Origin of the sequence: Muricaecibacterium torontonense, from assembly GCF_004793925.1 — a bacterium.
Classification (GTDB): Bacteria; Actinomycetota; Coriobacteriia; order Coriobacteriales; family Atopobiaceae; genus Leptogranulimonas; species Leptogranulimonas caecicola.
This window is the reverse complement of sequence record NZ_SRYE01000001.1, coordinates 116,505-347,190: the sequence shown is the minus strand read 5'-3', so window position 1 is coordinate 347,190 and position 230,686 is coordinate 116,505. Positions and strand designations below refer to the sequence as shown.

The 230,686-nt window shown below is 58.8% G+C and carries 181 protein-coding genes, 11 tRNA genes and 2 pseudogenes (1 of these 194 running past the window's edge); 120 read left to right on the top strand and 74 right to left on the bottom strand.

Annotated features, from left to right (window positions below; genetic code table 11):
- Nucleotides 1–699 carry the 5' end (the start) of a radical SAM/SPASM domain-containing protein gene (locus E5334_RS01495; protein WP_136011830.1) on the bottom strand. The gene continues 768 nt to the left of window position 1, outside the view, so 699 of the gene's 1,467 nt are visible here — the first part of the coding sequence; the start codon lies at nucleotides 697–699; its stop codon lies beyond the left edge, outside the window.
- Between the two features lie 472 nt (nucleotides 700–1,171).
- Nucleotides 1,172–2,140 (bottom strand): L-lactate dehydrogenase, encoded by a 969-nt coding sequence (locus E5334_RS01490; RefSeq protein ID WP_136011829.1) that lies wholly within the window; start codon nucleotides 2,138–2,140, stop codon nucleotides 1,172–1,174.
- Between the two features lie 744 nt (nucleotides 2,141–2,884).
- On the opposite strand from E5334_RS01490, the gene rlmD reads away from it, so the two are divergent.
- The 11 genes from rlmD (at nucleotide 2,885) to E5334_RS01435 (ending at nucleotide 16,177) form a co-directional block, all read left to right on the top strand.
- Nucleotides 2,885–4,360: a 23S rRNA (uracil(1939)-C(5))-methyltransferase RlmD gene (gene rlmD / locus E5334_RS01485; protein WP_136011828.1), complete on the top strand. Its 1,476-nt coding sequence runs from the start codon at nucleotides 2,885–2,887 to the stop codon at nucleotides 4,358–4,360.
- 1,152 nt (nucleotides 4,361–5,512) lie between these two features.
- On the top strand, nucleotides 5,513–5,734 hold the full coding sequence (locus E5334_RS01480; protein WP_136011827.1) for a helix-turn-helix transcriptional regulator: 222 nt from the start codon (nucleotides 5,513–5,515) through the stop codon (nucleotides 5,732–5,734).
- Nucleotides 5,735–5,872: 138 nt separating this feature from the next.
- Nucleotides 5,873–7,690, top strand: a complete 1,818-nt coding sequence (locus E5334_RS01475; protein ID WP_167604247.1) for a phage/plasmid primase, P4 family — start codon at nucleotides 5,873–5,875, stop codon at nucleotides 7,688–7,690.
- A 13-nt stretch (nucleotides 7,691–7,703) separates the two neighbouring features.
- Nucleotides 7,704–8,024, top strand: coding sequence for a hypothetical protein (locus E5334_RS08715; protein WP_275438873.1), 321 nt, complete (start codon nucleotides 7,704–7,706; stop codon nucleotides 8,022–8,024).
- A gap of 301 nt (nucleotides 8,025–8,325) precedes the next feature.
- Nucleotides 8,326–8,784, top strand: a complete 459-nt coding sequence (gene mobC / locus E5334_RS01465; protein WP_136011825.1) for a plasmid mobilization relaxosome protein MobC — start codon at nucleotides 8,326–8,328, stop codon at nucleotides 8,782–8,784.
- Nucleotides 8,784–10,313, top strand: coding sequence for a relaxase family protein (locus E5334_RS01460; protein WP_136011824.1), 1,530 nt, complete (start codon nucleotides 8,784–8,786; stop codon nucleotides 10,311–10,313). Before mobC ends, E5334_RS01460 begins: the two co-directional genes overlap by 1 nt.
- A gap of 331 nt (nucleotides 10,314–10,644) precedes the next feature.
- Nucleotides 10,645–11,202 carry a ParA family protein gene (locus E5334_RS01455; protein ID WP_136011823.1) on the top strand — a complete coding sequence of 186 codons (558 nt, stop codon included), beginning with the start codon at nucleotides 10,645–10,647 and terminating at the stop codon, nucleotides 11,200–11,202.
- 90 nt (nucleotides 11,203–11,292) lie between these two features.
- Nucleotides 11,293–11,523, top strand: a complete 231-nt coding sequence (locus tag E5334_RS01450; RefSeq protein ID WP_136011822.1) for a hypothetical protein — start codon at nucleotides 11,293–11,295, stop codon at nucleotides 11,521–11,523.
- Nucleotides 11,523–13,811 (top strand): hypothetical protein, encoded by a 2,289-nt coding sequence (locus E5334_RS01445; protein WP_136011821.1) that lies wholly within the window; start codon nucleotides 11,523–11,525, stop codon nucleotides 13,809–13,811. Before E5334_RS01450 ends, E5334_RS01445 begins: the two co-directional genes overlap by 1 nt.
- Before the next feature lie 86 nt (nucleotides 13,812–13,897).
- The gene (locus tag E5334_RS01440; protein WP_136011820.1) at nucleotides 13,898–14,341 is read left to right on the top strand and encodes a hypothetical protein; all 444 of its coding nucleotides are present in this window, start codon (nucleotides 13,898–13,900) and stop codon (nucleotides 14,339–14,341) included.
- Nucleotides 14,342–14,389: 48 nt separating this feature from the next.
- Entirely contained in the window at nucleotides 14,390–16,177 is a 1,788-nt protein-coding gene (locus E5334_RS01435; RefSeq protein WP_136011819.1) for a recombinase family protein, read from the top strand.
- 129 nt (nucleotides 16,178–16,306) lie between these two features.
- Here the strand turns inward: E5334_RS01435 and E5334_RS01430 are convergent, their stop codons facing one another.
- From E5334_RS01430 to E5334_RS01380, 10 genes are all read right to left on the bottom strand, one after another.
- Entirely contained in the window at nucleotides 16,307–17,368 is a 1,062-nt protein-coding gene (locus E5334_RS01430; RefSeq protein ID WP_136011818.1) for a sensor histidine kinase, read from the bottom strand.
- Nucleotides 17,369–17,380: 12 nt separating this feature from the next.
- On the bottom strand, nucleotides 17,381–18,046 hold the full coding sequence (locus E5334_RS01425) for a response regulator transcription factor (protein WP_136011817.1): 666 nt from the start codon (nucleotides 18,044–18,046) through the stop codon (nucleotides 17,381–17,383).
- A 186-nt stretch (nucleotides 18,047–18,232) separates the two neighbouring features.
- The gene (locus tag E5334_RS01420; RefSeq protein WP_136011816.1) at nucleotides 18,233–18,985 is read right to left on the bottom strand and encodes a hypothetical protein; all 753 of its coding nucleotides are present in this window, start codon (nucleotides 18,983–18,985) and stop codon (nucleotides 18,233–18,235) included.
- A gap of 684 nt (nucleotides 18,986–19,669) precedes the next feature.
- A complete protein-coding gene (gene purH, locus E5334_RS01415) occupies nucleotides 19,670–21,271 on the bottom strand; it encodes a bifunctional phosphoribosylaminoimidazolecarboxamide formyltransferase/IMP cyclohydrolase (protein WP_136011815.1) in 1,602 nt (533 codons plus the stop codon).
- A gap of 128 nt (nucleotides 21,272–21,399) precedes the next feature.
- Entirely contained in the window at nucleotides 21,400–23,259 is a 1,860-nt protein-coding gene (locus tag E5334_RS01410) for an InlB B-repeat-containing protein (protein WP_136011814.1), read from the bottom strand.
- A gap of 307 nt (nucleotides 23,260–23,566) precedes the next feature.
- Entirely contained in the window at nucleotides 23,567–24,529 is a 963-nt protein-coding gene (gene arcC, locus E5334_RS01405; RefSeq protein WP_136011813.1) for a carbamate kinase, read from the bottom strand.
- A 609-nt stretch (nucleotides 24,530–25,138) separates the two neighbouring features.
- On the bottom strand, nucleotides 25,139–27,088 hold the full coding sequence (locus tag E5334_RS01400; protein WP_136011812.1) for a DUF2207 domain-containing protein: 1,950 nt from the start codon (nucleotides 27,086–27,088) through the stop codon (nucleotides 25,139–25,141).
- Between the two features lie 67 nt (nucleotides 27,089–27,155).
- The gene (locus E5334_RS01395; protein WP_167604246.1) at nucleotides 27,156–27,608 is read right to left on the bottom strand and encodes a type II toxin-antitoxin system VapC family toxin; all 453 of its coding nucleotides are present in this window, start codon (nucleotides 27,606–27,608) and stop codon (nucleotides 27,156–27,158) included.
- A gap of 433 nt (nucleotides 27,609–28,041) precedes the next feature.
- Nucleotides 28,042–30,015 carry a DUF4012 domain-containing protein gene (locus E5334_RS01385; RefSeq protein ID WP_136011809.1) on the bottom strand — a complete coding sequence of 658 codons (1,974 nt, stop codon included), beginning with the start codon at nucleotides 30,013–30,015 and terminating at the stop codon, nucleotides 28,042–28,044.
- A gap of 273 nt (nucleotides 30,016–30,288) precedes the next feature.
- On the bottom strand, nucleotides 30,289–31,236 hold the full coding sequence (locus tag E5334_RS01380) for a hypothetical protein (RefSeq protein ID WP_136011808.1): 948 nt from the start codon (nucleotides 31,234–31,236) through the stop codon (nucleotides 30,289–30,291).
- A 547-nt stretch (nucleotides 31,237–31,783) separates the two neighbouring features.
- Between E5334_RS01380 and E5334_RS01375 the strand changes: the two genes are divergently transcribed.
- The 6 genes from E5334_RS01375 to E5334_RS01350 all read left to right on the top strand — a co-directional run bounded on the left by E5334_RS01375 (nucleotide 31,784) and on the right by E5334_RS01350 (nucleotide 38,387).
- Nucleotides 31,784–32,551, top strand: coding sequence for a hypothetical protein (locus tag E5334_RS01375; protein WP_136011807.1), 768 nt, complete (start codon nucleotides 31,784–31,786; stop codon nucleotides 32,549–32,551).
- Between the two features lie 251 nt (nucleotides 32,552–32,802).
- Complete coding sequence (locus tag E5334_RS01370; protein ID WP_136011806.1) at nucleotides 32,803–33,576, top strand: hypothetical protein; 774 nt, start codon at nucleotides 32,803–32,805, stop codon at nucleotides 33,574–33,576.
- 183 nt (nucleotides 33,577–33,759) lie between these two features.
- Entirely contained in the window at nucleotides 33,760–34,728 is a 969-nt protein-coding gene (locus tag E5334_RS01365; RefSeq protein WP_136011805.1) for a glycosyltransferase family 2 protein, read from the top strand.
- A gap of 5 nt (nucleotides 34,729–34,733) precedes the next feature.
- Complete coding sequence (locus E5334_RS01360; protein WP_136011804.1) at nucleotides 34,734–35,795, top strand: polysaccharide pyruvyl transferase family protein; 1,062 nt, start codon at nucleotides 34,734–34,736, stop codon at nucleotides 35,793–35,795.
- A complete protein-coding gene (locus E5334_RS01355) occupies nucleotides 35,782–37,308 on the top strand; it encodes an MATE family efflux transporter (protein WP_136011803.1) in 1,527 nt (508 codons plus the stop codon). Before E5334_RS01360 ends, E5334_RS01355 begins: the two co-directional genes overlap by 14 nt.
- A gap of 8 nt (nucleotides 37,309–37,316) precedes the next feature.
- Nucleotides 37,317–38,387 (top strand): radical SAM family protein, encoded by a 1,071-nt coding sequence (locus E5334_RS01350; RefSeq protein ID WP_136011802.1) that lies wholly within the window; start codon nucleotides 37,317–37,319, stop codon nucleotides 38,385–38,387.
- Between the two features lie 81 nt (nucleotides 38,388–38,468).
- Here the strand turns inward: E5334_RS01350 and E5334_RS01345 are convergent, their stop codons facing one another.
- From E5334_RS01345 to rfbB, 6 genes and pseudogenes are all read right to left on the bottom strand, one after another.
- Nucleotides 38,469–39,722, bottom strand: coding sequence for an O-antigen ligase family protein (locus E5334_RS01345; protein ID WP_167604245.1), 1,254 nt, complete (start codon nucleotides 39,720–39,722; stop codon nucleotides 38,469–38,471).
- Entirely contained in the window at nucleotides 39,715–40,752 is a 1,038-nt protein-coding gene (locus E5334_RS01340; protein ID WP_136011800.1) for a glycosyltransferase family 2 protein, read from the bottom strand. Before E5334_RS01340 ends, E5334_RS01345 begins: the two co-directional genes overlap by 8 nt.
- Entirely contained in the window at nucleotides 40,749–41,768 is a 1,020-nt protein-coding gene (locus E5334_RS01335; protein ID WP_167604244.1) for a glycosyltransferase family 2 protein, read from the bottom strand. Before E5334_RS01335 ends, E5334_RS01340 begins: the two co-directional genes overlap by 4 nt.
- Before the next feature lie 238 nt (nucleotides 41,769–42,006).
- Nucleotides 42,007–42,936: pseudogene (locus E5334_RS01330) on the bottom strand (acyltransferase family protein); the annotation flags it as partial.
- Between the two features lie 217 nt (nucleotides 42,937–43,153).
- On the bottom strand, nucleotides 43,154–43,918 hold the full coding sequence (locus E5334_RS01325; RefSeq protein ID WP_136011797.1) for a DUF4422 domain-containing protein: 765 nt from the start codon (nucleotides 43,916–43,918) through the stop codon (nucleotides 43,154–43,156).
- 127 nt (nucleotides 43,919–44,045) lie between these two features.
- A complete protein-coding gene (gene rfbB, locus E5334_RS01320) occupies nucleotides 44,046–45,029 on the bottom strand; it encodes a dTDP-glucose 4,6-dehydratase (protein ID WP_136012136.1) in 984 nt (327 codons plus the stop codon).
- A 240-nt stretch (nucleotides 45,030–45,269) separates the two neighbouring features.
- On the opposite strand from rfbB, the gene E5334_RS01315 reads away from it, so the two are divergent.
- The 8 genes from E5334_RS01315 to E5334_RS01280 all read left to right on the top strand — a co-directional run bounded on the left by E5334_RS01315 (nucleotide 45,270) and on the right by E5334_RS01280 (nucleotide 51,333).
- Nucleotides 45,270–46,841 (top strand): hypothetical protein, encoded by a 1,572-nt coding sequence (locus E5334_RS01315; protein ID WP_136011796.1) that lies wholly within the window; start codon nucleotides 45,270–45,272, stop codon nucleotides 46,839–46,841.
- 9 nt (nucleotides 46,842–46,850) lie between these two features.
- The gene (locus E5334_RS01310) at nucleotides 46,851–47,399 is read left to right on the top strand and encodes an NUDIX hydrolase (RefSeq protein ID WP_136011795.1); all 549 of its coding nucleotides are present in this window, start codon (nucleotides 46,851–46,853) and stop codon (nucleotides 47,397–47,399) included.
- A 165-nt stretch (nucleotides 47,400–47,564) separates the two neighbouring features.
- Nucleotides 47,565–48,083, top strand: coding sequence for a ferritin (locus tag E5334_RS01305; protein WP_275438872.1), 519 nt, complete (start codon nucleotides 47,565–47,567; stop codon nucleotides 48,081–48,083).
- 8 nt (nucleotides 48,084–48,091) lie between these two features.
- Entirely contained in the window at nucleotides 48,092–49,180 is a 1,089-nt protein-coding gene (gluQRS, locus tag E5334_RS01300; protein ID WP_136011793.1) for a tRNA glutamyl-Q(34) synthetase GluQRS, read from the top strand.
- Between the two features lie 143 nt (nucleotides 49,181–49,323).
- Nucleotides 49,324–49,414: transfer RNA gene (locus E5334_RS01295), tRNA-Ser, on the top strand.
- A gap of 388 nt (nucleotides 49,415–49,802) precedes the next feature.
- Nucleotides 49,803–49,879: transfer RNA gene (locus tag E5334_RS01290), tRNA-Arg, on the top strand.
- A gap of 176 nt (nucleotides 49,880–50,055) precedes the next feature.
- A tRNA-Arg gene (locus E5334_RS01285) sits at nucleotides 50,056–50,132 on the top strand.
- 283 nt (nucleotides 50,133–50,415) lie between these two features.
- Nucleotides 50,416–51,333: an Abi family protein gene (locus tag E5334_RS01280; protein ID WP_136011792.1), complete on the top strand. Its 918-nt coding sequence runs from the start codon at nucleotides 50,416–50,418 to the stop codon at nucleotides 51,331–51,333.
- A 79-nt stretch (nucleotides 51,334–51,412) separates the two neighbouring features.
- On the opposite strand, the gene E5334_RS01275 is transcribed toward E5334_RS01280, so the two are convergent.
- Nucleotides 51,413–51,808, bottom strand: coding sequence for a hypothetical protein (locus tag E5334_RS01275; protein WP_136011791.1), 396 nt, complete (start codon nucleotides 51,806–51,808; stop codon nucleotides 51,413–51,415).
- Nucleotides 51,809–51,921: 113 nt separating this feature from the next.
- On the opposite strand from E5334_RS01275, the gene E5334_RS01270 reads away from it, so the two are divergent.
- A complete protein-coding gene (locus E5334_RS01270) occupies nucleotides 51,922–52,875 on the top strand; it encodes a patatin-like phospholipase family protein (protein ID WP_136011790.1) in 954 nt (317 codons plus the stop codon).
- Between the two features lie 101 nt (nucleotides 52,876–52,976).
- Here E5334_RS01270 and E5334_RS01265 read toward each other — a convergent pair whose 3' ends face one another.
- Nucleotides 52,977–53,939 carry a helix-turn-helix domain-containing protein gene (locus tag E5334_RS01265; RefSeq protein WP_136012135.1) on the bottom strand — a complete coding sequence of 321 codons (963 nt, stop codon included), beginning with the start codon at nucleotides 53,937–53,939 and terminating at the stop codon, nucleotides 52,977–52,979.
- 174 nt (nucleotides 53,940–54,113) lie between these two features.
- Nucleotides 54,114–55,409, bottom strand: coding sequence for a serine--tRNA ligase (gene serS, locus E5334_RS01260; protein WP_136011789.1), 1,296 nt, complete (start codon nucleotides 55,407–55,409; stop codon nucleotides 54,114–54,116).
- 152 nt (nucleotides 55,410–55,561) lie between these two features.
- Here serS and E5334_RS01255 point away from each other — a divergent pair, with 152 nt between their 5' ends.
- Complete coding sequence (locus E5334_RS01255; RefSeq protein ID WP_136011788.1) at nucleotides 55,562–55,777, top strand: DUF6724 family protein; 216 nt, start codon at nucleotides 55,562–55,564, stop codon at nucleotides 55,775–55,777.
- A gap of 329 nt (nucleotides 55,778–56,106) precedes the next feature.
- Here E5334_RS01255 and E5334_RS01250 read toward each other — a convergent pair.
- Nucleotides 56,107–56,193: transfer RNA gene (locus E5334_RS01250), tRNA-Leu, on the bottom strand.
- A 229-nt stretch (nucleotides 56,194–56,422) separates the two neighbouring features.
- On the opposite strand from E5334_RS01250, the gene E5334_RS01245 reads away from it, so the two are divergent.
- The 7 genes from E5334_RS01245 to E5334_RS01215 all read left to right on the top strand — a co-directional run bounded on the left by E5334_RS01245 (nucleotide 56,423) and on the right by E5334_RS01215 (nucleotide 68,574).
- Nucleotides 56,423–58,420: a serine/threonine-protein kinase gene (locus tag E5334_RS01245; protein ID WP_136011787.1), complete on the top strand. Its 1,998-nt coding sequence runs from the start codon at nucleotides 56,423–56,425 to the stop codon at nucleotides 58,418–58,420.
- Entirely contained in the window at nucleotides 58,407–59,708 is a 1,302-nt protein-coding gene (locus E5334_RS01240; protein ID WP_136011786.1) for an FhaA domain-containing protein, read from the top strand. Before E5334_RS01245 ends, E5334_RS01240 begins: the two co-directional genes overlap by 14 nt.
- On the top strand, nucleotides 59,708–60,121 hold the full coding sequence (locus tag E5334_RS01235) for an FHA domain-containing protein (RefSeq protein ID WP_136011785.1): 414 nt from the start codon (nucleotides 59,708–59,710) through the stop codon (nucleotides 60,119–60,121). The genes E5334_RS01240 and E5334_RS01235 overlap by 1 nt, the downstream gene beginning before the upstream one ends.
- 14 nt (nucleotides 60,122–60,135) lie before the next feature.
- Nucleotides 60,136–61,449, top strand: coding sequence for a Stp1/IreP family PP2C-type Ser/Thr phosphatase (locus E5334_RS01230; protein WP_275438871.1), 1,314 nt, complete (start codon nucleotides 60,136–60,138; stop codon nucleotides 61,447–61,449).
- Nucleotides 61,446–64,346, top strand: a complete 2,901-nt coding sequence (locus E5334_RS01225; RefSeq protein ID WP_136011783.1) for an FtsW/RodA/SpoVE family cell cycle protein — start codon at nucleotides 61,446–61,448, stop codon at nucleotides 64,344–64,346. The genes E5334_RS01230 and E5334_RS01225 overlap by 4 nt, the downstream gene beginning before the upstream one ends.
- Nucleotides 64,347–64,474: 128 nt before the next feature.
- A complete protein-coding gene (gene pknB / locus E5334_RS01220) occupies nucleotides 64,475–66,457 on the top strand; it encodes a Stk1 family PASTA domain-containing Ser/Thr kinase (RefSeq protein WP_136011782.1) in 1,983 nt (660 codons plus the stop codon).
- Between the two features lie 638 nt (nucleotides 66,458–67,095).
- Entirely contained in the window at nucleotides 67,096–68,574 is a 1,479-nt protein-coding gene (locus E5334_RS01215; RefSeq protein ID WP_136011781.1) for an ATP-binding cassette domain-containing protein, read from the top strand.
- 475 nt (nucleotides 68,575–69,049) lie between these two features.
- Here E5334_RS01215 and E5334_RS01210 read toward each other — a convergent pair.
- The 9 genes from E5334_RS01210 to purB form a co-directional block, all read right to left on the bottom strand.
- Nucleotides 69,050–69,125, bottom strand: a tRNA-Arg gene (locus E5334_RS01210).
- Nucleotides 69,126–69,295: 170 nt separating this feature from the next.
- Nucleotides 69,296–69,907 carry a DUF418 domain-containing protein gene (locus E5334_RS01205; protein ID WP_136011780.1) on the bottom strand — a complete coding sequence of 204 codons (612 nt, stop codon included), beginning with the start codon at nucleotides 69,905–69,907 and terminating at the stop codon, nucleotides 69,296–69,298.
- A 3-nt stretch (nucleotides 69,908–69,910) separates the two neighbouring features.
- Nucleotides 69,911–70,795 (bottom strand): phosphoribosylaminoimidazolesuccinocarboxamide synthase, encoded by an 885-nt coding sequence (locus E5334_RS01200; RefSeq protein WP_275438870.1) that lies wholly within the window; start codon nucleotides 70,793–70,795, stop codon nucleotides 69,911–69,913.
- A 223-nt stretch (nucleotides 70,796–71,018) separates the two neighbouring features.
- Nucleotides 71,019–72,572 (bottom strand): sensor histidine kinase, encoded by a 1,554-nt coding sequence (locus E5334_RS01195; protein ID WP_136011779.1) that lies wholly within the window; start codon nucleotides 72,570–72,572, stop codon nucleotides 71,019–71,021.
- Nucleotides 72,573–72,589: 17 nt separating this feature from the next.
- Entirely contained in the window at nucleotides 72,590–73,306 is a 717-nt protein-coding gene (locus tag E5334_RS01190; protein WP_136011778.1) for a response regulator transcription factor, read from the bottom strand.
- 211 nt (nucleotides 73,307–73,517) lie between these two features.
- Nucleotides 73,518–75,011 carry a Tat pathway signal protein gene (locus E5334_RS01185; protein WP_136011777.1) on the bottom strand — a complete coding sequence of 498 codons (1,494 nt, stop codon included), beginning with the start codon at nucleotides 75,009–75,011 and terminating at the stop codon, nucleotides 73,518–73,520.
- A gap of 4 nt (nucleotides 75,012–75,015) precedes the next feature.
- Nucleotides 75,016–75,297, bottom strand: a complete 282-nt coding sequence (locus E5334_RS01180; RefSeq protein WP_136011776.1) for a TIGR03905 family TSCPD domain-containing protein — start codon at nucleotides 75,295–75,297, stop codon at nucleotides 75,016–75,018.
- 185 nt (nucleotides 75,298–75,482) lie between these two features.
- Entirely contained in the window at nucleotides 75,483–76,871 is a 1,389-nt protein-coding gene (locus E5334_RS01175; RefSeq protein WP_136011775.1) for a Sapep family Mn(2+)-dependent dipeptidase, read from the bottom strand.
- 282 nt (nucleotides 76,872–77,153) lie between these two features.
- Nucleotides 77,154–78,503, bottom strand: a complete 1,350-nt coding sequence (gene purB / locus E5334_RS01170; RefSeq protein WP_136011774.1) for an adenylosuccinate lyase — start codon at nucleotides 78,501–78,503, stop codon at nucleotides 77,154–77,156.
- Between the two features lie 148 nt (nucleotides 78,504–78,651).
- Between purB and E5334_RS01165 the strand changes: the two genes are divergently transcribed.
- Nucleotides 78,652–79,551 carry a hypothetical protein gene (locus tag E5334_RS01165; RefSeq protein WP_136011773.1) on the top strand — a complete coding sequence of 300 codons (900 nt, stop codon included), beginning with the start codon at nucleotides 78,652–78,654 and terminating at the stop codon, nucleotides 79,549–79,551.
- Nucleotides 79,552–79,674: 123 nt separating this feature from the next.
- On the opposite strand, the gene E5334_RS01160 is transcribed toward E5334_RS01165, so the two are convergent.
- The 4 genes from E5334_RS01160 to E5334_RS01145 all read right to left on the bottom strand — a co-directional run bounded on the left by E5334_RS01160 (nucleotide 79,675) and on the right by E5334_RS01145 (nucleotide 83,000).
- Nucleotides 79,675–80,229: a hypothetical protein gene (locus tag E5334_RS01160; protein WP_136011772.1), complete on the bottom strand. Its 555-nt coding sequence runs from the start codon at nucleotides 80,227–80,229 to the stop codon at nucleotides 79,675–79,677.
- A 680-nt stretch (nucleotides 80,230–80,909) separates the two neighbouring features.
- Nucleotides 80,910–80,985 (bottom strand) — tRNA-Lys (locus E5334_RS01155).
- Between the two features lie 23 nt (nucleotides 80,986–81,008).
- Nucleotides 81,009–82,283, bottom strand: coding sequence for an aminopeptidase (locus E5334_RS01150; RefSeq protein WP_136011771.1), 1,275 nt, complete (start codon nucleotides 82,281–82,283; stop codon nucleotides 81,009–81,011).
- Between the two features lie 207 nt (nucleotides 82,284–82,490).
- On the bottom strand, nucleotides 82,491–83,000 hold the full coding sequence (locus tag E5334_RS01145) for a hypothetical protein (protein ID WP_136011770.1): 510 nt from the start codon (nucleotides 82,998–83,000) through the stop codon (nucleotides 82,491–82,493).
- Between the two features lie 295 nt (nucleotides 83,001–83,295).
- Between E5334_RS01145 and E5334_RS01140 the strand changes: the two genes are divergently transcribed.
- A tRNA-Gly gene (locus E5334_RS01140) sits at nucleotides 83,296–83,370 on the top strand.
- A gap of 67 nt (nucleotides 83,371–83,437) precedes the next feature.
- Here the strand turns inward: E5334_RS01140 and E5334_RS01135 are convergent.
- The 4 genes from E5334_RS01135 to E5334_RS01120 form a co-directional block, all read right to left on the bottom strand.
- Complete coding sequence (locus E5334_RS01135; protein WP_136011769.1) at nucleotides 83,438–83,974, bottom strand: hypothetical protein; 537 nt, start codon at nucleotides 83,972–83,974, stop codon at nucleotides 83,438–83,440.
- Between the two features lie 522 nt (nucleotides 83,975–84,496).
- Nucleotides 84,497–89,554, bottom strand: coding sequence for an isopeptide-forming domain-containing fimbrial protein (locus E5334_RS01130; protein WP_136011768.1), 5,058 nt, complete (start codon nucleotides 89,552–89,554; stop codon nucleotides 84,497–84,499).
- Nucleotides 89,551–90,738: a hypothetical protein gene (locus tag E5334_RS01125; protein WP_136011767.1), complete on the bottom strand. Its 1,188-nt coding sequence runs from the start codon at nucleotides 90,736–90,738 to the stop codon at nucleotides 89,551–89,553. The genes E5334_RS01130 and E5334_RS01125 overlap by 4 nt, the downstream gene beginning before the upstream one ends.
- Nucleotides 90,739–91,173: 435 nt before the next feature.
- A complete protein-coding gene (locus E5334_RS01120; RefSeq protein WP_136011766.1) occupies nucleotides 91,174–98,226 on the bottom strand; it encodes an InlB B-repeat-containing protein in 7,053 nt (2,350 codons plus the stop codon).
- A 436-nt stretch (nucleotides 98,227–98,662) separates the two neighbouring features.
- Between E5334_RS01120 and E5334_RS01115 the strand changes: the two genes are divergently transcribed.
- Entirely contained in the window at nucleotides 98,663–98,941 is a 279-nt protein-coding gene (locus E5334_RS01115; RefSeq protein ID WP_136011765.1) for a glutaredoxin family protein, read from the top strand.
- A 46-nt stretch (nucleotides 98,942–98,987) separates the two neighbouring features.
- Nucleotides 98,988–99,224 carry a glutaredoxin family protein gene (locus tag E5334_RS01110; RefSeq protein WP_136011764.1) on the top strand — a complete coding sequence of 79 codons (237 nt, stop codon included), beginning with the start codon at nucleotides 98,988–98,990 and terminating at the stop codon, nucleotides 99,222–99,224.
- A 162-nt stretch (nucleotides 99,225–99,386) separates the two neighbouring features.
- Here the strand turns inward: E5334_RS01110 and E5334_RS01105 are convergent, their stop codons facing one another.
- The 3 genes from E5334_RS01105 to E5334_RS01095 form a co-directional block, all read right to left on the bottom strand.
- The gene (locus E5334_RS01105; protein ID WP_167604243.1) at nucleotides 99,387–102,047 is read right to left on the bottom strand and encodes a M28 family peptidase; all 2,661 of its coding nucleotides are present in this window, start codon (nucleotides 102,045–102,047) and stop codon (nucleotides 99,387–99,389) included.
- 744 nt (nucleotides 102,048–102,791) lie between these two features.
- Nucleotides 102,792–105,824, bottom strand: coding sequence for a helicase C-terminal domain-containing protein (locus E5334_RS01100; protein WP_136011762.1), 3,033 nt, complete (start codon nucleotides 105,822–105,824; stop codon nucleotides 102,792–102,794).
- 133 nt (nucleotides 105,825–105,957) lie between these two features.
- Nucleotides 105,958–106,908, bottom strand: coding sequence for a D-alanine--D-alanine ligase family protein (locus E5334_RS01095; RefSeq protein ID WP_136011761.1), 951 nt, complete (start codon nucleotides 106,906–106,908; stop codon nucleotides 105,958–105,960).
- A gap of 104 nt (nucleotides 106,909–107,012) precedes the next feature.
- Between E5334_RS01095 and rlmN the strand changes: the two genes are divergently transcribed.
- Complete coding sequence (rlmN, locus tag E5334_RS01090) at nucleotides 107,013–108,200, top strand: dual-specificity RNA methyltransferase RlmN (RefSeq protein WP_136011760.1); 1,188 nt, start codon at nucleotides 107,013–107,015, stop codon at nucleotides 108,198–108,200.
- A gap of 214 nt (nucleotides 108,201–108,414) precedes the next feature.
- Here the strand turns inward: rlmN and E5334_RS01085 are convergent, their stop codons facing one another.
- The 9 genes from E5334_RS01085 to rpmH all read right to left on the bottom strand — a co-directional run bounded on the left by E5334_RS01085 (nucleotide 108,415) and on the right by rpmH (nucleotide 113,823).
- On the bottom strand, nucleotides 108,415–108,660 hold the full coding sequence (locus E5334_RS01085) for a hypothetical protein (protein WP_136011759.1): 246 nt from the start codon (nucleotides 108,658–108,660) through the stop codon (nucleotides 108,415–108,417).
- On the bottom strand, nucleotides 108,653–109,522 hold the full coding sequence (locus E5334_RS01080) for a ParB/RepB/Spo0J family partition protein (RefSeq protein ID WP_289695997.1): 870 nt from the start codon (nucleotides 109,520–109,522) through the stop codon (nucleotides 108,653–108,655). The genes E5334_RS01085 and E5334_RS01080 overlap by 8 nt, the downstream gene beginning before the upstream one ends.
- Nucleotides 109,515–110,315 (bottom strand): ParA family protein, encoded by an 801-nt coding sequence (locus tag E5334_RS01075; RefSeq protein WP_275438869.1) that lies wholly within the window; start codon nucleotides 110,313–110,315, stop codon nucleotides 109,515–109,517. The genes E5334_RS01080 and E5334_RS01075 overlap by 8 nt, the downstream gene beginning before the upstream one ends.
- Before the next feature lie 148 nt (nucleotides 110,316–110,463).
- Nucleotides 110,464–111,273, bottom strand: a complete 810-nt coding sequence (gene rsmG, locus E5334_RS01070) for a 16S rRNA (guanine(527)-N(7))-methyltransferase RsmG (RefSeq protein ID WP_136011758.1) — start codon at nucleotides 111,271–111,273, stop codon at nucleotides 110,464–110,466.
- A gap of 262 nt (nucleotides 111,274–111,535) precedes the next feature.
- Complete coding sequence (locus E5334_RS01065; RefSeq protein WP_275438868.1) at nucleotides 111,536–112,231, bottom strand: Jag family protein; 696 nt, start codon at nucleotides 112,229–112,231, stop codon at nucleotides 111,536–111,538.
- 92 nt (nucleotides 112,232–112,323) lie between these two features.
- A complete protein-coding gene (locus E5334_RS01060; protein ID WP_136011757.1) occupies nucleotides 112,324–113,085 on the bottom strand; it encodes a YidC/Oxa1 family membrane protein insertase in 762 nt (253 codons plus the stop codon).
- A 30-nt stretch (nucleotides 113,086–113,115) separates the two neighbouring features.
- Nucleotides 113,116–113,352 carry a membrane protein insertion efficiency factor YidD gene (gene yidD, locus E5334_RS01055; protein WP_136011756.1) on the bottom strand — a complete coding sequence of 79 codons (237 nt, stop codon included), beginning with the start codon at nucleotides 113,350–113,352 and terminating at the stop codon, nucleotides 113,116–113,118.
- On the bottom strand, nucleotides 113,342–113,677 hold the full coding sequence (gene rnpA / locus E5334_RS01050; RefSeq protein WP_136011755.1) for a ribonuclease P protein component: 336 nt from the start codon (nucleotides 113,675–113,677) through the stop codon (nucleotides 113,342–113,344). The genes yidD and rnpA overlap by 11 nt, the downstream gene beginning before the upstream one ends.
- 11 nt (nucleotides 113,678–113,688) lie before the next feature.
- Nucleotides 113,689–113,823, bottom strand: a complete 135-nt coding sequence (rpmH, locus tag E5334_RS01045) for a 50S ribosomal protein L34 (RefSeq protein WP_136011754.1) — start codon at nucleotides 113,821–113,823, stop codon at nucleotides 113,689–113,691.
- A 432-nt stretch (nucleotides 113,824–114,255) separates the two neighbouring features.
- Here rpmH and E5334_RS08710 point away from each other — a divergent pair, with 432 nt between their 5' ends.
- The 17 genes from E5334_RS08710 to typA all read left to right on the top strand — a co-directional run bounded on the left by E5334_RS08710 (nucleotide 114,256) and on the right by typA (nucleotide 133,315).
- Complete coding sequence (locus tag E5334_RS08710) at nucleotides 114,256–115,572, top strand: ATP-binding protein (protein WP_275438867.1); 1,317 nt, start codon at nucleotides 114,256–114,258, stop codon at nucleotides 115,570–115,572.
- 214 nt (nucleotides 115,573–115,786) lie between these two features.
- A complete protein-coding gene (locus E5334_RS01035) occupies nucleotides 115,787–117,397 on the top strand; it encodes a chromosomal replication initiator protein DnaA (RefSeq protein WP_167604242.1) in 1,611 nt (536 codons plus the stop codon).
- A 261-nt stretch (nucleotides 117,398–117,658) separates the two neighbouring features.
- Nucleotides 117,659–118,783 (top strand): DNA polymerase III subunit beta, encoded by a 1,125-nt coding sequence (gene dnaN / locus E5334_RS01030; RefSeq protein ID WP_136011752.1) that lies wholly within the window; start codon nucleotides 117,659–117,661, stop codon nucleotides 118,781–118,783.
- A 3-nt stretch (nucleotides 118,784–118,786) separates the two neighbouring features.
- A complete protein-coding gene (gene recF / locus E5334_RS01025) occupies nucleotides 118,787–119,935 on the top strand; it encodes a DNA replication/repair protein RecF (protein WP_136011751.1) in 1,149 nt (382 codons plus the stop codon).
- Nucleotides 119,883–120,458: a hypothetical protein gene (locus tag E5334_RS01020; protein ID WP_136011750.1), complete on the top strand. Its 576-nt coding sequence runs from the start codon at nucleotides 119,883–119,885 to the stop codon at nucleotides 120,456–120,458. Before recF ends, E5334_RS01020 begins: the two co-directional genes overlap by 53 nt.
- Before the next feature lie 214 nt (nucleotides 120,459–120,672).
- Nucleotides 120,673–122,607 carry a DNA topoisomerase (ATP-hydrolyzing) subunit B gene (gene gyrB, locus E5334_RS01015; RefSeq protein ID WP_136011749.1) on the top strand — a complete coding sequence of 645 codons (1,935 nt, stop codon included), beginning with the start codon at nucleotides 120,673–120,675 and terminating at the stop codon, nucleotides 122,605–122,607.
- Nucleotides 122,608–122,624: 17 nt separating this feature from the next.
- A complete protein-coding gene (gene gyrA, locus E5334_RS01010; protein WP_369945777.1) occupies nucleotides 122,625–125,471 on the top strand; it encodes a DNA gyrase subunit A in 2,847 nt (948 codons plus the stop codon).
- A 137-nt stretch (nucleotides 125,472–125,608) separates the two neighbouring features.
- Nucleotides 125,609–126,148 (top strand): bifunctional nuclease family protein, encoded by a 540-nt coding sequence (locus E5334_RS01005; RefSeq protein WP_136011748.1) that lies wholly within the window; start codon nucleotides 125,609–125,611, stop codon nucleotides 126,146–126,148.
- Between the two features lie 98 nt (nucleotides 126,149–126,246).
- Nucleotides 126,247–126,323, top strand: a tRNA-Ile gene (locus tag E5334_RS01000).
- A gap of 62 nt (nucleotides 126,324–126,385) precedes the next feature.
- Nucleotides 126,386–126,461, top strand: a tRNA-Ala gene (locus E5334_RS00995).
- 280 nt (nucleotides 126,462–126,741) lie between these two features.
- Nucleotides 126,742–128,208 carry an ABC transporter substrate-binding protein/permease gene (locus tag E5334_RS00990; protein ID WP_136011747.1) on the top strand — a complete coding sequence of 489 codons (1,467 nt, stop codon included), beginning with the start codon at nucleotides 126,742–126,744 and terminating at the stop codon, nucleotides 128,206–128,208.
- Complete coding sequence (locus E5334_RS00985) at nucleotides 128,201–129,007, top strand: amino acid ABC transporter ATP-binding protein (protein ID WP_136011746.1); 807 nt, start codon at nucleotides 128,201–128,203, stop codon at nucleotides 129,005–129,007. Before E5334_RS00990 ends, E5334_RS00985 begins: the two co-directional genes overlap by 8 nt.
- 266 nt (nucleotides 129,008–129,273) lie before the next feature.
- Nucleotides 129,274–129,840, top strand: coding sequence for a glycoside hydrolase family 3 N-terminal domain-containing protein (locus E5334_RS08705; protein WP_275438866.1), 567 nt, complete (start codon nucleotides 129,274–129,276; stop codon nucleotides 129,838–129,840).
- Complete coding sequence (locus tag E5334_RS08700) at nucleotides 129,797–130,696, top strand: glycoside hydrolase family 3 protein (protein ID WP_275438865.1); 900 nt, start codon at nucleotides 129,797–129,799, stop codon at nucleotides 130,694–130,696. The genes E5334_RS08705 and E5334_RS08700 overlap by 44 nt, the downstream gene beginning before the upstream one ends.
- Nucleotides 130,623–130,904 (top strand): fibronectin type III-like domain-contianing protein, encoded by a 282-nt coding sequence (locus E5334_RS08885; RefSeq protein ID WP_420812476.1) that lies wholly within the window; start codon nucleotides 130,623–130,625, stop codon nucleotides 130,902–130,904. The genes E5334_RS08700 and E5334_RS08885 overlap by 74 nt, the downstream gene beginning before the upstream one ends.
- Before the next feature lie 60 nt (nucleotides 130,905–130,964).
- Nucleotides 130,965–131,384: a hypothetical protein gene (locus tag E5334_RS00970; protein ID WP_275438863.1), complete on the top strand. Its 420-nt coding sequence runs from the start codon at nucleotides 130,965–130,967 to the stop codon at nucleotides 131,382–131,384.
- 86 nt (nucleotides 131,385–131,470) lie between these two features.
- Nucleotides 131,471–133,315: a translational GTPase TypA gene (gene typA / locus E5334_RS00965; RefSeq protein ID WP_136011744.1), complete on the top strand. Its 1,845-nt coding sequence runs from the start codon at nucleotides 131,471–131,473 to the stop codon at nucleotides 133,313–133,315.
- Between the two features lie 937 nt (nucleotides 133,316–134,252).
- Here typA and E5334_RS00960 read toward each other — a convergent pair.
- Nucleotides 134,253–139,439: a DEAD/DEAH box helicase gene (locus tag E5334_RS00960; protein WP_136011743.1), complete on the bottom strand. Its 5,187-nt coding sequence runs from the start codon at nucleotides 139,437–139,439 to the stop codon at nucleotides 134,253–134,255.
- 195 nt (nucleotides 139,440–139,634) lie between these two features.
- On the opposite strand from E5334_RS00960, the gene E5334_RS00955 reads away from it, so the two are divergent.
- On the top strand, nucleotides 139,635–139,853 hold the full coding sequence (locus E5334_RS00955; protein ID WP_136011742.1) for a hypothetical protein: 219 nt from the start codon (nucleotides 139,635–139,637) through the stop codon (nucleotides 139,851–139,853).
- A gap of 337 nt (nucleotides 139,854–140,190) precedes the next feature.
- Here the strand turns inward: E5334_RS00955 and E5334_RS00950 are convergent.
- Both E5334_RS00950 and E5334_RS00945 read right to left on the bottom strand, forming a co-directional pair.
- Nucleotides 140,191–140,281 (bottom strand) — tRNA-Ser (locus E5334_RS00950).
- A gap of 40 nt (nucleotides 140,282–140,321) precedes the next feature.
- A tRNA-Ser gene (locus tag E5334_RS00945) sits at nucleotides 140,322–140,412 on the bottom strand.
- Between the two features lie 170 nt (nucleotides 140,413–140,582).
- Between E5334_RS00945 and E5334_RS00940 the strand changes: the two genes are divergently transcribed.
- From E5334_RS00940 to E5334_RS00885, 12 genes are all read left to right on the top strand, one after another.
- On the top strand, nucleotides 140,583–141,692 hold the full coding sequence (locus E5334_RS00940) for a trimeric intracellular cation channel family protein (protein ID WP_136011741.1): 1,110 nt from the start codon (nucleotides 140,583–140,585) through the stop codon (nucleotides 141,690–141,692).
- A 138-nt stretch (nucleotides 141,693–141,830) separates the two neighbouring features.
- Nucleotides 141,831–143,132, top strand: coding sequence for a DUF4013 domain-containing protein (locus E5334_RS00935; protein ID WP_136011740.1), 1,302 nt, complete (start codon nucleotides 141,831–141,833; stop codon nucleotides 143,130–143,132).
- Nucleotides 143,133–143,542: 410 nt separating this feature from the next.
- A complete protein-coding gene (gene rpsF, locus E5334_RS00930) occupies nucleotides 143,543–143,836 on the top strand; it encodes a 30S ribosomal protein S6 (protein WP_136011739.1) in 294 nt (97 codons plus the stop codon).
- A gap of 47 nt (nucleotides 143,837–143,883) precedes the next feature.
- The gene (locus E5334_RS00925) at nucleotides 143,884–144,393 is read left to right on the top strand and encodes a single-stranded DNA-binding protein (protein WP_136011738.1); all 510 of its coding nucleotides are present in this window, start codon (nucleotides 143,884–143,886) and stop codon (nucleotides 144,391–144,393) included.
- Nucleotides 144,394–144,435: 42 nt separating this feature from the next.
- Nucleotides 144,436–144,699: a 30S ribosomal protein S18 gene (gene rpsR / locus E5334_RS00920; protein WP_136011737.1), complete on the top strand. Its 264-nt coding sequence runs from the start codon at nucleotides 144,436–144,438 to the stop codon at nucleotides 144,697–144,699.
- Between the two features lie 17 nt (nucleotides 144,700–144,716).
- Entirely contained in the window at nucleotides 144,717–145,739 is a 1,023-nt protein-coding gene (locus tag E5334_RS00915; RefSeq protein WP_136011736.1) for a YybS family protein, read from the top strand.
- A 57-nt stretch (nucleotides 145,740–145,796) separates the two neighbouring features.
- Nucleotides 145,797–146,345 (top strand): 50S ribosomal protein L9, encoded by a 549-nt coding sequence (rplI, locus tag E5334_RS00910; RefSeq protein ID WP_136011735.1) that lies wholly within the window; start codon nucleotides 145,797–145,799, stop codon nucleotides 146,343–146,345.
- Between the two features lie 581 nt (nucleotides 146,346–146,926).
- The gene (dnaB, locus tag E5334_RS00905; protein WP_136011734.1) at nucleotides 146,927–148,324 is read left to right on the top strand and encodes a replicative DNA helicase; all 1,398 of its coding nucleotides are present in this window, start codon (nucleotides 146,927–146,929) and stop codon (nucleotides 148,322–148,324) included.
- A 116-nt stretch (nucleotides 148,325–148,440) separates the two neighbouring features.
- Complete coding sequence (locus E5334_RS00900; RefSeq protein ID WP_136011733.1) at nucleotides 148,441–149,727, top strand: adenylosuccinate synthase; 1,287 nt, start codon at nucleotides 148,441–148,443, stop codon at nucleotides 149,725–149,727.
- A gap of 42 nt (nucleotides 149,728–149,769) precedes the next feature.
- Nucleotides 149,770–150,723 (top strand): DegV family protein, encoded by a 954-nt coding sequence (locus E5334_RS00895; RefSeq protein ID WP_167604241.1) that lies wholly within the window; start codon nucleotides 149,770–149,772, stop codon nucleotides 150,721–150,723.
- 15 nt (nucleotides 150,724–150,738) lie between these two features.
- Nucleotides 150,739–152,025 carry a phosphoribosylamine--glycine ligase gene (gene purD, locus E5334_RS00890; protein ID WP_136011731.1) on the top strand — a complete coding sequence of 429 codons (1,287 nt, stop codon included), beginning with the start codon at nucleotides 150,739–150,741 and terminating at the stop codon, nucleotides 152,023–152,025.
- 3 nt (nucleotides 152,026–152,028) lie between these two features.
- Nucleotides 152,029–152,763, top strand: coding sequence for an NUDIX domain-containing protein (locus E5334_RS00885; protein ID WP_369945781.1), 735 nt, complete (start codon nucleotides 152,029–152,031; stop codon nucleotides 152,761–152,763).
- A gap of 42 nt (nucleotides 152,764–152,805) precedes the next feature.
- Here E5334_RS00885 and E5334_RS00880 read toward each other — a convergent pair whose 3' ends face one another.
- From E5334_RS00880 to E5334_RS00865, 4 genes are all read right to left on the bottom strand, one after another.
- A complete protein-coding gene (locus E5334_RS00880) occupies nucleotides 152,806–153,990 on the bottom strand; it encodes a sensor histidine kinase (protein ID WP_167604240.1) in 1,185 nt (394 codons plus the stop codon).
- A complete protein-coding gene (locus E5334_RS00875; protein WP_136011729.1) occupies nucleotides 153,987–154,670 on the bottom strand; it encodes a response regulator transcription factor in 684 nt (227 codons plus the stop codon). The genes E5334_RS00880 and E5334_RS00875 overlap by 4 nt, the downstream gene beginning before the upstream one ends.
- Entirely contained in the window at nucleotides 154,670–155,185 is a 516-nt protein-coding gene (locus E5334_RS00870) for a hypothetical protein (RefSeq protein WP_136011728.1), read from the bottom strand. The genes E5334_RS00875 and E5334_RS00870 overlap by 1 nt, the downstream gene beginning before the upstream one ends.
- 76 nt (nucleotides 155,186–155,261) lie before the next feature.
- Entirely contained in the window at nucleotides 155,262–155,627 is a 366-nt protein-coding gene (locus tag E5334_RS00865) for a hypothetical protein (protein ID WP_136011727.1), read from the bottom strand.
- Nucleotides 155,628–155,880: 253 nt separating this feature from the next.
- Between E5334_RS00865 and E5334_RS00860 the strand changes: the two genes are divergently transcribed.
- From E5334_RS00860 to E5334_RS00850, 3 genes are all read left to right on the top strand, one after another.
- The gene (locus E5334_RS00860; RefSeq protein ID WP_265591761.1) at nucleotides 155,881–157,665 is read left to right on the top strand and encodes an ABC transporter ATP-binding protein; all 1,785 of its coding nucleotides are present in this window, start codon (nucleotides 155,881–155,883) and stop codon (nucleotides 157,663–157,665) included.
- Between the two features lie 49 nt (nucleotides 157,666–157,714).
- The gene (locus tag E5334_RS00855; RefSeq protein WP_265591762.1) at nucleotides 157,715–158,398 is read left to right on the top strand and encodes a glycerol-3-phosphate acyltransferase; all 684 of its coding nucleotides are present in this window, start codon (nucleotides 157,715–157,717) and stop codon (nucleotides 158,396–158,398) included.
- A gap of 269 nt (nucleotides 158,399–158,667) precedes the next feature.
- On the top strand, nucleotides 158,668–159,642 hold the full coding sequence (locus E5334_RS00850) for a hypothetical protein (RefSeq protein ID WP_136011725.1): 975 nt from the start codon (nucleotides 158,668–158,670) through the stop codon (nucleotides 159,640–159,642).
- An 84-nt stretch (nucleotides 159,643–159,726) separates the two neighbouring features.
- Here the strand turns inward: E5334_RS00850 and E5334_RS00845 are convergent, their stop codons facing one another.
- Complete coding sequence (locus tag E5334_RS00845; RefSeq protein ID WP_136011724.1) at nucleotides 159,727–160,608, bottom strand: PfkB family carbohydrate kinase; 882 nt, start codon at nucleotides 160,606–160,608, stop codon at nucleotides 159,727–159,729.
- A 251-nt stretch (nucleotides 160,609–160,859) separates the two neighbouring features.
- Here E5334_RS00845 and purE point away from each other — a divergent pair, with 251 nt between their 5' ends.
- The 6 genes from purE (at nucleotide 160,860) to E5334_RS00815 (ending at nucleotide 165,942) form a co-directional block, all read left to right on the top strand.
- Entirely contained in the window at nucleotides 160,860–161,315 is a 456-nt protein-coding gene (gene purE, locus E5334_RS00840; RefSeq protein ID WP_136011723.1) for a 5-(carboxyamino)imidazole ribonucleotide mutase, read from the top strand.
- Between the two features lie 30 nt (nucleotides 161,316–161,345).
- Nucleotides 161,346–161,792, top strand: coding sequence for a GatB/YqeY domain-containing protein (locus E5334_RS00835; protein WP_136011722.1), 447 nt, complete (start codon nucleotides 161,346–161,348; stop codon nucleotides 161,790–161,792).
- A gap of 2 nt (nucleotides 161,793–161,794) precedes the next feature.
- Nucleotides 161,795–162,598, top strand: coding sequence for a class B sortase (locus E5334_RS00830; protein ID WP_136011721.1), 804 nt, complete (start codon nucleotides 161,795–161,797; stop codon nucleotides 162,596–162,598).
- Nucleotides 162,599–162,615: 17 nt separating this feature from the next.
- A complete protein-coding gene (gene purF, locus E5334_RS00825) occupies nucleotides 162,616–164,193 on the top strand; it encodes an amidophosphoribosyltransferase (RefSeq protein ID WP_136011720.1) in 1,578 nt (525 codons plus the stop codon).
- Nucleotides 164,194–164,347: 154 nt separating this feature from the next.
- Entirely contained in the window at nucleotides 164,348–165,415 is a 1,068-nt protein-coding gene (purM, locus tag E5334_RS00820) for a phosphoribosylformylglycinamidine cyclo-ligase (RefSeq protein WP_136011719.1), read from the top strand.
- 194 nt (nucleotides 165,416–165,609) lie between these two features.
- Complete coding sequence (locus E5334_RS00815) at nucleotides 165,610–165,942, top strand: hypothetical protein (protein ID WP_136011718.1); 333 nt, start codon at nucleotides 165,610–165,612, stop codon at nucleotides 165,940–165,942.
- Between the two features lie 319 nt (nucleotides 165,943–166,261).
- Here the strand turns inward: E5334_RS00815 and E5334_RS00810 are convergent, their stop codons facing one another.
- Nucleotides 166,262–167,095, bottom strand: coding sequence for a MurR/RpiR family transcriptional regulator (locus E5334_RS00810; protein WP_167604239.1), 834 nt, complete (start codon nucleotides 167,093–167,095; stop codon nucleotides 166,262–166,264).
- A gap of 135 nt (nucleotides 167,096–167,230) precedes the next feature.
- On the opposite strand from E5334_RS00810, the gene E5334_RS00805 reads away from it, so the two are divergent.
- From E5334_RS00805 to E5334_RS00770, 8 genes are all read left to right on the top strand, one after another.
- Nucleotides 167,231–168,064: an HAD family hydrolase gene (locus E5334_RS00805; protein WP_136011716.1), complete on the top strand. Its 834-nt coding sequence runs from the start codon at nucleotides 167,231–167,233 to the stop codon at nucleotides 168,062–168,064.
- Between the two features lie 286 nt (nucleotides 168,065–168,350).
- Nucleotides 168,351–168,830, top strand: a complete 480-nt coding sequence (locus E5334_RS00800; protein WP_136011715.1) for a PTS sugar transporter subunit IIA — start codon at nucleotides 168,351–168,353, stop codon at nucleotides 168,828–168,830.
- A gap of 197 nt (nucleotides 168,831–169,027) precedes the next feature.
- On the top strand, nucleotides 169,028–169,306 hold the full coding sequence (locus E5334_RS00795; RefSeq protein WP_136011714.1) for a PTS sugar transporter subunit IIB: 279 nt from the start codon (nucleotides 169,028–169,030) through the stop codon (nucleotides 169,304–169,306).
- 5 nt (nucleotides 169,307–169,311) lie between these two features.
- Nucleotides 169,312–169,701, top strand: a complete 390-nt coding sequence (locus E5334_RS00790) for a DUF3987 domain-containing protein (protein WP_136011713.1) — start codon at nucleotides 169,312–169,314, stop codon at nucleotides 169,699–169,701.
- A 104-nt stretch (nucleotides 169,702–169,805) separates the two neighbouring features.
- A complete protein-coding gene (gene rhaD / locus E5334_RS00785; RefSeq protein ID WP_136011712.1) occupies nucleotides 169,806–170,615 on the top strand; it encodes a rhamnulose-1-phosphate aldolase in 810 nt (269 codons plus the stop codon).
- Nucleotides 170,616–170,742: 127 nt separating this feature from the next.
- Nucleotides 170,743–172,131 carry a PTS galactitol transporter subunit IIC gene (locus E5334_RS00780; RefSeq protein ID WP_136011711.1) on the top strand — a complete coding sequence of 463 codons (1,389 nt, stop codon included), beginning with the start codon at nucleotides 170,743–170,745 and terminating at the stop codon, nucleotides 172,129–172,131.
- Between the two features lie 104 nt (nucleotides 172,132–172,235).
- Entirely contained in the window at nucleotides 172,236–173,960 is a 1,725-nt protein-coding gene (locus E5334_RS00775; RefSeq protein ID WP_136011710.1) for a dihydroxyacetone kinase family protein, read from the top strand.
- 336 nt (nucleotides 173,961–174,296) lie between these two features.
- On the top strand, nucleotides 174,297–175,079 hold the full coding sequence (locus E5334_RS00770) for a MurR/RpiR family transcriptional regulator (RefSeq protein ID WP_167604238.1): 783 nt from the start codon (nucleotides 174,297–174,299) through the stop codon (nucleotides 175,077–175,079).
- A gap of 34 nt (nucleotides 175,080–175,113) precedes the next feature.
- On the opposite strand, the gene purN is transcribed toward E5334_RS00770, so the two are convergent.
- Nucleotides 175,114–175,728: a phosphoribosylglycinamide formyltransferase gene (purN, locus tag E5334_RS00765; RefSeq protein ID WP_136011708.1), complete on the bottom strand. Its 615-nt coding sequence runs from the start codon at nucleotides 175,726–175,728 to the stop codon at nucleotides 175,114–175,116.
- Between the two features lie 124 nt (nucleotides 175,729–175,852).
- On the bottom strand, nucleotides 175,853–176,926 hold the full coding sequence (locus E5334_RS00760) for a response regulator transcription factor (RefSeq protein WP_136011707.1): 1,074 nt from the start codon (nucleotides 176,924–176,926) through the stop codon (nucleotides 175,853–175,855).
- 394 nt (nucleotides 176,927–177,320) lie between these two features.
- Here E5334_RS00760 and E5334_RS00755 point away from each other — a divergent pair, with 394 nt between their 5' ends.
- A complete protein-coding gene (locus E5334_RS00755; RefSeq protein WP_136011706.1) occupies nucleotides 177,321–178,523 on the top strand; it encodes an agmatine deiminase family protein in 1,203 nt (400 codons plus the stop codon).
- A gap of 453 nt (nucleotides 178,524–178,976) precedes the next feature.
- On the opposite strand, the gene E5334_RS00750 is transcribed toward E5334_RS00755, so the two are convergent.
- Nucleotides 178,977–179,903, bottom strand: coding sequence for a hypothetical protein (locus E5334_RS00750; RefSeq protein WP_136011705.1), 927 nt, complete (start codon nucleotides 179,901–179,903; stop codon nucleotides 178,977–178,979).
- A 1,068-nt stretch (nucleotides 179,904–180,971) separates the two neighbouring features.
- Between E5334_RS00750 and ptcA the strand changes: the two genes are divergently transcribed.
- From ptcA to nifJ, 5 genes and pseudogenes are all read left to right on the top strand, one after another.
- Entirely contained in the window at nucleotides 180,972–182,060 is a 1,089-nt protein-coding gene (gene ptcA, locus E5334_RS00745) for a putrescine carbamoyltransferase (RefSeq protein WP_136011704.1), read from the top strand.
- A 94-nt stretch (nucleotides 182,061–182,154) separates the two neighbouring features.
- The gene (locus tag E5334_RS00740) at nucleotides 182,155–183,594 is read left to right on the top strand and encodes an APC family permease (RefSeq protein WP_136011703.1); all 1,440 of its coding nucleotides are present in this window, start codon (nucleotides 182,155–182,157) and stop codon (nucleotides 183,592–183,594) included.
- Nucleotides 183,595–183,667: 73 nt separating this feature from the next.
- Nucleotides 183,668–184,273, top strand: a pseudogene (locus E5334_RS08880) (amino acid permease); the annotation flags it as partial.
- A 70-nt stretch (nucleotides 184,274–184,343) separates the two neighbouring features.
- Complete coding sequence (locus E5334_RS08685) at nucleotides 184,344–185,105, top strand: APC family permease (protein ID WP_420812475.1); 762 nt, start codon at nucleotides 184,344–184,346, stop codon at nucleotides 185,103–185,105.
- A 651-nt stretch (nucleotides 185,106–185,756) separates the two neighbouring features.
- Nucleotides 185,757–189,332 (top strand): pyruvate:ferredoxin (flavodoxin) oxidoreductase, encoded by a 3,576-nt coding sequence (gene nifJ / locus E5334_RS00730; RefSeq protein ID WP_136011701.1) that lies wholly within the window; start codon nucleotides 185,757–185,759, stop codon nucleotides 189,330–189,332.
- Nucleotides 189,333–189,789: 457 nt separating this feature from the next.
- Here nifJ and E5334_RS00725 read toward each other — a convergent pair whose 3' ends face one another.
- The 3 genes from E5334_RS00725 to E5334_RS00715 all read right to left on the bottom strand — a co-directional run bounded on the left by E5334_RS00725 (nucleotide 189,790) and on the right by E5334_RS00715 (nucleotide 192,783).
- On the bottom strand, nucleotides 189,790–189,969 hold the full coding sequence (locus tag E5334_RS00725) for a hypothetical protein (RefSeq protein ID WP_136011700.1): 180 nt from the start codon (nucleotides 189,967–189,969) through the stop codon (nucleotides 189,790–189,792).
- A 195-nt stretch (nucleotides 189,970–190,164) separates the two neighbouring features.
- Nucleotides 190,165–191,094, bottom strand: a complete 930-nt coding sequence (locus tag E5334_RS00720) for a YitT family protein (protein ID WP_275438861.1) — start codon at nucleotides 191,092–191,094, stop codon at nucleotides 190,165–190,167.
- A gap of 117 nt (nucleotides 191,095–191,211) precedes the next feature.
- Complete coding sequence (locus tag E5334_RS00715; RefSeq protein WP_136011699.1) at nucleotides 191,212–192,783, bottom strand: C69 family dipeptidase; 1,572 nt, start codon at nucleotides 192,781–192,783, stop codon at nucleotides 191,212–191,214.
- 524 nt (nucleotides 192,784–193,307) lie between these two features.
- On the opposite strand from E5334_RS00715, the gene E5334_RS00710 reads away from it, so the two are divergent.
- From E5334_RS00710 to E5334_RS00685, 6 genes are all read left to right on the top strand, one after another.
- On the top strand, nucleotides 193,308–196,286 hold the full coding sequence (locus E5334_RS00710) for a C69 family dipeptidase (RefSeq protein WP_167604237.1): 2,979 nt from the start codon (nucleotides 193,308–193,310) through the stop codon (nucleotides 196,284–196,286).
- Between the two features lie 271 nt (nucleotides 196,287–196,557).
- The gene (locus tag E5334_RS00705) at nucleotides 196,558–197,169 is read left to right on the top strand and encodes a QueT transporter family protein (RefSeq protein ID WP_275438860.1); all 612 of its coding nucleotides are present in this window, start codon (nucleotides 196,558–196,560) and stop codon (nucleotides 197,167–197,169) included.
- Nucleotides 197,166–198,587, top strand: coding sequence for a glycosyltransferase family 2 protein (locus tag E5334_RS00700; RefSeq protein ID WP_167604236.1), 1,422 nt, complete (start codon nucleotides 197,166–197,168; stop codon nucleotides 198,585–198,587). The genes E5334_RS00705 and E5334_RS00700 overlap by 4 nt, the downstream gene beginning before the upstream one ends.
- Entirely contained in the window at nucleotides 198,571–199,992 is a 1,422-nt protein-coding gene (locus E5334_RS00695) for a sensor histidine kinase (protein WP_265591793.1), read from the top strand. Before E5334_RS00700 ends, E5334_RS00695 begins: the two co-directional genes overlap by 17 nt.
- A gap of 144 nt (nucleotides 199,993–200,136) precedes the next feature.
- The gene (locus tag E5334_RS00690) at nucleotides 200,137–200,856 is read left to right on the top strand and encodes a LytR/AlgR family response regulator transcription factor (protein ID WP_275438859.1); all 720 of its coding nucleotides are present in this window, start codon (nucleotides 200,137–200,139) and stop codon (nucleotides 200,854–200,856) included.
- 137 nt (nucleotides 200,857–200,993) lie between these two features.
- The gene (locus E5334_RS00685; RefSeq protein WP_136011697.1) at nucleotides 200,994–201,623 is read left to right on the top strand and encodes a metallophosphoesterase family protein; all 630 of its coding nucleotides are present in this window, start codon (nucleotides 200,994–200,996) and stop codon (nucleotides 201,621–201,623) included.
- Between the two features lie 263 nt (nucleotides 201,624–201,886).
- Here E5334_RS00685 and E5334_RS00680 read toward each other — a convergent pair whose 3' ends face one another.
- Nucleotides 201,887–202,843: a phosphatase PAP2 family protein gene (locus E5334_RS00680; protein WP_275438858.1), complete on the bottom strand. Its 957-nt coding sequence runs from the start codon at nucleotides 202,841–202,843 to the stop codon at nucleotides 201,887–201,889.
- Nucleotides 202,844–202,976: 133 nt separating this feature from the next.
- A complete protein-coding gene (trxA, locus tag E5334_RS00675) occupies nucleotides 202,977–203,297 on the bottom strand; it encodes a thioredoxin (RefSeq protein WP_136011696.1) in 321 nt (106 codons plus the stop codon).
- Nucleotides 203,298–203,546: 249 nt separating this feature from the next.
- Between trxA and E5334_RS00670 the strand changes: the two genes are divergently transcribed.
- The 4 genes from E5334_RS00670 (at nucleotide 203,547) to E5334_RS00655 (ending at nucleotide 208,040) form a co-directional block, all read left to right on the top strand.
- Entirely contained in the window at nucleotides 203,547–204,101 is a 555-nt protein-coding gene (locus tag E5334_RS00670) for a hypothetical protein (RefSeq protein WP_136011695.1), read from the top strand.
- A gap of 294 nt (nucleotides 204,102–204,395) precedes the next feature.
- Nucleotides 204,396–206,093, top strand: coding sequence for a glucose-6-phosphate isomerase (pgi, locus tag E5334_RS00665; RefSeq protein ID WP_136011694.1), 1,698 nt, complete (start codon nucleotides 204,396–204,398; stop codon nucleotides 206,091–206,093).
- A gap of 389 nt (nucleotides 206,094–206,482) precedes the next feature.
- On the top strand, nucleotides 206,483–207,226 hold the full coding sequence (locus tag E5334_RS00660) for a cyanophycin synthetase family protein (RefSeq protein WP_136011693.1): 744 nt from the start codon (nucleotides 206,483–206,485) through the stop codon (nucleotides 207,224–207,226).
- 376 nt (nucleotides 207,227–207,602) lie between these two features.
- Nucleotides 207,603–208,040: a YtxH domain-containing protein gene (locus tag E5334_RS00655; RefSeq protein WP_136011692.1), complete on the top strand. Its 438-nt coding sequence runs from the start codon at nucleotides 207,603–207,605 to the stop codon at nucleotides 208,038–208,040.
- Nucleotides 208,041–208,710: 670 nt separating this feature from the next.
- Here the strand turns inward: E5334_RS00655 and E5334_RS08680 are convergent.
- Nucleotides 208,711–208,839, bottom strand: coding sequence for a hypothetical protein (locus tag E5334_RS08680; RefSeq protein ID WP_265591799.1), 129 nt, complete (start codon nucleotides 208,837–208,839; stop codon nucleotides 208,711–208,713).
- Between E5334_RS08680 and E5334_RS00650 the strand changes: the two genes are divergently transcribed.
- From E5334_RS00650 to E5334_RS00640, 3 genes are all read left to right on the top strand, one after another.
- Nucleotides 208,838–209,944 carry a PRC-barrel domain-containing protein gene (locus E5334_RS00650; protein ID WP_136011691.1) on the top strand — a complete coding sequence of 369 codons (1,107 nt, stop codon included), beginning with the start codon at nucleotides 208,838–208,840 and terminating at the stop codon, nucleotides 209,942–209,944. The two genes, E5334_RS08680 and E5334_RS00650, sit on opposite strands and share 2 nt — an antisense overlap.
- A 204-nt stretch (nucleotides 209,945–210,148) precedes the next feature.
- Nucleotides 210,149–211,654: a polysaccharide deacetylase family protein gene (locus tag E5334_RS00645; protein ID WP_136011690.1), complete on the top strand. Its 1,506-nt coding sequence runs from the start codon at nucleotides 210,149–210,151 to the stop codon at nucleotides 211,652–211,654.
- Nucleotides 211,655–212,395: a GntR family transcriptional regulator gene (locus tag E5334_RS00640; RefSeq protein ID WP_136011689.1), complete on the top strand. Its 741-nt coding sequence runs from the start codon at nucleotides 211,655–211,657 to the stop codon at nucleotides 212,393–212,395.
- A 184-nt stretch (nucleotides 212,396–212,579) separates the two neighbouring features.
- Here the strand turns inward: E5334_RS00640 and eda are convergent, their stop codons facing one another.
- Nucleotides 212,580–213,233 carry a bifunctional 4-hydroxy-2-oxoglutarate aldolase/2-dehydro-3-deoxy-phosphogluconate aldolase gene (gene eda, locus E5334_RS00635; protein ID WP_136011688.1) on the bottom strand — a complete coding sequence of 218 codons (654 nt, stop codon included), beginning with the start codon at nucleotides 213,231–213,233 and terminating at the stop codon, nucleotides 212,580–212,582.
- A gap of 4 nt (nucleotides 213,234–213,237) precedes the next feature.
- Entirely contained in the window at nucleotides 213,238–214,203 is a 966-nt protein-coding gene (locus E5334_RS00630; protein ID WP_136011687.1) for a sugar kinase, read from the bottom strand.
- Between the two features lie 502 nt (nucleotides 214,204–214,705).
- Here E5334_RS00630 and E5334_RS00625 point away from each other — a divergent pair.
- From E5334_RS00625 to E5334_RS00600, 6 genes are all read left to right on the top strand, one after another.
- On the top strand, nucleotides 214,706–215,467 hold the full coding sequence (locus E5334_RS00625; RefSeq protein WP_136011686.1) for an SDR family NAD(P)-dependent oxidoreductase: 762 nt from the start codon (nucleotides 214,706–214,708) through the stop codon (nucleotides 215,465–215,467).
- Nucleotides 215,468–215,505: 38 nt separating this feature from the next.
- On the top strand, nucleotides 215,506–216,456 hold the full coding sequence (locus E5334_RS00620) for a C-terminal binding protein (protein ID WP_136011685.1): 951 nt from the start codon (nucleotides 215,506–215,508) through the stop codon (nucleotides 216,454–216,456).
- Between the two features lie 94 nt (nucleotides 216,457–216,550).
- A complete protein-coding gene (locus tag E5334_RS00615) occupies nucleotides 216,551–217,315 on the top strand; it encodes an MFS transporter (RefSeq protein ID WP_136011684.1) in 765 nt (254 codons plus the stop codon).
- Nucleotides 217,234–217,806: an MFS transporter gene (locus E5334_RS00610; protein WP_338041722.1), complete on the top strand. Its 573-nt coding sequence runs from the start codon at nucleotides 217,234–217,236 to the stop codon at nucleotides 217,804–217,806. Before E5334_RS00615 ends, E5334_RS00610 begins: the two co-directional genes overlap by 82 nt.
- Nucleotides 217,807–217,855: 49 nt before the next feature.
- Nucleotides 217,856–218,293, top strand: a complete 438-nt coding sequence (locus E5334_RS00605) for an HIT family protein (RefSeq protein ID WP_136011682.1) — start codon at nucleotides 217,856–217,858, stop codon at nucleotides 218,291–218,293.
- A gap of 337 nt (nucleotides 218,294–218,630) precedes the next feature.
- Nucleotides 218,631–219,092 (top strand): hypothetical protein, encoded by a 462-nt coding sequence (locus E5334_RS00600; RefSeq protein ID WP_136011681.1) that lies wholly within the window; start codon nucleotides 218,631–218,633, stop codon nucleotides 219,090–219,092.
- Between the two features lie 102 nt (nucleotides 219,093–219,194).
- Here E5334_RS00600 and E5334_RS00595 read toward each other — a convergent pair whose 3' ends face one another.
- Entirely contained in the window at nucleotides 219,195–220,016 is an 822-nt protein-coding gene (locus E5334_RS00595) for a DeoR/GlpR family DNA-binding transcription regulator (protein ID WP_136011680.1), read from the bottom strand.
- Nucleotides 220,017–220,363: 347 nt separating this feature from the next.
- Between E5334_RS00595 and E5334_RS00590 the strand changes: the two genes are divergently transcribed.
- The 7 genes from E5334_RS00590 (at nucleotide 220,364) to E5334_RS00560 (ending at nucleotide 225,240) form a co-directional block, all read left to right on the top strand.
- Nucleotides 220,364–220,831 (top strand): PTS sugar transporter subunit IIA, encoded by a 468-nt coding sequence (locus E5334_RS00590; protein ID WP_136011679.1) that lies wholly within the window; start codon nucleotides 220,364–220,366, stop codon nucleotides 220,829–220,831.
- A gap of 71 nt (nucleotides 220,832–220,902) precedes the next feature.
- Nucleotides 220,903–221,136, top strand: a complete 234-nt coding sequence (locus E5334_RS00585) for a hypothetical protein (RefSeq protein ID WP_136011678.1) — start codon at nucleotides 220,903–220,905, stop codon at nucleotides 221,134–221,136.
- 230 nt (nucleotides 221,137–221,366) lie between these two features.
- Nucleotides 221,367–221,654 carry a PTS sugar transporter subunit IIB gene (locus E5334_RS00580; protein ID WP_136011677.1) on the top strand — a complete coding sequence of 96 codons (288 nt, stop codon included), beginning with the start codon at nucleotides 221,367–221,369 and terminating at the stop codon, nucleotides 221,652–221,654.
- A 170-nt stretch (nucleotides 221,655–221,824) separates the two neighbouring features.
- The gene (locus E5334_RS00575; protein ID WP_136011676.1) at nucleotides 221,825–222,676 is read left to right on the top strand and encodes a transketolase; all 852 of its coding nucleotides are present in this window, start codon (nucleotides 221,825–221,827) and stop codon (nucleotides 222,674–222,676) included.
- The gene (locus E5334_RS00570; protein WP_136011675.1) at nucleotides 222,677–223,639 is read left to right on the top strand and encodes a transketolase family protein; all 963 of its coding nucleotides are present in this window, start codon (nucleotides 222,677–222,679) and stop codon (nucleotides 223,637–223,639) included.
- Nucleotides 223,640–223,854: 215 nt separating this feature from the next.
- Nucleotides 223,855–224,496: a deoxyribose-phosphate aldolase gene (gene deoC, locus E5334_RS00565; RefSeq protein ID WP_136011674.1), complete on the top strand. Its 642-nt coding sequence runs from the start codon at nucleotides 223,855–223,857 to the stop codon at nucleotides 224,494–224,496.
- 75 nt (nucleotides 224,497–224,571) lie between these two features.
- Nucleotides 224,572–225,240: a transaldolase family protein gene (locus tag E5334_RS00560; RefSeq protein ID WP_136011673.1), complete on the top strand. Its 669-nt coding sequence runs from the start codon at nucleotides 224,572–224,574 to the stop codon at nucleotides 225,238–225,240.
- 480 nt (nucleotides 225,241–225,720) lie between these two features.
- On the opposite strand, the gene E5334_RS00555 is transcribed toward E5334_RS00560, so the two are convergent.
- Nucleotides 225,721–226,938: an Nramp family divalent metal transporter gene (locus tag E5334_RS00555; protein WP_275438891.1), complete on the bottom strand. Its 1,218-nt coding sequence runs from the start codon at nucleotides 226,936–226,938 to the stop codon at nucleotides 225,721–225,723.
- Between the two features lie 59 nt (nucleotides 226,939–226,997).
- Complete coding sequence (locus E5334_RS00550; RefSeq protein ID WP_136011671.1) at nucleotides 226,998–228,827, bottom strand: magnesium transporter; 1,830 nt, start codon at nucleotides 228,825–228,827, stop codon at nucleotides 226,998–227,000.
- A 375-nt stretch (nucleotides 228,828–229,202) separates the two neighbouring features.
- Here E5334_RS00550 and E5334_RS00545 point away from each other — a divergent pair, with 375 nt between their 5' ends.
- Together E5334_RS00545 and E5334_RS00540 are read left to right on the top strand one after the other, a co-directional pair.
- Nucleotides 229,203–229,418 carry a hypothetical protein gene (locus E5334_RS00545; RefSeq protein ID WP_136011670.1) on the top strand — a complete coding sequence of 72 codons (216 nt, stop codon included), beginning with the start codon at nucleotides 229,203–229,205 and terminating at the stop codon, nucleotides 229,416–229,418.
- A gap of 11 nt (nucleotides 229,419–229,429) precedes the next feature.
- Entirely contained in the window at nucleotides 229,430–230,194 is a 765-nt protein-coding gene (locus E5334_RS00540; protein ID WP_136011669.1) for a DeoR/GlpR family DNA-binding transcription regulator, read from the top strand.
- The last annotated feature ends 492 nt before the right edge of the window (nucleotides 230,195–230,686 follow it).

The following is a 230,686-nucleotide window of genomic DNA, read 5'->3' as shown; positions in this document are numbered from 1 at the left end:
GAAGGAGCCGTCGCCGCGGCGGCCGTCGTTGGACTCCTCGAAGCCCTCGACCGAGATGGAGAAGGCAATGTTGCCCACACGCTTGACGTCGTCGCAGAAGGCCTGGTCCACCAGCGAGGCGTTGGTGAAGATGTTGAACATGCAGTCATTGTGCTTCTCTGCCAGCTTGATGATGTCGTGCTTGCGCACCAGAGGCTCGCCGCCGGTGAGCATGAACATGTGGGTGCCCAGCGCCTTGGCCTCAGAGACCAGCTTGTCCATATCGTCGAAGGACAGGTTGTAGCGGTTGCCGTACTCTGCGCTCCAGCAGCCGATGCAGTGCTTGTTGCAGGCCGTGGTGGGATCGAACAGGATGATCCAAGGCACGTTGCACTGGTACTTCTCTGCGTTCTCAGTGCAGGTGCGCAGGCCGCGGAAGGCCGCCTCATAGCCGCCGTTGAGCACGGTGGTCTTGATGATGTTGTGATCTACCTCGTCCATGAGGGAGAAGAGGAACTGCTCCCACTTGGACCCGGGATACAAACCGGCACGAAGGCCGCGGGCGGCGCCGGGAGCGGTGTCTTTGAGCAACTTGGAGCCCATGTCTACAAGCTTGTCGAGATTCTTCTCGCGATCCTTGCCCGAAGCGGCATTGATGATCCCGTCCAGAGCCAGGCCAAAGGCCGTGCGCTCGGCTGCGTGCGCGATCTTAGACTGCATCTTAACCCCTTGCTGTTTTGCCGCGACCTGATGCCGCAGCTCCGTTGACTGGGAAGGTTGTACCCTCTTTTCTCTCTTTACTCCACAGGTTTTGGTTTTGCCTCACAGATTTTTAGAACCTGCAACTTATATGCCGCAAGCCTCGCTGCCGAGAAAAACCGCCGCCTTAAGGTGGATGTCAAGAGTGCGAAGAGAAGGTGCCCATCAGCTGAAGCCTTTCTGATTTTTAGGCCTTACTCTGCTGTTTTATGCCTCCCAGCTCCCTGTGGTTTTGGAGCCTATAGTGTAGACCCCTCCACCTTTTCTCGCTGAGGTGGCGCCAGGTGATATTCAAAACGGTTCGAATACCGTAATAGTTGCGAAACTGCAGAGGCACAGCAAGCCGCCCCGCTGGCGAGAGGCCAGCGGGGCGGCGCGGGGCATCAGGGATAGAAGGCGGCCTATGGGGGCGCGGGTTTCTCGGCAAGGAACGCTAGAGCAGCCCCACACGCTGCGCGTTCTCGCGGATGTGGGCGCAGCTGGCGTGGAACTTTTCCACCTCGTCGGCGGTGAGGTCGAGCTCGATGACCTCCTCGACGCCGGAAGCGCCCACCACGCAGGGCAGCGAGGCGTAGACGCCACTCTCGCCGTACTGGCCGTCCATGAGGGTGGAGCAGGCGGTAATGACGTGCTCGTTGGACTCGATGGCACGCACCAGGCGGGCGGCGGCGTTGGCGACGGCGTACTCGGTGCAGTGCTTGCCGGCCATGGTGACATAGCCGTTTTGGCGGCCCTGCTGCTCGAGCTCGTCATGGTCGAAGCCAAAGCGGCCGGGCTGCTCGACGGCAAGTTGGGAGAGCGGCTTGCCGCCAAAGTTCACCGCGCTCCAGGCGGCGAACTGGCTGGCGCCGTGCTCGCCCAGCATGTAGGCGCAGATGGAGTGCTGGTCGATGCCGGTGACGTTGGAGAGGGCGAATTTGAGGCGGCTGGAATCCAGCGCAGTGCCGGTGCCAATGACCTTGGCGGGATCTGCGCCGGAGAGCTTCCAGATCTCGGTGGCTACCACGTCGCAGGGATTGGCGATGGTCACCCACACCCCGTCGAAGCCGGCTTTGGCGACAGGCTCGATGAATCGCTTGGCAGTGTCCGTGGTGTAGAACAGCTCGCCGTCGCGGTTTTGCGCCGCCAGCGCCACCTTGCCCGCTGCATTGACGATGACGTCGCAGCCCGCCAGCGCAGCGTAGTCCTCGCCGCAGGAGACGATCTCGACGTTGTGCGGGCAGAATGCCAGCGAGTCGTGCAGGTCTTGCACCTCGCTTCTGAGCTTGGCGGAGTTGTCCTCGTCGCCGGAGCAAATCTCGGTGAGATAGAGCTCGTCTGCGATGCCCTGAAGCATGAGGCTGTTGGCCACATGGGCCCCCACGTGCCCTAATCCAATAATGCCGATGCGATTGACTCCCATGCCCCTGTCCTTCCTGCGAGCTGATGCGGGCAGCTGCGACGATGTGCGGCAGCCGGTACGTGTTGCGGTGCGTGACCACCGGTGCGTGCCCGAGCGTGTGCCAACCGGCGCGTGCTGCAATATGCGGCCACCGATGCGAGCCCCGCATTTTTTGTGCCTTGGTTATACCGCAGGACGGGATGGACCGGACGGAAAGCCTTCCAAATCCGCCGATGAGGCGCTCAAGATGTAACCTGGATCGGCTATGGTTCGATTTTTGTCGATACGTGCTGGTGAGGATGGCGGGTTTCTCGGCAAGGAGGGAGCCTGCAGCGGTGGATGGCTGGGGCGCCTGGCCGACGCGGCGGCGAGCAAACTGCCCTGTGTGGCAGCTGGACTTGACCTACGCCAAGTTGTTTTTCTCATTGACGCGGAAGGAGTTCATTGGCACAAAACCCAGCTAAACGATGGATCTTCCAGCTTTTTGGCATGAAGCCCAACTAAACGCAAGTCATTCGGCACAGCATGTCGTACGACGCTGCAGACCGCCAGCAAGCAAGCTGCCGAGAAGCCCGCCCGCCGCAGGCTGCATGTTCATGGTGGATGTGGGCGGCACGGGCGCTCGGGAGCGGGTACATTGGAAGGCGTACCGCACTGGCAGTGGCACTGGTTGCAGCACGCCGTCGCCGCCAGCGCACAACCCGCGCGCCACTGCGCGTTGTCGCAACTCGCATGCATCGCAAGGTCGATCAGGAGGCCCGCCCTATGGGATTTCGCACGCTCACCTGCCCCATCGCCAAAGAGTGCGGCGGCTGCGAATGGCTGGCGGTGCCCTATCCCATTCAGCTGCGGCGAAAGCGCGAGGCGGTGGAAGAGCTGTTCCGCGACTACCTGGAAGACGCGCGCCATGGCGCCACGGTCGATGAGCTGCGCATTTACGGCATGGACGATCCGGTGGCCTTCAGGCATAAGGCGGCCACGCCCTTCGCGCCGGGCAAGCGCGGGTTTGTGCGCAGCGGGTTTTATGCGCGGGGGACGCACAGGATAGTGCCCTGCTCGGCATGCCTCACGGAGGACCCTCGGTGCAGGCCCATCCTCAATGCTGTGGCGCGTATAAGCTCTGAGCTTGGCATCCGTGCCTACGACGAGGACAAGGGCACAGGCCTCTTGCGCCACGGAGTGGTCCGCACCGGTTGGAAGTCCAATGAAGGCCTGCTCACGCTGGTGACCAACGGCGACTCGTTTCCCCATGCCAAAGAGCTGGCGAAGGCGGTGGCCCAAAAAGCCAAGGTGCGTTTGTCGGTAGTTCAAAATGTGAATCAAAGGCGCACCAACGCCATCCTGGGGTTCAAGAACAAGACGCTGCTGGGCTCGGGAGTGATGCACGACCGCCTGCTGGACGTGGAATTCACCGTTGGCCCTACGAGTTTTTATCAAACCAACCCGGAGCAAACCGAGGTCCTCTACAGTTTGGCCATCGCGCAATCGCGCCTGGACGCCGGCATGCGGGTGCTGGACGCCTACTGCGGCATAGGCACCATCGGGCTGTGTGCAGCCCATCAGGTGGAGGGGCTCGAGGTCGTGGGCGTGGAGCGGGTGGAAGGCGCGGTGGCCGACGCTCGGCGAAATGCCAAGGCCAACGGGCTGGAGCAACAGGCTCGGTTCGTCTGCGCCGACGCCACCAGTTACATGATCGACGCTGCCCGCGCCGGCCGAAAGTTCGACGGCGTGATCCTCGACCCGCCGCGCGCCGGCTCGACCTCGGAGTTTTTGAGCGCCCTCTGCACCCTGGCCCCCGAGCGCGTGGTCTACGTGAGCTGCAACCCCCAGACCCAGCGCCGCGACGTGGATCTGCTGGTACGCCAGGGCTATGAGCTGGATGCATTGGCAGTGGTGGACCTGTTCCCCCAGACCAAGCACGCCGAGACGGTTGCTGTTCTATCTCGGAAATCTGCATCGAAGTCTTTCATTCCGGTTTCCATCAGTCCGAAGGACATGGGGCTGTCTGAGGAGAAGGAGCAGCCGACGTACGCGAACATTTGTGATTACGTTCAGAAAACGCACGGCATGAAGGTCAGTTCCCTGTACGTCGCGCAGATGAAGGCCGAGTGCGGACTGGAAACGCAGGCCGACAGGTCGGGTGACAAGAAGCAACCGAAGTGCCCGCCTGAAAAGCGCGAGGCGATTCTGGATGCGTTCCGTCATTTCGGACTCATGGGAGAAGACGAGACGGAGAAATAGAACGCCGTATTTTGCGTTTAAGACGTTTTAAGCCCGCTGGGGTACTCGTGTACCACGCGGGCTTTTTTCGTGCCTTAAAACGCCTCTGAAGCGGTCTGGGGACGTTCGAGCGCCCATGTGCATCTCGCGTTCGCTCGATGCAAGGGTGGCCGCCCTGCGGGCGGCGGTTGGATGTGGGTGGACGTACAGAAGGGATGCGGCATGGGCTTGGCCTGGCGTACGTCCCTCCGTCTGGCCGGCAACTACGGCGCTTCGCGCCTCCGTTGCCTTCGAGAAAGTACGCATGAGGTATGCGAAATCGTATTGGATGGTTCTCATGCTTTTCTGCGTACCCAATATGCGATGAGGCAAGCCGAGGGCGCAGCCCGAGGCGTAACTAGCCTGCATTGAGGACGCGAAGCGTCCGAAATGCGCACCTGCTTAGGACAGAAGAATCACCCGTTCCCTCGTTTATGAGCGTTTTGCCTGACCACATGCTGACCAGATGACCAGAAGAAAAAATGATGTGGTCACCATCTGGTCAGCCAAATCACTAGGCGCCATCAGGCTTTTTGCAATTCCTGACCAGATGACCACATAATTTAGGACTTATTTTTAAAAATTGAAAGGACTACGTAATACGCGTAAATAAATAAAGTTTGTCGGATTTTATCTGGTCATCTGGTCATGTGGTCAGAACGAAAAAAATCCATTGATAAAAGAGGGGATTTTCATTTCAAGAGCTGACCAGATGCCATTTTGATGTGGTCACACATGTGGTCAGCCCTCACGTGTACCTCTTGTCGCAGTCGTTGTTTTCCGGGTGGTGCGGTGGGTTGCTTTTTTTGCGCTTTTCCATTCGTTTATGAGCGGAAATAGGCTCTGAACTGCGGCTACGGGAAAATTGATATTGCTTCAATTGTCTCAATGGTGTACAATTGGATACATATAGATGAATGGCTCAGCACCCGTCCCGTCCTTGATGCGGGGTTGCTATCGGGAATAGGAGCCGAGCGCTCGGTCGAATAGGCCGTGCGTCACGGGCGAAACAACGAACACGAAGCTCCCGTGGAAACCGAGATAGACAAGGCTTTGCGCCTCTGTCCCTCTTCGGTTTCCGCGGGAGCTTTTTTTGTTTCGCGAAAAGGACTTCGAACATGGAGGTGGCTAGTTATGGCTAAAGGAAAGAAGCAGGCAAAAGAGGTAAAGCCCTCTTATATGACGACGCGCGAGGTGGCGGCGTTCCTCGGTTTGAGCGCGGGGACGCTCTGCACCTGGCGCTATCAGGGCAAGGGTCCGAGCTACTACAAGGTCGGAAACGCGGTCCGCTACAAGATTGCCGACGTCGAGGCGTGGAAGAACGAGAACGTGAAGCGCGTCAAGCTGACGAATTAAGGAGGTGGGGATATGGAGGCAAAAGAAAAGAGCAGTTCCCCCGCCGCCACAGCAAAGGGAACCGCTCCGTCTAACTGCAAATATTATAGCTCATTACCGCCCATTTTTCAAGTATCTGACCCGCAGACAAAGGATGAGATGAAGAGGGGGCGTGCATATGACGAGGGGAATCAGGGCGAGGCGTACAACCCTGACTACCTGTACGGCGGGGAGAACTATCACAAGGCGCTCAGCGATGCGGTGAGCTATGTGCTGCGCGGCTGCGCAGGTGATGGCCTGTCCGCTCTCTCGGACGTCGTGGTCAAGGTGACGAACGCCCTTGTGGCGTGGGTCAACCTGTCCGAGCCGCCATCCAATCCGGAGGCGGGAAAGATTTACGGCAGGGGCTTTCGCTGGCCGAGGCTCAAGAGCATCGACCCCGTGCAGGCCGCCGAGCTGGTGTTCGCGCAGGAGGTCATCCGCATGGTCTGCGTCAAGGAGACCGTGGACAAGCCGACCTCGGAGGGCGTGTTCGCTATGTACGACCCCGACGAGGGGATTTACCGCGAGATTGGCGACGGGCAGATTGACCTGTGGTGTCAGGAGGTCGTGGGCGCCGTGAACGGCAACTGGAAGAAGAACTTCGTCCAGAAGCTGCACGACATGGCATCGCGTCGGGAGAACCGCGCGTGCGAGTGCGATAACCCGTCTCTGGTCTTCATGGCCAACGGAATCTGGGATTACGAGGAGCGCGTCCTGCGCGAGTTCTCCCCCGAGGTCGTTGCGCTCAGGAAGAGCACCACGCGCCTCCCCGACAAGGAGCCGCCCGTCCCTGAACACACGATGCCGGATGGCTCGAAGATTGACTTCTGGCAGCTGCTGGACTCCTACGCCCCCTACGACGGCGGGCGCGATTTGCTCGTCAAGGTGGCGGGGGCGTCCCTGCGCAGCTACCACAACTGGCGCGTCATGGTGACCTTCCACAACAGCACGGGTCACAACGGGAAGAGCACCTTCCTCGACTGCCTCAAGTCGCTCGTCGGCTACGACGGGTGCATGACCTCAAGCCTCGCGCTGCTTGCCGGCGGCGGGGATGGCGGGCGGTTCGGCGTGTCGAACATCGTGGGGGTCTCCCTCATCACGTGCGAGGACTCCGACTCTGGTGCGTACCTGAAGGACAACTCGCGCCTGAAGTCAATCATCTCGCATGACGCGATAGGCGTGGAGCGCAAGAACAAGGGCATGTTCGACTACACGCCCCACGCGCTGATTGTCTGCGCCGCCAACGACATCCCGAAGACCCGCGACAAGGGGGACGCTTGGCTGGCTCGCAACATCTACGTCCCGTTCGCGGGGCAGTTCGTCGGCAAGGCCGACGACAAGACCATCCGTTCCGAGTGGGTCGTGTCCCCCGAGTTCTGCGAATATCTGGCCTATCAGGCGCTGGTGAAGTGGGACCGGTATTACGAGCTGCCCGAGCCTAAGGAGGCCGCGCAGCTGAAGCACGAGTGGGTTCTTGGCAATGACACGGTGGCTGAGTTCTGGGAGGACGTCAAGGATTCGATTACGGCCGACTTCGTGCCGAATGATTACCTGTCCATGCGCTACGACGAATGGCTGGACGCGGAGCACAAGGGCATGCGGATGCAGATGAGCCGCAAGGCGTTCACGACCCGAATCGTTGAGCTTGCGTGCTCCGACGGCGAATGGACGCAGAGCAAGGACGCGAGCGGGTCCGTCCGCAAGACGAGCTGCGAGAAGTGGTGCCCCGGCTTGAGGGCCTACTGCAAGCGAGCAGCTGGTTTTGGCGGCGCGGGCGGATGGGTCCCCTTCCTGGGCAGGCGTCGCGGGATTTTCCGCACGGTCGTCCTCGATTACTGCACCGCCCATGGCACGACGCCCGCAGACCTCGGTGCCGGTTACGCGGCGGTGAGGGAGCAGCTTGGCCTTGCGACGGATACAGAAGACAGCGATTAAGGAGGAATAGATTATGGCAACGAAGAGGTTTGATGATGTGGCCGAGAAGGCACGTGCGTTAGAGGCTCAGGCGAAGAAGCTGCGCCGCGAGGCGCAGGCCGCGAGGACGAAGGCTTACGCCGACGCGCTCGTGACGGTTTTCCCTGAAGTGAAGGACATGGGTTCGGCGGAAGAGGTCCTTGACTTCGTCAAGGGACTGAAGCCGGGCACCGGACACGGAACGCCGGATGCGCGCGCCGCTGGCGCTGCGGATTCCGGTCATGTTCCTACCGCAGAAGCTGGAGAGTCGTCGGAAGCGCACGGCGGTTTTTCCGGCGCGGCCTACCAAGGGTAGCCGTGCCGGGTTCCACCGAGGGATTCGGGTTCCATGTCGGACAGGGGAAGTCGTTCCCGTGTCCGACATGGACGGGCGAGGCTCGGTGGACAAAAGGCGGGGGTTCGAAGGGGACGGCGCAGCCGCCCCCTCGCAAGCTGACGGAGTAGGGCAAATTGCGAGAATCGCAATTTGTACGTACGGAGTCAATGCTTGCTCTTTTCCCCTTTGCGCAGAGACGTTGTGAGATTAGCCGAAAACGGCATTTCGGATTGTCCGCCGCAGGCGGGCGTTTCGGATAGCGGCAAAGGAGGTGTTCCGCATGGCGGAAACGTATGAAAAAAGAAGCGGGAAGGCGACGCGCCAGAAGTACGTGAAAGACCGCCGTGACAAGGTGGTTCAGGTGCGTATGAACGACGCGGAGCTTTCCCTGCTGGACGAGCGGCGCGGGACGTGCTCGCGTTCCAATTTTCTTCGCGGTGAGCTGTACGCGAGTCGGTACGCGCCGCCCAGCCGCGAGGTGGTTCTGGACGTCCCGGCCCTGGACCGTGTCCGTGTCGAGCTGAACCGCATCGGCGTCAACATGAATCAGATTGCCCGCGCGCGCAACCGGCGCTTGAGCGGCATGGGAGTGCTCGACGCGGTGCGTGAGGAAATGAGGACGAAGGACGAGGCGGAAGCGTTCCGCGAGTTCCGCGATTCGGTGGACAAGCTCCGGGCGCAAGTCGATGGACTGCGTGCGGACTTGCAGGCGTACGTGGAGACGGGAGGTGATGTCTGATGTCAACGACGCATGTGCAGTCGCTTCCGAACGTGCGCGGGCGTATGTCGTACACCGAGTTCGGCGAGGGAAAGCGCAGACGCGCTCATCTGGAAAACGGCACGGACCGCATCGCCGCGCAGATGGGCGACGCCGCCTCAAGAGGGGATTTCATTGTCTACTGCGAGGGGCAGAAGCATCGCCACCCGAACGCGGTCAACGAGGGCTACGAGCTGCGCATCTCGTGGGCGACCGACGAGCTTGACCCAAGCAAGGCCGACGACATCCAGCGCGGCATGGAGTACGCGTACACGCTGTGCCACGAGCTTGCCCCCGACTCCATGTGCTGGGTCACCATGCACGTGGACGGCGAGGGAGGCTGCGTGCATGCGCACGCGACCATTGCGAACCACGACGCCCGTACCGGTCAGGTCATCAACAAGGGGGACACGAGCCTCTACGCTCCGCGTGTGAAGGCGGTCAATGATGAGCTGAGCCGTGAGAATGGTTTCTCGGTGCTCGGGGCGGACAAGGAGATGTCCCTCTGGGAGCAGAAGCGCGAGACGTTCCAGCCCGGTTCTTTCGACCGGCGTCTCGGCGACAGGGTGGCGGATGCCCGCGACCGCTCCAGCACGCTGGACGAGTTCAGGCGCAATCTTGAGTTGAGCGGCGTGACGCTGAAGGAGACCACGAAGACCGACGGGAAGACCGGCGAGGTCACGACGGGATGGTCCTACAAGGCTGTGGACGAGTGGGGACCGAAGCGCCGCACCCGCAAGCGCCGCGCCTCCAACCTCGCCGACGACCTGACCCGCGAGGGCATCGAGGCGTACTTCGAGGCGAAGCAGCGCGAGCTTGAGGCGCCCGAGCAGGACGCACCGGCACCGGAGGTCCTTCCCGACGTGCCCGAGACGGCAGCGCCGGAGGAACAGCCCTCTGCGGATTTCGCTCTCGACGCGTACAGCCTCGACCGGGCGTACGTGTCGGAGATGGCTTCCGACCTTCAGAAGGCGCACATCCACCGCTCACGCGAGGAGGGCAAGCCCTTCATGGACGAGCGCTATCAGCAGATTGTCGAGGCGCGGAACCACCCGGACGAGCAGCTGGCGAAGCTGCGCGAGGACGTGGACGCCGCAAGGCGCGAGTTTTATGCCTCCAAGGAGGCACGCGACACCCTGCAGCACCCGTGTCCGGGGCTTCTGGCCGGCATGCACGTGTTCGCCAAGGCGGGGTGCAACGCCAAGGACCCCGTGTCCCGCATGATGGCCGACATGACAGCCATGATGCTGCGCATGATGATTCAGGAGGCGCTCGCGGAGGAGCGCCGCAGGCAGCGCGAGGAGGCGGAGAGGCGCGTCTACGAGTCCCGCAAGAGCATGTGGGACGCCGAGAAGCGCCTCAAGGCGGCGGAGAAGGCGCTGTCCAACGAGGACGAGCGCGAGAAGCGTCTGAAGAGCGAGCGAATGCAGCGCCGTGTCAAGGAGGCCGAGCAGCGTGCGCCCGTGAGGACGCCGAGGTCGGCGGACAAGGACACGCAGTTCGACGGATAGCCGAGAAGATGAGGGAGCAGCGTCAAACTGCTCCCTTTCTCAAGCTCCCGCTCGCGGGCTACGAAGAGACCTTCAAAAGGGCTGTTGACGGGCGTACGCGCAAGGGGCGGAAAATCGGGGTTTTCGTCGTCCGCTCATTTATGAGCCGGATTCGGAAAACGCGGCGGAGCGGACGGAGCGGAGCGAGGGCGTGAAGCCCGTTTGGAGACCAGTAAAAGCCCTGATGAAGCCCAGATAAAGCCCCGAAAGTGGCGGTTGAACATGTACTTGTCGGCTCATATAATTAAATATGGAAATGTGTAATTGATTAAATATATAGCGAGGTGATGATATGAAGACGATTCTGGTATGCAACCAGAAGGGCGGCGTTGGCAAGTCCCTGGTCGCCGACGAGATTGCCTTCTCCTTCGAGCGCTCCGGCATCCCCGTGAGCTTCTACGACTTGGACACGCAGGGCGGCACGCTGCACGAGACGCATGAGGCGGACGCCGCACAGGTCGCCGTGGTGGACACGCCGGGGGCCTTGCAGGAGGGGCTGGCGGACTGGCTGAAGGAGGCGGACGTGGTGGTCATCCCGACCAGAACCACGTCGAGGGACATCGAGCCGCTGATGCGCATGCGCAAGGCGGTGTTCAAGAACGGCCGCGCGAAGATTGTCTACGTGATGAACGGGTGGAACCGCTTCAAGGCGTCCCGCGACTTCATGGAGTGGTTCGAGGGTCTGGCGGGCGACCAGACGGTGGCCACGCTGCCCCAGTCCGAGGCGTTCGTTCAGGCGGGAGCCGCCGGCAAGTCCGTGGTCGAGTTCGACCGACGCGGCAAGGCCGCGAAGGCGACTCTCGCTCTGGTGGGCACGGTGCGCGAGGCTGCGGGGTTCCCGAAGGAATAACCGCAGGTCAGAGGCGTTATCCATCTGGACAAATGCGCCTCCATGGTGTATAATTGTACAAATGTGTAAATAATTAAAGGAGGTCGAGCCATGGCGAACATGTTTGAGAAATACGCTGCCGACCGCGAGGCCGAGCAGAAGAAGATAGAGAAGGCCGTCGTCGCCGACACGGCCGCTGAAGAGAAGCGCACGACGCTCTCGCTGTCGCTCACCGTGAGCGACAAGAAGACGCTCAAGATGATGGCTGCGGAGCGCGAGACGACGATTGCCGCAATCATCCACGAGTGGGTGCAGGAGCATATTGAGGAGGTGAGCGAGTAATGGCGAACTTTGATACTGAGCGCGAGGGGCAGATTGAGTTTTACAAGACGTTTCTGCCGCTCATTGACCCGAACCTCACTTTGGATGACATTCTCGCAGACGATAACGATGGTGTGTTGAACGGCAATCTGCTTGAGTTCAAGCTACGTGTGAACGATTTGAATGCCGTGCTGTTTCAGTGCGTGAAATATCTTTCTTCGCTGAGGATTAAGGGAAAGCCGGTTCCCGCAAATATCATCATTGTTGATTTGAACGGTGAACAAGCATATCTCTATCAGTCGGCTGATTATCTCGATGACATCGAGAAGGTGTATTCGGGCGGTGCATCGAAGTCAAATGCTGGGTTCGTTGGTCGCGCATACGACGAGAAGTACGCGTATGGTCAAGACCAGCTTGCCGTGACGCGTTTGATTAAGCGCCTGAAGGAGACGGAGTTCACCCGCATCCATATTGACGAGAACTGTATCGTCGGCTGGGCAACGGCGTTTTATAAGGCTGTGCCGACCGCGCGTAAAGAGGATTTTATCGGCGACGATACGGGCAAGCACAAGACGATTGGCGAGATTCGCAACCCGTCGGTGTTTGCTGAGTACATCTACCCGTACAAGGGCACGTCGAACGTCAAGTTCCAGTACCTGATGGATAAGCTGAACGACACGCTCCAGAAGAAGAACCTGGGCGCGTTCTACACGCCCGAGCCTTACGCAGAGAAATCCCATGAGCTGCTGCGCATGGCGATTGGGCGTGTTCCGGCAGGTAACGATTATGTGATAATCGACCGCTGCGCGGGTACGGGTAATTTGGAGAAGGGGCTGACGGACGAGGAGTTGTCCCATTGCATCCTTTCCACCGTGGAATACTACGAGTACAAGGTGATGCAGGAAATCCTCGGCTCGAAGGTGCGTCACATCATCCCTCCCATCGAGGCGGATGACACGTTCAACGCAGGTTTGGTGCGCGGTGCGGATGCACTGAGCGAGGAGTACATCAACAACCCGGTTATCAAGCAGTATGTCGATGACCCGAATTGCACGATTATCTTGTTCGAGAACCCGCCGTATGCGGAGACGACGAGTGCCGAGCATCAGCGTACTAAAGCGAGCAAGAAGTCTTCCACATGGAAGAGCAGCTATCTTGTCGGCGAAATGAAAAAGCAACTCAAGGGGACTGTAACAAACGACCTTGGAAATGCATTTATCTGGTCAGGTTTTGAATATTATTTACGTCAGCCGACAGATAGCTATGTGGTGTATTCACCGGTAAAATACTGGAAAGCTCAGCATTTGGTTAACAAAAAGTTTATCGCTGGATTTGGTTTCAATCGTCGTTGGTTCCATACGAACATTGATGCATGTGTTATGGTGGCGCTTTGGGCAAATGAAGATGCACAGTTAGATAATTTTCAAATTGAGGGATATGATTGGGACTCTAAAACCGACAAACTTGTCGGAGTTGGAATGCTTGATGTTAAGCGTGTTTATACCAGTGTAAGCAAAACCTATTATGATAAGCGAGCTATTCCAGATGCAGACCGAAACGGTATTCTTTGCGGTCTTAATGGCTTGGAAAAGTTCGATGGTGTACGGCGTAATAAGCCGGCATACAACGCAGACATCATTGGATACATGGTGACGCACAGTTCGGGGTTTGATAACCCTGACCTTGATTCGAGTCTTCTTGTCGGCGGGCGGTACGATGGTAACGGCTTTTACCTGCGTAAGGACAATTACCTTGAGAAGATGCCGCTGTTCGCGATGTCTCGCTATATCACGTATAACCGTGAGTGGACACAGCGTGCCCGTATTATGAAGTCGGGCGATGGTGCTGACCGTTTTAACGCTGACGTGGCGTCTGGCAAGCTCGACCAGTGGCTGCGCAAGTGCCTGCTGTTCACCTGTGTGGAGATGCAAAACCATATGCGGACGTTCACGGGCAGTGATGGGCGCTTCTACCGCAACGAGCTGTGTATGGACACGACGAACGGTCCGACTGTCGCGTCCGAGGATTTGAAGAATCTCGTCTGTGGTCTTGCCGAGCAGCGCATCCTTGACCAGTGGAAGACGCTGATGGACGCGGTGAAGCAGGCTGACGAATACGACCCGAGGCTGACCTACGGCGTGTACCAGATTTTCGCAGAGATAGACACGTCATATAAGGATGACGAGGGCAATACGGTTTGGAACAACGTCGAGGTGCATTCGGCGTTGCAGACACTGAAGACGCTCGTTAAGGAGTATTACAACACCGAAATCGTGCCGACGCTGTTTGAGTACGAGTTCTTGAAATAAGCGAACAGCCCGTCGCTCTTTTGGGCGGCGGGCTTTATAATTAAATGCGTATTTACGCAATTCATCAATCAAGGGAGGAAACAACAATGAGCAAGACGAAAATCGCGTATTTGCCGGTTCTGAATTTCAATGACCCCGCCGATTTGTGCTCACGCTTACTCGCTGCTGAGTTTGACATGATGGAAGAGGGGCTTACGATTTTTCACCAAGAGGATTATTCGCTCTGTCCTCAAGCGGACCGCGAGAATGAAGTCGGATTGCTGCCTTGGCCGAACGACGAGGACTTGGTGAACGTCCTTGGTCGAAGGGAGCTTGAGGATATACGCGCGGTCGATATCGAAGGCGAAGCGCTTGAGCTTTTCTTCAAAAAGGGCGGGGATTACAAACTCATCGAGAGCTATTGGAACGAGCTGTTCGAGCGGGCCAACAGAACGGGCTTCAAGGTCGTGGTGCGCGATTTCGAAAAGGAGAACAGCATGAAAGAGGCATTGAAAGCAGAAAGGCAACGTTGGCTAGGCAACGTTGAGTAGGTGACGCGAAATGATGCCATGTAGAGAATTACGGGAGGGGGTGAGCCTATGGCACGAAAAAAATCCAAGACGTCAGATGCCGCCCGCCCACTCTCCTGCGTTCTGTACATCCGTGTCTCGACCAAGCTGCAAGTCGAGAAGGGCGAGTCGATAGACGCTCAGCGCTTCGAGCTGACAAGATACGCCGAAAATCACGACATGCGCGTGCTCGGAGAGTACGTTGACGCCGGCTTTTCAGGAAAGAACGTGCAGGGCAGGCCGCAGTTCCGTCAGATGATGGATGACATCATCAAGGCGCAGCCGGGCAAGCGTCCGGCCTACGTCCTCGTGTTCAAGCTGTCACGATTCGGGCGCAACGCCGCCGACACTTGGAACTCCCTTCAGACGCTCCAAGACTACGGTGTGGAACTGTGTTGCGTGAAGGACGGCATCGACTCTGGTACTTCCATGGGTAAGGCGATGCTGTCCATCGCCGCCGTGTTCGCCGAGATGGAGCGCGGCAACATCCGCACCCAGACCATGAGCGGACGCGAGGAGAAGGCCCGCAAAGGCTACTGGAACGGAGGGCAAGCGCCCTTCGGGTATCGCCTTGTCGATAAGGGCAACAAGTTCAAAGAGCTTGAGGTCGATGAGGACGAGGCGAAGGTCGTGCGCCGCATCTTCGAGATGTATGCGCACGAGAACAAAGGGTCGATGGCGATAGCCACATGGTTGAACAACCATGGAATCAAGAAGAAGCCACGCGGTAACGCACGCATGGACACGTTTTCCAGCGGAACGGTACAGCGCATGATTACCAACCCGGTGTACATCGGAAAGATTGCCTATGGCCGCAGGCGTACCGAGACGATAGAAGGTACGCGTGGAGAGACGCACGTGGTCAAGAGCGACGGCTACGAGATGCACGACGGCCAGCACGACGCAATAATCGACGACGCCACATGGGCGGCGGCTCAGGCCCTTGTCGGTACGCGCAAGCCGAACATGAAGACGCACGACGACGGCCACGTGAACATGCTCAACGGGCTCCTCGTCTGCCCGGTCTGCGGTCGCAAGATGTCGTCCAAGCCCAACCGTGGGAAAGTCAAGAAGGACGGCACGCGGGGAAAGACAACGTGGGCATATTATTGCCCGCACACCACAAAAGCGCGCGGCGCCAGCTGTACGTTCAAAAGTCAGTACCCGCAAGAGTGCGTGGACGCTGAGGTCGTACAGCTCGTGAGCCTTGCATCCCGTTCAGACGCGTTCGTGGATGCCCTGCGCCGTCGCATCGACGACGCGACGGACATCGAGCAGCTGAGGGACGATATTGAGCGCATAGAGGGCGAGAAGGCCGCGAACGACAAGCGTATGCGTATGCTTATGACGCAGATTGACTCGCTCGACCCCGCCGACAGGAGCTACGAGCGCAAGTTCAACGACCTGCAAAGGCGTCTGGACGACCTATATGACCGCGACGCCGGATTAAGCGACGCACTGGAGGAAGCGCAAGCTAAGATGACCACTGCCGAGAAGCGCATGGACGGAGAGCGCAGGCTTCTGGAAGAGCTTGACCGCATCCCCGAGCTGTTGGAAGGTGCGGACGAGCAGACACGCTTCGACCTCATCCATGAGGCCGTGAGCGAGGTGCACATCCTGCCAGACAAGAACCCGCGCAAAGAGCGCGTGGTTGCCAACGTGACGTTCAAGTGCCCGGTGCGCTTCTTCTGGGAAGAGATTCCCGGTGTAGCCAATGGGTATACGCCGATGACGCCTGATTCTCTGGGAGAGAATAACTTCCGAGATGACGAGGCGCACGCCGAGACCGTCGCCACCCTGGTGCGCACCCGCGCCTAGCAGCTGCCGAGAAACCCGCCTTCCAAAGGCTGGCACTCATTACTATATTGATACACAATGCGGCACCCGCAACACTCCGCCATGCGACCTCCCATGCAGCGCTCGCCGACGCATGGCGCCCCGGCTGCTCTACTGGGCCGCCTGGTCGTTGGAGGCGTTGGCCACCATGGGGAAGGTGATCGAGATGGTGGTGGCGGTGGCGCCGTCGGACCAGGCGTCCACCGAGAGGCCCATCTTGCGGGCCAGGTCCTGCACCAAAAAGAGGCCGATGCCGGTGGACGTGCGGCCAGAGCGATCTCGGCCGTTCTCGCCCACAAAGCCCTTGTCCCAAATACGGGGCAGGTCTTGGAGGGGGATCCCCTGCCCGTTGTCGCGCACTTCCAGCACCACGGTCTCATGGGCGGAGGATTGGTTTTCTCGGTGAGCGATGAACGCCAGGGTGAGCTCGCGCTCGGGAGAGGCATACTTGATGGCGTTGTCCACCAGCTGGCCCAAAATGAAGGTCACCCATTTGGGATCGCAGTAAATCTGCTGGTCAAGGCCCTCGAAGGCCAGATGCACGTGGTTGAGCTGGAGGGCGGTCATTCGGCTGCGGGCCACCTCGCGCACCAGCTGGCCCAAGTTTTGGGGGCGCACCAGGTAGTCGCGGTCAACGGAGTAGGACCGGGCCAGGTAGAGGGCCTGGTCGACGCAGGACTCGATGCGCTGGAGCTCGGGCTCGATGCGGCGGGCCAGAGGGCTCGCGTCGCCCTGGACCATGAGGGAGATGGCGGCCACCGGCGTCTTGACCTCGTGGCTCCAACGCTCGATGTAGCTGCGGTATTCGGCGGCGTCGGCGCGCTCTTTGCCGGTGGAGAGGCGGTATTGGTCCAGCAGGGCGTCCACCGCGTCGTCGGCGCAGTTGGCCGGATAGCGGCGCTGGGAAGGCAGCGTGCTCGCCACATCGATGGGCGTGGGGTCTCCGCCCACCTGAGCCTGGGCGATGCGGTCCATCTGATGCCAGAAGGAGGCTAAGGGCAGATAGCCCGCAAAGAGTCGCAGGACTTCGGCCACCAGCAGGATGGCGCCCACGAGCGCCACGAAGTCTTCCGAGGCGCCAGTGAGCCACAGCATCAGCATAAGCAGGGCGAAAGTGAGCCCAAATATGAGCAGATCGAGCAGGCGGGATCTCAGATAGCGCAATGCGTTCATAGCTGCGCCCCGCTACACCGAGTATCCCTGGCCGCGATGGGTCACCAGGTAATTCTCGATGCCCAGCTTGGCCAGCGTCTGGCGCAGGCGGTTGACGTTCACCGTGAGGGTGTTGTCATCCACGTAGGCCTCGGAGTCCCAGAGCTCGCACATGAGGGCCGTACGCGAAACCACCGCCCCTGCGTTGTGCATAAGATACGCAAGAATCCGCAGCTCGTTGCGCGTAAGATCCACCGTCTTGCCGTTGGCCTTGGCGCAGGAAGCCTCCACGTCCAACGTAAGCCCTTTGTGCGTGAGCGTGGGCCGAGCCTGCGCCTGCGAGCTGCGCCGCAGCAGCGCCTCGATGTGGGCCACCAGCACGTAGACCGAGTAGGGCTTGGTAATAAAATCGTCCGCCCCCATGGTCATGGCCAGCACCTCGTCCATCTCCGAGGCGCGACTGGTTACCACAATGATTGGAATGCCCGACTTGTCCCGCAGCTCTCGACAGATGGCCGTGCCGTCCACACCCGGAAGCCCCAGGTCCAAAAGGACCAGGTCCGGCGCCGCGTCCAGCACCGCCTGACTGGCATGGGCCCAATCGCAGATCTCCACGGGCTCATAGCCGCGCTGCACCAGCAGGTCGCTCAGCGCCTCCCTGATGGCCACGTCATCCTCTACCAGCGCGATGCGCGTCATGGCACTCCCCTCTCTTCACGCTTCCTTGCCGACAAAACCCCTGCTCGCATCCAGTGCGAATTATGCTCTCGCTACCGCGCGGCGACTCGGCGCGCCGCCGTGTCGCACACAGCAGCGCTGACCCGCCGCGCAGCCGCCAGACCTCCAGCCCGGCAGCCCACACGGCAGCTCCCTAGAGACAGCTCCCTAGAACGGGCGATGAGGCTTGGCGCGGACGGTGTCCAGCAGCTTGCGGTAGCCCTGCTCCAACCGAGAAGCGATGCCCTCAGCAGCTGCAGCCTCGCCAGAGGCCGCTAAGCCGTCAGCAGCCCGAAGGACGCCGTGCTCGTCCGAAGCCAGCAGGATGCTTGCCCAGGCAGCAGGATCAGTCTCAACCCTAGCAGCCAACCGGGGGTCGAAGGCCACAGGGACGCCTAACGTTTTTGCAACATCCACAGCCAAGGAGGCCACTGCTGCCAGCGGCTCTTCCAAGCCTGCCCCCACTTCCAGCGTGCCCTCTGGGGTCACTGCCAGCAGAATCTCGGGGGCAACGCCGGTCTCTTGCGCTTCCAAGCGGGCGGCCTGGGCGCGCGCGGTGAGCCCCGCTGCGCTCAGATCCTCAAGCTCCTCATAGGACCCTAGCGCCATGGCGGCGCGCCCCTGGCCGTCGAGGGCGATCATGAGGACGCCGTCGGGGTTCTCGGCAGCCCCAGAATCCAAGGTTTGCTCGATGTGCTGTTGGACCCAGGCACAAAACTCCGGAGTCAGCGGATCACCCTGAGCGCTACGGGCACGCAACGCGCGCAGGTGGCGGCTCTCCAGCGGAAGCTGTCGGCCTGCGATGCGCCAGCGGCACACCAGCACCGGGTCGCCAAGCTCGAAGGACGCGAGGCGAGCAAGCTCCTCTGCCTCGAGGGCGGCCAGATCGGCCTCTGTGTAGTCGCGGGATGGGTCCAGCATGACGGCTCCTTGGGTTAACGCATCTATCGACGTAGCTTCTACCCTACTTCAACAGGCGGGATAGGTGCCGGGAAGGCAAAAGAAGGCCCATATAGGGCGCTGCGTTCTCCTTAGGGGCTCAAAAGAACATCCAGAGGGTGTAGCTGTTCTCCTAGGCGCTCTAAGAGAACGGTTCTGTGAGCCTCCTGTTCTCCTAAGCAGCCAGATAGAACCCATTCTGTTCTATTTGGCTGCCTAGGAGTCCATTACCGCTGAAGATCGCTTGAGAAGCGTTCTATTTGGAGTCTAATAGCCATCCCAGCTTTGCAAGTTGTTCTCCTAGATACTCATCTAGCACATCGAGATGAGCGGGCCCAGATGGCCCCGGCAGGAGGTCCCCGCCCAACAGTAAACCCAGATCGTCGCAGGTCGTCTATGGCCTCCCCGCAGGGGGATCCCAAGAGCGCTCTCCCTATGAGCAAAAGGGCTGCTACCAGATAGTCTGCAGGTGCCCCCCCATACCCGCCGCGCCTTTTCCATCGTCGAATCATCGCAAAAAGGGCGGACACCCCCCCCGAGTGTCCGCCCGTCTCATGCATATCGTCGCTCGTCGCCCCCGCCTGCAGAACGCCGCTGCATGTGGGGGCGACAGCTTCATTCCCACGGCGAACCCGCAAGCCCTAGCCCACAGGCTCACGCACGATACTAGTGCCTGAAGTGCCGGCGACCGGTGAAGACCATGGCAATGTTGTGCTCGTCGCAGGCAGCGATGACCTCCTCGTCGCGCACCGAGCCGCCGGGCTGAATGATGGCGGTGACGCCGCGGGCGGCCAGCTCGTCAACGTCGTCGCGGAAGGGGAAGAACGCGTCACTAGCCGCAGCCAGGTTCTCCGGCGCCACGCCCATGCGCTCGCAGGCCTTGTGGGCGCGGTCGCAGGCGATGATGGCGGAGTCCACGCGGTTGGGCTGGCCGGGCCCCATGCCAATGCCGGCGTCGTCCTTCGCGATGAGGATGGCGTTGGACTTCACGGTCTTAACCACCTTCCAGCCAAACTCCAGGTCGTGGAGCTCCTGGGCCGTGGGAGCACGGCGAGTGACCACCTGGTAGTCGGCGGGTTTCTCGGTCACGTGGTCGACGTCTTGCACCAAAAGACCGCCGTCCACCGTGCGCATCTCCTGGGCGGCGGGAGCATCCACGCCGCCGGTGGCAAGGACGCGCAGGTTCTTGCGACGGCTCAGGCGCTCCAGGGCCTCGGGAGTGAAGGAGGGCGCGATGAGGACCTCCACAAACTGCTTGTTGACGTCGGCAAAGTGCTCCACCAGCTCCAGGGGCACCTCGCGGTTACAGGCGATGATGCCGCCAAAGGCGCTCACCGGGTCGCAGGCATAGGCCTTGTCGTAGGCCTCGGTGACGTTGGCAGCCACGGCAGAGCCGCAGGGATTCTGGTGCTTCAAGATGATGCAGGCGGGCTCGTCAAACTCGCGGACGGCGGACCAGGCGGCGTCGGTATCCAGCAGGTTGTTGTAGGACAGCGGCTTGCCGTTGAGCTGCGTGGCGCAGGCCAGCGAGTGGGGAGCGGCGTTGGCATCGCGGTAGAAGGCGGCCGCTTGGTGGGGGTTCTCGCCGTAGCGCAGGTCTTGCTGCTTGGTATAGGCCAAGGTCAGGCGCTCAGGGAACTGTGTGGGCACAGCGCCCTCGGCATCGATGAGCTGGCCGGCCAGCCAATTGGAGATGGCCGTGTCATAGGCCGCGGTGGTGGTATAGGCCTTCACCTGCAGCTGACGGCGCAGCTCCAGCGAGGTGGCGCCGTCGTGGGCCGCCATGTCGTCCAGGATGCGCCCGTAGTCTGCCGGATCGCACACCACGGTGACGCTCTGGGCGTTCTTGGCCGCAGACCTCAGCATGGAGGGGCCGCCAATATCGATGTGCTCCACGGCGTCGGCAAAGGTGACGTCGGGCTTGGCCACGGTCTTCTCAAACTCGTACAGGTTCACGCACACCAGGTCGATCATGGGGATGTCGTGGGCCGCAGCCTCCTCCATGTGCTCGGCGCTGTCGCGACGCGCCAGAAGGCCGCCGTGGACCTTGGGATGCAGCGTCTTCACACGGCCGCCCATCATCTCGGGAAAGCCGGTGTACTCCGAGATCTCCGTCACCGGCACGCCCGCTTCTTCCAGCACTTTCGCGGTGCCCCCGGTGGAGATGATCTGCGTACCGTAGGTGTCGTGGAGCGCGCGGCAAAACTGTGCCACCCCGCTCTTGTCCGTCACCGAGACCAACGCCTTTTGAATCTTCCTCTCTGCCATGAATCCTCTCTCTCTTATGTTCTGGCTCCCCTCTACTGCATGTTCCATCGTGCCACAAAAGAGGAGCCCGGCAAGCGACTCCGCCCGCCGAGCTCCTCCCGCAATATCATCCCAATGCTTCCCGCACGCTAGTGCTGCGCGCGCCTCATCGCCACTGTTGCCACTGCAGCCGCCACGCCCAAGACGGCCAGTGCGCCTAGACCATAGGCTGCCGAGAAACCCTCGTCACCGGTGGCTGGCAGCCCACGCTCTGCCCTACCTTTAGGAGACACCTTGGCCCCGGCAGCCTTGGAAGCCCCTGATGCCTGACCAGGTTGCCGAGAAACGCCCTCGCTGCCCGCAGCGCCATTCTGTGAAGGCTGTGGCGCGCCAGGGGTTTGGGAGCCTTCTGGGCCTTGGGTCTCGCCAGGAGCCTGCGGCTCATCGGGGTGTTGATCGGGAGCCTGCGGCTCATCGGGCTGAGAGGGCTCCTCGACGGCTTTCCAGTGGGCGTAATAGACCAGGTTGCCTGTGGCGGTCTCGGGGATCTCCTCCACCGCGTCGCCGCCGCCAGACGAGGTATACCAGCCTTCAAAGGTGTAGCCTGGGCGCACCACCATCTGCGGCAGGATCAAGCCCGTGCCATAGGTGTAATGGGTGAGGCGCCGATCGAGGATCTTGCCGCCCTCAGGGTCGAGATACACCAGATAGGTGTTAGGGCTCCATTTGGCCCAGAAGGCCTGGTCACCTGTGGCCGTTGCCGGGATCTCAGACATCGGCTGCCCTGTGAGCTGCGCATTGTCATACCATCCGCCAAAAGTGCAGCCCACATGGGTCGCGCCAGGCAACGGCTGTGCCGTGCCAGGCACATAGGACGTCACATCGTCGCCTTCCAGCGTGCCGCCGTTGAGGTTGAGCTGCACTTTGCAGGGAAGCACGGACCATCGGGCCACCAGCTCCACCGGCGCGCCCACCGGAGAGGCAAAGTCATAGGGCGCAGAGGATCCTTTTGCATACCAGCCGTCAAACCTATAGCCGGCGCGCACGGGATCTGCGGGGCGAGAGGCCAAGCCGCCGGCTTCCACCAGCTCCATGGCAGGGGCGCCGGACCCGCCGGCAACATCAAAGGTGACTGTATGGAGCGATACAGAGCGGGTGTCTGCGGAGTTCGCCACCCCTCGTCCGCCCAACGCCTTGACGGCGGCAGTATAGCTTCCGGGCTGGCGCAAGGCCGGGCACGCTGTAGACCGGGCGTCTGCCGCCATGCGGTCATCCAGCAGCGTCTCGCCGGAGGCAGAGGTCACCGTCACCTGATAACCGTTGGCACCTTCAACGCCATCCCAAGCTATCCGGGCATGATCGGCGCTCCAACCCACCGAGGCAGGAGCGGCCAGCTGCCATTGGGCGGTAAGGGTGATGGGCGCCGTCACCTGGGCTCCCCAGCCAGAGAAATCATAGGTTGGGGCCAACGCGCCGTCGACCGGGGAGGTGGTCCACCCCTTGAAGCTGTGGGAGCCCCAACTAGGAGTTGCGGGGGCGTGCTTCAGCTTTTGGCCGGCCTCCACAAGCATGCCTACGGGAGTTGGCGCCTGGCCATTGTTGGGATCCAGAGAAACCGTCACCACCGTGTCGCGCGCGTTGATAAGCGAGGAGCTCGAGCCGCCTGCCGTCTGGGCGACGCCCACCGCAAACCCATAGGTGCCGGGCTCTGCGATGGTAAGGGAGTAGCTGTTGGTTTGCAGCGAATAGGTTTGCGTATGCACGCCGTCCTTCATGACCCAGAGTACGTAGTCACGAGCTCCCGTCACGGCGTCCCAAGACACGGTGGCGGTGTTCGAACCCGTCACCGCCCACCTTAGATTGCTAATGGTGCGGGAATCTTGGGCGGCTTCTACCGGGTCCGAGGGATCCTCTGCCAGCGCCACCGTCGCCGTCCCACACAGGCTCACCGCCATGAGGCAGGAGGCCAAAAGGGCCGCAGTTTTCCAATGATGACTCGTTTTATTCATTCATAACTCCTTTGAGCCAGTGCACAAATAGATGCGACGCCCAGAAAGATCGAGCGCCACAGCGGTGTTCTCAAAGGAATATGTCCTCGCCGCCCCAGACCAATCTATGCACCCCTCAAATACGCCGGAGCGCAAGATAACGGCAACAAGCTGGAGGCATTCTAAATAGGCACAAAGCGTGCCCCCAGCGCCCGGCAGCCACCCAGAACAAAGCTGCCTACGGCATAAGAAAGCCTCCGCCAAGCTATGCCCAGCGGAGGCTTCAAGTCACATTGAAAGATCAGGCTCCCAGCGCCTGCTCGCTCTCTTAGAGGTGAATGCGGGTGCCAGAGGTGCCCTTCATGGCCTCAGGAGCCTTCTCCAGAGAGCCGATGATGGCTACACGGCCAGGACGGCTCTTGGCAAACTTGACGGCAGCCTTGACCTTAGGCTCCATGGAGCCCTTGCCAAACTGACCCTCGGCCAGGTACTTCTCGGCCTCCTCGACGGTGATGTCCTCGAGGTCCTTCTGGTCAGGCTTGCCAAAGTTGATGGCCACGTGATCCACGGCGGTCAGAAGAATGAGCTTCTCGGCGTCGCAGTCCTCGGCCAAAAGCTCGCCGGCCAGGTCCTTGTCGATGACGGCGCCCACGCCAACCAGGGCATTGTCTTCCTCGACCACGGGGATTCCGCCGCCGCCGCAGGCGATGACGATGTACTCCTCGTCCAGCAGGTGGCGAATGGAGCCAATCTCCACGATGGCCTTAGGAGCAGGAGAAGCCACTACGCGACGATAGCCGCGGCCGGAGTCCTCTACCAACGTCCAGCTGGGGCTCTCCTTCTTGACCTCCTCAGCCTGCTCGGCGGTGAGGAACTGGCCGATAGGCTTGGTGGGGTTCTCAAAGGCAGGGTCGTTCTTGTCTACCTCAACCTCGGTCACGATGGTGGCCACATGCCAAGGCTTGCCCTGGCGACGGATCTCGTTGCCCAGGCCCTTCTGCAGGTGGTAGCCAATGTAGCCCTGGCTCATAGCGCCGCACTCAGGCAGGTCCATCGCGGGAATATCAGAGTTGACCTCATTGGCGGTGGCAAAAGACTTCTGGATCATGCCAACCTGAGGGCCGTTGCCATGGGTGATCACAATCTCATTGCCCAGCTCGATCAAGCCAAGCAGAGCAGGAGCTGCAACGTTGATACGCTCCATTTGCTCCTTGGGGTTGTCGCCAAGAGCATTGCCGCCAAGGGCGACTACGATGCGGTCCGGTTTACCCGGAGCTTTGGTGTAAGTCATGGAAACCTCCCATTGCGTTTTTAATAAGAAGATCGCGCGGCCCGGTACCACGCAAACTCCGTAGGCTATTTGTATACCCCCGGCAACTCCCAAAAGTTATGGAGAGCTTATGCAGCGCGGCAAGAGGTAGCTATGGCGTTTTTAGTGGTAAATGGGGGTATTGAGCGGCAGGTGTATGTTACTATCCCTGCATTTCATACATAGTTTTTAGCATACTTTTATCATGCAGGAGTTATGCATCTTTCAGGTTGTTTTACCACTTGCACATCTGATGCCCTATGACCCCACGCGTTATAGCTCTCCTATGCCGAGAAACCCATCGATGCCCCCAAGTGCCGTCCCTAGGGGTCCCCTCTCTTAACAGTTTGAACACATGAGGCTGTCCCGAACGGCCACGGCCCGCACCATTCGCGCCTCGACGCATAAGCGCCGCCAGAGTCTCTTGAGATCCTGGCGGCGCATCTTTACATCTGCACTGCTCGCAACACGACAGTGGGCACCCAGCGGCTCAGCAGCACAAAATGCCCGGCGCCCTGTCGCCACGGCGCCCTGTCGCCACGGCGCCCACAGCAACTCGCGGCTCACAGGGCGCCCCCAAGCGCCCTGCAGCTAGAAGGCGCCGCCGCCTCCGCCGCCGCCAAAGCCGCCTCCGCCGCCGCCAGAGAACCCGCCGCCTCCGCCGCCGCCAGAACTGCTGGAAGAGGCCGCCAGCGCGGCCACAGAAGCCTGGTAGCTCGACCGAGAGGCCTCTTCGAAGACCGAGGCCGGCGAGTCCATGCGCCCATAGGTGCCCCACCACATATAAGTGGGCATGAAGTCCGGGTCTTCCAGCATTTGCGGAAGCACCATGCGCAGCTGCTTGATGACCTCGTCGGCAACGCCCAGCACCACAGCCATCACCAGCAGGCGGTTCCACAGCACCACATCGGTGGGCACCGCCTCGTCCAGACGGGTGAACTCCTTGAGCCAGCGACGCAGAGCTTCCAACTTCGCGGTAAGCTCCACGGCCTCAGACGACAATGCCTTCAGATGCACCACCACAATAGCCGACACCACAATGCCCGCCACAGGCGACAGCAGGCTCAAAAACATGGGAAGCGGCGCCTCGAAGATCAAGAAGGCGAAGAATCCCAAGAAGGCCGCCAGGCCGCACAGGATGATCATCAGCACGCACCAGCCCCGGCCGTTGCTGGAATCGGTAAAGAACCCTCGCAGATGCGCCTGACCCTCGGCCGTGTCCTTCCACTCCTTATAGGCATCCATAAAGCGCTCGGGCTTCTTCTTGGCCACCTTTTTGATGTCGTCAAAGTCCAGCTCGATGCGGCCGTCGGAAGGCTTCTCATAGCCCTTCACCCGAGGCGCCACCGTCTTGAAGAGCAAGTCCAGCAGGGCATTATCGATAGGATCTTCGATCTTTTGCGCACGTTTGGGGTTATAGGTAAGCCTGTAGGTCTCCTTCCCCCTGGAGAACGCGCCTTTCTTGGGCGTCTGCACGTAGGAAAGGTCCACGGCCCCCTCATCCGAGATCCTCATGAGCGTTGCCGTAAGCTCCGGGCTTCCCACCTCGTCGTCATGGATCAGCGCGCCCAGCACCGCCGGATGGTCATCGCTCGGCACATCCCTAAAATAACGGTCCTCAAACACCGGCCTGTGCTTTTGCTTGTAACGCCTATAGAGCAGCAGCGACACCACGCAGGCCACCGCGCCCACGGCCACCACCAGGGTCAACGCGCCATAGTAAATGGAGCGTGCCATCTCGCGCCTGCGATTAGCCTCGTCGGCCCAGCGCTGCTCCTGCTCCAAGATGGCGCTCATACGCGACTCGCCGGAAGGCGCCACGCTCAGCCACTCCACCGGGAAGGTGATGCGCGCCTCCGCATAGTCGTCGCTGCCCACTGAGGGCACCATGTACACCACGTCGTCGCCCGAGAAACGCACCTCTCCATCCAGGGTGCCGTGGCCCCAGGCCCGCACGTTCTGCTCTGGAGTCACCTGCTGCCCCGCCGGCACCGGCAGATGAATGGTGCAGGTCACATTGTGCGAGGTCTCATCCCACCCATCCGAGACAAACTTCCAATAGAGCTCCCCGGTATCCTTCCAGGCCGTGGCCAACTGCGGAATGGAATAGGTGATGCGATAGGTTACCTGCTGGTCCTCTGCCGGGTTATAGAGCTTTGCCTCCACATAGCTGCTGTATTGGGTGAGCTCGTAGCTATGGGGATCGCCGGAGTAGTCCTGCACGAACGGCTCAAAACTCCCGTTGTCGCTCACCACTCCCACCGATTCCACCTCAGGCTCCAGCTGCCGCCCCTCGTAGTTTCCCTGAGGCAGCCGCCAGTAAACGCCGTTGAAGTCGCCGTCAAAATCAAAGGTGCGATCTTCTGTCACGTGCAGCGTGCCATCGGCATCCAGCGTGGCATCGATAGCCACCCGAGATATCTCGTAGGATTTCGCCAATGCCTGCGTGGGGGCTGCCACGCACATAGCCATGCATACTGCGATCAATGCCAAAACTGCCGAGAAGGCGCCACCACTGCGGCGCCACACACTTGAAACCATGGACTACCTCCAAAAGGAGCGGACGGTCCCCACAGTCTAAGGAAGAACTGAAAAGACTACAAGCAGGCTAAAGCGTCTCAGTGACGTACCAAATCCCCTGCTCTTCCTGCAGCCGCTCCAGATACTCCCGAGGCGTCATCACCGGCACAGGAGACTTTTCAAATCCTGAAGCATCCCGTGTGAGCAGCACGTCAGCCCTGCACTCCTTGGCAGTCAGCGCCACCAAGCAGTCTTCGAAATCCTCCCAGCCCCAGACGCATGCTTCTCTAATGCACCCCGCATCCACCGATGCCACATGCAAAAAATCCAAGCTTTCGTAAAATGCCCGCTGGAGATCCTCGCTGCCCACCTCGCAAGCCACGATATAGAACACATCCGTAAAAGACTTAGCACTGCACCAGAGCTGCACGTCGCCCAACATCTGAGCCACCCGCAGCTTCACCGTGGCATCAAAAAACGGCTCTCTTTTGGCAAAGTAGTCCACCAGCACACAGGTATCAAGAAAGAGCCTCGTAGTCACGGCGCCTCCCCTCTGCCAGCGCGCGCCTAACATCCAACCCTTCCAGATGCACTCCCTCAAAAGTGGTCGCCGCTAGAGACCGGCGCAGCTCCTGCATCTGCGCCCCATCCAACCCGCGAGGCCCTCGCGGCAAGACCGCCACCGCCTCAGAAGCCCCCTCCCCTGGGAGCTCCCCTGTTTGAATCAGATGATTAAAGGCTGCATTGACCAAATCGCTTACCGTGGCCCCTTTAGCCCGCAGTGCGTCCACTCCTTGCCGCTTTATCTCATCAGGGACCCGCGCACTGATAGTCGCCATAGACTCCTCCCATTCCTAAATTGGAAGAAGTGTAGCACGTATTACATACCCGCCTCCACCTCGCGAGCCACAAAAAAGCGCCCCGACTTCCAAGGAAACCTGGGCGCGTCTGACTATCTCAATCCCATCCTACCGCTAAGAGAAGCTCCTGGCAGCCGGAGTGCGGCTCACCGTGAGAGGCTGCGTAGCCTCAGGAGACGTGGTTACCGTGTAGGTGATGGTAGTGGTCTCCTGGGGATTCTCCTGCAGCGAGCAGGTCCACTCGTCGTATCCGTACACCGAGTGCTGCGCTACCGAGAAGACCCCTCCCTGGCCTTGGATATCGGAGATATAACCCCCCGCGGGTGCAAGCAGGTACAGATGCGTAAGCATGTCACCCTGACTACGCTTGTCTGGATTGCCGCCATAGACATAGTAAGGGGCAGTCGCAGCCTCCTCAGGCGTCATAGCGTTGGTAACGGTGGTGGTCACCGGATAGCTCGTCGAGCCGTCAGCGTTCTTCACACCCTCGCCCACCTGGGTGTTCATGTTCAGATACCAGTCCATCTTGGACCAGGTGTAGTCGTTGGTATAGGTGCCCAGCACAGGTTTTGCAGGATCGGCCTCCAATTTGCCCGAGAAGCCCAGAGCGTCAATGGCCGCCTCTTGATCAGGATCAGCCATCCACACCTGGAAGTTGCGAGTCAGAGCACCGTCCAAGATGGTCTTGGCCAGGTCGCCGCTGTCGGCATGGCCAAGGCCTGCGAAAATGGCCTGGAACGATGCGCCGGCGACGCCCGAGAAGAACGCATCCTGCGCATCCACCGGAATGTTCCAATAGGTGTCATGCATAAGCACAGTGGCAGAGTTAGAACCGTCCACATGGATGCCATTCACATCCACCGACTGCCCTGTCACCGCCAGCAGCGACTGCAAAAACACGGGGTCAACAGCCACCACGCCATTGACCGCCTGATTCTTAAATGCCAGCCAGCTTTGAGCGGCAGCCTCTGCGGCACGCGGGAACTGCGGTGTCATCATGGCCGAGCCAGGATTAAACGCAGCACTACCCATATCAAAGGCAGCAGATTCTTCATCTGTGGGAGTAAACCCAGTGCCAGCATCCTGACGGGCATTCTGCAACGAAGCAAAGTCACCATTAAGAGCAATCTTGCCGTCCGTCACCGTCATGGTGCCCCAGGCTCCGGGGAAGCCACCGGAAGAACGAGTCTCCACGTTGTTGAGAGCCACCACCAGGTAGGTCTTGGTCTGCCCATCAGCACCCAGCATCACAGGAAGCTGGGGCAACACATCGTCTGCCTCATCCAACAAGTCGCTCGCCTGGGAAAGCATGGACTGAGCGCCCTCAAGCACGTCATTGATCTTCTGAATATGGAACGGCTCCAGCGACTGAATCTTATGGATGGTATCCGTGAGAGGAACCTTGATCGCAAGTACCGCATTGACGACCTTCTGCAGGATGGGGATATCCACCTGGCCGCCGTCCTTCACCAGCGACTTGATGGACACGCCATTAAGGTCATTGGAGAAGGGCAGCAAGCCGTTGTGCATAAAGTCGTTGGCAACGCCCACTAGCTCGCGTCCCTGACGCACATCTTGGCCATAAACCGGCACGATCTCAGCCACGGTCCACAGAGGGCTCGACAGACGATCTGCCATGGTCTGAGTGCTCTGAGCCAGCGAAGCTGCCGAGCTAGATAGCTCATCCGACTTACCATTCATCAACGCATCTTTATACACAGCAAGTTCCTGCTTGGCATTCTGCGCCTCAGACTTGATAGCCTTCAAGTCCTCATACATAAAGAAGCCGCAGGTACCTCCCACAACTACCAGCACTGTTAGCACAATGAGCAGGATCTGCCACCAGCGAGGCCCCCTGCGAACAGGCTTGCCTGGCGCCCCAGCGCCCTTGCGCGACTTCACATAGGAAGCCGCATCGCCAGAGTACCGAGAGGCCGTAGGCTGATAGGGCTGTGTGTAGGGCGAAGCCCCTTGCGGGGCATTGCCAACCGATCCAGCGGAACGACTATGAGATGCGCGATAGGGAGAATCGCCTTTGGGACGATAGCTGGGACGAGAAGAGCCGGAGGCCATGTGCTTGGCAGACAAAAGAACTCCTAAAGGTAGGCTGCAGCCGAAGGTGGCAGTCAGAAATCAGACACGCTTGGGCCGTAAGAAAAAGCCCGACAGCCAATCTACCACTATATGGATAGATTAATGAACGGTTTCTACCCCTTACGGAGCGACTCCAACAAAACCCAATCTCCTGCAGTAAACTATCCGGGTCCGCAATTAAAAAGACAATCAGAAACAGCATCAATCTATCCCAGCAGCTCCTGCCGAGAAACCCGACCTCCGTAGCTGTAAGTTCACTCTCGCTCTCTAATGACAATGCCTGCAGGGTTGACGGTGTTTGCAGGGTTCGTAACCTCGCGCCTGAGCCTCCGAGAGCGAAATTGCGTGCCTACTCTCCTTCAGATGTCGACAGCCGGCGTTGTGATACTTCGATCCTGTGTCCGTGATATACACCGTCTGCTCGTTGCGCTGAGCCTCTACCGCTGCAGCCTCAGCCTGTTGCGCCGCCTCCGCCTCAGCAGCTTGACGCTCAACTTCGGCCTGGCGTTCAGCTTCGGCTTGGCGCGCCGCTTCCTCTTCGGATGCACGCTGTGCTTCTGCCTTGACATCTGCGATTTCCTGGGTCTTCGCATCATCCAGCACAAAGGCTACCGTGGCAGACAGATCGTCGCCCGAGCCATCCACCGCCAGCGTTTGCCCGCTGGCCACAAACACCATGTCAGCAAGGGTGACCTCCGATGTTTTAGCTGCCACAGAATAGGCCCCAGGCTCTAAGATCAGCGTGCGCGAGGACCCCGGCACCACCGATACACTCTGAGCCACTTTTTCGCCATCGTCAGCAGTGCCCGTGACTTCCACTACAACCGAAGCAGCTTCAGCATCCTCCATGGGCCACTGCTCGGGTACCACCACAGACACCCTCACGTCCGAAGCCTGTGGCTCCTCCTCTGACTCAGGAGCTGCCTGGGCAACCGGAACTGGCGAAGGTGGTTCTGGGGCATTGGGAGGCGTTGCGGGTAAACCACCAGCAAATGCACTGGTAATCACTGACAATGCCAGAACTCCACCCAACGCCCAGCTTGCGATCACCTTGGGACTAAATCCCTTGGCATGTTCCATAGCAGTGATGATTACGGTGCGCACATCATCATCCAGCTCCAGCATAGAATCCTGCTCGAACTCCGCCTCATCAAAAGCCTCTGTAGCGTTCCTCATGACCAAGGACTTTACGGTCTGCCATAGATTCAATCCCATGGTTGCCTCCACAGGTTTACAAATTCATAAACATCTATAAGTTCAATAACAATTTACTATCAGAATATACTCTATAAGATACTCATTAACCCGAGCTATCCGCACCAAAGGTTGACTGCACGCAGCCAACCTCGCTACAACCAGCCCATCAGCTCGCACTCACACTCAACCTGGAGCCCTCATAGATTCGAAGACAATCAAACCTCAAACAACGAGCTCACGCCCAAAATGGACCACCATTGGGTCGAATCCTGCACCTCAACAAATCACTCCACACACCAGCTTTAGCCAAAGCATTATCCCACCCGCATCTGGGCACGAAGATCCCAAGACCACTCAGCGCCAGCTGGAGGCTCTTAATCATTGGCGTTCACTTGCCGGCAACCATCCAACCGCACAAGTCACCGTAACTACCGGCGGAAAAGAAGTCATCCAGGACACCACTGGAACCATTGGCGACTCCCTCGCCGAAGCCGACCTCCTCCTGGCCATCAAAGGCACGCGCGAGTACAAAAACGCCGTCTCCAAGACCCGTACTCAGGCAAAAGTGGCAGCGGCACAAGCAGCACAGGACTTCGAATCCCGCCTTGACACCCTTACTTCCATTGGCGACCTCGCCCCCACTCCCCAAGATCTCGCTTGGTATGAGAGTAACCTTGTCGACGTTCAAAGCTGGCACGTAGACCCCGAACCCTTCAACGAGCCCGAACCCTCCCTAGACGCCATCGCCCAAGAACTCGGCCAGGAAGCTCGCACTGCCGTGAATCCCCTCGCTTTTTGGAATACCAAGCAGCTGCGCCTGGAATTCATCGCCCAGCGCGCTCAAGACCGAGTCGTCGCTGCCCGCCAAGAATGGGAAGTCCGACGCGATGCCTTCCTTGCCGCCCAAACTGAGCGCGCTCAATCCCTTGAATCTGCCCGCGAATCTGCCATGGACTGGCTCACAAAAGCCTTGGAAGGCGACCCCAACTACGTTACCGAGAAAATTATTCAAAGCCTTAGCGAGCTCAACCTTCCCTTAGAGCTTTCCCTCCAGCTCTCCTTCGAAGCCCCCACACTCACGATCATGGCCTCTTTCGATCCCGAGAAAACCTTCCCCCAAGAGCGTCCTTCCACCCTCAAAGCAGGATGGCTCCGCACCAAGCCAATACCTAAGAAGGATCTTTCGATCTTGATAGATCAATTCACTCCAGAGCTATGTCACGTTCTCGCTGCCGTAGGTTTTGACGTAAGCCCTACCATCGAGCAGGCTCATGTCAATCTCTATTCCGACAATGTGCTTTTAGGCGAGTACGAATACACCCGCACACAGTAACCTTCGGTTGTCTTTTTACATCATTCGCATTATGTTATTTAAGCTCCAACAAAGATCGCGATATATAAGGCATCATATAATATGAATCACTCCGTCGCATTGTGTGGTCTCAGTTGACTCTCAAAATGAAGACCCCCCCCCGATTGCTTCTCATAACTCTTGTTCTAATAATTGGTGCGAGCGTTGTTTTGTGCACTACACAAGCTGACACATCATCAATACATGCATCTATTGACGACGTAAGCCTTTCTTTGTCTAATCTCAAAACAAATAAAACCAAGTATACCAACGCATTTGACGAACCATTTTTTGCGTACATAAAAAGACTTCACGAACAGTACGGAGCTAAATTTAGCTTGTACTGCTATTTGTCTGACATAAAAGATATAGGCACGTCCTACCAACATGACTTTGCCAACACTTCCGATTGGCTCAAATTCGGCCTGCATGCGCCCGATACAACCCGAGGCTACTCCAACGCCACATACGATCAAGGGAAACAAGATTGGATTAGCTTTTCTAAAGCCGTTCAAGACCTTACTGGGAACATCGGGTCTCTTGATCGAGTAGTACGCCTAGACCGTTTTAATGGATCCAAAGAGGCATTACTAGGAATGAAAGATGCACCCTATGGCGCCTGCGGCCTTCTCACCGCAGACGCTGCTACTCGCCCCAGCTATTTCCTCAATAAAGAGCAGCTTTCACAGCTGCACAACAACGGGGAACTCACAGACCAATCGACCAGCCTCCAATTCTTTTCAACGGACATGCGTGGGGAATGGTTCTCGCTCTCATTTTTCTCTGAATATGAATATAGAGTCCCTCAAGCAGCTTCTGTTTACACAGAAATAGAGAGACTTTACTCCCAAAATGCGCCTGAAGTTGCTGATAAACGACTGATTTTCTTTACTCATGAATGGCAACTATATGACGGGAAAGGTCTCAATCAAAATATCTCATGGCTCGAAGATCTTTGTCTGTATAGCAGAGATCACAACGTCCCTTTTAGATTTCCGCTGCAATAGCCCTCCTCTTATTTCACAACGAGTTCGCATGCATGTTCTCTTCAAGAATCTTTCTAAAAGAGCAACAACAAGTATGTGAATAAGCAACAATGCCATAAGGTTGTAAGAAGTGCCCTTTATTGATCTCGCACTCAACTTCCAAAATGCCCTTAATGGCTAGAGTTACCTGGAGAGCCCACATTGATGCATAAGGTATCAATAATAATCCCCGCTTACAACGTAGCCACCTTTTTGCCGAGATGCCTTGAATCTGTTTTTAAACAGACATACAGTAACCTCGAAGTACTGGTTATTGACGACGGGTCAAAAGACGATACGCTTGCTATCGCCCAACAAATCGCAAAAAGTGATTCTCGCTGCATAGTAATCCATCAGCCCAACGCAGGCTTATCCGGTGCTCGCAACACAGGCATCGATAATTCCACGGGCGATTTTCTTTTTTTCCTAGACTCCGATGACTTCATTGGATCACAAGAAATCGAGCAGCTCGTCGATCGGCAATCTGCCACTCAGGCTGACATGACTATCGGTGGATTTACTTTTACAGATCCAGAAGGTCAGTCTCTTTCCCGTATATGCGCACCATCTGAGCTTATTGATGAGGAACAATTCTGGGATCGAGCTATGGGCCACGCAGATTCTGTTGAGTTTATCGTTGCCTGGGGAAAGCTCTATAAAAGAGAGTTGTTTTCCCACGAAAGATTCGATGTGGGGAAACTCCATGAAGACGAATACATCATTCATCGTCTTGCAGCTCAATGCTCTCGTATTGCAACTGTAGCGATAGATGATTATTACTACGCTCAGAACCCTCAATCGATAACCCATGCAAAAACGGTTGTGAACTATCTTGACGCCTCTGAAGCACTTTTAAAGCGCATTGACTATCTCACGGATAAACATTGGTTTGCACCGGCCTGGGAGGCTCTCTCTATCGCGAAAGCCCCGTTATCTGAAGCTCAATATGCATCAGATCCAGACCCAACCATTAACCAAAAACGCCTCAAGTATCTAAAAGATTGCTGGGATGCCAGATACGATTACCTGACTTCATCGTTTAAGCCCTCGCGCTCTTTTAAAAATATTCTTGCAACTAATTTGTTCCGCCACGCCCCAAATCTTTTCACAAGCATCAAGAAAGCGATCCATTAGCTATCATGAAACTCAAGCCATTTACTCACTACATAGGGGCAGTACACCGCCGCACTTCCTTAGCCTCTGTTGTGCCAGCATTTGCCTCTCACCAGAAGCATCACTCTTCTTCGGTCATTGTTATGGGCACCCCAACCCATTCGAACCTCGGCGATCAGGCTATCGTCTATGCGCAGGAGCAGCTGCTATCAGATGCAGGTCTTAATGACATTGCCTTTGAGATCCCTAGAACCACCTATGAACGTTTTCATGGTCACATTGACCATCTAGTCCGTCCTCATGACCTCATTATTATTGATGGAGGAGGTAACTTAGGCACTCTTTGGCCTGAAGAAAATACCTTTATCAATACTATCCTTAACAAGTTTAAGAACAATCATATAGTCATGTTTCCTCAAACCGCTTATTACGAAGACACTCCTCTTGGACGAATCACTCAAGAAGAAACAGCACAGGTGTTCTCCGAGAATCCTAATATAGTCTTCTATTCTAGGGATCAACCTACTTATAAACTTATTAAAGTACTATCTCCTCAAACTACAAATTATCTTGTCCCCGATATAGTTCCCTACCTAGAGTTAGACGATCTATACCATGAGAGGAGCGGCGCATTACTCTGCTTAAGATCTGACAAAGAGCGCGTTCTTGAACCTAAAGATGCAGAGACCCTTGAGTGCTTTCTAAGAGACAAACTTTCTTTAGTTCATAACACTTCAACTCTTTCTGCAACTCAATTCATTGGTCGCGCCAGGCGCCCCGAAGAGCTACAGGCGAAGTGGAATGAGTTTGCCTCCGCGAAACTGGTCGTTACAGACCGTCTTCACGGAATGATTTTTTCTGCTATCACCGGGACACCTTGTGTCGCATTAGACAACGTAAGCCATAAAGTTCAAGAAGGAGCCTCTTGGCTTTCTGACATACCGAATATCAAGGTTGCTACTTCGGCATTCGAGGCCAAGCAGGCTATTCAAGATATTCTTGAAGTCGGCCCCCTAACTTATTGTCGTGGCCAGCGCGCACCTTATTATGAGTCAATCAAGCAGGTGATCCTTGATGCAATCAAGTAAGGTCGCTACGGCCTTCAATGTTGCCTCAGCGATCGTCACTCTCGTGGTTCAAATGGGAATTAGCTTCGTCTTATCCTCATACTTGGTTGCCACGGTAGGTGAAGCAGCGACCGGCTTTAGCCAACTTGCGAACAATTTTGTATCCTATGCGTCGTTGATTACCTTAGCTTTCAACTCAATGGGCTCACGCTTTATTGCCGCTGCCTACCATCGCGGCAATAAAAAAGAAGCCACTGCCTATTACTCTACTCTCGTAGTATGCAATACAGTCTTATGTCTAGTTTTCCTTCCTGTTGCAGCAGCTGTTGTGGCAAATGTTCAGCAGATTGTCGATCTTGGCAATGCTGATCTCCAAGATGTTCAGCTCCTGTTTTCCTTTGTATTCGTAAACTTTGGCGTGAACCTCTTTGTCTCACTGTTCTGCAGTGCCATGTTCGTCACAAATAAGCTCTACATTCAGAACATGATCAATTTAGGACGCAATGTCCTAAATGCTGTATTTCTTCTTTTTGCCTACTCTGTCTTTGAGCCCCAGATCCATTATGTGTCGCTGATCGCTCTCACTTTGTCGCTAATTAGCGTCCCCATCTGCTATTGCTTCAAGCGGATACTAATTCCCAAAATTACATTCAAGTTTAACGACTTTTCTTTTTTCTTTATAGAAATGCTTACCTCTTCTGGCATTTGGAATACCGTAAATCAAGCAGGGAACGTTCTCACCACAGGCCTAGATCTCCTATTTGCCAACTGGTTTGTGGGAGCAGGTCCAATGGGCACTCTCTCAATTGCAAAAACCGTTCCAACCGCAATTATTACTCTTGCAAGCACACTTAATAGTAATCTAGAGCCGGAGCTAGTCATTGATTATGCCAAAGAGGGCACCAGCGGGATGCTTGCTCGTCTCTGGCGTGATATTAAATTATCGAACTTAATTTTGTCCGTGCCTATTGCCGTGTTCTGCTGTCTTGCCGTACCGTTTTATTTGCTTTGGGTGCCATCTTTGGATGCAAACCTTCTTGCAACTCTTTCTTTTCTTTCGATCATGAACTATATCCCTTGGGCGGGTCTTCAGACTCTTTATAATGTTTTTACAGCTACCAATCATCTTACGGTGAACTCTGTTGCATTTGTTGTAGGTAGCGCGCTTAACGTACTTATTGTCTTGCTCCTACTTGAATTTACCGATCTCGGTCTTCTTGCTATCGCAGGAACGAGTTCTGTTATTGGAATAATCCGCAACTGCGTAGTAGTAGCACCATATATCGCACAGCTGCTAGACACACCCGTAAAGTTCTTTTACTTCGAGGCTTGCAAATCGGTGGGATGCTGCGCCTTCACTTGGACCATCACTGCCGGTATCGCTAGTTTTTTGTATCCCAGTACTTGGCTTATGCTTCTCGTAGTCGCCGTATTGTCATGTATTATCTGCTGGCTAATTGTTATCTTCATTACTTTTTCTAAAACCGAACGTCAGCACCTATTTGCAGCTATATTCAGAAAACTTCACCGTTAGGAAGCATTATGAAAAAGTTATTTTTCTTCGGCATCCCATTATCTGTTTGCAATCTTCGTTGTCATTATTGCTACCTTGCTCAAAGAGACTCGCAGTACGAAGGTATTATTCCGGCGATGGAATACGATCCCGACCAAGTTGCTTATGCAATGAGAATGGAACGTGTCGGTGGCCCATCATTTTTTAACCTGTGCGCAGACGGAGAGACTCTCTTACTTCCAAATATCGAAGAGTACGTTAGGAAGCTTGCTCTTGAAGGCCATTGGATCGAAATAGTATCCAATATGACCATTACAAAGAAGCTCGATCAAATACTCAACTTGGAAAAAGATACTCTCTCTCATATTGAATTCAAGTGCTCGCTTCACTACCTGCAGCTGAAAGAGCGAGGCATGCTTGATAAGTTTGCTCGCAATGTTAATGCAGCACGTCATTCAGGAGCTTCCATTACAGTAGAGATTACTCCTACAGACGAGCTTATCCCATATATCGAGGAAGTTAAGGAATACTGCATTTCAAATTTTGGAGCTTTACCTCATCTCACAATCGCAAGGGATGATGCGACTTCTGGCATTGAGATGCTAACCAACCTGAGTATCGAAAAATACAACGCCATCTGGTCCACATTTGATTCTAGCTTTTGGCGATTTAAATCTTCAATTTTCGGAGTCCGTCAGACAGGTTTCTGTAATGCTGGAGCCTGGTCTTACATGGTAGATATGTCTACTGGAAATACACGCCAATGCTATTGTGGAGTATCGGTTGGCAATATTTTCGCCAACCCAGATAAGCCTCTTCCCGAAAAACCAATCGGACGATGCCTACTTCCCCATTGCTATAACGGGCACGCCCTATTAACCCTTGGCACTATTGCTGACCTCACACCTGTTTGTTATGGAGATATTCGTGATAGAAAGTGTGCCGATGGAACTCACTGGCTACAGCCAGATCTAAAAGCAGCTTTCAATACAAAGCTTCAAGTTTCTAATTTATTGCCCCCTCCCACAGCACAGCGCTTTGATATTTTAAAGACGGACGTTTACGAAAAAGCAAAGCAGCTTAAATCAAAACTCTCATAAACTAATCATATATTTTGTTCCTATTAATAAAAGTCTACTGGCTGCAGGAGTATCTATGATGTTCCTGCAGCCAACTGTATATTATTTGTTGCTAATATCTATGGGCTTGATGGTATTTGGTACTAGGACTGGTGCATAAAAGAGAAACAAGGTAACCGGAATCGAGGGGTACCAATCCATATATGCTGCAACAAAGAAGGCAACAACGGCACTGAGTGCGTACACAAATGCAGTAATTTCAGGTTTGACTGTATTTAACTCCGAAACACAGCTTAGTATTCCTCCCACATAAAGAGCTAAAGATAAGATGCCTCCTGTATATAATATCTCCAATATTATATTATGTACGTGCGTTTGTCCTATCACCAATCTCGTAATCTCAAAACCTTCTCGCCCGCGACCAAATATAGGATGCAACTTCACACTTTCAATTGCACTATTCCATATCTCCGCCCTTCCACTAAAGTTTCCGTCCTTTCCTAAAAGAATGGCGACTTTGGCGAAAGCTCCGCTAGACACCCCAATAACAATAACAACGCAAAGAGCAAGCATGATGGTCACTGTAAGTGTATATAATCTTTTATACGGTATTCGAGTGTTGAAGTTCACTAATTTACCGACTACAAGCGCAATGCCCATCCCCACCACACTAATGCCCATACTTACTAATGCAGTAACGGTATCAAGTGCCACAAATTCAACTACTGAAACTGATAGCAGGCAAATTCCCAATATCAGATATAGTCTAGAATATGCCCAGCCAAATAATACAAGTGCAACTATTGCTGGCAATAAATATAATACGGACTCATTATCATACGTTAAAAAGTAGTAGTTAATTCCTGTCGCAGAATAGTTACCAATCGCTGCAGGAGTAAATCGGGGAATTAGATGAAGCAAGACCCCAGCAACAGACAGAATGTGAAACAAGCATATAAGCCCTCCTCCAATCGCAACGTTGCGCAATAGGAGTTTTGGAGACCGCTGATAATACAGCTCACAAACACTTATGAAAGCTATGCCTTTCGCACATTCATATATATTTGAACTTAATACAGCAAACGTGCTATTAACTACAGACGATACAAGATAGAAGCATAAATAGAAGCCACAGAAGAACAGCCACCGCTTGGTGATTTTATTTTTTAATACTATTGCAAATAGTGTGAGAACAAATACGCTCATTTGCACATATTGCCATATTTTAAAAGCCACTACGCCTATCGCGTATTCTTGAGGCATAAAGAACAACAGCACTAAAACAGGGCCAAGAATTTGATTATCTAACAGAGTATTTATATTTTTATTCATACTTTCTATTATACCTTTAGCCATTAGCAACTCCATAAACGTGGGCAGACAGAGTCCTAATGGATTCAATCGAGAATACCAGCCATTTAATCCCTGCTGTTTTTTCTCGCATTATAAACGCATACATTAGCCTTAACTTCCAACTATAGGGTATAAATTCTTTTGGTAAATTAGCCTGTATTAGAGCATTTTTCGCGTCTATCATGATCTTTTTAAAAAGCTTCTTATCGTGCTTATTAAAAGCAAGAACAAATAAGTTGTAATACTGAGCCAAGATTCCATTTCCGGCAGCACATACACCTTCAGCTCCATCTTTTTGAGCTACCCGGATAAGTTGATCACTCACAGCATTAATATCGCTCAAATACTTCGATTTGTACTGTTTGGAGCAACTATCTCCAGTTACAACGTAGCAATAAAGCACATCGTCACTCACTAAACAACTATCAATTGTTGGGAGCGCAAGAAGGAGACGCGAAAGGTCCTCTCCAAAATACCGTGCCCTAGGCATTATGCCGAAGTCAGTCAAAGCCGCCTTGCGTAATACTTTATTCCAGAGAGAATTGCTAAGACCTTGAAATATTTTCGATCGTACCTGAGCCAAATCAGGCCCTTCATAGAGCCCCACTTTTGTCAAAGTATTAATGCCCTTGTCCTCACTCATTGGATTCGTGGAATCCGTGCAATACTGAAACCAAATCGCATCAATATCAGAGTTCGTCTGGATATACTCAAGTATCTTCTTTATTGCTCCAGCCAATAAAAAATCATCTGCATCAACACAGAGAACATATTCTCCGAGAGCGCTTTTTATTCCAAGGCCGCGAGCTAAGTCCACTCCCTTATTCTCTTGATTAATCAATCGTATTGACTTATTGGTAGTGGCATATCTACGAACAATCGATGAGGTGGTGTCAGAAGATCCATCGTCGACCACTACAATCTCGAGTTCGCCCTCGAAATCACCATCAAGAGAATCGAGGCACCTGGAAATAACCTTTTCGGCATTATATGCAGCAATTACAATGCTCAAAGTAGGCTCATTTACATTCATTGCACACCTTTTATTTTCTTTCGATATATTGCATATATCGCGTCATATAAATGGGGTGCATTTACAAGAAGTTGCATACGCCACTTATTGACAATGGGGATGTTCTTATTCTTCTTCACTTCCCCCATTAACTGCTTTAAAGCAGTACGGATCTCAATATCTTTTTCTTCTACATCCTGCGAAAGCGTTGTTCCTAGAGGGAGTTGGGAGTGCATTCGAGTAAAAAGCAAAGCTTTCTGATACTGCGCAGCCTCAGTAAGATCGGGGTACATTTTTAGTGCATCAGAAGTAATTGTTTCTGCTGCACTTTGATATTGTTCGAGTTGATTCACTGATACGTTTGTTGACCAAGTAATAGAGCCATTTCGCATTATGTATCCATAAATCGCTGTAGGTAAAACCACAAAGCTATTAAGGGAATCAATGAATTCCATCACAGTTTTAATTTCTTCATAGTAACATCCAACAGGAAATGGATGCCTTAGATACACTTCACGAGGGGCTAGCTTTGCACAAGCGGTAGGGTGAATTCGGTCGTATAAAATCTCTTCCACAACTTGTCTTTTGCTACAAAAAATCGGAGAGCGTTGATCTCCCCACTTCACTTTATCTAGATCGGAAGTGACTGAAAAGGGCATCGTCTCTTCAATGCCAATCACCATACGATCGCCTCTGTCCTGCATTGCATCAACAAGTGATGATAAATAATGGGGAGCAACAATATCATCGCCATCTACAAAAGTAATGTATCTCCCCCTTGACTGCAGCACACCACAATTTCTGGCATCTGAAAGGCCGCCATTTGATTTATGTACAACTCGGACATGCGGATTAGAAGAGTACTGATCTAAAAGTCTTCCTGTGTTATCTGTTGAACCGTCATCAACACAGACAACTTCATAGTCGTCGAAAGACTGACTACTTAAACTCTTCATGCAGTAGTGAACGCAAGATTCAACGTTATAAAAAGCAACCACAATAGAGACGAGGGGATTTTTCTGCACTTCTTCCGCCAATTTTAAACCACCTATCGCGACTACAAAAGCATTGCTCTGAGAAGTACTGCAACCATGGTAGCAGATATCTATTCATGCCCCTATCAATCATAATCTTTTCAAACAGATTAGATTGTAGTCTTAGGATCATTATTTATTATTCTTATACTTGTTTCCAAACCAGATTTGCTGGAACCTAAATCCCCAACACACTTGGCAATCAACAAAGCTACCGTATTATCATTGTGATTATAATTTACTAAATTTGTATCAACCTATTTATCATCGGTGCTTTTCTAATTATAAGTGAGAGACCCCAGCTTAAAAGCAGCACTATAACGGTAAAGCACAACCGCTCACCAAACGGCCCAGGAGTCCACAATTTTCTAAGAGCAATAAGCACGGGTACATGCAAAAGATAGATGCCCATAGTGACTGAACCTAGTGAGGCCACACATTTTTTGATCCAACAAACTCGTATATTCGCCGCCGACCCCGTAGTGAAGGCATACCACCCCACTACAACCAGTGGACCACCTAAGGCAGTACAAAGTAATCCAGACCCCATGAACCGGCACGTTATCACAGATGCGATGTAGCCCCAAGCCAAAACGAAAACATAGGCAATAAAACCTATGCATATCCAATTGATTTTGCTAAATTGGACTGGCTTCATTTCCTGCCGTCTTATAAGACATCCGGTTACAAAAAAGAGAATTGCGTTAACATTTGCAAAGGGGTTAATCCTTGCAAACCTGCTACCAATGTCCTGCAGCGCAGCTTGCCAATTCTCTGAAAGCAATGTGACAAAAACGGGAGCGACTTGATCGATGATTGCAGCTGCAATTGCAGTCAAAGCCACAATAGCAGTTGCTATTCTTTTTATTTCTTTGTCTCCATCAAACATAGACTTGTTAAATTGATAAAGTATATAGAGACCTAGTAAAGTTTGAAGAAACCAAAGAACTCCAGTGTACTGAACTCCGGGTCTTGTTCCTAGAAAATAGCCCAAAAATGCACTTGGAGTAATTGAAGTACGCAAAATAGCTGCTTGAATCACTATTAATAAAATCGACCATATTATTAATAGTAGAAATACCTTTTTAATCCTATGTACATGCTTTTCTAAATTGAACGGTGAAGAGCCTAGAAGAAGATGCCCATTAACAAAGAAAAAGAGGGGGACACCCTCGCTAGCAAGTCGAAATGTATATTAAATAAATTATATATTGTTGGATATTGTATATAATCTGTATGGAATAAACCAGTATGTAGCGGTATAACCATGCAAATAGCAATCGCCTTGAGCGCATCAAGACCCCAAATCCTCCCTCCTTGGCAACCTCCTCCCGTGCCTTTTTCTACGCCCCACGCTTTTAGCACCTTGTAGCCACCTTCCCCCAGCTCTAGAAACTCGCTTTGTATTTCTTGCCGCTATATTTAGCGGCAAGAAATGAACTACCTTTTTTAATCCAGCTAACAGGTTCAATATTTTTAAGGGGTGCTTCGATAAATGGAACGCTGTTCTTCTCAAGCCAAGTATCGAGGAGATATTCGCTCATTCTGCCAGGCACGCGAGCTTCAAAAGGACTTAACTGGCCGTAATCGAGGTGTTTCTCGGCAGTTTTGAGGACAGGAAAAAGCCAAGAACAATACTCGTCCAAGAGATCCTTACGCATCAGCATCATATTGAACATATGACCACCGGTTTGCTTCATGTGATGGTTGAAGTTGGCGAGGTAGTCGGGAGCGACATCTGAAAGTGCATCGCGAATAAAGTCGATATGAGCTCCGTCGAGGGTATTGGCGTAGTGAGACTCAAGAGTCTCGATATAGTACTTGCGCTTTTTAGGGAGGACTACTGGAGCTTTCACCAGAAGATCTTGGGCTTCTGAGCTAGTAAGAACTCCCTTTTCACCAGAACCTGCAAAGTGTCGGCGATAGTGGGCAAGACCGATTGCTGGAGCGTCAAGGTTCTTCCATGCCCAATAGAGTCCAGTGAGTTCACAGTAGTGGTTGTTCTCAGTAGAGATATTGTCACCCTCATCATCGCGCTGGAAGTGAGGGATGGATTCTTTTCCAGCAGCACCCACCTGCACAGGAAGATAAAGCGGATCATCAGGCATCCAATAGGGCTTGTGGGCTGCAACGATGATTGTAGGAGTCGACATGAGTCAATCCAATGCTAGATACGTTCTTTATATCTTGTCTAGCATAATTACAAACGTATGTAATACGAAAGACCTCGATTGATCTCTACAGAATCCAAAAAGAACAATACCTAGACCTGCGGCGTTTTTAAGCGCCTAAATTCCCATAGATTGTTGAGATAAGGCCTTGGTAAAAGGGGATCTGAGGATGCCAGTCGAGATCGTGCTGGATCTTTGAGATATCTAGGCCGTAACGGGCGTCGTGGCCGGGGCGATCTGTGACATGGGCTATGAGGCGAGGAGAAATCTCTGGGTCGTTGGTGAGCTTGGAAAGTGTGTCGAGGATGGTGGTGACGAGGGATATGTTGGCGTGTTCTTCTCGGGCACCAATGTTGTAGATCTCGCCAGGAAGAGCGTTTTGAATGATGGCATCGATGGCTCGGCAATGGTCGTGGACGTGGATCCAGTCACGCACATTGCTGCCATCGCCATAAATAGGGATCGGTTGATGGGCAAGGGCGCGGCTGATGGTGAGAGGGATGAGCTTCTCGGGATATTGGCGCGGCCCATAGTTGTTTGAGCAGCGAGTGATGTTGACGGGCATGCCGTAGGTGTCCCGGTAAGAAAGAACGAAGGTGTCGGCGGATGCCTTGGAAGCTGCGTAGGGAGAGCGAGGTGCGAGGGGGCTTTTCTCGGTAAAGAGGAGGTCAGGGCGATCGAGAGGAAGAGAGCCGTAGACCTCGTCGGTGGAGATCTGAATGAAGCGATGATGCGCAGGGTCTTGGTGAGTCCAGTGTTGGCGAGCGGCCTCAAGGAGCGTGACCGTGCCAAGTACGTTGGTGTGAGCGAAGAGCTCAGGGGTTTGGATGGAGCGGTCGACGTGGCTTTCGGCAGCGAAGTTGACTACAACATTGGGGTTGTACTGGGTGAAAACGGCGGACATGGCGGCCTGGTTGGTAATATCGGCCTGGATGAAAGCGTAGCGCGGGTCCTGTGCCACGGATGCGAGATTCGCCAGACTTCCTGCATAGGTGAGTGCATCCACGTTGACGATACGCAAGTCTGGATGGGCGGCCAGCTCATGTAGAATGAAGTTTGAACCTATAAAGCCGGCGCCGCCGGTTGCGAGCATCGCGGTCACGTATGGGCTCCTTGGGGCTTGTCCTGTTGGTATTAACGCTAAGAGAAACGCCTTGATAGCGTTGCTTGCGCCTCTCCAATTAATATTACTTGCACACGGGCCGAGTCCGGTCTCACATGAAGCGTTACTCCTTCGAGAAGGTATCGCTTGGTTAAATCACCGCAAAGGGTCTAATTTAAAGGAGTAGTTTTTAAAAGACTGTTCATAAAAACTCTCTGCTAAGGAAGCCCAATGGACTCGCAGCGCGCTATGGTTAGAAACTTTGATTCTGTGCATCAAGCCAAGGATTGGTATGAGTGCCGCAGCTGCTCAGCGGACAACAGCCAGTATGCTCCTTCCAACATGTGGAGCTCTGAAAACGCCCTACACCATGCCCTTATGGAGGGTAGCTGCAAAGATACGAACCTCTGCGAACTTGCTGCTCCACGTATCAAGTATTTCGCTGGTTGCCTTCGCACCGCATCTCTTTATAGCCCTACTATTCTTCTGACCGACTCGAACCTCTTGGACGGTGTCTTTTTTCTCGCCTTGGGCCCTAGGGGATGCCGGGAGCTACTGGGCCTAGCTGAACAGGAACCCCTTCCCCTTACCGTGCTCTGCCGCAATAAAAGTACGCTGAGAGAGGCTTACGGAAGTTTTTTGGGCATACCCGGTGCTGGAACGCATAAGACTGGAGCTACTGGGACACCCGAAGCCTCGGGTAATAAGACTGGAATCTCAGACACTCCGACCATCAAGCCTTTTCCTGAGCTGTCCGCACTGAGCATCTTTACTACCTCCAAGCCCGCCCATGCTGCCTCGTGCCAAGAACGCTGCAACATTGTCTGGGACCAAATTTGCAACTTGGATAATGCTGAGTTTTCCAAGGGTTGCTCCCGTTTTATCGCGCAAAGAGCCGGACTCAATCCCGTTGACTTGACCGCCTACACCCTCGCCATCAAGGACTGGCTGGATGCCTATGACTCTGGAGTAATAGGACACTCCTCGTCTTGTGTGCTTCCTGACTTCTCCGCCCGTTTTAGGCAGATCTCTGATCCGTACTTCAAGCTGTACAAAAACCATGCACACCAGGACGAAGAGGCGATTCAGTCGTTGTGGGACTCAAAAGACGTCAATATTGGCAATCGAACAAAGGCCCGAGCGTATATAAGAAGCCAGTTAGGAATCTCGCCATGCCCAGAGGATCCGGCTGCCTTCTGCCCTGATGATGAACGGCTCATCTTTGACTGGTACGATTTTTGTTACTGCCGGGCAATCGCTGAAGCAAACCATTCCTCTCTCATAAGCATTGAGGGTCCCTCTACTTTGGCGCCTCACTCAAACTCGCAGGTGTTTGCGCACTTCTCCGAGATCGTATTGGAGCATAGAGACGAGATTGAACGCTATAAGACAAAGGACGGAAATGTCCGCGTAAGTAATCTGGGAGGGATCCTCAGTACGCTTCAGTCCATTCCTTCGGGCATGTTCAGACAAATCTGCGTAACCTACCAAAAAGATATAAAGCTCTGGTGGGAGGTTCCAGCCAGCAACAGCAAGGAAAAGAGCAAGAAAGCCTACCATGTAACCTATGCGATTAATAACGGTATAAATTGCAGATCCTTTTGTGACTTAGTGCGGGAATCTATCGGATCGTTAGGCATCGCCGTCTTTGCGTTTGTCTTATCTACAGATTTGGCTACAAATCTAGTAGGACTAGGCGCCTTGGTGGGCGCACTCATCCTAAGCAGTTTCGATGACATAAAGAGCATTATCGATCTCTATAGAGAGGCAAGGCAGGCCACCGGTAGCTTTATGATTTCCTAAGGAGTGCTCGTGTCCCCTATCAAAAAAGCCCAGGAGAAGATTCTTTTCTCCTCTGGACAACCCATGCACCTGCAAGTGATTTCCAGCCAGGTGACTCGCTTGGACGGCCTGGTCTATGACACCCAATTCGTCCAATGCGGAACCGGCAAAGGCTCTGTCTGTGTAGCTTTCGACGATGCAGGCCGCCTTTTATTGGGGAAGCACTGGAGGGCAGCCCTTAGAGGCGAAAGCCTAGAGTTTCCCAGAGGAAGAGCCATGGCTGAAGAATCTCCGGAGGATTGCGCGAGACGCGAGCTCTATGAAGAAACTGGGTTAGAGGTTCAGGAGGCAACGCTTCTGACCAAAATTCACGGGGATACCGGACTGCTCCGCGACGAAGTCTGCATCGTGGCCTGCCGAGTCAGTTATCCTGTCTCCTCCGATATGGGAGATGGCGAGTTCTCTTCAACTTCTTGGGCCAGTCCCGAAGAGTTCAAGCGACTGGTTTTAGAGGGTTGTGTCTCAGACGCTCTCACAATCTCTGCCTTCCTAATATGGGAACTATGGAAGCTGAGCTAGAAGCCGGGATCGAAAACGAGGCTGGTGATACAGCCGAAAAAACTAGCAAGCATTCTTAAACAGTGGGCCCCTGAGAATGGAAGCTTGAGGCGAGGGCGAGGGTTTCTCGGCAGGGGTTTAGAATTGAGGGGCCGCAATGATACGACCTTGGATGAGAGGATGACTATGGCTGAGAAAGCTGAGGAAGTCTACGACCTGTTGAACAGGCAGATTAATGAGGAGCTGTATAGCGCCTATTTGTATTTGACGTTCGCGGATTACTACGACGAGCGTGGATTGAAGGGCTATGCAAACTGGTACATGGTGCAGGTTCAGGAGGAGCTGGCGCACGCCAAGATTTTGCGCAGGTTCCTGCTGGATCACGACTACTCGGTGAAGATGTTTGCCATTGCCGAGCCTGATTTGGAGTTTGACAGCGACCTGGCTCCGCTGAAAGCCGGCTTGGCCCATGAGAAGTACATTACGGATTGCATTAACAAGTGCTATTCGGCAGCGGCGGGCATTGCCGACTGGCGCACGGTGAAGCTTTTGGACTGGTACATTCAGGAGCAGGGCGAGGAGGAGACGAACGCCTCGGATCTGATCAAGGACTACGAGCTGTTTGGGACGTCTCCCCAGGGACTCTATGCGCTGGATCAGTCCTATTTGAACCGCACTTTTGTGGCGCCCACCATGGCGATGTAACTGGAGTTATGGACGAGTTGGCTGATGTGACGCAAGGCGCAGCTGATTGTGCGCCCGCAGGCTCCGCTGGAAGCGGGGCGTGCGGGCGGTTTGCTGGTGCTGTTGAGGGACTTCCTGATTTGACAGCCAGCCCTCAGCACACCGAGGTGTGCGGGCGGTTTGCGCCGACGCCTTCGGGACGGATGCATTTGGGCAACGTCTTTTCCTGCCTGCTTGCCTGGCTGGATGCCAGGCGGGCAGGCGGGTCCATTGTGCTGCGCATGGAGGATCTGGATCCCGCGACCTGCGATAGGCAGAAGGCGCTGCAGCTTATGGACGACTTGCGGTGGCTGGGGCTTACCTGGGACGGCGATCCGTGGTATCAGAGCGAGCGCAGTTGGGCCTATGGCGAGGCGCTGGAAGCGTTGAAGGCCCAATGCCTGGTGTATCCCTGCTTTTGCAGCCGCGCCGAGCTTCATGCAGCCAATGCTCCCCACGCCAGCGACGGTACCTATATTTATGCGGGTACCTGTAGAGGCCTGAGCGCCGCCGAGGTGGCTGAACGGAGCTTGGTGAAGAGGCCAGCGCTGCGCATGATGGTACCTGAGCTGAGCGATCCTGCGGGTTCGATCGAATTTATCGATGGGGTGTACGGCCCGCAGTCGACCGTGCTGGCCCGAGACTGCGGCGACTTTTTGGTGCGTAGAAGCGACGAGGTCTATGCTTATCAGCTGGCAGTAGTGGTAGACGACGCCGCAATGGGCGTGAACCATGTGGTGCGAGCCCATGACCTGATGGGGTCCAGCGGGCGTCAGCGCTATCTGCAACATGTGCTAGGACTGGGCGAGATGGAGTACTTCCATGTGCCTCTGCTGGTGGCGCCGGACGGCCGACGCTTGGCAAAACGCGACTTTGACCTGGATTTGGGGAGCTTGCGGACCTGGATGCGCGGACCGGAGCGCCTGCTGGGACTATTAGCCTGGAAGGTGGGGCTTATTGAGCGCTTTGAGCCCGTGAGCGCTATCGAGCTGGTGAGCGAGTTCTCCTGGGACAAAGTGACTGCAAGGCGCGACGACATTGTGGTGGACGAAGCGCTGGTGGATGCATTGCGCGGGTGAACGCTGACGCTAGGACAGATGCGGGCGCGAATGCGCGGGCTTCTCGGCTTGGCACGTACGGACGTGCAGGCGCGAGAGCATGAGCACCCATGACAACTCGGGACTTTAACTGAACGGCTGAATCGGGTATGCTTCTAAGGCCCGGAGAGCTGACCGAGAGGCCGAAGGTGCTCGCCTGCTAAGCGAGTATAGGACTCAATCCTATCTGGGGTTCGAATCCCCAGCTCTCCGCCAGTGACTGTGAGGACCCCCGGTGACCGCGAATGGTTACTGGGGGTTTGTTTGTGCGGATAGTGGCTGGCGACGGCGCGTGTGGGAGCTGGAGCGTGCGTTTGGGTGGATGACGTGCGCGAATGCCCAGGTAAAGCGCGAATGCCCAGGTAAACAAGGGGCGTTGTGCCCTCTAGAAACATACTGCGATTGTTACATAGAGGGATTACGTAGGTAGCGCGATTTGAGAGTTTATTTATAGCTCTTCCCTATTATCCCTGCTATGGCTGCTTGTCTCGATGTTTGGAGCACATCAGATGGATATCAGGTCTATGCAACAAAACAAAACAAGAGATATCTTTCGATTCATTGTTGACAGGGCTCGGATTCCATTGCATACTATTTCTCGCACGCGGCGTTACCTCAGCTGGATAGAGGGTCTGACTACGAATCAGAACGTCACAGGTTCGAATCCTGTACGCCGCACCAGCGCAAATTGAACGGAGGGCACCTTGGTGTCCTCCGTTTTTTGCTGTGGGTCATAGGTTGTTTTCTGAATGTTACCTGCCTTCTCCGAGTTCCCAATAGTTGCAGAGCTGTTATCTAAAAAAGACGGTATTTTCGGTTGACAAGTATCCCAATCTTCACGATACTCAATATGTCTTGCGGCGTTACCTCAGCTGGATAGAGGGTCTGACTACGAATCAGAACGTCACAGGTTCGAATCCTGTACGCCGCACCAGTTTAATTTATTCAGGCCCTGCGGGGCCTTTTTTCTTGGACAGATGCTTTATCTATCCACGCAAGTTAACCCAGCATCATTACTAGCTTATCTATTCACACCCCTAGTCCTCCCCTCCTCATTCATTCTATGAACATTCAACTTGAGCGCCCCACGTTTAGTCTCGTGTAAACTTATTCGAGTAGCTGAACTGTGTGGTAGAGTAATGTCAGTGAACCCGCCATGCCTCTCTCTCATTTTTTGAGATGATGCAAACTCTGGCGGGTGTTTTTTTAGGGGTTACATGCAGTACCGTAAGCCGTGGCTTTCGTATGACCAACAAGCCGACAAACTTGCAGAACTTGGTCTCATCTTTAATAGAACTGACCTGATCACTCGTCTTGAAGACGTAGGTTATTACCGACTAAGTGGATATTGGTACATATTCAAACAGATATCTATAGACGGCTCCGAATCTTTTATCCCGGGAACACGGTTTAATAAGATATGGCAGTTATATACGTTTGATAGGCAACTAAGACTTGTTGTCCTTGATGCCATCGAGCGTCTTGAGATTTATATGCGAACTCAGCTTGCATATAGACTGGCACAGAAAGATGGCCCATTTGGTTACCTCAACGCTGCCAGCCTTCCAAATATGAACGAAAAGATCCATTGCGGTTTTATCTCAAGGTGCTTTAAAGCCTACGATCGCTCGAAAACGCTTTTCACAGACCACTTTAAAGAAAAGTATGGGGATTCCCACGAGTTGCCACCGTACTGGATGTTGGTCAACATCATGGATTTTGGAATGATGTTGACTCTTTTCCGCGGTTCTTCAAATGAAGTAAAAGGGGGTATAGCCAACGAAATTGGCGTGCCTTATCTCGTATTAGAGTCATGGTTGATTACATTAAACACCGTGCGTAATATCTGTGCTCATCATGATCGCTTATGGAACCGACGCCTGGGCAACAAAACAAAAATCCCTAGAGGCCGCAAGTACCCCGAATGGCATCACCCCTACGAGGTCAATAACAGCTCCACATTTACGCTGCTAACTATTCTTGGCTATATACTCGAACGCATAGCCCCTGACTCTTCTTGGCATACAAAAATGCTTCAGTTAATTAACACCAGAACCCCTGAGGACTTACAGCTTATGGGATTTAATGAAGGATGGAAAACGTGTCCCATATGGGGAAGGTGGCTTGAATTGTAAAGAGCCATCTTCTCCGATCACAGATCTAGCAAATCTAACCCTTTAAGTTTGAAATCATATTTATCCCTACTTACTTGGCTTAAAGGGCCTTGCTCATGGAAGAGTTCTCCAGGATATAGGGGCATTCTGCAGCCATGAGAAGCTCCAAGAGGTCCGAGAGCGTAGTGACACCCTTTAGGTCTTGGGTGAGAACCAAAGCCTCTTGACCCGGGGCACAACGGAGGGCAGCCCAAAGTTCCTGTGTCTTGCATAGGGTGACTCGCCGGTGGAGGGGTGCGGGCTTCTCGGCACCGGGGGCATTGGAGAAGGGCTGGGAGCGCCTCAGGGTTTCATAGAGGTAGATGTTGTCGGCAGAATCGTAGACGGCGATCTCGACGATGTCGCCTTCTAGATTGTGAGTTATGCGCGCTACCTGCTGGATTACCTCTGAGGGCTGGGCAGGACGCTTGGAACCCTTGCGACGATGATGTGTCATGCTATCTCCTCTCGAAAAAACTCTGTGCCTCCTCATATTAGAACATATGTTCTGTTTTATTGGGGTACAAGGACTCTATGTAAGTTTTACACATACTAAGGGAGGTCGAACCCATGGCATCTAATCATAGGGAAGGCGTTGGGCTCGCTCTGGCAGGCGGCGGCTGGAGATCGTTCTCGGAAGTCGCGGTGCTCGAAGATATGGAACGCAACAATCTAAAGGTTGCGGCGGTGGCCGGCACCTCGATGGGCGCGCTGGTGGCAACACTGGTAGCGTCGGGGCTGAGCTCATCGGATATTGAGAGTTTGCTGCTGGAGCTGGACAAGTCAGTGGCAGACGCAGGAATCATCAAGACCATGAAGAGGCATGTGCTTTCGGCGGTGACCCATCAAGGTTTTTTGGGTGACGGCGTGCTGATGGATCAGGTCGCTCCCCTGCTGGAAAAGGCAGGAGTCAAAACTTTTGGGGATTTGAAGCTGCCGCTGGCGCTGACTTCTGTGGATATCCTCACCGGCGAGCTGTGCGTGTTCACGGGAACGGACGGGTATTTCTCGGGGCCGGCGGGGTCGTGGAAGTGGATTCCGGGCGATCATGATTTGGGGAGCTGCATTGCGGCTTCGGGAGCATATCCGCTGGTAGTGCAACCTTTGTCCTTTGAGGGGCATACGCTGGTAGACGGCGGATGCCGCATGAATCTGCCCACGCCGCTGTTTGACCGGTCCACGGTGGACGGGGTTGTGGCAGCGCACATGCTTAGGACCTTTGAGCCGGCGGACGATCTGACGGTTTTGAACCTTATGACCAAGTGCATGAATTATGGGGCTCAGCAGCTGGAGATTCTCTACGCGCAGGCGGCAGACGTCGAGGTGAACATCCCTGTGCCAGGCGAGGAGACCTTTAATCCGGGCAATGGCCAGGGTGTCATCGATTTTGCGCGGGTATGGCTGAAGGAGCATCCGGTGGACTGGTCGGCGGCACATCCGAGCCTGCTGGACTCTGTGCGTCGTGGCGCCGCGGACTATCTGAGCAAGCTGTTTAGGAACGCGCAGGAGTCGGTGAGCCAATAACATGCGACGAGCCCCAGAGCGCGCGAATGGATGGCGCTCTGGGGCTCGCTGGGATGTGTGGGATAGACAGGTCTTGATAGCCCGAGTTTGCTACGGTGCGGCTACGAGTCGTAGCTCTTGGGCCAGAGGGCGTCTACTAGGAGCGATGCGGCGAGGCCTAGGAGGATCCAGGCCCAGCCAAGATGCCAGGTGCCCCAGAGAGCGCCGGTGATGAGAAAGATGGAGAGGCCGGTCCAAAAGCAAAAGCCAGCAACGGCTCCGCGAAGCTTCTTGCCACGATGGCCGCGCACCCACGCGTTAGCAACGCCGCAGAGGCTCTCCCACGCAGGGATAGCTGCAACGAAAGCCCAGCCTAGGTTCCAACGCTGGCCAAAGAGGCCTAGGCCCAGCAGGGCGATGAGGGAGAGGGGCGCATAGGGAATGCGCGCGATGAAGGCTTTGGGTTTGGAGTCGTGGGAAGTGGCGCGGTGGGCGTCGGCCCAGCTGTCGTAGCGAGTGTCGTCGATCCATACCGAGCCGTCGTCCTGGGTGCGGACGGTATGCGTGCCGTCGGCGGCGTTGATGTGGATGCCACCAGGGCCCACCTCCACCTGGTCGCCAGAGACATAGTCGTGCACCCGCACGCCGTCCCAACCTACATGGACTGAGGCGTCGTCGCTCTCCACATGAACGCCCTCGTCCCAGGAACAATGGACCTGGTCGCGGGAGTCGTCATTCTGGGCATCGGGGTCGTCTGGGGAGTCGCCTGCGGGGTTGGGCTCGTCTGCCGGATTGTCGGCGTCGGCGGCGCTGGGACCAGGAGCGTCGTCCGAGTCTTGGGAGTAGGGCTTCTCGGCAGGGTCGAGGAGCTCGGCGGGAGCGTCCTCTCCATAGATCAGCTGGTCGAGGGTGACTCCGTAGAGGCGGGCGAGGGCGATGAGGTTGTCGGTGTCGGGGCTGGACTCGGTGCGCTCCCATTTGGAGACTGCCTGACGGGACACTCCGAGCTTTTGGGCCAGTTGCTCCTGGGTGAGGCCATGCTGGCGGCGGAGGGCGGCGAGGCGCTCGGCGATGGAGACGTTCATGGGCGTGCCTTCCTGTGCGGTGGGCTGCGGGATGAAGTGATGCGGTTCCATTGGTTCCAGCGTGCCAAGAAGGCCGGTTGCGTGCCACCGCTTTTGGGTTGAGAATCGAAAACGCCTCCGCAACGAGGGGTTGCGGAGGCGTGTAAACGCAGGTAGATCGAGATATAGGGAGCGCTAGGCGTTGATGGATTCCTCGGGGGTGATGAGGGTCACGCCGCCCATGTAGGGAACCAGGGCCTCGGGGACGGTGACGGTGCCGTCCTCGTTTTGGTAGTTCTCGATGATGGCGGCCATGGCGCGGCCCACGGCGAGGCCGCTTCCGTTGAGGGTGTGCACGTAGCGTGTGCCCTTGAACTCGCTGGGGTCCTTGTAGCGGATGTTGGCGCGACGGGCCTGGAAGTCCCAGCAGTTGGAGCAGCTGGAGATCTCCTTGTAGTTGTGGTAGCTGGGCAGCCACACCTCCAGGTCGTAGGTCTTGGCGGCAGAGAAGCCCAGGTCGCCGGAGCAAAGGGTCACCACATGGTAAGGCAAGCCCAAAGCCTGGAGGCAGAGCTCGGCCTCGTGGGTCATGGCCTCAAGCTGGTTCATGGAGTCCTCGGGGCGGGCGAACTTGACCATCTCCACCTTGTCGAACTCATGCACGCGGATGATACCGCGGGTGTCGCGGCCAGCGCTGCCGGCTTCCTCGCGGAAGCAGGGGGTGAAGGCGGTGTACTTGAGGGGTAGCTTGTCGCCGTTGATGACCTCGTCGCGGTGGATGTTGGTGAGCATGACCTCGGCGGTGGGGATGAGGTAGAGGTTGGGCTCTACGTGGAAGAGATCGTCTTCGAACTTGGGCAGCTGGCCGGTGCCGTAGAGGGTCTCGGCGTTGGTGATGACAGGGGGCCACCACTCCTTGAAGCCGGCCTTGATGTGCATATCGACGAAGAAGTTGATGAGGGCGCGCTCCAGGCGAGCACCCATGCCCCCCAGCAGGTAGAAGCGGCTGCCGGCGATCTTCACGCCGCGCTCGAAGTCGATAATGCCCAGCTCAGGGCCAAGATCCCAGTGGGCCTTGGCCTCAAAGTCGAACTGCCGCGGGGTGCCCCACTTGCGGACCTCGACGTTCTCGGAGTCGTCCTTGCCCTCCGGCACGGAGGCATCGGGGATGTTGGGGATGCGGCTCATGAGGTCGTGGAGCTCTTGCTCTACCTGGCCACGGCGGTCTTCCAGCTGGGAGATGCGGCTCTTATCGGCAGCCACCTGGGCCTTGAGCTGGTCTGCCTCGTCGCGCTTGCCCTCGCGCATGAGGGCGCCGATCTCCTTGGACGCCTTGTTGCGCGCAGCCTGGAGGGCCTCGACCTGGGCGATGGTGGAGCGGCGCTCGGCCTCGAGCTCGAAGAACTTCTCACGGTCCCAAGAGCCGTGGCGCGCCTCCATGGCGGCATCGACGACCTGGGGATTCTCTCGTACGAACTTGATATCGAGCATGGGGCCCCGCTTTCTTGTGGGTTGACACTACTGCTATTTGGGCGATTTATCAGTATATACTTGCCACTACTACTTGTTGGATACTACCCCGGGCTTCCTGTCGCAACGGCGCGACCCGGCCATTGGGCACATCTTGCACCGAAAGGTTAACCATGGACTTCTTTAGCTGGCTTTTTGATACGCGCACAGGCGTGGCCTGCCTGTTCATTGGCGGCATCATCCTGTGCCTCATCATCGCGTTCGTGCTGGAGCGCCGCACGCGCAAGCAGTACTTCAACCATGAGAAGACCGACGACGAGGAAGGCGGGATCTTCTCGGGTATTTTTGGCGACGACGATGAGGACTCCGACTCCAAGCAGCAACGCTGATGGAGCGGTGGAACACAGCGGATGCCGAACAGCAACGTATGGTGCGCGAGGCAGCTGGCTTCTGCGATGCGCGGGACGAGCAGCTTCTGTGGTTCGCAGGATAAGTCTGTGGTTCGCGAGGCAGCTTCTACAGTGCGCTGAGTAAGTGCACTGTACTAAGTAAGCTTTGTGAGTCCCTCTGATTTTATGCTTCATTTGCTACATATTGGGCCCCTGGGCCTTCGAGAGCTTCTTGGCGCACCAGCTAGGAAGCTCTTCAGCTAGGGGCTCTTTTTTTATGGATCATCGCGGCATGAAAAAAGGAGCCTTGAGGGGCTCCTGAGAAAGTCTGGTGCGGGCGAAAGGACTTGAACCTTCATGAGATTGCTCTCATACGGACCTGAACCGTACGCGTCTGCCAATTCCGCCACGCCCGCGTAGCTAGGTTAGTATGCCACACTTTTACCGCCTGTGGCAAAGTTTTTTTGATCGCACCTATGAGCCCGTTTCCCCACATAAGCTCTCCTTGATTTGGCGCAGGGACGGGCAAGAGTGCCTCGGCTCAGCGGGGATGCTACACTAGGAAGCCAAAGAGTCGCAGGTACCCATCGGTGCCTGCAGACAAAAGTCGTCCATTCGCACCCCATACACACCAAGGACGTCGTTATGGCCCCATTCAACCAAGAGATGCCTTCGCAGGCTGGACCCTCTCGCACGGGTCGCGGCGCCTACGGCGCTGGCGCTGCAGGCGGCCTAGGGATGGCGGGTGGAGGCGAGAGTTTTGCATCCCCCCAGCTATTGGGGCGCTACCGCATCATAGAGCAGCGCGACCAGGGCGGTTTTGGCTCCGTGTTGGTGTGTTGGGACGTGCGCCTGCAGCGGCGCGTGGCCATCAAGTGCTTGCCATTGGAATCCCAGGATCCCGAGGCCTATGCCCAGGCGGGCTACGATGCCGCAGGGTACAGCCCAGCGGGCTGGGGCGCTGGCGGGGCAGGTGGCGCGGGCTGGGGCGCGGGGAACGCCGCAGGCTATGGGGTCGATGCCGCAGTGGCAGAGGCGCTGGCAGAGGCCCGGGCGTCTAGCGCGCTTACGCATCCCAACATCGTCACGGTGCACGACTTTGCGGTGGACGACCAGTTCGCCTACATAGTCATGGAGTACGTGGACGGCGTGACCCTTTCTGAGTTGATGGGCCGCGTAGAGGGCGGCGTGCTTATATGGTGCGAGGTGGCCTACGTGTTGCAGTCGGTGGCCTCGGCGCTCTCCTACGCCCACGACCACGGCGTGCTGCATCTGGACATCAAGCCCGCAAACATCATGATCGACAAAACCGGCGCGGTGAAGCTGGCAGACTTTGGCATGGCCTCGCTGGCCTCGGCGGCCGGCTGGGACGACGCCCGAGGCGGCACGGTGGGCTACATGCCTCCCGAGCAGCTCTGCGGCGAGCTGGTGGACGAGCGCACCGACGTCTTTTCGCTGGCAACCGTCTGCTATCAGGCGCTTACGGGACGGGCGCCCTTCTCGGCCCCTACGGCCGAGAAGTCGCTCAAGCTGGAACAAAAGGGGGCGCCGCCGCTGGACTCGGTGGAAGCCGAGCTGGCTGGCCCCGTGACTTTGGCTTTCGAAAGCGCCATGAGCGCCGATCCAGCCGCGCGCATGGTGGATCCGCTGGAGCTGGCGGGCGAAGTGGTGCCGTCGCTGGGAGACCCTGAGGAAGGTCGGGCTTCCATCTGCGGGCTGCTGGACCAGGCGGAGGAAGGCGAAGAGTTCGATGAGTCGGCCTGGAGGGCGATGGACCCGCCTGGCCGCCGCATCCCATGGCTTGCGGATTTTGTGTGTGTCGCCGCCGACGCCCTGGCCGCATTCCTCGTGGCCAGCTGGGCCTGCCAGAGCTTGGGATTGCCCCTGAGCTGGGTGAGCGTCCTGGCGCCTGCCGCCTGCGCAGCCCTCGCCGCGCTCGCCCCCATGGTGGGCGCCTGTACTACGCTACTGGTTGCCTGTGTGGCGACGGGCTCGGTTGCCTTCGGCGCGGGCGGTCTGTTGCCCGCCCTGGGCTGGGGCGCCGCGGTGGCGGTGCCTACCCTGCTCTGGGTGGTACGCGTGCTGCCTTTGCTACCGAGAAACTCCAGCCGCCTGGCCTGTGTCTCCCTGCTCGCAGGGCCGGCTGCCGCATCGCCGGCGGTGAGCCCGGGAGTTGCCGGCTATGGACTGCCACCCGCAGTGGCGGCCCTCACCAGCGCCCTGTCCTCCCTGCTTGCGCTGGTAGTGCGTGCCGGAGCGGGCGGCAGCGCCGGAGGCGGGATCTTCTTCGCAGCGGGAGCTGCGGGAAGTGCTGCAAGCTCTGCCAGCGGGGTGAGCCCTGTGGCTGCCGTGGGAGCGGCGGTGTGCGTGGTGGGCTTCTCGGCGCTGGCGGCTGCAGCGGCATCCTGGTGCGGCGCCAAAGGCAGCCCGGGACGCGCGGCGGCAGGGCAGCTTTTAGCAGCCGTCCTCATGCTGGTGGGGCTTTGCGTGGCTTCAGGTCTGGAGAATGGCCAGATATGGGCCGCTCCATCAGTTCAGGCCACGGCCGTTGCGGTAGGCTCAGGAGTACTCATGCTCCTCATGGTCGCGCTGTTTGGCATCCCCACGGCGCGCCGGGAAGGTGAAGACAGTGAACTTCCTTAACGTGTTCGAAGAGCGCATCTCTGGTCTGTTTGGCGATTCCGCCCAGGCCGCCGCGCCCTTCTCCTTTAAAAAGCTTGCCAAGAAGGCCTCGAGCGAGCTGGAAAAAGAGACCTACGTGATCAACGGCGTAGATACGGCGCCGGCCCTGTTCACGGTGCTTATATCGGCAGACGACGATGCCGCCATGCGCCCTCTTTACGCCAGCCTCACCCAGGAGACGGCCCTGTTTTTGGAGGCCCATGCCCAGCGCCGCGGCTACACCTTTGTGGGCGCGCCGCTGGTGCGCTTCATGGTGGATCCGTCGCTCAAGCACGGCAAGTTCTCCGTGTTTGCAGAGAACGTCGACGCCCGCACCCTGGATCATCTCCGGGTGGAGGAGCAAGAGGTGCTCTCGGGTGCCCCTGCCGCCGCCCCTGCGCAGGGTCGCGCTGCAGCCACTCCGCGTGCCGGCGCCTCTGGCCGCCCCCGCGCCAACGCGCTGGAAGCGGGCCTGGGTCCCATCGGCAGCCCGGTGGCAGACGGCGCAGATGCCGGCTTGGACGTCATCAGCCCCAGCACCGTGCTGGACGTGGTGGAAGACGCCTACATCTCCGAGCAGCCCGGCGTCCCTGTCGCGCGCCCCGAGGCCCCCGTGGGCTCCAACCTGGCGCTGCGTCCGGAGCCCGTGGCTCCCTATGCCGATAACGGCGTGCCCCAGGCAGCTGTCCCGGCCGCCGGCGGCCCGTCCTTCTCGGCAGCAGAGAATGCGCCTGCCGCTGGCGCCGGTGCGCCAAGCCGCAGGCATGCTGCCTCGACACCCTTGGTAAACCCCCATGCCGACGGCTCTTACAGCGCCACCCCCAGCTATGCCGGCTACGACGTGCCCGGCGCCCCGGCTCCCGTGGCGCCCTCGGTGCAGCAGCCAGCAACATCGGTCCCTGGGCCTACCATGGCCCCTCCCACCCAGCGCCGCAACGTGCCCTTGGTAAACCCGCGGGCAGGGGCCGCGCCTCGTGCGACGGGCCCCTCGGCGGTGCTCATCGACCGCCAGAGCGGGCGCACCTATGCCTGCACCTCTGACCGCTGCATCATTGGCCGCGAGCGCACCACCGGCGGCATCGTGCTGCACGACCCCAACGTGAGCCGCCGCCATGCAGAGCTGTCCTATCAGGGCGGCCACTGGCTCATCAGCGACCTCAAGTCCATGAACGGCACCCTGGTGAACGACGTGGACATCGAGCGCTGCGTGCTGCGCGACGGCGACCTCATCACGCTGGGGCTTACGAACCTTGAGTTCCGGGAGGGCTGATGATCGACCTCGTCCTCTTTATTGGCCGCATCCTTTTGGTGGTGTTGCTCTACCTGTTTTTGTTCGCGGTCATGCGCACCGGCATTGGCCTGGTGAAAGGGCAGCGCAAAGACTCCGCCATCTGGACCTTGGACCTGGAGAAGGGGCCCCGCAACCTGCGCGGCCTCCATGTGGACATGCTGGGGCCCGTGGTCATTGGCCGCTCCCCTAGCTGCGACATCGTCATCGACGAGCCCTTTGTGAGCGCCAACCACGCGCGCCTCACCCTCCAGGGCCCGGCGCTGGTGCTGGAAGATCTGGAATCCACCAACGGCACCATGGTCAACGGCCGCGAGGTCACCGAGCCCGTCACCCTGCGCGACGGCGACGACCTGCAGGTAGGCGACGCCGTGCTTCGAGTGAGCCGCCGATGACAGAGGAGCATTCTTTGGCGTCCAAGCTGGTGCGCCAAGCCACCGCGCCCCTGCGCCCCATGCTCGACTTGTCGAGCAGGCCGGGATCTGACTCCGAGAGCGGGTCCAACCACTTTTTGGCCTGGGGCTCTCGCACCGACGTGGGGCTTATCCGCGATCACAATGAAGACTCCTATCTGTGCCGCCCGCCGCTCTTTGCGGTGTCAGACGGCATGGGAGGCCATGCCGCGGGCGAGGTAGCCAGCTCTATCGCCATCCATGCCATCGCCCAGGAGGCGCCCGCCCACGCAGACTCCGCCGGGCTGGGCGCCGCCATCGAAGCGGCCAACAGAGACGTGATAAGCGCCCCCGAGCAGGGCCGCGGCCGCGAGGGCATGGGCTGCACCGCCACCGCCTGCATCATCGAAGGCGACAAGATGGCCGTCGCCCATGTGGGCGACTCCCGCCTTTACCTGCTGCACAAAGGCACCCTGGTGCGCGTGACCCACGACCACTCCTTTGTGGAGGAGCTGGTGGACTCCGGCAAGATCACCCCCGACGAGGCCCGCGTGCACCCGTCGCGCTCGGTGATCACCCGCGCCCTGGGCTCTGACCCCGACATGTATGCAGACCACTTCACCTTGGACGTAGAGAGCGGCGAGCGCGTGCTGCTGTGCTCCGACGGCCTCTCCTCCATGGTGCCCGACTCCGAGATCGAGGACATCTGCGTCACCAGCGCCAGCCCTCAGACCTGTGCCGACGCCCTTGTCTCTGCCGCCCTCATCGCCGGCGGCCACGACAACGTCACCGTCATCGTGGTGGACATCTTGAACGACGGCAAGGAGGCGGCCCGCTCCCGCAAGCGCCGCAACGCCGTCTTGGGCTGGCTGGCCGGCTTCGTCGCCATCTTGGCCGTGGTGTGGCTGGTGGGCTCCCTCATCGTGAACCGCAGCTACTACCTCTCCACCTCAGAGGGCCATGTGGCCATCTACCAGGGCGTCGAGGGAGACTTCTTAGGCTTCCCCCTCTCCCATCTCCAAGAGACTACCAGCGTCGAGGCCTCCCAGCTTCCCGAGGCCGTCCAAACCCAGCTGGCCTCCGGCATCACCATGGACAACCTGGATGCCGCCAACGCCACTGTGAGCGCCTACCGCGAGCAGATCGAGGAGGCCGCCCGCAAGGCCGCCGAGACTGCCGACACCCTCAAGAGCTCCGGGGACGCTTCTGCTGCCGACAAGGACGCAGCCACCGCTGCCAGCGATGGCGCCTCTGCTGCAGCGGAATCCCCTGCTCCCGATGCAGCCGCCTCTGAAGGCGGCGCTGCGCCTCAGGAAGGCGGTGCCGCATGAACCTGAACCCCTACGCCACTGCGACCTCGCCCGACCCCTTGGAGCGGGGAGCCAATCGCCGCACCACCGAGCTGCTGCTGCTCATCGCAGGCGCAGTGCCGGTGCTGCTCATCTATGCCATGTACGTCATCGACACGGGCACCGCCCTGTCGCTGGAGACCGTCTCGGTGCCTCTGGGCCTCTTCGCCGCCTTTGCGGCGGCCCATGTGGCGGTGCGCTTCTTGGCCCCCGGCGCAGACCCGGCGATCCTGCCCATCGTGTTCGTGCTCTCCGGCATAGGCATCACCTTTGTGACCCGGCTGGCCCCAAACTCGGCCATGTCCCAGGTCATGTGGCTGTTCGTCTCGGTAGCCGCCATGGTGGCCACCCTGTTTTTGGTAAAGAACCTCGATGCCTTGGCCGACTACAAGTACACCATCGGCATCGCCGGCGTGGTGCTTATTCTGCTGCCCATGGTCTTTGGCGTGGCCCACTACGGCTCCAAGCTGTGGCTGCAGATCGGCCCCTTCTCCTTCCAGCCCGGCGAGCTGGCAAAGATCGCCATCGTGCTCTTTTTGGCCAGCTATCTGGCGGCCAATCGCGAGCTGCTCTCGGCTTCCAGCCGCAAGTACGGCCCCCTCACCCTGCCGGCGCCCCGCATGCTGCTGCCCATCCTGCTCATGCTGGGGCTCACCTTGCTCATCGTGGTCTTCGAGCGCGACCTGGGCAGCGCCCTGCTCTTCTACACCATCTTTGTGGTGATGCTCTACGTGTCCACGGGCCGCGTGAGCTATGTGGTGGTGTCGGTGGCGCTTTTGGCCCTGGCGGCGGTGGCCTGCTACTTCCTCTTTGGCCACGTGCGCACGCGCTTTGACATCTGGCTTGACCCCTTTGCAGACGCCCAGGGCGGCGGCCTGCAAATCGTGCAGTCCCTCTACTCCCTGGCCGACGGCGGCCTCTTCGGCGCCGGCGTGGGCAAGGGCATGCCCGAGCTCATCCCGGTGGTGGCCTCAGACTTCATCTTCTCGGCCATAGGCGAGGAGATGGGCCTTTTGGGCGCCAGCGCCGTGCTGCTGCTCTTCATGCTCTTTGCGGTGCGCGGCTTTGCCACCGCGGCCCGCGCCAAGTCTGACATGGCAGCCTTCACTGCGGCAGGCCTCACCACCTCCATCTGCTTCCAAGCCTTCCTCATTGTGGGCGGCGTCACCAAGTTCTTGCCGCTCACAGGCGTCACGCTGCCCTTCATGAGCCAAGGCGGCTCCTCGCTTTTGGCGAGCTTCATCGCCGTGGGCCTGCTGCTTCGCTGCGGCGACCAAGGCACCGGCCACTCCGTGCTGGTGAGCGGCTCGGGCACCACCGGCGCCGAGATCACCCCGGCGCTCCACGCCCACGGCACCTCCCAGAGCTTCGAGGCCCTTAAAAACAGTCCTTATGCACGCATTTCCCGCGGCATGGAGACCCCGGAGTCCGGCGTGCTGGGGCGCGTGGCCCTCTCCTCGCGCCTCACTGCCCTGGTGACCTTCTTCACCGTCCTGTTTGCGCTGCTCATCGCCAACCTCACCTTCATCCAGGTGATCAAGGCTTCCGACTACCAGAACCTGCCCATCAACAACCACACCATCGCCCGCTCCTCCAAGGTGCAGCGCGGCGCCATCATCACTTCCGACGGCGTGACTCTGGCCGAGTCGCTCCAACAGGCAGACGGCACCTACGTGCGCAGCCATCCTGCCGGGAACCTCGCCATCCATACGGTGGGCTACATCTCCACCCAATACGGCGCCACCGGCATCGAGCAGTCCATGAACACCTCGCTCACCGGCCATGCCGACTACACCAGCTGGCGCAGCGCCTTAAACGCCCTCTCGGGCAAGGAGCAGCCCGGCGACACCGTGGTGCTCACCTTGAACTCCAAGATCCAAAAGGCCGCCGACGAGGCCCTCCAGGGCTACACCGGCGCCATCGTGGTGCTCGATCCCTCCACGGGCGCAGTGTTGGCCAAGGCAAGTTCGCCCACCTATAGCTACGACGATCTCTCCTCGGTCATTTCCGGCCAAAGCGGGGAAGGCGCCCTGGTGGACCGCACCACCCAGTCGCTCTACGCGCCGGGCTCCACCTTCAAGGCCGTGACGCTGTCTGCAGCCCTGAACTCCAAGCTTGCCACGCTGGACAGCCAGTGGGACGCCCCGGCCTCCATGGACATCGGCGGCGCCGCGGTGACCAACGACGGCAACCGCGAGTACGGCACCATCAGCCTGAGGAAGGCCTTCGCGGTCTCCTCCAACGTGGTCTTTGGCCAGCTGGGCGTCAAGCTGGGCGCCCAAGCCCTGGTGGATGCCGCCAGGGCCTATGGCTACAACGGCACCATCGGCCTGGACTTTGCCTGCACCCCCTCGGTTATGGCCAACCCAGCCGACATGACCGAATGGGAGACTGCCTGGGCCGCCTGCGGCCAGCCGGTAGGCGAGCACCAAGGCCCCATCGGCCCCCAGACCACTGTCATGCAGAATGCCGTTATCGCAGCGGCCATTGCCAACGGCGGCGTAGTGATGAATCCCTATGTGGTGGATTCGGTGCTTTCTCCCGAGGGCACAAAGATCTCAGCCACCACCCCTAAATCTTTGGGTCAAGCCATCTCTTCTGAGACCGCAACCCAAGTGAAGGAAGCTATGCTTGAGGTAGTTGACGACGGAAGCGGTTCTGCCGCCTCGGTCCCCGGCGTAGAAGTCGCCGGCAAGACCGGCACGGCAGAGACCGGATCCTCGGCCAACTCCCTCTTCATAGGGTTTGCCCCTGCGGATAAACCCACCGTTGCCGTCTCCATCTGCGTGGAGGGCAACGGCGACAACGTGCGAGGGGTCGCCACCAGGCTGGCCTCGCGCATCATCGCCGCTTCCCTGCAAGTTCAGGCGGAGGGGTAAGAGATGGCCGCACCTGCACTATAGACGCACTTCAAATGTAGAACTATTCACCACGAGGCATCGCACACCACAGATCGCTGCACAAACGTGCCCATCCCTTAAGGCACGCGCACAGATAGGAGAGGGATATGCCAGAGAGGGTCCTCGGCGGACGCTACCGGGTCCAAGGCAAGATTGGCATCGGCGGAATGGCCACGGTGTACCGCGGCACTGACGAGGTACTGGGGCGCACAGTCGCCATCAAAACCATGTTGCCGCAGTACGCGGCCGACCCCTCCTTCGCCGCCCGCTTCAAGCAGGAGGCCCAGGCGGCCGCCGCGCTTCAGAGTCCCTACATCGTGGGCATCTTCGACTGGGGCAAGGACGGCGACACCTACTACATCATCATGGAGTACCTGCGCGGCACCGACCTCAAGAGCGGCATCCGCACCCACGGCGCCTTGGACTCCCGCAAGGTGGCCCAGATCGGCTCCCAGATTTGCCAGGCGCTCTCGGTGGCCCACAAGCACGACATCATCCACCGTGACATCAAGCCTCAAAACATCATGGTGCAGCCGGACGGCAACATCAAAGTCATGGACTTTGGCATCGCCCGAGCAAAGAACAGCCACCTTACCGCCGACAACTCCGTCCTTGGCACCGCTCACTACGTCTCTCCCGAGCAAACCAAGGGTCAGCCCTTAGGCCCCACCTCCGACATCTACAGCCTGGGCATCGTCATGTACGAGGCTGCCTGCGGCAAGGTGCCCTTCGACGGCGACGACGCCATCTCTGTGGCCTTGAAGCAGGTCAACGAGCAGCCTGTGCCGCCCTCCCAGGTGAGCCCCAACGTGGACCCCCAGCTTGAGGCCATCATCCTCAAGTGCCTCATGAAAGATCCCGCCCAGCGCTTCCAGACGGCGGACGAGCTGCGCCGCGCCCTCACCGACTACCTTGCCGGCCGCGTGGTAGCCATCTCCAACAACGCCACCACCATGCTGCCTGCGGCAGCCACCACACGCCTCAACAAAGGCGGCCAGGGCACCCAGCAGATGAACCGGGTGGCTTCCGACTCCAAGTCCGGCGACACCCGCATACAGGCCTCCATGGGCCGCAACGTGGCCCCTGTGGACGACGAGGGCCCCTCGAAAGGCAAACGTGTGGGCATCATCCTAGGGGTGATCGCCGCCATCGCCGTCCTAGGCGTGGCCCTCTGGTTCCTCTTTGGGCAGCAAGCCGGTGATCGCAGCGTGCCCAACTACATCACCATGAGTCAGGATGACGCCACCAAGGCCATCAAAGACTCTGACTTCTTCCAGGTGGGCACCATCTCCGAGTCCTACGACGACAACGCCGCCGAAGGCACCGTCATGGCCCAGGACCCTGAGAGCGGCTCCATGCGCCCCAAGGGGACGCGTATCAACCTCACCGTCTCCAAGGGCAAGCGTCCCGCCCAAGAAGTGACGGTGCCCGACCTCTCCAACATGACCCCCGACCAGGCAGAGGAAGCCCTCACCAAGCTGGGTCTTGTGGGCAAAGCCGGAGACTCCGTGTCCGACAGCTCCATCGAAGCCGGCCACGTAGCCCGCCAGAGCCCCGCTGCCGGCACCAGCGCCAAAGAGGGTGACACGGTGACCTACAACCTCTCCAAGGGCGCCGAATCCAAGAGCGTCCCCGACGTCACCGGGTACACCCAGGAAAGCGCCACCTCCACGCTGGAGAACGCAGGCTTCAACGTCTCTGTAGGCAACAGCACCGCCAGCGACACTGTGCCTGCCGGCTCCGTCATCAGCTACACGCCTTCTGGCAACCAGCCCACCGGCACCACCATCTCGCTCACCATCTCCACCGGCCGCAAGTCTGTGGATGTGCCCAACGTGGATGGCTTGAACTTCGAGGAGGCCCAGAGCACCCTGGAAAACGCCGGCCTGCGCTACAACACCCGCTGGCAAGCAAGCACCAGTGTGGCTAAAGGCCAGGTCATTAGCCACTCGCCCTCTGGCTCGCAGCCCACCGGCACCACAGTGACCATCATTGTGTCCGCCGGCCCCGACACCTCCTCCCAACAACCGACTAGCCCTGGCAACGCTGGCAACAACGGAGGTGCCGACGGAACGAACAGCGAGGATTAGCCTAGCGCTGGCTGCACGGCGGTCCTCAAACCCAGAGGGGTCTGCTGAACCTGCGGACACTGGCCCCACAGGTTGGGACTACTCCACCAGGGGGCACAGGCCTGTAAAATGGCGCGGCCTCCAGAACTAGGGTTTCGCAGGCCTCCAGAACTAGAGTTTCGCAGGCCTCCAGAACTAGGGTCTCAATGCCTCAGAAATACCACTGCGATAGTTACACTGTATGTAGCTATCGCAGTTTTTCTATCTTTGTCTCATTACAATGTAACTAACGTAGCTTGTTTTTAGAGGGCGCACATCCCCTTTATCCCCCTTGTTCTCCAAGCCGCTTTTGCATCCTCCCCTGCCCTCCAATCTCGAGGTCCCCTTCGCCCCACATGCACTTACGACTTCCTCACTTCAAGTGCAAACCTGCCGCTCTTGGATCGCCCTTCGCCCTCTCTCGTGTTACTCTGACTTCGCTGGGCCGAGCAGAACCTCTTCCATCCTCTCTGCAGCGCGTGTGGCGGCGCCATCGGACCCACAGAAAGGCAGAGTGCATCTTGCGCATCTTCTAGACATCCTCAGGTATCCACCATAGATACTGCCAGCTCGTGACCCATTTTTCGCATGAGTCAGGCAGTTCCAAGGAGTCTAGATTTATGCCTATCGTTTTATCTGACGTGACGTTTGCCTATCCCCGCGCCACCAAGCCCCTCATTCACAATCTATCTCTCACCTTCGCCATCGGCTGGACCTGCCTCTTAGGCGACAACGGCTGCGGCAAAACCACGCTGGCAAAGCTCGCCGCAGGGCTGCTGGAGCCGCAGCAGGGCACCATTCAGCGCTTGGATTATGTGGCCTGGTGCCCTCAGGATCCCCAGCAGGCACCAGAGGCCCTCCTCGATTTCGCCTGCGCCTACGACCCCCTCGCCCGGAGCCTCCGCTCACGCCTGGCCCTTCAAGACGACATGCCTTGGCGCTTCGCCCAGCTTTCCTGCGGCGAACAAAAGAAGCTCCAGGTAGCCGTCGCGCTTTGGCAACAACCCGACGCCCTCATCCTCGACGAGCCCACCAACCACATCGACCACCAGGCACGCCGACAGCTGCTGGAAGTGCTTCAACAATTCAAGGGCACGGGTATCCTGGTGAGCCACGACCGCCAGTTGCTGGGTCTTCTCGGCAACCGATGCGCTTGCTTCGAGCAGGGTCGCGTAATCCTGCGACCGGGAAACTACTCGGTGGTGAGGGCACAGATGGAGCTAGAGCGGCGCAGTGCGGCGCATGAGCGGCAGTCGGCCACTCGGGAGCTGAATCGTCTTGCTGCCGAGAAACTCCGACGCTCCCACCAGGCAGCTGCCGCGGCGTCGAAACGCTCCAAACGCGGGCTGGACCCCAAGGATCACGATGGGCGGGCGCGCATTGGGCTGGCGATTGTCTCGGGGCAGGACGGGGCTGCCGGGCGGCGGTCCAGTGCGATGGACGCTCGGCTGAAGAGGGCTCAGGAGCGCAAAGCTGCAGCTCAGGTGAGTAAGCGCTACGACGGCAACCTTTGGGTGGAGATGGAGGTGCATCCGCGCCCAGTGTTGCTTCGTTGTGGAGCGACGTCTATTGCGTGCGGCGAGGATGAGCTGGCGGTGCCTGACCTGTACGTAGGACATCGCGACCATGTGGGCATGGTGGGACCGAATGGCTCGGGGAAGAGCACGTTGGTGAGATGGCTTCTGACACAGGCACCCCAGGATGTGCGAGTGCTTTATGTGCCTCAGGAGGTGGATGAAGAGGGTATTCGGAAGCTGCTGGAGCGCTTAGCCGAGCTGAGTGCAGCCGAACGCGGGCAAGTGCTCTCGGTGGTGGCACAACTTAATTCTGAGCCGGAGCGCATTTTGGAAGGGGGATCGTTGAGTCCCGGCGAGGCCCGCAAGTTGATAATCGCATTGGGCGTGCTTGAGAAGCCGCAGCTACTGGTGCTAGATGAGCCAACAAATCATCTAGATTTGCATTCGGTAGAAGCGCTGGAGCGCGCACTGGCCGACTTCCCTGGCGCACTGCTTGCTGTAAGCCACGATTACGCATTCTTGGACGCTTGCTGCGAAATGCGATGGCGAGTTGAGGGTGGAGCCGTGAGGGTGAAAGCGTGAGCGATAGGTGGCGTGCTGTGAACGCGATCGCTATTGGAGGAATGAGGCTGAGTGACTGGGGTAATGAAAGTGGTTTCTACGAGATAGAAGGGATAGTCCACAGGCGGTAGAGGAGGGCCAATAAAGGGTAAATGCGCCTCAGAAAAGAATTTACTTTAGCTACATAGCATGGTAGCTAAAGTAAAAGTATAGATATAAATGCCACTATCTTAGCAACGCTGTGGTGTAGCTATTGAAGAAGGTTTTCTGAGGGAGCTAGACCCTAAAGCCATGGGTCCATAGGAAGGTGCTAGACCCTAAGAGCCATGGGGCCCTAGGGAGGCGCCAGACCTTTAAGGCAGCCCCTCGAGCACCCGTACTCTCACCCTCAAAAACAACCTCGCCAAAAAACTGTCAGTCACCGCAGGCGAGACCCCACCTGCCTATACGCAAACAGCCCAGAACCCCACGCGGGCTCTGGGCTGCAATCAATTCGTGGTGCGCCTGGGCGGATTCGAACCGTCGACACCCGCTTTAGGAGAGCGGTGCTCTATCCCCTGAGCTACAGACGCATGGTTGGACTATTTTAGCGCATCCGGCTGGTTAAGGCACCCCCGCTCAGGCGTCCCTGCTCGCTCGAACATCCCAGCAAGGGACGTCTGCCAAGGGTTTCTCGGCAAGAAGGTGGGCATGCGGTCCTGGTGCAGCGCTCACACATGGCGGACGCGCGGGGCCAGACGTGCTATTTGGAGCCCTTCTTGCGCTCGGCTTTGGCCAGGCGCTTGGCTTCCTCGCGCTTGTAGTCCTCGTCGATGATGGCCTGCATGCGCTTTGCGGAGAGACCGGCTACCGTAGCGTCGGTGTCGCGGCGGATGGGGCGCACCTTCACCCAATCGAAGATGAACGAGCCGATGATGCACACGTAAGCCAGAATGAGGCAGACCATGGCCAACATGCCCATAGGCGAAGTGATATCTTGGGAGGCGCCGGGGAAGATGAACATGGCCAGCCAGGAGACGGCAGTGAGGGCGAGACCCGCGCCCAGGCCAACCCACCACACGCGGCGCACCTTGTTGTAGGCGGGGTTTTGGCGCAGCAGGATGTTGCTCACCACGGTGGCGCGGTCGCGGGCGTCTCGCTCGATGCGCTTTTGCTCCTTGCGCTCCTCCTTGGAGAGAGGGGCGCCGCCAGCGCGGTTCGCAGACTTGGAGCTGCTCTTCCCCGAGCCCTGAGTCACACTGCCGGCAGCAGCACGCACGGGCTTGGCGCTGGAGGAACTCTTGCGCGCCATGCCGGAGACGCTCTCGGTGCGCTGCTTGACCGAGCGCTCGTTGTTGGGATTGCGGATGGACATGTATTACTGCTCCTTCATGGGGACAAAAGCGTCGCCCGTAATCTTTTCAAACGCTTCTTTGTAGCGTTTCGAAGTGCCTTCGATGATCTGGGCAGGCAGATGAGGGGGCTCACCCTGCATGTCCCAGTTGGCCTTGAGCCAGTCGCGCACAAACTGCTTGTCATAGCTGGGCTGCACCTGGCCTTCTTGATAACCCTCTTGAGGCCAGAAGCGGCTGGAGTCCGGCGTAAGTGCCTCGTCGATGAGCACCACCTCACCGTCGATAAGGCCAAACTCGAATTTGGTGTCAGCGATGATGATGCCTTGCGTGGCTGCATAGTCTGCCGCGGCCTTATAGAGCTTAAGCGATAAATCCCGCAGTTGGGAGGCGATGTCTTCGCCCACAATCTCTACGCAGCGTTCATAAGAAATATTCTCATCATGGTCGCCGATGGCCGCTTTGGTGGACGGGGTGAACAACGGCTCGGGAAGCTTGGAGGCCTCAGTGAGGCCCTCTGGCAGAGAGATGCCGCATACGGTGCCGTCTTCGTCGTAGGTCTTCTTGCCCGAGCCGGTGAGGTAGCCGCGCACGATGCACTCGATGGGCAGCGGCTGGGCCTTCTTCACCAACATGGCGCGTCCTGCCAGGTAATCTGCGTAGGGCGCGTACTCCTCCGGGAAATCTTCCACCTGGAGGCTCACCATATGATTTGGAACGATGTCCTTGAACTTGTCAAACCAAAAGGCCGACACCCGGGTGAGCACCTCGCCCTTGGAAGGGATCTCGTCGGGCAAGATGAAGTCGAAGGCACTTACGCGGTCGCTGGCTACCATAAGCAGCGTGTCCCCGCAGTCGTAAATGTCGCGCACCTTACCCGAAGAATCCGGTCGCCTCTCCATAGCCCCCATAGCTCTCCCCCTAATCATGTCTTGGCACAAACCGGCGCGCGGGCTCGACGCCCACGAGCGCCCCTAAGGTCCCTCTGACCCCAAAGCTCAATCATAGGCCAACGGACGCCCGCGCATTTTGGAAGGTTCCCCAAGCATTTCTGTTGCCGAGAAACCCACAACCCTCAGGGCCGGCACTCTAGTGGCGGGCCCTTGGGTCCCCGTGGCTGGAGCCCAAGCGTCCTTACTCTTTGGAGGAGCGAGTGCGGCTGTTGCGGGGCTGCTCTGCAGGCAGGTGGACGGTGAAGACGGAACCGCGTCCCAGCTCGGACTTCACCTCGATGTAGCCGTTGTGCTTGGACACGATCTCCTTTACCAGCGACAGTCCCACGCCCAGGCCGCCCGAGACGCGCTCGCGGCTGGCATCCGAGCGCCAGAAACGCGAGAATACGCGGGACAGGTCCTCCTCGGCAATGCCGATGCCGGTGTCTGCTACCGAGATGGTGATGTCTTGGCCCTCGCGGCCCACCTGTACAAAGACGTGGCCGCCCTCGGGTGTGTAGCGCATGGCATTGCTCATAAGATTGATAACGGCCTGCTTGAGCATGTCGGGGTCGGCAGCGATAGTGAGCTCTTGGGAAGAGGCGCGCTGCTCGTAGGTAAGGGTGAGGTCCTGGTCTTTGAAGAGGCCTTCCTGGCTCTCCACCAGACCGTGGACCAGCTGACCCACATCGGTGGGCTCGAGCTTCACTGCCGTGGTGCCGTTCTCGATGCGCGACAGGCGCAGCATGGCGTCTACCAGGCGCGACAGGCGACGCACCTCGCTGGCCACCAGGCCCAGGTGCTCGTCGTCTGCAGGCAGCACGCCGTCTTGCATGGCCTCGACGTTTACCAGCATGGCCATAAGGGGCGTGCGCAGCTCATGGGCCACATCGGAGGTGAGGCGATGCTCCATCTTGAAGTCGCGCTCCATGGTGTTGGCCATGTCGTCGAAAGTCTCGCCCAGCTGGCCCAAGTCATCGTCGCCGGTGACGCCGGTGCGCGCGGTGAGGTCTCCGTTGGAGATGGCTTTGGCGGTGTTGGAGATGCGCTTGATGGGGCGGGTGAGCGAGCGCGAGATGAACACGCCCATGATGCATGCCAGCGGGATGGCTGCGCAGGCAGCGGCCACGATGGCGCCGTAGGAATTCTTGCGAAACACGGTGTCGCTCTTGGTGAGCAGGGCGTCTGAGCCCAAAGCCCAGACGCGCACGGTGCCCACCTGGCTGCCATTGGCCATCACCGGGGCGCTCACCACCGAGCCTGCCTGAGCAGGCGCCAACGACACCGAAGGCTCCACCTCACCGTCGCCAAAGTTGCCGCCGGCAGGCCAGGTGTCGTCATAGAGGATGATGCCCTTGGAGCTCACCAGCTGAATGCCCACGTCAGAGACCTGGGAGCTGGCCGCCTGAGCGGTATCCAGGGTCTCCTGGCCCCATCCGCCGACCTCCTCATAGGTGCGGCCCAACAGCAGCGCCGTGTTGTCTGCGGTGCGCTTCATGTTCTCGCGGGTGTAGCTTTGGAACTGGCCTTCCCACACCACGGACAGCACTACCACCAACAGGGCTGCGGTCATCACCGCAGTGAGAGCGAAGGCCAGGATGAGCTTGGAAGAAAACGACTGGGTAGAGCCGTTGTGCGCTCGAGAGGTGGACCAAGCAGCGCCCTCGCTCCCCTCCTCCGATGCGAGAGGGGAACGGTGGGGCTGCTCAGTCTCTTGAGTTGTGTAGTTGGAGTCCCGTGCAACCGGTGGCGTCACTGGCTAAGGTCCAAATCCTAGGCGTGATCCGCGGGCTTCTCGGGAGCCTCAAAGCGGTAGCCCACACCATGCACCGTGTAGAGCCACTTGGGATTGCGAGGGTCGTCGCCCAGCTTGGCGCGTAGGTTCTTTACGTGGGAGTCGATGGTGCGCTCATAGCCCTCGAAGTCGTAGCCCAGCACCTTTTCTACCAGCTCCATGCGGGTGTAGACGCGGCCGGGATAGCGGGCCAAGGTGGTGAGCAGCTTGAACTCGGAAGCGGTGAGGTCCACCTCTTTGCCCTCCACCATGACCTTGTGGCCGGAGATGTCGATGACCAGATCGCCAAAGTCCAGCACCTCTACCTGAGGCTCCGGCTCCATGCGGGCGCGGCGCAAAAGGGCGCGCACGCGGGCCACCAGCTCGCGGGGAGAGAAGGGCTTGATAAGGTAGTCGTCTGCGCCCAGCTCCAAGCCGATGATGCGGTCTTCTACCTCGCCCTTGGCGGTGAGCATGATGATGGGCACGTCGGAGGTGTCGCGAATGGCGCGGCACACGCGCTCGCCGGAGAGCTTGGGCAGCATGAGGTCGAGGATGATGAGGTCAAAGGTGTGCTTCTCGAACTCCTCGACGGCCGATTGCCCGTCGCCCACCGAGCGCACCCAGTAGCCCTCGCGCTCAAGATAGGCCTGCACAGCGTCGCGAATGACCTTCTCGTCTTCTACCAACAGGATACGTTTAGCATCTGAAGCCATGACAGCCTCCCCGTTCTCAAAAGTAAGGGAAACGCCCCGAGCGGACCTCTCCACATATCTGAACATCCCTAGTTTACCCCACATGGCCCTAAGTTCATTCCAGCGGGCGCCTAACGGTTTCGCAACCTATGTGTCCCCTATTTGTAAGGAACCCCCAGGCGACCTGACTGCCGAGAAACCCCCGCTTACAGGGCTGAAGCCCGCTGGTGGGCTAGGAGACCTTGAAGGCTCGCACCACTACTGCCGAAGGGTAGGAGGTGGAGGGGTCTTTCACCGTGGCAAAGGTGACGAAGTCTTGGCAGGTGCCTATGCGGGCCGGATACTCACCATAGTCTACGGAGCGGTCCTCGGCTGCCAGGGTGCCATAGGTGGCATTGGCCAGATCTGCCACCACGTAGGAGGCGCGGTTCTTGACGATGAAAGTATTGGCCGTGCCTGCCGGAGGCGCCGAGGGCTCGCGAGAGATGGCGACATAGCTGCCGTCGTCCTGGGCGACATAGGTGCCCATCTTGCCCAAAAGACCGCCGGACTGGTAGTTGGCCTCGATCTGGAAGGCCAGGCGCCCACCCAAAAGCACCGCGGAAAACGGCCTGATGGACTGGGGCAGCACCAGATCGTCTTTGGCGGAAGCCAAGTCATCGCTCAGGCTGTAGCTGTGGATGGCGTAGTGGACCGCGCCGTCGCGATCGTCGCGAGGCACGCAGACCAGCTGACCCTCGGACACCGTGGGAGCACAGGCGAAGCGGCCGTGGGACACGATTTTTGCCTCGCCTTTGGACTGGCCGGCCTTCCAGAGGTAGCAGGTGGAATCCTGCGAGGTCTTGGCGCCGCCGGCCACCGGCATCACATACCAGATGACCTGGTTGCCGCTGCACACCAGCTGAGGCGGGTCCCAATCTTTGTCGCCGGAATAGAGCTCCAAGGCGTTGCCGGTGAGCGCGCCGTTGGAAAAGGCGCTGCCGTAGAGGCGCCAGTCGCCGCTCACCACGTCCAACTCGACCCAGGCATAGACGGAGTCCGAGCACCTGGCCTCATAAATCACGAAATTGGCGCCGCCAGAGAGCGGCTTGTCTACCACGGTGGCAAGGCTGCCGGCTGCCACTGAAAACGCTCCTGCCGAGACCGGCGGATAGGGCGTGTCTCCCGTGAGCGTCGCCGCGATCCAGTTGCCCTCCGAAGGGTAGAGCACCGTGCCCAGCGCCACTTGCCAGCGACCCACCTCGGCAAGGTTGGGCGCGCCCTCCACATAGGAGTAGTCGTCCATCACCTGGACGGCGTCTTTCTCATCCACCTGGGCCGGAGCCACCAGGTCTTGGGAGGCCGCGTCTTTGGCGCAACCCTGTATGGAGCTCACTACCGACCCAGCCGCAGCCAGCCCGCCCAGCCCCAGCGCGCCTTTGACGAGCGTGCGACGGTCAAAGGAGCCGGGAGCGGGCGCGCCAGAAGGACGTGCCGAGAAAGACGGCCCCAGCGGCTTGGAAGACTGTCCCTGCGCCGCCCCTGCACGCTGAGGGCCCTGCTGCCGCTGGCCAGCAGATCGCGGCGCTGCCGCAGGGCGCGTTTGAGAAGACGGATGGAAGGTCTTAGAAGATGAAGTTGTGTGAGGGGCCCTGGGCGTGGAGCGCCGCGCTTGGGAGGCGCGAGGCCGACTGGCGACCTGACGGCCCTGCGTGCGGGGCGTGCCCTGAGATTGGCGAAAAGCCATGGACTTAAGCCTCCATGGCAGCAGCCGCTGCCTGCTCTTGGCCTTGGCGCAGGGCAGCCGCCAGCTGATCTGCGCAGGAGGTGGCCCGACGGCCACAAGTGTTGCCGGCGAGGAGGGCTGCGATCTTCTCGGCAGGTTGACCGGCTACGAGCCTGGAAACGGCTTTGAGATTGCCGTTGCAACCTCCGTCGAAAGCCACAGACTCGATGGTGGAACCGTCATCAGAAAGCGAAATATGAATAGCCCGGGCGCAGACGCCGCGGGGCTTGAAGTCATAGGCGAACATACAGATAAAACCCCTTTTCGTCCTAGAGAGTATACGACGAGAAGGGGTTTTTCAGGTGACGTCCACGGTGTCTGCGCGAGGCGACCACTAAGCCTACAAATACCTAGTGTCTAGTAGGTATTTAGAGCCGCCCCACGCTGAACCCGCGCTCCAATTGGGCGACATCCCCGCTGGCGCCGCCGCAGCTAGAGATTCATCAGGCGGCCGATGGCATCGATGTAGATGGCCAAAGCACGCTTGAGGGAGGCCTCAGACACGGCCTCGTTGGGGCCGTGCATGGAGCCGGCCCACTCAGGCTTGTTGGGGTCGTCCTCCTCGGGGCCAAAAGAGACGCCGTGGGCGAACTTGCGGGCATAGGTGCCCCCGCCCATGGTGAAGGCTTTGGCAGGGGTCCCGGTGACCTTGGAGTAAGCGGCCAGCAGAGCCTCGATCTCGGGCGATGTGGGATCCAGGTAGAAGGGCTCTTTGACGTGGGGTTTGGCGGTAGCCAGACCGGCGCGCTCGGCGGCAGCGAAGAGCTGCGAATGAATGTGCTCGGAGGTGACAGAGGGCGGGAAGCGCACATCCACGCTCAGGGTGAAGCGCTGGTCGTGAGTCTTAGCCACGCCGCACACCAGAGTGAGGGGGTCGAAGCGCTCGTCGGTGGCGGCCAGCCCCAGCGCGGCGCCGCTGGTGTTCATAAGGGACTGCAAGAAGCCCAGGAAGGCGCCCTGCTCGGCCTGGTCGTAGAGCTGGTTGGCCAGCAGATAGGAGGCCAGCACGCCCAGCGCGTTCACCGTGCCGGCGGGAATGGACGCATGGCCGCCCACACCCTGAGCCAGCACCTGAGTGGCGCCGTCTTCCAGGGCCCTCAGGGTAATGCCTGGAAACTCCGGGCAGTCCTCGGGCGCCTTGCGCACCACTGCGCGGGCCTCGCCAGGGATGGCGTTGTGCACCGTGCCGGCCTCCAGAGACACCAGCGTGCCGCCGGCGATGGGACCCGAGGTGAACTCGGTCACAAAGACGCCCTTCTCGCCGCAGCCCACAGGAAACTCGGCGTCAGGGGTGAACAAGAACCAAGGCTCGCCCATGCGCTCCAGGTAGGTGGGCACATCTGCCATCTCGGTCTCTTCATTGACGCCCACGATGCAGCGCAGGGTGCGCGGCAGCTTGAGGCCGCGACGCTTAAAATACTCGGCCGCCCAGAGAGACAGCACGAAGGGCCCTTTGTCGTCGATGACGCCGCGGCCCATGAGATAGCCGTCGCGGCGCTCCATCTTAAAGGGATCACCGGCCCAACCGGGGCCCGCCGGCACCACGTCCACATGGGCGATAGTGGCCAGCACCTCGTCGGAGGCGCCTGGAAGATCGGCATAGCCGATGTAGCCGTCCAGATCATGGGATTCCAGCCCTAGGCGCGACGCGATGCCCAGCGCCACGTCCAACGCCTGCCGAGGCCCAGGCCCAAAGGGACTCCCCGGCGCCGCCGCCCCTAAATCCTCCACCGAATCCACGGCTACCAGCGCCGCAATATCGTCGAGCACCTGCGGCCACACCTCGTCGATATAGCGCGCCACATCCTCAGGAATCGCCATGGTCGTCTCCCTTTCATCCTGTTGCTCAGGTGTGCCTTATGCGCCTGCTCACAACACGCAGCGCGCGCAGACCGCAACATGCGCCCGGAGGCACCCCGCAACCCTTATTCATATCCGTGGTTTTGTGCCCCACAAGAGTCCCTCTATTCGCGCGACGCCTCCAAAACTTGCTGCCGAGAAACCCTTCCTTCCCACCGGCGAGCGCCAAGGAAGGATGCACGGGTTTCTCGGCAAGGAAAGATACTGCGCGACCAGGGATCCTAGGGGATGAGGCCAGAGAAGCTAGCCCTCGAAGGAGAGGGCCTCGACTCGGTCAAAGACGCTGTCCACACGGCCCAAGAAGCTGCGGGGATCGAAGATGGCGTCCAGCTGGCCTTGGGTGAGGGGGCAGCGGGGGTCGGCAATGAGCTTCTCTTCGAAGGTGGCGCCGAGCTCGCCCTGCTGGATCTCGCGCCAGGTGGCCATGGCGTTTTCCTGCACCACCTTGTAGGCATCCTCGCGGCTCATACCGGTGTCGACCAGGGCCAGAAGCACCTTGGAGGAGTAGATGAGGCCGCGGGTCTTGTTGAGGTTGGCCATCATCTGAGCCGGGTAGAGCACCAGGCCGTCCACGATGCGAATGAGGCAGGCGAGCATGTGGTCCAAGGCGATGAAGGAGTCGGCCAAAGCCACGCGCTCGGCCGAGGAGTGTGAGATGTCGCGCTCGTGCCAGAGGGCCACGTTGTCAAAGGAGACCTGGGCGTTGGCCTTGACCACGCGCGCCAAGCCGCAGACCTTCTCAACGGTGATGGGGTTACGCTTGTGAGGCATGGCGCTCGACCCCTTTTGGCCGGCGCGGAAAGGCTCCTCTACCTCGAGGGTGTCCGTGCGCTGGAGGTTGCGGATCTCGGTGGCGATGCGCTCGCAGGTGGCGGCCACACAGGCCAGGACGCCGGCCAGGTAGGCATGATGATCGCGGCTGATGACCTGGGTGGACAGCGGGTCGGCCACAAGGCCCAGCTTTTCGCACACATAGGCCTCGACGCGGGGATCGATGGATGAGTAGGTGCCCACCGCGCCGGAGATGGCTCCCACCGCCACGTTTGCCCGGGCGTCTTCCAGACGCTCCAGGTCGCGCTTGAGCTCGAAGGCCCAGCTGGCGAACTTCATGCCAAAGGTCATGGGCTCGGCATGAATGCCGTGGGTGCGGCCCACGCACAAAGTGTCGCGCTCCTCCAGCGCCCGACGGCGGCAGATCTCGCCTAAGCGGCGCACGTCGTCGATGAGGATGTCTGTGGCTTGCACCAGCTGGAAGCAGAGTGCCGTGTCGCCCAGATCCGAGCTGGTCATGCCATAGTGCACATGGCGGCTGGGTTTGGGCTCGCCCTCGGGGATGTGTGCGTCGATGTGCTCGCCCATATTGGTGAGGAATGCGATGACGTCGTGGTTTGTCACCGCTTCGATAGCGTCTACCTCGTCTACGTCAAAGCCAGCATGTTCGCGGATGTAAGCCGCCTCTTCTGGAGTGATGTCGGTAGCGCCCAGCAGCGCGTGAGCCTCGCAGGCCAACACCTCGATCTCCTGCCAGATGGCGTACTTGTTTTCCAGCGAGAAGATATAACCCATCTCCGGACGGGTGTAGCGATCGATCATTGATGCGTCCTCTCTCAAACTCATCCCCTGCAGTCATGCTCTTTATTTTACAAAGCTCTCAGGTTTTAAAAAGTGCGCAGCCCAGATGCCCGGCTTTTTAACGATTCATGCGCCTATGATGTATCCTGACCTCACGAGAGGAGCATCCATGGCCACACAGCACCACCCCAGCGACTACACATTGGAGCCCCTCCCCCGTCGCCCTATCTTGAGCGCCGGCATTGGCTTTTGCGCTCTGGTGATTCTGAGTCTCATTATCCTCATCACAGCCCTTGTCTCCCCGCTCCATGAAGTCTCTGAACCCTGGGTGGCCTGCGCCTCCATGTGCCTGGCCTATTGCATCCCCTGCACCGCAGTGCTTGTCATCGTGATCATGCGCAACATCACCCTGAGCCGCAAAGTGCGCTACACCCTCGCCGTCATCTCCACCGCGGGCATCATCTTCTTTTTGACCTTCCCCCTCTTGGGCATCATCTCGCTTCCCACCAGCGACAACACCGCTGTACTCCAAACGGCTGCCACCGACATCGCCCAGCGCGGCGATTGGATCATCGTCGTCCTGGGCAGCCTCTTGGGCCTTAGCCTGCCAGTTTCTGCTTCTGCCAAAGCCGAGAAACCCGACCCCACCCCTCGCCGCACCCACTGGCTTTGGGGCCTAGGGCTTACCGGATGGATAGGAGCCTCAATCCAGTTGGCCTTTGCCATCATCAATGCAGACTCCCATACCTTGGTTATGGGGCCTGTCATCACCTTGGTCTCCCAGTCCGTGGCCTCGCCTTTGATGATCTTCAGCATAGCTGCCATCGTGAGTACCTTGGCCTGGGGCTACACCAGCTTTAACTCTCCCCGCTATCTCCCCTACGTGCTGCTTTACGGAGCTTTGGTCTTCTTTGTTGGCGGCCTAGTGGTGACTTTTGGCGAGATCCTATCGCTCTATAACCTGCCCACACTCACCTTCTCCAGCTTTCGCATCTCAAGCATCCAGGTGCTCTACAACGCCATCTTGGGCATTGTCGCCGGCGTGGGGCTAGGGACTATTGATAAATAGCCGCTCAGGATATCGCAGCCGCTCTACTAAGGACATCGCAGCCGCTATAGTTACCACAGCCTCCCTCAGACAATCTACTTCAGTTGTTACAGAGATCATCAGCTTGTAGTTGCTGCCGGCCTACTAGCCCTCTGAAGGTGCAGGCAAAAGCCCCTTGAAGCCAAATATGCGCTGCATAAGCGACGCCGATTTAAGCCTGCCCACCAAGGCTGCTGCATTATTCGCACGCACCAAGGCATCGCGCAGAGCCTCCGAAGCCTCGCGGGAGGTCTCCCTCTCCTTGTCCAGCGTTGCCTGCTGAGACTCCAACAAGGCCGTGAGCTGGGCTATTTGAGCGTCTTTGACATCCAATTGCTCTTTGAGGGCGACGATCTGCGCCTCATAGGACTTTTTGGACTCCTCAATCCAAGAGCGATAGATAGCCGCCGTGGCCTCTAGCTGCGCATGAGCCTGTTCTTCTTGTGCCTTGACCTCTACCTCTGCTGGAGTGGGTTGGGGCTCCGCACGTTTGAGCAGCGTGTCTGCGATGAGAGAGGCAGCGTAATCATCGATATCCAGCATGCCGCGCTCGCCCTTTTTAACCACGTGCTCGCCACGAAGCCCCAGGCTATCGATGGTGCGGATCACTGTCATCTTTGAGACATTGCAACGCTCTGCGAGCTCTTTAAGGGTGGCCATGAACTACTCCTGCCGGCACGAAGGTACCAGGCTATTGTAACACTGGGCACCCGGGTTCATATCGTTGATGATAATATGTGTTACGCGCGCATATCATGGGCAAGAGCGACGATTCGACTGTGGCAGTGAGCACGGCACGAGCGCGATGTCACTGAGGTTGATATGGTGACCATATCAGATATAACTAGCTGCTGTTACGCATATGTATGGTGCCCTGTCTGTCCCTGCTTACTGTCCTGGATGAGACGCTATGTACTTTTGTGGATGCATAACAGGACGTTGTTGTGCGTAACGTGTTGCATATAAATTTGTAGTTGCAAGTGTGCCACAGACGTCACGGCCAGATCGTGGAGCATGGAATGCGAGCGTGCAGACTTGCGAGTCGGCAGCTGGCGGAGCCGCGAAGGATAGGTTCCGGTCCCCTCGAGATTTATGCTACATTAGCTTCATCATAAAATGTAGCTATTGTAGCTTATTTTTAGAGGGAACGAGACTCTTGTCTATCTGAAGAGCCACCCAAACACAATCCTCTCCCCTGTGCGTTTACATCCATACAGATTTGGCCCACATATTGACCCGCATTGCCGACCATTTGATGTTCTTTTTCCGACCAATTTTCCGACCATTTGGTGTCCAAAAGAAAAAGGCCACCGGCGATAAGCCGATGACCTGGTATTTCATGGTGGGCCCTGTGGGGTTCGAACCCACGACCTTGGGATTAAAAGTCCCCTGCTCTGCCAGCTGAGCTAAAGGCCCAATGCACAAGCCAATAGTTTACCTCACTCCCAGGCCCATTGACCATGCACAAACACAGGTATTTCTTCTCCTTGAGCAGTGATACCCCAAATATCGAGGTCATCGGTGCCAATCATAAAGTCCACGTGTTGGGCGCTCTGGTTCACTCCGGCAGCCGAAAGCTCGTCGGCGGTCATGTCAAAGCCGCCCTCGTAGCACTCGGGAAAGCCCATGCCCAGCGCCAGGTGGCAGGAAGCGTTCTCGTCGTAGAGCGTGTTGTAGAAGAGCAACCCGCTCTCGCGGATCGGAGTGTTCTTGGAGATCAGCGCACACTCTCCCAGGTAGCGAGCGCCCTTATCGGTAGAAAGAATTGACTCGAGGACCTCAGCGCCTTCGGCGGCGCCAAAGTCTTTCACCTGGCCGTCCTCGAAGCGCAGCCAGAAATCTCGTACCACGCTGCCGTTGTGCACCAGCGGCAAAGCAGAGTGGACGACGCCCTGAGTGCCTAGGCGGTCGGGGGTGGTGAAGACCTCCTCGGTGGGGATGTTGGGAAAGAACCGCACGCCGTCCTGAGTTGCAGCCGAGCCGCCATCCCAGAGGCCCTGGGTGTTGAGGCGTACAGTGAGATCGGTGCCGTTGGAAGCCTTGTAGCGCAAGCCGCTGAAGCGATGGCGGTTCATGGCCTTCTTGTTCTTCTCCAGCATGGCGTTGTGGGTTTCCCAAGCGCTCTTGGGGTCGTCGGTGACGCGGGCGACATCGAGGACGGCTTCCCAAAGGGCCAGCAGGGCCTCGCGACTAGATAGGTCGCCAAAGACTTTTTGAGCCCACTTTTGCGTGGGCACGCCGCCGATGCACCAGGCATTCTCACCAAAGTCCAAGCCGTGGCGCCAGCGGGTGCACTGGGTGTTCACTGCGCGAGACCAAGCAGCGACCTTGGAGTGATCGATTCCCATCAAACCGTCGGGATCGTCGCCGTCGAGCCAGAGGAAGCCGGCGCCTTCAGCGGCCAAGTCATCGCGCTGGGCGCGCATCCAGTTGGGCACGGTGTCAAACCATTGGGGAGAGACGTTCTCATAGTTAAGGCGGCTTAGGGCATCGTCGGTCCAGATGCAGGTCACATGGCCGGCGCCGGCCTCATAGCCCGCAGCGGCTACCATCCGCACGAACTCATAGGCCTCCACAGGAGCGGTGACCACCAGCTCTTGGCCGGGCTGCACATTGATGCCCGTGCATACCAGAAGCTGCGCATAGCGCTCCATGCGCGGCCTGAGCGCATCAAGGCGCAGGCGAAACTCTTCTTCAGAAAGATCTCGAGCCATAGTAAAGCTTCCTCCTTCTTTCTAGGGACGCATCTGCCGCGCCGCCCACTCCCAGCTTACAAGCAGCCCTCGCCAAGAGCCACGCCGCTCGCCTAAGCTCAGGAGAAATCACCATCGAATTAAGGCTGCCGAGAAATCCTTGCCCTCGCCACCTGCAGCCATGATCGAGCTGCAGCCCATCTGTCCCAACGGTTAAGGCAACCGGTGCTAGCAGCGGAACAGGGTCTCATCGGTAGCAGAGGTATCGTCCCCTAAACAAAAGTCGATGAGTCGCACACAGTAGGGGGCTAGGGTCGAGGCCTTGGTGGCAGCCAGGCGAGGCAAAAAGAGCGTCTTTCGCCAGAAGTTGGTGTTGCGGCCCATGAGGGCTGCGGCAGCATAAAAGCTGCGCATCTCGCGGAAAGAGACGCCGCGCTGGGCGTACCACTCGTCAGCGTTGCGCACGCCGTACTCCTGGAGGAACTCCTTGGTGTCGCCGCGGGAGGCCACCGGGCACGCAGGGATCATGTAGCCCTCGTGACGGGCTACGTCCCAAATGAGCTGGTCGGCCGCAGGGTAGAACCACATCTCATCGAACAGCGCCTCTTTGAGCAACGACAGCAATGCCTCGGGAGTGATCCGGGGATCCAGGGTAAAAGTGCCGTCTTCCTGACGGTTCTCCATCAGGAGGGCGCGGATGGCCTCGGCCAGATCGCGGTTTACACGCTCTTCGCTCACAGATGACCTCCATTATTTACGACATCACCCGCAATTCACCCGCACATCTTACCCAATTTTGTTTGCCTAAACAGCCCTACAACTCTTTCACAATTTGGGGTAACAGGGCGACAGACCTCTGCCCCTAGATGCCTAACGCGAGATTCCCGTTCCATGTGCGCCTGTTTTCAAAAAACTTTGCTGGGCTCGCACCCCATGGGCCGAGAAACCCGCGGCATCCAAGCTCCGCCCTCTTGGGAAATCCCCGAAATGTGCGAGACCCGCAGGCTTTCAGCCGCTATAATAGTGAGCCATTGCGGGTGTCGCCAAGTGGTAAGGCCCCAGCTTCCCAAGCTGGTATCCGCGGGTTCGAATCCCGTCACCCGCTCCAGTGCATTGCATGGGCGCCGCAGCCAGATTTGCTGCGGCGCCTTTTTGCGTCCTATGACGCCCTAAGGCTAAAAGAGCTCGTAATGCGCGAGGATATACTCATCAAAAAACGGCAGGAGCAGCCGTACGTGACCATACTCTTCACCTGAGATGACGCCTTTACGTATGAGGCGTTGCCGATAGGGATTGAACTCATTAGTGCTCATCCCTAAGATCTCACGCACCTCGGCAATTCGACCAGACTTCACCTGGGCGATGCCATAAAGCACGGACTTGTCTTTGCGAGACAGCTCGGACCACACCTTGTCGTAGGCATATTCATCAAGGTATTGACGTGCAAGCTGCCGGCTCTTTTGTGTGTCGCCCTTATTTTCCCAGGTAAAGTAGCCAAGCACCTGGAATGCAAAGGAATAGCCTTTGGTGAGTCTCGCCAAATCCATGCTCTCTTGCCCACTCAATCCAAGGACCGCTCGATAATCCTCTGCAATGGTTCCGATATTCAACGGCCCTAGGTGAATCTTGGGAGCGCGATAAAGGAAGGTGAGACTCTTCTCGTTTTGAAGCGCACTTATATTCTCAAACAGCCCTGTCATCAGAAGATACACGGGTAGATCTTGGCGCAGAAAGATCTGGAATGCAGCGGCAAAGGCCCTCATCTGAGGGGTATTGGTAACCTCGTCAATGCTGATGAGCAGACGCTTCCCTCTTTTTTGAGGCTAATCAGCATCTTTTGAAGGGCAGTTTCAATCTCAGTAATCGGAGCTGCACCCTTGACTTCAAGCCCAAACCCAAAAAACGAGAGATTGATTTCGGCTGACTGAAAGAGGCGTGCGAGTTCATTTTTTTACTGGTCTTTACTGGTTTCATATAAATTTACTGGTCTTTACTGGTCTGGTCAAACCTCTTGCCACTTACCCTGCTTGCTCGCCCATCTCACTCCCTGCATGGTTGCTCGCAAGGCTTGTGAGCAAGGCTTGCCGCTCATTGCCAACCGCCAAAGCTCGCGCTGCCGAGAAACCCCGCCTCCTCCACCAGGAAGAGACGGGGTTCTGGGGTGGGCGTGCGAAGCGCCCGCACAGCAGCTCGCCGGGGTGCTTCAGCCAATGGCAGTTGACGGGCGCAGTGGCTTAGCTGCGGCGACGCCACACCACCGCACCGGTGGCGGCCAACGCTGCGGCAGCCAACAGGCCTGCAGCCGGCGCCAGCCAAGTGAGGCCCTCGTCGCCGGTCCGCGGGATGACGCGCAGGCTGCCAGTGCCGTCAGCAGTGCCGTCGGCGTTGGCCGGCTCATTGCCTGTGCCGTCGCTCAGCGGAGGCGCCACAGGATCGGTGCGATCGTCAGGGTAAGCAGCAGGCGTGGGATCCAGCAGGATGGAGCCTTCAAAGTCCTCAGAGGACGCCGGGGTACCGGGATCGGGGCGTTTCTCGGTAGAGAAGATGGTGTCTGTGGTGGAATCGGAGGGTTTGACGTAGGAAGCGACGGCGTGGTTGCCAATGTCTTTGCCCTCGGCGTCGGCCATGACGGCGGCCTCGAAGGTGAGCTGCAGCGACTGGCCGCCCTTGAGCATGCCGCCAAAGACCGAGATCTTGTGGGTCTCGGCGTTGTAAGCGCTGTCGGGGACGGGCACCTGGGCGCCGTCGGGCAGCTGAAGCCTCATTGAACCAGAGACCACGGCGAGGCCAGCAGGCAGGTCGTCGGCCACTACGACGTCGTACATGCAGCAGGTCTCGGCGCCGATGTTGGCCACGGCAATGGTGTAGCCCAGGATGTCGTTCACGTGCACCTTGCCGTCCTCATGGGCGGTGAGGTTGTGGGAGACCTTGGTGACCTGGGCGTCCCCCTCCTCGGGATCTGCGGGAGCCACGGGGCCGGAGGTGCCTCCGGTTGGATCTGAGGCCGGGGCCTCGGTCTTGAAGAGCTTGTAACCCAAGGTTAGAGCGCCGATGAGCGGCGCGGCGCCACCCGGAGTATCACCGGGGCGCTCGTAGTCCACGCTGAAGACGTAGTCGGCGGGGTCGGCGATGCTCACCTGGTCCTTGGGGCCAATGGGAGTGCGGTTGCCCTCAGCGTCGACTCGCTCCAGCTTCCACTGCTGGGCAGTCACGCCGGCAGGGAGCTTGAGGCCGCGAGAGGCGGCCAGGTCCATGGCGCGGGCCAAAAGCTCGGCGCCGGTGATTGTGCCTTCGCGCACGGGCTCGGACACCTTGGTGTTGGCCTTGAAGCTGCCGGGCGTGGGCTTGTCTTCTGTGGGCTGCTCCTCCTCAGGGACGGTCTCGTCCCACACGATATGGTGGAGCGTGGCCTTGACGGTGGTGCCGTCGGCAGCTTTGAAGGTGGTGGTGAGGTGGCTCTTGCCCACCTGGGTGAGATCGGCGGCTTCGTGGCCAGTGGCCTGCGTGACAGCTTGACCCGCAGGCACTGCTACGGGATGCTCGGCATCAAGGTTCATCTCGTCAGGATCGGCCGACAGGTCATAGCCATCATCCAGCGCATGAGCCCTCAGGTGATCCAGCAGCTCGGCGCGGGTCACATAGGTAGGCGCCAGGTCATTGTCGCCATCGCCGCCAGCGGGCGTAGGATCTGCAGGCTCGCCGGTGTCGCCTGTGCCCTCGCCTTCGGGAGCCGCCTGCTTGAGAGCATCCACGCGGCGCACGTACTCGGTGTACTCCAGCTCGACGGTGGCCGGCTCCTCGTCCTGACGCTCGTCCAGCGTGGGGTCTGCCGGCGGGTTCTGCGGGTCGTCGCCGTAGGGGCCAGGCACAGGATCGGGGATCACCACGGTGATGGGCGCGGGATTGGGATCCGGGGTGGGATCATCCGGGTCCACAGGTGGGTTGTCAGGGTCATCCGGGTCATCGGGACCCACCGGATCGCGGGGGTCTTGGATGGTGTCGGAGGGCTTGGTGCCAAAGAGCCTTCCTACGTTGCGCAGGCTTTGGGGCGCGTTGTAGCTTAGGCGCTCGGGCGTGACGACAGCCTTGAAGGTCACCTGGGCGCTCTCGCCGCCGTAGAGGTGCCCTACGTTCACATAGAGCACCCGGCTGGAAGCGTTGTAGTCCACCGAGAAGTCTTCCTGGGTGAGGGTGACGTGTTTCTCGGCACCCTGGCGGCATACCACCTGGATGGAGCCAGGGATGTAGTCGATGCCCACCGGGAGCTCGTCTTTGATCACGGCGTTGTAGTAGATGGAGCCCAGCTTGTCGTTGGCGGCCGTGAGGGTGTAGGTAAGCTCGTCGCCTACCTGGACGATCTCGCGGTTAGCGCGATTGGCGGCGTTGGCGGTGGTGTTCTGCCAGGTCTTGGTGACAGAAAGCTCGCCTGCGGCGGGGTCGGGGTCTTCGGGGACGACCACCAGGTCATGGTCTCCGCCAGAGGAGCCCAGATCGCGCAGCACATAGAGGATCTTGGAGGTGACCTGAGTGCCATCGGACTGCGTCCAGGTAGCGGTCACCAGATAGGAAGCCGGCTTGTCCAGCGCGATGAACGGGTCTGCCCCGGAGAAGCCCTGCTCGTGCCAGGTCAGGCCGTCAAAGCGCTCCACCTTGAGGACCGGCGTGCCTTCGGGCGTGATGCCCGCTGCCTCTACCAGCTCTTGGGCCTGAGCCGTAAGCTCGTCGGTGCCGAGAAGCTCCCCCTCCTTGGTTGCCAGATACTTGGTGGCATCGGCCTCGGTGGAGCTTGCGCCGTCGGGTAGAGTGGCTGGGAGCTCGGTGAGGGGGTCGGCGAAGGCCGCGGCAGCCGGAAGCTCCGGAGTGCCCACGGGCTTGCCGTTGACATTGTCGAAGCGGGTGTCCCAGGGGAAGTTCGCGTCGTGGGAGAAGTCGATGCCGTAGGTGCCCCAGGTAGACGAGGTGGAGCGCAAATTGGTGAGCGTGCCGTGCTCGGGCAGGATCACGTCGTTGTGTACCGTGGCTTCCAGCTCGAAGCGCACCCCCTGAGATCCATAGAGCGCAGGCAGGTTCTTCACCTGGATGGTCTGACCACCCAAAGGATTGCGGGTCACGGTGTAGTCGGTGCCTTGCGTGAGGGTTTGGCTAGCCTCGCCGGGCATGGTGACCCTGAGGGCTTCCAGGGAGGCGTCGGCGGGCACCGTGAGCTCATAGATGGGATTCTGATACATGGAGCTTGCCTTGGTGTTCGAGAACACCGTGCTGTAGCACAGCTTGTCGCCTGGGCGCACCGTACCGTCTTTTCGGGACAGATTTCGCACAGATTCGCGAGCTTCGATGGTGGGTGCTTCCTGCAAGTCGGGATAGGAGTAGATCTTGAAGCTTCGAACCGCCTCGTCATAGGCGCCTGTCTGCTTGACGGTGGCGGTGACGGTGGTGACGCCAGGGCCGTTCACTTTGATGGGAGCTCCCACCACATAGGTATTGGTGCCGGCTTGCCACTGAGTGCGGCGGTTGGTGAGCCAGTTTGGGTCAGAGCGCTCGATGGAGACCACGCCAGGGTTGGAGCTTGTGAGCTCCACCTCGCCCACCGAACTGGTGAGCAGGTAGACGCTGTGGGTCCCTTTACCCACGTAGTCGCTGGCCACCACGAACTGCTGGGCGGGATGGTCGCCGTTCTCGGCAACGTAATCGGCGTCCACCAGGTAGGTGTCCAGGGATCCGTCGGGCTTGGTGGCGGGAGTCCCGTCCTCGTTTTGCTTGACACCCAGGTAGCTCATGCGCACCTCGGGATCGGTGCTCTGGAGCGCCGTCACCTGGGCCGCCGTGTAGCTCTTGGGGTCTTTGGCGGGGTCGAAGGAGCCCTTGAGCAACGTGCTGTAGAGGGTCAGGCCGGGGTTGGCCATCTCGATCTCAACGGCCGCCGGCTCGCTGGAGCTCTCGTAGTAGTTGTGATAGGCGCTGTCCTCATAGAGAGGGGTGGTTTGGCCCTCGGCCTGCGCTGCCTGGCCGCGCTTAGGGGCGTCCGGGTTGGTCACCGAGGTGTAGCTCACCTGTACGCGATGCATGTTGTCGCTGGTGGGGCCCAATCCCCAGGACTCTAGCTGAGAACGGGTGACCTTGAAGTAGCCCACCACATGCTCGCGACCGTCGACAGCCTTGATCTGAGCCATGCCGTCGCCGGTGGCAGAAGTGCCTGCCGCATCGCCGGAAGCCGGCCTCTCCAGATGGATGACGCCGCCCAAACTCTCCCCCACCTCACGGCCGTCCAGCGACAACGTCACCTTGCCGGTGGGAGCCTTGCAGGTAGCCGCGCTCATCTGATCTGTGCCCGGGATAGTGCCGCTGGCAATGTCGAAGGGCACCACCAGGCAGTCCATAGTGGCCGTATTGAAGTCCACAGAGCTGTTGGCGCCCTGGGCCCAGGTAGGAACCGAGTACTGTTTGGTCTCGCTGCCCACAACCACATCCACAGGCGTCGCCACTTCTGTCTTTGTGACCGAGTTCACCGGCAAGATCTCTGCGTTGCCGCGAATGCGGTGGCCCCAGTAAGACTCCATGCCCGAAGTGTTGGCATATTGTTTGGAGACGATCTCTATGCGTTGGTTGCCGGAGTCTGTGGGCAGCGACGTGCCGGAGTCGAGGATGATGGGGTCGCCGTTCTTGTCCAGCTCCTCGGAGAGCTTCTGGTAGCTGTACTCAAGCGCGGTGGAATCGGTAAGCTGTTTGCCGATGAGCTCCAGGCCGTCGGTGGAGATGTAGTGGCCCTCCTCGGCCGAGAGCTCCAAGCCCGCCAAGGGCAACCCGTCGTAATGCTTGTTGAGCTTCGCAAAGTAAGCCGCCACCAGCTCGCGGGCTGCAGGGTCGAGGTGCTCGTTGTCAAGATCGATGTTCACATAACGCTTGAGGGTGGAACCCGTAGTGCCGCCAAGATCCTCCACGTAGAGAGGCTCCAGTCGCTGCTCTTTGCCGTCAGGGTCCACATAGTTCAGGCGTACCTCGATGCGGGCGGCCTTGCCGGTCTCAGGATCCTTCTTGAGATAGGCGTCAGAAAGCCACAGGTAAAGCTTGCCGTCATCGAACATGGTGGGAGCGCCGTAGCTGTGAGGCTGGCCGTTCACCAGCAGTTGCCAGCCGGAGATCTTGGAATTCTGACTGTTGAGCTCTTGGAGTTCCTTTTGCATGTCGATGGTGACCATGGTGAGCTTGGTGGTCTTGGACTCGTCAGACCAAGGGCCGTCGCCTTGGAACTTATTCATGCCGGCAATGCGCATGGAACCGCCGGTGACGATCACGGTGCCGCCGTTGCCGCCCAAGTCCCAACGGTTGGGCGACGTGGGCAGCAGGGTGCCTCCGGTGACCTTGATGACCTTGCCTTTGGCTCCAGGGGCAGCAGCCGAGTCACAGGCGCCGCCAAAGGCGTTGCCGTGGGTGAAGCCGCGGGCCTTGAGGAAGCCGCCGTGATGGTGATGTTGCCGCAGGTGGAGTTGGGTGTAGTGGTGAGGGCGCTGGGTTGGCGGGGGCCTCCGTTATAGGTAGTGCCGCCCTCGAAGCGCAGCGGGGCGCCAATGCCGGCTCCATGGTAGGAACCGTAGGCGTCGATATCTGCAGCGTTGAAATACATGTCGGTGGCGCCGCCGCCGCAACCGGCGCCTATGCCGGCGCCGGCACTGGCATAGTAACTTCCGTCTACGGGGTAGTCCCTATCTGCCGCAGCCCCAGGATTGTCCAGGTTCACCGCATTACCGCGCCAGGCGCAAGCCACGATGGAGCCGCCGTCGAAGACCATAAGGCCTGCGTTCTCCATAGAACCCGAGCCAATGGCGGCGCAGCCATAGCCGCCGGCCACCTTGAGCACACCGGGGTTGGCAGCCGAGAGCTTGAGCAGCTCGTCGCCCACTTCCACCTTGGTACCGTTGAGCAACGTGCCGGCAGTGGCGATCTTGCCGCCGTCCACCTCGACATGGGTGCCGTCGGCCAGGCGGTTGGTCACCGAGTCGTCGATGGTCAGACTCGCAGTCTCCGCTACATGGATGCCGGCGCATTTGGTATCGAGCTGTGTACGCACGTAGTTGGTGGTGCCGTCAGCCAGCGTGATATGCAGTGAGGAGTCGGGCCACAGGTCGATGGGCGAGTTGCGATCCGCCGCCGTCGTGGGCGCCGAGCTCTTGCTGGTGATGTCCAGCCCCGCCAGCACGATGTTGGCGTGCACGCCATTGGCGATCTTTATGGAGCCCTGCCCTGTGCCGGAGAACGTGAGCGGCGTGCTGGTTTTCACTGTAAGCAGCAGCGGTGAGGTAGACACGTCAAAGTCCACCCCTTGCTCTCCCCCGCTCACCGTGATGCCGCCAAACACCGTCACCGTGGACGCAGCCCTCGCCAGGGCCGCCACGCAGGGCTGCGGCACCGAGATCAACAGTGCCAGCAACACTACCATCGCAGAGCGCGCCAGGTTTGACAGAGATCGTTGAAGTTTCATAAGGCCACCCCTTATACGCACAGCCAGGACAGAGCGCCTGAATTTAAGCTGATTTCATAAACGATAGCACTTATCCCCTATTTCTCTACCTGGATTGATCTCTCCTCTCCCCCGATGGAGGGTTTTATTGGCAGCATTTACCTGGCCATTAACCGTTCTTTCCTTCTCGAGAAACCCCGGCATCCCCTGTTGAAACATATCGTATTTTAGCTATTTATATCTGCACGATATGCTACCTCTTGCCTATATTCCTCTCTTAGCTGCATCACATGGGGAACCTGGCGTCTGTTGAGGTGCCTCACAGGAATGCGCCCTCGTGGCAGCATTCGCTCTCACGACAAAGCCCGCCCTCCCCTTGCGGGAAGGACGGGCAAAGAGGTGGGGCCTCGAGTTGAAGCGGGCGTCTGGGGTTTGAACCCCCGGCGTCAGCGTCGTTTACTTGCGATTGCGGCGCTTGCGGCCCACAAAGACAATGCCGCCGGTGGTGGCAGCTGCCGCTGCCAAGAGACCCACCAGGCTGGAGACGATGGAGATGTCGCCGGTCTTGGGCACCACGGCCGAGCCGGAGGGGGTGACTTTGGAGCCGCCCTTTGCCTGCTGGCTGAGGTAGTCGGCGTGCTGAGGATGATACTCGTCAGCCCAGTCGTACTTGCCATCGCCATTGGTATCGATATTGGTATCAGCAATACCGTCGCCATCGGTATCAATGTTCATATCAGGCTTGCCATCGCCATCGATGTCCACATTGAGCTCAGGCTTGCCGTCGCCGTTGGTGTCGATGTTCACATCAGGCGTAGGCGCGGGATGCTGTTTGGGATCCACTGGATCGGGCTTGCCGTCCTTGTCCTTATCAACAATGTTGATGTCGGGTTTGCCGTCGCCGTCAGTATCCACGTTGAGCTCAGGTTTGCCGTCGCCGTTGGTGTCGATGTTGACGTTGGGCAGTGGTGGATTCTCTGGATCGATGGGGTCGGGCTTGCCGTCGCCGTCCTCGTCAACGATGTTCACGTCGGGCTTGCCGTCGCCGTTGGTGTCCTTATTGACATCAGGCTCTCCGTCGCCGTCGGTGTCTACGTTGACATTGGGTTTGGGTGCGGGCTTCTTGGTGGGGTCGATGGGGTCGGGCTTACCGTCGCCGTCCTCGTCAACGATGTTCACGTCGGGCTTGCCGTCGTCATCGGTATCGATGTTCACGTCGGGCTTGCCGTCGCCGTCGGTATCCACATTGGTAGTGGGCTTCTTGGGACCCTCGGAATCTTTGGGGTCCACTGGGTCGGGCTTTCCGTCGCCATCCTCGTCCACCACGTTGGTATCAGGTTTGCCGTCACCGTCAGTGTCCACGTTGGTATCAGGTTTGCCGTCACCGTCAGTGTCCACGTCAGTGTCGGGCTTGCCGTCGTCATCGGTGTCCTTATTGATGTCAGGCTCGCCGTCGCCGTCGGTGTCCACGTTCACATCGGGTTCGCCGTCGCCGTCGTCATCGATGTTAGTATCGGGCTCGCCGTCGCCGTCGGTATCGATGTTGTTGGTGTTTGTGGCAAACACCACGGTGATGTGATGGTTCTTGTCGATGTCATCGAAGGTGTAGGTGCCCTTGTCCTTGAGATCCGGCTGAGAAACACCGTCTACGTAAACGTAGGCAACCTTCTCGTTCTCATCGTTGGGGGCCCAAGTTACCGTGCGGCTGTCGCCTGCATGAACGGTACCTGCGCCTGAGATGGTGCCAGCGCCACCCTGTACCAAAGTGCTTACCTGGAATGTGCTCTCAGGATCCACATTGATATCGCCGGGAATGGGCTTGTTGGTGTTGTCCACAGGCTTGCGGGCAAGCGCCACCTCGAGTTTATGGTCTGCCTGAACGTTGTTGAAGGTGATTTGACCGTCTTTGTTGGGCGTATAGACATTGCCGTCGGCATCCTTCACAGACTCAACTATGTAACCTTCGCCCGGAGCAATGGTCAAAGTGGCATTCCCACCCTCGTTCACCAGCGCGTTGCCAGACACGGTGCCTTCGCCGTTGGTGATGGTGGCAGAGACGTTGAAGGTCTTCTCGGGCACTGGGTCGACCACTGGTTTGCCATCAGGATCGGTCTTGGGGTTTCCATCCTCATCGGTGGCCTGCTTAGCGAAGTAGACCTCGATATTGTGGTCGTTGATCACGTTGGTGCGATCCATGGAGCTGCGATCGAAGGAGTCTGTATAGGTTGTCACAGGATCCTTCTTCAGGGGCTCCTCTTTAAGAGAGGTTTCGTCCGCGAAATCCTCTGGAGTCTCAGCAGTCTCTACTGCAGGGGCCTCAGGCAAAGCCTTGGGCTCGGAGTCGAGGCCTTTCTCGGCCGGATTCTCTTCTTGAACCTGGGCCTCTGACTTGGGAGAGCCATCTTCAGGCAGGCTCACAGGCTCATCGCTAGGCTGGGTGACGCCCTCTTCCTGCGGCTCTTCATCCTGCGCAGGAAGCTCAGTGGAGATATGGGAGATCAATCCCTTGGAGCCCAGCCAGTAAAGCGGGGCTGCCTTAAAGAGGCCTCCGCGCGCAAGCGCCTGCTGAGGAGATGCCGGGTTGGCCACTAGATCCCCAGCCTCAACGGCGTCATAGATAGTCTCACCGTTCACCACTACCTTCATGAGGTAGGAACCAGCAGCAGGATTTGCATTGAGGTCTTTGTAGTTGCCTAGGTGATAGACGGATTTCGAAGGAGACACATTGCCCTCGCCGTACTTCACGATATTGACAGTGTGGAGCACTGGGCGCACATGGACCTCTATGTCTTTGTCACTGTTAGTAGGAACAGTGATTTTGCCTTCGGCATTTTTGGCCACAGGCTCGCCGTTTACCACCACCTTCTCAAGTTCATAGCACACGTAATTGTCATCATCGGGGTCGATAGCCGTGCCGTCGGCACTGGTGGCATAGAAGAACCCGTTGTTGCCTGCCTGTAGGTTGCCCAACTTGAGCTCTTTGCCGTTGTCTGTCGTAGCCTGGAGGCTCCAGTCCACGTCATAACTGGCATTCTCATCCTTCTTTACCGTAGTTCCGCCAGTGATGGAACCATTCACTGCGCCTACGGCGCCTACGATCTTGGTCTTGATGTGCACATACTCGTTTGGATCGGTGTAGTCAGGGATCACAGGAATGCCATCAGGATCGTCAGAAGGTTCTGCCATATAGATATCAACCACATGGTTCGCAGAGATAGGCTTGCTGAAGACCCCCTTGCGGTAAGCCCCAGTGCTCTGAAGCGTCTGGCCCTTGAGCTCTGAGGTGATGTCTTTGTTGTCGATGACGATCTTTACGATCTCCCATTTGCTGTTGAGGGCGTTCCACATGGGATGCACAGTGTCGCCCTCGTTGACAGTCATGGTGTGGGAGGTCTCCACGTCGCTGTCGCCGCCATAACGGTTCACCGTGACGGTGTACTTGTCGACGGTAGTCACCTCAGTGCCGCCCATAGAAGGCAGGCCGGTGACGGTCACCACCACGTCGTGGTTGGAAGACACGCCGGTGAAGTCGAACTTGCCAGCGGCGATATCGACCTCTGCGCCGTCAACCTTGACGGAAGAGATGGTATAGCGGGAATTCTCAGCGATAGACCAGGTAACCTGCGCGTTCTCGCCGTTCTTCACCGACTGGGTGGGGCTGAGCGCCACCACGTCTTGCGCAGTGGTGCCCTCGACCCTGGTAGAGATGGTGAAATGGGTGTCGACCGTTACCGGAGGCTTGGGCTTCTCGGGAACATCCGGTTTGATGACAGGGTCCTTGGCAAAGACCACGGAAACCTTGACGTCTTGGGTTAGAGGATCTTCCACGGTATAGCTGCCAGCATCCAGAAGATCATCGCGCATGACACCATTCACAATGACGCGCTCGACGTGAGACCCTGCGCTTGCAGCCCAGGTCACGGTTGGCGTTGTGCCTTCTTTTTGCTTGATGGCGCTCTCACAGGTGCCTTCGCCGTCGCTGGAAGGATCTTTTTCGACTGTCACGTCAAAGTAACGATCGTAGTAAAGCTTGAGAGAAAGCGTGGGATTACCGGTTACCGTACCCGTGAAGACATTGTTGTTGACGGTCTGTTGGGTGCCATCCTCACTCACTACCACATGGGAGCTGTCAGGGTTGTACCAATAGCTCTTGCCGCCAGTGGCGATCTCTGGGACTTTGTCAGCCTCTGGCACCGTTTGGGTGCTCTCGGTGGTAGCGGTATAGGTCTTGGTGGGATTGGTGCCATCGTCGAGGTTATTCACCTTGGTGTAGAGATAATTGCCGTTGGCATCCTTGTTGCCGGAGTTCACGTAGTAATCGACGGTGTACTTAGTGTCGTCTCGCGGAGTCCACTTGGCACGGAACGTATGCTCTGTCTTGGTAGCAATGGCCTCATCGCCCGTATAGGCAGTGTCACCTAACACGTCTCCGGTGACCAGGAACCAGCCGCCAAAGTCATAGCCGGGGCGCGTGGGGGTCTTGAACCCGATATAGTTTGTCGCAGTGGCGTTCTTATAGGCCTGGTCAGAGACTCGCGACCCGCCGGCGGAGTCAAAGTGCACGACAAACTGCTCTTTGTCTTCCTTCCACACTGCGTAAATCGTGATGTCGTGAGCAGGCATGGTAGGAGCTGCGATTGGGGTGATCCCTGTGACGCCGCCGGCGACGGCGAAGGTGTTGGCCGTGTTGTCCATGGGGTTCTTGGTGGTAGACCAACCCTGGAAGATATAGCCGGGCTTTGCGGGAATGGTGCGGCCGCTCAACGGAAGGTTTAGAGCACCGACGTTGGCTTGATATTTGATGCCTTCGAAAGAACGGGTGGCACCCAAAGAGCCACCATTGGCATCAAGGCGCACCGTGTAGTCGCCGATCTCCCACTGGGCGACGAGGTAGTAATTGTTCTTCTTGATGTTCTCCGGCTTCGCCGGGGCGGTGGTGTCGCTCTCATCGATTTTTACGAGCTTGGCCACCTGATCGTCGGGGGAAATGAGTTGGTTTCCCGTAGCGGTAGTAGTGCCGGCCTCTTTATTCACAAGGCCGTCAACCACCGCATTGGTATCACCGGCCACAAGCTTCCAGCCTTTGAAGGAGTAGCCCTCGCGCACCGGGAGCACCTTTTGGTCCTCAATCTTTTGCAGAATCGAATTGCCGGAGATCACCCGGAACGAAGTGGAGGCCGCAGTATTGCCTTCTGCGATTTGTCCCCCGTTCGCCAGGTAGATGAGGTTCGCATAGTCCTTGGCATAACTGGGACGAATGATGATGGTATGGTCCTCCTGCACAGGAACGTCGGTGCCGGGAGTCACAGGCTCGCCTTTAGGGGTGGTCCAGCCACTGAACTTGTCTTCAGGGTCGTCGGGATCGTCGAGATCATCCTCATCAGGCAGCACGATTATAGGCTTCTCGCCAATAACGATATAGTCATCGATGGGATTACCGTCCGGGTCTTGAACCTGTACGCGGGTGGGTTGGAATACAGTTTTAGCTCCAAGGTTGCCGCATTCGTCCTTCACCCACACCACGACAGGCTGAGTGCTGTCGAGCTCATAGTCTACAGAGGCAGTGTGAGACACCTCGTCAAAATACTCCCAGTCGGTCTCGGTTGGAGTGGCATTCTCATCGTTAGTGATCCAATAGGCAGCAACACCAGAGCCACGGTTATCCTCGATGAAGGTAATGCCGTCATCGTCGATACCCTGACCAGTGTCGGTAAAGGTAAAGGTGGCGGTGTTCTTCGAGGAGTTAGTTCCCTCGATAAGAGGAACCTTATCGTCGAGGAATGCAGTGATATAGGTCTGAGAAGCCTTGGATTCATTACCATTCTGGTCTTTGACCGTAAGCTCGAAGATCCATTTACCGTTCTTGCTGTCCTTGTCGAAAACAAAGTCAGGAATCTTTGAGACGTGGTCGACCCAACCGCTAGTGGCAACCTGGTTGTTGTCAGGATCCAGCACCGTGAACTTCCATTGGGCAATGCGTGCATCTTCACCAGTACCAGCCAGCTGCCCCACCTTTGACTTGTCACGAATATTCACCGCAAATGTCGTATTGGTGTTCAGCAGATGGCGCTGATGGATAGTCATGATCTGAGTAGGTGTCTCCGACGTTTTAGTAGAAGCGTCCACCATATAGAAGTTCGCCAAAGGTATTGGAGAGGTGACAGGCTGTGAGGTGTCAAATTTCTTACCCTCAATGAAGCTGGTGTAGATATAGTCAGCAAGCTCGGTTACATAGTCGTCAGACATTGCAATATAACCGTTCTTTGCGCCCAAGCCTTGATGGGTGATATTGCCCTCGGCATCTTTCGTTGAGTCCGTGACAATCTTGCCGTCTTGAGCGTTAGAGAGATAGAAGATCTCATTTTCATTCATACGGTTGATACCGTCTGAATAAGTCTCGTCTGTCTCATCGGGAATCTGAGGATCATTGGAGTCGCCCACCAAGTTGATAAAGTACTTTTGCTGGGCTCCCTCATAGTACTGAACGGTCTTCAGCGCGTCGAAGGCGCTGGAGTCATAGTTCATTTCAAGGTCCAGGAAGGAGAACTGAGTAAACTCATTACAACCATGGCTACTGTTTTGCATATAGGGGCCAAAACCGTTGTAACCGTTGGCTACAAGAGCTACAGGGCCATTGAATAGTGTTTCGATAGTTCCCAGATTACCTGATGCGTCGTAGTTCTGCTTTTGTACCGTCACACTGGTTTCGCGAAGGTCGACGGTGAAACGTGCCTTGTTCACAGGCCCAAGATTGGTTGCCTGACTGGCAGTGCCAACCTGGGTTCCCCCTATCACCGAATTATTGGTTGGGTTGTAATTACTCACCTGATAGATAGCAGCGTTGCTGATGGCATTATCGGTACCTGTAAGGCGAAGGTAATATCCAGTGAGGGTGCCGTTTGGGTTCTTGCCCACATTCATCATGAAGCCAGTGCTATTGAGGGTGTGAGTCCTCACAGCAGAGCCGTTGACGTCAAAACTAAACGTACGACGAGCATTGCTAGGTGCAGGATAAATCATTGCATCGAATGCGGCAATATCAGGATATCCTGCGAATATCATGCTGGTCTTGCCATCTTCAGTGAAGTTATAGATATGACTACTAAACGATTGACAGGTAGTATTTGTAAGCTTGCCTTGATCTTTATTGAAATAGTTTGCAATATTCACAGATCCAGTATTGTGGTTGTACACAAGCCAACCCTCGGTGTTGCTGGTATCGATCTTGGCGGCAGTGTCGGTAATACGAAAGCTGCCGGGATCCATTCCTTGGGCTATCAGCTTTTGGGTGAGCTCCTGTTTGAATTCTAGGAACGTCCCTTGGTAGTCGCTAGGAAGCGCTACAGCAATATCTACCTTGGGTGTTGGATTGGCGCCTACATCCACCGCACCAAGCGCTGGCTTTAATACACCTCCCCCAACAATTCCAATCAATGCAAGCAGAGTGCATACCATAAAGGCATACAGGCGCTTGAAAAATAGGGTGTAGTGCAGTTTTGTTTTTAACATTTTGTCCCACCTTCCATTAACCCCATAATCCTGCGTTTACAAAGTTAGAGCAAAGTATACGCTTATTTCAGCGTATTTTTAGACTGTTGTAGATAGATTTATGTTCATAAATATAAAATTAGCTTTGCTTTTATTATTAGCTCATTTACCTCGTACTCTATAACCATTTATTGTGGTTCTTCTTCATACAACCACACCATCTTGATCCTTAGTCCAATGGTTTTGTACTTCAGTTTCTGAATTTTATTGACAGTGGTTGCCTATTTCTGAAAGCAATTTATATTTAGTTAATGATTATTATTATATATTCAGGTATCCTTTAACTTGCATCTTACATCCACCCTGTCTATGTTATGTGGGTGCATATCATTAGTCATAAGTCTCAAAAGAGAGGGCATATATCCTTTACTATAAGCCCACAAAGATTGGATTAATCATGGCCAATGAAAAAGCACGCTCTCTCGAGCTCTTCTATCGCCCCACTTGCCCGTTTTGCCAAAAAGTTTTGCGTTGGATGGAAAACCACAACGTAGACAACGTGACTCTCTTCGACATTACCAGCGATTCTGCAGCAGGACAGCGTCTTGTAGAGGTTGGTGGCAAGAAACAAGTTCCCTGCCTGTTCATCGATGGCAAGCCCATGTATGAGTCTGACGACATCATTGAGTACTTGGGCACCTTGCTAGATCATCAAACAGACGATGTCGCCAAGTAATTCCCTTGTTCCTAAATACAGAGATTATTCTTAGAAGGAACGCTTTATGACCCTCTATTACTTGCCTACCTGCCCTCACTGCCACAGGGTCATCAATTGGATCGAGGCCCATGGGCTCACTAATCGGTTCAATTTTGTAGATGCTTCCAGCGACTCTTCTGCACAGGAAGCACTCTTTCAGGCCTCCAGCGAAGGCAGCGTGCCTTGCCTGGTTACTCCAGAAGGGCGCGCTATTGTAGGCGACACCCCTATCATCGAGTATCTAGAGACTCAGAACGCTTAAGCTCCTAGCGTCTCAAGCGTTACGTCTCGCAGCACATCATTCATTTACGTAAACAACCTCCTTGTTTCCCTGGTAGAGGGAAACAAGGAGGTTGTTTTGTCACACAGGATGCGATTGTGATAAAACAACTCCCTATCACAGCCGCTCATATAGATATAGATTCTAAGACCTTCTGATAAGCTCCGAGACCAGTTTATTTACTTGAGACACTTGGGCTGGGTCGACGTTGACTGCGATATTCTCGGCAGTGTGAGCCAGTGCAGGCACCTCACCGGGATCGCATCCCATTAGCGTCACAGAGCGAATAGAGGCACGCATGGCGGGAGTGGCGTCGGTATCTGCCCAGGGTCGAGGACGCTCTGCCAGAGGAATGTGAACATCTTTGCTTATGCGGCCAAGGAATTTGAGAAGGCGACGGTCAGCACGCCGGTGAGAGATAAGGCCTTCCTGGGAGAGCGCAGTGAGCTGACCCGCTCCCACAGAGTCGAGATTGATAAGGAATGCGCCACGTAGATCCTTGCGATGATTCTCTATGAAAGCTTTAGCTCCTGCATGGTCAAGCTCAGAGGCGCCCACAGCCACGAACCAAATGTCATGGGCCACCAGATCAACGTCGCCAAGAGAGAGAACGGCATCTTGCAGCTCTAGATCGTCACCTTGACCGCCTTCGCGAGTCTCCTCAGAACGAGTAGCACCGCCCTTCCAAGAAGAGCTAGGATCGTCGTCATTAAAGGAATCCCAAGAACCAATGGACTCACCGTTAGACTTGGCGTCAAAGTCCTCATCTACACCAAGCCATGAGGCCATAGACTGCTCATCGGCAGCGTTCTTGCGATTCGCACGACGGGTCTTTGCACGACGTTTGGCAGTTTGGGTTTGATCAACCACTTCGAGAGGTTGAATGGGTACTGCGTCCGCAGCCATCTGAGAATTCTCATCTGTCACAGGGATCTGTCTCACTGTCTCACGATGATACACAGAGGTACCTGCAGGTCCTTGGCTCCTTACTGTTTGGCGCGTCACCACAGTGCCTCCAGATACAGGCTGTTGAGCTGCGGAACCTTCATTGGGCATCTCATAGTTGGAAGCCTCGAGAGAAGATGCATCGAAGTCTTCAGGTGAGAAATCCAAAGGATTAACCTGGCTCAAGGGGCCAGACGCATCCATGGCCAGGGGATCTATCGCAGCCACAGAGGGATCAGGCAGGTCAAAGAGCGCTGCGCGACGGGCCACATTTACCGGGTTCGCAGGTGTGAACGATGAGGTTCCCCAAGAAGGATCGCTGGTTATATCGAACTCCTGCACGCGCTCAGAGATCACTGGTTGAGCCGCTATAGGCATTGCCTGAGTCGAGCCACTGGCATCTTGAGTGGGGGAGGGCACTGCCATATCTGCAGGATCGACGGGAGTGTCAGCCCATGTAACAGAATTCTCCTCAGGCTGAGCCGGCGCCTTTATGCCCGGCTCGACGTTGGTGTCGGCCCAAGTCACCTCATCTTGGCGCGCTTCGATATCTTTATTGGGGCCATGCACCAGCACCGGCGTCTCATCGTCGTGTTCATTGGCCTGGGAGATATGCTCACGCACATTGGAAGTGAACCGCTGAGCCGAGCGAGCAAGTCCGCGGAAGCGCTCGTGAAGCTCTCCCGCAACTTCATTGACGCGAGGCATGCGGCCGGTGGGTTCGCTCACAGCACTGCGCACCTCATGGCTATAGGGAGAGGCTGCTGGCTCTATGGGCGTTTCTTCGAACGATTCTGACTCTTGATAGGCCATAGTGTTTGTAGTGGGTGTAACACCTACTGTCACAACTTCATCTCGATAGATTATCTGACAGGTGGGCGGAAGGATACCTAAGCTCTCCAACACTTCTTGGCCATGGCGCACCGCAGAAGTGGCCTCGACCTTTGCAACTGTCTCTTGTGCTGGTTGCTGACGGGGACCCTCTTGACCATAAGTTATCGTAACAGGTGTATCTACCTGCTGATATTGCTCTCCATTAAAGAGATCTTGGCTTTCTTGAGAGGAGATTGGCTCCTGTTGTTGAGATAGAGCCTCAAACTCATTGGTAAGGTGCTCTTCTAGTTGAGCCGCTTCCTCACCGTTCATCGCACGCATCACATCGTGAGATACACCTAACATGGCAGCCACAGATGCATTGTTATCGTTGGCAGCGCCCGTGAGAGGTCCAAAGTGAGCCACGATGTTATTGATACCCCACAAAAGACCGGGCAGTGCAGCAATCATGCCTATGATCCAGAAGATACGGCAGGGGAGAGAACCTGCCCCAAAGAGTTGGATGACGGCACAGATCAGAGCAATGACAGCGCCCAGGGGAGCTGCCTGATAGATGAAGTGGCTGTAGGGGGAGAGAGCTGGCTTGGCAAGGAGCTCCTCATGACCCGTGTCGTAATGGGCCATCACAATGATGGGACGCACGCCGCGACCGGCATGAGGCCCGCAACCTCTGTGGACACCGATGACGTTTTGGCTGCGCGCGGGAGGCAAAAGCCTGCTCACCACAGGATGACCGGTTACCAACAAGAAAAGGATAGCGGCGCTTAGCACTGCTATTACAAACCCCAACACCGCAAGGCCAATGCCATTGATGCCTGCCACGACAATGCCCACAAATAGAAGCACAAAGGCAATACCTGTTACCAACTTACCGTGGGCTGGCGCCATAATATCCTGGCGCTGCACAGAGAGACCATTCTCGTTGAGCAGAGTCTCGATTATATCTGCCGCTATTACCTCTTCTTGAGTATTGGCAGGAGCGATCTCGATCTTGGAGTCAAGATAGCCGAGGTACTTATCGCTCATGGACATTGGCGTCATCCTCCATGGGTCCGGTGCTGACTAAGCGCACCTATGGCTTCGTTTAGGGGTGCATTGCTCATGGGAGCAAGCCATATACCCGCAAGTATACGACCCCAGCCGTACCCAAAAGCGCTGCTTAGGACATACCTCTTTAACTAACCGCAATTTACACGGGCAGAACTTTGGCCTGTTATGACCCCTTATGGTTGTTCTAGTTCACTCCCATTAATTGTGTTAGTGGGTTACGAAGAGTGCGATACAGCCATGTCTGACAATAATTCTCGGGAATAGGATGACTGAAAGACAACTAAACCTCATTACCCCAGCTAAATGACTAGGTTAACCCTAGAGTTGAACGTTATGGTTATGAGGGGAGCGTTTTTCCAGATCAGGGCCGAACAGTCGTCACTATCACTTGCCGTTTCACAAATACCATAACGTATGTGATAAGAGGACTGTTTTCATCTCGTAAGATCTCACAAGTGAGACTCACAGATATGTCTATTCAGTTATCGAAGTATTCCTATCACTAGTTAAGTGACACTACTCATCACAGTTTTGTATCATACAAACTATAACATCACATAACAGCTGTTAGATATAAGCATCAGCATCCCTCTATTGTTGTGATATGAGAGATCACAAATAGGTATCTTGTTTCATTATTCTGTTTTTGTGCAAATGAAGGCGCTCAGCTCGCAAGAGACTGAGCGCCTTGATCTTTCATGGCTTACCGCAAGAGGAAAGTTAGTCCTTGTGCTGTCGGCGCCATGACTCGATGAACTCTCCCAAATTTGCGCTAGAAATAGTAGACACATTGGCGCTTGGAAGCGCATTGATAAACGTCCTGCCATAGCGCTTGGTCATGAGGCGCTGATCACACAGGATGAGGAGTCCCTTATCGGTAGAAGTGCGAATGAGACGTCCTGCAGCTTGTTTGACAGCGAGGACAGCCTCGGGCAGCGAGTAACGCCACCAAGCACGGCGATCTCGGGCTTCACGCTCCCTTACTAGCGGATCATTGGGATTTGCAAAGGGGAGCTTAGGGATCACCACACAGCGCAGCGTGTCGCCAGCAGCGTCGAACCCTTCCCAGAATGATTTGAGAGCCAGCAAGGAGAGCTCTTTGTCATCAATAAAGCGAGAACGCAGGCGTTGAATATTGGAATTGCGCATCTGATAGGCGACTTCTAAGCCCGCCTCCTTGAGTCGTGGAGCCAAAAGGCTGTTCACGCGTTCAAGATCCCGACGATTGGTAAAGAGTGTAAGCACCGAGCCACCCATAGCTATGTGGATATCATAGAGAGCGTCTACCAGCCGAGGTATGTAGTCGCGTGAGTAGGGATCAGGAAGGTCGTGGGGCACCACTACAGCCATATGATCATCGAAGTCATAGCAAGAGGGGAGTCGAAGCGCCTTAATTTGAGGCTTCTCCTGAGTGGGACTTGTCATAACTCGGTCAAGACCCACATTCTCCATAAAGTGGTCGAAGTTATTGCCAATAGCCAGAGTCGCAGAGCAATAGATTACTGAAAGCATGTCTGGGTACCAGTGGCTGGCCAACTCCTCGCCAATGTCGAGCTTCTCGGCAGCAAGGCGTTCCTGTCCGCGCTTGGCTTTGGTGCGGGGAGCTTCCAGGTAGTAGACATAACTGCTATCGGTACCTGCAAGAATAATGCGTAAGGAGTCAAAGAGCCGAGAAAGGCTATCCAATGGGCGCATCATCTCGCGCGAGGCACTAGGAAGGGCCTCTGTGGCGGCTACCTGAGCCTCACGCAGGAATCGTAGAGCTTCCTCTAGAGCCTTGGCAAAGATTTCACCAGATTCTGCTAGCTGGGACCATTGCTCGGTTTGACGAACATCAGGATTGATCCAGATAGTGGCGTCCTCATAGGCGTTTGCAGGAGCCAACGTCGCCAGCAACAGCATGTCGTCGAAGAAGTTCGCTGAAGCCACCTGGGCGCGATCCAATGCAGCAGCACCCTTCACTAGCAGCCGCTGGGGGAGAGCGGCAGCCTCGGTACCTGCGATTTGATTCATGAGAGTATGGATGGCGCCGGTTTTAGAGGAGCCAAGGGCCGCAAAGGCCTGGCGGGCATCAGCAGCAGAGACTGAGAGGGCCCACTGGCGGCGCGCCTCGTCGGCAAAGGAATGAGCCTCATCAACAACCCAATGGGCCATAGGCGGCAGCAGGCGGTTTTCTGCAGCTACATTCAGCAAAAGCAGCGAGTGGTTGGTCACTACGATGTCAGCGGATGCCGCACGGCGGCGTGCACCGTGAAGCAAACATCCCTCAGTGAAAAAAGGGCAACGGCCATGGAGGCACTCTTCAGGCGTAGTGGTGATCATAGATCTGGGCACATTTCGCCAGCGCACGCCCAAACTATCGAGGTCTCCCTCGGGCATCTGACTTACTGCAGCTAGATTCACTGCGATGGCGGTCAGCATGTCGGCCGCCACAGTGTTTTCCGAGCGCTTGGAGGTATCGACCAAATGGAGCGGCAAATCGCCGTCCATTGCCCTCACGATCTTGCGAAGGCAGGGGTAATGGTCGTAGCCCTTAAGGGCCATGAAGCGCAGGCCACCGGGAAGCACCTGGCTCAATGCGGGCAGCTCCTGGGAAATCAATTGATCTGTGAGCGCATTGGTTTTTGTGGCAACGCCGCAGGTCACATGGTTATCCTTGGCAAAGCGCGCCAACGGATAAAGGTAGGCCATGGACTTGCCCACCCCCGTGCCTGCCTCCACTGCCAGGTGAGAAGAGCTGTCAAGCGCATCCCGTACCGCTTGAGCAAACTCCACCTGCTCAGCGCGCTGCTCAAAGGCTTCGAAGATCTCACCTAAGGCGCCCCCACCGCTAAAGGCCGCCTCAACCTCGGCTGCACTGGGGGCAGTGAGGGAGCAGATCTTCTCGGCAGCGTTGTCTTTCACTTCGTCATGAAGGGCCTCAATGAGCGCTTTGCGGGTCTTGAGCAGCGAGAACTCTGCAGACTCAGCTGATACCGGGGCAAAGGGAGCTGCCGATAAGGACGCGCCCTGGGCAGCAGGGGAGCGGTCCAATGATGCAAGGGGGTTGTTCTCGGCAATATAAGAAAAGAGTTGCCTGTAAGGCCACTGTACCTCGGGATGCATGGCAGCCAGTTGCGCAGCCAAACCCGCGGGCATATGGGCGATGCCTAGCAGCAGGATGCGCCAGATGCCAGAGAGAGCTTCGACATCTGCCATGGCGCGGTGGGAGACAGGGTTGCATTGGAAGGCCTCAGCCAGTGTGGCGAGCCTATGGCTCTTAAGAGCCGGCAACGCGATGCGTGAGAGAGCTAAAGAGTCAATCCAATTAGTGGAGACTCGGTAACCGCCCTGGACATTCTCGATGAACGTTCTATCAAATATTGCATTGTGTGCCACCACGGGGGAGCCTGCCACAAAGTCTGCCAGCTGCGCCACCGCCTGCTTGGCGGCAGGAGCGCCTTTCACATGCTCATTAGTAATGCCGGTGAGCGCGGTGATCTCTTGGGGGATTTCGCCCTTGGGTGCCACGAAGGTTTCGAAGCGATCCACCACTTCGCGACCGCTAATGCGCTGAGCTGCGATTTCTATAAGTTCGCACTCGCGAAACGAGAGGCCTGTGGTCTCGGTATCCAGCACAATGATGTCTTCTTCCAGCGGCCCAAAATCCACCAATGCGGCCTCATGAACCAAGTTTCGATAAGGAGCCTTGATGAACTCCGGAGTCTCTGGAAGGAACAGATCGTCCACGGTTACCGGGAGCTGTTGAGCCATAGGGGCCCTTTCTTCGCGCTGGCTTCAAGAGCCACAAGTATAGGAGAGCGGCACGGCGAGATGATGATGCGATCTGACACCGTGCCGCGCCTGTACATGAGAGGGGATAGATTCGCAGGGTCTACCTGGCCTTTTAGTGACCAGCCTCCAATGCCCACTCTATGAACATACGGCAAAGCTCCGAGAAAGGAATGCCATCATGAGCAGCGGAATCGGGGAGGAGCGAGCGCTCGGTCATGCCGGGGATGGTGTTGGTCTCCAGAATCACCGGGGTGCCGTCATCTTTCACAATGAAGTCGCTGCGCGAGCAACCCGCGCAACCTAAGGCCTGATGGGCCATAACAGCCAGCTCTTGAGCACGCCCATAGACATCAGGGGCCAAGCGTGCGGGCATCACATGATGGAGCTCGCTGGGCTCATACTTGGCTTTGAGGTCGTAGAACTCGCCCTCCATAACCACTTCGACGATAGGCAGGGCGCGAGCGTCCTCATTGCCGATGACAGGCACCGTGATCTCGGTACCAACCACGCACTCCTCAATAAGGGCGTGATCAGAGGACTCCAATGCCAGTTTGACGGCATCGTCGATCTGCTTAGGCGCCGTGACGCGAGTCACACCGTAGCTGGAGCCATTGACGGCAGGCTTGATGAAGAGGGGAAGGCCCAGCTCTTCCACCACTGCACCAGGATTCACCACTTCGCCGCGATGGACGCAGAGGCCGCGAGGCACAGGAATGCCGGCCTGCTCATAAAGCAACTTGGAGACGTCTTTGTCGGCGCCCATGGCGCTTGCGAGCACGCCTGAGAAGGTGTAGGGGATATGCAACACCTCCAGCAGGCCCTGGATGCAGCCATCCTCGCCAAAGGCACCATGCATAGCCACAAACGCCACATCATAATGGCCGCCCGAGAGGGTAACCACGAACTGAGGGTCTGCCACATCGAGCATGTCCACGTGCTCGAACCCAGCCTCTGCCAGCGCCTTAGCCACTGCCTCAGCCGAGCTATGGCTCACATCGCGCTCGTCTGCCCAGCCTCCCCAGAGAAGTGCGACGTGATTTTTCGTGACATCTGTGCTGCTCATGGGCGCTCCCAACACCTTTGCAACGATAGGAATAGACTTGTAGAACTTACAGTCTGCTCCCGAGGATACCCCACTCATCAGGCCATTTAAGACAAGGAACCACGATGCCCGAGAATCCCCGTACAACCAAAACCAAATCTCCGTCCGCTGCCGATACACCCGCAGCCCCCGTCGCTGGAGGCATTTGTGCCATTGACAGCGAGACGGTAGTTGCCACCTATGATGCCGCCAAGGAAGACGCCAAGAGCGCGAAAACCTCTCGCGCGAAGGTCAATTTGGCAGAACTCTCCCATGATGAGCTGGTCGAGTTTCTCGGCACGCTAGGGGAGCCCGCTTTTCGCGCCAAACAGATCGAGGATTGGGTGCGATCCAAGAACGTGCGCAGCTTTGACGAGATGACCAACCTTTCCAAAACACTGCGCGCGAAGCTGAGCGAGGCAGCCACCTTGGGAGGCGTGACCGAGGTGGCCCGCCAGGAATCTGTCGATGGCAGCCGTAAATATCTTGTGGCTTTTGATGACGGCACCTCCGTGGAATGCGTGGGCATGCCCCATGGCGACAAGCTCTCTGCCTGCGTCTCCACTCAGGCAGGCTGTCGCATGGGATGCCTCTTTTGCGCCACAGGCCAAAGCGGCTTCACCCGTAACCTCACAGCCGATGAGATCTATGCCCAGGCCGCCCATATCGCTCAAGATTTTGGACGCAGAATCACCTCTGTGGTACTCATGGGTCAAGGCGAGCCTTTCGCCAACTACGACGCCACCCTGGAAGCCATGCGTGAGATGAACAGCCCCAAGGGCCTAGGTATTGGCGCACGCCACATCACGGTTTCCACCTGCGGCATCATCCCAGGCATTCGCGCGCTCTCCCAGGAGCCTGAGCAGTTTGGCTTGGCAGTCTCTCTGCACTCTGCCGTGCCCGAGACACGCAACACCTTGATGCCCGGCGTTAAAAAGTACAGCCTCAAGCGCCTGCACGACGCCATGAAGGACTATACCGAGAAGACCCGCCGCCGCCCCACCTATGAGTACGCCATGATCCGCGGCATCAACGACGACGACGCCTCCCTGGATGCCCTGGTGGACTTTTGCGCTGGCACCCTATGTCACGTGAACCTCATTGCATTGAACCATCTTCCGGGCTCAAAACTAGAACCTTCCGATCCTGCTCGCCTGGACGCTTTTGTAAAACGCCTGAGCTCTGTGGGAGTCGAGACCACCATCCGTCAGTCTCGCGGCGCAGACATCGACGCTGCCTGTGGCCAGCTCAAACAACGTAAAGCTGCCAAGTAGCCCAGTAGGGGAGGGGTGGGTTTCCCCATATCTTGCCGAGAAACCCACCCTATGAGTTGAAGCCTATCCCTTACCCCTTGCACACCTAAACTGAGTCTCGACAGAGAAATAGGGCACCCACTAGGGCGCCCTATTTCTTTAACTTGCTACTAAGATGAGAGCTTAGTTGGCGTTGATTAGATTACAGGTCAGCCTGCCTGAATAACTTCACGATTTAATAACCCATCTTTTCCCACTGCTGTGCAATCCAGGCTTGGTTAGCTTCCAGTCTCACTGCCTCTTTACGACTCTCTTCTGACTCTCCCATCTTCTCAGTCATAGACTTGCCAAGATCTATGGCCTTAGAAACAGTGGCCTTGAAATTCTCCCTTGCCTCAGGGGTCAAAAGATAGTGATAGGCAGCATAACCCATTCCCACCACAAAACCAGAAGCCACAATGAGCTTGAGGGGCTTATTCACTGTCGTCATCCTTTTCTTTGGTAGCAATAAGGTCCATAAGGCGCCTCAGATCATCCTCGTCTTTAAACTCAATCTCAATGCGGTTCTTGCCGCGAGACTGACGCACCCTCACATTGGTATCCAACGCCATGCGCAGGGTGCGAGCGGCACGCTTGTAGGACTGTGGGGCTACTAGGCGTGGGGGTTTCTGAGCTTCTGTGCCAGAAAACAGTGGTGCGAGTGTTTCTGTCTGACGTACCGACAGATTGTCTTCTACCACTCGTTTAGCCAGTTTGATGCGACCTTCCTCAGAAGGTACCGCAAGAATAGCCCGCGCATGACCAGATGTAATGAGATGCTCTCGTAGGAGCTGTTGCACCTCTGCAGGGAGATCCAAAAGACGCAATGCATTGGCTATCGCAGGGCGTGACTTAGAAAGAATCTTGGCCAAACCCTCCTGAGTGAGCTGATGAGTCTCAATGAGTTGACTATAGCCTTGGGCCTCTTCAATGGGATCCAAATCAGAGCGCTGAAGATTCTCGATCAAGGCCAGAGAGAACACATCTTCATCGTCAATCTCACGGATGAGTACTGGCACTTCTTCAAGCCCAGCTATCTTGGAAGCTTGATAACGCCGCTCACCAGCAACGATCTCGTAATGAGAACCCTTTTTGCGCACCAGAATAGGTTGAAGCACACCGTGTTGTGCAATAGAATCTGCAAGCTGCTCTAAGGCTTCCTCATCGAAGTTCGAGCGAGGCTGATTGGGGTTAGGCTTAATACGTGCAATAGGGAGGGTAGTCTCCGCATCTTGGCCCACTTCTGCAGAAGACTCAGCCATGAGCGCATTGAGACCTTTTCCTAACCCAGTCTTTTTAGCCACGATCGATCACCTCCTGCGCCAAAGCATTGTAGGACTCGGCGCCACGATTATGAGGGGCATAGAGAGAAATAGGTAACCCATGAGAGGGTGCCTCAGACAGCTTTACCGTGCGGGGAATCACAGAATCAAAGACTTTGTCCCCAAAGAACTGACGAACCTCGTCGACTACCTGATTTGAAAGCAATGTACGGCTGTCATACATAGTCATAAGCACGCCAAAGATATCAAGCTGAGGGTTGAGACTCTTTTGCACCATAGAAGTGGTTTCCATGAGCTTAGTAACGCCTTCTAGCGCGTAGTACTCACATTGGATGGGAATCAGAAGTCCATCAGACGCCATAAGTGCGTTAAGAGTAAGCAAACCTAGCGAAGGAGGGCAGTCTATAAGCACGTAATCGTAATCATCCTTCACAGACTCCAGTGCACGGCGAAGGATGGACTCACGAGCCATCTTGGAGACCAACTCAATTTCTGCACCAGCCAACTGGATAGTGGCAGGTACTAGATTCACATTAGGCTCAACAGTTTCTATAACCAGTTCCACCATGGGTTCATCTTCAAGCAAGGCATTGTAGATATCACCATCTAACTCTTCCTTCTCAATGCCATAACCGCTGGTGGTATTTCCCTGAGGATCAAGGTCTATAACCAGCACACTTTTTCCTGCTTCGCCCAAGGCGGCCGACAGATTCACTGCCGTCGTAGACTTACCGACGCCACCTTTTTGGTTGATAATGGCAAGTACTTTGGCTGGGTTGTCCTCATAGTACGTTTCTTGTTCCACCGAAGACACAAGCCTCTCCTCTCATCGAGTGTTGAAGTCCTAATTACTCCTATTGGCAGTATACAGAGGGTTTCTCTTGTTTCACGTGAAACCATGAGCCCTTCCCATAGACGTCATGGCCTTTAGAAGAATCACTGGGCCTTGCTGAGAAACACATTTATCCCAATGGACGCTTTTTTGCCTCGCCAATGGGACGAGGCAGCTTGAGGACCGGTTTAGTAACTTTTTCAAAAGCAAGAATCTCTCGGTGACCCATAGAGTCAGGAAGTTCTAGCGTTTCACGTGAAACAAGTTTCATGCCTGCTTGCTGAGCTGCTTTAATTCCACTAGTCAGTTCCTCATCGCTTAAGCGACCCTTTGAGACCACTAGTCGTCCGTGAGAAACTAAAAAAGGCTGTGCATACTCAATGAGTACTGGAAGGCCCGCTACTGCACGAGCTACGACAAAGTCATAGGATTCCGGGTGACTAAGAGCGAACTTCTCAGCACGTTCATTAGTAGTAACCACTCGTTCTGAGATATCGAGTGCATCCACAAACTCATCTACGGCACGGATTTTTTTGCCCACAGAGTCCATCAAGGTAAAGGATCGTTGTGTGAGAAGGGCCAGCGGAATTCCAGGAAATCCAGCCCCTGTTCCAATATCCAATACGGCACCAGAGGGATCCTGTGAATGTAACGAGCTTTGCTCGAGGGCTGGTAAAAGGAGCAAAGAATCCAGAATATGAAGGATTAGAGCATCGTCGACAGAAGTGATCCGAGTAAGGTTCATGACCTGGTTTTTCTCAAGCACTAGATCTAGATGCTGGAGTAAAGAGGTCGCCTGGGCATCTGTGAGGTCAATCTTATAGGCCCGTGCCAGATCTTTAAGTTTTGTTTGATAGACAGGGTTTTGAGCGAGGGGAGCGGCAAGAGGGTGTAAACCAGCTTTTGTAGAATCACAAGGAGCTTGCTTGTTGGATGACATAGTACCACCGCCAAAAGTTAGTGATTCAAAAGAAATTGTCAGCTCAAAGCACAATTGCACGTAAGCACAGAGCTATAACTATAGGTCTCAACACTTCTCAGTGTAGCCTCCTCAGAGCTAGAACTTGGTAGTTAAAGACCAACCTAACAGTCACTCTAAAAAAAAGAAGGCCAAGGATCCAGATCCCTAACCTTCTAATGCAACACAATTATCAGATAGATTCAGTCCACTTTGAATGAAAGCTGCTTCTCTCACTCAAGAGCTACTCGCAGCTATTCACCGCACAGACAACCACGTAGCGGTCGGGGTCTTCACCCTCGGAATAGGTAGTGACCTCATCGTCACTGCGTAAAGCGAGATGGACCAAGCGACGTTCGTAGGCATTCATGGGAGAAAGGGAGACAGCCGTATGGCGGCGCTTGGCCTTCTCGGCAGCAGAGAATGCCATGTCGCGAATCTTCTTGCGACGTCGTTCGCGATAACCCTCAATATCCACGATCACAGGAAAGTGGAAGCCTAGCGATCGATTGACTAGAGAAGAAAGAAGCTGTTGGAGCGCTTCCAAAGTGCGACCATGCCGACCAATAAGAATAGCCAGATCGCCTTCAGAGACATCGAGAATAAGCTCGCCTTCGTCACTCTCATACTCGTCGATAGTGGCGTCACCCTCACCAAAGCACGCAAGGATCTGGCGCAGGTAACTCACAGAAAGATCGGCCACCGCATCCATCTCCAGATCGCTCAGAGAGCCAGTCTCAGCGTAATGCTCTTTGATGGCCTCTAGATCCACGGCAGCGTCAAAGGCCTCTTCCAAAGCCTCTCCCTCTTCATCGAGAATGTCCTGGGGATCTACCAGGGGCTGGCCCCTGTCCTCATCCTCGATATCCTCAGCAGAGGTGACCATCACAGACTCGTTCTCCACCTCATCAAAGGCGCCAGAGGTTTCATCAAGATTCATTGGTGCTCCTCTCAATATAAGTAAGGGCACGGACCAAGCAAGTTCCGTGCCCTCCAATCATTTCTAAGAATCAGCCAAGTTTCTTTAGCTTATTACTTCTTTTTGCGGGGACGTGGCTTTTGCTCCTTGCGTACTACGTGTACTTGCACAGGAGCATTGGCGAGGCGCTCAGCCTCCTCTTTCTTATACTTCTCCAGCACGCGATTGGTGATGAACTGGGTTTGAATAACACCCCAGGCAGCCGAGGTGTTGTAGTAGAGCAGTACGCCTACGGGCACCGACCAACCGAACCACACCATCATGCCGGCCATCACCACTCCCATGATGAGAGTCTGAGACTGCTGCTGGCCTGCGGTTGAGTTGCGAGTGTTCATCCACATAGGCAGGAAGGTGAGGCCGCCAAAGAGTAGGTCTAGCAAGATGTAGACCCAAGCGCCAGCAAAGCCAGCAGTGGCCACCACCTGGGCTACCGAGTCAGCCAAAGAGGGGAGAATGCCATAGAAGTGAGCTTCTGTAGGGACCTGCTTAAGCACCGTGAAGAGCGCGAAGAAGATGGGCATCTGCAAAAGCATGGGCAGGCAACCACCAAGGGGATTGAACTTGTGCTCAGAGTAGATCTTGCGAAGCTCCTCTTGCTGACGAACCGGATCGTTAGCGTAGGTCTCTTGAATCTCCAGAAGCTTAGGCTGCAAGACCTGCATCTGCGCAGAAGACCTGGTGGACTTGAGTGTCAGGGGCGTCAAGATCAGACGGATGATAAAGGTTAAGATAATAATGGCAAGACCCCAGTCTCCACAAATATGTTGGAGACCCTCAAGGATCGTTGTTAGAAAGCCGATAAACCATTCCCACATAGGCTGATTCCTTAGAAGTAAACGTCGAGGTTAGGGGACAGGATCATAGCCACCCTTATGAAAAGGATGACAGCGCAGGATGCGCTTGAGGGCAAGCCATCCTCCTCTCAATGCACCATATTTTTGCACCGCCTCCACTGCGTATTGGGAGCAGGTGGGGCTATAGATGCACGACGGCGGAAAGAGAGGGGAGATGTAGCGCTGATAGAACCAGAATAGATGTAACAGGAAACGGGCCGCGAGACTACGCTGGCCTTCAGCCTTCATGATCCATCCTTACCTGAGCCTTAAAAAGCGCTTGTGCGAGGTCTTTGGCTATGTCTTGGGGATGAGAAGCTGCGGTCTTGGGAGTTGCGAACAAAATGATGTCGTAACCAGACAAAGGCAGCCCACAACTGCGAGCTGCCTCCCTGAGAACCCGTTTAGCGCGATTTCTAAAGACCGCATTGCCCAGCCGTTTGGCGCAGACAAAGGCCACACTACCGTCTTCTGAGGGCACAGGGAGTGCAGTGACACGCACCAATGATGCGCGCCCCCGTTTTCCCTGAGAGAAGACACGCCCAAAGGCTTTGGCCGATTTGAGCGTTCTCATGCGAAAATCCTCTAGACGGTGAGGCGCTTGCGACCCTTGGCACGACGACGAGCAAGAACCTTACGACCGCCGGCAGTGGCCATACGAGCACGAAAACCGTGGCACTTGGCGCGCTTGCGCTTATTAGGCTGATAGGTACGCTTCATGGTAAAGACCCTCCTGGATACTACGTTCAAGCTGCGATGGCAGCACAAGCTCCACGATTGTATGAGCTTGAATCATGGACTGTCAATTGTGGCACACAACCCGCAAATTTGCCCTCTCAGCAGCATCTTCATGCATTGACCACTTCACTGAGGTTAAGAGAGTCTCTCAAACGAGCTTTGCAAGCGCTTGTTTATCCCATTGAAAAGTTCCAAAAACCCGTGCAAGCTTTTGCATGATCGTGAAAGAAATTCTTCACAGGCCATGAAATCCGATAGGTCAGATACCATGGAATGCGCAGGAACTAGAACCCCTTAATAGCAAAGTTTTCCACAAGGAATCATCTCTTGTAGAAAATCACTCTTCTATTGAAAGAAATTGCCTGAAACTTTTCGACAGTCTTTCATAAGCTGTTGAAATCTTCGGAGGACCCCATGGCCGACGCCTTTTATCCCTTCGTCGAGAACCCCTCGACACCCCCACATTCTTCAGGCCACGATGGTCTGAAAGACAGAGCAGAGAGCTCTCAAAACTCCCACATCTCAGGCATTTCCGAGTCATATGTGGCTGCCGAGAAACCCTTACCCTCCCAGCCAGACAACCCTGATGGAGCAGTTCCCTTTGCTTCTGGCGCCCACGCATCCGGGGTGCTGGAAGTCACCTCTGCGGCACGCATCGCGGTCTACGACGATGTAGCCGCAGCTCCCCGCGTGGTTATGGTGGCCCCTCAAGACATTCGCTCCTACCTTGAGGAGATCACTGCCACCGTTAACAAACTGGCCCAAGAGCAGGGCGGAGCCATTCCTTTCACCGTCATTCGCGAGTGCGTTGAGAACCTAATTCACGCCTATTTTCAGGCCCCCACTATCTCAATCCTTGACAAGGGAAACACCATTCGCTTTTCGGACCAGGGCCCTGGTATCCCCAACAAGCGCCTGGCATTGGAATATGGCACCTCAAGCGCCACTGAATCCATGAAACGCTACATTCGCGGCGTGGGATCCGGTTTGCCTTATGCCTCCCAATACATGGCGGACAAGGGCGGCACTCTCACCATTGAAGACAACATTTCCGGAGGCTGCATCGTCACCATCTCGCTGTCCTCCGTTCAGGAGTCCCAAGAACCAGTAGGGCAGGGGTGTGTCCCCTCTGTTACAGCAGCTGAGGTAGGGGTTTCTCGGCAACCAGAGCTGCTGCAACCTGGCTTTGAACAACCAGGGTACGGGCAAGTTCCTCAAGGTTACCCCTACGGACAGCCTCAAGCGCCTGGTTATGGAGCTACGCCTGGTCAGATAACACAGCCTGTCTTTGGACAACCACAACCAGGCTGGGTGCAACCTGCCTACGGACAACCCTTATACGGGCAGCCGTCAGTACCGGGTTATGGACAGCCATCCTATAGAACACCTGTTCCGAGTGGATATCCTTCACCCACTGGAACGCCTGGGATGTCCCAGGGACAGACCCCTTACGTTGGTGTAGGCATAGGTGCTGGTTATGAAGGAGAGCAGCCGTCTCAAATACCTTTGGGCGACGGCTCCATAAGTGGGCGCGACCGAAATGCCCTGATGTACTTGCTTCAACATAGCGAAGGTGGCGGAGCAGAACTTACCGCAGCTTTTGGCAGTTCAGGACCCACATGGAGCCGCACCTTAAAGCACTTAAGCGAATTAGGATTTGTACAAAAACACGGGCAAAAATATCGTCTCACAGAGGTGGGACGCCAATGGACTATCGCTCATTGGCTGTAACATACCAGCTCATAGGCTATATCTGTATGTCCCTAAGAAACATAACCCATAACATGGCCATAGAAATAGAAGGACTCTACACTCAATAACCTGCACATTTCTCCCAAGTTTTCATCACCGGTGACCACTGAGCCACCTCATAGTTGTTACCGTTGCCAAGTTTTCAACATGGGCTTTATAATGGCCATCCTAGGAGAAGGACGGAGTGAAGTTCATGGATGTATTACAAGCCTCGGATGCCCGGCTTTTATGGGAGGACGCGCGTTCTATTTTGCAGTCCCAAGGGGCTACTGAGCAGCTTTTAAATCTCATGGCTTCCTGCAATCCTTTAGCGCTCGAAGACAGTCAGCTGCAGCTGAGCATCCCTTCGAGCTTTGCTAACAGGCTCTTGGAGCGCGAGCGAGACCAGGTAGAAAAGGCGTTGAGCCAGGCAGCCTTTGAGCCCACCACTTTCATGATTGCTGGGGCTCAAGCCTCGTCGCCGGCACCTTCCGCCCCAGAGCCCACCGTGAATACTGCGGCCGCTCAGCCTCAACCGACTTTCACTCCCGCTGCCACTCCCTCGCCTCTTCCGCAGACCCTCGCTTCATCTCCTGCAACCCTGCAGCCAGAGGCGCCGTCAAAGTTCAAGGCCAACCCCTCTTTTGGGGCTCAGACCTCGATGACCATGGAGCAGTGGCAGGCCTATCAGCGTCAGGCTTCTGTGGCCGAGACTCCTGCGCCCCCTCAACCTGCAGCAGCGCAGGTGACCGAGGCTGCACCTAAAAACCCGCTGGTAGAGATTGTGGCCGAGAAAGACGCCACCCTTACCTTCGACACTTTTGTGGAGGCCGAGGAAAACCGTTACGCCCTTCAGGCTGCAAAACAGGTGGCTAACGGCTCGCCCCAGTACAACCCCCTCTTCATCCACGGTAGCTCAGGCTTAGGTAAAACCCACCTGTTGCGTGCCATTCAAAACTACATTGCCGTGAACGACCCTTCCCGCCAATGCGTCTATCGCATCGCCACCGACTTTCGCGATGACTACGTCAAGGCCATGCAGGGAGACCGCTCGGTAAAAGATGCGCTTACCCGCAATTACCAAAACATCGACGTGTTGATCTTGGATGACATCCAACATATCGCCAACGCCCAAGGAACCATGGAGTTCTTCTTCGATACGTTCAATTACCTGATGAGCAACGGCAAGCAAGTGATTCTAGCTGCCGACGTTCCACCCGCAGAGATTGGCATGGATGAGCGTTATTCCAGCCGCATGAGTCAGGGTTTCTCGGTAGCCATACATACACCTACCTTGGAATTCAAGCGAGTACTCATAGAGACGTTTTATGAGCGCATGCATGCAGAGGGCATTCCTGGCACCCTTACTCGCGACGATCTGACTCTTATGGCAGATAGGGCTGGAGGAAACATCCGCTCTATCCGGGCTTTTGTACAAGATTGCCTGCTGCGCTCCACCCATCAAGAAAACGGGCGCCTGGAGCCAGCCGACATCATGGCCGCTGCTGCAGAGCGCTGGTCCCGCGAAGGCCTTCATATCTCTATCGAGGACATCCAGTCGCTGGTGCAGAGCACATACTCGGTATCGCGGCAGGATTTAGTGTCCAACAAGCGCAATAAAGAGATCGCCCAGCCACGCCATATCGCCATTTGGCTTTCGCGCGAGCTCACCGACTCTACACTGCAAGAGATCGGGCGCCATTTTGGTGGCCGCACCCATGCCACAGTGAAGCATTCCATCGCCTGGGTGGAGGAGACCATGGAGACCGACAGGCTCTTTCAAGACCGCGTCAACCGCCTGCGCGATAGATTAGGAGGCTCATAAAACCCCAGGTAAATGCCCTGGAAACTCGATGAGGACTTTCTCGACATCCCAGGTGCGAAAACCCTGAGAATGATGTTCATAAACCGCATGTTTCTGTAGAGGATTTCCACGCGCTCTGAACTTCTGTAGAGAAAATCGAGAGTTCTAAACAGAGACGAATGTTCGCTTCACCGCAAGTACGCTGGGAAAACAGAGGTTTTGAACATATCAACATGTCCTACTAATTACTACTAATTATTTTTTATTTATAAGGAGATAGTAATGCGCTTTGACGTCAGCAAAACCACGCTCCAGGATGCTATCGCCATCGTCTCGAAGGCCACAGCCTCCGGCTCTACGCTCCCCATTCTCACCGGCATTCTTTTGAAGGCTGAGGAAGGCGAGCTTACGCTCCAGGCGACAGACTTGGATGTGTCGCTGCGCCACACCGTTGCCGCCAACGTGCGCGAGCCTGGCTCTACCGTGGTCTCTGGCAAAATTCTGGCCAACCTGGTGAAAACCTTGCGCGGCTCCACTGTCTCCTTTGATTCCGATCACAATAGCATCCAGGTGAAATGCGGTAACTCCCGCTTCAATCTCAATACGCTCAACCCAGTGGATTTCCCTGAGTTCCCTCAGATCGATCCCGAGAAGAGTGTGACTCTGCCGGTGGACACCTTGGCCGACATGGTCAATCGCGTGTACAAGATGACTTCTAAAGACCTTTCTCATCCTATCTTGGGCGGCATCTACCTTACAGTGGATGAGAATCTGGTGCGTCTGGTGGCTACCGACTCCTACCGTTTGGCGGTCTGTGACACCAATGTAGAGACTTCTACGTTGACCGAGAGCTTCCAGGTGATCGTCTCTGGCAACGCGTTCCACGAGGTGCTCTCCACGTTCCCCTCTACCACCGATGACGGTAGTGTGGCAGAGGTGGTGTTGGGAGCCACTGATTCCCAAGTGAGCTTTAGGTGTGGCAATACCCTGTATGTGTCTCGCTGCATTGAGGGCAACTTCCCGGATTATCGCCAGCTTTTGCCCAGCTCCTGCACCACTTCGCTCACACCGCAGCTAGGGGAGTTGCAGGATGCGCTCAAATGCGTCTCGGTAATGACCACTCAGAACCCCCGCGTGCGCTTTGACGTGGATGTGGATGGTGCTCGAGTGACGCTCTCTGCGGTCAACGCCGACATGGGCGATGCGGTGGAGGTGTTGGAGGACATTGAAGTAGAGGGGCAGAACGTCTCCATTGGCCTCAATCATCGCTATGTCTCTGACTGCTTGGCAGCCCTGGGGGACCGCGAGACGGTGTCCATCGAGCTTTTGGGTGAAATGCAGCCGGCTATCTTCAAGTCCTATGGTAAGCCCAACTACTTGCAGCTCATCATGCCCACGAGGCTCTAGTCCATGGGTCTTGTGCTCTCCTGTGCCACCCTCCTAGATTGGCGCTGCGCTCAGTCGCTTGAACTGGAGTTCTCTCCGGCCATGACGGTGCTCGCGGGGCCTAATGCCTATGGCAAGACCAACACAGTGGAGGCGCTCCAGCTTTTGACGGCTGGAGTGTCCTTTCGCCATCCCTGTCCTCGCGACTTGGTGCGCCAAGGAGCTGAGGTAGCCAAGGCATCAGCGTGCCTTGAAGGAGACGGGCGCCTGTTGGATATGGCGGTGATTGCCAGTGAGAGCTCACGACGTTTCACGAGAAACGGTAAGGCGGTGCGTCCCTCAGAGATTCCGGGAACTCTGCTGTCTGTGCTCTTTAATCCTGATGACCTAGGGCTTGTGAAGGGGTCTGCCTCTGCACGCCGCGATGAGACAGATGCCTTTGGCTCCCAGGCATCCCGAGCCTTTGCTCAAGTAGTGAAGACTTACAAGCGTTCCATCGAGCAGCGCAATCGGCTGCTCAAAGAGCCTCAGGTGGATATGGATCTCCTGGATGCCTGGGATGCCTCGGTGGCTGTGGGCGCCGGGACGCTGCTCTACCATCGTATGAGCCTGTTGGCGCGATTGGGCGAATTGGTGTCTGAGGCCCATGAGGCAGTGGCTCCAGAGCGGCTGGTCATTCGCTATGAGTCCAGCTTGGGGTCCTTGGAGGCAGGTTCTTCTCGGCAGGACCTCATCGAGCAGATGGCAGAGGCTCTCAAGGAATCTCGAGTCGAGGACCTGCGCCGAGGGTTTACCACCAAAGGACCTCAGCGAGATGATATTGGCTTTGAGTTGGATGGTCGGCCATTGCGCACTTTTGGGAGCCAAGGCCAACAGCGCACGGCGGTATTGGCCTGGAAGATGGCGCAGGTGCGCTTTGCCCAGGAGGTGTTAGGACAAACGCCGCTTCTGCTTTTGGATGACGTCATGAGCGAGTTAGACGCCCATAGGCGCAAAGCGGTGAACGGACTGGTGGGCCAAGGAGTGCAGACAGTGGTCACCACTACGCACTTGGGCTATTTTGACCCGCAAATGCTGGCAGATGCGGCGGTGATCGAGTTTACGGGGAAGGGGGTTGCCCATGGAGTGGAGCGACGGCACCAACGAAGATCCGGCAGCTCTTGCGACCTATAGGCCCATGAGCGCCGTCTTGACTGGCTGCATGCAGTCGTTGGGCTATAAGTCTGGCAAGGTAAGCGCTGGTTGGGCGTGGAACAAAATCGCTGGCCCACGCGGCCGGGCCCATACCCGGGGCGTCTTCTTGCAAACTCAGGCAGCGCCTCGGCTGCCTCTGTTGCGCGTGTATCTGGACTCCTCGGTGCTCATTCAGGACTTCTCTACCGATCACTTGCTGTTCGAACAGCGTCTCTCAGAAGTAGGACTCCCGGTAGAGCGCGTGGTGTTTCAGCTCTCTCGAACTGTGGGGGCTGCCCCACAAAATGGGGCTGAGGTGGCTACGGGCTTCTCGGCAGGAAAAAGAGCCGAGAAGCCCATATCATCCCAACCTGTGCCTTTAGAGTCGCTGCCGCCTTTGAGCGAGGAACAAAAGCAGCAGGTGGCTCTGATGACTTCAGGGCTTGATGGGGAACTGCGCGAAGCAGCGGTCAAAGCTATGGAAGCGAGTCTGCGGCGGTCGCAAAGAGAGCTCGAAGGATAGAGGAGCCTCAAAAGCTTTGATGGCGGCTTACATATTTATGGCTGTCAAAGACATTGAGCCGCTGTGAGCGCCACAAAAACGTAATAGGTATGGGGGATGGCATAGAGGGCTAATCGTGGCTACTAGATGCCTTCTGGTGCCCCTAGTGGCAAATGGCGGCCACAACCATTAGAATTGGTAAGTTCGACTTGTTGGAAAACGCGAAGGGAGCCCTGTGGCCAAAAAGCATGAGTATGATGGGTCTGAGATCAAGATCCTCGAAGGCCTGGAGGCAGTGCGCAAGCGCCCAGGCATGTATATTGGCTCTACCAGTGCCTCGGGTTTGCATCACCTGGTCTATGAGGTGGTCGACAACTCGGTAGACGAGGCGCTGGCCGGCTTTTGTACCAAGATTTTGGTAACAATACACCCGGATAACTCGGTGACGGTAGTGGACAATGGCCGAGGCATTCCTATCGACAAGCACCCTCAGCGCAAGATTCCTACACTTGAAGTAGTGCTTACCGTGCTTCATGCCGGCGGCAAGTTTGACAACAATGCCTATAAGGTCTCTGGCGGCCTTCATGGCGTGGGTATCTCGGTAGTGAACGCGCTTTCCAAGAAAGTGGTGGTGCAGGTCAAACGCGACGGCAACATCTATGAGATGGCGTTCTCCCGCGGCAAGACCACCGAGAAGATGAAGGTCGTGGGCAAGGCCAAGGGCACCGGCACCACGGTGACCTTCTGGCCTGACGACGAGATCTTCGAGACCTGCGTCTTCAACTACGACACCCTGCGAGACCGCATGCAGGAGATGGCGTTTTTGAACCGCAACTTAAGGATCGTGCTCACCGACGAGCGCGAGGAGACCCCTCGTGTCGACGAGTTTTGCTACTCCGGCGGCATCATCGACTTCGTAAAGTTCTTGAACGACGGCAAGGAGCTGGTAGGGGATATCAAGACCCCCATCTACATGAGCGGCTCTGCCGACACCGACGACCCTGCCAAGATGGGCGAGGTCGAGGTGGCTCTCCAGTGGAACAGCGGCTATGGCGAGAACGTCATGAGCTTCGCCAACAACATCTACACCCCCGAGGGCGGCATGCACCTCGAGGGCTTCCGCACGGCCCTCACCCGCGTGATCAACGACTACGCCCGCAAGGCCAACATCCTCAAGGACAAGGACAAGAACCTCGAGGGCTCCGACGTCCGCGAGGGCCTCTGCGCAGTGATCTCGGTCAAGCTGGGCGATCCTCAGTTCGAGGGTCAGACCAAGGCTAAGCTGGGCAGCTCCTACATGAAGCCGCTGGTAATGAAGACGGTGGCCCAGGGCTTTGCCGAGTATTTGGAAGAGCATCCCAAGCAAGCCCGCGCCATTGTGAACAAGGCTTCCTCGGCCGCTAAAGCGCGTCAGGCTGCCCGCAAGGCCCGCGAGGCCACTCGCCGCAAGGGTCTGCTGGAAAGCGCGTCGCTTCCCGGCAAGCTGGCAGACTGCTCGGTGCGCGACCCGGCGATGACCGAGCTGTTCATTGTAGAGGGTGACTCCGCAGGAGGCTCGGCCAAGATGGCCCGAGACCGCTCCACCCAGGCCATCTTGCCTTTGCGCGGCAAGATTTTGAATGTTGAGCGCGTAGGGCCTAGCCGTGCGCTCTCCGCCGAGACCATCCAAAGCCTCATCACCGCCATTGGCACCGGTGTGGGCGATGACTTTGACATTTCCAAGGCGCGCTACCACAAGATCGTGATCATGACCGACGCCGACGTCGACGGCGCCCACATCCGCATCCTACTGCTCACGTTCTTCTACCGCTACATGCGTCCCATGATCGACGCCGGCTACATCTTCATTGCACAGCCTCCGTTGTTCCAGCTGATCCCCAAGGGTCGCAAGAAGGGCGAGTACATCTATACCGACGAAGAGCTGGCATTGCAGGTAAAAGGCTTGGAAAAGGGCTATAAAGTCCAGCGCTACAAGGGCCTCGGCGAGATGGACCCCGAGCAGCTATGGGAGACCACCATGGAGCCCAAGAATCGCATCTTGCTCCAGGTTGGCATTGACGACGCGGCTGCTGCCGAGCGCACGGTGTCCGACCTTATGGGCACCCAGGTGGAAAAGCGCCGCGAGTTCATTCAGCGCCGTGCCAAAGATGCACGCTTCCTGGACATTTAGACAGAGAGGTTTGACCTGTGGCAGATAACAAACGACCCGGCGATGGCGGGTTTGACGACGAGTTGGACTCCGGCGTCAACGAAGGCGATCTCTTTGAGGACGACGAGGTGCGCGAGGGTGCGGTAGGCCCCAACGACGACGTCGAGCTCGACGATCTCGAGGATAGCTCTGACTCTGACGACAATATTGACTATGATCTCACCGTGGAAGAAGACGGCGATGAGATGGGGGTGGAGCTCGATTCCATTGGCGACTCCACCACCGGCCTTCTGGCCGATGAGGGCGGCTCCCGCCTGGACCTTACCGACATTCACGGGGGAACCCTGAAACCCATCGATCTTCCCAGTGAGATGCAGACAAGCTTCATCGAGTATTCCATGTCGGTCATCGTGGCCCGCGCCTTGCCTGATGTGCGCGACGGCTTGAAGCCTGTGCACCGCCGTATCCTCTACGCCATGCTGGACTCCGGCGTGCTTCCCACCAAGCCTCACAAAAAGAGTGCCTGGACGGTGGGCGAGGTTATCGGCAAGTATCATCCCCATGGAGACTCAGCGGTCTACGACGCTATGGTGCGCCTGGCCCAGGACTTCTCCATGTCGGTGCCTCTTATCGACGGCCATGGCAACTTTGGCTCTGTGGATGGTGACCCCGCCGCTGCCATGCGTTACACCGAGAGTCGCCTGGCAAAGCCTGCCATGGAGCTTCTGCGCGACCTCAACGACGACACAGTGGACTGGCAGCCCAACTACGACGAGTCCATCATGGAGCCCGCCGTGCTGCCTAGCCGTTTCCCTAACCTGCTGGTCAACGGCTCGTCGGGCATCGCGGTAGGCATGGCCACCAACATCGCCCCTCACAACCTGGGCGAGGCTATCGACGCCACCTGCATGATGATCGATAATCCAGATGCCACGGTGGACGAGCTCATGAGCGTCATGCCTGGCCCGGACTTTCCCACCGGCGCCGTCATTATGGGCGCCGAGGGCATCCGCGATTCCTATGAGACCGGCCGCGGCTCCATCTGCGTGCGTGCCAAGGCTCATGTGGAGAAGATCAAGGGCAACCGCCAGCGCATCGTCATCACCGAGATCCCCTATCAGGTGAACAAGGGCCTACTCCAAGAGAAAATCGCCAAGTTGGTGAACGACAAGGTGATCGAGGGCATCTCAGACATGCGCGACGAGACCAACCGCAAGGGCATGCGCTTGGTCATCGACCTCAAAACCAATGTGGTGCCCGAGGTGGTGCTCAACAACCTTTATAAGCACACCCAGCTACAAACCACCTTTGGCGCCATCAATATCGCCTTGGTAGACGGTGTGCCAAAGACGCTCACCCTGCGCGAGATGATCGGCCACTACATCGACCACCAGGTCGACGTAGTGACTCGCCGCACCCAATACCGCCTCAAGAAGGCTCAAAAGGAGCTGCACGTACGCGAGGGTCTGCTTATCGCAGTGGACAACATCGACGAGGTCGTCCACATCATCCGCAGCTCTTACTCCGACGCCGAGGTGCGCGAGCGCTTCAATGAGCGTTTTGGTCTGGACGAGGTTCAGTCCAACGCCATTCTTGAGATGCGCTTGAAGCGCCTCACCGGCTTGGAGCGCGAGAAGCTGGTGGCAGACATCGAGCGACTCAAAGAGGAGATCGCCTATCTGGAGAGCCTCTTGGCAGATCGCACCAAGCTTCTGGGTGTCATCAAGGATGAGATGCGCGAGATCAAGGATAAGTACGCTCGCCCTCGCCGCACCACCATCTCCAATGCGCCCATCACGCTCAACGTGGAGGATCTCATTGCCGACGAGGACATGGTCATCACCATCACCCACGCCGGCTATATCAAGCGCACCCCCGTGGCCGATTATCGCTCTCAAAAGCGTGGCGGCAAAGGCGTGCAGGGAGTCTCCCTCAAAGACAACGACTTTGTGGAGGAGCTCTTTGTAGCCTCCACCCACGACTATATTCTCTTCTTTACCAACCTGGGAAAGGTCTACCGCCTGAAGGTGCACGAGCTGCCCGTTGGCAGCCGCACTGCCAAAGGAACCCCGCTGGTAAACCTGCTGGATCTGGCTGATGGCGAGCACGCCACCTCGATCTTTACCACCAGCGACTTCCCAAAGAGCGAGTATCTCATGTTTGCCACCGCCAAGGGCAATGTGAAGAAGACGGCGCTCTCTGCCTATGACCGCACCCGTCGTGACGGCATGATCGCCATCAAGCTCAATGAGGGTGATCAGCTGGTCACCGTGCGTCGCGTCAAGGCGGGTGAGAAGGTTATCCTCACCTCCTCTGCCGGCAAGACCATCCTTTTCGACGAGTCCAAGGTGCGCCCCATGGGCCGTGCGGCCGCTGGCGTCAAGGGCATCGACCTCAAGGGCGATGCCTCCATGCTGGGCATGGAAGTCTCCAATGGCAAGGGAGACCTCTTTGTCATTACCGAGAAAGGCTACGGCAAGCGCACGCCTGTCTCTGAGTACACCGAGCACAACCGCGGCGGTCAGGGCATCTTCACCATCCAGATGACCGCCAAGAAGGGTGATCTGGCTTCTGTCAAGGTGGTGGGCCCGCAGCACGAGCTCATGATCATGAGTCAGGAAGGCACTGTCATCCGCCTTAAGACCGCCGAGATCTCCCAGCTAGGCCGTGCCACTCAAGGCGTGAAGATCATGAACGTCTCAGATGGAGACAGGATCACCTCGGTGGCCCGTATGGTTGCCGGCAAAGCCAAGGCCAAGAAGAAGGACGACGGCCAGGCGACCCTCTCGCTCACTATCGAGGATCCCTCGGCAGAGGATGAGTCCATCGACGTGGGTGGCGAGGAGTTCTACGACGAGTCAATCCTTGGGGATGACGAGGAATAGCTCTTATCGGCAGCAATGACCGTTGAGGCACGCCTGGGCTTCTTTAATGAGGGTCGGGCGTGCTTTCTTAATTTAGGGATTAGCACTTGGTGTAGGCTAATCAGTCATAATTGGTATAGACCGGGGAGGAGGGTGCTATGACGATGATTCGCGTAGATATCGAGACAGTGGTTATTGGCAATGGCCCCATGGCCTCCCTGGTGGTGCTCAAGCCGCGCAACAGCGGTTCACGCGCCTATGAGCCGCTGCCTATTCGCATTGGCATGGTGGAGGCCTCGGCCATCGGTATGGGAGTGGAGAACCCGCATTCCGACCGCCCTATGACCCATGACCTCTTACAAACCGCCATTCATGAGTTGGGTGCAACTATCACCAGCGTGGCCATCGTGGGCGTGGAGGGCACCACGTTTTTTGCCGAGATAAACCTCACCTCTAAAGCCGGATATCATCTGTCGCTGGATGCTCGGCCAAGCGATGCGTTGGCACTGGCAGTACGTGCCAAAAGCCCTATCTTTGTGGCTGAGTCTGTGATGGCCACTGCCAGCTACCCGGACTTTGATGCAGTGAAGCGCGATCAGGACAGGCTTGATTTGGAAGCCTTTGACCGCTTTATCGACTCGCTTTCGCCAGAGGATTTCAGGGCTGCTCCGGGGGCTGCCCCAGGCAAGCAAAGCTAGGCAAGCTTTTGGGTGGCCAGGGGTTTTGTGGTGAGTTTATCGGTGAAAAATACCTCTTGACGCACCCTAAGAACGCCATTAGTATTGGTTCTTGCGTTGGGCCCATAGCTCAGTTGGTCAGAGCGTCCGGCTGATAACCGGGAGGTCACAAGTTCGAACCTTGTTGGGCCCACCATCTTTTCTGCGAATAACCGCCCCAGCGTGGCCGAGTCGCCGCTGGGGCGGTTATTAATACGCGGGGACGTAGCTCAGCTGGGAGAGCGCGGGCTTTGCAAGCCTGAGGTCGTGGGTTCGATCCCCATCGTCTCCACCAGACATTTACGAGGTCAACCAAGGTATTTGGTTGACCTTTTTTCGTTGAACACCAGGAGGACGCCAATCTACCTCCCTTCCGGTTGTTTACAGATATGAGGGGACACTGCTGCGACATAGCCCTGTAACCTATGAGCGCTAGCCTGAGGTTGGATACGTTTGGTCTTCCTTGGTATCTTTCCCTGCATCCTTTGGGAGAAGGTGTGGGGATCTCATTGTCCGCTTTACGGCCATCTCTTGAGTTAAGGGAAGTGGCCAGGCATTGCTATGGAGTGTTGTCTATGCATAAAACCAAGGGTTTAGGAAGGTTGGCGCAGCTGGTCTGCCTTGTGATGGCAGTCTTTTGCGCGCTCTCTTTGGCAGCCCCGGTGCCTGCGTTGGCAGACGTGGAGTCTGTGAAAGGCAAAACCTACCGCATTACCACCGACACTACCTTCGCCCCCTTCGAATATCGCGATTCCAACGGCGACTTGGTGGGCATCGACATGGACCTCATCCGCGCCATCGCCGAGGAGGAGGGTTTCAACGTGCAGATCGAGTCGCTGGGATTCAATGCCGCCATGGTGGCCACTGAGTCCGGCAACTCCGATATGACCATTGCCGGCGCTTCCATCACCGACGAACGCAAGCAAACCTATGACTTCTCTGACCCCTACTTTGACTCCGGCGTGCTTATGGCGGTGCCCGAGTCCTCCGACATCACGGGCTATCAGGATCTCAAAGGCAAGAAAGTCGTGGTGAAGACCGGCACCGAGGGTGAGACTTTTGCCAAGTCCATTCAGGATCAATATGGCTTCGACATCGTCTCGGTAGATCAAACCTCCACCATGGTGCAGATGCTCCAGGCCGGCCAGGCCGATGCCATGTTCGACGACTATCCCATCATCGCCTATGGCATCGCGCAGGGCAACGGCATGAAGTCGGTGACCCAAAAAGAGGCAGGCAACTCCTACGGGGCCGTGGTGGCCAAGGGTAAGAATCAGGACCTACTCCAGGCCTTCAACGAGGGTCTGGCCAAGCTCAAGGCCGATGGCCGCTACGACCAGATCATGGAGAAGTATCTGGGCGATAACGCCACCAAGGCAGAGCAAACCAGCTTCTTTGGCCTGCTGCAGCAGAGTGCGCCCGCACTTCTTACGGGCGTGAAAAACACTCTGCTGGTCACGGTAGTGGCCTTTGCAGGCGCTCTGGTGCTGGGCATCCTCTTTGGTCTCATGAAGATCTCCGGCTCCAAGATTCTTCGCGCCATCGCTTCCTTCTATGTATGGCTCTTCCGCGGTACTCCGCTACTCATCTGGGCGTTCTTCTTCTACTTCGCCCTGCCTCAGGTTGCCGGCGTCAAGCTCTCGGTCTTTGCGGTAGGCGCGCTGGCGCTGGCGCTCAACGCCGGTTCCTACATCACCGAGATCGTCCGCGGCGCCATCCAGTCTGTGGACCCGGGCCAAACCGAAGCCGCCCGCTGCCTGGGTTGCTCTTCTGGCCTCACCATGCGCGCCATCGTGTTTCCTCAGGCCGCTAAGATCGCCACGCCTTCCCTCATCAACCAGCTCATCATCATGGTGAAGGACTCCTCGATCCTTCTGGCCATCGGCTTTGGCGAGCTGCTCTACCAGGCGCAGCAGATCTATGCCGCCAACCTGCGCGTGAGCGAGGTGCTCTTCATTGTCGCCATGTTCTACCTGGTGACCATCTCGCTGCTCACCATGCTTGCCAACTGGGCCACAAGGAGGTTCTCCGAAAATGGCTAACACTACTCCTGCCGAGAAGACCAACCCCCAAACCTCGACGGCCGCCGCAGCTCCTGAGGCTGCTGCCGAGAAGCCCATCATCCAGGTGGTGGACCTTCATAAATCTTTTGGCGACAACCAGGTGCTGGACGGCATTAACCTGGATGTGCGCAAGGGAGAGGTCATCACCATCATCGGACCTTCGGGCTCCGGCAAGTCCACTCTGCTGCGCTGCCTCAATGCGCTGGAACAGCCCACCTCCGGCCAAGTGATCTTCGACGGCCTGAACCTCATGGGCCCCGACGTAGACATCGACGCCGTGCGCTGCCGCATCGGCATGGTCTTTCAACACTTCAACCTCTTCCCCCATATGAGCGTGCTGGAAAACATCACCTTTGCCCCCATGCACAACCTTGGGCTCACTCAACAAGAGGCTGAGGATCGCGCCCGCACCCTCCTTGAGGACGTGGGCCTTGCCGAAAAGGCAGATGTCAAACCCAGCTCTCTTTCTGGCGGTCAAAAGCAGCGTGTGGCCATCGCTCGTGCCCTGGCCATGCGCCCCGAGGTATTGCTTTTCGACGAGGCCACCAGCGCTCTGGACCCTGAGATGGTCAAAGATGTCTTAGACATCATGCGTCGTTTGGCCGACGAGGGTGACACCATGATCGTGGTCACCCATGAAATGGGCTTTGCTCGCGAGGTTTCCGACCGCGTGATCTTCACCGAGGGAGGACATATCGACTGCCAGGGCACCCCCGAGGAGCTCTTTGAGAACCCGCCCACCGAGCGCCTTCGCGAGTTCCTTTCCAAGGTGCTCTAACCTCACACCTTGCTCGCTCGCCACTTCTCTCGCATCCCTTTGCCGCCTTTTGATCTCTCAGGTCAAGGGGCGGCTTTTCTTAGCAAAGTAAGCTGATGTACCCCCGCCGAGAAACCCTTCCATGACTGCTAGAGAGCCTAGTCTTCTTGAGGTAACTCGGCAGTGGGTATCAAGATGTTGAGCGAATAGGTGGAAAACTCCGTTTTGATGGAGCAGTAACCGCCATATTTCTCGGTAGCTAGCTTGATGGATTGCGTGCCAAAGCCGTGGCTGCCGGCACCGACCTTCAGCTCACCTACTCGGCCATGACCGGCGACTTTGCCGACACCAACAACGCCAGCGTGGTCAAGCAGCTGCGCCAGGCCACCAAGAACGTGCTTTACACCACCGTGAACTCCAACATGATGCAGGGCATGGCTCCTGGTTCTGTGGCGCGTTACGGCACCGCCACCTGGCAGTACGCCGTCTACGGCGTCACGGCCACCCTGGTGGCCATCGCCGCAGTGCTAGTCTTCTTTGGCCTGCGCGTGCAGGCTGCAGGCGCGAACCACCTGGGCATTGGTGGCTCTTTGCCCGCCATCTGCTTTCCCACCGCCGCGACCGTGGCCAACAGCTGGAACCCTAAGCTGGGCGAAGCTTTAGGCGAGGCGCTGGGCGAGGAGGCGCTGGCTCAAAAGGTGGACGTGGTGTTGGGGCCTGGCCTCAATATCAAGCGCAACCCTCTGTGCGGCCGCAACTTCGAGTATTTCTCGGAAGACCCGCTGCTGGCGGGCAAGATGGCCGCTGGTTATGTTGAGGGGCATCCAATCCAAGGGGGTCTCTGCCTGCCCTAAGCACTTTACGGTGAACAGCCAGGAGACTCGCCGCATAGCCTCGGACTCCGTGGTGGACGAGCGCACGCTACGCGAGATCTACCTGGCAGGCTTCGAGCGGGTGGTCAAAGAGGCTCATCCTGCCTGCATCATGAGCAGCTATAACCTGGTCAACGGCACCTATGTGAACGAGGACCCCTACCTGCTTCGCCAGATACTGCGCGACGAGTGGGGCTTCGACCGCTGCGGCCCCGCCAACGCCGAGAAGGCCGCCGACGCCTGTCAGCTTGCCTCCCGAGCCGACGTGGTCTTACTGTGCCTAGGCCTGGACGAGACCCGGGAGACCGAGGGCGCCGAGCGCCAAGACATGTGCCTGGCCGCTTCCCAGGTCGCCCTGGTGAGCCAGCTGGCGGCCGTGAACCCCAATATTGTGGTGCTCTTGTCGGCGGGGGCTCCCATGGAGACGGGCTGGGACAAAGACGTCAAGGCGCTGGTCCACCTATGCCTGGGTGGTCAAGCAGGGGCTCGTGCGGCTCTGGACGTGGTCTGCGGGCTGGTGAACCCCTCGGGCAAGCTGGCCGAGACCTGGTCTCACGCTCTAAGCGACACCGCTACTGCAACTTCTTATCCTGCCGAGAAGAAGCACGCCCTCTATAAAGAGGCTCTGTACGTGGGTTGTCACATCTTCGACAGCGCGCAGGCGAATGTGGCCTATCCTTTTGGCTTTGGCTTGTCCTATACCACCTTTGACTATTCAGATCTGCAAGTGGATGTGCAAGATGGGCCAGACCCGCAGGTAAAGGGTGTCGTGCGCTGTTGCCAACACGGGACCTGCGGCCGGAGCCGAGGTGGTGCAGCTCTACGTGGCAAAGCCTGAGGGCGACGTCTTTAGGCCGGCCCAAGAGCTTCGCGCCTTTGACGAGGTTGCGGGGACACCTCAATGCAACGGCACGGATCGATACGGGCTTCTCGGCAGCAAGATGCGCCGGGAGGCCCGTTTTCCATGGAGGGGCGCGGGCGGCAGGGTGCCCCCCGGGCCTCAGGAAACCCCGCTGCTTTATGGGGATTTGTGGCAGGAGGTGTAGCTGGGGCTCCATGGGTTTAACGTAGGTTGGTTAGTGTTGATGTGTCTTAGAGGGGGTCTCATGATCAGCCCAGAGCTCGACGAGCTCTCCTGCAACCTCATTGGCGAAGCGCTGGACGTGCTGGCCGCAGGGGATCTCTTGGGAGTGGTGGCCTCGGTGCTCGATGGCCAGGGCAACCGTGTGACCTGCGCTTTTGAAGACGACGGCGAAGACGTGTGCTTGGAGGCCGCCCACAAGTGGGTGAAAGACCTGGCCACAGGCGCCCGCACTGAGCCGCAGCTGGGTGCCCCCATGGGCTATGCCATTTGCTACTCCGGTGCCGTAGACACCGGCGACGGCTTTGCCGATGCGCTCATGTGCGAATTTGGGGATAAAGACCCTAGGCCTGATTATTCGGCGTTTTTGCTGGTACAGGGTACTGGCGAGAGCTTTTCCTGGAGCGACCCCGCTCCGGCGGGCGAGCTGCCCAGCCTACTTTAGCAACAGGCTGCGCCTTTGCGCAGATCTCGGTGGCCCGTCCTCTGGGCCTACCTTGAGTTTTCCTCTCCATCATGAAAGTGAGTCCTATGCTGCAAGAGAACCTGCGAAACGTTGCCATTATCGCCCACGTCGACCATGGCAAGACCACGCTGGTGGACAAGCTGCTGCGCGCAACCGATGCCTTCAGGGCAAACCAGCAGGTAGAAGATCGTATTCTCGACTCCAACGACCAGGAGCGCGAGCGCGGCATCACCATTTTGGCTAAAAATATCTCCATCGAGTACAAGGGCGTGAAGATCAACGTCATCGACACCCCGGGCCACGCAGACTTTGGCGGCGAGGTGGAGCGCGTGCTGCGCATGGCAGACTCGGCCCTGCTTTTGGTGGACGCCTTCGAGGGCCCCATGCCCCAGACTCGCTTCGTGCTGCGCCATGCCATCGACGCAGGCCTGGCTATCATGATCGTGGTGAACAAGATCGACCGCCCGGGCGCGCGCCCTGAGGAGGTAGTGAACGACTCCCTGGACCTCATGATGGATCTGGGTGCCACCGACGAGCAGCTGGAATTTGCCATGGAGCACGTGGTCTATGCCAGCGCGGTGAACGGCTTCGCCCGCTTGGATCCCGCCGACGACAACGACAACATGTACCCCCTGCTGGACATGATCGTGGACTGCCTGCCGGCCCCCGACTGCGACCCCGACGGCCCTCTGGCCATGCAGTGCGTCACTGTGGACCACTCCAGCTACGTGGGCCGCATCGGCATTGGTCGCGTCTACTCGGGCACCATCCATGTCGGCGAGCAGATCCTGGTGGTAAAAAACGACGGCAGCCGCGCCATGGCCTGCGCCAAGCAGCTCTTCACCTTCGACTACCTGGGCCGCACTGAGTGCCAAGAGATCAAAGCCGGCGATATTGGCGCGGTGGTGGGCATCGACCACACCGACATCGGCGACGTCTACACCGACCCCGCCAATCCTGTGGAGCTGGACCCCATCGAGATCGACCCGCCCACCCTGGCCGTGGTCTTCGAGGCTTCCACTTCGCCTTTGGTGGGCCGCGAGGGTGACATCGTGGGCGGCCGTCAGCTCAAAGAGCGCCTCATGCGCGAGGCCGAGAACAACGTGACCATGCGCATCGAGGAACTGGGCGACAAGACCGGCATCGAGGTAGCTGGCCGCGGCATCCTGCACCTCTCCGTCCTCATGGAGGCCATGCGCCGCGAAGGCTTCGAGTTCCAGGTGGGCCGCCCCCGCGTGCTCTTCAAGGAGGACGAGCATGGCCACCGCCTAGAGCCCGTCGAGCTGGCCGTGGTGGAGACCCCCAACGAGTACTCCGGCAAGGTTATCGAGGTCTTTGGCGACGCCGGCGGCACCATGACCAACATGCAGTCCGGCGAGACCCACACGCACCTGGAGTTCAAGATCCCCACCCGAGGCATCATGGGCCTCAAGAACCGCATCTTGAACGTCACCCACGGCGAGGGCATCTTCTACCACACCTTCTCCGAGTACGGCCCCTATGCCGGCGAGCTGGGCCAGCGCAACAATGGCGCTATGATTTCCATGGCCACCGAGAAGGCCGTGGCCTACGCCCTTGGCACCCTCCAGGAGCGCGGCACTATGTTTGTGGGGCCGGGCGACGAATGCTACGAGGGCATGCTGGTGGGCGAGCGCTCCAAGCCCGGCGACATGGTGGTCAACGTGGCGCGCACCAAATCTTTGGGCAACCAGCGCTCCTCTACCGCCGACATCGCCGTCCAGCTCACCCCGCCCCGCACCTTCTCCCTGGAAGAGGCGCTGGAGTACATCATGGACGACGAGCTGGTGGAGATCACCCCCAAGAGCATCCGCATGCGCAAGCGCATCCTGGACACCATCGAGCGCAAGAAGGACAACGTGCGCCGAGGCCGCGTGAACAAGCTCAACTAAGGGGACTGCGGCGCGGCACACAACGCGGCGGGCTGCGTTGCGCTGCGGCCGCGAGCTGCGGGGTGAGTTGCGGCCCATGTCGCAGCCAACGTGCCACAGCTGCGTATAACGCTTGCAAGCAAAAAGGGCGCCGACTCCGGTCGACGCCCTTTTTGCATCTCTTGGGTATGAGGGAACGCGAGCAGCCTGCAGTGGGTGGGCCTCTCGGCAGGGTTGGGATGGCATGGAGTCACAACGCGGTCTCGTGCAACGGGCGGCGGCCCGTGACCCTGCTGGCATAAGTTACACCTAATAGGCAGAATTTCTGCCACAAAGCCCCTCTAGTAGGCAGATTGGGGGCGAATCTGCCTACTTCCTGCCACTTCTGGCAGGAAAAACACCTAATAGGTGCCGGTTGAGATGGTTTTGGCACAAGAGATCATTAGGCAGCGGCATAGCTGCCACAAGATGCCGCTAGACGATGGATTTGGCCCAAATCCATCGTCTAGCGGGCGCTTCTGCCAAGATCGCCATCGTCTAGTGGGACTTCATGCCAAACGACGTCAGGTGCCTGCTGGCACGAGACGCAGGTAGGGCATGGAAAAGTTGGCAGAAGTCTCCGATAGGGCATGGATTTCGCCAAAATCCATGCCCTAGAAGCTTCTCATGCCAAGATCGCCATACTCTAATGAACTCTCGTGCCAAAGAGCTGCCAGACAACCCAGATTGGCAGGTCTGCGGCCGCAAAAGCCTGCCAATCTAGGCTTCATGGCCCTGGGCGCAGCTAAACTGCGGGATCACAGAGGGTAGATTGGCAGACTGTCGGCTCAATAATCCTGCCAATCAACCTAGCTTGGCAGTTTGCTCTGCCAGACGCTCCAAGTTGGCAGACCTGCCGTTGCGCCGCTCGCCCATGCGCCCCGTGCTGCCGAGAAACCCCACCATCCCAGGTTGTGAGCTAGAACGGGTCGGGATAGAAGCGCATCCCGGAGGGGGTGCGCACAAAGCCGATGTTCGCCAGCACCTGGGCCCAGTGAGTTTTGAGAACCGTCTGCTCATCCACCAGTTCCACTTCGATCTTTTGGTTGGCCCAAGAGAGGCCTTGGCGCTGGGCGGCAGCTTTCTCGGCAGCCAAAAGCGCCTGGATGGCGTGGGTCACCAGGGCATCATCGCTGTTGGTCGTGGCGGCGGCCGATGGTGCAGCGGTGTCCACCTGCTCATCGTCTTCAGCTGACATATAGACATATATAGATTTGAGATGCACGCTCGCATAGAGCACCGGGGCGCCGTCGGCGAAGACGCAGTGGGCGTCAGCCCGGCGGGTGGGCTTCTCGGCACTTGCAGGCCAGGGGAAGAGGGCACCCAGGGGTTGGGCGGGATCGGTGGCGGACAAGACTCGCAGCTCAGGGGCAGCGTGGGAAGTGGAGGGTGGCGTCTGCGGGGTGTCGGCAGCGGGGGACTTGGAGTCAGCGGGGGCGGGTTTCTCGGCAGCGGACGCGCGAAGGGCCTCCACAAAGTCGGGGGTGGCGTACTGCAGCGGGCCCAGGCCGTCCACAAACTGGCCGCGCCAGAGACCCCCGGTGTCTTCCAGCGCGCGAAGGGCCGGGTAGATCTGGCTGAGTCCGCCGGGAATGGCGGCGACGCGGGCCACCTCGGGGGTGAGGACCCCGTAGCGGTCCAACGCGGATTGCACCAGAGCGAGGGCGCGCTCAGTGTCGGCGGCCTCGGCGGCTTGGGTGAGGGCCCAGCAGCCGGAAAGCGCCGTGTCCACGGGAACCGAGGCAGGTCGGGGCGCCCGCGATGCAGAAGCGCGGCTGTAGCGGGAGCGGGATCGGCGGCGGGTGGGAGCGGCTTTGGGCGCTTTGGCGGGTTGGGTAACCGTGCGAGCTGGTCCAAAGGAGTCCACCAGCACTAGACCGCCCCACAGGTAGTCTTCCAGCTGGCTCTGGATCTCTGCCGAGCTTGGGGCCGCTTCGCCGCGCCCTGCCGCAACGGTGGCGCAGGCCTCCTTCAATGCCGAGAAGGACCAGCCGCCTCCCTTGGACATCGCTTGCCAAAGGGGGTTGTCGGCGGCAGTGGCGGCAAGATCGTCGGCGCGCTGGGGCGGGGTGATGCCGGCGAGTTTTTGGGAATCGGCGGGATCGCTGGAATCCGGCGCGTCAGGGGCGTTGGGCGCGAGATGCGCGTCTGCGGCAGCCTCGGCGGCCAGCGGCAGCGGGGCGAAGGGGGAGTCGGTGGGGAAGAACGCCACCTGGTAGCTGGGCTTTTTGGCAGCGTCCAGCGTGCGGCGCCCCTGCCACACCACCTCGCCGGTAGCCAGCAGCTCGTCCAGCAGCTTGGGGGTATAGCCGGGCACGCGGGCAGGGAAGACCACCTGCTCCCAGGCGCCGGCCTCAAGCCACACCCCCTCGTAGAGGGCGATGCAGGAAGCCAGCAGATCCACAGGGTCTGCCTGATCGCGGGTGTCTTGGGCCGGGATCTCCTGAAGGCGCCAGAGGCTTTCCAAATAGGTGTCCATACCCACGGGCTCCATGGCCTCCCGGGCGGCGGCCAGCGAGCGTTTGCGCAACTGTTTGAATACTGTAGCAGCCACCCACAGGCGCTCGTGACCCAGCTCGTCTATGCCAAAGTCGCCGCGCAACAGGCGGTCCTGGGCACTCAGGCGCTCTAGGGCGTCGGCCACAGGCTCTGCGCCCAGGCCCAGAGAAGCTGCGGCCGCCTGGGTGCTAAAGGGGCCGTGACAGCCTGCGTAGCGAGCCATTAGGGCATCCAGAAAGCGGCCGGGTTGCTCAGGGGTCCGGATGCCAAGTGAGGGCGACAGCGGGAGTCCCACTAAGACATCAAGCTCCTGAGCTGCGGGTTTCTCGGCAACGGGGGCAGTCGTAGGAGCGGCCGGCGCCCAGGAGGGTACTGGGAGGCCCAGCACCTGGTGGAGGGCCTGGGCGTCGGTGGCGGCGATCCAACAGGGCTGGCCGGCGACGGCGCCCTGGAAGACCTGCTTTTCCTGGGACAGTTGGGCAAGCCAGGCGTCCGCCGCATTTGCAGGGTCGCAGCGCCGGGCGATCTCATCGAGCGTAAGCGGTCCCAAAGCCCGCAGCATGCGGGCGAGGCCGGCGGGGCTTGTGGCCTTATGTCCAGAGGCGAGCCACTGGAGCTGGGCTTCCAGTTGGCGCAGGACGGCGGGGTCTATGAGGCTGGAAAGGTCAGGGGAGCCCAGAAGGTCGGCCAGCAGGGAGGGGTCTATGGAGAGCAAGGCGGCGGAGCGCTCGGCCTGGGGCTTGTCGGCGTCGTAGAGGTGTTCCATGACGTAGCCAAAGAGCAGGTTGCCGGCGAAGGGCGACGGCGTGGTGGTGGCTACCTGGGTGATGGCCACCTGTTTGGAGCGCAGCTGGCCCATGAGGTGGGCCAGGCCGTCTAAGTCGTAGACGTCCTGGACGCACTCGCGCAGCGCCTCCAGCACCATAGGAAAGTCCTCCAGCTGCCGCGCCTGCTCCAGGAGCTGGGAGGCTTGCAGCCGCTGGGCCCACAGCGGCGCCCGCTTGCCAAAGGCGCTGGGGCGCATAAGGAGGGCGCGAGCGGCACATTCGCGGAAACGCGCGGCAAAAAGCGAGGTAGAAGCCACTCTTCGCTGTACGGCTGCGCGCAGCTCCTCCTCTTCGAAGATGAAGATCTCCGGTCCAGGCACCTCGCCCGCAGTGGGCGAAAGCCGCAACAGAATGCCGTCGTCTGCGGCCATGGCTTCCGGGTCATAGCCCCAAAGGCGCTCGATGCGATCGGCCACCGCCAGCGCCCAGGGAGCGTGCACCGCCCGGCCAAAGGGGGAGTGCAGCAGCAGCCGAGTGTCTCCCACCTCGTCTTCCACCATCTCTATGACCAGCGACTGCCCGCTGGGGATCACGCCGGTGGCCGCCCGTTGGCGAGCCAGCACCTGCCCCAGGCTCCCGATGGCGTCGGCCTCCATCCCGCATTGGACGAGGCGAGCCCTAAAACTCTCATCGAACTCCGTGCCCTCGAGCGCAGAAGAGGCCGCCGCCAGAAACTCCCCCTTGCGAAGGCCGTCCTCGTAGGGCCTGCCGGGCCCTTCCCCATGCCAAAAGGGCAGCCGAGAAGCCCGCGCCTTCGCAGGCTTCACCAGCACGCGGTCGTTGGAAATCTCGGTGATGCGCCAGGTGGTGGTTCCAAGAGTGATGACGTCTCCCACCCGGCTCTCATGGACCATCTCCTCGTCCAGCTCGCCCACGCGCCGGCGCCCTTGTCGCCCCTGGGCCTCGTGGGTGAACACCGGGTAGAGGCCCCGGTCGGGGATGGTGCCGGCGCTGGAGATGGCCATGCGTCCTGAGACCGGCAGGGGAGTGAGCAGGTCTTCTGCCTGGTCCCACACCAGCCGAGGGGCGAAGCTCTCCAGGTCGTCGGTGGCAAAGGCGCCAGCCAGCATAGCCAGCACCCGGTCGAAGGCTTCACGGGGCAGCTCTGAGAAGTTGGCCGCCCGTCGCACGGTCTCAAACCACTGCGAGGCCCGAAGGCCCTGAGGCGCTTGGGACACCGCAGCCACGGTCTGCTGTGCCAGCACGTCCAGAGGGTTCTTTACCAGCCGAGTGGCTTCGATATCCCCTGCCAGCATGGCCTGAGCCATCACAGCGCAGTCTATGAGCTCGAGTTTTGTGCGCGGATAGAGGATGGCCTGCGACCGGCCTCCCACCCTATGGTTGGCGCGGCCTATACGCTGGAGCCCTGAGGCTACCGACAAGGGCGGAGCCACCTGGCACACCAGATCCACTGAGCCCATATCGATGCCCAGCTCGAGACTGGATGTGGCTACCACGCAAGGCAGCGAGCCTGCCTTAAGCTCGCTCTCGATGGCCAGCCTGCGCTCCTTGGACACCGACCCATGATGGGCGCGCGCGATAGTCTCGGCCCCTTCGGGCAGCGGTTCTGTGTGGGAATCGGGGGACCCGAGAGAGCCCCTGAACGCCCCCTCGACTACCGGGGCGCCTTTTGGCATGAGACCGGCTTCTTGGGCGTGGCGCTCGTTGAGCCGGGCGGTAAGCCGTTCGCACAGCCCGCGGGAGTTCACAAAGACGAGCGTGGAGGTGTGGCTTTCGACTTGGGAGAGGAGCTCGGCTTCCAGCGACGGCCAGATGGAGCGCGAGCCCACTCGGGACTCCCGGGACATCTGGGGCGCCTTGGGCTGCGAAGCGCCGAAGGCTCTCTGGCCGGAGGGCGCGGGTTTCTCGGCAGCCTGGGCGCCCATGGCGGCCTTGAGGCTACGGTCGGTCTTCCAGGCATCTTTGGGTGCGGGAGCGCGCGTGAGCTTAGGTGTGCCAGTGCCCAAAAACTCCGGCACTGCATTGATGTTTGCCACTGGGATGCGCACGGCAAGGTCGATAGCCGGCGCTGGAGCATCGCCCACCACTTCCACCGGATGGGCTCCTCCCAAAAACCGCGCCACTTCTTCCACCGGCTGCACGGTCGCCGAAAGCCCCACCCTCTGCGCCGGCGTCTCCAACAGCGCGTCCAGGCGCTCCAACGAAAGAGCCAGGTGGGCGCCTCGTTTGGAGCCGGCGATGGAGTGGATCTCGTCGACGATCACCGTCTCCACCCGCGACAGCACCGAGGCCGCCTGGCTGGTGAGCATGAGATAGAGCGACTCGGGAGTGGTGATAAGGATCTGGGGCGGCTTGCTTTTGATGCGCGCCCGCTCGCGAGGCGGCGTGTCGCCGGTGCGTATGGCCACGCTGGGCAGCACTGCCGGCGCCCCGGCCGCGCTATCAGCGCCCAGGTCGACCGCTCCGGATGCCGCCAGTTCGCCCAGCTCGGCCAAAGGGCGGCGCAGGTTCTTCTCCACGTCGGCTGCCAGGGCCTTGAGCGGCGACACATAGAGCACCACCACGCCTTTGGCGGCAGGCGGGTCGCTCATAAGCCGATCGATGGCACACAGGAACGCCGCCAGCGTCTTGCCCGATCCTGTAGGTGCCACCGCCAGCACGTTCTTGCAGTCCAAGATGGCGTTCCAAGCCGCCTCCTGTACCTGCGTAGGGGCCTCGAAGCTCTGGGCGAACCATTGGCGCACCAAGGGCGAGAGGCGCATGAGCGCACTATGTTCTTGCCGAGAAGCGCTGCTGTGGGCAGCCGATGAAGTATCCATACAACCAGACTACCCCTGTGGCTGGCTACCAACAGCCGAGGGCTGCAAACGAAGGGCTGCCTTTTGCATCACATGTTGGCAACCAAGGGCGCCGTGTATGCGTTGACCTTGTCTTTGAATGAGATTAATTATGCTTTGTATCGACATTACATGAGCGAAGAGGATGCCTGAGCCTCCATTCGAGAGATCTCAGAGGTGTTTGACCTGGTAGATCTCACCGGACTCCTTGTATATAGCGCACTGGATTCCAATGAGGCAGACTATGAAGACGGGCTTATTCGCGCTGCTGCAGAGGCACTGCAGGTAGATGCCGTTGTGAGCTATGACAAAAAGGCGTTCAAAGGGTCTTACATTCCTCGCAAGACTGCCGCAGAAGTACTGGCGAGGCAAAGTCTGGGAGCGCCAGACGAATAGGCGCTGAGCAGCAACTGGCTGTGGCGAGGCGTAGGCATTGGGAACGGTGAACGTGCAGGTATTGCAAGGGTATAGCTGCACTAGTAAGGGTATAGCTGCACTGGAAAAACTCTCTGCATCAGCTACGTCTGGTGTAACTAATGTAGCAAGTTTTCAGAGGGACGCATGAGCATGTTTGTAGGAGCCTGTTTCCGCCTGCACGCTTTAGCAGCACGCGTCCATGTCCACCTGCAGCCCATTGCATGAGAGTCACTTTGCACTAAAAAGGACCCTTGCAAAGGGTCCTCATACACAGCCTGTGCTCGCTGGGCTCACCGCGCGTGCAGGCTTGATTTACTGGCGGAGGAGGAGGGATTCGAACCCTCGTACGTGCGAAGCACGTAAACGGTTTTCGAGACCGCCGCATTCAACCACTCTGCCACCCCTCCATAGGGTGAGCGGCACCCGTAGGTGCCGCCTTAAACATACTGGCGGAGAGTCCGGGATTTGAACCCGGGAGACGGGGTTACCGCCTACACGATTTCCAATCGTGCTCCTTCAGCCGCTCGGACAACTCTCCTTATGCAATTGCAACGGCTAGAATAACACATCGGCGCTCCAGTGTGTAGAAGAATAAAAGTGCCCGCTGCCCTCATCGCACCAACACATCATAATGGTGCATGGTGTGCAGCTCTGCATGGTGTGCAGCTCTGCCTGGTGCGTCGCTCCCTACATGGCGCGCCGCTCTGCATGGGGCACAGGCAGACTCGCACGCAGGCTGCACGCGCTACTGTCATCGATTTCGAGGAGAATCCCGTGGGCACCCTCTTCACGACGCTCAATCCTCAGTTCATCACCCTCACCATGCCCGAGTGGATCGATATGGTCGCTGTGGTGGTGGGCTCGGCCTTTGGCGGGCTCACGGCTTCAGAGCGCAAGCTGGACCTCTTTGGCGCTGCAGGCCTGGGTATGCTCTGCGGGCTTGGCGGCGGCCTTATCCGCGACATGATCATGCAGTGCGGCAGCGTCTACATGCTCTCCAACGACTGGGCCATTCCTACGGCGGCGCTGGCCGGGACCGCGGTGTTTTTCTTCTCGGGGTTGTTCAAGTCGTTGGATAAAGCCACGGCCATCGTGGACATCCTGGCGGTGGGCATCTTCACCGCCTCCGGTACCGACAAGGCCATCATCCACGAGCTCCCCGTCATGGCGGCCCTGCTCATGGGCGTGCTCACCGGCGTGGGCGGCGGCATGCTGCGCGACATCTTCCTAGGCGACGTCCCCCAGATCTTTAGACCAGGAAACCTCTACGCCTCCTGCGCGCTGATATCAGCGGCGGTCTATTGCGCCCTGGTCTACGCCGGGCTTGTGAAGGGGTTCGCCGTGGTGGTCTGCGTGGCCGTCTGCTGCCTTTTGCGCTGGCTGTCGCTTAGGTTTGGCATTACCACGCCCAGCCCGGTGGACTATACGCCCCGGCTCATCGACTATACCCGCAGGCTCAAGTATCGCACGGTGAGTAATCCCTACATTCCCTATCGTGGCAGCCGAATGGGCCACAGCGTGCGCTGGGATTCCTCTACGGGCTCGTTCGCGCCAGCGCCAAGCAGCACCGACGCGGCCCAACAGGCTCGCGAGCAGCGCCGCGACCAGATGAAAGAAGAAATCAAACAAGAACTTCGCGAGGAGCTGGGCGAAGAGCTGGAGGCCCGGGAGCGCGAAGCTGCAGAAGGGCAGGCCAAAGGTTCCGCCGAGGCCATCTTCGCCCCTCACGAACCTGCCGAGAAGACCCTCCTCATGCCAGAGCCCTCTCCCAAAAAAGAGACTCTCACAGATCCCGACGACCAGCTGCCCTACCGCTAGGCCAGCGCCAGTTATCGGGTGGTAAGGGATTCGTAAAAGCTTGCACCTTGGAGGGCCAGGGGTTTCTCGGTAAAGGTGCGCTAGTATGAGTTCCACGACCACGCAATGGCACTGCCTCCTACATGAGAAGGGCCTCCCATGGCAGACACGACGTTTGTGAACGGACACTACCTCTCCCGTGCCTGGCGCATGATGACGCAGGACAAAGGCTGGCTGGCCCCGATGTGCATCCTGGCGCTCAGCCTCTATGTGCCTATCTTCGGAGCGTTGGGGGTGGCGGGCTACGGGCTCTGCTGGGCTCGGCTCACTGCCTGGGGAGTGGACGCGGCTCCCAAGCAGCGCGGCGTGCGCGTGGGCGAGTGCATCGGCGCCGGATGGCGCGCCTTTGTGATCTCGCTGGGCTGGGGCCTCTTGGCAGGCATCGTGGCCTCGGCGCTTGCCTGGATGATGGATTTCGCGGGGACCGGTGGCAGCATCGTTTTGGGGATCCTTCTCGTGGGCCTGGATATTTTCGCAGGCCTTCTGGTGCTCGTGGCCAACCTGAGGGGCTGCATCTACCAAAAGATCGGCGCCGGGTTTGGCTTCTCACAAGTCTGGACCATGTTCGCCTATGATCTGGGCGGCCTCTTCCGCATCCTTGGCATCGCCGTCTTGGGGGGCTTGGTCACGGCCATTCCCCTGGCGATCGCGATCTTTTCTATGATCCCGTCGGTTATGTCGCTCCTGTGGGGTGCCTATTATAGCTACGCCACCAATAGCGCCGCCCTCATCGCGACCTCGGTGGCAGGGCTCATCCAATCGGCCATGCTGCCCATGCTTTTGGCAAGCTACGTCGCCAATGTGATCAGCGTCGTCGCCATGCTTTTGGTCTACACTGCCGGCGCCCTCTGGATCCGCCAGTTCAACGTGCCTGTCTGGGGAAGCCCCTCCGATCCTGTGCCCCTGTCTTCCGGCTCCGATCCTGTGCCTACGGGTTTCTACAACCCCTATCCGCAGCCTCAGCCAGCATCGCAGCCTCAACCGTCTCCCGCAGCTCAGGCTGCTTCGCAGTCTCAGGCGCCTGTCTCGGCGGTCGCGCCTGGACAGCCTGCAGCTCCCGCAGAGCCCCAGCCTTCCCTTGCCGAGAAACCCGCGCCCCAGCCGCCTGTGGCAGAAGAGCAGGCGGCGATCGGGCCATCCTCCTCTCAGGCACAAGAGGCAACTCCCATCCAGCTGGTGTTGGACGATCAGCCGCAAACAGACGTCGAGGCGGACGTCCAAGAGCCAACCGTCGACTCCCATGACGGGCGAGAGGAAGAGGCGGATGAGTATGAGGACGCTCCCGAGCCTCCCATCCCCGGAATGGGGCGCCCCATTGCCGACGACGATGAGGGCGAGATAGTGACGCCCCTCATCGTGCACAAAGAGGATGAGGAGGAAGGCGGCGAACCCGAGGAGTAACCAGGCCTCAGGGTTGCCAGCGCCTACAAGAGTATTAGTGCAGGCTGTCTTGCGCGCCAAAGAACTGTAGGGAAGGGCCGCTGCCAATGGCCCTTCTTTTTTATGGATCCCGTGGAGCCTCATCTCGAATAACAGGAACTTCACAAGGCTTACCTGGGATTTTGCCGGTTTGGTCAAAAAATGGCCAGCGGCGGGACAGAAATGTGACAAAAGCCGGTGAAAGCCTTGGAGCCAGCGGCTGCGAGCCTGAGGGTGGTTCTTCTCGGCAGGTACTGTGTTGTGAGAATCATCCAATGATGTGTGTTAGCTGGGGAGGCGGGTCTGCTGTGCTAATATCGAACACTGACCTTTCCTGCCTCGGGCGCAAACCTTCACGACCCGAGACCATTTAGCCCGGAGGAGGTGAAATCATGAAGGCCTATGAGATTCTGTTCATCGTCGACCCCACCATCAATGAGGAGACCCGCGCTGGCGCCCTGAAGCGCATCGATAGCGCAATCACTGAGAATGGTGGCACCATCGACAACGTCGACAACTGGGGCAAGCGCAAGCTCGCCTATGAGATCGACAAGCTCACCGAGGGCGACTACACCCTCATCAACTTCCACGCAGACCCCACTCAGATCGCCGAGCTCGACCGTGTGTGCCGCATCACCGATGCCATCAAGCGTCACATGATCGTCCGTCGTCCCGACCACGAGTAATGACTGCGAAGTGACCCATCCGGATCACTCAAGGAGGCTGTTTCACCATGAGCATCAATCGAGTAACCATCACCGGCAATCTCACCCGCGACCCTGAGCTTCGCGCGCTGCCTTCGGGGAGCAGCGTGTTGTCCTTTGGCGTGGCCGTGAATGATCGTTGGCGCAATCCGCAGACCCAGCAGTGGGAGGATCGCCCCAACTACATCGACTGCGTGATGTTTGGCAACCGGGCTCAGTCGCTGGCGAACATCCTCCACAGGGGGATGAAGGTGGCTATCGAGGGCAAGCTGCGCTGGAGCCAATGGCAAGACCGCGAGTCTGGCAAAAACCGCTCGAAGATCGAGGTGGTTGTCGACGAGGTCGAGTTCATGAGCTCTCGCGACCAGCAAGGCCAGCAGGGCCAACCGGGAGGCTATCCTCAGCAGGGCGGTTATGCTCAGCAAGCCCCGCAGATGGGCGCCCCGCAAAACCAGAGCTTCACCGCTTCTACCCCCGCGCCTGCCCCTGTCCAGGCACCGCCTGCTGGCGATGTCTACGACAAGGACATCCCGTTCTAATTATTCCGGCCTCCTGCCGGTATACGAAAGGTACTCAAAGACATGGCTACTGAATATCAGCGTCAGCCGCGTCGCAAGTATTGCCAGTTCTGCAAGGAGGATGTCGAGTTCATCGACTATAAGGACACCCAGCTCCTTCGCAAGTACATGACCGATCGCGGCAAGATCAAGCCCCGTCGCGTCACCGGCGCCTGCACGCAGCACCAGCACGACATCGCCAACGCCATCAAGCGCGCCCGCGTGATGGCTCTTCTGCCCTACACGGTACCCGTGGTATCCAACCGCGGCGGCCGTCGTCGCGACTAGAGGCACCAGGTCTCATCGTGGCCTTTAGAGACGACAAGAACTCTGACACTCAAGAAGAGACCGGTCTGGTGCGCTACGGAGAAGAACCTCCCATGCAGCCCAAACCCTCTCAGCCTCGCCCCTTTGTAAGCGCCCTTATCTGGTGCGGCTTTGGGGCGGTGGCCCTCACCAGCATTGCCGTCATTGGCGTCGCCATGGTGGCCTACGGTACCTCGCGAGGGATATCCGCCAAGCTCTCCCGCTCCTATCTAGGGGCTCTGGCGGCTGCCTCTGTGGCAGGCCTCGTCCTGGGATGGCTTTGGGTCCAGGGCAACTTGGGTGTGGTGCTCCAAGGCGGCGTGGATCTGTGCGTTGCGCTTGTGGTGGGCGGCCTGGCGGCCAAAAAGCGTGCCAACCTCACGGTGGACTACGCAGCAGCCGCACTGGCAACCCTTGCCACCATCGGACTCAACTGGCTGGTGATGTCTCTGGCCGGCGAAGACTTCTTTGCCGCCGTCCGCAGCATCATCGACACGCAAGTCCAGGCGATCTCCAAGGCTTCCGGCCTTGAGATGGCAGCGCAGATTCGCTCTGTGATCTGGGTTATCTACCTGCTTTGGCCCTTCGCCTACTTTGTGGCGGCTGGCTTGAGTGTGCTTGCAGCCCACTTTGCAGGCTGGGTGGCCCGCGAGACTCCGGGCACTCCTCCTACCTGGAGAGCCCAAGCAGCCGATGCTCCCACCTGGGCAATGGTGGTGCTTATCGGCAGCATTGCCCTCATGGCCTTCAACTTCTTGTTTGGGCCCTTGAGCCAGGCGGCCGCCACCGTGGGCGCCAGCGCCCTTATGGCAGTGCGCTTCGTCTTCCTTTTGGAGGGCTACGGAGTCCTTATGTGGTGGCTTCAGAAGTATCAGGCCGGGTGCCTCATAAGGTTCCTGGTGATCCTTCTGGCACTGCAGCTAGAGGCATCGTTCTTTGTCGTCAGCATCCTGGGCGTCGTAGATTTCTTTGCGAACTTTCGCCACCTCGACCGTGGCGAGCCAAAGGCATCTGCCGCCTGATGGATCACAAGAGTTTTCGCCGGCCGCTATCGGCTGGCCGATCAAAGGAGTAGTCCCATGAAAGTCATCCTTCTGGGTGAGCTCCGGGGCAAGGGCGGAGAGGGCGACATCATCGACGTCGCCCAGGGTTATGCGGAGAACTACCTGTTCCCCAACGGCATCGCCCAGCCTGCCACCCCGGGCAACATTAAGCAGCTCGAGCAGCGCCGCAACAATATTGCCCAGCGCGAGGCCAAGCGCATCACCGATGCCGAGGCCCTCCGCGAGCAAATTGACGGCAAGGTTGTAGTCGTCGACGTCAAGGTGGGCGACGAGGGCCAGCTCTTTGGCTCCGTCACCAACGCCATGGTGGGCGCTGCCCTGAAAGAGCAGTACGGCATCGAGATCGACCGCAAGCGCATCGAGATCAAGAAGCCCATCAAGACCGCTGGCCTCCACGAGGTCATCGTTTCCATCTACCGCAATATCTTCGCCACCCTGGGCGTCCAGGTGGGTCAGCCTGAGGACCTTCCCGCAGGCGACGAGGAGGTTGCCGAGTCTGAGGAGCTCGCTGTCGAAGGCGAGGCTTCTGAAGCTCCCGAGGCTGAGGCTCCCGCCGAGGCCTAGTGCACCTTGCGTTTTTATGAACGGCTTTCCTAGGGCTCCACAGAGGGCTCTAAAGAAAGCTGCCGAGAAGCCCGGCCACAGTTTCAGGGGACTTACAAGGCTCTTGTGACTGTGAGCTGGGCTTTTGCTATAGATCGATCGCCATGGGTTGTTAATAACCCCCTATTTCGACAATCCTGGGCGAGGGGTTGCCTAATTGGACACTTCAAGTCAAGGGCTATTTTTATTTGTAAGGTGTGCTCTTTTTGGACAGCGGCTCCCCCTTTGGCTGGGTTTTTGAAAATAACACAGCATCTACCTGGTGGTTTATGAAGGTGCGAAGCAGCTGCGAGGCGAAATCCCAGGTATTTGGGGCAACGGGGAAAGAGCGAACAATCGTTCGCAAAATGTTGAAAAGAATTTTACCGAGGGTACTAAAACATGTTGAAAACGTTGAAAACCCAGAAAGCGGCAGGACAGAGCCTTACCCCTTAACAACATCGGCCTGTTGAGAGTGGAAAAGCAATCATATATGAAAACAACGGAGGGCTTGGTTTCGGAGTACTATGCAGTCCGTGAACTCTGGCTCAAAGGAGCGTGCAATGCCTTCAGCCTTAACCCCCGCCGGCTTTAGCGGCAGGGACGCTGCCCCCACAATGCCCCAGGATATCGAGGCAGAGCAGTCGGTGCTCTCGGCCATGCTGCTTTCCCCTGATGTATTGCAAGAATGCCTGGTAGAGCTGCGTGACGAGGACTTTTTCATGCCTCGTCACCAAACCATCTTCTCCACCTTGCGCGACATGTTTGACGCATCGCTGCCTGTCGATCCTGTGACGTTGGCGGACAGGCTCAAGTCCTCCAAGCAGCTGGAGGCCATCGGCGGCCCCCGCTACATCACGGAGATCACTTCCAACACCTTCGCGCTCTCCTCTTGGCGCCATTACATGGAGATGCTCAAGCGCGATTCCACCCTGCGCCAGCTCATCACCGCCACCGCAGAGATCTCCAGCCTGGCTTTCGACGCGCCAGAGGACACCAAAGAGGTCATCGACTCTGCAGAGCGCATGATCCTCTCTGTGACCGACCGCGACGTGCGCTCCAACTACATCACCATGCAAACGGCCATGCAGGACCTCTACCTGCAGCTTCAGGAGCAGGCGGCCGCCGGCGAGGATGCTTTAGGTGTCAAGACCGGCTTCCAGCAGCTGGACCACAAGCTGTTGGGTCTTCGCGAGGGTCAAATGGTGGTAGTGGGCGCCCGCCCTGGCGTGGGCAAGACCTCCTTCGCCCTCAACCTGGCGGTGCAGGCGGCGGAGAACGGCGCCACGGTGGCTTTCTTCTCCCTGGAGATGAGCTCTACAGAGATCGCCCAGCGACTGCTGGCTGCACGCTCTGCGGTGGGCTTGCAAAAGATCCGCAGCGCCAACATCTCCGGTGAGGAGTGGCCTGCGCTGCTCCAGGCTTCAGAGGAGATCTCCAAGCTTGACATCCTTATCGATGACACCCCCGGCACCACCGTCACCGAGGTGCGCGCCAAGGCCCGCCGCATGCTCCATAACAAGGAGAAGGCAGTGGTCATCCTGGACTACCTCCAGCTGGTGAGCCCGCCACCCTCCAAGCGCTCGGACTCCCGCGCCACCGAGGTCTCGGAGATGAGCCGCGGCATCAAGATCATGGCCAAGGACCTAGGGGTGCCCGTCATCGCCCTCTCGCAGCTCTCTCGTCAATCGGAAAACCGCACCGGCAAGCGCCCTCAGCTCTCCGATCTGCGTGAGTCCGGCGCCATCGAGCAGGACGCAGACATCGTCATCCTGCTGGACCGCTCCACCACCCCCGAGGAGGCCGAGCGAAAAGACCGCCCCGACGAGGGCATCACCGAGTTCATCGTCGCCAAGAACCGTTCCGGCCCCGTGGGCACCATCGAGATGGTGTTTCTCAAAGACCAAACCAAGTTTATGGAGCTGGACCGCACCCATGCCGACATGGCGCCTCCAGCCTAGCTTTTCTGACGCCTTGCGTTGTGCCTTCAGAGCAGGACGTCCCTCCACTATACTGAGGAATGATGCTGCGCCGTCACGGAGGGCGGCGCTAAAGAGTTTGAGGGGGAAGAAAACCAATGGCCTCGACGATTCTTGTGGGTACCCAGTGGGGCGATGAGGGAAAAGGCAAGGTCACAGACCTCATCTCCGGCGAGTACGATGTGGTATGTCGCTGCCAAGGCGGCGCCAACGCCGGTCATACCGTGGTAGCCAACGGTCATAAGTTTGGACTGCACCAGATCCCTTCGGGCGTTATGTATGAGGGTGTCGTGCCTGTCATCGGCAACGGCTGCATCGTCGACCCCTCGGTGGTGCTCGAAGAATTCGCCACCCTCGACGAGCAGGGCGTCTCCTATCACAACCTCAAGATCAGCGGCAACGCCCACATCGTGATGCCCTATCACAAGGATCTTGACGGGGCCAACGAGCGCCGCCTGGGCAAGAACCTCATCGGCACCACCCGCCGCGGCGTAGGCCCCTGCTATTCCGACAAGGTCTCCCGCATAGGCCTGCGCATGCAGGACATGCTGGATGAGAAGATCTTCCGCGAGAAGCTGGAGACCGCCCTTGCCGAGAAGAACCCCATCCTCGAGAAGATCTATGGCCTTCCTGGCTACACGGTGGATCAGATCTGCGAGACCTACCTGCCCTATGCCGAGCGCCTGCGCCCCTACATCATCGAGAGCTCCCGCTACTTGAACGAGGCCATCACCGAGGGCAAGAACATCTTGTTCGAGGGCTCCCAGGCCACCATGCTCGATATCGACTTTGGCACCTATCCCTTTGTGACCAGCTCCAACTGCACGGCTGGCGGCGCCATCACCGGTTCTGGCGTAGGTCCCAAGCACATCGATCGCGTGTTGGGCATCGCCAAGGCCTACCTCACCCGCGTGGGCTCCGGCCCGTTCCCCACCGAGCTCCCTCAGGGAGACGAGATCGGCGAGCTTCTGTGCGAGGTGGGCCACGAGTACGGCGTGACCACCGGCCGCAAGCGTCGCTGCGGCTGGTACGACGCCGTGGTGGTCAACTATGCCGCCCGCGTCAACGGACTCACCGATCTGGCGGTCACCAAGCTGGACGTCTTGAGCGTGCTGGACACCATCAAGGTGTGCATCGCCTACGACGTGGATGGTGTGCGCTACACCACCGTGCCCGAGCACCAGTCGCTCTTCTACAAGGCCAAGCCCGTCTATATCGAGCTGCCCGGCTGGAAGTGCGACATCTCAGGCGTGCGTAACTACACCGATCTGCCCCGCGAGGCCAAAGACTACATCGACCTCATCGAGCGCCTCTCGGGCGTGCCGGTCTCCCTTATCGCGGTAGGCCCTGATCGCGAGCAAACCATCAATCGCCACTGGCGCTAAGCCATAGCGTCTGCCCGCAGGATTCGCGAGAGGAGGGCCTCTGTGTTTCGCATCGTCTGTGATACGTTGTCCGATTTTCCCAAGGAGTGGTGCGAAGCCCACGATGTCCATCTGGTAGCCATGCACCTGCGAGGCAAGTATAAGGATGAGCTCGATGTGCTGGGCGTCCATCCGGCCGACGTCTACGTAGACCTGGCAGCCAAGGGCATCTTACGCCTGTCGCAGCCTTCGGCTGCCGAGTTCATGGAGGTCTTCAACCAGCTCATCGACCAAAGCGATGATCCCATCATCTGTATCACAGCCTCTTCTGCTCTGGTGCAGGTGTTTGATAATGCGGTGGCCGCTGCCCGAGAGGTAAAGAAGCGCTGCCAGGTGGCCGTGATCGACTCAAAGCTGGTCTCTGCCGGCGAAGCCATGGTGGTGGCAGACCTGGTTCATGCCCGTCAAGTAGGCATGAGCTTCGAAGAGGCCATCGAGCATGTGCAGCAGCTTATCCCTAGGGTCACCGTGCTGTTCATCACCCCGCCAGGGGCCGCGCTCTACAACCATACCCGCTCCAACCCCTTAAAGCGCTTGCGCACCATCGTGGACGGCTGGACGGGATCCTACGGGTTTGTGGCCATGGACGGCCGCGGGCACCTCACCCGCGTGGGGCACCACGGTGACCAGCGGCTTTTGGCGGGACGCATTGCTCGGCTTATGAGCTTGGATGCCCAGAGAGAAGGGCCTCTGCGCTACATAGAGGTGTCGGTGGGCTTTCCCAGAAACCTGTCGATCTTGGAAAAGCCGCTGGATACCAATGAGTTCATCTCCACGCGATCCACGGTGATAAATGCCTCGGGATCGGTGGCGGTGGCGTTGGGTTTGGGGGCCATGGGCATTGCTTACGCGCCCGTGCGCTATCTGGTGCATGAGTCCTCGGAGACAGATCCCTTGAAGGATCTGGAGAGCTTGGAGAGAGAAGGGCTTGTCGCCCACGCGGACGACAACCTTTGAGAGAGGAGAGTCGCTGTGGATGTTCTGCTTTTGGGTGCCGGTGGCCGAGAAGATGCCCTCTTGAGGGCAATGGCAGCTTCGCCTGCGGCTGGGCAGCTGTGGGTGGCCCCGGGAAACGGCGGCATGAACGAGATCGCCCAAGTGGCGCCCATCGATCCTGAAGATGGCGTCCAGGTGACTCTCTTTGCTAAAGATCACGATATCGACCTGGTGGTCATTGGCCCTGAGGCTCCACTGGTGGCCGGCGTGGCAGATAACCTGCGCGACGCGGGCATCGCCGTCTTTGGTCCCAGCGGCGCTGCGGCCCAGATGGAGGGTTCCAAGAAGTTCGCTAAAGAGGTCATGGCAAAAGCCCATGTGCCTACGGCAGCCTATGAGGCCTTCGACAACGAGGCCGACGCCCTGGCGTACCTGGAGAAGGTGGGCGCCCCGGTGGTGGTCAAGGCCGATGGCTTGGCTGCGGGCAAAGGCGTGGTAGTGGCGCAAACCCTGGAAGAAGCCCAGGACGCGGTGGCTTCGTGTTTCTCGGGAGCCTTTGGCGAGGCGGGATCCACTGTGGTCATCGAAGAGTTTCTCAAGGGGCCAGAGGTCTCGCTGCTCTCGGTGACAGACGGCACCACTGTGGTGCCCTTGGCCACCGCCCAAGACCACAAGCGGGCGGGGGAGGGCGACACCGGCCCCAACACCGGCGGCATGGGCGTCTACTCTCCGGTACCCTTTGTGACCCCGCAGGAGCAGGCGCAGATGGAGACCATCAACGAGAAGGTCGTCCGCACGCTGGCGGCCCAAGGCATCCCCTATCAAGGCGTGCTCTACGGCGGCTTCATGCTCACCGCCCAAGGCCCCAAAGTGCTGGAGTTCAATGCCCGCTTTGGCGACCCGGAGACCCAGGTCATCGTGCCGCGCTTCAAGGGCGATTTCCTGCAGTTCCTCTATGGGGCCGCCACAGGCGCGCTGGACCAGGTGCCCATGGGTTGGGATGCCCGCTGGGCGGTTTCGGTGGTGCTGGTGAGCGAGGGTTATCCCGGCGCCTATGAGAAGGGCAAGGTCATCACCGGCATCGACGAGGCTGAGGCCCTTGACGGCGTCACGGTCTATCACGCGGGCACGGCTAAAAACGACCAAGGCGAGCTGGTGACCGCCGGAGGCCGTGTGCTGGACGTCACCGCCATGGCGCCCACTTTTGAAGAGGCTCGGGCACTGGCCTATGAGGCGGCCGAGAAGATCCAGTTTGAGGGAAAGACCCTTCGTCATGACATCGGGGCTCGTGCCGCCAAAGGGCGCGACGCCTGGGAGGTATAGCCCATGGGCAAAGAAGAGCTGCAGGAGACCCAAGAAGTGGAAGCCTGCGTGGATGGCGCATCCGAAGCTGCCACCTTGGAGGTGGCTGAGGCAGACTATCTGGCCGACGGCGACAGGGACGCAGTAGGCGAGGGCCATCATTCCGGCATGCCCTGCCGCCGCCACTTCGTGCCCGGGGGCGACGATCCTCGAGACGCCGCCATCTCCGAGACCATCTGCGGCGAGGAGCGCGCCTGGAACGGCAAGATCTTTGGGATCGACGTGCTCAAGGTGGAGCTTCCTGACGGCCGCCCAGCCCGTCGCGATGTGGTGCGCCATCCAGGCGCGGTGGCCATTGTGGCGCTTACCGACGATGGCCGCATCTGCCTGGTGCGCCAGTTCCGCACCGCGCTGGACCGCGTCACCGTGGAGGTGCCGGCCGGCAAGCTGGACCCCGGCGAGGACCCTCTGGCCTGCGCCCATCGAGAGCTGTTAGAGGAGACCGGTTTCAGGGCGCAAAACATGGGCTACTTGACGTCCATCGTGACCTCGGCGGGTTTCTCGGATGAGATCATCCACATCTACATGGCCACCGGGCTCACCTTTGCCGCTTCAGACCCGGATGCCGACGAGTTTTTGAATGTCGACCTAGTAGACACCGGCGAGTTCATCGACGCGGTGCTCGACGGCAAGGTAGAAGATGCAAAAACCGTGGTGGGGGCTCTGGCGGTGGACGCCATCAGCCGCAGGCTTGAGTAGTGAGCTGTCGAGAAGACTTCAGATCTCTAGGGTTTAAACAAGTTAATGCTCACAGGGAAGTGTGAGAACGCAGAGCGCACCGTGGGGTGCGCTCTTTAGATTGAGCGTACCGCCTAGAAGGCGTGTATATTCTAGGGCCAAGGCAAGGCCTAGGCCACTTTGACCGGACGGACCCCGATAAAAACGGTCAAACGCGTGAGCCAACTCCACTTCATCGGGGATTTCTCCGTCATTTATCACCGTGATTGTCACAGCGTTGTCATGTATAGACCCATGGATTTCCACATGGCTTTGGGCATGTCGCACGGCGTTAGATGCCATGTTTGACAGGATGGAATAGAGCATTCGGTAATCGGAAACTACGTGCAGTTCCTGGGGGAGCTCGGGGATGAGGAGAATGCCCTTTTCGGTGGCTATTGGTGCGATATCTGTAAGGGTGTCATAGGCAATCTCTCGAAGATCTGTTGGAGCAAAGACGGGTGTTGCAACCATAGAGTCGACGCGTGAGAGCTCGAGTATGTCGTCGACCATCCTTTTCATTCTCAAGACTTCTCGTTCGATAACAAGGCATCCTTCGTTGAGGCTCACGAAGCCGTTTTGTAGCTGCGCGTTGTATCCTTCGATGGCCATTAAGGGGGTCTTAAGCTCATGGGATGCATTGGCAAAAAAGTCACGAGATCCCTTTTCGGCATTGGCAATTTGATTCCTCACAAATCGGCCGCCCAAGATCAGGATGGTCGCGGTTATGAGGCAAAGGCCGAGCATCACCATGGTACTTTGATTGAGAACTCCGTAGAGCGCTGTGGCATCAAACGCGTAAAGTGTAGTGGTGTGGTCACTGGGGAGGTGCTCACGGCTTGTTCCCGGGGCTACCCAAAAGATGTAGTCATGGCTTTGTATCAAGCGCATCTCTCCAGCTTTCCATTGGAAAGCCTCTTCTGTATAGGCTCGGGCGATATCCCATTGTATTTGGTTTGCGGTGTCAAGAGAGGGAAGCGCGGTCACGGCCAGCACATCACCGTCTTTGGCTTTTACCCAGAGGATCGTTGCTGGAGCTGTGGTGGTTTGACTTGAGGAGGCTCCCGCAGCCGTCTCTATGGATAAACGGGCCTCATCTATGATGTTGATGTTTTGAGCCACGTAGAGTGTCAGTACCAGCAAAAGCGAGGCTAAGGCGCCGCAGACAGTGAAGGTTGTGAGATGGGCTTTGGGGGTACGGGCACTCACGGCATATCCCTCTTGCTCAGGCGGTAGCCGTAGCCCCATACCGTTTGGTTTATAACATTGGCATGGGCCTTTAGTAGCTTCTCTCTAAGATGACGATTGGCTTCGTCGGCTGCACGCGATTGGGTCGCATCTGAAAAGCCCCATAGCTCTTTGAGGAGCTCTTGACGCGTGATAGCTCGGTTCTTGTGCTTGAGATAGTACGCAAGCAAGCGAAATTCTGTCGGTGTCAGATGAAGCGGGGTTTGTTCCACAAGAACCCCTCGTGTTTGTTCATCGAGAGCGATGTTGCCAAAGTACAGCCGCCGCGCCGGCGTATGCATAGGCTCCCGGCGTAGCATGGCTCGGATTTTTGCCATGAGAAGCTGAGGCTTGAAAGGCTTAGTTATATAGTCGTCGGCGCCTCTGTCGAGACCCTGGCAAAACTGGGCATCGCTGTCGCAGGCGGTGAGAAGGATGATGGGAATGGAGGAGATCTCCCTCAGACGATCGAGAACAGAGATCCCGTCGATTCCAGGCATCATTATGTCAAGGACTACAAGATCACAAGGCTTTTCCTGAAAGGTATGCAAGAGGGATTCTCCGCAAGAGAATCCCTGGCCGTCATAACCTTCCTGCGCGAGAAAAGAACTTAGTGTTTTGCGCACGGCCTGCTCGTCGTCAGCGTAATAGATGAGACTCACTATGAGACCTGACTGTCGTTAACGAGGCAAACCTTGGTAGCGCTGTGAAGAGCTTCCTCGTGCTTGAAAGTGGGGTCTCCAAAATCAAAAGGCCCCGTCCAATGTACAAGTACCTCTGCTCCAGGCTCTATGTCATATACATTGATCCCCTGTCCGTCCTCGGTGGTGGCAGGAGTGTCTCCTGAGATCTCAAAGATGGAAAAATCAGGGTCGCTGGCAGGGCCGCTTTGATAGACATAGACGTTGGGGTTCGAAGAGATGCGATCGTCATTGATAAGCGCCGTGCTTTTTACCACGAGGCGTTGCGGAGTCCGAGCTAAGACTGTTCCACGAAGGACACATTCGGCGTTCTCGTCGTAATCCGTGCGGGCATCTCCACTTGGTCGCGCGGTTTGAGCATGGTTTGCATCAGGGGTGACATTGGCTTTAGGCGAGAGAGGCGCTGAGCAGCCACAAAGCGCGGTGAATGCAAAAAGCACCATGAAGGCCTTTAGGATGTTCGTCGATGTGGCCATATAAGCTCACCTCTTTCATGGGGAGGATGGCCCTGCAGAACAGGGCCATCCTATAGGTATAAGTGACTGTTAGGTATTAGGGATAGATATAGTTAAACGCCGTTTTGGTCCCGAATCCATTTTTGTGATAGGTGGCGACTACTTGGGCCCGGGCCCCATGTTCTTGGATATATACATTTATATTTACATTAGAGATTCCGGCGCCAATGATTGCATAGGATTTGCTAAGAATGCCCGAGATTCGGCCAGATACAACAGAATAGGTGACCGTGACATTAACGTCCCCAAGGTTCACGGTGTCAGTAAGATGCATTGCAGGACGTCTGGTGATGGATTCTGCAGTAGAGACCGATGTGGCAATTGGCTGTGCGATAGCCATGCAAGGGCTAAGTGCCATAAGGAAGGAAGCGGCAACCAACGGGATAAGATGCTTGTTTCGCATGGGATTTTCCTTTGATCGCTGGTTGGCAGGATAAAGGCTGTATCACGAAGTAATCCGGATCCTCGTTAATTAGAGTACATAAATTTGTTTTCAGACATGAGAATAAAAACCCTTGAAATTGCAATGGTTTCTCATTGGTAGCCATAGATGTATGGCTTCTTGCGCGTAAAGGATCTTGGATCTGTGAAAAATAATCCGCAGGGCAGTGAGGTACAGTCACATAAGTGCCGCTGCGTTTGGAAGGAATAGCTCTGTGTCGTCCAAAAACCCCTCGTTGTTCCGATCGTTTCTGTCCTACTACCATCCCTGGCGAGGGCTCTTTTGGGCCGACACGGTCTGCGCCATCCTCCAAGCAGCGGTAGACCTGGCCTTTCCCATCATCTTGCGCTACCTCACCAATGGACTCTTTAGCGAGGGCTCGGCGGCGATCATGGCCAATTTGGCCTGGATCGCTGTGGGGCTCATCTGCCTTTATGGGCTGCGTTATGTATGCCGCTACTTTGTCTCCTGCTGGGGCCACATCATGGGTGCGCGCATGGAAAGCGCCATGCGTCAAGACCTCTTTGACCAGTACGAGCGTTTCTCGTTCTCCTACTTTGACAAGCACGACACCGGCGACCTTATGAGCCGCCTGGTGAGCGACCTCTTTGACATCGCCGAGGCCGCCCATCACCTGCCAGAGGCCATCATCGTCTGCGCCATCGAGGTAGTGGGCGCCTTCTGCATCATGTTTTCCATCAATTGGCAGCTGGCGCTGGCCATGGCGGCCATCACAGCGGTGCTAGGCGCCTACAATCTCTATATCAACAGGCGCATGAAGCGCATCTTCACCCAAAACCGCGAGCGCATCTCAGACGTGAACACCCAACTGGAAGACTCGCTCTCGGGCATGCGGGTGGTGAAGTCCTTTGCCAACGAAGACCTGGAGCGCGCCAAGTTTGGCACTGCCAACGACGCCTACCTCTCCTCCAAAGAGGGCATGTACCGTGCCATGGGGTCCTATCAGGCGGCCGCAGCGCTGCTTACCGGCGCCCTCTACACCACCATCATCGTCTACGGCGGCTACTTGGTGGCCTGTCAGGCCATGACCGTGGTGGACCTGGCCACCTACGCCCTCTATGTGAGCCTTTTCACCACACCGCTTCAAACCCTCATCGACTTCACCGAGATGTTCCAGAAGGCCTCCGCGGGCTTCCGTCGCTTCCAAGAGGTGGTCCACACCGACCCCGATATCAAAGACGCCCCTGCCGCCAAGCCTCTGCAAGTCACCCAAGGCCACGTGGTCTACCACGATGTGTGGTTCGATTACGACAACGAAGGAATTGCCGATAAGAACGAGCTCCGCCACCGGGCGGTGCTCAAGGGCTTCGACCTAGACATCGCTCCCGGCAAAACCTATGCCCTGGTAGGGCCTTCTGGCGGCGGCAAGTCCACCACCTGTGCTCTCTTGCCCCGTTTCTACGATGTGGATGCCGGCTCCATCGCCATCGACGGCCAGGATGTGCGAGACGTCACCTTGGACAGCCTGCACCAAGCCATTGGCATCGTGCAGCAAGACGTCTATCTGTTCAACGGCACTATCGCCGACAACATTGCGTACGGGAGGCCAGGGGCTTCTCGGCAGGAAATCGTCGAAGCTGCCAAGCTGGCCAACATCCACGAGTTTGTAAAAACTTTGCCTGAGGGCTACGACACGCCGGTGGGGGAGCGGGGCGGCAGGCTCTCGGGAGGGCAAAAGCAACGCATTGCCATTGCCCGCGTCTTCCTCAAAGATCCTGCGCTGTTGGTGTTGGACGAGGCCACCAGCGCCTTGGACAACGAGAGCGAGCACGCGGTGCAAGAGTCGCTCACTCGGCTGGCTCAGGGCAGAACCACGCTGGTAATTGCCCATCGACTGTCTACTATTAAAGATGCCGATGTGATCGTGACGGTGTCTGATGGCTCAGTGGCCGAGGTAGGCACCCATGAGGAGCTGCTGGCTCGTCAAGGGACCTACGCGCATTACTACGAGATGCAGTTTGGCCATCAGAGGCCTTGAGTCCACGGCAGGACTTAGGGCATGGAGCGCAGGGAAGAAGGTGGCGTGGGTGGCTGTTTCTGAGTTATGGATCCTCAGATGCCTGGGCGGCATTGTCATAGGCTACCTATGCGGGCTGTTTTTGACGGCAGACCTGGTAAGCCGCGCGGTGCTGCACAAAAGCGCCTTCGAGGCTGGCGACGGCAATCCCGGCATGGCCAATTTGGGCCATGAGCTGGGGCCAAAATATGCAGCCCTCATCCTTGTGGGCGACTGCGGCAAAGTGGTCGTCGCTGCCATTCTGACCGCCTATCTCACTCAATCCACCTGGTCTACCTCTGCTATCTGGGCGGGCATTGGAGCTACGCTGGGCCACAACTACCCCGTCTGGCACAAGTTCCGTGGCGGCAAAGGGGTGGCTACCACCTGTGCCACCTTCATTTTGGCCTGGCCCTTTGCGGGCATCATCTCGTGCCTTGTGGGCTTGGGAACGGTGGTCTTCTCGGGCTATCTGTGCTGGGGTGCCGTGGCTATTCCCGCTGCTTATGGGGTGTGCTCTGTGGGCTTCTTGGCCTACCTTGTCTCCCAAGGGTCTGCTTTGGGTCCCACTTCCATCATGATCGTGCAAGTCATCGGCGCCGCTGTTTTGCTGGCGCTCATGGTTCTGGCGCACTATCCGGCCATCAAGGGCATCAAGGAAGGCGCCACCCCGGTGGCGACGCTGGCCAAGAAGCTACGTGCCAAGCACAGGTAGCCAGGGTGCGGGCGCTCGGCGCGAGGGGAGTTGGCGCAAAGAGCCGCAGCAACGCAGGGCCGCAGGTCGCACGACCAAGGTCCCTTGAGAGCCTATGCGCTTTAGCGGGAGTCTTGGCTGCGGCCCTCACGAAGGGACGCTCTGCTTTTACAATGATTTTCGCGAGGGCCAACGGCCCCAATTCTTAAGAGGGCTCCCATCTGCCCTCCTCATCCGTTGGCAGAGTTTCAAGGCGCCATGAGGGCGCAACCCGGCTATGAGGGGTCTTGATGGCAAAGAAGAAGCGGAGCAAGTATTTAAGCACCCCTGAGGTAGAGGCGCTGTTTGCTACCGTCGACGAGACTGGTCACTCCAACGCCAGCACCGCAGAGGCTGAGCGCGGCCGCCGCGCCCGCGAAGGCGTGGGTTTACGCATCGACCCGCTCTCTGGCAAGGATCCTTCGGGCTCCAACGTAGGCAACGTTATCGCTCGTACCTCGGTGCTCTTCGTGCTCATCATCTTCGCGGTGGTGGTGGGCTCCCAGATCTTCTTCTCCATCACCCGCCGCGTCACCACTACGGCGCTGGCAAACCATGTGGACATCCAGTCTGTGAACTCCGCGCTGCGAAACGGCGTGGAGTGGGGCGACGGTTTCACCGGCTTCCCGGAGCACTACACCGTGCAGGAGGCCAGCGAAGAGACCGGTCGCGTTGAGGTCACCGTCATAGACATCACCAGCGAGACAGCCATGTCGGCCCTCTCCACCGGCTATATCCAGGCCACCGCCTTTGCTACAAACGCGCTGCTCAACCCCAATATCTCCACGGTCATCTACCACATAGACATCCATGAGGAAGACGGCAAGATCCAAACCACCCGGTTCTTTGGCTTGCTGGAGCCCACGGGTCCCCAGCGCAACTTCCTCACCTTTGTCTTCACCAAGGTGGCATCGGCCGACGGCGGCATCAACTTCTTCTGCTCCATCTCCGGTCTGGATGACAAGACCGCCGAGGCCCTGCGCGCCAAGGTGGGCAACACCACCCTCGAGGGGCTCTTGGCCGCTCCAGAAGACAGCTCCACCCCCGCCAACAACGCTGCCAAGGATACAGGGGCTTCTGGCCAAGAGGGTGCCACCGGTCAGGATGCCGCCGCCTCTGGCTCGCAGGGCTCTGCTGTTGCCGAGAAAACCGACCCCTCTGGCGGCACTTCCGGCGAGGCGGGGACGGGTGCCTCACAAGGAAGCGCCGCCACCGCAACGCAGTGACGGCGCTGAAGGGCGCAGATCAAAAGCAGGCCGTGAGCGAGGGCAAGGTTGCGTCTCTGATGCAACTGGCTTAAGCCCCGAGCCCTAATCCAGCAAACGGGCCACCTCTCCCAGTTTGGACTCAAAGCTCACGCCGCGCATCTTGTACTGAGGCTGGTCCTTGGTCACCAGCATGGCGTCGTGTACAAAGCGGCTGGCAAACTCCGTGGCAGCGCCTAGGGAGCGGCCGGACATGATGGCAGCCAAAAGGCTTGAGGCAAAGAGGTCGCCGGTGCCATGGAGTTGGAAGGGCAGCATTTCGCCAGCGACTTCCAGGGTCTCAAGGCCGGCGCCGGCCACATAGTTGCGTACCTGGCCGTCGCCGTGGGAGACGCCCTTGAGCACCACGGTCTTGGCGCCCAGGTCCACCAGCGCGTCGATGTTCTCCTTCACAAAGGCCTCGTCCACGTCTTGGCCGCGATACTCGATGCCCGTCAAAATGGAGGCCTCGGTGAGGTTGGGAGTCAGCACGTCGGCACCCTCTACCAGGCCCTTCATGGCATCGCAGAGCTCTGGGGTGTAGGTGGGGTAGATCTTTCCGGCATCGCCCATGACCGGGTCCACTATGCGCAGCGCGTTGGGATGATCTTCATAGAGGCGCTGGATGGAGGCCACCTGCTCGGGGGCTCCCAAAAAGCCGGAATAGACGGCATCCAGCTCCACCTCTTCTGCCTGCCAGGCGTCCAGATAGGGCTTGAGCATGTCGGTGGTGTCCAGCATATAAAACTCGGGATAGAGGGTGTGGGCGCTAAAGAGCGAGGTAGGCACGGGGCAGACGTCGCAGCCAGCAGCCGAGAGCACGGGGATCGCCACCCCCAGCGAGCACTTGCCGTAACCGCATAGATCATGGACGGCTCCCACGCGGGGAATGTAGGCCCCTTCTCGGTCGTAAAGATAGAGATCGGCCGGAGATGCGTTCAAAGTCATGGTTCCTCTTTTCTGACGTGGACTTATGGACCGACGCACGCATGCCATCCTAGACCAATCTGCTTGGGGGCGTGCGCCAGAACAGAGAGACTGTCGTGAGCTTAAGAGGGCTTGTGGGCATCTCTAGGCCTTGCCGAGAAACACTGTCATTTTTGGGCCCTCACTCTGGGTAGTCCCATTTATCCACGTCATTTCATGGGATACACTGAAAAGCGGAGACAGGAACTAAAGAGATTATTCAGGGAGGCGTCATGGCCCAGCCGCTGGTTGGAATGATCATGGGATCTAAGAGCGACATGCCGGTGATGGAGGCCTGTTGCGATCAGCTTGAGGAGCTGGGTGTGCCCTTTGAGCTGGTGGTGGCCAGCGCTCATCGCAACCCGGCCAAAGTCCATGAGTGGGCAGAGTCGGCGGCCGATCGCGGCCTTAAAGTCATCATCGCTGCGGCGGGCAAGGCGGCCCATCTAGGCGGCGTGGTAGCAGCCTTCACTCCGCTGCCGGTCATTGGGGTGCCCATTCGCACCAGCGATCTGGGCGGCCTGGACTCGCTGCTCTCCATGGTGCAAATGCCCAGCGGCGTGCCAGTGGCCTGTGTGGCCATCAATGGCGCTAAAAATGCCGGCATTTATGCCACTCAAATTCTGGGGGCTACCATGCCCCAGTATCGCGAGGCCATCTGCGCCCTCAAGGAATCCATGGCCCAGTAGGGCTCACACAGCAACATTCAGGAGACATCTGTGGACAAGACAGAGCTGTTAGACCAGATCAAAGACGCCATGCGCGCCAAGGACAAGAACCGCCTTTCCATCCTGCGCCAGGTGAACCAGGCCATCAAGCAGATCGAGGTAGACGAGCGCCGCGAAGTGACTGAGGCAGACATTGTCGCCGCGGTAAAGCGCCTCCAAAAGGTGACTCGCGAGGAAGAAGAGGCTTTGGAGAAGGCGGGTGCCGCCCACGAAGACCGCATCGCCATGCTCAAGGAGCAGTCCCAGGTGCTGGCCTCCCTGTTGCCCGCCCAGCTGGAAGGCGATGCCCTGGAGGTGCGCATCGACGCCATCATCGCCGAGCAACATCTGGAGACCCGCCGCGACATGGGCAAGCTTATGGCCGCGCTCAACCAAGAGACTAACGGCAACTTCGACAAGCGCGCCGCCGCGCAGATGGCCGGCGCCAAGCTGGGCTAACCATGGCGGCCGCGCATAAAAAAGAAAAGAAACCCTGGAGCACCAAGCGCAAGGTGCTCTTTGCGCTGCTCATCGTCATCGACATCGCCCTCATCGGCGCCGCCTTTTGGCTCTGGTATGACAAGCAGCAGGAATACGACCATGTGGCAGCCCAGGTAGAGGTGGCCCAGCAGTCGGTGCAGCCGGGTACCCAAGATGAGCCGCCGGTAGTGGATTGGGCGGCCCTTAAGGCTCAAAACTCCGACGTGTGCGCCTGGGTGCAGATCCCTGACACGCCGGTGAACTTCCCGGTTTACCAAGGGGCTACCAACGATACCTACCTGCGCACCGGCGCCGATGGAAACTATTCGCTGGGGGGTCTGGTCTTCATCGACTCCCAAAACACCGGGCCCAACCTGGAAGACATGCAAACCATGGTCTACGGCCACCACTTGCAAGACGGCTCCATGTTTGCCTGGATCGACACCATGAACCAGCAACAGGTCTTCGACGAGCACTCTCGCATTTGGTGGGTCACCGAGCAGGCAAACTACGCGCTCACCCCTCTCTTCACCTATGTGCTTCCGGAGTCTGGAGACCTTACGGTGCAGCTGCAATGGCCCGATCTGGCCGCCTTCCGCGCGCATCTCGCCCAGCGTCTGGGTCAGGCCAATGCCTGTCGCCCGGATGCAGCAGAGGTCATCTCTCGCACCGATCACGTGCTTACCCTCGTCACCTGCAACTACGACAATGGCCGAGGCCGCACGCTTGTGGTATGCGTGCCCCAAAGCGTGGCCGATGGCACCACTGCCACCGCCGCCTCTTAACCTTTGCAAGGAGATCTATGGATTCACAGGTAGCCATCCCACAGCCGGCCGATGAGCTCCACGACGAGTGCGGCGTCTTTGGCGTGTGGGCCCCCGGCAAAGACGTCGCGCGCATGACCTACTTTGGCCTCCATGCCCTGCAGCACCGCGGCCAGGAGTCTGCGGGCATCGCGGTGGGCAATGGATCCACGGTGCTGGTGCGCAAAGATGAGGGACTGGTGCAGCAGGTCTTCTCGGATGCCGATCTCAACGCCATGCACGGCCATGTGGCAGTGGGCCATGTGCGCTATGGCACGTCGGGAGCCTCGGGGTGGGAGGGCGCTCAGCCGCACCTGTCCACCATCAACGACACCATCATCGCCTTGGCCCACAACGGTACCCTGGTAAACACTGACGCGTTGCGTCGGGAGCTCATCAACATGGGCATTCCCTTCCGCACAGACACCGATTCCGAGGTGGCCGCCAAGCTCATCGGCTATTTCACCCAGCAGACTCACCACCTGCGCGAAGGCATCGCATCCACCATGGCTATGATCGAGGGAGCCTACGCCATGGTGCTGGCTCGCGAGAACGCCCTCTATGCCTTCCGTGACCCCGACGGCATCCGCCCCTTGGTGCTGGGCCGACTAAAGGACGACAGTGGTTGGGTGGTAGCCAGCGAGACCTGTGCGCTGGACATCGTCGACGCAAAATATCTGCGCGACGTGGAACCCGGCGAGATCCTGCGCATCTCCGACGACGGCCTGGTCACCCAGCGCGAATACCATACCGAGAAACCCAGCCACTGCATCTTCGAGCAGGTATATTTTGCCCGCCCAGACTCGGTGATGGGAGACGGCACGGTCTACATGGCGCGCCGCCGCATGGGCCAGCAGCTTGCCCAGGAAGCTCCGGTGGACGCAGACCTGGTCATCGGTGTGCCCGACTCCGGCCTGCCTCCCGCAGAAGGCTATGCCGAAGCCGCAGGGATCCCCTTTGGTGAAGGCCTCATCAAGAATCGCTACGTAGCCCGCACCTTCATCCAGCCCACTCAGGAACTGCGCGAGATGGGTGTGCGCCTCAAGCTCAACGCCCTGAAAGATGTGGTGGCAGGAAAGCGCCTGGTGCTGGTGGACGACTCCATCGTGCGTGGCACCACCATGGCCCAGATCGTGAATCTGCTGCGTGATGCCGGGGCCACAGAGATCCATGTGCGCATCAACTCTCCCGAGGTCAAGTGGCCCTGTTTCTACGGCATCGACACCGCCACCCAAGATCAGCTCATCAGCGCCAACAAGTCGGTGGAGGAGATCCGCCGGTTCATAGGGGCGGACTCGCTGGCTTTCCTCTCAGTGGAGGGCCTCATGGTCGCCGTCAACCCCTTGCCGGGCTTTTGCGCGGCCTGTTTCACCGGCGCCTATCCAGTGCCCATCCCCGAGAGCTTCTCCCGCGGCAGCTTCTTGCCTGGCTACAAGCCCAACAACCTGGTGGATCCTTCACCCACCTCGCTCATGAGCGTGGAAGAGGTCACCAACGTCTTGGCGCTCTGTCGCGAAGAGGCCCAAAACATCTGGGGCGAAGAGATCCGAGGGGCCTCCTCTCACGAACTTACCTGAATTACACCGGGCGCCACCAGGCAGCATGGTCTGGGGCGCCTGGTGCGTCCAGGGCTTGGATTCACTGCAGCGGCTCTGGAGAATGTCGCGTTTCCCTGCAGTCAACCTCTAGCCATCATCTAGTTGCCACCCAAGGATTCAAGGAGAGAGAAGCATGACCACACACATGTCCTATGCCGATGCCGGCGTCGACGTCTCTGAGGGCGCTCGCGCCGTAGACGCCATCAAAGAGGCGTGCGCCGCCACCAATCGCCCCGGCGTCATGGAGGGTCTGGGCGGCTTTGGCTGTCTCTTTGACGTGTCTCACTTGAAGTCCATGGAGCAGCCGGTGCTGGTCAGCGGCACCGACGGCGTGGGCACCAAGCTGGCCTTGGCCCAGCGTTTGGGGCGCCATGAGACGGTGGGTATCGATCTGGTGGCCATGTGTGCCGACGACGTGGTGGTCACCGGCGCCGAGCCCCTCTTCTTCCTGGACTACGTGGCGGTGGGCAAACTCGCCGCCGAGTCCATGGCCCAGATTGTAGGGGGCATTGCAGAGGGCTGCCGCCAGGCAGGCTGTGCGCTTATCGGCGGAGAGATGGCCGAGCACCCCGGCGTCATGGCCAAAGACGACTACGACCTAGCCGGATTTTGCGTAGGCGCGGTGGACAAGCCCGCCATGCTGGGCCCGGATCGTGTGTGCGAAGGCGACGTCATTGTGGGCCTGCCCTCTAGCGGCATCCACTCCAACGGCTACTCGCTGGTGCGCGCCGCCCTCACCGACAAGCTGAGCGACAAGGAGCTCTGCGCCCCCCAGGAGTCGCTGGGTGGTCAGTCTATCGCAGACGCCCTGTTGGCGCCCACTAAAATTTATGCGGGCAATATCGTGCACGCCTTGGCCGCGGGCGTGTCTCTCCATGCCATGGCCCACATCACCGGCGGCGGCATCACCGAGAACCTCAACCGCGCCATGCCGGATCACTTGGACGCCCAGGTAGCCCTGGCCTCCGACGGCACTTGCCCGTGGCCCGTCCCGCCCATCATCGACCTGGTGAGCGACGCCGCTGGCCTAACTCCCGAGGAAGCGCTGCTCACCTTCAACATGGGCGTGGGTATGGCGCTCATCTGCGCTCCTGAGGATGTCGACCAGGTGGCGTCCGCCTTCACTGCCGAGAATTGCTGCCCCTTTGTCATGGGAGAGGTGGTTCCAGGAACTGGTAAGGTGACCTATATATCTAAGTAAAATCTCACCGCTTACCGAGGTTTAGCAGGGTAGTCCGTAGACTCAATGCAATAACTTTCTCTATAATTATGAGACTGTAATCCTTAAAGAATCGATGTGGGGCTATGGGAGCGCGGAGTCTATGGAGGCAGGCAGTCCCCGGCATTTGCCTGGCTTTGGCGGGAGCCATCTGCCTTTGGCGGTATGGCCAGCAAGTGATGACGCATATTACCGCAACGTCAGGCGACACCCTTTGGCGCGGCCTGGTCGCCTGGCTGGGCAACCTCACCTGGCTGGGCTTGGGCATTGCGGCGGCAGCTTTGGTGCCTGCAGGTTCTAAGACTCACCGGCGTTGGGGTGTCGTCCTGATACTAGTCAGCGCGATGTTCATTGGACTCACCGTGGCCCTGCGGATGTGGGCTGAGTTTTCAGAGCCCATAGGAGCCTTCATTTGGGCCTTTACCGGGGGCTGGCCTCTAGAGCTCATCTATCTGGTTATGGGTGTGCTCTTGGGCTATGGTATCAAGCTAGTGTCTGAGCGAGCCTAAGGGCCAGAGCAGCGGTGGTTTGAGGCGCTTCTCGGTATCTAAGGCGTTTAGAGAAGCGCTGCGCTCTAGCGATAGGAATCCACCAATACGCAGCGTGAGAAATCCTGCAGAGGTTCTCACGCTGCTTTTGCGCTTCCTGTGAGTAGAAATTTGTGTTTTCGGACCTTCGTCGCACTCGGCAAACACAAAACCCCACTGCGACGAAGCAGCGAAAACACAAAAAGCAAGTTGAAAGCCCTCTGTTTTTCTCCAGGTCTTCTCAGTGTTAAAAGCACCTTCCTGCAAGCAACATCGCCCATGGCGGCGCTTCTCGCCGCCACTACCACACGATGTCGATGTTGCCCAGGGTCACGTCAAAGAGGCGGGCATAGGCAACCTGGATCTGGTCGAAGAGGTACTCCATGCCGTAGGTGGCGTAGAGCACATGCTTGGGCGATTGGCGCACGATGGGAGGCTTGATGGCTAGCACCTGGTCGTAGCCGTCGTAAAGGCCACCTTCGCCGGTGCGTGCGCCCTCTGCGGCGGTGATAAATACCTTTTTGGCGCCCGAAGCCTCTATCTGCTCATGTTGCGCGTGGGCGAAAGACCCTGAGGCCGATACCACCACCAACAGATCCTCGGAGGTCAGGCTGCGCACGGTTTGGGTGGTGGGGGCAGACTCGGTGACCATCTGCACCAGCCGCTTGAGCATGGTCATGGCGCGCTGGAAGTTGATCAGTGAGGCAGAGGAGGAGTCCGAGGTCAAAAGCACCACATGGCGCGCTTCATGAAAGTCGTTGCAAAGCTTCTGGGTTGTTGCAGGAGTCATCAAACGGTCGATGTCGCTGAACATCTGTGAGAGATCTTCGCGCAGATGCAACTTCACGTCGCTGTAGAGCAGGCTGTAGGACAGATAGTACTGGCGAAACATCTCCCACTCCACGAAAGCGTCGCGCACCTCGGAGAAGTTGCCAAAGCCAATGGACTGGCAGAACCTGCGCACGCCGGAGCGGGACACGAAGGCCGCATCCATCAAGTCGTTTACTGTAAGCTCGTCCAGCCTGTCAAAGTTCTCCAACAGGTACTTGGCCAGAAGATGCGAGGTCTCGTCGCACTCGTTGTCGTTGTAGACCGAGAACAATGAAGGCAACAGATTGAGCCTACCTTCACGCATTTTCTCCCTCCGTCCCATCCCAGCCAACAGGGTTATCTACAATGCTAGGATGCTGGATGGTCTTTTGGCACTCTAGCTTGGATAAGCGCTGGTTCAGAATATGAACCATGGAAGTAACGCGAGAGAGGGGGGGCCATGGCGTCGGGCGTGTGCTTGGTAGTCTCGGACATAGATGACACGTTGATCCCGCGTGGGACTTATGGCTTGCCGAGAAGAACCTCTGCCGCCATCGAGCGCTTTGTGGCCTCGGGGCGTCACTTTGCTCCCATTACGGGCCGTAGCAGGGATGATGCGCTCAAGATGTTTGGCGACTGTGCAGCGGGCTGCGCAACTGGGGCGTTTGTGAACGGGCAGGTGGTCTACGTGGACGGCCGACTGGTGCGCAGCGAACTGCTGCCCTCGGCCCGGCTCCAAGAGGTTGCAGACTATCTGGATCGTTGCACGCCGGCAGCTAACATCCTGCTCTACCGGGGCGCTTCCATTCACGCGCTCACAAAAAAACCCTGGCGTCTTAATGACTATCCCTCTCAGGAAAACGGCCGCCGTGACGGCTGCATCCAGGCTATCGAAGAGCCTTGGGTAGAGAAGGCCAACATCCAATGCGCTTGCGACCCCCAAGAGGTACCGGCTTTGGCGGCGCGTCTTTCTCGGCAATTCGAAGATTTTGATTTTGTGCAGCCAGGGGATGTGTCGGAGATCGATATAGCTCCCAAGGGCTGGAGCAAGGCCCGCGGGGTGCAGGTGCTGGCACAGGCGCTGGGCATGGAGCTCGCGCAGATTGTGGCAGTGGGGGATTCGGATAATGACGTGGCCCTGCTGGAGTACGTGCCAAATTCTTACGCGGTGGCCTCGGGGACGGCTACCGCTCGCCGGGCGGCTGCCTATCAGTTGCCACCGGTGCACCAGGAGCCGGTGGCTCAGGTGCTGGAGGCCATTCTAGCTGGGGAAACGCAGCCATTTTGTTCCTAAGCGGCGATTGGTAGCAAACGGTATACATAAGTCAATACTTTGAATGGTTCGTTTTACTGCCCATGGTGTTGAGAGGCATTGGGCGGAGGGCTTCCTGTTGCAAAGAGAGGGTTAAGGGAGCATTAAGCTTGGCCGATGGAAGAGCCTGGCGCTGAATGCAAATCAAAATAAAAAGTAAATAACCACTGTCCATCTTTTGGCTCATCAAAACTCTAGAAGGCGAACGGTTCTGGCGGTTCCATAGAACCATCAAAGAATTTGGTTCGCGCAGAGAAATGGAAGCGCCATGAGTGATCAAGAGTTGTTTAGTCCCGATTTGGTGTTCTTCGATCTGGAAGCCGCAGATCGCCAGGAGTTTTTCGAAAAGCTGGCAGAGCGGCTGGCCGAGCGCGACCTCATCCAGGACAGCTGGCTCGAGGCCATCTGTGAGCGCGAGAAGAACTACGCCACGGGGCTTTCGTTCCCCTCTGTGCAGGTAGCGATCCCCCACGTGGACCCCGAGCACATCAAGCGCCCCTACATCGCGGTGATCAAGCCCAAGACCCCGATAGTCTTCGAGGCCATGGCGGGCATGGGCTACGACGTGCCCGCCCAGCTCATCGTGAATTTGGGCGTCATGCGCGACGGCGGCCAGGTGGCCGTGCTCCAAAAGCTCATGAACATCTTCATGAATGAAGGCTACGCCACTGAGCTCACCGGCATCACCGACGCCCAAGGGATGGTGGATGCCTTCGGACGGCTCTTCGACGAGGTCTCGGCGGAGTAATCCGCCTGGCGGCATGCGGTTCCGGGCGGAGGCGGCTCAGTGGCCATTGTCTGTCAGCAACGAGGAGCTGGCGGTTCCAGGCTGCCGAGAAACCCCTGCCCCTGGGCCCGGAACCCTCCATGTGCCCTTTGGTGTACAGGGCCGTGCGCTAACGCACGGCAGAGATACGAGGGAGATCCCTCAAGAAAGGAACGGCTATGAAACGCGTAATCGTGGCTTGTGGCTCTGGTGTCGCTACCTCCCAAGCGGTGGCCTCTAAGGTGCAGCGCATCTTGAAGCAGCGCGGCGTCGAGGCAGACGTCGAGGCTGTGGATATCAAGTCGCTGGATCACTATATCAACGGCGCCGACGCCTACATCTCCATCGTCAAGAGCGATGACGACTACGGCATCCCCACCTTCAACGGCATCGCCTTCTTGACCGGCATGGGTGCCGACGCCGAGGCCGACCGTCTGGTCGAGCTGCTCGAGTCCTAAGTTCCATGAGCAAGAAGAAGGCTGCTCAGGCGCCGGCCATCAACCCCAGGCCCTTGGGGCTAGGACGCCCGGCCTGGATCGCTCTCACCCTGATCGATCTCTTCCTTTTTGTGGTGGGGGCCTTGAGCGGCAGGATCGACCTTTCGTTGGGCGCGTTGGCACTCATCTTCATCATCGAGCATTACGCCCACGACTTGCTGGTGGCCCCCTATGAGAGGCGCCAGGAGCGACTGCGGGCCCAGTACGGCATCAAAGGCCAGATCACACCTGAACAAAGCAGGGAAGCGATTAAAGAATTTAGGCGCGAGCGCCAGGAGCGGAAGGCTCAGAGGAAGGCGCTCAAGAAGCAGGCTCATGCAGCGACGCGTCCGGGAGATGGAGCCGCTGAGCAGTAAGGGGTCCTTCGCAGCTGGAGGGCAAGATTGGCAACCATCGGGGGAGATGGGGCCACGGAGTGGGGTTTCTCGGCAAGAGAGGGCCCAAAGAGAGGTGATTTTTCATGGACTGGAAAGAGATCGCAGCCGTCAAGGAGGTAAAAGAGCTCACCTATCTCATGTGGGACAAGGGTTGGGACGAAGCCAATGGCGGCAACATCTCCTATATCCTCACCGACGAGGAAGTGGCGGCGCTGGGGTATACCCCGGGTTCGGGCCGTCAGGTGGAGTTGGCCGACATCCCCGCTGCCATGCGCGGCCGCTTTGTGCTCACCACTGCCACAGGCTCCTACTTCCGTGAGGTGCGCGACGACGTGGACTCACTTCTGGGCATCATCTACCTGCCCCCCGAGGGCGACTACTACGAGATCGCCTACGGCCTGGAGGGCAACAAGCCCAGCTCGGAGTTCCCCAGTCATCTGGCCGCCCAGGCAGTGCGTCTGGCCGCTGATCCCGAGCAACGCGTGGTCATGCACAACCACGCATCCAACGTGTTGGCCATGACCCACGTGGGTCCCACCAACGCCCGCGACTTCACCCGCGCGCTCTGGCGCATCATCACCGAGGCTATGTATCTGTTCCCTGACGGCGTGGGCTTTGTGCCCTGGTGCGTCTGCGGCGGCCAGGAGATCGCCGACAAGACCAACGAGCAGATGAAGGACTGCCGCATCGTCATCTGGCAGTATCACGGCGTCTTCACGGCGGGCCGCTCGCTCCATGACGCCTTTGGCCTGCTGGAGACCGTGGAGAAGTGTTGCGCCGCCTGGATGGCAGCCGAGGCCTGCGGCCATCGCAACCCGGGCATCTCCGACGAGCAGCTCAAAGACCTGTGCCGCGCCTTTGGCCTGACTCCGCACCCCGGCTATCTGGACTAACGGCTCTGCCTGTCCATCAGGACAGAGAAGGGCAGGCCGCAGGAGAGAGCAGCCTGCCTCAAGAGAGAGGTCCTACTCGCAACGGAGGGCGTGACAGGAGACCCCTCCGCTCAAAGAGAGGTACAACATGGACGTATTGCTAAATATTGTTAACTATATCCTGGGCTTCGGGGCCGCCGTCTTCGTGCCCCTGATCATGCTCATCATCGGCCTTATCGTGAAAATGAGCTTCAAAGACGCCTTCTTCGCAGCTTTGACCTTGGGCATCGCCTTCACCGGCATGAACGTGCTCATCAACTTCATGACCGGCGCCATCACCCCGGCAGCCCAAGGCCTGGCAGAGGCTACGGGCATCTCGCTGCCTGCGGTGGACGTGGGCTGGCCGGCGCTCTCGGCCATCGCTTGGGCCTGGCCGCTGGGCGTGCTCTGCTTCCCGCTGCTCATGGTGATCAACCTCATCATGTTGCTGCTCAAGCTCACCGACACCCTGAACGTGGACTTTTGGAACTGCTGGACCAAGCTGCTTACCACCGTGCTCACCTACTACCTGTGCGCCGCCGCCGGCATGCCTGAAGGTGTGGCCATCGCCATGGGCTTTGTGGCCGCCTCGGTCCAGATCATTCTGGAGCTCAAGATCGGCGACGCCTTCCAGCCCACCATCGAGCGCATCACCGGGATCCCCGGCGTCACCGTTCCCCATGCCATGATGCTCACCGCCACCGTCGCCTATCCCATCGAGCGACTGCTGGAGAAGATTCCCGCCATCGAGAACAACAACGCCGACGCCAAGTGGCTGCGCAAGAAGATCGGCATCTTTGGCGAGAACGCCGTCATGGGCTTCATCATTGGCACCGCCATGGGCGCCATCGCCTACCGCGACGTGCAGCAGGCCCTTACTCTGGGCGTGCAGGCCGCTACCGCCCTGCAGCTGTTCCCCATGGTCTCCAAGCTCTTCATGCAGGCGCTGTCCCCCATCTCCGACGCCGTGGGCGACTTCATGAAGGCCCGCTTCAAGGGCCGCGAGCTCATCATCGGCCTGGACTGGCCCATCCTGGCCGGTTCCAACGAGCTCTGGGTCACCTGCATACTGCTCATCCCCTTCGAGCTCATCCTGGCCTTTGTGCTGGCTCCCGTGGGCAACATCGTGCTGCCCTTCGCAGGCATCGTGAACATCTGCCTGGTGCCCGGCCTGCTCATGGTCTCCAACGGCAATATCATCAAGATGCTCATCGAAGGCATCATCATCACCCCTGTGTACCTGCTGGTATCTTCTTCGTTTGCTCCTTGGGTGACCCAGCTGGCGCTCACCTACTCGCCCGACTCTCTGGCCAATGTGGGCGGCGACGCGCTTATCAGCTGGTCCACCCTGGAGTGTCCGGACTTCCGTTGGGCCATTGCCAATGCGTTCTCTGGCAATGTGGCCGGAATGGTAGTGCTCGTTGGCTGGCTCGCCCTGTTCGTGTGGATGCTGCGCGGCTTCAAGAAGCGCAACGAGGCCCTGAAGGCTTCGGAGTAGTCCTGTGGCCCGGCTTTTGCACAGCTGATTTTAGGTCCCTCCGGACCCCACGCCAAAGTCCTCCTACTTTGGCGTGGGGCTTTTATCTAGGTAAGGAGCAGCCAATGTTATGTAACGACCCCGCGCTCTTTCGCGACGAAATGCTTGCCGGCTACGTGGCCGCCTATCCCGGCTACGTGATGGAGGCGCCCGGCGGCGTGGTGAGCGCTCGAGAAACCCCCGCCTCCAAAGTGGCCGTCATGAACGGCGGCGGATCTGGCCATTACCCGGCCTTCTGCGGCATCGTGGGCGACGGCCTTATGGATGGCTGCGTGGTGGGAAATGTCTTCACCTCGCCCTCCTGCGAGGATGTGTTGGGAGTCGCTGGCGCGCTTCGCACTCAGGCAGGCCTCATGATCCTGGGCGGCAACTATGCCGGCGACAAGATGAACTTCGATATGGCCCGCGACCGCCTTCGAGCTCAAGGCATAGACGCCCGCACCTTCTATATCACCGATGACGTCTCGGCCGCCCCGCCCGAGCAGGCTCCCCTTCGCCGAGGCAACGTAGGCACCTTCCTGGTCTTCAAGGCCGCAGGGGCCGCCGCGGCTGCTGGCCTCTCCTTAGACGAGGTGGAGCGCGTAGCCATCAAAGCCAACGACCGCACCCGCACCATGTCCATCGGCCTTCGCGGCTGCACGCTGCCCGGCCACACCAAGCCCCTCTTCGAGGTGCCTTCCGGCCTCATGGAAGTGGGCCAGGGCATCCATGGCGAGTCTGGCGTTGCCGAGAAACCCGTGGCTTCCGCTCAAGAGATCGCCTCGCTCTTGGTGGAGCGCGTGCTGTCCGAGGCTCCCGGCGACGCCCGCCGTGTGGCGGTGGTGCTGGACGGCTTGGGCTCCACCAAGTACGAGGAGCTCTTTGTGGTCTGGGGCACAGTGAGCCAGCTTTTGGCCAAGGCGGGCTATGAGCTGGTGGAGCCCGTGGTAGGCGAAGTGGTCACCAGCCTTGACATGGAAGGCATCGCCCTGGCGGTGCAGTATCTGGATGAGGAGCTGGAACGTCTTTGGTGCGCTCCCTGTGCGAGCCCTGGCTTTAGCCGAGGGCCTCAGGCGGCTCCGGCCAAGTTGCGCGAGAGGAGCCAGGCGGCGCACTCCGGCGATGGCGCCGAGCGAATTTGGGCTCCTGCAGGGCCAGCCGCTCAGGCTCAAGGCCGTGTGGCTGCCCGTGCGTTGGCTGCAATGGCTGCCTGCATGGCCGATCAAGAGGAGATGCTGGCCCAGATCGACTCGGTGTGCGGCGATGGCGACCACGGCCGCGGCATGGTGAGGGGCTCGAAGGCTGCCGCAGCTGTCGCCCAGGATGCCGTGGAAGCCCAGGCAGGAGTGGGCTCGGTGCTCCAAGCAGCCGGTGACAGCTGGCGGGCCGCTGCCGGCGGCACCTCCGGCGTCCTTTGGGGCAGCGCCCTGTGGACGTTGGGCGAGACATTGGGAGACGAGCAGGAGGTCATCGATGCTGCACTGATGGCGCAGGCGACAGATGCTGCCTGCGCCAAGCTCATGGAGCTGGGCGGCGCCCAGGTGGGCGACAAGACCATGGTGGATGCCCTGGCGCCCTTTGCCGAGGCTCTAGGCCAGGGGGCCAAGGCCGGTCTAAGCCTGAGCGAGGCCTGGGGCAAAGCGGTCGCAGTGGCTCATGAGGCCGCCCGCAACACCGCCAACCTCACCGCCAAGATCGGCCGAGCTCGCCCTCAAGCCTCCCGCAGCCTGGGCACCCCCGATGCCGGCGCCATCTCTCTGGCCCTCTGCCTCGAGGCCTGCGGCCTAGGCTGTCCCCAGAAGGCGCAGTGAGCCATGGGACGCTTGCAGACGTGGCGCAGCCATAATCTATAGTGCATAAAGTGGGGGTCCTTCTCGGCATTGCCGAGAAGGACCCCCATTGCATGACGGGGCTGCGCCGGTGGCGTGATCTGGCGAGTACGCAGGGTGCGAGTGGCAGACCTGGGGTGGGGCGAGTGGCCAAGCCGTCCGAAGGTATTTAGGGCGACTCGTTTTTTTAGGTACTCTTATCTAATCTTGTAAATCTGAGTGCCCGCAAGAGGGTCTGGCGTGAGCGGGGGTTTTGATCTGGGACCCTCGCGGGCCTTGACAGCGCCAATGGGCGAGCTATCCCGAGAGAGGGGGGCCATGGAAGACGGACGCATTCACGTGCTCATGTCGCTGTTTGACATCTACAACGAGAATGAGCCTGACCAGCCTTCCCACACCATCGCCGAGTATCTTTTGACCCACTTCGAGTCCATCGGCTCCATGACGTTCCAAGAGGTGATGGATGCGGGATTCGTGTCGCGGTCGGGGGTCAGGCGGTTTTGCCAGTCCATTGGGATGGAGAACTTCTCGGCTCTGCGCAACCAGGCAGGGGAGTGGGAGGAGTTCCGCCACTACTATTTGGCGGCGGCATCGAGCCCGCAAGACTACAAGATGCCCCCACGCCAGGCCATGGTGGAGATCTTCGATTCTGTCGACAAGTTGCAGCAAGACGGCGTTTTGCAACGCTTGAGCCAGAGGGCGAGCGCTAGCTCCAAGGTGGTGCTCTTCTCGGCAGAGTCTTCTGCGGGGGCAATGACCGACTTTCAGTATGCCATGTTGGTCTCGGGCAAGCTGGTGCAGCTGGTGACCGAGTGCAAGCCCTCCGTGGAGGCGGTGCGCAGCTTAGGGCCGCAAGACCTGCTGCTGGTGGTGTCTTCCTCGGGATCCTTTGCGCTGCGGCAACGGGCGTTGGTGGAGAGTTCGGGCGCCACCAAGGTGCTCGTCACTGCCAACGACGAGCCGGAGCTTCACGCCTCCTACGACGAAGTGATCCTCATGGGGCCGCCCCTGGCCGAGCACGTGGCGCCCCATCGTGTCTATGCGCTCTTTGGCACGGCTTACCTAATGAACCGATTGCTGGAAGACTACGTCTCTGAGTAGAGACGCGAAGCTGAGATCCTTGTCTGTGTCGGCCCTATCCTTCCAGCACATGGATGCGGCCCAGCTCGTCCATCTTCACGCGGTCGGCGGCCAGCCAGCGTAGCACCTCGGGGTAGAGCTCGTGCTCCGTCTCATGGATGGCGGCCTCCAGCTGATCGCGGCCCCAGCCTTCCTCCACGGCCACCGGGCGTTGGGCGATGATGGGGCCGCGGTCGTACTCGGCGTTGGCCAGATGCACCGTGACGCCGGTGACCTTGACGCCGTAGTCAAAGGCCTCGTCGATGGCGTGGGCCCCCGGGAAGCTGGGCAGCAGCGCCGGATGCAGGTTGAGCACCGCGTTGGGGAAGGTCAGAAGGATCGCTGGCCCCACCTTGCGCATGTAGCCCGCCATGACCACGTAGTCCACCTCATGTTGGCGCAGTGTGGAGGCGATGACCTCGTCGGCGGTCTCGGGGCTGGCGTAGACCTCCTTTGAGAGCGCCATGGTGGGGATGCCGGCCTCGGCTGCGCGCTTCAAGCCCTTGGCAGAAGGCCGAGAAGAGATCACCACCTCGATAGTGGCATCCAAGGAGCCCTCGGCGATGGCGTCGATGATGGCTTGCAGGTTGGTGCCGCTTCCGCTGATAAGAACGCCAAGCTTGATGGTCACAGGGACTCCTTGGATCGACGGTGATATCTAGGTGAATCGCGTTGAATTGCGGGACATGCCGATTCGCAGCCGCACCGTTAGGGCGCGGCTCTAAGTATAAGGCGCAATTCGAGGGGCAGCGCCTTCATATTGCATCGTGCCTTCTAGGGGGCCAGAAGAGGGTCTTGAGCTCGGCACGGTTACCTACATCGCACTTGTGCACGATGTTGTAGACGTGGGTCTTGACGGTGCCCACCGAGACCACCAGGGCCTCGGCGATCTGCTGGTTGGTGCGTCCCGCCAGCACCAGCACTTCCTCTTCGCGAGGCGTGAGGTCGTGGTCGGCGCCAAAGCGGGGCATCAACTCATCCACGTGTGCCGAGAAGGTCGCATCTCCTGCAGGTTGGACGGTCGGGGCGGTCCTGGCTGCGGTGGTGGCCCCTGTGGCGGGGGAGGGGTTTATCGGCAAGGAAGTGGGCGCGGGGTCGGATTGCCTGTGGGCCTGGGGTTGGGAGTGCATCCTAAAGGAGAGCTCGCGCCAGGCGATCCTTCCGGTGAAGAAGGCAAAGACGATGACCATGGCGTTCTCGCAAAAGTTACGCTCGGAGAGGTAGAGGGTGATGCCAAGCCCTTTGGCGGGCGGCAGCACCAGGATGACAAGAGCGTCTTCCAGGCATACCAACACCACTTCTGCCAGCAGCACCCACATGAGCCAGCGGTGGCGGCCCAGCCATTGGCGCTCTTGGCTGGTGGGGGCGCGGCGGAGGGCGGAAAGGCCGTAGAGGGCCATGAAAAGGCAGAAGACCTGTCGGCAGGTGTAGTAGCAAAACTGGCGCAGGGCGCCATAGGGCATGAAGAGGAGGCAGGCGCCTTGGGCCACAAAGAAAAGGGCTATAGGGATGGCCAGGCGCCTGAGGGTAAACCGCTCAACGGCCAAAAGCACGTAAGCCCAAAGGGATCCCCAGAGCACGCAGGCGATGAGGGTGCGGGTGAGAGGGTAGGTGATGGCGTAGTAGGAGTCTAGGGGAAACGCTATGTTTTGATGTAGGAACTCATCTAAAAAGATGACGCCCAGCTCTACGAAATAGGTGAGGAAGAAGAGGCCTGCGGCGGCAAAGGGCTTGCGCTTCGTGGCGTCAAAGGCAACCCACTGATAGACAGAGGATATGAGGCAGAGCGCCAGAATTGCCATGGTATAGCCAAAGAAAAAAGCATCCACAGGAAGACCTTCCCCACGGAGTTTTGAATCTCATCGCCATGCATTCTGTTCCCTAGGGTACCACGGGCGCTGCTCTATGGTTGAAAATATTAAGGGAGCTTAGATGGAAGTGCATGAGATTAGATGGAAATGTATATATGTGAGAAAGGAGCTCAACCTCTTTGTGCCAGGGGTTTATTTAGGGTTGATTTCTCCTAGCGGTCTCTCAACCTCAAATCGTCTTGTGTTCTTAGGGCAGTGGGCTGATATTCAAGACAGTTTCAGTCACAGCGGCCTATGAGAGGGCAAGGCGCCGTAGAGTCATGTCGCTTTCACAGAAGATCCGCTCATCTTAGGGCCCCAGAGATTTCCCGGTGATCGTCTGGCGCCCCCAACCCCTAAGGAGGCTCTTGTCATGCGCACTATCCCTGAGTCAGAGTCCACCCCCAAGGCCGACGGCTTTTATATGCCGGCAGAGTTCGCACCCCAAAAGCGCGTGTGGATGGGTTGGCCCCATCGTACCGACACCTGGTCTTTTGGCGCCAAGCCTGCCCAGGAGCAGTATGCAAACATCGCCCGCGCCATCTCTGAGTTCACCCCGGTGGTCATGTGCGCCAACGAGGCCGATTACGCCAACTGCAAGCGCGTCTTCGAAGAGGACGAGCGCGTCTCCGTTATCGAGATGACAACCGACGACGCCTGGTTCCGCGACACCGGCGCCACCTTCGTGGTCAACGGCGAGGGCGAGCTGCGCGCCAACAACTGGCACTTCAACGCCTACGGCGGCCTGGTGGACGGCCTCTACTTCCCCTGGCGCGCCGACGACGAGATCGCCGTCAAGATGGCCGAGTTGGCCGGCGCCCGCACCTATCGTCCCGACGACATGATCCTTGAGGGCGGCTCCATCACCGTGGACGGGGAGGGCACCGTCATCGTCACCGACCAGTGCCTGCTCTCCCCTGGCCGCACCGCCTCCGCCGTGCGCATAGACGAGCCCGACGCGGGCATTTGGCCCACCTTTGCCCTCAAGTTCGAGCCCTGGAGCGAGCCGCTGCGCGCCTATATGGACGAGCACCTCAAGGAGTACCTGGGCGTCGAGAAGGTCATCTGGGTCAAGGAGGGCATCGACCCCGAGGAGACCAACGGCCACATCGACGCCGCCGCCACCTTCATCGCCCCTGGCGTAGTGGCCGTCATCTGGACCGACGACCCCGACTACCCCTTCTACAGCCAGTGCCACGACGCCTATGAGACCCTCTCTGCCGCCACTGACGCCAAGGGCCGCAAGCTCAAGGTCTACAAGCTTCCCATGCCGGTGAACCCCTTGTACATGACCCAGGAAGCCTGCGATTCCATCGATGTGGACGAGAGCGCCGAGCCCCGCGTTCCCGATGAGCCCCTCATTGCTTCCTACATGAACTACCTGGTCACCAACCACGGCGTCATCGTGCCTCAGTACGGCGACGTGAACGACCAGCTGGCCGTCGACACTCTTCAGAAGATCTACGACGAGACCTGGGGTGAGGGCGTCTATAAGTGCGTGGGCGTCAAGAGCGAGCAGGTAGTCTGCGGCGGCGGCAACATCCACTGCATCACCCAGCAGGAGCCTGTCGCCTAAAAGTGTGCTTCGCCTCCAACCTTAGGCACACTCCCTAGGCACATGCCCTTGTATCCCCTAAGGCGTCAGGGAGTGCCGGCTCCCCGCACGTCCTCAAAGACCGCTGTCTTTCCCCAAGACCTCGCAGGACTCAGTGCCTGCGAGGTCTTTTGGGGTGGGTGGTTTAAATTACGCGACGCAAAATCGAGGCACCTACTAGCTGGCGCACTTATTAAGTACTTAGCCAATGCGCCCTTGGAAGGTGCGCCTACTAAGTACTTTTTTAGGCTTTCGCGCGGCTTGGGAAGGAAAAAAGTACTTAGTAGCCGATAAAAATGCAGGTCAAGCAGATTGCCTACTAAGCACATGTACTTAGTAGGTGCGAGAAGTGGCAGGTGCGAAGAGTGGTGGCAGTGAGGAGTGACAGACATGGAGGAGAGCGAGCATACCTCCATACTTGATGACGTAAGGGGATTACCAAAAATCATGTGGGCCCAATACGGTTTGCCGGAGTTCAGCCTGTTTTGACTCCACTGGTGTCTGAAGAGGTACACCTAACTTTCGAGAGATTATCTCGGCAACGCGTTTTAAAGCGGATTCGCTATAAAGGGTCTGTCGGGTTATGGGGAGCACTTCGATATCCATAGCCATAAGGGCGGCTATTCGCTGTCGGTCGTGAGTGTTGAGGGATCGGCTGTGGTACTCATCGCTGTCATACTCGACGTCGAGGGCGGCTTTGGGCCAGAAAAGGTCAGGTTTCACAGTCTTTTGAGCAGGCAGCAACTGGCGCGCGGATTCATTGAGCGCAATGCTGGGGTTTGCCTTGGGTTTTGGCAAGCCGTAGCCGCCTAGTCGAGCGGGGCAGGTGAGCAGCAGGAGGAGCGCTGCCTCTGCGGGAGAAGCTAGGTTATTGATAAGGCAAGCGGCGGTGGACTGTGCTTTTTTCCGGCACCGCAACAGAGGGTGCATAGCTAAATAGTGCTGTATTGATTCGGCAGAGCAGAGGGGCGGGGCGCCGATAAAACCGCTGGTAAGATCCGGACGGGGCCGATACTGCCCGCATAACCAAGAGCCCAGGAGGAGCAGCTGGCTAGAGGTGAGTCTGCCGGCTGACTGGCGAAAATGCTCCATCGGGGCAGTGAGATAGATGGCGCTTTCACAATCTTTAGGAAGAGAGGCCGGCCATAGCCGTACCAATGCTCCCGGCGGGAGGTCGGCTGTGCATACAGTTACTGTGCAATTCTTGAGTCTGTGAGCCTTCGTTGGATCGTTCACCAGGAGGCTTGCAGTAGTGTCGCATGGACTCAGGGCCTGACGAATTTCACGGCTGTTTCTGTAGAGCCTTGATCTTTCGAGCAGGTCTATGGCCAATCTGTTTGCTTGGCTGTTGGCGAGAGCCATTCTTTGCTCCTCGGGGGTGCATAGAAACTGGGATATCCCAGATACCAGGGCTAGATGAGCCGATATGCCACAAAGGATTAACACCGTACCCCTCCGCCTATCAATATCAAATTTAAAATATATACGGAGGCTTGGCGGGCGACCGTTGCTTTTGGTAGCACTGCTTTTTGACGGCTGCCAAGGGGTGGCGTTTGCTTTCGCTGTTCTCTCGCTGCCACTTTGGCCTTGCACCCTTTGGGGGAGAGCTTTTTAGACGTGCTGAATATCAGGCGTCCAACACGACAAGCTTCATAACAACGGAGCGCCCCTCCCGAGCCTCAAAACCCGGAGTTTTCATCACCAGGTTTCTCGAGCTTACTCTTTTGAGGGACACCTTTATGGGTAAAGTGGGTGTCCACTATATTTCGATACCTTCATCCGTGCCGGGTCGTGGGCACCCCACATGTGCGCGGCCACGACCCGGTGGGAGAGGCTCGCAGTCGGGCAGTAGGAGACCCGCAGTCGGGTGGCCACAGTTGGGTGACTCCGGTCAGGCGCCTACTAAGTACTTTTTTGGGTCCTCGCGCGGCTCAAGAAAGAAAAAAGTACTTAGTAGGTGATAAAACCGCAGCTCATCAGATGCGCCTACTAAGTACTTGTACTTAGTAGGCGCTGCGGTGCTGCAGGATGCTTAGTCGGCACTTTAGGATGTTTGGCGCTCTCGGCGCGATGCTCAGCGGACGCGGCCAGGCGCTGCGGGTCACTCAGCAGGGTGCTTGGCGGTAGGATGGCCGCCCGCACAGCAGCCTTTTGTCGCTTCTTGCCCTCGGCATAATGCTGTTGCCCCCGTTCTGGCGGGCAGCCCTGCCCGCCAGAACAATCTCCGCTCGATCCAGCTCGGCGAGGGCTCCAATGGCTGGTCTAGCAAGGGTTTATCTAGGGTTGATTTCTCCTAATGGCACCTCAACCCTAAATAACCTTGCCCTTCGAAAACCATCGATGAATATTGGACTCGTAGATCAGGCGGAGCCCATCCGCCCCAGGGAGAAGGGCCTCAACACCTAAGGCTCTCGGAGAAAGGACATCGCTATGGCTCAGGGATTCCCCAAGGATTTCATCGACACCAACGATCTCACCAAAGAGCAGATCCTCCAGATCATCGATCTCTCCATTGCTCTTAAGAAGTGCATCAAAAACGGCTACTATCCCCATCTGCTCCAGGACAAGACCCTGGGCATGATCTTCCAGCAGGTGTCCACCCGCACCCGCATCTCCTTCGAGACCGCAATGACCGACCTGGGCGGCCACGCCCAGTTCTACGGCCCCGGCACCATCCAGCTCGGCGGCCATGAGTCCATCGAGGACACCGCCCGCGTCATGGGCTCCCTCGTGGACATCCTCATGGCCCGCGTCAATCGTCATAAGGATGTAGTGAGCTTGGCGAAGTACTCCGCGGCCCCCGTCATCAACGGTATGAGCGAGTTCAACCATCCCACCCAGGAGCTCGGCGACCTCATGACCATGATCGAGAACCTGCCCGCCGGTAAGAAGATCGAGGACTGTAAGTTTGCCTTCATCGGCGACGCCACCCAGACCTGCGTGTCGCTCATGTTCATCTGCTCGAAGATGGGCATGGACTTCGTGCAGTTCGGGCCGAAGGGGCATCAAATTCCCGACGGCGCCCTGCATGTAGGCACCGATGAGGAGCGCGCTGCCTTTGGCAAGCAGCTCATGGCCATCGGCGAGGCCAACTGCAAGGTCTCCGGCGGCACCATCACCATTTCCGACGACCCCGAGTGCATCAAGGGCGCCGACTTCGTCTACACCGACGTGTGGTACGGCCTCTACGACGCTCAGGTGGACGGCGCCTCCTACATGGACGTCTTCTATCCCAAGTACCAGGTGACCATGGACCTCATGAACCTGGCCAGCCCCAACTCCAAGTTCATGCACTGCCTGCCCGCCACCCGCGGCGAGGAGGTCGTCGACGAGGTCATGGACGATCCCGAGCGTTCCCTCTGCTGGGTCGAGGCTGAGAACCGCAAGCACTCCATCCGTGGCCTACTCGCCACCTTCTGCCCCTGGAACGTGGTGACCGACGAGGTCAACGGCGCCAAACAGGAGCTGGTGGCTGCCCTTCAGGCTATGAAGCTCCCCACCTCTGAGCTGGACAACTAATACCTGACCCCTACTCAATCACAGAGGGCTGCCTGGGTGCGACTCCTAACAATGCGCCTCCAGGCAGCCCTTGGGCACAACGAAAGGAGTAGTTGTGGCTGGTAAGAAGTTCTCGTTTATAGACGTCATCCTGTCGGTGATCTGCGTGGTGTTCGTGGCCGAGGCTGCAGCCCCCGCCGCCGCCATCGGCAACGCCCAATTCTTCTGGTGGATCTTTTTGATCATCACCTTCCTTTTGCCTTACGGCATGGTGGTGGCCGAGCTTGGCACCACCTATGACTCAGACGGCGGCCTCTATGACTGGGTCCGCGACGCGCTGGGTGACAAGTGGGGCTCCCGCGTGGCCTGGTACTACTGGATCAACTTCCCCCTGTGGATCGCCTCCTGCGCCACCCTGTTCCCCGACATCATCGGCTTTGTCACCGGCATGGAGTTCACTGTCTGGGGCACTCTGGCCATCGAGCTAGCCTTTGTCTGGATCGTCGTCCTCATGGCCACCTCCAAGGTCTCTGACTCTGCTTGGGTGCTCAACGGCGGCGCCATCCTCAAAGTGGCCATCGCGGTGGTCGTAGGCTGCCTGGGCATTTGGTACGCCACTGCCAACGGCTTTGCCAACGACATGAGCCCGGCCACCTTCCTGCCGGACCTCACCAACGTGAGCGCCCTCACCTTCCTGTCCATCATCCTCTTTAACTTCATGGGCTTCGAGGTGGTCACCACCTTCGCCGACTCCATGAAGAACCCCGAGAAGGACATCCCCAAGGCCATCATCTTGGGCGGCCTGGCCATCGGCGCCATCTACCTGTTCTGCGGCTTTGGCATTGGCGCTGCTATCCCCACCAGCGAGATCGACCCCGACTTTGGCATGATCTTCGCTGTGCAAACCATGGCGGGCGACTCGCCTCTGTTCGCCATCATCTGCATCGTGTTCCTGATCACCCTGTTCGCCAATATGGCCAGCTGGTCCTTTGGCGTGAACTTCGTGGCCGACTATGCCGCCAAGCACGGCAATATGCCTCGCGTCTTTGGCATCGAGTCCAAGAAGACCGAGATGCCCAACGGCGCCAACGTGGTCAACGGCGTGGTGGCAAGCCTCGCTTTGCTGCTCCAGCTGATCCCCATCGACTTCATCTCCGACCAGATCTTCTGGATGCTGTTCTCCATGAACGTGGTGTTCCTGCTCATCAGCTACATCCCCGTGTTCCCGGCCTTCCTGCGCTTGCGCAAGATCGACCCGGACCGTCCCCGCGTCTTCACCTTCCCCTTCAAGGGCGCTGCTATGAAGGTCATGGTGGCCATCCCCGCCATCGAGCTGGTGCTGTCCATTGTCGCCACTATCGTGCCTCTCAACGGCACCGAGGACGAGCTGGCCAAGATCCCCATGTTGGTGGGTGTCATCCTCTTCGTGCTTCTGGGCGAGGTAGTGCGTGTTTGGTCTGCCCGCGGTCGCAAAGAGGAGTACACGGGCCTTACCCCCGAGCTGGCTGCTGAGCGCTTGGCAGAAGAAGCCGAGAAGGGCCCCGACCATCAATAGCGAATCTGTGTGACTGGAAGGCGCTGCCCTGCCCGTCGGGCGGCGCCTTTTCTACTGGTAAGGAGGCCGGCGTATGGCAGCTGGCAGATTTTCCTTGAAAGACGTGGTTTTGTCCGTTATCTGTGTCGTGTTCACCATCGAGGCGGTGGCCCCTGCCTCGGCCATGGGCAACGTGCAGTTCTTTTGGTGGGGCGTGCTTATCGTCACCTTCCTGTTGCCCTACGGAATGGTGGTGGCCGAGCTGGGCTCCACCTACACCTCCGACGGCGGCCTCTACGATTGGGTGCGCGCCGGCCTAGGGGACAAGTGGGGTTCCAGGTGTGCCTGGTATTACTGGGTGAACTTCCCTTTGTGGATCGCCAGCGTGGCCTGCATCTACCCCAGCGTGCTCCTGAGCGTCTGGGGCGTCGAGCTGCCCCTGTGGGGCCGCATTCTTTTGGAGCTGGCCTTTGTCTGGGGCGTGACGCTGGGCGCCTTCTCGCCGGTCTCCGACGCCGACTGGATCATGAACGGCGGCGCCATCATCAAGGTGCTCATCACGTTGGGGGTAGCCGGCGTGGGCCTGTGGTTTGCCGGCGCCCATGGCTTTGCGAACCCCATGACCCCCGACACCTTTCTGCCCAACCTGGCAGACCCCAACTCGCTCACCTATCTCTCGGTGATCCTCTTTAACTTCATGGGCTTCGAGGTGGTGGCCACCTTCACCGACTCCATGGCCAACCCTCGCCGCGACATCCCCCATCGCCATCGTGGCTGGAGGCATCACCATCGCCGCAGTCTACATCCTCTGCGGCATCGGCATTGGCGCCGCCGTCCCCACCGAGTCTTTGAACCTAGACTCCGGCATCGTGGACGCGGTGGTAGCCATGGTGGGGGAGGGCTCGCCGCTGGTGAGCCTGGTGGGCGCCGCGTTCTTGGTGACCCTTTTCGCCAACATGGTGAGCTGGTCTTTTGGCATCAACTCTGTGGCCTGCAAGGCCGCCGAGGAAGGCAACATGCCTCGTCCCTTCGCCCTGCGGTCGCGCACCAACTCCATGCCCAACGGCAGCGCCCGCATGACCGGCATCGTGGCAAGCCTGGTATTGCTGCTGCAAGTGCCTCTGGGCGAAGACTCCGAGGTCTTCTGGATATTCTTCTCCATGAACGTGGTCTTTCTGCTCCTGAGCTATCTGCCCATGTTTCCCGCATTCGCCCGCCTGCGCGCCACCGACTCTCGCGAGCGCGTCTTTTGCGCCCCCTTCAAGGGCAGGTTGTTGGCCGTGATGCTGGCGTTGCCTGTGGCAGAGATCGTGCTGGCTGCCGTGGCCACCACGGTACCCCTCAACGACACTCCCGACGAGCTGGCCAAACTGCCCCTTTTGGCGGGCGTGCTCATCCTGCTGGCCGCTGGAGAGGTTCAACGCCTCCTGAGCCGCAAGCGCCAATTGGCGTGCAGAACAGCTCCAACCGCAGGTCCCACCGGCTCTGCTCCAGACGACTCCGACTCTGGTCCCATGGTCCTCTCCCAGTGACCTTCGCAGCCAACAGCTGCAACCAAAACGCTTTGGCACTTCTCCTTGCCGAGAAAACCTCACCTTCCCTGCCTGGGATGGAAGGGTTTCTCGGCAGGGCTTGCATTGCCTGCGCCTACCTGTGAGTGCGGGGTGCGGCGGGCGAGGAGCTGTCCCAGAGAGCCCCTGGAAGCCTGAGGGCTACCGGGGGCATTTCATGTGTGTGGCCTGGAGGAGCGCCATTAGCCATGTCCACTACCGTTGGCGGAAGCTATGATGGAGTTTACAAATATATTTATTGCGCAGTGCTTGGGGTTGTAGGGGAGGTGCGCCTGCGGGAGCCTGGAAGGAGGCGTGCGGTCTCCTTGGGCTTGTCCTGCAAGAAACCCTTGCAAGCAGGTAATTTTTTGCGAGGGCGGACGGCGTAGAAGAAGCCTGAATTCAGTGGCGTTCAGCTATGCCCCAGAGCTGAAAATGAGTGATAATCATAAGGCGATAGTGCGCCTATTTCTGGCCAGCGGCTGTGTACATGGCGCCCCTTGGGGCTGCCCGTGGCGAAGGCCTGGTGGCTTAAGCGAGCGGCGCACCATCCTTGGAACAGGCTTTAGCTGGGGTTTCCCCGGTACACAATCACCCTTTGAGGGTGGGTCGTTAGGCTTTGAAGGAGAGGATATGGCAAGAAAATTCAAGTCAATGGATGGCAACGAGGCCGCAGCCTGGGTCTCTTATGCCTTCACCGAGGTGGCGAGCATTTATCCCATCACGCCATCCAGCCCCATGGCTGATCATGTGGATCAGTGGGCTGCTCAGGGTCTCAAGAACATCTTTGGCACCCCGGTGAAAATCCAGGAGATGGAGTCTGAGGCCGGCGCCGCCGGCGCTGTTCACGGCTCTCTGGGCGCTGGCGCCCTCACCACCAGCTACACGGCCTCCCAGGGTCTGCTGCTGATGATCCCCAACATGTACAAGATGGCCGGCGAGGGCCTGCCCAACGTGCTGCATGTGAGCGCCCGTACCGTGGCCACCCAGGCCCTCAACATCTTTGGCGACCACTCCGACGTCATGGCTTGCCGCCAGACCGGCTATGCCATGCTGGCTGAGGGCAACGTCCAGGAGGTCATGGACCTGGCTCCTGTGGCCCACCTGGCCGCCATCGAGGGCAGCGTGCCCTTCCTCAACTTCTTCGATGGCTTCCGCACCTCTCACGAGATCCAGAAGGTGGCCACCTGGGATTTCGAGGACCTCAAGGACATGGTCGACATGGACGCCGTCCAGGCCTTCCGCGACCATGCGCTCAACCCCGAGCACCCCACCGCCCGCGGCTCCCACGAGAACGGCGACATCTTCTTCCAGCATCGCGAGGCGTGCAACAGCGCGTACAACGCGCTGCCCCAGATCGTCCAGGGCTACATGGACAAGATCAACGAGAAGCTGGGCACCAGCTATCACCTCTTCGACTACTACGGCGCCGCCGACGCCGACCGCGTAGTGGTCTGCATGGGCTCCTTCTGCGACACCCTGGAAGAGGTCATCGACTACCTCAACGCTCACGGCGAGAAGGTAGGCCTCGTCAAGGTGCGCCTCTATCGTCCTTGGTCTGTAGAGGACTTCGCCGCTGCTCTGCCCAAGACCGTCAAGAAGATCGCCGTGCTCGACCGCACCAAGGAGCCCGGCTCCATTGGCGAGCCTCTCTACCAGGACGTCATCACCTCCCTGGTAGAGGCCGGCATCACCGAGATCCCCGTCATCGGCGGTCGCTACGGCCTGGGCTCCAAGGACGAGCCTCCTGCAGCCGCCTTCGCCGTCTACGAGGAGCTCAAGAAGGATGAGCCCAAGCGCGAGTTCACCATCGGCATCGAGGATGACGTCACCTTCCTCTCCCTGCCTATGGACCCGGATGCCCCCAACACCGCTGCCCCTGGCACCATCGAGTGCAAGTTCTGGGGCCTGGGCGGCGACGGCACCGTGGGCGCCAACAAGAACTCCATCAAGATCATCGGCGACCACACCGACAAGTACGTGCAGGCCTACTTCCAGTACGACTCCAAGAAGACCGGCGGCGTGACCGTAAGCCACCTGCGCTTTGGCGACTCTCCCATCCGCGCTCCTTACTACGTCACCAAGGCCGACTTCGTGGCCTGCCACAACCCCAGCTACATCATCAAGGGCTTCAAGATGGTCCGCGACGTCAAGCCGGGCGGCATCTTCCTGGTGAACTCCCAGTGGTCCGACGAGGAGTTCGCCGAGCACCTGCCTGCTGAGGCCAAGCGCTATATTGCCGAGAACAACGTCAACGTCTACCTGATCGATGCCATCGACTTGGCCCAGAAGGTGGGCATGGGCAAGCGCACCAACACCGTGCTGCAGTCCGCCTTCTTCGCCCTGGCAGACATCCTGCCTGCCGAGGAGGCCCTCCAGTACATGAAGGACGCCGCCACCAAGTCTTACTCAAAGAAGGGCGACGCCGTGGTGGCCGCCAACCACAAGGCTATCGACGCCGGCGCCACCGCCTTCCACAAGTTCGAGGTGCCCGCTGACTGGGCCAACGCCACCGAGGTCGTCGAGGACGAGACCCTGCGCGGCCGCGACGCCATCGTCGAGCAGGTCCAAAAGATCATGAACCCCATCAACCGCATGGACGGCGACAGCCTGCCTGTGAGCGCCTTCGCAAAGAACGCCGACGGCGCCTGGGAGCTCGGTGCTTCCGCCTACGAGAAGCGCGGCACTGCAGTTATGGTTCCTCGCTGGGATCCCGAGAAGTGCATCCAGTGCAACAACTGCGCCTATGTGTGCCCCCACGCCGCCATCCGTCCCATCGTCATGGACGCCGAGGAGCAGGCTAACGCTCCTGAGGCCATGAAGACTCTGGAGCTCAAGGTCCCCAAGAACACCGGCTACACCTTCACGGTCGCCGTGTCCCCGCTGGACTGCATGGGTTGCTACAACTGCCTCTCCGCATGCCCCAAGTCCACCCAGGAGGACGGTGGCGCCCTCACCATGGTGCCTCAGGCCGAGGAGGCCGACCAGATTCCTGTCTGGGACTACGCGGTCAACGATGTCACCGAGAAGCGCGAGCTCTTTAGCGACAAGAACACCCGCGGCAGCCAGTTCTCCATGCCCATGTTGGAGTTCTCCGGCTCTTGCGCCGGCTGCGCCGAGACCAGCTATGCTCGTCTCGTCACCCAGCTCTTCGGCGACCGTATGTTCATTTCCAACGCCACTGGTTGCTCCTCCATCTGGGGCAATCCTGCGGCCACCTCTCCCTTCACCTGCAACGCTGCCGGTCACGGCCCTGCCTGGAACAACTCCCTGTTCGAGGACAACGCCGAGCATGGCCTGGGCTTGCTCATCGGCTACAAGGCCGAGCAGAACCGCCTGGCCGCTCAGACCGAGAAGCTGCTGGAGGTCGAGGGCCTGCCCGAGGGCCTCAAAGAGGCTGCTACCGCATGGCTCGAGAACAGGGACACCACTGGCATCTCCCAGCAGGTCTCCGCTGACTATGCCTCTGCCTTGGTAAAGAGCGACAACCCCGTAGCCGAGGACATTGCCGCCAACAAGTCCTACCTGTCCAAGAAGTCCTTCTGGATCTTCGGCGGCGACGGCTGGGCTTACGACATCGGCTTTGGCGGCCTCGACCACGTGCTGGCCTCCGGCGAGAACGTGAACGTCTTCGTCTTCGACACCGAGGTCTACTCCAACACCGGCGGCCAGGCCTCCAAGGCGTCCAACCTGGGCCAGGTTGCCCAGTTCGCCGCCTCCGGCAAGTCCATCAAGAAAAAGCCGCTGGCTGAGATGATGATGAGCTACGGTTACGTCTACGTGGCCCAGGTGGCCATGGGCGCCAACCCCTCCCAGCTGCTCAAGGCCCTTGCTGAGGCCGAGGCCTACGACGGCCCCTCCCTCATCATCGGCTACAGCCCCTGCGAGATGCACTCCATCAAGAAGGGCGGCATGCTGCATTGCCAGGAGGAGCAGAAGCGCGCCGTGGATTGCGGCTACTGGAACCTGTTCCGCTTCAACCCCGCCGCTCCCGCCGGCAAGCGTTTTGTCTTGGATTCCAAGGCGCCCAAGGGCGGTTACCAGGAGTTCCTGGAGAACGAGAACCGCTATGCCTCGCTGCGCCGCTTCTTCCCGGACCGTGCTTCCGAGCTGTTCGCCGAGAACGAGCAGGCTGCCATGGATCGCTACGAGCACCTGCTCAAGCTGCAGTCCATGTATGATCAGGCAGACGAGCCTGCCGAGAAGTAATTTCTCCCTGACTCGCATCCCGTGAGTCGCTCGTGAGCTACTTCTAAGTCGCTCGCATTGCTTGCAAGAGACCGCATTCCCCTTTGGGAGTGCGGTCTCTTTTGCGTTGGGAGCTCTTCTTGGCAGGTGCTCACTTGCAACTAAGGCCTTCATGGGAAGTATTTTGGCGCCGTGCGCGTTATGAGGCGGGTCTAGGCACTGGAGTTTTGTAAAACCCCAGTGCCCACTAGCCTTGTGAGCAAGCTGGCTTGACCTCAGGGATTCTGCAGGGGCTTGTTTCATAGGGACCGCACTCGGAACCAAAGGCGTTCTCGGTTCTAACTGCAATCCCGTTGGAAGGCAGATAAGCCCGGCGGCAGGCGATAAAAAGGGATGTTGACCCAGGTCAACATCCCTTTTTATCGCCTGCTATTTGTTCTGCGACCACTCACTTGTAGCCAAGAATTGTGCTGGAAGGTTAATCCTCCAGCTTGATGTCGCGCACTTCCACAACGCCTTCAACGTCGTCGGGATCAGTGGTGAGAGGCACATCTACGCCCTCGGTCTCCTGCTCCACAGAGTTGGCGCCTTCCACCATCATGGGGTCGGCTTCGCCGGCTTTTACTTCGTCCACTTTTTTCTGGGTGTCGCTGCACATGGTTCCTCCGGTAGGTGTAAGGGTTTTGCTTCATGCAAAACGCTGCTAGAAAGGGTTTTACCCGGCAATGGGGGTGACTATGTCCAAGCAGCTGCTCGGGGGCCTCATCAACAAAGAAGCCATAGCAGCTCTTGCGGCGGCTATGGCTTCAGCGTAGGGGCGGTGGGGGAGCGAGGCGGCAGAGTTTCTCGGCAGCTAGATGGAGCGGAAGCCTCGGCCGATGATCTCAGAGCTGCTCACCATGGTCATGAAGCTTTGAGGCTCGTGTTCGGCGAGGAAGGCGCGGAAGCGGACGGCCTCGGGTCGGGAGAGCACCACGGTGATTTGGGTCATGGGCTTGCCGGAGAACGCGCCTTGGACTTGGGTGAGGGTAGCGGTGCGATAGAGCTGGTTGACCAAAAAGTCGATGGCGGCGGCAGGGTCGGGGCAGAGCACGGTGCAGACCTTGGATTGGTTGAAGCCCTCGATGGCGTTGTCCACGATGAGGGTTTTGGCGAGAAGGCCCAGGATGCAGAGGAGGCCCGTCTCGGCGCCGTAAAGAAAGACGGCGACAGCGACGATGGCGCCGTCGGTGGCAAGGAGCGCTTGGCCCACGCGAAGATGGGTGCGACGTTTGAGGATGAGGGCCAGGATATCGGTACCGCCGGTGGAAGCGCCCACGTTGAAGACCAGCGCACTGCCCATAGCCGGCAACATTACGGCGAAGCAGAGCTCGAGCAGGGGGTTGGAGGTGAGCGGGGTGACTCGGGGCCAGATGATTTCGATGAGCGAGACGTAAAAGGAGAGGGCGAAGGAGGCGAAGACGGTCCAGCCCATGGTACGAAGATCCAGCAGGATGAGGCCGGCGACCACCAGGATCACGTTGAGCATCCACATGAAGTCGCCCACGTCGAACTGGGGCAGCAGCGTGGAGAGGATGATGGAGAGGCCCGAAGTGCCGCCCAAGGCGAAATGGTTGGGCGCCTTGAAGATGACGATGCCTATGGCGGTGAGCAACAGTCCCATGTTCACAAAGAAGAAAGTGCGTCTAAAGCTGGGGAGCTCTCGGCGGCGGCGCATGCGCTCGCCGTTGGCTTTGTCTTCGGGGGTGGCGTTGATTCCTGGAGGTATCAGGGGCATGTCCATGGCGGGCGAGGCTCTTTTCGCGGGAATTGAAAGATCGAGGGATAGGGTGGGTGCCTGGCAAGAGGTTTGGGCGCAGAGGGTGTGGCGCACGCGATCTTGCCAGGCGAGACAGCGTCGTTAGCGGTCGCTCATGTTGAAGCGGTCGCGCATGTTCACGCTAGTGGTAAAGAGCACCGATGCCAAGACGTCGTCGGTGGCTTTTTGGATGAGGTCGCAAGTTTTTTGGTTAGCGGCTTCGAGCGCCTGTGTGAGCTGGGCGCCTCCTAGCTGGGCGCAGGCAGCGTCGGTGGCTTCTATCTGGGCATGGCCTTGGCCTAGGGTGGCGTCTTGGTAGGCAGAAACGGTATTCCAGTTGCTGCCAAACTGGGCGTCGGCCAGGGCGGCGAGGATGCGGTTCTCCCAGTAGAAGGTCTCGGTGGTGGTGCGGGGAGCCACGTCCAGGTAGGCCGGGATGGAGTGGACGTTGGTGTAGAGCGGGATGAAGGTGGAGTAGGTCATGTCGCCCATGGCGGTCCATTGGATCGCCTTCAGGCCCTCAGGCGCATAGGGGCGGATCTGGATCAAGGCGCACTCGTTGTTGCGGTTGATGCCTATGGTGCGATAGTACTTGCGGGTGAGCTCGTTGCCGCGGCTGCCGTAAGGGTCGTAGGGCGTGTCTTGGTAGTGGCTGGAGAGCACCTGCTTGACGTCTTCCACGGTGACCTTGTGCTCGGGCACGCGGCACCAGGGCAGGTCGTCGCTCTCTGGCTGGTACTGGGCGTCGGGGCCGTCGTAGGTGTCCGAGGGGTTCAGGCAGCGCTGCATGTACCAGGCGCGGGGAGTGTTGTAGATGTGGTCGGTGTAATCGTGGCTGCCAAAGAGGATGCGGGGGTTCACGATGCGAGGCAGCCCGCGGAGGCGGTCCTTGTCGGCACTCATGGCGTTCACTGCAGAGGCCAACGCGCTTTTGGCGAGGGACTGAGGCATGGCCAGGTTGAGCCTGTGGTCGATGATGAAATCGATGATGTCGGCGCTGGCAAGATACTCGCTGCCGTCGCCGGTGGCGTCCAGAAGATCCAGGCGGTCGATGCCCAGCTGGTTGGGCTGGGTGACATAGGCGTTGTCGGGCACGCGGCGGGCGATCCAGTGGTGGCCGCCGATGGTCTCTAGGTACCAGACCTCGTTTTCATCGGAGAAGGCGATGCCGTTGGACTCATAGGTGCCGTAGCGCTCCAACAGCTGCCCTAGGCGAAGGACGCCTTCGCGGGCGGTGGTGATATAGGGAAGCACCAGGGTGATCAGGTCTTCCTCGCCAATGCCGCCAGGCTGTTCAGGCAGATAGCCAGGGGTATCCGGGGCGCCCTGGGCGGGCTGATAGGCCACCAGGGGGTCTGCGCCTAAGACGCGGGGATTGGTGGTGATGGTCTCGGTGGCGCTCATGCCTACATTGGAGTCGTTGACGCCGGCTTCTGCCCAAATGCCCTCTTTGGGATCCACATTGGGCATGGCGGTATAGCGCTGAGGGGTCTCTGGCAGCTCGATATCCAGATGAGAGATGACGCAGTGGTAGTGGCGGGGCTGATCGGCAGGCTCGACCACCACCATTTTCTTGGGGCAAAAGGCGCCGTCGCCGTCGTCCTCGTCGCGGGCGATCATGGTGGAGCCGTCGTAGGTGGCGCCCTTGCCTACCAACAATGTTGTGCAAGCCATAGCATTCCTCTCTGGTCGGTGAGCAGCCATTTTATTTTAAGACTCTGTCCCATAACTCTGGAACAAGGGGTAAAAGCCGGAAAAACGGCCTGGAAAAATTGCCATAAATATAGATAAATACGCATTGATATTCATATTTTAGTATTTAGCGCATAGTGCATAAATAAAAGACCGTGCAATTAAGAAATTGCGCTCCAATGTGTTAAAGAGCAGGTTAATCCTGTGTAGCGTCTTGTTAGGCACCCTATAGAAACGAATGAAAATCAACCGTTACCGCATAAAAACCCACCGCTCGTCGGTGAATAAGCACCCTTGGAAGTTTCAGTGACATATCGACAAAGAAGGGAGTATCCTTATAGTTGCTGAAAGGGAGCCAAAGCTTTGCGGACCCATAGAGAGTAACCGGTCGCGAAGGGGGAGCGGCTCCGTGGAGCTGTTGGGGTTTGAGGCTTTTTGAGCCTTTCCCAGCACGTCTGTTGGCAGAGAGAGGGACTCAATCCGGAGTCCCCGAGAAAGGGATGCCTATGAAGACTCGATGGTTCAACAAGGCGATGACCGGCTTGGCACTGGGTGCCGCAGCCATCATGGCCCTCCCGGTAAACGCGCTGGCGTGCACTCAGGTGTGGATGCCCAACACGTATACCAAGGAGGCCAATACCTGGTATGCCGGCCGTGCCGAGGACACCGCCGCCCGCCAAGCAAAGATCTTTGGCGTGGAGCCTCGTCATGAGGCTGGCTTCGTCTATCAGTCAAACGAGAACGGCGACTTTGCCGAGGGTGACAACTTCCAGTGGACCTCTGACACGCCCACCTATCGCTACACCTATGTGCGCGACCGCGGCGACAATGGTTGGGAAGGCGCTAAGAACGCCTATTCCGCCGCCGGCATCAACGAATGGGGCGTGTCTTGCTCGGCCACGCTGTCCACCTATCCCAGCTCCGAGATCAGGGCACTTGACCCCGCGGTAGACAGCGGCGTGGGCGAGTTCAACTACGTGGCCTTGGCACTGGGCCAGAACAAGACCGCCAAAGACGCCGTGGCGTTCCTAGGCTCCTTGGTCGATAAGTACGGCTCTTGCTCCTCTGACCAGCTCATCATTAGCGACGCTCACGAGTCTTGGATGTTCTCCGTGGTTTCTGGCCACCAGTGGCTGGGCTTCCAGCTGCCTGAGGACAAGGCCTCTGTGAACCCCAACATGGGTTCGCTCACCTATCCTGAGGACTTGGACCTCTCTGACGCCGCCAAATGCCTCCACTCCAAGGACCTGGTGGAGATGCCCAAAAAGGCTGGTGTGCTCAAGTACTTCGAGGGCGCTGATGGCAAGCCCGACGAGACCAAGCCTGACATCGCCAGCACCTATGCCCGTGCCGACGAGGGCGCGGGCCAGTTCTCCCGCTTTGTCATTGGCCGCGCCTACTTCGACGGTCTTGACGGCGTGGATTACTACGTGAGCGGCGGCCGCATTCTTGATGTGACCGATGGCCGCACCTTGTTCTTCACCCCTGGCAAGGGCGACTGGACCACTACGGACATGATCCGCTCGCTGGCCGCTCGCGCCGACACTGTCACCGGCCTCAAGAAAGGCGTCGCCAATACTGTTACCGGCGTTGGCCGCCAGGACTCCCTCGAGACCCACATGTTCGAGATCAATCGTGTGGCGAGCGCTGACGCCTCCAAGGAGGATACCGCAGAGGCCACCGTTGAGTGGCTTGCCCTTAATCGTGATGACTTCTCCCTGGCAGTACCTTCCTTTGGCGGCTTGATGACCGAGGTCAACCCCCGCTACGGCACTCAGGATCTCGACCTGACGCATCAGGGTGGCGGCGGTCGCGACAATCTTGCTGAGGCCCTTAAAGCCGGCCCCTGGGACTACTACATGCCCTACGTGATGATGGACGTGAACACCATCTGCAACGCCGACCGCGAGCAGGTGGGCGAGACGGTGCACAGCTACATCCGTGCCCTCCAGGACAACTTCGTCACCCAGAACGAAGAAGTCAAGACCTATGTCAGGGGCCTTTCTGGCGAAGCGCAAACCGCTGCCGCTAACCTGGCCAACAGCGTGGCCACCGAGCAGGCCCATGCCAAGTACATGACCCTTCTCACCGAGCTCCGCACCTGGCACAACGGCGATCAGAAGACCCCCTTCGTGCCCAGCGACTACGACACATCCACCCAGGGCATCAAGACTCCTATGACCTACTCCGCTGAGGTCAAAACTCCGCTCGCCGCTGCCGACGGCGTCGTAGCGGGCGCCGCTAATCGCTGGGTTGTCCTGAGGGAGACCGTGGACGGCGCGCAGGTGCTCAAGCAGGTCCACGTGGACGCCGACGGCAAGATCCAGACCGGCCTTCAAAAGATCGACGGCATCGATTTTGTCATGGGCGAAGACGGCACTGTACAGACCGGCTTTGTCAAGGTGGGCGACAAGACCTACTATGCCGCTCCCGAGGCCAAGACCGGTTGGCAGACCATCGACGGCAAGGATTACTACTTTGGCACCGATGGCGTGATGGCCACCGGCAAGCAGACCATCGACGGCAAGAACTATCTCTTCGATGCCAACGGCGTCTCTCAAACTGGGTGGCAAAAGGATGGCGACAAGACCTCCTATTACAGCCCTGACATGGCCACTGGTTGGAAAGAGATCGACGGCAAGACCTACTACTTTGGCGACGACGGCGCCATGAAGACCGGCATCACCAAGGTGGGCGACAAGACCTACAACCTGGGCGACGACGGCGCCATGAAGACCGGTGTCTACACCGTAGACGGCAAGCTCATGGCCTTTGGCGAGGACGGCGCTCAGGCGACCGGTTGGGTCACCGTGGATGAGACCCCGTACTACCTGCCTGAGGACGGCTCCAAGGTCGATCCCGGCTGGCAGAAGATGGACGGCACCTGGTATCTCTTTGGCGAGAACAACGCTGCCAAGACCGACTGGCAGGCAGTGGGCGGCAAGTGGTACCTCATGGACGAGGACGGCTCCATGCTCTCCGGCTGGCAGAAGGACGGCGACACCTGGTACCTCTTGGGCGGCGCTGAGGACGGCGCCATGAAGACCGGCTGGCAGAAGGTCGGCGGCACCTGGTACCTGCTCGACGGCTCTGGCGCCATGAAGACCGGCTGGCAGGCAGCCAATGGCAAGTGGTACCTGCTGGGCGGCGCTGACGACGGCGCTATGAAGGCCGGTTGGCAGAAGGTCGGTGGCACCTGGTACCTGCTGGGCGGCGCTGACGACGGCGCCATGAAGTCCGGTTGGCAGCTGGTGAACGGCAAGTGGTACTACCTTGGCGGCTCCAACGACGGCGCCATGAAGACCGGCTGGCAGGCAGTCAACGGTTCCTGGTACCTGCTGGGCGGCGCTGACGACGGCGCTATGAAGACCGGTTGGCAGATCGACAACGGCAAGCTCTACCTGCTGCGCTCCGACGGTTCCATGGTAAGCAACACCCGCATAGGCGGCTTCACCATCGGTGCAGACGGCGCCGTGAGGTTCTAAGCTTTCCTCTCGCCTCGACCACGTCCTACCCCAAAGCCTCCCCATCGCTCTCTTGCGGCGGGGAGGCTTTTCTCGGTAAGAAAGAAAACGTTGATGCAAAGGGCGCAGGCTTTCGCCGTAGGTGCCCGAGCTGTCGGGTAGTATGGAACACGGGTGTGCTGCCGAGACGATCGGCCCTCATAGCCGGGGCGGTTCGTGTGGCTGCATCATTCTTTTAGGTGTGAGAGGCGTCTCTTTGGGCCGCCGCGGCGCGGCTGCAGGAAGGATGTTCATGGCCAATCGAGTTCCACTGTCTGCGGGCCGTATGACCCGCATCGCAATGATCGCTGCGCTCTATGGGGCAGCCACGTTGGTGACCATGCTCTTTTTGGGCGGATTGGCCTGGGGCCCGGTGCAATTTCGCATCTCCGAGGCGCTCTGCGTGCTTGCCTTGTTCACGCCGGACGCCATCGGCGGCTTGGCTTTGGGATGCGCGGTGGCCAACACTTGCAACATAGTGCTGGGAGGAACCGGCACGCTGGGGCTTTTGGACGTGGCCTTCGGTACTTTGGCTACAGCGTTGGGAGCTTGGTTTACCTGGCACTTCAGGGCAAAACCGGCGCTTGCCGTAGCGGGCCCGGTGATCTTCAACGCTCTCATCGTGCCGGCCTACTTGCCGCTCATGCTTATGGGCTTGGGGTTTTACACCATTCCCTTCACCTCCATCTCGCTGGACGGGGCCTGGGGTGCCATGTACCTCTTTGGCGTGGCTGCCACGGCTTTGGGCGAAGGGGTCACCATGTACTGCCTGGGCTTGCCGTTGGCGCGGGCTCTCAAGCGCACGCCGCTGCCCGGCCTGCTCGCGTCCGACGGTGTCGTCCCGGCTCAAGGGGACCGTTCATGAATCCAGCCATCGTTATCCCGTCCTATTGGACCTCCACCGAGGAGCGGGTGGGCGGCTATGACCACGCCACTCCGGTAGGTACTCCCAACCCGGAGCTGGCCCGTTGCCTGGAGTCCTTGGAGCAGGTGCGCGGCGTGGTGCGCACCATCATCTTGCTGGTGGCCTCCCCTGAGTCCGAGCGGCGAGCCCGCGCCCAGGTGGACGCCATCTGCGCTGAGCATCCCAACCTCTCGCCCTTGGTCATTGGCGAGGCCGAGGGCCGTGTCCTTCAAAACTGCGTGATGGAGATTGCCCCGCGGCTCACCGGCGAGTGCGTGAGCCTGCGCGGCTACGGCGCCATCCGCAACATGGGACTGGTGGCTGCGGCAGTCTTTGGCCACGATGTGGTGGTCTTTTTGGATGACGACGAGGTGGTGCTCTCACCCTCCTTCTTGGCAGAGGCTGTCTATGGCCTGGGCCAGCGTACCCGTCAGAACCTGCCTGTGCTGGTGAAGAGCGGCTACTTCATCGACGAGAACGAGTCCTGCCTTGCCAGCGAGGACCTGGCCTGGTATGACAGCGACTGGGACAAGAACCTGCAGTTCAACCGCTGGATGCGTGAGGCTCAAGCGGGCCCTCGCATCTCCCGGTCCAGCTTCATGTGCGGCGGCTGCATGGCCATTTGCGCCGAGGCCTACTCCCGCGTGGCCTTCGACCCCTTCATCACTCGCGGCGAAGACATGGACTACCTCTTTAACCTGCGCCTTTACGGCCTGGACGTATGGTTTGACAACCAATGGCGCGTGATGCACCTGCCGCCCTCCACGCCCCGGCCCGCCAACCGCTTTCGCCAAAACGTCTTTCGCTGGGTCTACGAGCGGGCCAAGCTCGCCCGAGCAGCCACCAAGATCGACCTCAATCAGGTAACCCCCGAGTCCCTCATGCCCTATCCCGGCCCTTGGATCTCCGACGACCTGGACCGCCGCATCGCCTCCACTGCGCTGCGCCGGGCCCTGGGCACCTCCGACCACGCCGAGTATCTGGCCATCTGGCGCTCCGGGCTCAAAGAGGCGGCCGCCAATGCCGAGAACCACGTGCTCTCCTACCTGAGCTTCATGAGTTGGTGGCCCTCTATTGTCAGCCGCCTGTGGTCCGAGCGCCAGGTGGCCGCTTGGCTCTTCGACCATGGCACCCCTCCGGGAATCCCCGCTCAGAACCCCTACCTGGCGCCGGCTTCCACCGCTGATTCCACCATGGCGGCTGCTCAAGCGCAGCCGGAAGCCACTGGCTCTATGGACGAAGCCTGGGAAGACGCTCAGGAGACGGTGGAGGCCGCCGATGAGCAGGAGGAGTCCTTATCGGCAGCCAAGGAGGCCCTAGAGGCGTCTGAGCAGGATGCCGTCAGCGAGACAGATGGTGCCCATGGCGCGCAACAGTAAAGACAACTACATCAACAACTTCATCACCGCCATCCTGTGCCTGTGCATCTTCACCATGGCGATCCTGCTTATTTGGGGCGTTGCCCAGGGCGAGACCATGGTGTGGGTCATCGCGGCTATAGGCATCGGCGTGGTGATAGTGGTGGGCGCGGGAGCCTCGGGCGCTCCGGATTCCGTGCGCTCCCAAGCCACCGAGCGCACGCTACGCACCGCGTCGCTCACTCTGGAGCATCTGCGGGGAGGCCTCACTTTCGAGGGATGTCGCGCCGTGTGCCAGTCTCTGCTGCCAGAGACGGTGGCTATTGCCGTTGCCATCACTGACCACGAGAAGGTCATCGCCTATGTAGGCGAGTCCGAGGAAAACTTCCCTCCCGGCCGCCCCATCTCCACCCAAGCCACTCGCGAGGCGTTGGACAGCGGGCGTACCCAGACCTTCTCGCTCATGAAGCGCCTGGACAACGACGCCATGGCCAACATGGACGCCCAGAGCCGCCTCAAGCTCATGAGCTTTGTGCCGGCAGGCATCGTGGTGCCTCTGGTGGTGCGCAACCACACCATCGGCACCCTCAAGTTCTTCTATCGCAGCTACAAAGACATCGACAACACCCAGCACGCCGTGGCCGAGGGCTTTGGCGAGCTGCTCTCCACCCAGCTCTCCCTCTACGAGCTGGAGCGCCAAGCCCAGCTTACCGCCCAGGCCGAGGTCAAGGCGCTCCAAGCCCAGATCAACCCCCACTTCCTCTTCAACACCCTGAACACCATCGCGGCCTTTACCCGCACCGATCCCATGCGCGCCCGCGCCCTGCTGCGCGAGTTTGCCACCTTCTACCGCCAGACGCTGGAAAACTCAGAGTCGCTCATCCCTCTGGAGCGCGAGCTGGAGCAAACCCGCCGCTACCTCACCTTCGAGTACGCTCGCTTTGGCGAGGACCGCATTGCCGAGCAGGAGCGCGTCGAGGAGGGCTGCGAGAACGTCATGGTGCCCGCCTTCGTGATCCAGCCCATCGTGGAAAACGCCGTGCGCCATGCCATGCGTGAGGAGGGCGTCCTGCATATCGACATCCATGTAACCCGCGAGGACTCCGACATCCTCATCGCCGTGGCCGATGACGGCTGCGGCATGAGCGAGGAGCAGGTGGAGGCCATGCTGCAAAAGGCGTCGGGCATGTCAGATGCCGAGAAAGGCACGGGCATCGCCCTGCGCAACGTCGAGGAGCGCTTGGCGCGCTATTACGGCCCGGGCTCCGGCATCGACATCGTGAGCCGTTTGGGGGAAGGCACGGCAGTGACCCTCAAGCTGGTCGGGGCCATCCATGGGCCTGCTCCGGTAGCCCCCAGGCCCCACGGAGGGGTCCAAGGCGGGGCTGAGATACCGGCAGATAGCGAGAATCGCCCAGTGGTGTAAGATGGGATTCAGCTGGTTTTGTGGTTGTCCAAGGAGGTTGGACGGTCATAAAAGGTATAAGAGTTTATCAACAACCGGACCTTGCTCGAGATTCGGCTGCCGCTCTTTGATGATTTGAAGATGCACGACCCATGAGGTGATTGAATGCTCAGTGCAATGATCGTGGACGATGAAGCTCCTGCGCGCTCGGAACTGCGCTTTTTGCTGGAAGAGACCGGCAGGGTAGACTCCATTGACGAGGCTTCCAGCGCGCGCGAAGCGGTGGAAAAGATCATTGAGACTCGGCCGGACGTCCTGTTTTTGGATATCTCCATGCCCAAGACCAGCGGGATGCAGCTGGCAGAGGCCCTGCATAAGCTCAAGAACCCGCCGGCGGTGATCTTTGTGACCGCCTACAGCGAGTATGCGGTGCAGGCCTTTGACGTCAACGCCGTGGACTATCTCATGAAGCCGGTGGAGACCGACCGTCTGGTAACCGCCTTGAACAAGGTGGAGAGCCGCATGGCGCCGGTGGCCCCGGCCAACCCGCCTCAGGAGCGCATCGCGGTGGAGAAGGGCGGCCGCAAGGTGCTGGTGCCTATCGATCAGATTCGCTACATCGAGGCCAAGGACGATTATTCCTGCATCTATACGGATACCGATCGCTATCTGTCCACCATCTCGCTGGCACAGCTGGAGGCCAAGCTGGTGCCCCACGGATTCTTCCGCGTGCACCGCGGCTATATCGTGAACCTGGCCCATGTGGAAGACGTCGAGGTGGTGTCCAGCGGAATTTTGCAGCTGGGTTTGAATGGCATCGAAGATAAGAAGATCTCGGTGTCTCGCCGTCGCGTGGTGCAGCTCAAGCGCGTCTTGGGCATATAAGGCTGCGAGAGGGCATCCTAGGGCGCTGCAAGCGCAGTGTTCCAAAGGTCTTTTGAAAGCTCCCCTTTAAGGGGCTGACAGCCATAGACGAGCCGTCCTTTGGGGCGGCTCTTTTTAGACGGAGGACGCACAGGGTCATGGCAGACAAGCGAGTGGATATCATCAGCGACACGCACGGCTATATCTCGGACGAGCTCAAGCGCGAGCTTCGCGGGGCTGATGTGATAGTGCACGCAGGCGACATCACCTCGTCGTCTGACTTTGCGCTGCTCAAGTCCATAGCTCCCCTGCACCTGTGCCTGGGCAACAACGACTACACCGGTCAATACGGCCCGGATATCAAACGAGTGATGCGCTTCTCCATCGACGGCGTGCGCTTTCAAGTGGCTCATCATGAGGAGCAGCTCAAGCCGGCCTCGGCCGACGTGTGCGTCTACGGCCATAGTCACAAGCCCTCGATCCGCCGTTCTGCCGAGGGAGGCCAGGTGCTGCGCCGTCGCTTGCAGTCCAAGCCGCTGCGCGCCATGGAGAATCCCGGGCAGGTGATGGAAGCCGTGGGCTATTCAGACGCGGGGGCCCTCAACTATCCTGCCGAGGCCGGCGCTTGGCTCATCAATCCCGGCAGCCCCACATTGCCGCGCACCCCCATGGGGCCCACCATGGCACGGCTGTGGATCCGCGACGGTTTGGTAGAAGACCCCCAGATCATCCAGCTACCCGTGAGCGACATGCAGATGGGCAGCCCCTGGTTCCGCTTTGGGATGTAGGGCGGTTGTTGTGGCCCGCGGTGGCACGACTGACGCGGGTGTCGTTGGGGCAGCTCCAGTGCTGTTGAAGTAGTGCGGTTGAGGCATTAGCTACGTGGATTCACGTAGCTAATGCCTTCTTCCGACCTGGGGTTTTCCGTTTCACTACGTGGATTCACGTAGTGAAACGGCCATTTTCAGCCCAAAATCCACGTAGCAAAACGGGGGGGGGCCCAGCAAAACGAAACCCGCAGCAAAACGGGGCGCCCAGCCAAAACGCACCCCTACTTGCTGTGGCGCGGCGCCTCCACTATGCGCTTGAGCCGGTGGGCAGAGGGATTCACTGGCTCGCTTAAGAACACAGGCGCCACCACCTTGGTGTAAAACGCCAGCCAAATGAGCGAGGTGCAAAAGCCCGCCAGCACGTCTGAGGTGTAATGAACCCCCAGGTAGATACGGGAGATGCCCACCAGCGCGATGACTGCCACAAAGAAGAGGCTCCACAGCATGCGCAAAGTGCGGTCCTCGTCGTAGCGCCAGATCATCCATACCAGAAGACCAAAGAACGCCATGGACACCATGGAGTGTCCCGAGGGAAACGAATATCCCGTCTCCGAGATAAGCCTGAACCCCTCCGGCCTAGGCCTATGGACAATGAACTTGAGCACGCTGTTGAGCAGCACTACTAGCACCAGATTGACGGTGGCGCACAAGCCCGGCCGGCGTCCTGGCGCAAAGGCGGCCACAATCACCAGCATCACTAGCAGCACCACGGGACTCGCCAGACTGGTGATCTCCTCCATGATGGGTGTGACAGCATCGCTGCGGTTCTCCACGATGAAGTGGTAGCCCAGCGTATCCAGCCTCACGATCTCGCCAAACCACACGTCTTCCAGGATGGCCAAGAAGCACAGCAGCGCCACGCACACCAGGATGGTGCGCACATGGCGGCGGCACAGGTGCAAGAAGCGCTGCCAGTAGTGGGGCTTTGCCACCTCGGGAGAGAGCCAAGCTGCGGTCTCGGCAGGGGAGTGCGGGGCGGGATGGGCGTTCTTCTCGGCAGGAACGGCTGCATGCCGAGAAACTCCTGCCTCCTGTATAGGATCCTTCTTGGGGGTGCGGGTCATAAGGTCTTGCCTTCCGAGAAAAGATGCAAGCGTGAGCGGGAAGCTCTTGGTGGAATGGGGTGTGCGGGGACGAGGGCGGCACAAAAAGCCCGCACGCTCCGTTTTACCGTACACGTGCGGGCCCGTGATTTGTCTCACAGCTTTGTAATGATTGGGTAAGCCTTGCGACTGGCGCGCTCATGCGGGCGCTTCGGCGATGCAAGCCGGCCAGGCGCCGAGGCTCGCCTGCCGCTTGGCGGCGCTTGGCTTAGAGGTATTGAGCCAGCTCCTGGACCAAACGGTCGCGAGGCACTGCGCCTACTACGGTGTGCACGGCCTTGCCGTCCTTGAAGAGCATGAGCGTGGGGATGGACATGACCTGGAAGCGGGCGGCCAGATCCTGATTGTCCTCGACGTTGACCTTGCATACCTTGAGCACGGATGCCATTTGATCGGCCAGGTCGTCGACGATGGGCGACATCATGCGGCAGGGGCCGCACCAGCTGGCCCAAAAGTCCACCAGCACAGGCTTGTCTGAGCTTGAGATGACCTCGTCAAAATTCTGAGCAGTGAGTTCTGTGACTGCCATGATTCCTCCTTGGTGGTAGGCCAACTAAAAAAGCTGGCAGTGTGTGTCCGACAGGTGCATACCCACCAGTTCGCGTTTACGATACGAGAAGGGCGATTCCTGCAGGTTTTGCCAACAAAGCTTGCACGATTGCACTGTACCTTAGTTACAGGGTGCCCGCTCCGCCAATCTTCGGGACATCGCTCGCGGCCCGCCCGCGCCGCAGCCCCGACCTCACGCCACTGCCCGTCGCTTTCCCAGGGAGGGACCATGACTTCTGCCCGAGAAGAACTCCGCCGCCAGGCTCGCGACAAAACTGCTGCAGAGGTAGCCCAGCTAGAGCAGCGAGGCTTGGTGCTGGCGGGTAACGGCTTCGCTTCGGTGCTCCTGGTGAAAGGCGAGCCCGGACCTGCTGAGGCTGCTGGTGGCGTGCTTTTGTCGGGAGCCGACGGCGCCGCCCTCCACGCCGCCCTCGAGCGCCTGGGCTATGCCCCGGAAGACTGGTGCGCCCTGAGCGCTGTGACTGCCGCGGGGGCGCCGGTGGATCCGGAGGGCTTTCGGCTGGCACTGGCCGCCTTGAGCCCCTCTACGGTGATCCTTTGCGACGAGACGGCGGCCAACCTGGCCCGAGAAACCCTCGCCCCCGAGCTTGTGGCTCTGCCAAGGCTCGAATGCGCCATGTTGCAGCCGGGCTATGTGACCGAGGTGCTGGGCCTGCGCCTGTTGAATCTAGGCGGCTTCGAGGCGGCTCTGGCCGATCCCGCCGCCAAGCAGCTGCAGTGGGCCTACCTCAAGCAGCTGCCTCCGCTGGGAGAGCCCTACTAGGCGCCGCGAGAGTATCTTTGCAGGGGCGCATGCAGACCTGCCGCCCCATACCTGCTAGGCGCCGCCTTACGCCACAAGGCGCCGCGTCTTAGTGTCATACGAGTTCGTTTCACATCTGTAGAAACCGCAGTGACTGCCGAGTTGGCCGCCGCGTGTCCCGCCGTGGAGTAGATTGAAGGTCATAGAGGCGAAACAGTTCGCCATGGGGGCGAGCCTCACAATTGAGGGCCTTGCACCCCGCGAGAAGGGAGCTTGCGGCAGCGTCGCGGCGCCCAGAAGGAGAAGGGAACATTCATGGCAGTTGGCAAGCCTATCGACGCCGTTGCCACCCCCGAGTGGGCGGCCCTGCAAGCGCACTTTGACGAGCTTCAAAAGGAGGGCATCTCCCTCAAGGACTGGTTCGGCGCCGATCCCGAGCGCGTGCCTTCCATGACCTTTGACGTCGAGGACCTGCGCTTCGACCTCTCTAAAAACCTGGTGACCTCCAAGACCTTGGATCTTCTGGCCAACCTGGGCGAGGCAGTGGGCGTGCGCGAGCGCTTCTCGGCCATGCTGGCGGGCGAGCACATCAACACCACCGAGGACCGCGCCGTCCTCCACACCGCGCTGCGCCGCCCCGCCTCTGAGGCAGGCACCCTTATGGTGGACGGCCAGGATGCCGTGGCAGACGTGCACGAGACCCTGGGCCGTATCTACGACTTTGCCGAGAAGGTCCGCTCCGGTGAGTGGAAAGGCGTTACTGGCAAGGCCATCAAGACCGTGGTGAACATTGGCATCGGCGGCTCTGACCTGGGTCCGGCCATGGCCTATCAGGCCCTGGAGGCCTATGCCGACGCAGGCATTTCTGCCCGCTTCATCTCCAACATCGATCCCAACGACCTGGCCATGAAGGTGGCCGGCCTGGATCCTGAGACCACCATGTTCATTGTGGTGTCCAAGACCTTCACCACTCTGGAGACCATCACCAACGCCCGTGAGGCCCGCACCTGGCTGCTGGACAAGCTGGCCGAGACCGGCGCCATCGACGGCTCCGAGGTCTCTTGCAAAGACGCCGTGTCCCAGCACTTTGTAGCCGTGTCCACCAACCTCAAGCTGGTGGAGGAGTTTGGCATCGACCCCGCCAACGCCTTTGGCTTCTGGAATTGGGTGGGCGGCCGCTACTCGGTGGACTCCGCGGTGGGCACCATCCTGGCCGTGGTCCTCGGTCCCTCCAACTTCCAGGACTTCCTGGCAGGCATGAACGCCATGGACCGCTACTTTGCCAACACTCCGCTGCGCCAGAACGCCATCGCCCTCATGGGTCTCATGAACGTGTGGTACGTGGACTTCTTCAAGAGCTACAGCCACGCCGTGCTGCCCTACAACCAGTACCTCTCCCGCTTCCCGGCCTACCTCCAGCAGCTCACCATGGAATCCAACGGCAAGTCCGTGCGCTGGGACGGCACCCCCGTCACCTGCCACACCGGCGAGGTGTTCTGGGGCGAGCCGGGCACCAACGGCCAGCACGCCTTCTATCAGCTGCTGCACCAGGGCACCTCGATGATCCCTGCCGACTTCATCGCTTTTGTGAACACCCCCAACCCCACCCGCGACGGCGACCAGGACGTCCAGGAGCTTTTCTTGGGCAACTTCTTGGCTCAGACCAAGGCCTTGGCCTTTGGCAAGACGGCCGACGAGGTGCGCGCCGAGGGCACTCCCGAACAGATCGTCCCCGCCCGCGTCTTTGAAGGCAACCGTCCTACCACCTCCATTTTTGGCGTGGCGCTGACTCCCTTCTCCCTGGGCGAGCTCATTGCCATCTACGAGCACATTACCTTTGTGGAAGGCGCCGTCTGGGGCATCGACTCCTACGATCAGTGGGGCGTTGAGCTGGGCAAGCAGCTGGCCAAGCAGATTACCCCGGCACTCTCTGAGTCCGACGCCGCTCTGGCCGAGCAGGACGCTTCCACCCAGAGCCTCATTGGGTTCTACCGCGAGAATCGCGTGTGGTAGGTGCCGTGCGACGTGCTGCTGGTGCGCGTAAATGCGGCCGGCAAAGAGGGGTTTGCGCCCCTCTGAAAACTTACTGCGTTGGCTACAAATAGTGTTACTAACGTGGTAGAAAATGCTACTTTAGTAACGCATTAATGTAGCATATGCAGCAGCTTTTTCCAGTGCTGCAAAGGGTAACCTCTTTGCTCTTTGGAGTTCTTAGAGCCGGCCCTTGCGGCCCTGCGCGGCCCTGCGCTTATAGAACCCTGTTGTCACCAACGGCAACAGGGTTCTTGGCTTCTTAGGTGAGATATTTTGTGGGTCGCAGGCGCCCCCAGTGCCCCTGTTAGAATGAGGACAATGAACTCAACCATGAGCCCGTGAGGGCGCATTCAGGCAGGAGGCCGGCCGTGGCGCAGCTTATCGATATCCAGCAGGTGGTCATAGGGCCTAGAGATCTCATCGCAACCGTGCGCATCGCTGATGGCGCACCCCTCATGACCTCGGAGGATGTAGAGGCCACTGCCCATGTCTACTGGCTCATGCCAGAGATCGCCAACCATGCCTGCCTAGGTGACGCCGGCACCACTTTCCAGGACGCTATGGGAGACACGGAGCTGGCCCATCTGCTGGAGCATGTCACCCTGGAGCTTTTGGCTCAAACCAACATGGCGGGCGATATGAGTCACGGGCGCACGGCTCCAACGGATGTGGATCGCACCTACACCGTCACGTTAGCCTGCCCTGACGACGTGTTGGTGGCGGGGGCGCTTTCCTCGGCAGCCTGGATCTTGCAGTGGGCCTATAGCGGCGCCAATCCCGGCACCGAGCCCAACGTTCCCGCTATCGTCCAGGGCTTGGTGGACCTCACCCAGGCGGCCTTCGCGTCGCCGGAAGACGATGCTGAGACGTCTGAGGACGCCGCCATCGAGCCGGTGGACGAGGCAGAAATCGATACTGTCGCCGAGCTGGATGAAGCCGCCCAGGACCAGGAAGCGCCGCAGATGCCAGAGGCCCCGCAGGCGCCCGAGGTTCCGCAACCCGCAGAGGTCGTTGAGGCTCAGGCGGAGGCTGTCCCTTCGGCCACGGAGACCGCAGAGATGGTCATCGACCGTGCGCCAGCTGCAACTCAGGATCCCCAAGACATGGACTAGCGCTTTTCCCAATGGGGTGCCAGCAGCTGAGGGCGCGGGTTTCTCGACAAGGCGAAGTGGCGCAAGCGAGGCCCTGCTGCTGCCAGAGCATCTTGGACACAGCGCGAATGGCGTGATGCAGTCGTGAGGTGGGCGCTGCGCGAGCAGTGAAGGTGCTTTTGGTAATTGAGGGAATTTTCTAAAAGACGCCCAACCTAAAAAGGCGTAGGAGAGGCCCTGGCTAAACTGGGTATACAAGTGCATCAGTGAAGTGGACGTAGCCGAGTGAGTGCGTCATCGTTAGTAGAGATGCGTGATCAAAGACCGCAGGGCGGCCTGCATGAGCGGGTCTGCACCTAATTCGCCTCTTCGGAGGGCGGCACACAAGGAGGATATGATGGCTAAGGGTGGACTTGGGTTTGTGTTTGGCGCCGTGGTGGGTGCTGGTATCGGCGCGGTGTGCGGCCTGCTGCTGGCCCCGCGCTCTGGCGAGGAGACCCGCGCCATGGCGGCAGATTCCATGAATGATGTATGGGACAAGGCTGTCGACGCCTACGAGAAGGGCGCCGACCAGGTAGCCAGCAAGCTCAACAACGTGTCTCCTGCCGTCTCTGCAAAGACTGACGAGCTGCGCGCCAAGGTCGATCTGGCTCGCGAGCGCATGGATCAGCTGCGCTCTTCGCTGTCTGACTCTGTGAACCAGGCTTCGGCCAGCGTCCAGGACGCCCTCAACAACGTCGCCCAACAGGCAGAGGCCGCAGCTCCCGCTTCCGCTGCCACCCCTGCTCCTGCCGAGAAGCCCGTGGATGCCAAGGTGGAGCCCGTCGAGGGCTAGGCCTTTCCGGCGAGCCGCTGGGCTGGGATTTGCCGCTAGGCTGCGGCTGCCCAAGGCTACGGCGTTAGGTCGAGCGACGATCCGCTGAGCTACGGTTTTTAGTGCGAGCTGCAAAGCCCGAGTCACCTGCCGGTGCCTCGGGCTTTTTGGTGGCGAGGGTTGGTGGAGCTGCGAGCCGGTGGGGTTGGTAGGGCTGGTATGGCTGGCCGGACTGCTGAGACTGTTTTGCTACGTGGATTTTGGAGCCAATTTGGCGGTTTCACTACGTGAATTCACGTAGTGAAACCTAAAACTCCAGGTCGCGAAAAACATTAGCTACGTGAATCCACGTAGTTAATCCCATGAAGCGAGTAGGTTTCTTAGGGTATGGCGCTAAACGGCCCTCAGGTAGCCAGATGCGCGTCATCGATGGCCTATGTTCAACAGTAACTAATTTGATTGGTAGGTTTTAGGGGCATTAGGCGTGCGTTCGGGCTTAAATCCAAGCTTGAGTTCACAAAACCCCAGGTCGCGAAAGCTCGGTGGAGCGTGAATCCACTAATCAAATGTCATACATTGGCACCCCCCCGGCCGCCGCCTCTAAATCGAGAGTTCCCGGACCCGCAAGCCCCAGGCTCATCGCACGCTTTCTGCCCAGGCTGCCGCCCGCAAGCCTGCGGCCTACATCTCCCTAAATTTCACGGCCGTGGACGTCGCCGTGAATCTCGCCCAAAAGCGTTCCTGAGCGCGCCGCACTCTGCACGGTCACGGTAGAATAGCGGCACCACGCCGAGACTTTGGATGTAGAAATGTTAACCATGGAACAGCTTATAGGTCAGAAGGTTTTTCAGCCCCGGCCTGCCTCCAAAAAGACGCGCACCGACGGCACCCCCGCTGCTCCCAAGCGCATAGGCAAGGTCCACAACCTGGTCTTTTCTCCTGATGGGCTTCAGGTCGTGGGGCTCATGGTCAAGCGCCCGGACGTGGCTGGCATGATCAAGCGCGAGGATCTCTTCGTACCCCTTAGCGGCTTTACCACCTTCGAGGGCGGCCTCCTCATCAAGGACGGCACCCCTACCGACGAAGCCGCTGCCAAGGCGCTCCGTCTCGATTTGGATAAATGCATCATCTGGGGCGGCATGGACGTGGTGTCCCAGGACGGCGCTTCGCTGGGCTACGTGGCCGACTGCTCCTTCGATTGGAAGACAGGCGCCCTCGACACGCTCTATGTCACCGACGGCGCCATGGCCGCTACGCTGGTAGGCTCTGTGCCCCTGCCGGCCAACCTTTTGGTGGGCTACTCCAAAGGCACTATGGTGGTGAAGCCCGAGGCCGCCCAGGTCCAGCTCACCGGCGGCATCATGGCCAAGGCTGGCGAGGGTTTTGGCCAGGCTCAGGTGGCTGGCAAAAAAGCCGCGGCTAAAGCAGGTAAAGTGGCCGGCGACGCCCTGGACAAGGGATCCTTCGCCCTGGGCCGTGCGTTGGGCTCTGCCAAGCGTTCCTTATCAGAAGCCCTGGCAGACGACGAGGAAGAGGCTCCCGCCGCCCCTGCCAAAGCTCTGGACGTGCAGGTGGAAAAGCCGCCCGCGCCTCAAAAGCTCTCCGGTGAGACCCAGACGCCCACTCCCCCTACCTATGCGCCTGCCTCGGCTTCCAAAACTTCTTCTGCCGAGAAGCCCTCGCCCGCTCGCGCTGGCGCCTCTTCTAAGGACAGCAAGGCCAGAGCAGCTGCGACGCCTAAGGCCCCCGGCACTAAGCCGGAGGCCTCTAAGCCTTCCGGACCCGGCGCGTCCGCCGGAAAAAAGAAGGCAGCCCCGCAGGCCACCACGGCAGACAAGGCCGCCAAGGCTGTGGGCAAGCAGCTGGGGCGCACCAAAGGCATGTTCAAGAGCTTCCTCAAAGAGTTTGATGAGGCCAGCAAGTGATCCTCGACTTGCAATCATGGAGGTCCCCAGGGCAATCCTTTATCCCTAATGGGTACAAAATTCCAGTTGTAAGCCGCACTTTCTGGCAAGAGCTAACAGCTTTGTAAGCCCTTTGGAACTAGGCACACATGCCTTGGTCACAGCTTCGCGCTACTCTAAGAACTACCGGGCGGTTCCGCCCGTGTTATGAGAACGGATTGATTCATGAGCCAACAGCCACGCCATCGCGCCGCAGATCATAGTCGTCACAAGGCCTCCCACCGCGCCGACAATCCCGCGCCCAAGCACGTCAAAGCCCCGGGGGCAGATCCTCGCAATCAGGCCAATCCCGCAGCTCAGCACACGGGCGCCAATCCCTACCTTGATTCCAAAGAAGGTGCAGCTCAGACTGGCTACAGGGCTCCAGCTCCCAATCCGGTGCTTTCCAGCGACGCCCCCATTGGGCACACGGCTCATGGCTTCAAGCCGGTGCGTGAGGTGGGCGGCGGCAAGCATAAAATATCAAAACAAAAGCGCAACCGGGCCATCCTGGTCATCGTCCTTATCTTCGCCGCCATCGGCGGCATGGCAGCGCTGGCCTGGTTCAACCGCAATGTGACTTTCAACCTCAACGGCCAGGAGGCCACCGTCAAGGTGGGTACCACCATCGACCAGCTCATGCGCGACAAGGGGCTCTCCTACGCCCCCGGCGATCTCTTGAGCGTCAAGGGCGATGTGCTTGAGCAGGGTGCGGGCAACGCCTATTCGGCCAAGCTGGGCGACCAAGACATGGCTCCCCAGGAGGCTGGCTCCTACCGCATTCAGGGAGGCGAAGACCTCACCCTGGGCGACGGTACCGACACCACAGAGGAGTACGACTCCCAAATCGTCGAAGAGCAGCCCAAGCTGGTTATGGAGGGCGCGTGGGGCTCGGTCTCTTATGTCAAGCAGTGGGGCAAGGTGGGCCAAATCGAGATGCGCACCGGCAAGCGCTCCGGCGAGACCGCCCAGGGCGATGTCAAGCAAGAGGTGCAAAACTGCATCATCGCGGCCCGCATGGTGGAGCCGGCCAACGGCGAGAAGCTTGTGGCGCTTACCTTCGACGACGGCCCTTCCGAGTACACCCAGCAGTACCTGGACATCCTCAAGCGCTACGACGCCAAGGCCACCTTCTTCAACCTGGGCGACAACATCGCCAACTACCCCGATACCGCCAAAGCCATCGTGGATGCGGGCATGCAGCTGGCCAGCCATACCCAGACCCATCAGCAACTGCCGCTTTTAGGTGCCGAGAAGCTCCAGCAAGAGCTCACTGCCACCTTTACTGAGATCGATAAGGCTACCGGTGTGAAGACTACCGTCATCCGCCCGCCTTACGGCGACTTCAAGCAGCGCACCTGGCTTGAGTCTGGCGGCCTCATGAGCCTGTCGGTTCTCTGGACCCAGGACACCTTGGATTGGAAGCGCCCCGGCGCATCCACCATCGTGGACAACGCGCTGGCAGGCATCGGGCCAGGATCCATCATCCTCATGCACGACGGCGGCGGCAACCGCGAGCAGGACGTGCAGGCGCTCCCCACCATCATCGAGCGCTTGCAAGCAGACGGCTACAAGCTGGTGACTGTCGACGAGCTGCTGGCTTCGGACCCCAATGTGCCCCAGGACATTGCTTCCGGCAATGCCACGCTGCCCGAAGGCTGCGTCTGGCCAACTGAGCTGGGCGACGCCTAAATGAGCTCTGAAGGCATAGCACATCGCATCGAGACGTCCATCGACGCTGCGTCTTGCATGCATCTTCTGGAGCGCGAACCCAAAGAGCAGGCGGCCGACTGGTGCTACCGCGTGCTGCTGCACAACATCCAGATGCTCTATATGCCGCCGGGGGCCATTCTGCGCGAGCCGGATCTGGCCAGCCGCCTAGATGTCTCGCGCACCCCAGTGCACGAGGCCATCAAGCGCCTCATCGAGGCCCATCTGGTCTATGTGGCCCCTAAGCGCGCCACCTTCGTCTCCCTCATCGACATGGAGGTCCATGCCCAAGGTCGCTTTGCGCGCACCGCAGTGGAACCCTTGCTCATCGCCCAGCTTCAGGGCCGCCTTACCCCTGAGCAGCGGGCCGACTTCGCCACCAACATCGAGCATCAGGAACTCATGGCCCGCCAGGGCGCAAACCCCCGCGAGGTGGTGGCAGTTGACGACCAGTTTCACCACCTGCTCTACACCCACACGGGAAACGAGTTGGTGTGGCAGGCAAACCGCATGGTCTCGGCCCAGTTCGACCGAGTGCGTTACATGGGCCTGGTCCTGGGCTACGAGCGCCTCATGGTAGGGGAGCACGACTTCATCCTCGACATTCTGGAGACCGGTGACGTGCCTGTCATCGACATCTATGACATGGTGGACGCCCACCTCAAGGGCTACCGCCGCTTCATCGACCGCCTCATGGTGGATCACCCGGAGTACTTCGTCTGACTGCCACCCCGCGGCGCCACCAGCTCACTCCGTCCCACAACCTCGCTTCACAAAACAATGCACCTCCAGGGGGCAGAACCTGGAGGTGCGTTTCTGTGAGGAAGAAGCTTTTCTCGGCAGGAAATAGGGGCTGCCGAGAAACCCGAGGCCCTCAGGGTTGTGCCCGTGGGGTGGGATGCGAGGGCTAAGAGATGAGGGTGGACGCCTCGCGTACCAGGCGCTCCACGGTGGCAAAGTCGCCGGCGGAGACCACGTCGGCGGGGGCGACCCAGGTGCCGCCCACGCAAAAGACGTTGGGGGCAGCCAGGTAGGCGGGCGCATTGGTGGGCTTGATGCCGCCGGTGCACATGAACTTGACCTGGGGGAAGGGACCGCCCATGGCGTGGAGGGCGGCGGTGCCGCCAGAGAGCTCGGCGGGGAAGAGCTTGACGTGGGTGACGCCTAGTCGCAGGGCTCGCATGAGCTCGGAAGGGGTGGAGAGGCCGGGTACCACGGGGACGTTGTGGTCAACGCAGTAGGCGACGGAGTCTTCGGCCAGACCGGGGCTCACGATGAATCGGGCGCCCGCTTCGAGGGCGGTCTGGGTGGTAGGTACATCCAGCACGGTGCCGGCGCCTACCAAAAGCTCGGGGACTTCTGCGGCCATGCGGGCGATGCACTCGGCGGCGCAGGGGGTGCGAAAGGTGACTTCGGCAGCAGGCAGGCCCCCGGCCACCAGGGCGCGGGCCAGCGGCACGGCGAAGGCCGGATTGTCGATGGTGATCACCGGGATGATGGCGATCTCTTCCAGGCGGTCGAGCACGTTGGTGACCTGGGGATTCGTGGCATAGGTGGACATGGCTTTAGGCCTCCTGGGGCGCGTGGGCCGGATCGTTCATGAAGGCTTCCAGCGCCTCGCGGCAAGGCAAGCCCTCGTTGTCTCCGCGGCTGGTGAGCTGGATGGCGCCTATGGCGCAGCCGCGGCGCACGGCCTCGGGAATGGAGGCGTGCTCCAACAAGGCAGAGATGACACCGGCTGCAAAACCGTCACCGGCGCCCACGGTATCCACGATGGTGTCCACATAAAAGCCGGGCACATAGCCGCTCTCGCCTGTGGCTGAGGCCCAGTAAGCCCCCTTGGCGCCCAGCTTGACGATGACCAGCTTGGAGCCAGCCTCAAGGTAATGGGCGGCAGCCGCCTGCTCGTCTGTGGTGCCCAGCAGCACTTCGCACTCATTGATGCCGGGCAAGAAGATGTCTGAGAGGGCCGCGAGGGCGTTGGTGGTGTCCACCATGGTGTGGGTGTCGGGCCAAAGCTGCGGGCGCAGGTTGCAGTCGAAGGAGATGGCCACGCCGGCGTCTTTGGCTTGGCCCATGAGGTCGAGGGTGGCGGCGCGGCAGGAGTCGGAAAGCGCAGGCAGAATGCCCGTGAGGTGCACTAGGGCGCATTGGGAGAGATCGACGTTTACGAGGTCCTCAGGGCTCAGGGTGCTGGCTGCCGAGCCGGCGCGGAAGTAGTAGATCTCGGGGTCGCCTGAGGTCACCTGGCTCTTGAGCATGAAGCCTGTGTTGCGCTCGGTGGTCTTGATCACCTGGGAGGTGTCGATGCCGATCTCTGCCATGAGCTTCAAGATGCGGGCGCCAAAGGGGTCGGGGCCCAGTTTGGTGAGGAAGGCGGCCTCGTGGCCTAGGCGGGTGAGGCCCACGGCCACGTTGAACTCGGCTCCGGCAATGGCAAAGGTGTAGCTGCCGACGTCTTCCAGGGGTCCGGGATTGTCGGCGATGAATAAGCCCATGGGCTCTCCCACGAGCAGGACGTTTTTGGGCATGGGATAGCTCCTTTCGCGAAACGATGCCTCTGAGGCGTGTTGGTTATATATTTCCACGCTTGGAAGAGCTTGAGGAGCACAATGCCCAACTTTTGTGTTATGGAGCGCATTTCCACGAAGGATTGAGTCAGCTGAAAACGCTGTGGAAAATGCGATGTATATTAAGGTAATCCCAGGTATAGAGAGAAAAAACACTGCATAATCTATTGTCATGACGCTTTCTGAGCACATCTTGAACTACCGCTCGCCACTGAAATACCACCGTCTGCCGCCTGAAAGACACCTAAGGGCTCCCAGATAGAAATATATAACTAGCCAACGGACCAACGGCACATCGCCCGCGGCCAACTAGGAGCCAAAAGGTGTTGCAGCCCACCCAAGGGAGGCAACCTCAGGCGTAAGGGTTTCTCGGCATATAGATGTTGGGATGCCTCTCACACACGCCAGGCTCTTGCCACTTCATGCAGGACCGCAGGTGCGGCCCCACTCTAAGGAGGAACAGATGACTTCCCTTTTCGATCTTTCCGGCAAGAAGGCCACCGTCACCGGAGGCACGCGCGGCTTGGGTCGCGGCATCGCCGAGGGCCTCATGGAGGCCGGCGCGGCAGTGACCATTTTTGGCACCGGCGAGTCGGCGAAGACCGTGGCCGCCGAGTTCTGCGCCAAGGGATTCGACTGCCGCGGCATCATCGTGGACATTGGCGACCGCGTGGCCTGCAAGGAGGCCTATGACGAGGCCGTGCGCGAGATGGGCGGCCTGGACATCCTGGTGAACTGCGCCGGCGTGCAGGCCCGTCACCCCTCCGAGGAGTTCCCCTTCGAGGACTGGGACTGGGTCATCAACGTGAACCTCAACGCCACCTTCGAGCTCTGCCAGCTGGCCGGCAACACCTTCATCGCCCAGGGCCACGGCAAGATCATCAACCTGGCTTCCATGCTCACCTTCTTTGGCGGCTTCACTGTGCCCGCCTACGCCGCATCCAAGGGCGCCGTCGCGCAGCTCACCAAGGCCCTGTGCAACGAGTGGGCCTCCAAGGGCATCAATGTAAACGCCATCGCCCCCGGCTACATGGACACCGACATGAACACCGCCCTCACCGACCCCACCAATCCCCGCTACAAGGAGATCACCGACCGCATCCCGGCCCACCGTTGGGGCACCGGCGACGACATGAAGGGCGCCGCCATTTTCCTGGCCTCCGCCGCCTCTGACTATCTGAATGGCGCGGTGATTCCTGTAGACGGCGGCTACCTGGTCAAATAGTGTCAATTGCCATAGATATTTGAAGGAGCCCTTACATCATGCAGGTCATCATCACTGACAACGATCACGCCAACATCGATACCGAGAAGGCCATCCTCGACGCTGCGGGCGTTCCCTTTCGCCTGGAGCAATGCGTCACCGAGGACGACGTCATCGAGCGCTGTGCCGACGGCGAGATCTTCCTCAACCAGTACGCGCCTATCACCCGCAAGGTGGTAGAGGCCCTGCCCAACCTCAAGCTCGTGGTGCGCTATGGCGTGGGTGTGAACAATGTGGACGTCGAGGCCTGCACCGAGCACGGCGTGCAGGTGGAGAACGTGCCCGACTACGGCATGAACGAAGTGGCAGACCAAGCCATCGCCCTCATGATGGCGCTGCTGCGCAAGGTGGTGTACATGAACGAGTACACCAAGCATGTGGGCTGGGACTACACCAAGTCCATGCCCATCCATCGCCTTTCCGACCTCACCTGCGGGGTCATTGGCCTAGGCCGCATCGGCCGCGAGTTTGCCAAGCGCGCCCATGCCCTGGGCATGAAGGTCATTGGCTACGACCCTTACTTCACCCCCGGCGAGGAGTTTGCCTTTGTGAAGCAGGTGGAGCTGGACGAGCTTATGGCAAATGCCGACGTGATCTCTGTGCACTGCCCGCCTGAGCATGCCATGGACATGTTCAACAAGGACGCCTTCGCCCGCATGAAGAATACCGCCTACCTTATCAACGTGGCCCGCGGCGGCATCGTGAACGAGGCCGATCTCGAAGTGGCCTTGAACGAGGGCCAGATCGCCGGCGCTGCCCTGGACTGCATGGACAACGAGCCCGTGGAACCCGGCAACCCTCTCTTTGCCCATGACAACCTGCTGGTCACCCCTCACATGGCTTGGTACTCCGAGGAGGCCGCAGACGAGCTCAACTCCAAAGTGGCCGAGGAGGCCGTGGCCTTCGCAACCGGCAAGCCCATCCGCTATCCCGTGAACCATCTGGCATAGTGCGCAAAGCCTGCGAGCTGCAGGGAGGCGCAGTCTCCCTGCAGCTCGCAGGGCGCGTGACGCCTATGCATGACTCCCCTAAAGGAGGGACCTTATGCGCAAGCGCATCCCCATTTTGATAGTGGGCACCATCACGCTGCTGTTTTTAGGCCTCATCTACGGCTACTCAGTGGTCATGGCGCCCCTCAAAGCCCAGTTTGACTGGTCGGTCTCCGGCATGACGGTGATCTTTGCCCTGTCCATGATCTCTTTCACCATTGGCAATCTGGTGGCAGGCAAGCTCCTGAAGCGCCACAACGTGCGCTTTGTGATGACCGTGGCCATCGCGTTCTTGCTGGTGGGCTTCATTGGCTCTGCTTTGGTAGACGGTGCTGCCAGCCTTCCTGCGGTCTGGTGCACCTACGGCGTCATCGCCTCGGTGGGCATCGGCTTCGTCTACAACGTCATCGTGCCTACCATCACCGCCTGGTACCCAGACAAGACCGGCATGGCTCAAGGCGTCTGCCTCATGGGCTACGGCCTGGGCGGCTTTGTGCTGGGCCCCGTGCTCACGCAGCTCTACACCGTCATGGACTGGCGAATCGTGTTTGTGGCCATGGCGGTGATCTTCTCGGGCCTGGTGTTTGCCAGCTCTATCGTCATCCACATGCCCTCGCCTGAGGAGGCCGCTCAGCTTCCCGCCTCCAAAGCGGTGGGCGACAACGCCGGCAACGCCGCCGGCACCTGCCCACCCACGAGCTGTTCCGCGACCCCACGTTCTACTTCTTCTACCTGTGGATGTTCTTGCTGGGTGCGGTGGGTATGGCGACCACCGGCATCGGCCGCGAGTTTCCCACCAGCCTGGGCGCCGACGCCGTGACCGCCGCCTTTGTCATTGGCTTTGTGAACATCGGCTCTGGCCTGGGGCGCCTTGTTGGCGGCACCCTGCTGGACCGCATTGGCCGCGCCCCCTTTATGGTGGGCACCGCCTGCTTGTCTGTGGCCGGCGCCCTCATCATGCTGGCCGCCCAGGTGACTGGCTCCATTCCTATTCAGATCGCCGGCTGTCTGGTCACCGGCTTGGCCTGGGGCGCCGTCATCGTCACCATGGCCTTTGTGGTGCGCAAGGTCTGGGGTCAGGCCAACTTCGCCGAGAACCTGGCAGTGGTCAACTCCTACGGCATCTTTGCCGCCCTGGTGGGCTCCATGGGCTCCGGCGTGCTGGTGCAGGCGGTGGGCTCTCTGGCCACCGTGCTTGTCGTGATGGCGTGCTTTGGCGTACTGGGTCTGGCAGATTCCCTGATCTTGAACGCTCATCGCTCCAAGGTTGCCCGCCTCAAGCTGGCTAAAGCGGGCGCAAAGGCCGAGTAGGGTTTCTCGGCAGCATTTAACTCCAATCATCCTCGCGAAGGAGGATCTCATGAAAGACGAAACCTGTGCCTATTGCATGACCTGGGACGACCCTAGCCTCATGGACGCCTACGGCATTCCCCTGGCTGAGCTGGATAATTCCAACCTGATCCTCTTCAAGGAGCAGAGTCATCCGGGTCGCGTTATCGTAGCCGCCAAGCAGCACGTGGACGACATCTCCGACCTCTCTGAGGAAGAGGCCCTGGCCTACATGGCCGACGTGCGTCGCGTGGCCGCCGCCCTGCACAAGGCCTTCGCGCCCCAGAAGATCAACTTTGGCGCCTACGGCGACCTCATGCACCATCTGCATTTCCACCTGGTGCCCAAGTACTCCGATGACGACTACGAGTGGGGCGACGTCTTCGCCATGAATCCCGGCCGCGTGGCCCTCACGCAAGCCGAGTATGACGAGCTGGGCAAGAAGATCCTTGCCGCGCTGGAGGACTGACGTTTCTGCCCAGTCTCACAACATGGCCCGTCTGCTGAGCCGGCCTGCCTTGCGAGGCAGACCGGCTTTTCGCATGCGTATGCAGACAGAAGGGGGTGCTCCGGGCCTAATCCCGGTGGTCAAGCCGATCTGAGAGGGGTGCAGACTTGCCGACAGCGCTTGTGAGCAAGCCTGAAGAAGGATAGGGTGGCGTATCCAGCCTTCAATAGCGAGTTATTTTGACGTCAACGCTTGTAAATGATTCCCAGGGAACAACCTCGGCGAGAGCAATATAGTTGTCGAATAATTAAGGATATGTGAGAATCAAAATAAGGGGACTTCGCAAGAAGGAGTTGCTATGGGCATTCGGCAAAGAAGATGGGTCACAGTGGCGATTGTAGGAGTCCTTCTTGTGGGCGCACTGCTTATGCCTTCGCCTCTTGTTACTGGGGGTGGATTTGCACCTAGCGGTGCGCAACAAGCAAATTTCGCAATCACCGGCTCAACAGGCAAAGTGCTTGCGTTAGGCGAAAGCGAGAGAGAGCTGCTAATCGTCACCCAGATAACGGATAGCGACGACTATGAAATCGGAAGCTCGGTAATGGTCGCTTTCGAGAAACCTCACTTGGCAGATAGCGTGGCGGCGGGAACTCAGACGTCAGAGAGGCCGCAGGTGGGCGAGATCATTACCTGGGATCACCCTACAGAGTCTTCAGGACATTATTCCTATAGCTGTAAATACGTCATAGGGACTACGTTCGAGCGCGCAGACGCCCCGGCGTCCCATATCACACAAGAAGCCGAGAAACCTGCAGCTTAAGGAGGCTGGGGGTTTCTCGGCTTCTAGGGTTTCGAGGGTAGTTGGCACCTAGCGCGCTGTAGCGTGGGGCGTGGCGGAAAGACCCCGCAGCTGCTGCGCGCGTTAGCACAGGGCCGGGACACCCATGGCGGCGATGTCGCCCAGGAGGCTGACGTCGGTGGTGTCGGTGATGATGGCGGTGAAGTCGGTGAGCGAGGCGAAGCGGTAGCCGGCGTGGAAGTCGAACTTGGAGTGCTCGGCCAAGAGGAACTTGTAGGTGGCGTTCTCGATGGCGCGCTGCTTGACCTGGCCGCTTTCCATGGTGTCGCAGGTCACCGAGCGTTTGGGCAGGCTGATGCCGGCGCAGGAGATAAACGCCTTCTCAAAGAGCAGGGGCTCCAGCAGGCTGATGGTGGTGGGGCCGGTGAACCCGCGCATGTCGGGTGAGAGGTAGCCGCCGGTTACCAGGGCTGTGACCAGAGGGTTTTTGGCCAGGATGGCGGGGACGTCGATCATGTTGGTGGTGACGATGCAGCGCTTGTCGCCGGCAGCCAGCATCTCGGCGATATGGCGGGAGGTCTCGGAGACGTCTAAGAAGATGGCGTCCCCGTCGTTGATCTCCATATAGGCGCGGGAGGCCACCTGCCGCCGGCTCTCCTCTTTGGCCGGGTCTGCCGACGTCCCAATGGTCGCCGTGGGCTCGGGAATGATGCGCGCGGCAGAGGCGGCGGCGATGTCGGAGGGCGTAGGGGCTTCTGCCTCGCGGTCTATGCGAATGGCTCCGCCATAGACGCGTTTTAGGAGCCCCTGTTTGGAGAGGGCTTTGAGATCCTTGCGAATGCTGTCTACCGAAATATCGAACAGTTCAGCGAGTTCTTCGACGGTTACTCGTCCCTGTGTTTCAAGATAAGCAAGAATACCTTCTCGGCGTTCGTTGGGGAACACAGGAACCACCTCGTTTCACGCGTTGGACAGGGTTGGGGGAGTGCGCGGATGACGCGCTCCTAAAGCAGCTGCGTCGCACGACCGGGTTGGAGGGCCTGGCGCCCGCAGCAGGAGGCTGATGGGCTTTTATCGGGGGAGTAAAGCGGAAAAAACTAGATTTCCTAGTATGTATTCAATACCAAGAGGGCCATTTCTGGGTCGTCATTTCCTGGTTTTGCCGTTTACCCCAGAAACTCTACCGCTGAAGGGACAAAACAGGAAAAATCAGGAAAAGACGTCGTGCAAAACAGGAAATGTGGCATTCTCTGGTTGTCCGACGTTCAGTAGCTTTTTAGGAAAGGAGCGCTATGGCCAAAGCAATCGCGTCCATGCTCAAGCGCGAGAACGTCCAAATCTGGGAAGGCGCTGACTCTTGGGAGGAGGCCGTCGTCATCGCTTGCACCCCGCTGATCGACAACGGCTTCGTGGCTCCCCGTTACGCCGAGGGCATCATCGACAACGCCAACGAGTTTGGCCCCTACTTCGTGATCTGCCCCGATTTGGCACTGCTTCACGCCCGCCCCGAGCAGGGTGCCCTCAAGACCCAGCTTTCGGTCACCGTCATGCGCGAGCCGGTCTTCTTCAAGCCCGAGGGCCCCGGCGTGCGCGTCCTGGTCACCCTGGCCGCGACCGATGCCAACTCTCACCTGGAGGTCATGAAGGAGCTGGCAGTCATGTTCTCCAATCCTGACACCATCGAGAAGATCGCTACCGCCAAGACCGCCGATGAGGTCTACGACGACTTTGTCGCCGACGCCGAGAAGGCTGGCGAGTAGCTCTCCGAGCTCTTGAGGTGAGGGCGAGCGTTTCTCGGCAGGGACACGCAGAAGAACGTGCCGAGAAACCCTTGCACCAAGCTAGGCACTATCCAGCCCGCGGGCTGGCGCGCATAGGTAAAGAAGAAGGCGCAGCCTTCCAAGCAAACAGAAAGGAGATAGACCATGGCAGTGCTCGACTTTATCATCAACATTCTGTCGACCCCGGCTGGCCTCTCCTGGTCATCTGCATCGTGTGCTTCCTGGCCCCCATCGTCTACAACTTCGTGGCTCCCAAGCCCAAGAAGGAAGACGCTGCTGCCTAAGCTCTGCGATCTAGCGTCACGTCGCTTTTCTCCGGTGGGGCGAGGACCCTCCAACCTCCTCCTCGCTCCACCACTTCTTTTGCGCCAAGAGGCTCAACGAGCCTTTTAAGGCACTCTTGAGGCTTTTGGCGTGTTTTCCTTGGTTTTCTCACACCTTGGGCATCTCCGAGGTTCATCATCGGAACCGTACGCCCACGCGCCGTCAAGGCGCCTCATCGAAAGGATCCATCATGGCTATCAAGAAGATTATGTGCGCTTGCGGCTCCGGCCTGGGCTCCAGTCTCATGGTGCAGATGAACATCGACGATGTCCTGCGCGATCTTGGCAAGACCGACGTCTCCGTGGATCACACCACCATCTCTGACGTGGTCCCCGGCGCTGCCGACCTGTTTGTCATTGGCCGCGACCTCGAGAACTTTGTCACCGACATCCCCGAGGAGCAGAAGGTCATCCTGGTCAACATCGTTGACAAGGACGAGCTCAAGACCAAGCTCCAGGAGAAGTTCGACGCCGAGTAGGCGCTTGGCCCACTCGCGCCCAGGGGCTCGAGAGAAGCCCCTGGATTTCTCCGCCCTGCCTGCGTAGGCGGAACTATAGCTCTCTTGTGGCGGGCACCTTTGCGGGCCCGCCTTTTTCTAAGCGTTCAATTACGCAACCATGAACTCAATCACTGATGAAAGGAGCAAGGATGCAGGAACAGGAGCTGAAATCCATTCAGCTGCTCGCCACCAAGATTCGTCGTGACGTCATGCAGATGCTGCTTCCCTTAGGATCCGGTCACCTGGGAGGCTCGTACTCCATCGCCGACCTCATGGCCCTGCTCTACGGCAAGGTTTTGAAGGTGGACCCGTCCAATCCTCGCTGGGAGGATCGCGACCGCGTCGTTTTGTCCAAGGGCCACGCCGGTCCCGCCTGGTATGCCGCTCTGGCCGAGACCGGCTTCTTCGACCGCGACATGCTCATGACCTTGAACCAGGGCCACACCGATCTCCCCAGCCACCCCGACCGCCTGAAGACCCCCGGCGTCGACATGACCACCGGCTCTTTGGGCCAGGGTTGCTCCACCGCTGCCGGCATCGCCTATGCCCAGCGTCTCAAGGGCGCCGACACCTACACTTACCTTATCGTGGGCGACGGCGAGCTCAACGAGGGCCAGTGCTGGGAGGCGTTCGAGTTCATCGCTGCCAACCGCTTGAACCGCTGCATCGTCATCATCGACGACAACAAGAAGCAGCTGGACGGTTACACCAAGGATGTGCTCAACCCCTTCGACATCTCTCAGAAGATGCGCGCCTTTGGCTTCTGCACCCAGACCGTCAACGGCCAGGACATCGAGGCCCTGGACGCCGCCATCACCGAGGCCAAGCACCACGAGGACTCTGCTGTGGCTATCGTCATGGACACCGTCAAGGGCGCCGGCGTACCGTACTTCGAGCAGCTCATGAGCAATCACTCTCCCAAGTTCGACGCTCCTGCCAAGGCTGCTGCCGAGGAAGCCATCGCTCAGTTCACCGCAATCATCGAGGGGAGTGAAGCCTAAATGTTCCAGCTCGCTCAAGACCGTTCCCAGATGGGCACCGAGCTGCGCGCCGTCGTAGTCTCGACCCTGCAGGACCTCATGAAGGAGAACGACCGCGTCGTGGCTTTGGAGGCAGACCTGGGTGGCGCTTCCGGCTTCACCAAGATCCAGGCTTCCAACCCCGACCGCTTCGTGCAATGCGGCATCGCCGAGGCCGACATGATGGGCATCGCCGCCGGCATGTCTTCTGAAGGCTTCATCCCCTTCACCCACACCTTTGGCCCCTTCGCCACCCGCCGCTGCTTTGACCAGGTGTTCCTTTCGGGCGCTTACGCCGGCAACACCATCAACATCTACGGCTCCGACCCCGGCTTTGCCGTAGCCACCAATGGCGGCACCCACACCACCTACGAGGACATGGGCCTCATGCGCACCATCCCTGGCGCCGTGGTGTGCGACGCAGCTGACGCCACCCAGATGGAGTGGATCATCCGCGCCTTTGCAAACCTTGGCGCCGGCGTGCACTATGTCCGCGGCAACCGCAAGGCCGTGCGCGACGTCTACGCCCCCGGCTCCACCTTCGAGATGGGTAAGGGCAACGTGCTGCGCTCCGGCTCCGACGTGCTCATCATCGCCGCCGGCCAGCTGGTGTCCGACGCTCTGGACGCCGCTGAGACCCTGGAGGCTCAGGGCATTTCCTGCGAGGTCATCGACATGTTCTGCGTCAAGCCTCTGGATGTCGACCTGGTGGTCTCCGAGACCGCTGGCAAGAAGTGCGTGGTCACCTTCGAGAACCACGGCGTCATCGGCGGTCTGGGCTCTGCAGTGGCCGAGGTCCTTGCCGAGAAGAACCTGGGCGTGCCTCTGGTGCGCCACGGTGTCGTCGAGCGCTTTGGTCAGGTGGGCCCCGCCTCCTTCCTCCAGAAGGAGTATCACCTCACCGCCGACGACCTGGTGAACACCGTCACCGAGGCTTTGGCCTAGAGGCTTTAAACAGCCTCTGCCCTAAAGGCTTTGGCCTAAAGGGCTGCGGCTCAAAGGCGCCTTGCCTCTGCGGCCCTCTTGGCCGCCCATCGCTCTTGGAGTCCTGTCGCGCCGGTTCAGGCACCGAGCGCCGTTGGCGCGGCAGGGCCTCTGGAGCTTCCCGGCAACCCATCGGGAGGGCTCTCACATCATTCATTTAAAGGAGATCTTGTTCCATGAAACTCAACGGGCTTATCGACCACACCATCCTGAAGGCCACTGCTACCCGTGCCGACATCGAGCGTCTCTGCGATGAGGCCATCGAGCACAACTTCGCTTCTGTGTGCGTCAACACCTGCTGGGTGCCCCTGTGCGCCGAGCGCCTGGCCAACTCCGAGGTAGAGGTCTGCTGCGTAGTGGGCTTCCCCCTGGGCGCAATGGCCACCGATCCCAAGGCTTATGAGGCTCGTTGGGCCGTGGACAACGGAGCCGACGAGGTGGACATGGTCCTCAACGTGGGCTGGCTTTTGGCCGGCGAGGACGACGCCGTGCGCGCCGACATCGCTGCCGTAGTCGAGGCCGCCCAGGGTCGCTGCGTCAAGGTGATCCTGGAGACCTGCTATCTCAACGACGAGCAGATCGAGCGCGCCTGCCGCCTCTCCGTCGAGGCGCATGCCACCTTCGTCAAGACCAGCACCGGCTTTGGCACCGGCGGCGCCACCGTGCATGACGTGGCCCTCATGACCAAGGCCGTCAACGGCGCTGCCAAGGTAAAGGCTTCCGGTGGCATCCACACCGCCGAGGAGGCTGCCGCCATGGTCGAGGCTGGCGCCGACCGCATTGGCACCAGCTCTGGCATTGCCATCGTTGCCGAGTAGCGCGCACCTCAAAAAAGCGCGCGATACTCGCTCTTCACACTATCCCACTGGTTGATCACCCAGAAAGGAATCACCATGAAGTTCTTCATCGACACCGCCGACCTCGCAGAGATCAAGACCGCCTACTCCTGGGGCTGCGTGGCAGGAGTCACCACCAACCCCTCCCTCTATGCCAAGACCGGCGGCAAGCTGGCCGACTTCGAGGCCCACATGGTAAAGATCGCCGAGGCCTGCCCCGACGTTCCGGTCTCTGCCGAGTCCACCGCCACCACCACCGAGGAGATGGTGGCAGAGGGTCTGCGCCTGGCAGCCCTTGCCCCCAACATCGTGGTGAAGCTTCCCATCTGCGCTGAGTCTTTGGCCGCCACCAAGGAGCTCAAGAAGCACGGCGTCAACGTCAACATGACCCTCATCTTCACCGTGCCCCAGGCCTTGATGGCCTGCTCTGCCGGCGCCCGCTATGTCTCCCCCTTCGTGGGCCGCTTCGACGACATCGCAGAAGACGGCATAGAGCAGCTGGCAAACATCGTGACCGCGGTGAAGAACTACTACGCACCTGAGCACACCGAGATCATCGCCGCCTCTCTTCGCACCCCCAACCACGTGACCCAGGCGGCCCTCTTGGGCGCAGACATCGCCACGGTGCCTTTCGCCGCCATGGAGAAGTGCCTGCACCATCCTCTGACCGACCGCGGCCTGGCCGCCTTCGAGGCCGACTGGAAGAAGGTCACCTCCGCCCAGTAAGGCGTACCCTTCGCGACCTCAGCGCCTCCAAGGCGCCCCAGCGCTCCCTGGCGCTTCCAACCTAAGGCATCGCTGCTCGCCCCCCTTAAGGCCTCCGGCTTTAAGGGGGGCGAGCTTTTCTCGGCAACGGGAGTATCTTAGGGGTGTCTGGCGGCTTCTCAACATAGCGCCTTAGAAAAGCCGCTTCGCAAAACCCTGCTAAAAAGCTACGCCCACCTATCCCGCTACATCTCGGGGTGTAGCGGGCTTTTAGGAGGCACCCGGACATACCCCAGGGGTGTTACTGGATGGTTGGCAAAATACCTCTAGGGTGTAGCCGGTTTTGCGGGAATGTGGGCGCGTTTTCGCGGTTACACCATGGTGGTGTAACCGGGTCGTCCCAAAAATGCAGTCATACCCAGGTGGTGTGACCGGGCAGCTGTTAGAATCCTAAGTGCGCACCCAACGTATTCCGCGCGAGCCGCCCAGCGTTACAACAGCTCAGTACCCCAACCCTTGGAGCACGAACATCACAATGGTGAGGATGATGATGACCACAATGGTGGCCCAGGTGATGGCGGTCCAGAGGCGGCCGTTGACGTAGCGGCCCATGATGCGCTTGTCGGACGCGATGATCACCATGTAGATCATGAGCACGGGCAACAGCACACCGTTGACCACCTGGGCGGCCATCATGATGCCAAAGAGATCGATGTGGGGGATGAGCACCACTCCGGCAGAGAGCACGATGATGGCGGTGATGATGCCGCGGTAGACGGGGGCCTCGCTCCAACCGTGGTCGGCGCCGTGCTCCCAGCCAAAGGCTTCGCAGATGGCGCTGGAAGTGATGCCGGGAAGCACCGCGGCGGCCAGCAGAGAAGCGCCTACCAAACCCAAGCCAAAGAGGCGCTCGGCGTAGGGGCCGGCGATGGGGGCGAGGGCCTGCGCGGCCTGGGCGGCGTCGTCCACTGCTACCCCCGCAGGGTGCAGCGTCACGCCGGTGGCCATGATGATGAACCATGAAATGATCGACGCCAGGATGGCGCCGGTGGCGGTGTCGATGCGCTGGTAGGGGATCTCGTCGGCGCCCACATTTTTGTCGACCACGTTGGACTCGGCCAGAAAGATCATCCAGGGCGCGATGGTGGTGCCTATGTTTGCCACCAACAGGCTCAGGTACTCGGGCGTGGGGGTGATGCGCGGGAGGATGGTGGCGTTCAGGGCATCGGCCCAGTCGGGCTGCACCATAAATCCTGCGACCACATAGGCGATAAACACGCAGCATATGGCCAAGAGCACTTTTTCGATGCGCTTGTAGCTGCCGCTCATGGTGAGCAGCCAGATGACAATGGCGGCGATGGGCACCGAGATTGGCGCCGGAATGCCAAAGAGCGACATGCCGGATGCGATGCCGGCGAACTCGGAGAGGGTCACCATGGTGTTGGAGACCAGCAGGGCCAGCATTGCGAATGCCGATAAACGCACCCCAAATTGCTCGCGAATCAAGCTGGCGAAGCCCTTGCCGGTGACGCAGCCCATGCGGGCAGCTGTCTCTTGGACCACGATCATCAAGAATCCCATGATGGGCACGGTCCACAGCTGGCCAAAGCCAAAGAGCGCGCCGGCGTTGGAGTAGGTGGCGATGCCGCCGGCGTCGGTGCCGGAGAGGGCGGCGATGAGGCCAGGCCCCATGGCGGCAAGCACTGTGAGCAGGCGCATCTTGCGCTTTTGAGCAGGGGCTTGCGGGGTAGTGGGGGTGTTCTTCTCGGTAGCCATAGCTAGGCGCCCATCACGAGGGCGGGCAGGCAGATGGCCATGAAGAGCACGATGGACACCGTGAGGGCCAGCAAGCGCAGCGAGAGGCGGGAGACCTCCTCGCCGTGGGCGTCCTTTTGGCGCAGATAGTGCAGGTAGAGGGGTGCGGTGCCATAGCTGATGAGGGCGGAGCCGGCAGAGGCCCAGAAGCCCGCGCTCACCGCATCAAGGGCAGCGGTGGGGGCGAACAGGCCGCCTATGCCAATGGCGAGCAGCATGACCAGCGCCAGGTAGACGCAGGCGATGCCCAGGCCGCGGAAGACAAAGGAGCTGGTGGAGGGGGAGTCCTCGTCGTCGGGATCGAACTCGATGAAGAAGCCGGTGGTGTAGCTCACCATGTCATCGGCCATGAGGAGACAGACGGGCAGCGCCACGGAGGCAGCTAGCGCAGCGGCTTGGATGCCTAGTGCGGAACCCGCAGCGGCCATGGCCACCACGCCGCACACCCAGAAGAAGAACCAGAGCTGGTTTCCCAAGAGCCAGCGCAGGTCGTGGGTGGGTTTGTCGGTGTCGGAATCGCTTCGGCCACCGGCCAGCTGCAGGTCTTCCTCGTGCTCTTCTTCCAGGACGTCTAGAGCGTCGTCCACGGTGACGATGCCCACGATTTGCTGGGTCTCGGTGACCACGGGGATGGCCAGCAGGTTGTACTTGGAGATGGCCTCGGCGACGTCTTCCTGGTCGTCGTCGGGGTTGGCGGTGATGACGTCGGTCTCCATGATGGCCGAGAGCTGGGTGTCCGGCGACTCCATGAGCAGCGCGCGCAGGGTGAGCACGCCCAACAGGTGGCGATCGTCGTCGCACACATAGATATAGTTGACGGTTTCGATGTCGTCCTCGTCCATGGTGCGGATCTTGGCGATGGCGTCGGCGATGGTGGCCGAAGGGGGCAGCGCCGCAAACTCCGAGGTCATGATACGGCCGGCGGTATCCTCGCGGTAGCCCAGCAGCTGGCGGATGGCCTTCTCCTCCTTGACGCCCATGAGGCGCAGCAGGGTCTCGGCACGCTCGTAGTCCAGCTCACTCACCAGGTCCGCGGCGTCGTCCGGGTCCATTTGGGAGAGCATGCGCGAAGCCGAGGCCACGTCCATGTCGTCCATGATCTCTGCGGCCATGCCGTCGTCGTCCAGCTCGGCCATGGCGTCTGCCGCCTGGGCGTCGTCCAGCTGGGCAAAGACCTGGCCGCGCAGCCGCGGGTCCAGCTGCTCGATGATGTCCGCGATGTCCGCCGGATGCATGTCGTCCAGGGTTTTATGTGAGATATTGAGCTGCACATCGGAAAGCTCGCGGTCCAGAAGGTCCATATAGCTCCAGGCGATGATCTTCTCGGGAATGTCGTGGCCCAGCGTGTGGGCGATCTTGGCGACCCCGCGCTCGACGGTGGGGGAGAGGTTGCGCAAGATGCCGCGGGCTCCCACCTCGGCGCCTAACAGGCGCAGCTGGGAGGAGCCGGAGTCCGAGAGCTTGAGGTCGTTCACGCGCACTACGCGCAGGCCGCGAGTATCAACGATTTGCTTGTTCATGAGGTCGCGGTTGATGAGGACCTCTTCTGGCTGCAGGTAGGAGAAGCGGATGTCTGTGGAGGGCACCTTAAGGCGCACCGTGTCGCCATCAAAGCTGTCGACGTATTTGCGCCAGCTGATCATGAAGGGCGTTTTGCCGGGGCCCTGAAACGCCAGGGATGTGACCCGGGGAAACACCTCGCCTGTGGCGATGCCCAGGTCGTTCACGACGCCGATGCGCTCGCCCCCTGAATCCAGAACGGGAATGCCCAGCATCTGAGACAGATAGATCATGAAACTGCTCCTTTGCGCCCGTAGGGGCTGGTAGCGGCGCTGCCTCATGGCAGCCTGTCACACCCCTGGGGCGCGACCCGCTAAGGAGCCGGTCTCAGGGGTCATCGACTGTGCGGTCGAGGTTTCATCTAAACCCTTTCTCCTTTGATGACCCACGTCTGCGTGGCGCCTCGATTTGCCAGAGACGTCCGCTAAAGCGTTCCTATTCTACACGCTCTGCCCCTATGTACCCCCTCGGCTACCAGCCAACTCTGCCGACGGGCACAACTTTTACCCGCCACTCCCTGCGTGGGGGTTACCCCTGGTCGCACTTTCTCGCGTCCTCAGGCTAAACTACGATAAACTCGGATAAACTAATAGTCCTCGTAGAGCGCCATGCGCCCCTGCAGAACGCGGCATTGCATTGGCCATGCCGCCATTTCGCCCCCTCTGCTGCCGAGAAGCCCGCGCCCTCCCGGGTTCGTGCCTGTGGGCTTCCCGGCGCTCGCCATTGCTCAAGCCCCTGCCAAGAGCTTCTCCTCCCTTGAGGCTGCTTACACCTGCCAAGAGCCCCTCCCCGAGGCCGCAGGCTGCTGCTACCAGGGATTTTAGAAAGGACTGTCATGTTTTTGAAAGAGCGCCAGGACGCTATCGCAGACCTCATCGCCCTTGAAGGCCGCGTGACCGTGGGTGAGCTGGCCCAGCTTTTTGGCGTGAGCGACGACTGCATTCGCAAGGACCTCAAAACCTTGGTAGAGCAGGGAAGGGCTCGCAAAGTCTACGGCGGCGCCATACGGCCGGAGTCGTTGGCCGACCGCATGATCATGAACCGCGTGGACATCCATGAGCCTCAAAAGCGCGCCTTGGCTCAAAAGGCTTACGAGCTGGTGGAGGAGAACTCCACCATCTACCTGGATTGCTCTTCCACCAACCACTATCTGGCGGAGCTTTTGGCCACCGGCCCCAAGCCAGTTCATGTGGCTTCAAACATGATCGATGTGCTCCAAGTGTTGGCCGGTCGCGATCACCTGCAGGTCACGGGCATTGGCGGCACCGTCTCCGGCGAGCTCAACGGTTTTACAGGCCCTCAGACCCTGGCCATGCTGGAGCCCCTGCGTTTTGATGCGGCCTTTATGGGAGCGCTGGGAGTGGATCCCAAAACTGGAGATGTGACCACCTTCGATGCCGATGACGGCATGGTCAAGCGCGCCGTCCTTGCTCGCTGTCAGGCGGCCTACCTGCTCATCGACAGCTCCAAGGTGGGGGCCTGGGGCACGTTTTCCTACGCCACTTTGGACTCCTTTGCAGGCATCGTCATGGAACCGGAGGCCAAAGAGACGGCCCGTGGCCAAGTGCTGGCCGAGCTTCAGGCCCCTCTGCTCTGGTAGGGGATGCGGCTAGGCGAGGCAGTAAGGAATGCAGCCAAGCGCGGCCGCCAAGGTGCTTTTACCTGCGCGAAGTTGGTAGCCTGAGCTCTCCGCACAGGTGTCGAATGCGCGTCTCGTTATTAGAGGTCTGACTGCACTGGGGTTTTGCAAAACCCCAGTGCCGAAAGCCTTCTTATAACGAGATTTCCCTCAAAACGGGCTCATTTCCTTCGAAAACCATGCCGAAAGCCCTCTAATAACGAGATGGGCGCCCAGAGACAGCAACTCAACAGCTCAGCGCCCGCAACCTGACAACCTAGCGACGGCAACTCAGCAGCCCAGCGACGGACCCTTCCTGGCTCCCGCGCGCCGCTCAACCCTCCTTCCCAGTCATTCGTGGAGAAAACGCGACGAATTGGGCGAAAATACGACAAAGTAAGAGCAATCGCAGTCCAACTGCGATAGAATCAGAGCCAGTAGGGGGGGCTTCTCGGCATCCCCGCCGCGTCGGTG

Coding starts and splice junctions, on each gene's coding strand:
- E5334_RS00590 (WP_136011679.1), top strand. CDS start 220,364: ATGGCCAAAGCAATCGCGTCCATGCTCAAGCGCGAGAACGTCCAAATC.
- E5334_RS01205 (WP_136011780.1), bottom strand. CDS start 69,907: ATGTCCATCCGCAATCCCAACAACGAGCGCTCGGTCAAGCAGCGCACC.
- E5334_RS00605 (WP_136011682.1), top strand. CDS start 217,856: ATGAAAGACGAAACCTGTGCCTATTGCATGACCTGGGACGACCCTAGC.
- dnaB (WP_136011734.1), top strand. CDS start 146,927: ATGCCTTCAGCCTTAACCCCCGCCGGCTTTAGCGGCAGGGACGCTGCC.
- E5334_RS01275 (WP_136011791.1), bottom strand. CDS start 51,808: ATGACACATCATCGTCGCAAGGGTTCCAAGCGTCCTGCCCAGCCCTCA.
- E5334_RS01345 (WP_167604245.1), bottom strand. CDS start 39,722: ATGGCTAAAGGTATAATAGAAAGTATGAATAAAAATATAAATACTCTG.
- rlmD (WP_136011828.1), top strand. CDS start 2,885: ATGGGATTTCGCACGCTCACCTGCCCCATCGCCAAAGAGTGCGGCGGC.
- E5334_RS01115 (WP_136011765.1), top strand. CDS start 98,663: ATGGCCAATGAAAAAGCACGCTCTCTCGAGCTCTTCTATCGCCCCACT.
- E5334_RS00555 (WP_275438891.1), bottom strand. CDS start 226,938: ATGCGCCTGCTCACAGTGCTTGCCGCCATGGGGCCTGGCCTCATCGCC.
- E5334_RS00655 (WP_136011692.1), top strand. CDS start 207,603: ATGGCTAAGGGTGGACTTGGGTTTGTGTTTGGCGCCGTGGTGGGTGCT.
- E5334_RS01110 (WP_136011764.1), top strand. CDS start 98,988: ATGACCCTCTATTACTTGCCTACCTGCCCTCACTGCCACAGGGTCATC.
- rpsR (WP_136011737.1), top strand. CDS start 144,436: ATGGCTACTGAATATCAGCGTCAGCCGCGTCGCAAGTATTGCCAGTTC.
- E5334_RS00645 (WP_136011690.1), top strand. CDS start 210,149: ATGAGCCAACAGCCACGCCATCGCGCCGCAGATCATAGTCGTCACAAG.
- E5334_RS01165 (WP_136011773.1), top strand. CDS start 78,652: ATGGCCACACAGCACCACCCCAGCGACTACACATTGGAGCCCCTCCCC.
- E5334_RS00800 (WP_136011715.1), top strand. CDS start 168,351: ATGAGTGATCAAGAGTTGTTTAGTCCCGATTTGGTGTTCTTCGATCTG.
- E5334_RS01265 (WP_136012135.1), bottom strand. CDS start 53,939: ATGAACGTCTCCATCGCCGAGCGCCTCGCCGCCCTCCGCCGCCAGCAT.
- gluQRS (WP_136011793.1), top strand. CDS start 48,092: ATGGACGAGTTGGCTGATGTGACGCAAGGCGCAGCTGATTGTGCGCCC.
- ptcA (WP_136011704.1), top strand. CDS start 180,972: ATGGCTCAGGGATTCCCCAAGGATTTCATCGACACCAACGATCTCACC.
- E5334_RS01245 (WP_136011787.1), top strand. CDS start 56,423: ATGGCCCCATTCAACCAAGAGATGCCTTCGCAGGCTGGACCCTCTCGC.
- E5334_RS00705 (WP_275438860.1), top strand. CDS start 196,558: ATGGCCAATCGAGTTCCACTGTCTGCGGGCCGTATGACCCGCATCGCA.
- E5334_RS01005 (WP_136011748.1), top strand. CDS start 125,609: ATGACGATGATTCGCGTAGATATCGAGACAGTGGTTATTGGCAATGGC.
- E5334_RS01450 (WP_136011822.1), top strand. CDS start 11,293: ATGGCGAACATGTTTGAGAAATACGCTGCCGACCGCGAGGCCGAGCAG.
- E5334_RS00780 (WP_136011711.1), top strand. CDS start 170,743: ATGGACGTATTGCTAAATATTGTTAACTATATCCTGGGCTTCGGGGCC.
- E5334_RS00695 (WP_265591793.1), top strand. CDS start 198,571: ATGGCGCGCAACAGTAAAGACAACTACATCAACAACTTCATCACCGCC.
- E5334_RS01490 (WP_136011829.1), bottom strand. CDS start 2,140: ATGGGAGTCAATCGCATCGGCATTATTGGATTAGGGCACGTGGGGGCC.
- E5334_RS08680 (WP_265591799.1), bottom strand. CDS start 208,839: ATGGTTAACATTTCTACATCCAAAGTCTCGGCGTGGTGCCGCTATTCT.
- E5334_RS01380 (WP_136011808.1), bottom strand. CDS start 31,236: ATGGGATTGAATCTATGGCAGACCGTAAAGTCCTTGGTCATGAGGAAC.
- E5334_RS01020 (WP_136011750.1), top strand. CDS start 119,883: ATGGAGTGGAGCGACGGCACCAACGAAGATCCGGCAGCTCTTGCGACC.
- E5334_RS00960 (WP_136011743.1), bottom strand. CDS start 139,439: ATGGATACTTCATCGGCTGCCCACAGCAGCGCTTCTCGGCAAGAACAT.
- rhaD (WP_136011712.1), top strand. CDS start 169,806: ATGGACTGGAAAGAGATCGCAGCCGTCAAGGAGGTAAAAGAGCTCACC.
- E5334_RS01225 (WP_136011783.1), top strand. CDS start 61,446: ATGAACCTGAACCCCTACGCCACTGCGACCTCGCCCGACCCCTTGGAG.
- E5334_RS00610 (WP_338041722.1), top strand. CDS start 217,234: ATGTTCTTGCTGGGTGCGGTGGGTATGGCGACCACCGGCATCGGCCGC.
- E5334_RS08715 (WP_275438873.1), top strand. CDS start 7,704: ATGGCAACGAAGAGGTTTGATGATGTGGCCGAGAAGGCACGTGCGTTA.
- E5334_RS01340 (WP_136011800.1), bottom strand. CDS start 40,752: ATGAATGTAAATGAGCCTACTTTGAGCATTGTAATTGCTGCATATAAT.
- rplI (WP_136011735.1), top strand. CDS start 145,797: ATGAAAGTCATCCTTCTGGGTGAGCTCCGGGGCAAGGGCGGAGAGGGC.
- pgi (WP_136011694.1), top strand. CDS start 204,396: ATGGCAGTTGGCAAGCCTATCGACGCCGTTGCCACCCCCGAGTGGGCG.
- E5334_RS01430 (WP_136011818.1), bottom strand. CDS start 17,368: ATGAACGCATTGCGCTATCTGAGATCCCGCCTGCTCGATCTGCTCATA.
- E5334_RS00540 (WP_136011669.1), top strand. CDS start 229,430: ATGTTTTTGAAAGAGCGCCAGGACGCTATCGCAGACCTCATCGCCCTT.
- E5334_RS00650 (WP_136011691.1), top strand. CDS start 208,838: ATGGAACAGCTTATAGGTCAGAAGGTTTTTCAGCCCCGGCCTGCCTCC.
- E5334_RS01325 (WP_136011797.1), bottom strand. CDS start 43,918: ATGTCGACTCCTACAATCATCGTTGCAGCCCACAAGCCCTATTGGATG.
- E5334_RS00550 (WP_136011671.1), bottom strand. CDS start 228,827: ATGATCTATCTGTCTCAGATGCTGGGCATTCCCGTTCTGGATTCAGGG.
- E5334_RS01455 (WP_136011823.1), top strand. CDS start 10,645: ATGAAGACGATTCTGGTATGCAACCAGAAGGGCGGCGTTGGCAAGTCC.
- E5334_RS00935 (WP_136011740.1), top strand. CDS start 141,831: ATGGCAGACACGACGTTTGTGAACGGACACTACCTCTCCCGTGCCTGG.
- E5334_RS01035 (WP_167604242.1), top strand. CDS start 115,787: ATGGATGTATTACAAGCCTCGGATGCCCGGCTTTTATGGGAGGACGCG.
- E5334_RS00810 (WP_167604239.1), bottom strand. CDS start 167,095: ATGCGTGAAGGTAGGCTCAATCTGTTGCCTTCATTGTTCTCGGTCTAC.
- trxA (WP_136011696.1), bottom strand. CDS start 203,297: ATGGCAGTCACAGAACTCACTGCTCAGAATTTTGACGAGGTCATCTCA.
- E5334_RS01160 (WP_136011772.1), bottom strand. CDS start 80,229: ATGGCCACCCTTAAAGAGCTCGCAGAGCGTTGCAATGTCTCAAAGATG.
- E5334_RS08710 (WP_275438867.1), top strand. CDS start 114,256: ATGGCCGACGCCTTTTATCCCTTCGTCGAGAACCCCTCGACACCCCCA.
- recF (WP_136011751.1), top strand. CDS start 118,787: ATGGGTCTTGTGCTCTCCTGTGCCACCCTCCTAGATTGGCGCTGCGCT.
- E5334_RS01480 (WP_136011827.1), top strand. CDS start 5,513: ATGGCTAAAGGAAAGAAGCAGGCAAAAGAGGTAAAGCCCTCTTATATG.
- E5334_RS00790 (WP_136011713.1), top strand. CDS start 169,312: ATGAGCAAGAAGAAGGCTGCTCAGGCGCCGGCCATCAACCCCAGGCCC.
- E5334_RS00715 (WP_136011699.1), bottom strand. CDS start 192,783: ATGGCTTGCACAACATTGTTGGTAGGCAAGGGCGCCACCTACGACGGC.
- E5334_RS01445 (WP_136011821.1), top strand. CDS start 11,523: ATGGCGAACTTTGATACTGAGCGCGAGGGGCAGATTGAGTTTTACAAG.
- E5334_RS00615 (WP_136011684.1), top strand. CDS start 216,551: ATGCGCAAGCGCATCCCCATTTTGATAGTGGGCACCATCACGCTGCTG.
- E5334_RS01420 (WP_136011816.1), bottom strand. CDS start 18,985: ATGCTGGACCCATCCCGCGACTACACAGAGGCCGATCTGGCCGCCCTC.
- E5334_RS00600 (WP_136011681.1), top strand. CDS start 218,631: ATGGGCATTCGGCAAAGAAGATGGGTCACAGTGGCGATTGTAGGAGTC.
- mobC (WP_136011825.1), top strand. CDS start 8,326: ATGGCGGAAACGTATGAAAAAAGAAGCGGGAAGGCGACGCGCCAGAAG.
- rpmH (WP_136011754.1), bottom strand. CDS start 113,823: ATGAAGCGTACCTATCAGCCTAATAAGCGCAAGCGCGCCAAGTGCCAC.
- E5334_RS00700 (WP_167604236.1), top strand. CDS start 197,166: ATGAATCCAGCCATCGTTATCCCGTCCTATTGGACCTCCACCGAGGAG.
- E5334_RS00830 (WP_136011721.1), top strand. CDS start 161,795: ATGGCGGCCGCGCATAAAAAAGAAAAGAAACCCTGGAGCACCAAGCGC.
- E5334_RS00970 (WP_275438863.1), top strand. CDS start 130,965: ATGATCAGCCCAGAGCTCGACGAGCTCTCCTGCAACCTCATTGGCGAA.
- pknB (WP_136011782.1), top strand. CDS start 64,475: ATGCCAGAGAGGGTCCTCGGCGGACGCTACCGGGTCCAAGGCAAGATT.
- E5334_RS00900 (WP_136011733.1), top strand. CDS start 148,441: ATGGCCTCGACGATTCTTGTGGGTACCCAGTGGGGCGATGAGGGAAAA.
- E5334_RS01350 (WP_136011802.1), top strand. CDS start 37,317: ATGAAAAAGTTATTTTTCTTCGGCATCCCATTATCTGTTTGCAATCTT.
- E5334_RS00845 (WP_136011724.1), bottom strand. CDS start 160,608: ATGACTTTGAACGCATCTCCGGCCGATCTCTATCTTTACGACCGAGAA.
- rpsF (WP_136011739.1), top strand. CDS start 143,543: ATGAAGGCCTATGAGATTCTGTTCATCGTCGACCCCACCATCAATGAG.
- E5334_RS00575 (WP_136011676.1), top strand. CDS start 221,825: ATGCAGGAACAGGAGCTGAAATCCATTCAGCTGCTCGCCACCAAGATT.
- E5334_RS00985 (WP_136011746.1), top strand. CDS start 128,201: ATGGCTAACACTACTCCTGCCGAGAAGACCAACCCCCAAACCTCGACG.
- E5334_RS00690 (WP_275438859.1), top strand. CDS start 200,137: ATGCTCAGTGCAATGATCGTGGACGATGAAGCTCCTGCGCGCTCGGAA.
- purB (WP_136011774.1), bottom strand. CDS start 78,503: ATGATCGATCGCTACACCCGTCCGGAGATGGGTTATATCTTCTCGCTG.
- E5334_RS01190 (WP_136011778.1), bottom strand. CDS start 73,306: ATGGCTTCAGATGCTAAACGTATCCTGTTGGTAGAAGACGAGAAGGTC.
- E5334_RS00725 (WP_136011700.1), bottom strand. CDS start 189,969: ATGTGCAGCGACACCCAGAAAAAAGTGGACGAAGTAAAAGCCGGCGAA.
- E5334_RS00620 (WP_136011685.1), top strand. CDS start 215,506: ATGCAGGTCATCATCACTGACAACGATCACGCCAACATCGATACCGAG.
- E5334_RS00750 (WP_136011705.1), bottom strand. CDS start 179,903: ATGGCTCTCGCCAACAGCCAAGCAAACAGATTGGCCATAGACCTGCTC.
- E5334_RS00640 (WP_136011689.1), top strand. CDS start 211,655: ATGAGCTCTGAAGGCATAGCACATCGCATCGAGACGTCCATCGACGCT.
- E5334_RS00865 (WP_136011727.1), bottom strand. CDS start 155,627: ATGCGAAACAAGCATCTTATCCCGTTGGTTGCCGCTTCCTTCCTTATG.
- E5334_RS01235 (WP_136011785.1), top strand. CDS start 59,708: ATGATCGACCTCGTCCTCTTTATTGGCCGCATCCTTTTGGTGGTGTTG.
- E5334_RS01365 (WP_136011805.1), top strand. CDS start 33,760: ATGCATAAGGTATCAATAATAATCCCCGCTTACAACGTAGCCACCTTT.
- E5334_RS00580 (WP_136011677.1), top strand. CDS start 221,367: ATGGCTATCAAGAAGATTATGTGCGCTTGCGGCTCCGGCCTGGGCTCC.
- E5334_RS00625 (WP_136011686.1), top strand. CDS start 214,706: ATGACTTCCCTTTTCGATCTTTCCGGCAAGAAGGCCACCGTCACCGGA.
- E5334_RS01105 (WP_167604243.1), bottom strand. CDS start 102,047: ATGAGCGATAAGTACCTCGGCTATCTTGACTCCAAGATCGAGATCGCT.
- rnpA (WP_136011755.1), bottom strand. CDS start 113,677: ATGAGAACGCTCAAATCGGCCAAAGCCTTTGGGCGTGTCTTCTCTCAG.
- arcC (WP_136011813.1), bottom strand. CDS start 24,529: ATGACTTACACCAAAGCTCCGGGTAAACCGGACCGCATCGTAGTCGCC.
- E5334_RS00685 (WP_136011697.1), top strand. CDS start 200,994: ATGGCAGACAAGCGAGTGGATATCATCAGCGACACGCACGGCTATATC.
- E5334_RS01060 (WP_136011757.1), bottom strand. CDS start 113,085: ATGTGGGAATGGTTTATCGGCTTTCTAACAACGATCCTTGAGGGTCTC.
- E5334_RS00990 (WP_136011747.1), top strand. CDS start 126,742: ATGCATAAAACCAAGGGTTTAGGAAGGTTGGCGCAGCTGGTCTGCCTT.
- rfbB (WP_136012136.1), bottom strand. CDS start 45,029: ATGCTCGCAACCGGCGGCGCCGGCTTTATAGGTTCAAACTTCATTCTA.
- purH (WP_136011815.1), bottom strand. CDS start 21,271: ATGGCAGAGAGGAAGATTCAAAAGGCGTTGGTCTCGGTGACGGACAAG.
- E5334_RS00925 (WP_136011738.1), top strand. CDS start 143,884: ATGAGCATCAATCGAGTAACCATCACCGGCAATCTCACCCGCGACCCT.
- E5334_RS00850 (WP_136011725.1), top strand. CDS start 158,668: ATGGCAAAGAAGAAGCGGAGCAAGTATTTAAGCACCCCTGAGGTAGAG.
- E5334_RS00775 (WP_136011710.1), top strand. CDS start 172,236: ATGTTATGTAACGACCCCGCGCTCTTTCGCGACGAAATGCTTGCCGGC.
- rsmG (WP_136011758.1), bottom strand. CDS start 111,273: ATGTCATCCAACAAGCAAGCTCCTTGTGATTCTACAAAAGCTGGTTTA.
- E5334_RS01120 (WP_136011766.1), bottom strand. CDS start 98,226: ATGTTAAAAACAAAACTGCACTACACCCTATTTTTCAAGCGCCTGTAT.
- E5334_RS01175 (WP_136011775.1), bottom strand. CDS start 76,871: ATGGCGATTCCTGAGGATGTGGCGCGCTATATCGACGAGGTGTGGCCG.
- E5334_RS01425 (WP_136011817.1), bottom strand. CDS start 18,046: ATGACGCGCATCGCGCTGGTAGAGGATGACGTGGCCATCAGGGAGGCG.
- deoC (WP_136011674.1), top strand. CDS start 223,855: ATGAAACTCAACGGGCTTATCGACCACACCATCCTGAAGGCCACTGCT.
- E5334_RS00630 (WP_136011687.1), bottom strand. CDS start 214,203: ATGCCCAAAAACGTCCTGCTCGTGGGAGAGCCCATGGGCTTATTCATC.
- E5334_RS01280 (WP_136011792.1), top strand. CDS start 50,416: ATGCAGTACCGTAAGCCGTGGCTTTCGTATGACCAACAAGCCGACAAA.
- E5334_RS00770 (WP_167604238.1), top strand. CDS start 174,297: ATGGAAGACGGACGCATTCACGTGCTCATGTCGCTGTTTGACATCTAC.
- E5334_RS01410 (WP_136011814.1), bottom strand. CDS start 23,259: ATGAATAAAACGAGTCATCATTGGAAAACTGCGGCCCTTTTGGCCTCC.
- E5334_RS01305 (WP_275438872.1), top strand. CDS start 47,565: ATGGCTGAGAAAGCTGAGGAAGTCTACGACCTGTTGAACAGGCAGATT.
- E5334_RS00885 (WP_369945781.1), top strand. CDS start 152,029: ATGGGCAAAGAAGAGCTGCAGGAGACCCAAGAAGTGGAAGCCTGCGTG.
- E5334_RS08700 (WP_275438865.1), top strand. CDS start 129,797: ATGTTGAGGGGCATCCAATCCAAGGGGGTCTCTGCCTGCCCTAAGCAC.
- E5334_RS01355 (WP_136011803.1), top strand. CDS start 35,782: ATGCAATCAAGTAAGGTCGCTACGGCCTTCAATGTTGCCTCAGCGATC.
- E5334_RS00545 (WP_136011670.1), top strand. CDS start 229,203: ATGCGCCCCTGCAGAACGCGGCATTGCATTGGCCATGCCGCCATTTCG.
- E5334_RS00720 (WP_275438861.1), bottom strand. CDS start 191,094: ATGGACATGCCCCTGATACCTCCAGGAATCAACGCCACCCCCGAAGAC.
- serS (WP_136011789.1), bottom strand. CDS start 55,409: ATGCTCGATATCAAGTTCGTACGAGAGAATCCCCAGGTCGTCGATGCC.
- E5334_RS00570 (WP_136011675.1), top strand. CDS start 222,677: ATGTTCCAGCTCGCTCAAGACCGTTCCCAGATGGGCACCGAGCTGCGC.
- purE (WP_136011723.1), top strand. CDS start 160,860: ATGGCCCAGCCGCTGGTTGGAATGATCATGGGATCTAAGAGCGACATG.
- typA (WP_136011744.1), top strand. CDS start 131,471: ATGCTGCAAGAGAACCTGCGAAACGTTGCCATTATCGCCCACGTCGAC.
- E5334_RS01215 (WP_136011781.1), top strand. CDS start 67,096: ATGCCTATCGTTTTATCTGACGTGACGTTTGCCTATCCCCGCGCCACC.
- E5334_RS00805 (WP_136011716.1), top strand. CDS start 167,231: ATGGCGTCGGGCGTGTGCTTGGTAGTCTCGGACATAGATGACACGTTG.
- E5334_RS01440 (WP_136011820.1), top strand. CDS start 13,898: ATGAGCAAGACGAAAATCGCGTATTTGCCGGTTCTGAATTTCAATGAC.
- rlmN (WP_136011760.1), top strand. CDS start 107,013: ATGCCCGAGAATCCCCGTACAACCAAAACCAAATCTCCGTCCGCTGCC.
- E5334_RS00870 (WP_136011728.1), bottom strand. CDS start 155,185: ATGGCCACATCGACGAACATCCTAAAGGCCTTCATGGTGCTTTTTGCA.
- E5334_RS01200 (WP_275438870.1), bottom strand. CDS start 70,795: ATGGGGGCTATGGAGAGGCGACCGGATTCTTCGGGTAAGGTGCGCGAC.
- E5334_RS01065 (WP_275438868.1), bottom strand. CDS start 112,231: ATGAATCTTGATGAAACCTCTGGCGCCTTTGATGAGGTGGAGAACGAG.
- E5334_RS01095 (WP_136011761.1), bottom strand. CDS start 106,908: ATGAGCAGCACAGATGTCACGAAAAATCACGTCGCACTTCTCTGGGGA.
- E5334_RS01270 (WP_136011790.1), top strand. CDS start 51,922: ATGGCATCTAATCATAGGGAAGGCGTTGGGCTCGCTCTGGCAGGCGGC.
- E5334_RS00560 (WP_136011673.1), top strand. CDS start 224,572: ATGAAGTTCTTCATCGACACCGCCGACCTCGCAGAGATCAAGACCGCC.
- E5334_RS00755 (WP_136011706.1), top strand. CDS start 177,321: ATGCGCACTATCCCTGAGTCAGAGTCCACCCCCAAGGCCGACGGCTTT.
- E5334_RS01475 (WP_167604247.1), top strand. CDS start 5,873: ATGAAGAGGGGGCGTGCATATGACGAGGGGAATCAGGGCGAGGCGTAC.
- purM (WP_136011719.1), top strand. CDS start 164,348: ATGACCACACACATGTCCTATGCCGATGCCGGCGTCGACGTCTCTGAG.
- E5334_RS01185 (WP_136011777.1), bottom strand. CDS start 75,011: ATGGCTTTTCGCCAATCTCAGGGCACGCCCCGCACGCAGGGCCGTCAG.
- nifJ (WP_136011701.1), top strand. CDS start 185,757: ATGGCAAGAAAATTCAAGTCAATGGATGGCAACGAGGCCGCAGCCTGG.
- eda (WP_136011688.1), bottom strand. CDS start 213,233: ATGTCCACCTATGCCACGAATCCCCAGGTCACCAACGTGCTCGACCGC.
- dnaN (WP_136011752.1), top strand. CDS start 117,659: ATGCGCTTTGACGTCAGCAAAACCACGCTCCAGGATGCTATCGCCATC.
- E5334_RS01435 (WP_136011819.1), top strand. CDS start 14,390: ATGGCACGAAAAAAATCCAAGACGTCAGATGCCGCCCGCCCACTCTCC.
- E5334_RS01400 (WP_136011812.1), bottom strand. CDS start 27,088: ATGGTTTCAAGTGTGTGGCGCCGCAGTGGTGGCGCCTTCTCGGCAGTT.
- E5334_RS01360 (WP_136011804.1), top strand. CDS start 34,734: ATGAAACTCAAGCCATTTACTCACTACATAGGGGCAGTACACCGCCGC.
- E5334_RS01150 (WP_136011771.1), bottom strand. CDS start 82,283: ATGGCTCGAGATCTTTCTGAAGAAGAGTTTCGCCTGCGCCTTGATGCG.
- E5334_RS01180 (WP_136011776.1), bottom strand. CDS start 75,297: ATGTTCGCCTATGACTTCAAGCCCCGCGGCGTCTGCGCCCGGGCTATT.
- E5334_RS00795 (WP_136011714.1), top strand. CDS start 169,028: ATGAAACGCGTAATCGTGGCTTGTGGCTCTGGTGTCGCTACCTCCCAA.
- E5334_RS01125 (WP_136011767.1), bottom strand. CDS start 90,738: ATGAAACTTCAACGATCTCTGTCAAACCTGGCGCGCTCTGCGATGGTA.
- E5334_RS01100 (WP_136011762.1), bottom strand. CDS start 105,824: ATGGCTCAACAGCTCCCGGTAACCGTGGACGATCTGTTCCTTCCAGAG.
- E5334_RS01315 (WP_136011796.1), top strand. CDS start 45,270: ATGGACTCGCAGCGCGCTATGGTTAGAAACTTTGATTCTGTGCATCAA.
- yidD (WP_136011756.1), bottom strand. CDS start 113,352: ATGAAGGCTGAAGGCCAGCGTAGTCTCGCGGCCCGTTTCCTGTTACAT.
- E5334_RS00710 (WP_167604237.1), top strand. CDS start 193,308: ATGAAGACTCGATGGTTCAACAAGGCGATGACCGGCTTGGCACTGGGT.
- E5334_RS01255 (WP_136011788.1), top strand. CDS start 55,562: ATGGACTTCTTTAGCTGGCTTTTTGATACGCGCACAGGCGTGGCCTGC.
- E5334_RS00670 (WP_136011695.1), top strand. CDS start 203,547: ATGACTTCTGCCCGAGAAGAACTCCGCCGCCAGGCTCGCGACAAAACT.
- E5334_RS01460 (WP_136011824.1), top strand. CDS start 8,784: ATGTCAACGACGCATGTGCAGTCGCTTCCGAACGTGCGCGGGCGTATG.
- E5334_RS00940 (WP_136011741.1), top strand. CDS start 140,583: ATGGGGCACAGGCAGACTCGCACGCAGGCTGCACGCGCTACTGTCATC.
- purF (WP_136011720.1), top strand. CDS start 162,616: ATGGATTCACAGGTAGCCATCCCACAGCCGGCCGATGAGCTCCACGAC.